A 186562-nucleotide genomic window follows, 5' to 3' on the forward strand; every position below is an offset into this window, starting at 1 on the left:
CGTGGACCACGTACGAGACGTACGCGTCGACGTCGGCGCGGATCCTGTCGCGGACCGCCGGCGGGTACACCTCGGCGCGCGCCGAGATCTCGTGCATCGCCTGGGCCTCCTGCCGCACGGTCTCCTGGGCGGCCCCCCGGGCCTCCCAGACGCCGGCGATGGCCAGACCGAGGACGATCGCGTAGATCACGCCGATCATCATCGTCATGTACTCGATGACGTCCGGGGTCTCGCTGGGGTCGTCGTCCTCGGGCAGCCGGCGGTTGTTGATGACGACGATGGTGAGCACGACGGCGCAGGCGGCGGCCATCGCGAGGGAGAGAACAAGCCATTCGGACATGGATTCCTCCGGCGGGATTCAGAGGGCAGGTGGACGGGCGGGACGGCGGGTCACTTGGACCGGGGGCGCAGGATCGCCGTCGCGAGCACGGCGGGGGCGGTGATCATCAGCGTCGCGGTGACGACGGAGGTGCCCCCCTGCTTCTTGGTGTGCGTCGCCGGGCGGTAGCTGGGCAGCGCCACGGGCGCGGGAGGCGCCGGGTGGGGCCGCACCGTGGGCGGCGGCGTCGGGGACGGGGGAGCCGGCGGAGCGGGCACGGGCTCCGGCGGCCTCGTCGTCGGAGGCGCGGGGGACGGCGGCTCCGGGCGGGGCGCGGGCCGGGTGGCCGGCGGCACGGGCCGGGGCCTGGGCGGCTTCGGCTCCGGCTTCGGCTTCGGCGGCGGCGGTGTGGGGGACGGGGACGGCGACGGGGGCCGGGGCGTCGGCGTCGGGGACGGCGTGGGCGTCGGGGTGGGTGTCGGCGTGGGCGACGGGCAGGGCGGGGGCGGCTCGGGGTCGCAGGGCTTCGGGTGGTGGTGATGGTGGTCGTGCCCCTTGCCCTTCCCCTCGCCGTGGTGGTCGTGCCCCTTGCCCTTCCCCTCGCCGTGGTGGTCGTGGCCCTTGCCCTTCCCCTCGCCGTGGTGGTCGTGGCCCTTGCCCTTCCCCTCGCCGTGGTGGTCGTGGCCCTTCCCCTGACCCTTTCCTTCGCCGTTCCCGTTCTCCTTCCCCCGGTCGTCGTCGTGGTGGCCGCCGCCGGCGACCGCCACCGCGATCAGCGAACCGTCCGAATCGGTCGAGACGTAGGCGCAGGCGTCGGCGGCGGCGGGCACCGGTGCGGCGAGCAGCCACACGAGTCCGAGGGCCGCCAGCGGCCGCGCGAGGAGTGATCCATACAGAGACACGCCGACGAGCATGATCACATCAGCGACGCGCCGGGGCGGAAACGCGTGGGATTCGCCGGATGGAGGGGATCTCCGGGGGGTCGGACTTGACGTTTCACCAGATGCGTGGGGCGGATTCGTCGTCATGTCCGGTATTGCCGGGACCGCTGATTTCCCGAAGAGTGGCCGACACGGGCCGTTCAGGCCTCCCCGGCGAGATCTGTCCGGTTGTCGCCCTGTCGGAGGGAACGGCCGGCAGGGCATCCTGCACCGGCGACAGGGCCCCGGGAACGGCAACGGCCGAGGTACGGAAGGGGCCTGGGGTTCCGGCGGACGCGAGCGGCGCCGGCCCGGGAACCGACGCACGATCATATGCACGTGAATTTGCACAGTCTGAAGGCGTGAACTCTGCGTTCCAAGAGCACGTGCCAATGGCGTGTGACCAAGAACGGACCGCGAATTTCCGTTTCCACTCGCTCTCTCGGCGGGTGATCAGTAGCCTCACCTCGAACACCGGCCGCGCACGCATGGCCGTATCCCCCATGGCGACTTGTTGGAGACATCGATGGAGCGTCCCGCCTGGGCCCCGCCCGGTATCGACATCTCGGTACCGAGTGTGTCCCGTATGTACGACTTCTATCTGGGCGGCTCGCACAATTTCGAAGTGGACCGGGAAGCGGCACGCAAGGCCCTGGAGTTCATGCCTGGTCTGCCCAAGATCATGCAGGCGAACCGCGCCTTCATGCGGCGCGCCGTCCGCCACGCCGTTGACAACGACGTCACCCAGTTCCTCGACATCGGCTCCGGCATACCCACCTTCGGCAACGTGCACGAGGTCGCCCGGGCCGCGGACCCCGCCGCCCGGGTCGTCTACGTCGACCACGACCCCGTCGCCGTGGCCCACAGCCGCGCCGTCCTGGACGGCGACGACAGCGCCGCCGTCGTCGCCGCCGACCTGCGCAAGCCGGCCGACATCCTGCACAACCCCGAGGTGACCCGACTCCTCGACCTGGACCGGCCGGTGGCCCTGCTCCTCGTCGCCGTCCTGCACTTCCTGGAGGACGAGGACCACCCCTACGAGGCCGTCGCCGAACTCGTCGACGCCCTCGCCCCCGGCAGCCTCCTCATCCTCACCCACGCCTCCTACGAGGGCGTCCCGCTGCCCGAGGAGCAGGCCGGCGGCGCCGTGGGGGTCTACCGCAGCATCCGCAACCCCCTGGTGATGCGGTCGGGCGCCGAGGTCGCCCGCTTCTTCGAGGGCACCGAACTGGTCGAGCCCGGACTCGTCCCGATGCCGCTCTGGCGCCCGGACAATCCGGCCGAGGAGGAGGATCCGTACGCCTTCTCCGGGTTCGCAGGGGTGGGGCGCAAGCCGTGAAGGTCCCGTCGCAGCCGTCCGGCACCCTCGCCGAGACCGACGGCCCGGAGGACAGACTCAGGCGGTTCGTCACCATCTGGAGCCGCGCGATCTTCCCCGTCACCGCCACCTCGCTGACCCGCGCCGAGTTCGAGGGGCACCTGCTGCCGCTGGCCCGTACCCTGTGCGACGCCCTGCATGCCCGCCCCTTCGACACGGCACCGGCCCAGCGCACCGGCGCGGCCCTCGTCGACGCCCACTGCACCGACCCGGACTCCCTCGGCCGCAGCCTCGGCGTCGTCGACTCGTACCTGGTGCTCTACTGCGGTACGGAGTCGGACCTCGCCGCCGAGGAACTGCGCGCCCGCTGCGCCCGGCTCCAGCACGCCATGGCCACCGGCTACGCGCAGGCCCTGCGCGAGCGGACCCGCGCCGAGCAGGAGGCCATCGCCCGCTCCGCGCTCGCCGCCCGCAGCGCCGCCGAGATCGCCCTGCACGCCACCGAGAGCCGCTTCCGCGCGGTCTTCGACGGGGCGGCGATCGGCATCGGCATCGCCGACCTCGACGGCAACGTCCTGGAGGTCAACGAGACCCTCACCCGCATGTTCGGCGGAATGGAGGGCCAGGTGCGCAGCCGGAAGGTCAGCGAGTGGGTGCACCCGGAGGACGGGCCCCACGTCTGGAAGCTGTACGAGGAGCTGGTCCGGGGCGAGCGCGAGCACTACCGCGTCGAGAAGCCGTACTACCGGGGCGACGGAACGGTTCTGTGGACCAACCTCACCGTCTCGCTCCTCCGGGACGCCGAAGGCCGCCCCCAGTACCAGCTGGCCCTCATGGAGGACACCACCGAACGGCGCCTGCTCCATCTGCGCCTGCGGTACGAGGCCACCCACGACGCGCTCACCGGACTCCCCAACCGGACCCTGTTCTTCGAACGCCTGGAGAAGGCGCTCGCCCCCGGCGACAACGCCCGCTTCGGCCTCTGCTACCTCGACCTCGACGGCTTCAAGGTCATCAACGACAGCCTCGGCCACTCCACCGGCGACCGGCTGCTCGTCGAGGTCGCCGACCGGCTCCAGAGCTGCGTCACCGGGGCGGGCGAGATGGTGGCCCGGCTCGGCGGCGACGAGTTCGTCGCCCTCACCACCGCCCCCGGCGGCGAGCGGGACGTCACCGAACTCGCCGACCGCATCCTCGCCGCCCTCGCCACCCCGCTGAGCATCGACGGCCGCGAACTCACCGTCCGCGGCAGCCTCGGCCTGGTCGAGGGCCCGGCGGGGGAGCGGACCCCGGCCGAGGTGCTCCGCAGCGCCGACATCACCATGTACCGGGCCAAGTCGGCGGGCGGCAACCGCTTCGAGCTCGCCGACCCGGAGGCCGACGCCCGCGCCATCACCCGGCACGGGCTCACCACCGCCCTGCCGGCCGCCCTGGAGCGCGGCGAGTTCTTCATCGAGTACCAGCCGCTCGTCCACCTCGACGACGGCAGCGTGCACGGCGCGGAGGCCCTCGTCCGCTGGTGCCACCCGCAGCACGGCGTCCTCGGCCCGGACCGCTTCATCCCGCTCGCCGAGGACACCGGCCTCATCGTCCCGCTCGGCCGCTGGGTGCTCCAGGAGGCCGTGCGCCAGGCCCGCTTCTGGCAGACCCGGCACTCCGACGGCGGCCCCCTGCGGATCAACGTCAACCTCTCCCCGACACAGCTCCACCACCCCCGCCTGGTCGCCGACACGGTCGACGTCCTGGAGCGCTCCGGCCTCGAACCGGGCGCGCTGTGCCTGGAGGTGACCGAATCGGCCCTGATAGGCGCCGACGAGGACCTCCTCAAGCCGCTGCGGCAGCTCGCCGAGATGGGCGTGGACATCGCCCTCGACGACTTCGGCACCGGCTACTCGAACCTGGCCAACCTGCGGCGGCTGCCGGTCAGCGTCCTCAAGCTCGACCGCTCCTTCACCCGGGGCATGCAGCAGCACCCCGTGGACCCGGTCGACCTCAAGATCGTCGAGGGGATCGTCTCCCTGGCCCACAGCCTCGAACTCGCCGTCACCGTCGAAGGCGTCGAAACCGCCGCCCAGGCCCGGCAGCTCCGCGACCTCGGCTGCGACACCGCCCAAGGCTGGTACTACGCCCGCCCCGGCGCCCCCGACCGCATCCACTCCCTGGTCCTGGCGGACGCGGTGTAACCCCCCCGTGTGGGACCCGCACCCGGCGGGACGGCGCCCCCTCCTGGGGCTCCGCCCCGCCCCCGTGTGGGGCCCGCACTCGCCTGGGGTTTCGCCCCGCGCCCGTGTGGGCCGCGCGCTCGGCGGGGCGGTGCCCCTTCCCACCCGCCGTGTGGGCAATCGTCCCGCTGGGGCGGGACGGGTGGGCACACGGGACGGCGCCCTCTAGCGGCGCCTCCGCGTTCCGCGCCTGAACCCGCACCCGATGCGCGGCGCACAACGTGGTGCGGGTCCGGGCTCGTAAGCCTCTGGCGCCGGTAGGGCGCGGGTCCGTTGTGCCCACCCGTTCCGCCCCAGCGGAACGATTGCCCACAACGGGGGCCGTTGAGGGTGGGCACCGCCCCAGCGGGACGATTGCCCACAACGGCGGCGCAGCCCGCACCGCCCCAGCGGAACGATTGCCCACAACGGGGCGGCGGGCGCGGCCCACAACGGGGGTGGGCGCCGCCCCGGCAGGCGCGGCCCGCAACGGGGCGGCGGGTCCTAAGCCCGTGGTGGTGTCAGGTGCGGCGCAGCAGGAGGCGTTGGAGTTCGCGGGCCGCGCGGGGCGGGGCCACGTCGCTGCGGTGGGCGAGGGCGATCGTGCGGCGGAGGCCCGGCCGGGCGAGGGCCGTCACCCGCAGGTCGCGCCCCGCACGCGCCGCGACCATCGCCGGGACGACCGCGAGCCCGAGCCCGGCGCGTACGAAGCCGAGGACCGCGTCCAGCTCTCCGCCCTCGACGGTGAAGGTGGGTTCGAAGCCCTCGGCGCGGCAGGCGGCGACGGTCAGTTCCCGCAGGTCGTAGCCGTGCCGGAACATGACGAGGGGCTGGTCGCGGAGGTCCTTGATCCGCACGGGCCGGCGCGGGGCCGGCTCCGAGGCGGCGGAGACCACGACCAGGTCCTCGTGGAGCAGCTCGACCGTGGTGAGGGCGGGGGAGGGGGAGGGGAGGGGGAGCACCACCAGCGCCAGGTCGAGCGCGCCGCGCGCCAGCTCCCGTACGAGATCGTGCGAGCCGCCCTCCTCGATGAGGAGCTCGATCCCCGGGTGCAGGTCGTGGAAGGACCGCAGCACGTCCGGGAGGAGCCCCGTGCACAGGCTCGGCGTCGCACCGAGCCGCACCCGGCCCCGCTTGAGCTGGGCCAGCTCCTGCACCTCCAGGCGGGCCGTCTCCGTGTCGGCGAGGATCCGGCGGGCGAGCGGCAGCAGGGCCTCGCCCGCGTCGGTGAGGGCGATGTTCCCCCGGGCGCGGCTGAACAGCTCCGCGCCCAGCTCCTGTTCCAGCGCCTTGATCTGTTGGGAGAGCGAGGGCTGCGAGACGTGGACGCGCTCGGCGGCCCGGGTGAAGTGCCGGGTCTCGGCCACGGCGACGAAGTAGAGGAGCTGCTGGAACTGCATGGTCCCAGCGTAGAGGACATTGATAGATAAGACCTATCGAGATCAGCCGGACCATGTCTTGGACCTCTCGGGCCCTCCGGCCCTAGCGTCGAAGGCATGGCTCTGGCACCCACGAGGGAGCGGACGGCTGCCCGCCCGCCGTCCCCCGCACCGACCCCGTCCCGTGGCTTCTGGTCGTCGACGATCGGCAAGAAGACGGTCATGGCCGTCAGCGGGCTCGTCATGCTCGGCTACCTCGTCGCCCACGTCGCGGGCAACCTCAAGGTCTTCTTCGGCCCCGAGGAGTTCAACGCCTACGGCCACTGGCTGCGCGTCATGGGCGCCCCGGTCCTGCACCACCACTGGGCCCTGTGGATCGTCCGGATCGTGCTCCTCGCCGCCGTCGTCGCCCACGCCGTCTCCGCGTACCAGCTCAGCCGGCGCGACCTGAAGGCCCGCCCCACCGCGTACGTCCACCGCCGCAGGCGCTCCTCGTACGCCACCCGCACCATGCGCTGGGGCGGGATCATCCTCGGCCTCTTCGTCGTCTGGCACCTCCTCGACCTGACCACCGGCACCGTCCACCCCGGCGGCTTCGAGGAGGGCAAGCCCTACCAGAACGTCGTCGACACCTTCTCCACCTGGTACGGGAACGTCGTCTACATCACCGCCATGCTCGCCCTCGGCCTCCACGTCCGGCACGGCTTCTGGAGCGCCGCCCAGACCCTGGGCGTCGGCAACGCCCGCCGCGAGCGCCTCCTCAAGGCCCTCGCCAACACCCTCGCGCTCGTCCTGACCGCGGGCTTCGTCTCCGTCCCCGTCGCCGTCATGACCGGAGTGGTGAGCTGACATGAGTTTCCTCGAATACGGCATCGGCGAGCCGATCGCCGACACCAAGGCCCCCGCCGGGCCCATCGCCGAGCGCTGGGACACCCGCCGCTTCCAGGCGAAGCTGGTCAATCCCGCCAACCGCCGCAAGCACCGGATCATCGTCGTCGGCACCGGCCTCGCCGGCGGCTCCGCCGGCGCCACCCTCGCCGAACAGGGCTACCACGTCGTCCAGTTCTGCTTCCAGGACTCCCCGCGCCGCGCCCACTCCATCGCCGCCCAGGGCGGCATCAACGCCGCCAAGAACTACCGCAACGACGGCGACTCCATCCACCGCCTCTTCTACGACACCGTCAAGGGCGGCGACTTCCGGGCCCGCGAGTCCAACGTCCACCGCCTGGCCCAGATCTCCGTCGAGATCATCGACCAGTGCGTCGCCCAGGGCGTCCCCTTCGCCCGCGAGTACGGCGGCCTCCTCGACACCCGGTCCTTCGGCGGCGTCCAGGTCTCCCGCACCTTCTACGCCCGCGGCCAGACCGGCCAGCAGCTCCTCCTCGGCGCCTACCAGGCGCTGTCCCGGCAGATCGCCGCCGGAAACGTCGAGATGCACGCCCGTACGGAGATGCTCGACCTGATCGTCGTCGACGGACGGGCCCGCGGCATCGTCGCCCGCGACCTGATCACGGGCGAGATCTCCACCCACTGCGCCGACGCGGTCGTCCTCGCCAGCGGCGGCTACGGAAACGTCTTCTACCTGTCGACGAACGCCATGAACTCCAACGCCACCGCCGTCTGGCGGGCCCACCGGCGCGGCGCGTACTTCGCCAACCCCTGCTTCACCCAGACCCACCCCACCTGCATCCCGCGCACCGGCGACCACCAGTCGAAGCTGACCCTGATGAGCGAGTCGCTGCGCAACGACGGCCGCATCTGGGTGCCGAAGGCGAAGGGCGACACGCGTCCGGCCGCCGACATCCCCGAGGACGAGCGCGACTACTACCTGGAGCGGATCTACCCCTCCTTCGGCAACCTCGTCCCCCGTGACATCGCCTCCCGCGCCGCGAAGAACGTCTGCGACGAGGGGCGGGGCGTCGGCCCCGGCGGCCAGGGGGTCTACCTGGACTTCGCGGACGCCATCCGGCGGATGGGCCGCAAGGCCGTCGAGGAGAGGTACGGCAACCTCTTCGACATGTACGAGCGGATCACCGCCGAGAACCCGTACGAGGTCCCCATGCGGATCTACCCCGCCGTCCACTACACGATGGGCGGCCTCTGGGTCGACTACGACCTCCAGACCACCGTCCCCGGCCTCTTCGCCATCGGCGAGGCCAACTTCTCCGACCACGGGGCCAACCGGCTCGGCGCCTCCGCCCTCATGCAGGGCCTCGCCGACGGCTACTTCGTCCTGCCGGCCACCATCAACGACTACCTGGCCCGCCATCCGCACGGCGAACCCGTCACCGACGACCACCCCGCGGTCCGCGAGGCCGTCGCCGAGACCGAGGACCGCCTGAACCTCCTCCTCTCCGTCGACGGCGACCGCACCCCCGACTCCTTCCACCGCGAACTCGGCGAACTCATGTGGGAGTACTGCGGCATGGCCCGCACCGAGGAGGGCCTGACCGAGGCCCTGCGGCGCATCCCCGAGATCCGCGAGGAGTTCTGGCGCCGCGTCAAGGTCCCCGGCACCGGAGAGGAGTTCAACCAGTCCCTGGAGAAGGCCAACCGGATCGTCGACTACCTGGAGCTCGCCGAGCTCATGTGCCTCGACGCCCTCCACCGCGCCGAGTCCTGCGGCGGCCACTTCCGCGAGGAGTCCCAGACCCGGGACGGCGAGGCCGCCCGCCGCGACGAGGAGTTCGCGTACGCGGCGGCCTGGGAGTTCACGGGCTCTGCCCCCGTCCTCCACCGGGAGGACCTCACCTTCGACCACGTCCACCCCACCCAGCGGAGCTACGCATGAGGCTGAACCTGCGCGTCTGGCGCCAGAAGAACGCCGGCACCGAGGGTGCCATGGCCACCTACGAGGTGGACGGGATCTCCCCGGACATGTCCTTCCTGGAGATGCTCGACACCCTCAACGAGGACCTCGTCCTGCGCGGCGAGGACCCCGTGGCCTTCGACCACGACTGCCGCGAGGGCATCTGCGGCGCGTGCAGCCTCGTCATCAACGGCGACGCGCACGGGCCGGAGCGCACCACGACCTGCCAGCTCCACATGCGCTCCTTCCGCGACGGCGACACCATCGACGTCGAACCCTGGCGCGCGTCCGCGTTCCCGGTGGTCAAGGACCTCGTCGTCGACCGCTCCGCCTTCGACCGGGTCATCCAGGCCGGCGGCTACATCACCGCCCCCACCGGGTCCGCCCCCGAGGCGCATGCCACCCCCGTGCCCAAGGCCGACGCGGACTCCGCCTTCGAGCACGCCGAGTGCATCGGCTGCGGCGCGTGCGTGGCGGCCTGCCCCAACGGCTCGGCGATGCTCTTCACCTCCGCCAAGGTCAACCACCTGAACGTCCTGCCCCAGGGCTCCCCGGAACGCGAGACCCGGGTCCTCGACATGGTCGCCCAGATGGACGCCGAGGGCTTCGGCGGCTGCACCCTGACGGGAGAGTGCGCGACGGCCTGCCCGAAGGGCATCCCGCTGCCGTCGATCGCGGCGATGAACAGGGAATGGCTGCGGGCGCGCCGCAAGGCCCCCCGGGGCTGACCGGATCCGGACAGTCTGGCGGCGTGGGCTCCGCCACACCGCGCGCCCCGGAACCGAAGATCATTCACGAAAAGATCACTTTCTCCGTAGGATCTTCGCTCCGGGGCGCTTCCGCCCGCCGTGACAGCAAGATCAACTCCGTTCAAAACTGTACTTATCGTGGCATCTTGGCCACTTCGCAGCCAACCGGCCGCCGGAGATTTCCGGCGCGCCGACACCCCCGGGTACTGATGAGGACTGCCGGGGGGCACCTGACCGAACCCCCCGGTCGTACTGACCATTTGGGGGTTTCATGTCCAGCATCACCCGCCGCCGGGCCCTCGGCGTCGCGGCCGGCGCGGCAGGCGCCGCCGCCGGCCTCGCCCTGGCCGGCCAGGCCGTCGCCGCGCCCCGGGCCGCCGCGACCCCGGCCGCCCCGGACTCCTTCGACGAGGTGTACCAGGGCCGCCGCATCAAGGGCGGCCCCTCGCACAGCGGCGGCCACCACGGGGGACACCACGGAGGCGGCTACTCCGTCACGATCGACGGCGAGGAACTGCACGTCATGCAGAACGCCGACGGCACCTGGATCAGCGTGATCAACCACTACGAGCCCGTCGCCACGCCCAAGGCGGTGGCCCGCGCGGCCGTCCGCGAACTCCAGGGCGCCCCGCTCGTTCCGCTCAACCTCGCCTGACCGATCCAGGAGCGCACCACCATGACCGTACGCAAGAACCAGGCCACCCTGACCGCCGACGAGAAGCGCCGCTTCGTCAACGCCCTCCTGGAGCTCAAGCGCTCCGGGCGGTACGACACCTTCGTCACCACCCACAACGCCTTCATCATGAGCGACACGGACAACGGCGACCGGGTCGGCCACCGCTCGCCCTCGTTCCTGCCCTGGCACCGCCGCTTCCTCATACAGTTCGAGGAGGCGCTGCAGTCCGTGGACCCGGCCGTCACCCTCCCGTACTGGGACTGGACGGCCGACCGCACCTCCCGCTCCTCGCTCTGGGCGCCCGACTTCCTCGGCGGCACCGGCCGGGTCCGGGACGGCCAGGTGACGGACGGCCCGTTCGCCCGCACCGGGAACCGCTGGACGATCAACGTCCGCGTCGACGGGCGCGACTACCTCCGCCGCGACCTCGGGGCCGGCGGCCGCCAGCTGCCCACCCGCGCCGAGGTGGACTCCGTGCTCGCCATGGAGACCTACGACACGGCCCCCTGGAACAGCTCCTCGGACGGCTTCCGCAACCACCTGGAGGGCTGGCGCGGGGTCAACCTCCACAACCGCGTCCACGTCTGGGTCGGCGGCCAGATGGCCACCGGGGTCTCCCCGAACGACCCCGTGTTCTGGCTGCACCACGCCTTCGTGGACAAGCTGTGGGCCGAGTGGCAGGCCCGCCACCCCCGGTCGACGTACCTGCCGGCCGCCGGCACCGCGAACGTCGTCGACCTCGGCGACACCATGCGCCCGTGGAACGACGTGACCCCGGCGGACATGCTGGACCACACCCGCCACTACACCTTCGACACGGCCGCCTGATCCCGTAGCAGGGGCTCAGCGCGGCCCGCCGGACCCCAGGGCCCGGGCCAGATACGGCGCGGTGCGGCTCTCCGCCGCCCGCGCCACCCGGTCCGGGGGACCCGCGGCGACCACGCGGCCGCCCCGGTCGCCGCCGCCGGGGCCGAGGTCGACCACCCAGTCGGCGGCGGCGACCACGTCCATGTCGTGCTCGACGACGACCACCGAGTGCCCGGCGTCCACGAGGCCGTGGAGCTGGCGCATCAGGACCTCCACGTCGGCCGGGTGCAGCCCGGTCGTCGGCTCGTCCAGGACGTAGAGGGTGTGGGCGCCGCGCGGCCGCTGGAGCTCCGAGGCGAGCTTGATGCGCTGCGCCTCCCCGCCGGAGAGCTCGGTGGCGGGCTGCCCGAGCCGCAGATAGCCGAGGCCCACGTCGAGGAGGGTGCGCAGGCTCCGGGCGGCGGCGGGGGTCCCGTCGAAGAACGCGGCGGCGGACTCGACGGTCAGGTCGAGGACCTCGGCGATGGTCAGTCCGCGCAGCCGCACCTGGAGGGTCTCCGGGTTGTAGCGGGCGCCGCGGCAGTCGGGGCAGGGCGCGTACGTACTCGGCAGGAAGAGGAGCTCCACCGAGACGAAGCCCTCGCCCTGGCAGGTCTCGCAGCGGCCGCCGGGCACGTTGAAGGAGAACCGGCCGGCCTTGTACCCGCGCGCCCTGGCCTCCTCGGTCTCCGTGAAGAGCTTGCGCACGACGTCGAACAGGCCGGTGTACGTGGCCAGGTTGGAGCGCGGGGTACGGCCGATCGGCCGCTGATCCACCGTCACCAGACGTCCCACTCCGGGGACTTCCTCGGTCAGCGCGCCGACGAGCGTGGACTTGCCGGAGCCCGAGACGCCCGTCACGGCGGTGAGGACGCCGACCGGGAAGGCCGCGTCCACCGCCCGCAGGTTGTGCCGGGTGACCGGCCCCGGCCGCAGCCAGCCCGCCGGCTCCCGCACCGCCCGCGCGGGCGCGGGCGGCCGGTCGAAGAGGAACCGCCGGGTCGCGGACGCCTCGACGCCGGCCAGCCCCTCCGGCGGGCCGCTGTGCAGCACCCGCCCGCCGTGCATGCCGGCGCGCGGGCCGACGTCCACGAGCCAGTCGGCATGCCGGACCACGTCGAGGTGGTGCTCGACGACGAAGACCGAGTTCCCGGCGGCCTTGAGCCGGTCGAGCACCACGAGCAGGGCCTCGGTGTCGGCCGGGTGCAGCCCGGCGGACGGCTCGTCGAGGACGTACACCACGCCGAAGAGACCGGAGCGCAGCTGGGTGGCGAGCCGCAGTCGCTGGAGCTCGCCGCTGGAGAGCGTCGGGGTGGCGCGGTCCAGGCTGAGGTAGCCGAGGCCGAGCTCGGTGACCGTGGCGATCCGGGCGACGAGGTCCTCGGTGAGGACGCGCGCCGTCTCCGGGGCGTCCGCCGTCGCCGCGACGGTCGACAGGAGACCGGACAGGGCCGTGAGCGGCAGCGCGGCGAGCTCGGCGACGTTCCGGCCGGCGAAGGTGACCGCGAGCGCCTCGGGCCGCAGCCGGCCGCCGCCGCAGACCGGGCAGGGCGCGCTGGTCAGGAAGCGCTCCGCCTTCGCCCGCAGGGTCGGGCTCTTCGAGTCGGAGAAGGTGCGCAGGACGTACCGGCGGGCGCTCATGTACGTTCCCTGGTACGGGCGTTGGATGCGGTCCGCCTCCCGCACCGGGTGCACGGTGACGACCGGCTGCTCGTCCGTGAAGAGGATCCACTCGCGGTCCTTCGCGGCGAGCTCCCGCCACGGCCGGTCGACGTCGTACCCCAGGGCGTCGAGCACGTCCCGCAGGTTCTTCCCCTGCCAGGCGCCCGGCCAGGCGGCGATCGCGCCCTCGCGGATCGACAGATCCGGGTCGGGCACGAGGAGTTCCTCGCTCGTGTCGTGGACCGTCCCCAGGCCGTGGCACGAAGGGCACGCGCCCGCCGCCGTGTTGGGGGAGAAGGCGTCGGAGTCGAGCCGCTCCGCGCCCTCCGGATAGTGCCCGGCCCGCGAGAAGAGCATCCGCAGGGAGTTGGAGAGGGTGGTCACCGTACCGACGGAGGAGCGGGCGTTCGGCGAGGACCTGCGCTGCTCCAGGGAGACCGCCGGCGGCAGCCCGGTGATCTCCCCGACCGCGGGCGCCCCCACCTGGTGGATGAGCCGCCGCGCGTACGGCGCCACCGACTCGAAGTAGCGGCGCTGGGCCTCGGCGTAGATCGTCCCGAAGGCCAGCGACGACTTGCCGGAGCCGGAGACCCCCGTGAAGGCGACGAGCGCGTCGCGCGGGATGTCGACGTCGACCCCGGCGAGGTTGTGCTCGCGGGCGCCTCGGACGCGGACGTACGGATCATGGGGGCTGTCATGCATGGGGCGACCTTATCGAATGGTCCGCGTTTGCCCCGATCGCTCCCCGGTCGTCACGAGGCGACCGTCACGCGGCGGGCGGCGTGAGGCCGACCGCCCGGGCGAGACGGCGGTACGAGTCGCTCAGCGCCGCCCGGTCGTACGTGCTCGTGGTGACCAGGACCTCCTGCGCCCCGGTCTCCTTCACCGCCCGCTCCAGCGCCTCGGCCACCTGCTCCTCCGTGCCGTGCAGGTGCCCGTCGAGCCCCGACTCGTAGAAGCCGCGCTGCTTCTCCGTCATCGGCAGCTCCTCGATCCGCTCGGGCGGGACGAGCGGCGGGAAGACGCCGCGCGTGCGCGAGTACGCGAGGGACCAGGCCTCCGGCATCAGCAGCCGTCGCGCCTCCGCCTCGCCGGCGGCCACCGCGACCGTCCCGGCGACGACCACGTACGGCTCGGCGGCCCACGGGGACGGACGGAAGGCCCTGCGGTACGCGTCGACGGCCGTCAGCAGCCGCTCGCGGTGGCGCAGGTCGCCCATGACGAGGGGGAGTCCGGCCGCCGCGGCGATCCCGGCACCCTCCCCGGTCGCGAGGACGAAGGGCGGCACCCGCAGCCCCTCGGCGGGCCGGGCATGCACCTGCGGGTGGGCCGACTGCCCGCCGGTGAACCAGCCGAGGAGCTCGGCGAGCTGCTCCCCGAACCGGTCGGCGTCCTCCTTGGCCCCGCCGAGGGCCCGGCGGACGCCGTCCGTGAAGCCCACCGAGCGGCCGACCCCCATGTCGATCCGGCCGGGGAAGAGGGACTCCAGCACACCGAACTGCTCGGCCACGACCAGCGGCCGGTGGTTCGGGAGCATCACCCCTCCCGTACCGACCCGGACGGTGGAGGTCGCGGCGGCGACGGCGGCCGCGAGCACCGTGGGCGCCGAACCGGCCACCCCGGGCACGCCGTGGTGCTCCGACACCCAGAAGCGGTGGTAGCCGAGGGCCTCCACCTCCCGGGCGAGGCGCACGGTGGCGCGCAGCGCCTGGGGGGCGTCCTCGCCCTCCCGGGTGCGGGAGCGGTCGAGGACGGAGAAGCGGATGCCGTCGGGGAAGGTGCTCACACAGGGTTCAACGCGCGGAGCCGGGAGGGATTCCCGGGGCGGGTCCTAGGCTGGGCGGGTGACAGCGGACAACCGGCCCCTGGCCGTCTTCGACCTCGACAACACGCTGGCCGCCACCGCGCACCGCCAGCACTTCCTGGAGCGCAGGCCCAAGGACTGGGAGGCCTTCTTCGCGGCGGCGCCCGACGATCCACCGCTGGCGGAGGGCGTCGAGCTGTGCCGCGAGGCGGCCGAGGAGTGCGAGGTGGTGTACCTCACCGGGCGGCCGGAGCGCTGCCGCCGTGCGACGGTGGAGTGGCTGGCCGGGCAGGGGCTGCCGGAGGGGCCCGTGCACATGCGCCGCAACCGCGACTTCCGGCCGGCGCGGGTGACCAAGGTGGAGATCCTGCGCCGGCTCGCCGCCGACCGCGCGGTCAGGATGCTGGTCGACGACGACCTGGCGGTGTGCGACGCGGCCGAGGCGGCGGGCTTCCACGTCGTACGGGCCCGCTGGGCGGAGCCCTCCGAGGCGCTGAGGGAGGCTCAGGAGAAGGAGGGCCGCACCTGAGGCCGGGCGGACCGGCTCAGTCCTCGCCCTCCAGCCGGAAGCCGACCTTCAGGCCGACCTGGTAGTGCTCGATCGCGCCGTCGACGAGGTGGCCGCGTACCTGCGTCACCTCGAACCAGTCCAGTCCCCGCAGGGTCTGCGAGGCGCGCTCGATGCCGTTGCGGATGGCCTGGTCGACGCCCTCCGTGGAAGTGCCGACGATCTCGGTGACGCGGTAGGTGTGATTCGACATGGGGGCCGAACTCCTCTCGGTGCGGTCCCTCCACGGTGCCCCAGGGCGCGTCGGCGCGCGACACGACGGGGGCCGGGTGACCCATGAGTAACTACCGACGGTAAGGAAGGAGGGCGTCCACCGGGGTGCGGAACGGGTTCGTCAAGGACTTGACCATCCCGTTGGTCCAGACCAGAATCCAGGCCACATACCCGCGCGAACACCCCGTTCGGTCCCCCCATGCCGGGTCAGCCCCCCATGCGCACGACCCTGTGCTGAACCGCAGAAGGTGACCCCGTGAAGAACCGCCATCTCGCCTGCCCCCTCGCCGCCGTCACCGCGCTCGCCCTCGCGGGCTGCGGACTGCTCCCGGGCGGCGACGGCGGGACGAGGACCGTGAACGTCTGGCTCATGCGGGACAGCGTCAGCGAGGACTTCCTCTCGCGCTTCACCGAGACGTACGAGAAGGAGCACAGCGGCGTCGAGCTCGAGTTCACCATCCAGGAGTGGACCGGCATCGGCAAGAAGGTCACCGAGGCGATCCAGGGCTCCGGCGGCCCCGACGTCATCGAGGTCGGCAACACCCAGGTCGCCCAGTACGCCGACACCGACAAGCTGTTCGACCTCACCCTGGAGTCGGTCCGCGACCTCGGCCGCGAGGACTGGCTGCCCGGTCTCGCCGAACCCGGCAGCATCTCCGGATCCCAGTACGGCATCCCCTGGTACGCGGCCAACCGCATCGTCATCTACAACAAGGACCTGTTCGACGCCGCCGGCATCGACAAGCCGCCGGCCACCCGCGAGCAGTGGCTCGACGACACCGAGAAGCTCGACAAGAACGGCGCCCAGGGCATCTACCTCGCCGGACAGGACTGGTACACCCTCGCCGGCTTCGTCTGGGACGAGGGCGGCGAACTCGCCGTCGACAAGGGCGGCCAGTGGACCGGCGCGCTCGACAGCCCGGCCGCCCAGCGCGGCATGGCCTTCTACAAGAAGCTCCAGGCCCTCGGCGACGGCCCGAAGAACGCCGACGAGCAGACCCCGCCGCAGGCCGACGTCTTCGCCAAGGGCGATGTCGCCCAGCTCATCGCCACGCCCAGCGCCGTCGCCGCCATCCTCAAGGCCAACCCGGACCTCAAGGACAAGCTCGGCTACTTCCCGATACCCGGCAAGAAGCCCGGCCAGCCCTGCGCCGTCTTCACCGGCGGCTCCGACCTCATCATCCCGGAGAACGCCCCCGACCGCGGCGCGGCCCTCGACGTCGTCAAGGCGCTCGCCGGCGAGAAGTGGCAGTCCGAACTCGCCCGCGCCATGGGCTACGTGCCCAACAAGAAGAGCCTCGCCTCCGTCGTCGCCGGCCAGGAGGCCACCGCCGTCATGGCGAAGGGCGCCGCGCGCGGCCGCGCCACCCCCAACTCCCCGCAGTGGGCCGACGTCGAGGCCGACAACCCCATCAAGCCGTACATGACGGCCGTCCTCCAGGGCGAGGACCCCGTCAAGGCCGCCGAGAAGGCCTCGACCGCGATCACGGAGACCCTCGCCGAATAGCATTCAGCGTTCGCACACCCGCGAGCCCCCGGACGGTCATGTCGAATCCAGCCGGCGACGGGAGAAGTAAGGAGCCGGGCCACCGCGCACGCGGCCCGGTCCCGCCCCTTCCCCTTCCGTCCGCCGGAGGAGTCCGCCATGTCCGTACCGACGCGCACGCTCGCCGTCCCCGCACCACCCCAGGCCGTCTCCGCACCGCCCCTGGCCCTCCCCGCGCAGCCCCCGGCCCCGGCCGAGCAGCCCGCTCCCCGGTACGTCGTCGGTCTCGCCCGGGACCAGGAGGACGTACGGGCCGCCCAGCGGCTGCGCCACCAGGTCTTCGCCGGCGAGATGGGCGCCCTGCTCGACGGGCCCGAACCCGGCCTGGACGGCGACGCCTTCGACGCGTACTGCGACCACCTCCTGGTACGGGAGGAGAGCACCGGCGAGGTCGTCGGCACCTACCGGATCCTGCCGCCCGAGCGGGCCGCCCTCGCCGGACGCCTCTACTCCGAGAGCGAGTTCGACCTCACCCGGCTCGCCCCCGTCCGGCACGACCTGGTGGAGGTCGGCCGCTCCTGCGTCCACCCCGCCCACCGCAACGGCGCCGTGATCGCCCTCATCTGGGCCGGACTCGCCCGCTACATGACCCGCGCCGGCCACAACTGGCTCGCCGGCTGCTGCTCGATCCCGCTCGCCGACGGCGGCACCCTCGCCGCCGCGACCTGGGACACCGTCAAGGACAAGCACCTCGCCCCCGAGGAGTACTGGGTCACCCCACACAAGCTGTGGAGCCCCGCCGGCGTCACCCGCCCCGAGGGCCGCACCGAACTCCCGCCGCTGCTCCGCGGCTACCTGCGGCTCGGCGCCTGGGTCTGCGGAGCCCCCGCGCACGACCCCGACTTCGGCACCGCCGACCTCTACGTCCTACTCTCGCTGCGCCGCACCAACCCGCGCTACCTCCACCACTTCCTCTCGCTCGTCCCCGCGTCGTGACCGGGGCCACGGCCGTCTCGCCGTGGCTCCCCACGGCACCCTGCACCCCGGGCCACTGCGCCGCCCACCCGGACACCGGCCGTGACGGACCCGCCGGACGGGCCGGTGCCGTCCGTGCCGCGGTCCGGCTGACCGCCGGGACCGGCGCGGTCCTCCTCGGCGTCCTGCTCGCCCCGGCCGCGGCGCTCCTCCCGGCGGCCGCCCGCCTCGCCCTCGTCCGGAGCTGGGTGCGGGCGGTGGTCCGCGCCTTCGGCGTGCGCGTCCGGTACGAGGGGGCGGCCGGCGCGGTCACCGGCCCGCTCCTCGTCGTCGCCAACCACGTCTCCTGGCTGGACATCCCCCTCGTCGCGGCCGTGCTGCCCGGCCGGATGGTGGCCAAGACGGAGGTCCGCCACTGGCCCGTCCTCGGCACGCTCGCCGCGCTCGGCGGCACCCTCTTCCTCGACCGCGACCGGCTCAGGGCCCTGCCCGGCGCGGTGCGGGAGATGGCCGGGGTGCTCGCCGGCGGAGGCCGGGTGGTCGTCTTCCCCGAAGGGTCGACCTGGTGCGGACGGGCCAGGGGGCGCTTCCGCCCGGCCGCGTTCCAGGCCGCCCTGGACGCCGGCTGCGCCGTGCTGCCGGTACGGATCGACTACCGGCCCGCCGACGCGGCGGCGTACGTCGGGGACGATCCGCTGGGGGCGTCGCTGTGGCGGGTCGTCACCGCGCGGGAGATTGTCGCCAATATTCGAATACTGGATCCGATACCCAGTATCCGATATCCAGACCGCCGGGCCCTGGCCTCGGCGGCTCAGCTCGCCGTGGCCAGGGACAACGCGAACCTGCCCTCACTGTCGGTCCACCAGCGGGCCAGTTCGAGGTCCGCCGCCGCCAGCTCCTCCCGTACACCCGCCTGACGGAACTTCGCCGACACCTCCGTCCGCATCTCCTCGCCCGCCGCGAACGGCACCACGAGATCCAGCTCCGGGATCTTCACGGTCAGCGCGCGGCGGGCGCGCAGCCGCATCTCGATCCACTCCCGCTCGGCGTCCCACACCGCCACGTGCTCGAAGGCGGCCGGATCGGCGTCCGCGCCCAGCTCCCGGTCGATCACGGACAGGACGTTCTTGTTGAACTCGGCCGTCACCCCGGCCGCGTCGTCATAGGCGGCCACGAGCGTGGCCTCGTCCTTCACCAGGTCCGTGCCGAGCAGCAGCGCGTCGCCCGGCGCGAGCATCGCGCGGACCGAACGCAGGAAGGTCCGCCGCTCGGCGGGGAGCAGATTGCCGATCGTGCCCCCCAGGAAGGCCACCAGACGCGGCCCCGGCGCCCCCGGCAGCGCGAGCCCCCGCGTGAAGTCGGCGACGAGCGCATGCACCCACAGGTCCGGCCGGTCCGCGAGCAGCGTCTCGGCCGCTCCGACAAGGGCGGACTCGCTCACGTCCACCGGCACGTAAGCCTCCAGCCCCGGAAGCAGCGCGTCGATCAGGAACCGCGTCTTCTCGGAGGAGCCGGAACCCAGCTCCACCAGGGTCCGGGCCCCGGTCGCGGCGGCGATCTCCGGCGCCCGCGCGACCAGGATCTCCCGCTCCGCGCGCGTGGGGTAGTACTCGGGCAGCCGGGTGATCTCCTCGAAGAGCTCGCTGCCCCGGGCGTCGTAGAACCACTTCGGCGGCAGCTCCTTGGGCAGGCGGCTCAGACCGTGGAGGACGTCGGCGCGGAGGTCGGCGCTCGCGGCGTCGGGGGCGAGGGTGCGGGTCAGCTGGAACGGGCTCACGCGGACGGCTCCTTGAGCGGGGTGAGGACGACGTCCGCGCGGTCGGCGGTGACGAGCGTGTGCTCGGGCACCTCCCGCCAGCGCGGATCGTCGTCGTACGGTTCGGAGGCCACGACCACCCGGCCGGGGCCCGAAAGACACCAGAGGCTGTTCCTCCAGGACGTCGCCGCGATCCGCTCCCCGTCGGTCAGCAGCAGGTTCAGCCGGGAACCGGGGGCCGCGGCCGCGACCTCCCGCACCGTGTCGCCGAGGGCCGTCCCCGGCGCGTCCCCGGCCCGCAGCCGGTGCAGCACCAGCGCCCAGAGCAGCGCCGAGTCGGTGCGCGCCTCCAGACGCAGCAGCTCCCCGGCCGACAGCGCCCCGGCGAGCGCCGCGAGGGAGTCCGGCCAGCCCTCGACGGCGCCGTTGTGGCTGAACAGCCAGGGCCCGGCGGCGAACGGAGCCGCCGCGGCCTCCCCGTCGGCGCCGGGGAACGTGGCCCCCCGGACCGCCCCGAGGAACGCCCCGGAGCGCACCACCCGGGCGAGGTCCGCGAAGGACAGGTCGCCCCAGATCGGGCCGGCCCGCCGGTACCTCGCGGGCACCGGATCCCCCTCGGCGTACCAGCCGACGCCGAAGCCGTCGGCGTTCACCACGCCGCTGTGCTGCGTACGGGGTTCCCAGGACTGGCGCAGCAGGGCGTGCGGCGGCCGGACGAGGAGGTCCCCCAGCGCCAAGGGGACGCCCACATAGGCGAGATGACGGCACATCAGTCGAGCTCCGCGGTCCGCGCCGTCCGGAAGCCGGAGAAGATCTGGCGCCGGACGGGGAGGTCCCAGTTGCGGAAGGTACCCCGGCAGGCGACCGGGTCCACCGCGAACGAACCGCCCCGCAGCACCTTGTACTCCGGGCCGAAGAACACCTCCGAGTACTCCTTGTACGGGAAGGGCGTGAACCCCGGATACGGCAGGAAGTCGCTCGCCGTCCACTCCCACACGTCCCCGATCAGCTGCCGTACGCCGAGGGGCGAGGCCCCCGCCGGGTAGCTGCCCGCCGGAGCGGGCCGCAGGTGCCGCTGCCCGAGGTTCGCGTGCTCCGGGCCCGGATCGGCGTCGCCCCACGGATAGCGGCGGGAGCGCCCGGACACCGGGTCGTGGCGGGCCGCCTTCTCCCACTCCGCCTCGGTCGGGAGCCGCCGCCCCGCCCAGCGGGCGTAGGCGTCCGCCTCGTACCAGCTGACGTGCAGGACCGGCTCCTCCTCCGGCACCGGCTCCGTCACCCCGAACCGGCGGCGCAGCCACTGCCCGCCGTCCCGGCGCCAGAACAGCGGGGCCCCGATGCCGTGCTCCCTGATCTGCGCCCAGCCCTCCGGCCGCCACCAGCGGCGGTCCGTGTAGCCGCCGTCGGCGATGAAGGCGAGGTAGGCGCCGTTCGTGACGGGAGTGGTGTCGATGTGGAAGGCGGGGAGGACGCGGGCGTGCGCCGGCCGCTCGTTGTCCAGGGCCCACGGCTCGTCCGAGGTCCCCATGGTGAACGGCCCCCCGGGGACGAGGACTTCGGGAGGCAGCGGACCGGACCGCAGGACCGGCGGCGGGGGAGCGGTCAGCGCGGTCGGACCCTTCCGCAGCTGATGGGTGATCAGCATCGTCTCGTCGTGCTGCTGCTCGTGCTGGGCGATCATGCCGAACGCGAAGCCCGCGTCGACCAGCGGCCGCCCCTCCAGCGGGGTGCTCTCCAGGACGTCGAGCACCCGGGTCCGTACGTCCGCGGCGTAGGCCCGCGCCTCACCGGGCGCGAGCAGCGGCAGCGACGGACGGGTCGCGCGCGGATGCTGGAAGGCGTCGTACAGCGAGTCGATCTCGGGCCGCAGCGCCTCGCGCCCCGCGACGGCCCGCCACAGCCACTGCTCCTCCTGGTTCCCGATGTGCGCCAGGTCCCAGACCAGCGGGGACATCAACGGCGAGTGCTGCGCCGTGAGTTCGCCGTCCTCCACGCAGGAGGTGAGGAGCGCGGTGCGGTCCCGCGCGGCGGTGAGGGCGTCGAGGGCCCGCCGCCGCAGCGCCTCGGGACCCGCCCCCGTCTCGGTCGCGGTCATGACGTCACCGCCTCGAAGTCGTCGGCCGGGCAGCTCCCGGGGATCACGTACCGCTCGTGGAAGGCGGCGACCGCCCGCCGCACCTCCTCGCTCGCCCCGATCCGGGGCAGCGCGTCGAGCGCGGCGGAGAACACCGCGCGGGCGGCCGCATGCAGCTCCGGATCGGCGAGACCGTCGCGCGCCGCCGCCACCCAGAGCGGATTGCACGGGGCGGGACCGGAACCGGCCTGCTCCGCGAGCGGCTTCACCGCCCGGTACACGGCCTCCGCCGCCTCCGGGTCCTCGAACACCGCCGTCGTCACCGCCACCGGCACCATCCAGCCGTCCGGGCCCGACTGCGCGTCCACCATCCGCAGCTCCAGATGACCGCGCGGCCGCACCGGCGGGAACAGCGTCGTCATGTGATACCGCAGGTCGTCGGCGTCGGCCGGGCGCGGAAGCCCCGTCCGCAGCCACTCCCGGAAGGTCAGCCCCTCCGGCACCGCCCACGGCCCCTCCTCGGCCCGTACGCACATCACCGGCGTGTCCAGGACGTGCGCCGCCCACTCCGCGCGCGGCTCCCCGTCCGGCGACGGCGCGAGCGCCCGCCGGGGGTCGAGATCCGCCCACAGGGCCTGCCGCGTCGAGCGCCAGCCGGTGCGGCGCCCGCCGTGCACCGGGGAGTTGGCGAACGCCGCCACCAGCACCGCGCCGAGCAGGTGGGCGAGCTGCCAGCGCCGGTGGTAGCCGAGCGGACCCGGCTCCTCCAGACCGGCGTCCAGGCAGATCTGCACCGAGGCCGAATCGCACATCATCGCCCGCCCGGCCGGCCCGGTCCGGCCCAGCACGGTCTCCATCGCGTCGTACCGCGGCTCGTGCAGGACCCGGTCGCGCGGCGCATGCCAGGGGTCCACCCCGTAACCGCTGAGGGTCAGGCCGAGCGGCCCGAGCGCGGCCCGCACCGCGCGCAGGTCTGCGGCGAGCGAGTCGAGGCACTCCATGAGGGAGCCGGCCGGGCGCGAGCTGAGCTCCAGCTGCCCGCCGGGTTCGAACGTGAGGGCCGACACCAGGGGCACGGCCCGTACGGTGTCGAGCGCGGCCGCGAGCCTCGGCGGCCGTACGGGAAGACGGGGGTCACGCAGCTCGTGCACGAGCCACTCCAGCTCCACCCCCACCGTGCGGGGCGGACCCGTCTTGAAACAGATACATCGCAGCAGGTCCTCCGCCTCCGCCTCGGTCAGAGGGGGGCCGCCGCGCGGTATGCCGCTGGGCGACATCCGTACACCTCCTGGTCCTCGGGTGAACCGCTGCTTCCACCTAAAGCCACCGCGAGTCGGCGTGCAAGAGCGCCCCACCCCCTGCCCATGCGCCCCCTGTGCCCCTACGTGTCCGGTTTTCCCCGCAGCCCCGCAGAACCCGTCGCCCCCCGTGGTGCCCTGCCGGCGCCCGAGGCCTACGTGCCCTGAGTGGATACGCCCTCATGGGGCCACCGTTCTGACATGCGGGTTTCGTACCCCCGTGCCAGGCTGAGGGGACACGGACCACCGTCCGACACCCGTCACGGGAGGCACGATCGTGGGCAAGAAACAGACCCGGACGAACCGGGGAGCCCGTACCGGCGGACATGAGCACCGCGCGGACGCGGTGGCGAAGGAGAAGAGCGCGCCGGCGCCGGCGAGGGAGACGTCGATGCCCCTCGTGGAGCACGCGTCGCACCGCAAGGAGCGCAAGTTCGGCCACAACTGAGGTCGAGCGGTCGCGCGAAGGGGCCCGGTGCCGAGGACGGCGCACCGGGCCCTTCGTGTGCGGTTACCGTCCGTCGCCGACCGGGATCTCCACGCTCTCCTCGGCCCGGGGGGCCGGGAGAACCGTCCCGCCCAGCTTCTCCTGCGTCGCCGGGCTCATCGTGGCGAGGAGCTGGCGGGCGAGACCGAGGCCCGTTCCGCCCATGGTGAGGGCCTTGGCGAAGACGTCGGCCATGCCGTCGGCGCCGTTGAGCAGGACCATCTGGTCGACGTTGCCGAAGGCGGAGGCGCCGGCGGAGACGATCTCGGGCCACTTCTCGGCCAGCTGCTGGGCGACCACGGCCTCCTGGTTCTCCGCGAGGGCCGCCGCCCGCGCCTTGATGGCCTCGGCCTCCGCCAGACCCTTCGCACGGGTGGCCTCGGCGACCGCGAGGCCCTTGGCGTGCTGCGCCGCCGCCTCGGCCTCACCGGTGAGCCGGGTCGCCGTGGCCTTGGCCGCGCTCGCCAGCTCCGTCTCCTTCGCCTCGGCCTCGGCGGCCGAGATCCGGGCGTCACGCTCGGCCGCGGCCAGCGTCCGGGTCTCGTACGCCATGGCGTCGGCCGGCTTGCGGACCTCCGCCTGGAGCTGCTGCTCCTTGCGGAGGCCCTCCAGCTCGGCGACCCGGGTCTCCTGGACGACGACCTCCTGGCGCGAGGCCGCGTCGGCGAGCGGGCCGGCCTGCCGGGCCCGGGCGGAAGCCTGGTCCCGCTCGGCCTGGTAGCCCGCCTGGAGGATCTCGCTGTCGCGGGTCGCCTCCGACATGCGCGCCGCGGCCTGCTGCTCGGCCTCGGTCGCCCGGCGGTTCGCCTCCGCCTGCGCGATCCGCGCGTCCCGCTGGACGGCGGCCGCGTGCGGGGCGGCCAGGTTCTTGATGTACCCGGTCGGGTCCTCGATCTCGTGGATCTGCAGCGAGTCGACGATCAGGCCGAGCTTCTCCATCTCCGTGCCACAGGCCGACCGCGCCTGCCCGGTCAGCTTCTCCCGGTCACGGATCATGTCCTCGACCGTCAACCCGCCGACGATGGCGCGGAGATGACCGGCGAAGACGATGTGCACCCGCTCGCTCATCAGCTTCTGCTGATCGAGGAAGCGGCGTGCGGCGTTGGCGATCGACACGAAGTCGTCACCGACCTTGAAGATCACCACACCGCGGACCTTCAGCGGAATGCCCTGGTGGGTGACGCACTCGACGGACAGCTGCGTCTCGTTGAGGTCCAGCGAGAGCTTCCGCACCGCCTGCACACCGGGGAGCACGAGGGTGCCGCGACCGGTGACGATGCGGAACCCCATGCCCGTGCCGAGGCCCTCCATCTTGTGGTTGGAACCGGAGATGATCAGCGCCTCGTTGGGTTCCGCGACGCGCCACATCATTTTGAACACACCGATCAGAACGACGAGCGCGCCGACGACGACGCCCGCCAGAATGCCGATGCTCATGGACAAGGTCCCCCTTCACCGGAGCCGAGCGGACCCGGTGAAGGGAGTGTGCGCCCGTGACGGGCGCGTACTCAACGGTTCGGTCAACTGTCGTACGCGGCTGTGACATAGACGGTGCGTGGAGGGAGATGTTCCATGACCATCACCACCGTTCCGACCTCGATCCGCTCCTTCGGCGAGGCGGGATGCGCGAGGAAGTGCTCGGCACCACCGCGGATCCGGACGATCACCTCGCCGACGAGACCGGGGCCGACGGTGCCGGTCACCCGGCCGAGCAGTCCCACCATCGAGCTGTCCATCGACTCGTCGTCCATGCCTGAACGGTACGTCAGATCCAGCCCTCCAGGGCGGAGATGAACCCGTCGAAGTCGTCCCGGTGGATCGTGTGCCCCGCCCCCTCCACCGTACGGAGTTCGAATCCGCGGTCGGCGAGCATCCGGGCGTGCTCCGGCCGGACCAGCACGCTCGGATCGGCGAGGGCGACGAGGGAGGGCACCACGGGCCGGGCCGGCCACAGGTCGGCGCCCACGAACGGCGTGAGGCCGTGGGCCGTCCGCTCGTCCCAGTCCCGTACCGACGCCATCTCGATGTCGACGTCCTCCTCCGGCCAGTGCGGGTTGAAGCCCCTGATCTGCTCCCGGGTCATCGACTTGCCCCGGACGAAGAGCTCGGCCCGGTAGCCGCAGGGGCCGGCCGCCAGGTGCCAGGCCGGGTCGGAGTACACCGCCCTGGCCGGCGCGAGCCGCTCCACCGCCCGCGCGAGGACGAGCCCGCCGAGCGAGTGGCCGATCGCCAGCTCCGCGCCGGCGGGGAGGGTCTCGACGAGGTCGTCGGCGTGGTCCTCCGGGCGGTACGCCTCCGGGCCCGGGGCCCGGCCGCTCGCCCCGTGCCCCCGCAGGTCCACGGCGATCACCCGGTAGCCGCGCTCCGCGAGCGCCGGTCCGACCCGGCGCCAGGTGCGGTGGTCGGCCATGATGCCGTGGACGAGCAGCGCCGTCCGGTCACCGGATCCCCAGGTGGTGGTGTGCAGTCGCATGGTGTCGCCTCTCCTGAGGTGCTTCGTGCTCGGTGCCCGGCGGGTGCCGACGCGGGTCGGGCGCGGGTCAGCGCACGCCGCGGATGGGGCGCACGGCCAGCGCGCCGAGTACCGACAGTACGGCCGCGACCAGGAAGAGCGTCGTGTATCCGCCGCTCAGCGAGACGATGAGCGAGGCCACGAAGGGGGCGACGATCTGCGGTCCGGCGTTGGCGACGTTGAGGACGCCCATGTCCCGGGCCGCGTCCTCGGCCTTGGGCAGCACCATGGTCACCAGGGCGGTGTCGACGGCCATGTAGCAGCCGAAGCCGAGGCCGTTGACGACGGAGAAGGCCAGCATCGCCGCCCAGCTGCTGGAGGCGGCCGGGATGACCAGCGCGAGGGCGGCGAGCACGGCGGAGGCGCCGACGAAGAGCTTGCGGCGGTCGAAGCGGTCCGAGAGCCAGCCGCCGAGGACGGTGGAGACCACCATGGCGACCGAGTTGACCGGCATGAGGATCGCCACGGCCTCCTCGGGGCTCAGTCCGGCGGGCAGGTCGGTGTGGTCCTTGAGGATGTACAGCTGGAATCCGGAGACCGCGAAGTAGCCGAGGATGAGCAGGGCACGGCCGATGAAGGCCCAGCGGAAGTCGTGGTTCTTCAGGGCGCTGCCGAAGGCCGCGAGCTGCTGCCCGACCGGCATCGGCGCCTTCGGGGCCATGCGCTCCTCGCGGGCGCAGGTGGTGAACAGCACGGCGGTGGCGGCGACGATCGCGCCGAAGACGAGGTAGCCGGTGCGGTAGTGCTCGGAGAAGGCCGCGCCGACGAGGGCACCGATCGTGGAGCCGACGGGCAGGCCGAGACCGACGGCGGCCGAGGCCTTGCCGCGCGAGGCCAGGGGGATCCGGTCGGGGACCACGGAGGTGATGGCCGCCTGGTAGATGTTCATGACGGCCTGTCCCAGACACCAGGCGATGGTGACGAGCAGGATCGTGTGGACGCTGCCGAGGAGCAGCATCACGGGGAGGGCGAGCAGGCCGCCGGCGAGGATCCACGGGTTGCGGCGGCCCGAGCGGTCCGAGAGGGCGCCCGCGACCGGGTTGAAGACCGTGGCGAAGATCGCGGATATGCCGGAGACGAGGCCGAAGTTCGCCACCTTGTCGGCGGGGTCGATGGCCTCGATCTGGAGCGCGAGGAGCATGCCGGGGACGCCGATGTACAGGGCGTACATCGCGGTGTTCCCGGCGAGCAGCAGGGGCAGCAGGCCGCGCGTCGGCCGGGGGGCCGCGGGGGAGCCGGTGGCGGTGGCGGGGCCGGGGGCGCCCGTGTCGGAGCCGGTTCCGGGGGAGGAAAGGGCCACTTTGCCCTCCTGGGGAGATCGCCCGATGCGGGGGCGAGAAGCGGATTGAACGGTATGGTTACACGTGTCAGTGGCACGTGTGAGCACTGTGTAGCACTCATTTCCGGCCATCCGCCAGACCCGGGGCCGGATTGTTCTGGAAAGATGCCGGATCGATGAGCCAGCCAACCGAACGGTCCCCCGAGCGCCCCTCCGGGCGCGCGGTCCCGACCAGCGCCGATGTCGCACGCCTCGCGGGCGTGTCCCGGGCCACCGTCTCGTACGTCCTGAACAACACCTCGGCCGTCCGCATCAGCGAGCCCACCCGGCAGCGGGTGCGCGAGGCCGCCGAGGAGCTGGGCTACGTGCCGCACGCCGCGGCCCGCAGCCTGCGCGCGGGCCACAGCCGCATGGTGCTGCTCCCGACCCCCCACGTCGCGGTCGGGTCGCTGTACAGCCAGTTCTTCAACGACTTCCAGTGGGCCCTGCGCCGCCTCGACTACACGGTCGTGCAGTACGGCAGCGTCGGCCTGGAGCCCGGGGAGGCCGCCCGCGCCTGGGCCGAGCTGCGGCCGGTGGCCGTGGTCTCCCTCGGCGAGGTCGAGCTCACCGGGCAGGGCGTCGAGATCCTCAAGCGGTCCGGGGCCCGGGCCGTGATCACCCTCGGCACCCGGCGCGTGGAGGGCGCCCACGCCCTCGTCATGGACCAGGGGCGGGTCGGCGAGGTGGCCACCGAGCACCTCCTGGAGACCGGACGGCGCCGGATCGGCGTCGTCGTGCCCGAGGAGCCGGGCCTCACCATGTTCTCCGGACCCCGCCTCGACGGGGCCCGCCGCGCCGCCGAGGGCACCGGCGCCACCGTCGTCCCCCTGCCGCTGCGGTACGAGGAGGAGTCGGCCGACGCGCTCGCCGCGCGGTGGCGCGAGCTGGGCCTCGACGGCGTCTTCGCGTACAACGACGAGTACGCGATGCTCCTGATGCGCTCGCTCCAGGACGCCGGGATCTCCGTGCCCGGCGAGACCGCCGTCATCGGCGCCGACGACCTGCTCCTCGGCCGGCTGCTGCGACCCCGGCTCTCCACCGTCCGCCTCGACATGGTGGGCGGCCGCGAGCTGGCGGAGCTGGTCGACCGCGCCGTACGGCAACCGGACACCGTGCCCCTCTCCCGGGACCTGCTCGACTCACGGGTCGTCCGACGGGAGTCCAGCTGAGCGGGGGCGCCGTCCGGCGGGGGCGACGGGGCACGGGTGCCGTCCGGCGGGGTCCGGTTGAGCGCGGGCGACTGGGGACGGGGCATCGTCCGGCGGCGGCCTGCTGAGCGTGGAGTGCCGTCTGGCGGGGTCCGCCGAGCGTGGGGTGTCGTCCAGCGGCGTCCGCTGAGCGCGGGGTGCCGTCTGGCGGGGTCCGGCTGTGCCGCGGAGCGCCGTCCGGCGGGAGCCCGGCGAGCGGTGGCAGCGGCCGGCCCCGGCGCCCGGCGGGAGTCCGGCCGAGGGCCGAGGCCGGGCGGACGGGGACTGCGGACGGGGACTGCGGACGGGGACTTCGGTCGAGGTCCGGGCCTGGGGGCCTCCGGCCGAGGTCCGGTGCCCGGGCGGGGCTTCGGCCGAGGTCCGGGCCCGGGCGGGCGGGGCTTCGGTCGAGCGCTTAGTTTCGGTGCATGAGCACAGTTCCGAAGCGGTTCGAGATCCTGCTGGTGCCCGAGCACGTCGAGGACCGGGGCGGCGCCTCCGTCGCGGACAGTGCCGTCCGCTCGGCCGTCGTGGAGGCCACCGGTCGGCACGGCGAGACGGGCTACCCGATCTACGAGGGGCACGGCATCCGTGCCGACATCGACCCCGAGTCGCTCACGGTCGAGGCGCTGCTCGTCGACGGCCACGAGCTCGACTACGGCCTCACGGCCCTGGCCCGCCCCGCCGTGACCCGCTGACCCCCGCGTCCCTCCCCGGTGTCCCGAAGGGGCCCGTTGACAGGGCGGGCCGTGCGGCAGAGACTCTGCGCGCCCCATCGGGCGAAGATTGTTTCACCAGGCGAACAGAGCCGTTCCGCAGGTCACGTGGGAGAGAACCGATGAGCATCCGCGACGTCTACATCGTCGACGCCGTCCGCACCCCGATCGGGAAGTTCGGGGGCGCCCTCGCCGGCGCCCGCCCCGACGACCTCGCGGCCCATGTCGTCCGCGCGCTCGTCGACCGCTCGCCCGCGCTCGACCCCGCGCGCGTGGACGACGTCTACTTCGGCGACGCCAACGGCGCGGGCGAGGACAACCGCGACGTCGCGCGCATGGCCGTCCTCCTCGCCGGACTGCCCGTCACCGTCCCCGGCGTCACCGTCAACCGCCTCTGCGGCTCCGGCCTCGAAGCCGTCGTCCAGGCGGCCCGCGCCATCGCCCTCGGCGACGCCTCCGTGGCGATCGCGGGCGGCGTCGAGTCGATGTCCCGCGCCCCCTGGGTCCTGCAGAAGCCCGAGCGGGCCTTCCCCGCCGGCCACCAGCAGCTCCACTCCACGACCCTCGGCTGGCGCATGACGAACCCGAAGATGCCCGCCGAGTGGACGGTCGCGCTCGGCGAGGGCGCCGAGCTCGTCGCCGACAAGCACGGCATCACCCGCGAGCAGCAGGACGCCTTCGCCCTCGCCAGCCACCGCAAGGCGGCCGAGGCCTGGGCGAAGGGGCTCTACGACGACGAGGTCGTCCCGTACCCCGGGGTGGAGCTCACCCGCGACGAGTGCATCCGCGACTCCACGTCCATGGAGGCCCTCGCCAAGCTGAAGCCCGCCTTCCGCGCCGAGGGCGGCACCGTCACCCCGGGCAACTCCTCGCCGCTCAACGACGGCGCCGCCGCCCTGCTCCTCGTCGACGAGGACGGACTGCGCGAGACCGGCCGCGAGCCCCTCGCCCGGATCCGCACCTCCGCGGTCACCGGGATCGAGCCGCAGCTCTTCGGCCTCGGCCCCGTCACGGCGGTCCACCGGGCCCTGGAGAAGGCCGGGCGCTCCTTCGCCGACCTGACGACCTTCGAGCTCAACGAGGCCTTCGCGGCCCAGGCGCTCGGCTGCCTCGCGGAATGGCCGGAACTGGACCCCGAGATCGTGAACCCGCGCGGCGGCGCGGTCGCGCTGGGCCACCCGCTGGGCGCGTCCGGCGCCCGGCTGGCCGGCTCGGTGGCGCACCAGCTCGCGGCGGCCGGCTCCGGCACGGGCCTCGCGGCGCTCTGCATCGGCGTCGGCCAGGGCATCGCGCTGGTCCTGGAGCGCTAGGGCCCCGGGCGCACGGAGCATGACGCGAGGGGGGTACGGGAGAGCCTCCCGTACCCCCCTCGCGGTGGGTCACTTCGCCTGCGCGGCCTCGATGGACTTGCGGACCTCGTCCATGTCCAGCTGGCGGGCCTGCCCGATGACGTCCTCCAGGGCGGCCTCCGGCAGCGCTCCGGGCTGCGCGAACACGGCCACGTTGTCGCGGACGATCATCAGGGTCGGGATCGAGCGGATCTCGAACGCGGCGGCCAGCTCCTGCTGCGCCTCGGTGTCCACCTTGGCGAAGACGAGGTCCTGGTGGCGCTCGGAGGCCGCCTCGAAGACGGGGCCGAACTGCCGGCAGGGACCGCACCAGGAAGCCCAGAAGTCGATCAGAACGAAGTCCCCTCCGCCCACGATCTCGTCGAAGTTGTCCTTGGTGAGCTCTACGGTGCTCATGCTGCCTGCCTTTCGGGTCCTGGCGTGGTCCTCACGGTCCCCTGGGGACTCGCCCGGCACAACGGCGTATCGAGCCGCGCTATTCCGCACCGCTGCCACCAGACTGGGACCCATGACACGAACGGTGGAAGACGAGCACGCCTACGACGTGGTGGTGATCGGCGCGGGCCCGGTCGGAGAGAACGTCGTCGACCGGGTGCGGGCGGGCGGCCTCACCGCGGCGATCGTGGAGAGCGAGCTGATCGGCGGCGAGTGCTCGTACTGGGCATGCATGCCCAGCAAGGCGCTGCTCCGCCCCGCGATCGCCCGCTCGGACGCGCGAAAGGTCGCGGGCCTGCGGGAATCGGTCTACGGCCCGCTGGACGCGATGGAGGTCTTCGCCCACCGGGACAAGGTCGTCGGCCACTGGAAGGACGACGGCCAGGTCGACTGGCTGGACTCGATCGGCGTACGGGCCTTCCGGGGGCACGGCCGGCTCCACGGGCCGCGCCGGGTGGAGGTCACGGGCCCCGAGGGCGAGCGGCACGTGCTCACCGCCCGGCACGCGGTCGCCGTCTGCACGGGCACCCGCGCGCTCCTCCCGGAGCTGCCGGGACTGCCCGCGGCGCATCCCTGGACCAGCCGCGAGGCGACCAGCTCCGACCGGGTCCCCGAGCGGCTCGTCGTGGTCGGCGGGGGAGTGGTGGGCGTGGAGATGGCCACCGCGTACCAGGCCCTGGGCGCGAAGGTGACCCTGCTCGTACGGGGCGGGGGACTGCTGCCGCGCATGGAGCCGTTCCTCGGCGAGCACGTGGCCGCCGCGCTCGCCTCGCGCGGCGCGGACGTCCGTACCGGCGCGGCGGTGAGCGCGGTGGTGCGCGACGGGGGAACCGGCCCGGTCACCGTGGTCCTGGAGGGCGGCGACCACGTCGAGGGCGACGAGGTGCTCTTCGCGACGGGACGCAGGCCGCGCACCGAGGACATCGGCCTGGAGACCGTCGGCCTGACGCCGGGCTCCTGGCTCGACGTCGACGACAGCCTCCGGGTCACCGGAAGCGACTGGCTCTACGCCGTCGGGGACGTCAACCACCGTGCCCTGATGACCCACCAGGGCAAGTACCAGGCGCGGATCGCGGGCGCCGCGATCGCCGCCCGCGCGCGGGGCGGTGACGCGTCCCTGGACGGCGGGCGGTGGGGCGCGCACGCGGCCACCGCCGACCACGCCGCCGTCCCGCAGGTCGTGTTCAGCGACCCCGAGGCGGCGGCCGTCGGGCTCGGTCTCGCCGAGGCGGAGCGGGCCGGGTACCGGGTCCGGGCCGTGGACCTCGACATGCGGTCCGTCGCCGGGGCCGGTCTGTACGCCCAGGGGTACCGGGGGCACGCCCGGATGGTCGTCGACCTCGACCGGGAGGTGGTCCTCGGCGCCGCCTTCGTCGGGCCCGGCATCGGGGAGCTCCTCCACTCGGCGACGGTCGCCGTCGCGGGCGAGGTGCCGATCGCCCGCCTGTGGCATGCCGTCCCCGCGTACCCGACGCTGAGCGAGGTGTGGCTGCGGCTGCTGGAGGCCTACCGGGGCTGACGACCCCTCAACTGTTGTCGGTGGTCGACGAGTACGGGGGGATCAGCGCGCGAGCCGCCGAGCGCGCGGCCTCCAGGGCGGGCCGGGGGTCCCGGCCCGGCTCCTGGCCCAGGACCACCCGGGTGCTCAACCCGTCGAGCAGGGCCAGGAGTTCGGAGGCGCGGGCGCCGGCGTCCAGCGGGGCGAAACGCCGGCGCGCCGCGCCCGCCGCGAGCAGGGACTCCAGGTCCTCCTGCCAGCCGGTGTCCAGTTCGGCCTGCGCCTCGCGGAGCGCGGCGTTGCCCGGGGTGCGGGCCCAGAGCTCGATCCACAGGGTCCAGCGCGGATCACGCGGGCCGCGCGGGAGGTAGAGCCGGAGGAAGAGGTCGAGCTTGCGCTCGGCCGTGATCCGCCGGGCGAGCAGCGCGCGCCGCTCCTCGGCGAGCGCGGCCTCGCTCCACCGGAGGGCGGCGAGCAGCAGCAGGTCCTTGCTGCCGAAGTAGTACAGGATGTGGCCGCCGCTGGTGCCGAGCCGCTCGGCCAGCGCCGACATGGTGAGGGAGGCGAGGCCGTCCTCGGCGATCGCCGTCATGGCCTCCTCCAGCATCCGTTCCTGGGTGACGTGTCCGTCCCGCCGTCGTGCCGCGCCTGCCACCGCCGCCGTCCCCGTTCCGTGTCCCCGTGCGTTCCGTCGTGTCCGGAACCGACCTTAACCGCAAGCCGCCGGGGTCTTGACGTGGCTCGAATCCATCGCACATCTTGAATGCCGTTCTAAAACTTAGAACGGCATTCAAGATCGATCCGCGACAGGAGTGCGATGTGCTCGAACACGAGACGGCGCCCGTGACCACGGCCCGCGCAGCGACCGACGAGGTCTTCCAGGTCGAGGAGCACGGGATCGACCCCATCCCCGACGCCGAGCGGCACGGCGGGGCCAAGGACGTCTTCTGGCTCTGGTTCGGCTCGAACCTCACCTTCACCTACGTCATCAACGGCGCCCTCGCCGTCGCCTTCGGGCTCTCCTTCTGGCAGGCCACCGCCGTCGTCGTGCTCGGCGGCCTCTCCTTCCTCGCCATCGGCGCGGCCGGACTCAGCGGCGTGCGCACCGGCACCGCCACCCTCGTCATCTCCCGCGCGGCCTTCGGGAAGCGCGGCAACTGGCCCGCCGGCCTGCTGAACTGGATCGTCAGCATCGGCTACACCATCGTCAACACCGTGGTGGGCACCCTCGCCCTCGAAGCCTTCTTCACCGACCTCGGCTGGCACGGCGGACACGCCGCCCGCGCCCTCGCGCTCGCCGTCACCCTCGCGCTGACCTTCGCCGTCGCCCTCTGGGGCCACGCCACCGTCCAGTTCGCCGAACGCTGGATGGCGTACGTCCTCGCCGCAGGCTTCGCCGCCCTGCTCGCCCTCGTCCTGCCCGGCGCCGACACCGCCGCCCCCGCCGCCGCGCCCGGCGCCTCCGGCTGGAGCCTCGCCTTCGTCGTCATGCTCGCGGGCCCCTTCTCGTACCTCCCCATGCCCGCCGACTACACCCGCTACCTGCCCCGCACCACCAGCCTCAAGGCGGTCACCTGGAGCGGCGCCCTCGGCGGCTTCGTCTCCTCCGTCGCCCTCGGCGTCGCCGGCGTGGCCGCCGCGACCCAGGCCGACATGACCGACGCCGTCGCGGGCACCGAGAGCCTCCTCCCCGGCTGGTTCCAGCCCCTCTTCCTCGCCCTGGTCCTCGGCGGCTCCGTCACCAACTCGATCATCACGCTCTACTCGTCGAGCCTGAACCTCCAGGTCCTCGGCATCCCCTGGAGCCGCGCCCGCGCCATCGTCATCAGCGCGGCCGTCACCGCCGCCGGCTCCCTCGGCGCCCTCTTCCTCGCCGACTTCACCACCTCCCTGCTCTCCTTCCTCTCCCTCCTGATCATCGTCTTCGCCCCCTGGGGCGGGGTCTTCCTCGCCGACATGGTGCTCCGCCGCTGCACCTACGACTCCGCCGGCCTGCACGCCGACACCGGCGGCCCCTACTGGTACCGCTCCGGCTGGCACCCGGCCGGCATGACCGCGCTCCTCGCCGGCCTCCTCTTCTCCGCGCTCACCTGCGACTCCGAGCTGTGGACCGGTCCCCTCGTCGCCCCGCTCGGCGGCGCGGACCTCACGCTCCTCGGCGCGGCCGTCTCCGCCCTGGTGTACGTGCTCCTCGCCCGCCGCACCGTCGCCCCCGTCCAGTAACCCTCTCCCCGCCACCTCCCTCGTACGACACGGAGTCCCGCCCCATGAACCGCACCGCCCCCGCCGACCTCGTCCTCACCGGGGCCCGCATCCACACCGTCGACCCGGCGCTCCCCGAGGCCCAGGCCCTCGCCGTCCGCGCCGGACGCATCGTCTGGATCGGCCCCGAGGCCGAAGCGGCCGACTGGACCGGGCCCGACACCCGGATCCTCGAAGCCGGTGGGCGGCTCGTCCTGCCCGGCTTCGTCGACGCCCACAACCACGTCCGCCTCGGCTCCGACGACGCCTGCGTCCAGCTCGCCGGAGCCCGCACCCTCGGCGCGATCCACGCACGCGTCCGCGCCTGGCACGAGGCCCACCCGGACGCCGACTGGATCGAGGCCGAGGCCTTCGACTACTCCGCGATCCCCGACGGCCGGATGCCCACCGCCGCCGACCTCGACCCGGCCACCGGGGACACCCCCGCCTTCGTCCTCAGCTACGACGTCCACACCGCCTGGCTCAACACCGCCGCCCTCCGGGCGCTCGGCGTCGACCGCGACCACACCGAGCTGCCCTTCGGGCGGGCCGTCACCGACCCCGCCACCGGCGAGCCCACCGGATTCGTCAAGGACTTCGCCGTCAAGGGACTCTCCCGCGAGGGCCACCGCGCCCTGCGCGAGCTCGGCCTCCCCTGGGCCTCGCCCGACCGGCAGTACGGGCGGCTCGCCAAGAGCCTGGACGACGCCATCGGCTACGGCATCACCACCGTCGTCGAACCGCAGAACTCCCTCGACGACCTCGCCCTCTTCGAGCGCGCCCGCCACGAGGGCCGGCTCCGCTCCCGGATCGTCGCCGCGCTCTTCCACCCGCGCGGCACCACCGAGGCCGACCTGGACGCCTTCGAGGCGGCGGCCGAGGCCCACGCCGACGACCGGCTGCGGGTCGGCCCGCTCAAGCTGTACATCGACGACGTCGTCGAACCCCGCACCGCCGCCCTCCTGGAGCCGTACGCCGGCTGCTCCCACCACCGGGGCGACACCTTCTACCCGCCCGAGGAGTTCGCCGAGCTGCTCACCCGGCTCGACGCGCGCGGCTTCCAGTGCTTCGTCCACGCCACCGGCGACCGGGGCATCCGCACCGTCCTCGACGCCGTCGAGCGGGCCCGCGCCGTCAACGGGCCGCGCGACGCCCGCCACCAGGTCGTCCACGTCGAGTGCCTCGACCCGGCCGACACCCCGCGCTTCGCCGAGCTCGGCGTCGTCGCCTGCATGCAGCCCCGGCACGCCGCCCCCGACATCGCCGGACCCGGCCAGGACTGGGCCGAGAACGTCGGCCCCGAGCGCTGGCACAAGGCCTGGCCGCTGCGCAGCCTGCATGCGGCCGGCGCGGTCCTCGCCCTCTCCAGCGACTGGAACGTCGCCGAGATGGACCCCATGGTCGGCATCCACGCCGCCGTCACCCGCCGCCCGCCCGGCGGCGGCGAGGCCTGGACGGCGGGCGAGACGATCGACGTCGCGACCGCCGTCGAGGGCTACACGATGGGCTCGGCCCACGCGAACTTCCTGGAGCACGAGCGGGGGTCCCTGACGGTCGGCAAGCTGGCCGACTTCGTCGTCCTCTCCCGCGACATCCTCCGGATCGCCCCCGAGGAGATCCCGGGCACGGTGGCGGAGACGGTCGTGGTGGGCGGCGAGGTGGTCGTGGAGCGGCGGGCCGGGGCGTAGGGCCCTCAGTGGCCCCCGGACTCCACCGCCATCCGCCGCTCGAAGCGGCGGCCCGCGTCACGCGACTCGTACACCCCGTCCCCGGTGGCGACGAGCAGCCTGCGGGCGTCCACGGCGGTGAGCGCCTGCGGGGCGCCGCCCGGCACGGCGGCGACCCGCGTCCAGGAGGTGCCTCCGTCCGCCCCCCGGAAGAGGACGCCGTCGGGGTCGATCCCGTAGAGGGCGTCGGGGGCGGCCCAGGAGACGTACGCGAGGACCCGGCCGGAGGCGGGCGCGAAGCTCCGACCGCCGTCCGTGGAGCGGACCACGCCGGTCTCGGTGGTGGCGAGGACGGTGCCGGGGGCGGTGGGGGAGACGGCGATGTCGAGGGCGCGCAGCTCGGCGCGGTCGTCCCAGGCGACGCCGTCGGAGCTGACCCGCAGCAGGCCGTTCGTGCTGTCGTAGCCGTAGACGGTGGCGTCGGAGGTGGTGTCGAGGGCGTGGAAGTCGACCTTCCCTCCGAGGGACCTCTCCCGCCAGGTGCGGCCGGAGTCCGTCGACGTGACGAGCCCGAGGTCGGCGGGCCCGTCGGCGCCGGGCGCCGGGTGCCCGCTGGCGAGGAAGTCGCCCTTCGCGGTGACGGTGAAGCCCATGAAGTCGTCGCGCCGGTCGCCGACCAGGACCGGGCGGCCTTCGGCGTCCGGGCTGTGGAGACCCTGGTGGGTGGCGACGTAGAGGGTGTCGCCGCGCAGCCCGAGGCCGTGGACGTGGCTGAGGACGGAGGCGTCGGGGGCGGAGGTGTCGGGGGCGGAGCCCCCGGAGCAGGCGCTGAGGGTCAGGGCGAGGGCGCCCACGGCGGCGGTGGCCGCGAGGCGCGGGAAGTACCGGTTCATAGTTCTTTCGCGAGGGGGTGCGGGGGGTACGTCGAGGGGGCGGCCCGCCCCGGTGGGGACGGGCCGCCGGGAGCCGGATCGGCGGGCCGGGTCAGAGCCGGTCGAGGATCTTCTTCAGCCGGGCGATCTCGGCGGACTGGGTCCGCACGACGTCGTCGGCCAGCTTCTTGGCCGTGGCGTCGCCGCCGCTCTTCTGCTCGTCCTTCGCCATGGCGACGGCGCCGTCGTGGTGGGCGATCATCAGCTCGGCGAACTTGCGGTCGAAGGCCTTGCCCTTGGCGGCGGCCAGGTCCTTCATGTCCTGGTCGGACATCATCCCGCCCATGGAGTGTCCGGCGGACTCCGGCTTGCCCCAGCCCTTCAGCCAGGCCTTCATCTTCTGGATCTCCGGGTCCTGGGCCTGCTCGATCGCGGCGACCAGCTTCTTGACCTCGGGGTCCTCGGCGCGGCCGTCGGCGAGCTTCGCCATCTCCAGGGCCTGCTGGTGGTGGGGGATCATCATCTGCGCGAACATGACGTCCGCGTCGTTGAAGGCACCGGAAGCGGAGCCGGAGCCGGAGCCGGCGCCGGTGGCGGCGGGAGCGGAGGCGGTCGCGGAGGACGAGGCGGACATGCCGCCGTGGTCCATACCGCTCATGCCGCCGTCGGTGCCGCAGGCGGTGAGGAGCAGCCCGGCTCCGGCGAGTGCGGCGGCCAGGGCGATCTTGCGGGTGGTGCGGTTCGTGAAGGCACGCATGGGGGAACCTCGTGGGTGCTGTGTGTACGTACGACGTACGGGCGGAAGGGAAGACCGGAGGGCGCGCGGGCAGCGCGAAGCGGCCCGGGGCGCGTCGGGGTCGGTCTAGATCCGCAGGACGGACAGCTGGGCGAGGTCCGGGGGACGTGGGGGAGGGGCATGCGGCCCGAGCGCGGGGGTGAGCCGCGCGAGGAGGACGGCGAGCCAGTCGGGGCGGCGTCCGAGAGCCGCCCGGAGGAGGCCGGCGAGCAGCCAGGCGCCGAGGACGGCCACGCAGAGGGTGGTCATGTCCATCCCCGACCCCGGAGCGTGCCGGGCGTCGGAGTCCCCGCCGTCGTGCGGGGCGGCGGCGCTGTGGTGGGAGACGGAGGAGGCGGTGTGCGTGTCGCCGCCGGAGCCCTCGGGGTGACCGACGGAGTGCATCAGGAACACCCCGAGCGCGAGCACGACGACGAGCAGGAGGTGCCCGATGGCACCTCCTGCTCGTCTGCCGCGTTCCGCTCGGTGTGCGCGCACGATTCAGGACCTCCGGGTCCCGACCATACCGTGCGGGGGTATCAGGCGCGCGTCAGGACAGGGTTTCGCCCGTCATGGCGGCGGCCATCCGCAGGTGCGGCGCGGCCTCGTCCGGACGGCCCTGGCGCTCCAGGGTGCGCCCGAGCATCAGCCGGGCGTAGTGCTCGACCGGGTCGCGCTCCAGGATCGCGCGCAGCTCGGTCTCGGCGCGGGAGAGCTGCGCGGAGTGGTAGTAGGCCCGGGCGAGGAGGAGCCGCTGAGCCGTCTGCTCCGGGTGCTCGGCGACGAGGCCGCTCAGGATGCGGACGGCCGTTCCGTACTCCTTGGCTTCGAAGAACAGCTGCGCCCGGTCCCACCGCTCTCCGGCCGTTCCGAACTCGTAGTACGTGTCGCTCACTTGCTCTCCCTTTCCGGAGCTCCGGATCTGTCACCCTGTGGGGTGGTCGACCAGGTCAACACCGCCGATCAGTTGAACATTCCACCATTGAGCACGTCACCAAGGATGGATGGGCCCCATGAGCAATCTCGATCGCCAGGCCGCGCTGACCGTGTGCGGCGGCCGCGGCTTCGTCGTCGCCGAACCGGTGCGGGAGCTCCTCAGCCCCCGCCGCGTCCAGCTCGGCGAGTCGACCGAGGTCCGCAGGTTGCTCCCCAACCTGGGCCGGCGCATGGTCGGGGCCTGGGCCTTCGTCGACCACTACGGCCCCGACGACATCGCCGACGAACCCGGCATGCAGGTCCCGCCGCACCCGCACATGGGACTGCAGACCGTCAGCTGGCTCCACGAGGGCGAGGTGCTGCACCGCGACTCCACCGGCAGCCTGCAGACGATCCGCCCCCGCGAACTGGGCCTCATGACCTCCGGCCGGGCGATCTCCCACTCGGAGGAGAGCCCCCGGCCGCACGCCCGCTTCCTGCACGGCGCACAGCTCTGGGTCGCCCTCCCCGACGCCCACCGGCACGTGGAACCCCACTTCCAGCACCACGCCGAACTCCCGCAGGTCACCGCCCCGGGCCTGACCGCCACCGTCATCCTCGGCACCCTCGACGGCGCCGCCTCCCCGGGCACCGCCTACACCCCGCTCGTCGGCGCCGACCTCGCCCTCACCGCCGGCACCGAGACGAACCTGCCCCTGGAGCCCGACTTCGAGTACGCGGTCCTCGCCATGTCCGGCGAGGCCCACGTCGACGGCGTCCCCGTCCTCCCCGGCTCCATGCTCTACCTCGGCTGCGGCCGCACCGAGCTCCCCCTCCGCGCCCTCTCGGACGCGGGCCTGATGCTCCTCGGCGGCGAGCCCTTCGAGGAGGAGATCGTCATGTGGTGGAACTTCGTGGGCCGCACGGACGAGGAGATCCGTACGGCCCGGGAGCAGTGGATGACGGGCGACCGCTTCGGCGAGGTCAAGGGCTACGACGGCGACCGCCTGGACGCCCCGGAGGTGCCGGCGACCCCGCTGAAGGCGCGGGGCCGGGTGCGCTGACCCGGGCTTTCCTGCTCGTGGCTGGTGTCTGGTGGAGGTTCGCTCGGCCGTGTCTCCGCGGAGAGGAGACCCCGGCTGCCGGGGAGGCAGCCGGGGCGGGACGGGGCAGGGTCAGGAGACGGTGCCGGTGACCGTGTCGCCGGACCTGGTCACGTGGTAGGTGACGGTGTCGCCGGTCCAGAAGCGGAAGGTGAGGGTCACCGGAGCGCCGTCCTTCAGCGACTTGAGGAAGTCGGCCTTGATGGTGGTGGTGTTGGCGGTGTAGCCGGGGCTGTAGTTGTCGAACGACTGGTAGGTGGTCCAGGAGGCGGGGCCGGCGGCGGTGCCGTCGGCGTAGGTGGACTGCACGTTGGCCATGAGGGCGCCGTTGAACCGGGTGGGGATGACCAGTGCGGCGGCGGTTCCGGTGGCGTCGGACATGGCGGGCTTGTCGTAGGAGCGCACGAAGAGCTTCCACGGGACGCCGTCGGAGTAGCGGACCTCAAGGGTGGCGTTGACGCCGGCGGCGCGGTCGCCGGCGAGCCGGGTGAGGGCGCCGGCGGTCAGGGTGAGCTGGTCGCCTTCGAGGGTGTAGTCCACGAAGGGGGTCAGCGGGCGGTCGCCCTGCCAGAGGCCGGCGAACCCTTGGCCGTTGCGGTTCAGGGTGATGGTCTGCGCGCTGATGGGGCCGGAGGCCGGGAGGAAGAGGTTGTCGGTGGAGGCGGTGCCCGAGCGGGTCCGCCAGGAGCTCTGGATCAGGGCCTTCATCTCGGGGACCATCCACTGCATGGTGGAGCGGTTCAGGAAGTCGTTGGCGGCGTCCCAGACGGCGGAGGTCATGCCGTTGCGCCGCGCCTCGTAGTTGACGTGTTCGAAGTACTTGAGCATCTCGCCGCGCTCGACGACGCCGGAGTAGGGCGAGGTGAGCAGGCCGTACTCGCCGAGGTAGACGGGGATGCCCTTCTCGACGAAGGTGTCGTGCACCCGGGCGAAGCCTTCGGTCAGGTCCTTCTGGCTGGTGGCGTCGTAGGTCGTCCCGTTGGCGATGTTCACGCTGAACGGGTACCAGCTGTAGTAGTGCACGGTGGCCACCAGGTTGCGGTCGCGCAGCGAGCTCATCGTGGTGGACAGGTCGTCGAGCCAGTGCTGGGCGTTGTTGGTCTCCTCCGAGGGCAGGACGAGCAGGCGGTCCTTGTTCCGGCCGCCGGAGTTGCGCACGATGCTGTGGAACGAGGTGTTGAGCTCGCGCAGGTACTGGGTTCGCTGGGCGTCGGTCGCGTCGGAGAACTGGGGCTCGTTGACGCTCTCCATGAGCAGCGTGCGGGGCTCGTCCTTGAAGGCGGTGGCGATCTGCTGCCAGGTGGCGTTGAACCGGGCCATGACGGCGTCGTGGTCGGTGGACATGTTCATGATCCACTTCCACGAGTCGTGGTGGACGTTGATCTCGACGTAGAGGCCGTCCTCCAGTGCGAGGTCGACCACCTGCTTGACCCGCTTCATCCACGCCGGGTCGATGGTGTAGGGCGCGGTGTCGGACTGGTGGGGGTACCAGGTGACGGGGATGCGGACGCTGCGGAAGCCCTGGGCGCGCAGGCCGTCGAACGTCGCCTTGGTGGTGAGCGGATTGCCCCAGGACGTCTCGTCGGGGATCGCGTCGAGGGTGTTGCCGAGGTTCCAGCTGGGCTGCATCCGGGCGACGGCGGCCATCGGGTCGTGCGGGACCCTCGCCCCGGCGGCCTCGGCAGCCGTCCGGGGCTGGTCGGCGGGTGCGGCGACGGCGGTGCCGCCGCAGAGGGCGCCGGTGGTGGCCAGGGCCACCAGGAGGCCGGCCGTCCGGTGGAGACGGCGGGCGGTCTGCTGTGCGTCGTTCACGGGTCGTCCCTTTCGGGTGAACGGGCGGAGGAACCCCTGACGGTTGGTCAGGGGAGCGGAAGGGGCTCGTAGTCGAACCGGTCGAAGTGGACGGTGCCGGCCGCGGCGTACATGCCGATGACCCGGCCGGTGAAGCCGCCGGCCACCTCGGTGGACAGGTAGCGCCCGTCGAGGGTGGCGAGCACGGTGAAGGTGCCGTCGGGCTCCTCGACGCCGAGGACGACGTCGTCGGGGCCGGTGCGCGGGCCGCGCGTCGGCCGCGGAACGACGTCGACACCGAGCACCACGGCTCCGGCGGGCACCGGACGGGAGGCGACCTCGGTGCGGATCGAGCCGATCCGGGCGAAGACCCTCACCTCGCCGTCGGTCGCCTCGATCTCGTAGTGGTGCTCCTCGTCCATGCGGACGGCGAGGCCGCCGCGGCCCCCGGCGGGATCGATCAGGGTGCGGGCCCGGCAGCCGAGGTGCTGCTGGCGCCGGCCGACGAACACCACGTCGTTCTCGTCCAGGGAGGAGCCGGCGGCGCGCAGGGTGAGCCAGCCGGACCGTTCCTTCGTGGTGCACAGCCGCTCGGGGCGCTCGCGCACCGAGATCCACCGGGGGTGGAGCTCGGCCTGGTCGAAGTCGTCCCGGACCGGTACGGCGGGAGCGGGGTACAAGGGCCAGGCGGGGGTGGGCAGTTCGGGGGTGACCCGACCGACCACGGGCCAGCCGTCCACCCACTCGACCGGGGCGAGGAAGGTCTCCCGGCCGAGCACGTACCAGGCGGGGGTGCCGCCGCGCGGCCGGACGGCGAGCAGCACCATCCACCAGGAGCCGTCGGGCGCTTGGACGAGGTCGGCGTGCCCGGTGTTCTGGATGGGGCTGTCGATGCCGCGGTGGGTCAGGACCGGGTTGGCCGGGCACGGCTCGAACGGGCCCGAGGGCGAGGTGCCGCGGGCGATGGAGACGGCGTGGCCGCGCTCCGTGCCGCCCTCGGCGATCATCAGGTACCAGTACGCGCCGATCCGGTACAGGTGCGGGGCCTCGGGGGCCGTGGCGCCGGGCGCGCCGGACCAGATCCGCCGCGCCTCGCCGAGGGTCTCGCCGGTGGCCGGGTCGATGCGTACCTGGGAGACGCCGGCGACGGTGCACCAGCAGGTGCCGTCCTCGTCCCAGGCGAGGTCCGGGTCGATGCCGTGGACGTCGGGCAGCCGGACCGGGTCGGACCAGGGGCCGGCCGGGTCGGTGGCGGTGAAGAGCATGTTGCCGCTGTCGCTGACGTTGGTGACGATCAGCCAGAAGCGGCCGTCGTGGTGGCGCAGGGTAGGGGCGTAGATCCCGCCGGAGGAGGGTTTGTCGCGCGGGAGGCGGAGCTGGCTCGGCCGGTCGAGGGCGTTGCCGATCTGGGTCCAGTTCACCAGGTCGCGGCTGTGGAAGACGGGGATGCCGGGGAAGTACTCGAAGCTGGAGCAGACGAGGTAGTAGTCGTCGCCCACGCGGCAGACGCTGGGGTCGGGGTGGAAGCCGGGGATCACCGGGTTGGGGAGGGTGCCGGTCGGCCGGGTCTGGTCTGACACGCGGAGGGTTCCTTTCACGGTGGTTCGCGTTCGGGAGGTGGTGCCCCGGACGGTCAGGTGTCCGGGGCACCACCGGCTCATGGGGTTCAGCCGATCGCGCAGGAGGCGCCGTTGAACCGGAAGGCGGACGGATCGGCGTCGCTCCTGGACCAGGTGGCCTTGAAGCCCCACTGGACGCTTCCGCCGGGTGGGACGGAGGCGTTGTAGGACACGTTTCCGGCGCTGACGCTCGGGCCGCTCTGCGACACCGAGGCGTTCCAGCTGTCGGTGATGCCGTTGTCGCCGGGGAAGTCGAAGCCGAGGGACCAGCCGTTGACCTGGCCGAGGGAGTTGTTGACGACGGTGACGGTGCCGACCATCACGCCCTGCCACTCGTTCTTGTTGTAGACGACCCGGCAGGGCGCGCCGGTCGGGTGCATCTCGACGACCGTGATGCCGTAGGCGGGCACGGTCTGGGTGGTCGGACTGCCGGACGGGGCGGTGCCGATCGAGTGGCCGTTCTTGAGGTAGGAGTGGACGGTCGGGGTGGCGGAGGACGGGGTGAACCCCGTGTAGGAGAGGTTCACCGTGGCCGCGTTGTCCGGGTCCTTGTTGATCAGCATGACGGCCACGTCACCGTTGGTGCGGCGGACGGCGTGCGCGGAGAGCAGCGGGGACGAGCCGGCGGCCTTGACCAGCGTGTCGCCGGGCGCCCCCAGCTTGCTGATCATCTGGATGCCGTAGTAGGCGGGGAAGGGCGTGTTGGCGGACGGCTCGCAGGGGGAGCCGCTGGAGAGCATGCCGCCGTCGTCGTAGTCGGTGGCGCCCTCGACGGTGGTCACCTTGGTGCAGTCGGTGCCGTTGCGCAGGTCCCACCAGTCCACGTTGAACGCGCCGTTCTCCAGCCAGGTGAGGTAGTTGTCCGGCGCGAACAGTCCGTTGGGGGAGGTGTCCAGGTAGGCCTGGGCGTTCGCCTCGGTCACCGCGATGCCGACGTCGGGGGCGCGGGACCCGGCGTACTGGTCGATCAGCGAGCGCACGGCGCCGGCGATGTTCGGGTTCTGGGCCTGCGGCTTGGTGAGCAGGTCGGCCGGGCTGGTGCTGGTGGGGTAGGCGTGCACGATGGCGAAGTCGATCTTCGAGCCGACGATCGACAGGACGGTGTGGTTCCAGTCCATGGTGTCGCCCGGGCCGACGATGCCGTCCGGCCAGTAGCCGGGGGTGGTCAGCACGGCACCGATTCTGACGCTCGGGTCGGCCGCCTTCATCGCCGAGACGTACTGGAGCACGTTGTTCGCGTAGGTCGTGGCGCTCTTGCTGCCGTGGGTGTCGTACTCCCACTTGGCGCCGTACTCGCCGTTGCCGTAGACCTCGTTGCCGATCTCCCAGTACTTGATGCCGTAGCCCTTGGTGACGTTGGCGTACCGGACCCAGGCGGCGGCCTCCTGGGGGGTGCCCGAGCCGTAGTTGGCGGTGATGATCGGCTGCGCTCCGGCGGCGCGCACGGTGCCCATGAAGGCGTCGAAGCCGGTGTTCGGAGCCACGTACGCACCGTCGTCGGCGGTGCCGGTCTGCCAGTGGTAGACGTCGGAGTGGCTGCCGCCGGGGTAGCGGACGGTGTTGATGCCGGCCGTGCCGAGCAGACCGGGGGTGGCGGGGGCGTTCATGGCGGCGTCGTAGACCGGGATGTTCACGCCGACGCCGGTGGCGGGAACGGTGGCGAGCTGCAGGGCGGCGTCGACCGACACCGACACGGTGCTCGCGGCGGCTGCGGGCGGCGCGACGGCGGCGATCGCGCCGGTGGCCGCGAGCGCCAGGGCCGCCGCGGCGGCTATGACGCGCTCATGACACGAGCGGGCTGACCGTTTCATTGCGTCCCTCCAGTGGGGTGGGGGTGCATGGTGTTCGGGTGGGGGATCGAACTCCCGCGTTCTGGACGGCAGGGGCCCGGTGCGGCTGCTCGGGTCGGGCCCGGACGCGAAGCGTGTTCCGTTCGGGGTGCGGGGTCGGCGCGGTGGGGCGCGCGCCGTCGCGGGGCGCATCGTCAACTCCCCTCGGTCGGCTCCTCGGTGAGGCGCAGCAGGACGGCGGACGGTGCCGCCGGCAGGGTCAGGGCGAGTGCGGCGGTGTCCGGGTGCCAGGCGGTGGTGGCCCGGCCGGCGGCCGGGTAGAGCACCTCGGCGCGGACGTCGGCGCCGAGCAGGTGGGGCAGGTCGAGCTCCCTGACGGCGTCCGTTCCATGACGGCGCCAGACGGTGACGTAGGTGGTGGTCGGGGTGCGCAGCGCCAGCGCGATCCACGGGTCCTCCCAGGCGGGGAGGCCCAGCGGCCAGGCCGGCAGCGCCTGGGGCAGGTCGGCGCGGATGGACTTGTACACGGCCACCGCCTCGTGGACCAGGTCACGTGCCCGCGGAGCGAGTTCGGTGAGCCGGCCGGAGAGGTGGACGCGGCCGAGGAGCGCGTTGGCCATGGTCAGGGCGACCTCGTCGGGGGAGTCCTCGGGCAGCGGGTAGGCCCACACGGCGCCCTGCTCGGGCGTGACGGCGGTGGGGGCCGCCGCCGCGATCGGTACGTAGCGCAGCAGGTCCTGCTGGTCGCTGGTGGACTGCAGCTGGACCCGGGAGAGCAGGGCGTGGTCCATGCGCATGCCGCCGGAGGCGCAGTTCTCGACCACCAGGTCCGGGTGGCGGTCCAGGATGCCGTCGAGCCAGTCGAGTTGGGCCCGGTTGTGCCCGAGCAGGCCGGCGGCCGGGGCCTCACCGGGGTGGGCGCTGGTGCCGGAACCCGGGTCGGTGTTGTGGTCGAGCTTGAGGTAGCCGACGCCCCACTCCCCGACCAGGCGGTCCACCACCCCGTCCAGGTGGGCACGGGCGGCCGGGTGGCGCAGGTCCAGGTGGTACCGGCCGCCGCCCTCCTCGACGCGGTGCCCGTCGCGGCGGAAGAAAGCCTCCTCCGGCAGGGCCGCGGCGACCGGGCCGGCCACCCCGACCGCCTCCGGCTCCAGCCACAGGCCGGGGACCATGCCGTGCGACCGGATGCGGTCCAGGACCTCGTGGATCCCGTCGGGGCCGGGGAAGCGGGAGGCGGACGGTTCCCACGCGCCGACGGTCTCCCACCAGTTCTCGTCCTCGTCGGCGTACCAGCCGGCGTCGATGACGAAGTACTCCGCACCGGCCTCGGCGGCGGCGTCGACGAGGGGCAGCAGCTTCGCGGTGGTGGGGTCGCCCATCAGGCAGTTCATGTAGTCGTTGAAGACGACCGGCAGCCGGTGGTGGTCGGTGTGCGGGCGCCGGGTGGCCCGGCGGTACGCGGTGAGGGCGGCGAAGGCGGCGTCCGGGCCGCCCTCCGCGCCGTACGCCAGGGCCACCGGCACGGTACGGAACTCGGCGCCGGGTTCCAGGGGGTGGCGCCAGCCGTGGTCGGCGCCGTCGGGACCGTACAGCGCCGCGTACGCCGTGTCGTCGCGCACCCCGCACTCCCAGCGCCAGCCCCCGCCGTTGTGCTCGATCTGCCACAGCCAGGTACGGCCGGATTCCCGGTCCGTCAGGCCGCCCATCGGCAGGTGGCCGCAGCTGGACCACACGCCCTGTCCGGCCACGACGCGGGTGCTGCGGCCGGAGGTGGTGTGGAAGCGGCCGCTCCGTTCGGGCGAGGACACGCGCAGCGGCTGGCGGTGCCATCGGCATTCGGCGAACCACTCGTTCTCCGCCCACAGCAGGTCGGCGTCGTCCAGGGCCGCCGGATCGGCCCCGGTGAGGCAGCCCGCCACGAGCGAGGCGACCGATTCCAGGTGCAGCGTCCGCGGCCCCTCGTTGCGCAGCACCACCTCGGCGCGCAGCACCGGCAGACCGTCTGGGGAGCGGTAGACCGCCTCGGCGGTCAGGCCGCTCTCCGGGTCGTGGAGTTCGACGGCGAGCACGTGCCAGTCGCCGTCCCGGGTCGCCCGGTGCGCGCGATGGCGCAGGCGTCCGCCGAGAACGGTGTTGACGAGGTGCCGGCCCGACCAGTGGCGGCCGAGGTCGGCGGTCGTCACCTCCACCAACGGCAGGGGTGCGCCGGGGCGGGGGGCGGCGCCCTTGTCGCCGGGTGCGCCGAGGCGGGTCAGGCGCGGGGCGCCGTGCTCGCCCAGGGCGATCTCCAGCTCCAGGGCGTGGTGGCCCCAGCGGATCGTCTCGTGCGGGTCGCTCATGGTGGCCTTCCTCGATGAGGCGGGAGGGGATTGTGAGCGCTCACAACGCGCGCAGGACGGCGCAGCCGCCGGCGGGCAGCCGGCTCACGGTGGCGTCCGTGAGCAGGTCGTGGGCCGGCCGGGGGAGCGGTACGGCCTCGTCGAGGTGGTTGAGGAGCACGTGCCAGCCGCGGCCGTCCGGGGCGTGCCGGGTGACGGCTTCGACGCCGGGGGGAAGGCCCGGCGGCTCCGGGGCGACACCGGCCTCCGTGAGGAGCCGGCGGACCAGGGCGGCGTAGTCGGCGTCGTCGAGGCGGGTGGAGAGGTAGAAGCCGTGGCCGGAGCCGAAGTCGTGGCGGGTGAGCGCCGGGCTTCCGGCGAGCATGCCGTGGGTGTAGGCGGCGAGCGCCTCCGCGCCCTCGGTGCGCAGGGACTCGCTCCAGGAGCCGGCCGTCGAGCCGTCGGAGAGCGTGACCCGTTCGTCCTGTCGCAGCGGGCGGTGTTCCTCGACGCGGATGCCCAGCGCCTCGCGCAGCGGGGCGGCCGGGTAGCCGCCGAGCCGGGCATGCAGGCGCTCGTCGACGATGCCGCCGAAGTGCTGGACGAGCAGGGTGCCGCCGTCGGCGACGTAGCGGCGCAGGTTCTCGGCGCCCGCGTCGGTGAGCAGGGACAGGGCCGGCGCGAGCACGACCCGGTAGCGGCTCAGGTCGTGCTCGGGGTGGGCGAAGTCGACGGTGAGTCCGGAGTCCCACAGCGCCCGGTGGGCGCGGCGCAGCGGGGCGATGTAGTCGAGCTCGGACGAGGGGAGCCCGTCGACCTGCAGGGCCCACCAGGCGTCGGAGTCGTGCAGCACGGCGACCTCGGCCCGTACGGTGGAGCCGGCGAGTTCACCGAGCCGGGCGACGGCCTCCCCGGCCGCCGTGACCTCGCGGAAGGTACGGCTGTCCGGCCCGGCGTGCGGGACCATCGCCGAGTGCCACGTCTCGGCGCCGGCCCGGGACTGGCGCCACTGGAAGAACAGCGCCCCCTCCGAGCCGCGGGCGATGTGGCCGAGCGAGTGGCGCAGGATGTCCCCCGGATCCTTGGCGAGGACGCGGCCGCCGGCGTAGACGGTGTTGGTGCCCGATTCCATCAGCAGCCAGGGGGCCCCGCCGGCGAAGGAGCGGGCCCGGTCGGCGTCGAAGGCGGCGTGGGCGGCGGCGTCGACGCCGGGTGCGCCGGGGTAGTGGTTGACCGAGACCAGGTCGACCTCGCGGCCGAACGCCCACAGGTCCACGTTCTGGTAGCCGGGCAGCATCAGGTTGGTGGTCACCGGCCGGTCGCTGTGGGCGCGGATGGCGTCGCGCTGCTCGCGGTAGGCGGCGAGGGTCTCGTCGGACCAGAAGCGGTTGTAGTCCAGGGCCTGGCCGGGGTTGCGGTGCCACTGGCTCCTGCGGGGCGGCAGGATCTGCTCCCACGCGGTGTAGCGCTGGCTCCAGAAGGCCGTCCCCCAGGCCTCGTTGAGGGCGTCCAGGGAGCCGTGGCGGGCGCGCAGCCAGACCCGGAAGGCGGCCGCGGCGTGGTCGCAGAAGCAGAGGGTGACGTACTCGTTGTGCACGTGCCACAGGGCGAGCGCCGGGTGGTCGCCGTAGCGTTCGGCGAGGGCGCCGGCGATGCGGCGGGAGGCCTGGCGGTAGGCGGGGGCGGCGAGGCAGTAGGTGTCCCGGCTGCCGTGTGTCAGGCGGGCGCCGTCGGGGCCGACCGGCAGGGCGTCCGGGTGGGCCAGGGAGAACCAGGGCGGCGGGGAGGCGGTGGGGGTGGCCAGGTCGACGGCGACGCCGGCCGCGTGCAGCCGGTCGAGGTGGGCGTCGAGCCAGTCGAAGTCGTAGCGTCCCTCCTCGGGTTCCATCAGGGCCCAGGAGAAGACGCCGACGGTGGCCAGGTTGACGCGCGCCCGGCGCATGAGTTCGTCGTCCTGCTTCCACACCTCCGCGTCCCACTGCTCGGGGTTGTAGTCCCCGCCGAAGGCGAGGCCGCCCAGGCGGTCGGTGAGCCGGCGGATGTCCATCCGGGAACCCTCTTTCCGGTCGTGGTGTCAAAGGCGGCGCGGGGCCGGTGCGGTGCTTTCGCGTACCACCAGTTCCGGTGGCATCAGGACGAGTTGGTCGTCGGGACGCTCGCCCGCGGTGGTCGCGGCGATCCTCGCCATGACCTGCTCGACGGCGACCTGTCCGAGGTCCTTCTTCGGGCCGGTCACGGAGGTGAGCCGGGGGGAGTGCTGCTCGGCCATCGCCTCCGGGCAGATGGCGATGACGGAGGCGTCCTCCGGGACGGTCCGTCCGCTGGCGCGCAGCAGACTGAGCAGCGGGCCGATCGCGGCCTCGTTCTGCACGACGAACCCGGTGGTGTCGGGCCGGTCCGCGAGGATGCGGGCCAGGGTGCCGGCCGTGCTCTCGTACGTGCCCTCGCACGGCCGGTGGAGGAAGCGCAGGTCCCGCCGCTCGGCGCGGGCGCGGAAGCCGTTCAGGGTGCGCTCGGCGTAGCCGGCGTGCCGCTGGTAGACGCCGCTGCTGTAGCCGATGAAGGCGATGTCGCGGTGGCCGAGGTCGGCCAGGTGGTCGGCGCAGAGCGCGCCCGCGGTGGCGAAGTCGTGGTCGACGCACGAGAGTCCGGTGGGGTCGCCGGGCAGGCCGATGAGCGCGGCGGGGATCTCCTGGGCGCGCAGGACCGGGACGCGGTCGTCGTCGAGCCGGACGTCCATCAGGATGACGCCGTCGGCGAGTCCGGTGGCGGCGACCCTGCGGACTCCTTCGGGTCCTTCGTCGTTGGTGAGCAGCAGGACGTCGTAGCCGTGTTCGCGGGCCGCGACGGTGACGGCGATGGCGATCTCCATCATGGTGGGCACGTGCACCTGGGGATGGAGCGGCACGACCAGGGCGATGATGTGGGAGCGCTTGCCGGCCAGGGCCCGGGCGCCCGCGTGGGGGTGGTAGCCGAGGTCCGTGATGGCCTGCTCGATGCGGATCCTGGTCTCGTGGGAGATCGGCCGCTTGCCGCTGAGGGCGTAGCTGACCGTGCTGGACGAGACACCGGCGTGCCTGGCCACATCGGCGAGTGTCACCATCGTGCTGTTTCCTTCGTGTCGGTTCCGTTGAGGGCGTGTTCCCGGTCCGGTCCCGGTCCGGTGGGGGCGCGCCGGACCGGAGCGACGGCTCAGCCCTTGATCGCTCCGGTGAGGACACCGGTACGCAGGTGCTTCTGCACGAACGGGTACACGATCACCAGTGGTACCAGGGTGAGGACCACGACCGCCATCTGCAGCGACAGCGGTGCGGTCTGGGCGTGGGTCTCCCCGAAACCCGAGTTGACCGAACCGGGCAGGCCGTTCGCCCGGTTGACGTAGGTGAGCAACACGTACTGCAGAGGCCACTTCTGACTGTCCGTCGGCATGTAGAGCATGACGTTGAAGAACGAGTTCCAGTAGCCGACGGCGTAGAACAGCGCGGTGACGGCGGTGACGGCGCGTGAGGTGGGCAGGACGACGGACCACAGGATCCGCCACTCCCCGGCGCCGTCCATCCGGGCCGCGTCGATCAGTTCGGAGGAGGTCTCCTGGTAGAAGGCGCGCAGCACCAGGATGTTGAAGACGGAGACCGCGCTCGGCAGGATCAGCGCCCACCACTGGCCGTAGCCGCCCAGTCCGGTGACCACCAGGAAGCCCGGGATCAGGCCGCCGCTGACGAACATCGTGACGATCAGCAGCATCAGGAGGAAGCGGTGCCCGAACGACCGGGGCCGGGAGAGGCCGTAGGCGCACAGGATCGAGACGACCATGGACAGTGCGGTGCCGACCAGGGTGATGCCCAGGCTCACCCCCAGCGCGGTGATGATCGTCGGGTCGCCGAGCATCTGGCGGTACGTCTCGGTGGACAGGCCGTCCGGCCAGATCACCAGGCCGCCGGCTCGGTTGATGGCTCCGGGGGTGGAGAAGCTGGTCAGTACGATGATCCAGAGCGGGACCAGGATGACGGCGAGCGTCCCGCCGAGTGTGAGGCCCTTCGCGGCCTGGCCGACCGTGGTCGGCGGCTCGTCCCAGGAGGGGCGGGCGGAGTGGGTCCGGCGTCGGGCGGCTGTCGCCGCCGTGCGGTGCTTCCCGCCCCGCGAACCGATGCTGAGTGCGTTCGTCATGTGCGATACAGCCCGTCCTCGCCGAAGGCATGCGCCAGCTTGTTGGCACCCCAGATGAGCAGCAGGGAGACCACGCTCTTGAAGAGCCCGGCCGCCGCGCCGTAGCTGTAGCCGCCGGTGGCGATGCCGTAGTAGAAGGAGAAGGTGTCCAGGACGTCCGCGGCCTCGTGGCCGACGGCGTCGCGCTGGATCAGGAACTGCTCGAAACCGACGGACAGGGCGTTGCCGAGCCGCAGGACCAGCATCAGCACGATCACCCCGCGCAGCCCCGGCAGCGTGATGTGCCACATCCGCCGGAACCGCCCCGCGCCGTCGGCGGCCGCGGCCTCGTACAGCTCGCTGTTGATCGCGCTCAGCGCCGCGAGGAAGACGATGATCCCCCAGCCCGCCTCCTTCCAGATCGCCTGGGAGGTGACAAGGAGGGCGAAGGTGTGCGGGTCGGTCATGATGTCCCAGGTGCCGATGTCGTGCCGGCGCAGGAACTGGTTGAGCACCCCGGCGCCGCCGAGCATCTGCTGGAAGATCGTGACCGCCAGCACCCACGAGAAGAAGTGCGGCAGATAGACCACGGACTGGAAGAAGTTGCGGATCCGCTCGCTGATCACCGAGTTGAGCAGCAGGGCCAGGGCGATGGGGACCGGGAAGAAGAGGATCAGCTGGACGAAGCTGAGGTAGAGCGTGTTCTGCAGCGAGGCCCAGAACGCCGGGTCGCCGAGCAGCTGCCGGAACTGGTCGAACCCGACCCATTCGCTCTGCCAGACCCCGACCAGCGGGTCGTACTCCTGGAAGGCGGTGACGATGCCGAACAGCGGTGCGTAGTTGAACACCAGGAGCAGGACGACCGCGGGAACCGTCATCAGCAGGAGGGACTTGTCGCGCCGCAGCCTGGTCCGCCGGTCGAGCCGCGCGGGGCCGGCGAGGCGCTTCCGCGCCGCGGTGCTCACTGGCCGGTGCCGTACTTGTCGAGGACGTTGTCGGTCATCCACCGCTTGAGCCGCTCGCCGGGGCCGGACCGCCAGCTGGCGATGGCGGCCTGCACCTCGGAGACCTTCTTCTTGCCGTGGTAGCAGTCCTTGATGGTGTCGTTGACGTTCTGCGCGGCAGCCGCCGAGGCGATGGCCTGCGGCATGCTGAGGTTCATGCCCCAGAAGGGCGGCTTGGTGAGGTACCCGACGTTGGCGGCCGACCAGCTCGCGTAGTCCCTGGTGACCTGCTCGCCGCCCGGGTTGCTGGTCACGGAGGGGGCGGCGGCAAGGAACTGGTAGCTCGTCACCTGGACGTCCTTCTTCCCCTCCTCCGTGAAGGTCGGCACGCCGTTCACCCGGGTGTGGTGGACGCCCTCGACGCCGAAGTTGACCATGGTGTACTCGGCCGTGCCGTAGGGCGCGGCGAGGTAGTTCGCGACGGCGAGCAGTTCCTGGATCTGCTCCGGCTTCAGACCGGCGTTGAGGTAGCTGATCATGCTGGCGGCGGCGCCCATGTAGATCACGGGCTTGCCCTTGCCGTCGGCGGTGATGGCGTTGAAGGCGCCGCGCCGGTAGTGCGGATCCGCGGCGACGCCGGACTGGTGGTCGGCCAGGTTCCAGGCGCCCAGCCCGCCGCCTCCGATGAGCGTCTTGCCGCTGTAGAAGCGGGTGGCCCCGTTGGAGACGTCGCCGGCGAGCGCGTCCGGGTGCATGGAGCCCGAGGTGGCCAGGCGGTTGTGCCAGTCGATGGCCTCCAGGAACTCCTGGGTCTCGAGCGGGTGGACCAGCTTGCCGTTGTCGATCCTCCAGTTCATGGGGACGTTCCAGGCGACCTGGAGGTAGGTCCACACGTCGTCGAAGGCCCACACGCCCCTTTTGGCGTCGGTCAGTTCCTTGCCGAGGTTCATCAGGTCGTCGGCGGACTTCACCTGGTCGGCCGTGATGCCCCGGGCTTCGAGGACGTCCCGGCGGTAGAAGGTGGCGCCGGGGATGCCGAAGCTGGTGGAGAAGCAGGGGATGCCGTAGAGCTTGTCGCCCCAGACGCCGTGCTGCCAGGCGCCGGTGGGCAGGGCGGCCAGGTTGGGGTACTTCTTGATGTTGTCGCCGGACAGGTAGGGGGTCAGGTCCGCGAGCTGGGTGCCGGCCAGCCCACCGGTGTTGAAGTTGTTGTTCATCCAGGCCGGCAGGTTGATCCAGTCCGGCAGCTTCTTGGCGGCGGTCATCGTCGGGATGATGGTGTTGTAGTTGATCCCGTCCGTCGGCTTGACGGTCAGGTCGACCCCGAGTGCCTTGTTCATCGCCTGGTAGAAGGAGTTGCCGACCGGTGGGGCCGTGCCCCACAGCGGGGTGACCGCCGTGTAGCTGCCGCCCCTGCCCGGAACGCCGGAGACGCTGGACGGCGGGGAGGCCGGGTAGGAGAGGTAGGCCGGGTCGGTCGCGGCATCGCCCGCGCCCCGCACGGGGGCTATGTCCGGCTTGACCGCGTTGGCGTTGGGCACATAGGCCGGCAGGGCGGACTTGAGGCCCTCCTTGGTGTTCGCCCCGGCCTTCTTGTCCGAGCCGCCGCCGCAGGCGGACAGCAGGGGCGCCATCGCGGCGGCTCCCGCGACCGTGGCGGCGGTGGTCAGGAAGCTTCTGCGGTTCAACCCGGATCTCATGGTGGCGTGGCCCTCTCCGTCGAAGGTTGAAGCATCGAAGCGTCGAAGCGCTTGGATGTTTCGGCGACACTAACGACGGGTTTCTAGTTGGGCAAGAGGCTGAACAAATCCAGAACCCTTTGTTTCCTGGGGAGTTGACACCTCCATCGGAGCGTGTCAGCGTCGAAACGCTTCGATCATCCGGTCGCCGAGCCGAGCCCACCCGAAGGGTGTTCCACGTGAGTTCCGTGCCCGTGCCCGTGTCCGCCGCCGGCCTGCCCGGTTTCCGCAATCCCACGCTCGCCCTGCGGGAGCGTGTCGACGATCTGCTCCGGCAGCTCACGCTCGACGAACGGCTCGCGATGCTGCACCAGTACGCGCCGGCCGTACCGCGCCTGGGCGTCGCCCCGTTCCGCACCGGCAGCGAGGGCCTGCACGGCGTCTCCTGGCTCGGGGTGGCGACGGTCTTCCCCCAGGCCGTCGGTCTCGGCGCCAGCTGGGACGAGGAGCTGGTGCGCCGGGTCGCCGAGGCGGTCTCGACCGAACTGCGCGCCTTCCACCACCACCGCCCGCCGGCCGTCGGCAGCCCCGAGCGCGGGGCCAACTCGCTGCAGGCCTGGGCCCCCGTGCTCAACCTGCTGCGCGACCCGCGCTGGGGACGCAACGAAGAGGGCTACTCCGAGGACCCGGTGCACACCGCGCGGGTCGGCGAGGCGTTCTGCAGGGGGCTCGCCGGCGACCACCCGACCTATCTGCGGTCCGCCCCGGTGCTCAAGCACTTCCTCGCCTACAACAACGAGGACGACCGCTGCGTCACCTCCTCCGGACTGCGCCCGCGCGTCCTCCAGGAGTACGACCTGGCCGCCTTCCGCCCCGTCGTCGCCTCCGGCGCCGCGACCGGCGCGATGGCCGCCTACAACCTGGTCAACGGCCGGCCCTGCCACGTCAGCCCGCTGATCGGGACCGAGCTGCGCCGCTGGGCCGAGCCGACCGGCCACGAGCTGTTCGTGGTCAGTGACGCCGAGGCCCCCTCCAACCTGGTCGACCCGGAGCACTACTTCGACGACCACGCCGAATCCCACGCGGCGGCGCTCAAGGCCGGCATCGACAGCTTCACCGACCACAACGAGGACAGCGAGACCCCGGTCGGCCGACTGCGCGAGGCGCTGGAACGCGGTCTGATCGACGAGGCCGACGTGGACCGCGCCGTCCGCCGCCAGCTGGAACTGCGCTTCCGCCTCGGCGAGTTCGACCCCGACCTCGACCCCTGGTCCGGCACCGGCCCCGAGGTGATCGACTGCCCCGAGCACCGCGCCCTGGCCCGGCACGCCGCGGTCGAGTCGACGGTCCTGCTCAAGAACGACGGCCTGCTGCCCCTCGACCCGGCCCGCACTCCGCGGATCGCCGTCATCGGCCCGCTCGCCGACACCCTCTTCGAGGACTGGTACAGCGGCACCATGCCGTACCGGGTCGGCCTGGCCACCGGCCTCGCCGCGGCCCTCGCCCCGCACGGCGGCGAGATCGTCCGGGTGGAGGGCTGCGACCGGATCGCCCTGCGCTCGCGCACCACCGGTGAACTGCTCGGCAAGACCTCCTTCGACGTGACCGACTGGGGCGGCGGCGTTTCCACGCTGCGCGCCGCCGACACCGGCCGCTACCTGACCCTCCAGGACGACGAGGGCCTGGCCGCCGACCAGGACGTCATCAAGGCCTGGTTCGTCAAGGAGACCTTCCGGTTCGAACCGGCCGGCGAGGACACCGTCCTGCTGCGCAACGTGTTCACCGGACGCTACGCCGCCGTGGATCCCACCGACGGCCGGGTGACGGTCACCGCCGAGACCCCGGACGCCGCCGAGCGCTGGCAGCGCGAGCTGCTGCGCGACGGCCGCGCCGAGGCCCGCGAAGCCGCCGCGACGGCGGACGCCGCCGTCGTCGCCCTCGGCAACCACCCGATGATCAACGGCCGCGAGACCGAGGACCGCGCCGACATCCGCCTGCCCGAGGGCCAGGAGGCACTGCTGCGCGCCGTCGCCGAAGCCCGCCCGCAGACGGCACTGGTACTGATGAGCAGCTACCCCTACGCCCTCGACTGGGCCGACGAACACCTGCCCGCCGTGGTGTGGACCTCCCACGGCGGGCAGGAGACGGGACACGCGCTGGCCGCCGTGCTGCTCGGCGGGGCCGAGCCCGCCGGCCGCCTGCCGCAGACCTGGTACCGGGGCGACGACCCGCTGCCCGCCCCGCTCGACTACGACATCATCAAGGCGGGCTGGACCTACCAGTACCACCGGACCACCCCCCTCTACGCCTTCGGGCACGGGCTGTCCTACACCGACTTCACCTACCGCGACCTGCTCCTCTCGCAGCCCTCGGTCGACCCGTACGGCGCGGTCGACGTCACGGTGACGGTGGCCAACGGCGGCCCGCGCCCCGGCACCGAGGTGGTCCAGGTCTACGTCCGCGCCCTGGACGCCCGCTACGAGGCACCCCGGCTGCGCCTCGCCGACTTCCGCAAGGTCCGACTGGAGCCTGGGGAGAACCGTGAACTGACGTTCCGGCTGCCGGCCGAACAGCTGGCCCACTGGGACGTCGCCACCGGAGCCTTCACCGTCGACCCCGGACGCTACGAGGTGATCGTCGCCCGCAGCGCCGACCACCCGGTCCTCACGGCACCCCTCACCGTGCCCGGTGCGGCCGCCGCGCCCCGCGCGGGCACCGGACGCCGGATCCGGGCCGTCGACTTCGACGACTACGAGGACGCCGCCATCGTCGACGCCACCCGCACCGACGGCGACGCGGTCACGCCCACCGACCCCGCACGGCCCGCGACGCTCCTCTTCCGCGAGGTCGACCTCTCCGGCGCCTCCGCGATCGAGGTCGAGACCGCCCGCGAGGACGTCCGCGCGGCCGGGGGCCGACTCGAAGTCCGGGCGGGCGGCCGGGTGCTGGCCGAGATCGAGGTGCCCGTGACCGGCGACCGCTACGCCTGGACGAGCACCACCGCCGAGCTCGCCGCCCCGCTCCACGGCGTGCACGACCTGAGCCTGACCCTGCACGGCGACTTCCGGCTCTCGGCCTTCCGCTTCGGCGCGACCGACTGAGGCCCTCGCCCCACAGACCGGCGGTCCGCCCGGGGTGGGAGGGCGGACCGCCGTCCCTCCCTGCCCGGTTCCGGGATCCGCCGCCCGCCGGCGAGTCCGTGCCGACCCCCGTCACCACCAGGAGGAATTCCCCATGCCACTCACAGATCCCGGTCCCGACGAACTCGTCGGCTTCCGGCCCGAGGCGCCCGTCCCGCAGGGCTTCGACGAGTTCTGGCGCCGGACCCTCGCCGAAGCCCGCTCGCACGGCGGGGCGGTCAAGGCCGAACGCGTCACCGAGCAGTACGCGCTGCGCACCGTCGAGGTCGACGACGTGGGCTTCCCCGGCTGGAACGGCGAGCCGGTGGCCGCCTGGCTGGTGCGCCCGCGTGACGTGGACGGGCCGCTGCCCGTCGTCGTCACCTACATCGGCTACAGCGGCGGCCGTGGACTGCCCACCGAGCACCTGCTCTGGTCCGCCGCCGGCTACGCCCAGCTCGTCGTCGACAGCCGGGGCCAGGGCCGGGACACCCCGGACCGGGGCGAGGGCGACGGCACCCAGTGGGTCGAAGGCTTCATGACCCGCGGCATCGACTCCCCGGAGAACCACTACTACCGGCGGCTGATCACCGACTGCGTGCGCGCCGTGGACGCCGTCGCCCAGCTGCCCGGTCTGGACGGCGACCGGATCGTGCTGGCCGGCGGCAGCCAGGGCGGCGGACTGGCCCTCGCCGTCGCCGGGCTCAGCGGGGACCGCGTGGCCGCGACGATGCCGGACGTGCCGTTCCTGTGCCACTTCAGGGAGGGCGCGCAGACCGCCCTGGAGGGGCCGTACCAGGAGATCGTCAAGTACCTGCGCTGGCACAGCCCCCACCGTGTGCGGCAGGCCTTCGACACCCTCGACCACTTCGACGGCGTGCACTTCGCCCAGCGGGCCACGGCCCCGGCGCTGTTCAGCGTCGGCCTGATGGACCCGATCTGTCCGCCCCGCACCGTCTACGCCGCCTTCAACCACTACGCGGGCGAGGACCGCACCATGACGGTGTGGCCCTTCGCCGACCACGGCGGCGGCTGCGGCGCCAACCCGCCCGTCCAGCTGGCCTGGCTGCGCGAGCGCGGGCTGGCGCCGCAGCTGTGAGCGCCGTGCCCTCCGGTGCCGGGACGCCCGTGACCTCTCCGGCCTTCCCGGAACTGCCCGCCGGCTTCCGCTTCGGCGCCGCCACCGCCGCCTACCAGATCGAGGGCGCCCACGACGAGGACGGCCGCGGCCCGTCCATCTGGGACACCTTCAGCCACACCCCGGGCCGCACCCTCGGCGGTGCCACCGGCGACACCGCCTGCGACCACTACCACCGCTACCCGGAGGACGTCGCGCTGCTGCGCGAGCTCGGCGTCGACGACTACCGCTTCTCCCTCGCCTGGTCGCGCCTGCTGCCCGAGGGCACCGGCCCGGTCAACCCGAAGGGCCTCGACTTCTACGACCGGCTGCTCGACGAACTGCTGGCCGCAGGGATCGCGCCCGCCGTCACCCTGTACCACTGGGACCTCCCGCAGGCCCTGGAGGACCGGGGCGGCTGGCGGGTGCGGCAGACCGCCGAGGCCTTCGCCGAGTACGCGGCCGTCGCCGCCGACCGCTACGGGGACAGGGTCGAGCGCTGGATCACCCTCAACGAGCCGTTCTGCACCGCCTTCGTCGGCTACGCCGAGGGCCGGCACGCGCCCGGCGCGCGGGAGGGCCGCGGGGCGCTGGCCGCCGCCCACCACCTGCTGGTCGGCCACGGCCTGGCCGTCCGGGAGCTGCGCGCCGCCGGCGCCCGCGAGGTGGGGATCACGCTCAACCTAGAGCGGCTGCATGCCGCCTCCGACCGGCCCGAGGACCTCGCCGCCCTGCGCCGGGCCGAAGTCCTGCACAACGAGGTCTGGACGGAACCGCTGTTCGCCGGAGGCTACCCCGACCACGAGGGCGAGACCTGGGCGGGCCTGGCCGACGGCCCCTGGCGCCTGCCGGGAGACCTGCGACTGATCGGCGCGCCGCTGGACTTCGTCGGCATCAACTTCTACCGGCCGCTCACCATCGAGGCCGCCCCGCACCGCGAGGACGACCCCGAACGGCGCACCGCCACGGACATCGGCGCGGCCGAGTCGAACCCGTACGGGACCCGGCTCACCACCATGGACTGGCCGGTCGTTCCGGCCGCGTTCACCGAGCTGCTCGTCGACCTGGACTCCCGCTACCCGCGGTTGCCGCCGGTCTGGATCACCGAGAACGGCTCGGCCGAGGCCGACGGCGTCACCCCCGACGGCCACGTCCACGACCCGGAGCGGACCGACTACCTGGCCGGCCACCTCGCCGCCGTCGCCGACGCCGTCGCGGCCGGGGTCGACGTGCGCGGCTACTACGTCTGGTCGCTGATGGACAACTTCGAGTGGGCCTGGGGCTACGAGCAGCGCTTCGGCCTGGTCCGCGTCGACTACGGAACCCTGACCCGAACGCCCAAGGACAGCTACCACTGGTACCGGGGCCTGATCACCGCGCACCGAGCGCGGACGGAGGAACCTGCCCGATGAAGTTCACCGACGGCTACTGGCTGATGCGCCCGGGCGTCACCGCGCGCTACGCCACCGAGGTCGCCGACGTCCGCGCCGGCGAGGACCGGATGACCCTCTACGCGCCCGTGAAGCACGTGCGCGGCCGCGGTGACACGCTCAACAGCCCCTTGCTGACCGTCGAATGCTGGTCCCCGGCCGAGGGCGTGATCGGGGTGCGCGCCACCCACCACGCCGGTGCGGTGCGGAGCGGTCCCGAGTTCGCGCTGCCCGGCGCCGAGCAGGGCCAGGGGAAGGTGAGCCGGGACGGTGACGTGGTCGAGCTGAGTGCCGGCGAACTGACCTTGCGGGTGGACACCTCCCGGCCCTGGCGGCTGGAGTTCCGCGCCGGCGACCGGGTGCTCACCTCGGTGGGGGAGCGCGGCACCGGATTCGTCACCGACGCCGGGGGCCGGCACCACATGCTCGGACAGCTCTCGCTGGGAGTCGGCGAGCTGGTCTACGGGCTGGGGGAGCGGTTCACCCCGTTCGTCCGCAACGGCCAGGTGGTGGACATCTGGCAGGCGGACGGCGGCACCAGCAGCGAGCAGGCGTACAAGAACGTCCCGTTCCACCTGACCAACCGGGGCTACGGCGTCTTCGTCAACCACCCCGGCAAGGTCAGCTACGAGATCGGCTCCGAGTCCGTCGGCCAGGTGCAGTTCAGCGTCGAGGACCAGTCGCTGGAGTACTTCGTCGTCCACGGCCCGACCCCCAAGGCGATCCTGGAGCGCTACACCGCGCTCACCGGCCGCCCCGCGCTGCCCCCGGCCTGGGCGCTGGGCCTGTGGCTGACCACCTCCTTCACCACCGAGTACGACGAGGCCACCGTCAACCGCTTCGTCGGCGGCATGGCCGAACGCGGCATCCCTCTGAGCGTCTTCCACTTCGACTGCTTCTGGATGCGCGAGTACCAGTGGAGCGACTTCCGCTGGGACCCGGACACCTTCCCCGACCCGGTCGGCATGCTGGCCCGGCTCAAGGAGCAGGGGCTGCGGATCTCCGCCTGGATCAACCCCTACATCGCGCAGAAGTCGGAGCTGTTCGCCGAGGGCATGCGCGAGGGCCACCTGGTGCGCCGCCCGGACGGCAGCGTCTGGCAGTGGGACCTGTGGCAGCCGGGCATGGCCCTGGTGGACTTCACCAGCCCCGCCGCCCGCGACTGGTACGGGGACAAGCTGCGCACCCTCCTCGACATCGGCGTGGACTGCTTCAAGACCGACTTCGGCGAGCGCATCCCGACCGACGTGGTGTGGCACGACGGCTCCGACCCGGAGCGGATGCACAACTACTACACCCAGCTGTACAACCGGACCGTGTTCGAGCTGCTCCGCGAGGAGCGCGGGGAGGGGGAGGCGCTGCTGTTCGCCCGGTCCGCCACCGCGGGCGGCCAGCAGTACCCGGTGCACTGGGGCGGCGACTGCGAGTCGCACTTCAACGCCATGGCGGAGTCGCTGCGCGGCGGGCTCTCCCTGGGCCTGTCAGGCTTCGGCTTCTGGAGCCACGACATCGGCGGCTTCGAGGGCACCCCGACCCCCGAGGTCTTCAAGCGCTGGACCCAGTTCGGCCTGCTCTCCTCGCACAGCCGGCTGCACGGCAGCAAGTCGTACCGCGTCCCGTGGGACTTCGGCGAGGAGGCCGTCGAGGTCACCCGCGAGTTCACCCTGCTCAAGCACCGCCTGGCGCCCTATCTCCAGCGGGCCGCCCAGCAGGCGCACACCACCGGCGTGCCGGTGATGCGCGCGATGGTGCTGGAGTTCCCGGACGACCCGGCCGCCGCCGCGCTCGACCGGCAGTACCTGCTCGGCGACGACCTGCTCGTCGCCCCGGTCTTCACCGAGGACGGCACGGTCGAGTACTACGTGCCCGAGGGGAGCTGGACCAACATCCTGACCGGCGACCGGGTCGACGGCCCGCGCTGGGTGCGCGAGCGGCACGGCTTCCACACCCTGCCGCTGCTCGCCCGCCCCGACTCGGTCATCCCGCTCGGGGCGGACGACCAGCGTCCGGTCTCCGCCTGGGCCGAGGGCGTCGAGCTGCGGGTCCACGCCTTCGCCGACGGCGCCGAGCGCACCGTGGTCGTCCCGCGCGGCGACGGCCCCGGCGAGAGCGCCCGCTTCCACCTGCGCCGCACCGGCGACCGCCTCCGGGTGACCACCGACAGCCCGCACCCCTGGCAGTTGCGGATCGGCGGCCCGGACGGCGTCCCGCACGTCCACCCGGCCGGTACCCACGAGGCGGACCTGCCCTTCCCGGTCTGAACCCGTACCCGCACCGACGGCGGGGTTCCACCCGGAATCCTGCCGTCGCCGTATTGCCACCCCCGCGACCGGCTGGCCATAGTGATGCCGTTGTGGCACGGGAGGCGTCTGTGCCGTCATCACGCGCGCCCTTTTCCGGCCAGAATTGTTAGCGCTAACAAAGCGTGGCAGGCCGAGTCGGGGCCGGTGGCGACGACGGAGGGAGCCGAACCGAACCGCTCACCCCGCACCCCACCCGGTGAATGGAGTACTTCATGATCAAATCGTCGATCCGCAGGGCCAGGCGCGCCCTCCTCGCGGTCGGTGCGACCGCCGCGCTCTCCGCCGGCCTGCTCACCGCAACGGCCGGGACCTCGCAGGCGGCCACCCAGGGGCCGTGCGACATCTACCTCGCCGGTGGCACGCCGTGCGTGGCGGCGCACAGCACCACCCGGGCCCTGTACGGGGCGTACAACGGCCCGCTGTACCAGGTCAGGCGCGCCTCCGACAGCGCAACCAGGGACATCGGGCCGCTGAGCGCCGGCGGATACGCCGACGCCGCCGCGCAGGACTCCTTCTGCGCCGGCACCAGCTGCGTCATCACCGTCCTCTACGACCAGTCCGGCAAGGGCAACCACCTCACCCAGGCGCCTGCCGGCGGGGCGGCCGGCGGGCCGGACAACCTCGCCAACGCCTTCGAGGCGCCGGTCACCGTCGGCGGGCACAAGGCGTACGGCGTCTACGTCGCCCCCGGGACCGGCTACCGCAACAACAACACCAACGGCATCGCCACCGGCGACCAGCCCGAGGGCATGTACGCCATCTTCGACGGCACGCACTTCAACGGCGGCTGCTGCTTCGACTACGGCAACGCCGAGACCAACAACCTGGACACCGGCAACGGCCACATGGAGGCCCTCTACTTCGGCGACAACAAGGGCTGGGGCTGGGGCAGCGGCAACGGCCCCTGGGTCATGGCCGACCTGGAGAACGGCCTGTTCTCCGGGGTCAACCGCGGGTTCAACGCCAATGACCCCAGCGTCGGCAACCGGTTCCTGACCGCCATGCTCAAGGGCGGCCCGAACCAGTGGGCCCTCCGCGGGGGCGACGCGCGGTCGGGCGGCCTGTCCACCTTCTACAGCGGCGCGCGCCCCAACGCCACCGGCTACAACCCGATGCACAAGGAGGGCGCGATCATCCTCGGCATCGGCGGCGACAACAGCAAGTGGGCCCAAGGCACCTTCTACGAAGGGGTCATGACCCAGGGCTACCCGTCGGACGCCACCGAGAACGCGGTCCAGGCCAACATCACCGCCGCCGGCTACAACAGCGGCTCGACCGGCACCGGCACGCTGACTCCCGGCTCCCGGATCTCCCTGCAGGCCACCACCGCGCCCTGCTGCACCTCGCACTACCTCCGCCACGACGACGCCGACAACAAGGTCGTCATCGCTGGCACCGGTTCCTCCAGCTCGGCCACCGACAAGGCCGACGCCACCTGGATCGTCCGCACCGGCCTGGCCGACACCTCCTGCCTCTCCTTCGAGTCCGCCAACAGTCCTGGGAAGTTCCTGCACCACTACAACTACGAGCTCTACCTGGACTTCGACAACGGCGCCGGCGCCTTCGCCCAGGACGCCACCTTCTGCCCCACCAGGGGCAACAGCGGGGTCGGCACCTCCTTCCAGTCCGTCAACTTCCCGACGAAGTACATCCGGCACTACAACTACACGGCCTACATAGCGAGCAACGGCGGCTCCAACAGCTGGGACAGCGGCACCAGTTGGGCCGCCGACACCAGCTGGCTCATCGCCCAGCCCTGGGGCTGAGCCACCGGGGCAGCACCACCGCGCACCGGCCCGCCACCGCTCCGCCGGCGGTGGCGGGCCCGGCCCGCGCGACGGAGGAGTCCGGAAACGGCAGCGGCACCACCCGACCGACCCCGAGAGCAGAGGAGCCGACCCTTGTCCTACAGCATCCGCGCGGGCGCCCTGGAACGGCACACCGCCGCAGAGATCCTCCGCATCGAGCCCTGGGGACCGGACGCCGTCCGGGTGCGGGCCTCGTCCGGGACCATCGACCCCACCGCCCCCGGCGCGCTGGGGGACCCGCGACCCGCCCCGCACGCCGAGGCGTCCGTGTCGGACGACGGCAGTGCCCGCCTGGTCAACGGCGGCATCGCCGTCGAGGCCTCGGCGGACGGCCGGCTGCGATTCCGCGACGCCGTCTCGGGCCGCGAACTCCTCGCCGAGCGCAGCCCGCACGCGCTCCACACCGGCTCCCGCGTCCACGCGGCCGGCGGCCGGACGGAGCAGTCCTTCGAGGCCTACGACGGTGAACGGCTGCACGGCCTGGGGCAGCACCTGCACGGGCGGCTGGACCAGAAGGGCTGTGTGATCGACCTCGTCCAGAGCAACACCGTGGCGGCCGTCCCCTTCCTGCACTCCTCGCGCGGCTACGGACTGCTCTGGAACAACCCCGCCACCGGCCGCGTCGAACTGGGCGCCGACACCACCCGGTGGACCGCCGACGGCGGCGGGCGCATCGACTACTGGATCACCGCGGGCGACACCCCGGCCCGGATCCTGGACTCCTACACCCGGGCCACCGGCCGCCCGCCCCTGCTGCCCGAATGGGCCTCGGGCTTCTGGCAGTCGAAGCTGCGCTACCGCACCCAGGACGAACTCCTCGCCGTGGCCCGGCAGTACAAGGAACGCGGGCTGCCGCTGTCCGTCATCGTCTGCGACTTCTTCCACTGGCGGAGGATGGGCGACTGGCGCTTCGAGGAGAGCGAATGGCCCGACCCCGCCGCCATGGTCAAGGAGCTGACGGACCTCGGCGTGAAGCTCGCCGTCTCGGTGTGGCCCACCGTCGAGCCCGGAAGCGACGCGTACGGGGAACTGCGCTCGGCCGGACACCTCGTCCGGGACGCGGACGGCGGCCTGCTCACCTTCCCGTGGCCGTCCCGGTACGCCGGGGAAGCGCTGATCCGTCCGATGGCGTACTACGACGCCACCCACCCCGGAGCGCGCGCCGCGCTGTGGCAGCGGCTGAACGACAACTACCGCTCGCTGGGCGTGGCGTGCTTCTGGCTGGACGCCTGCGAACCCGATGTGCCCCCGGGCCTCGCCGAGCGCGCCGTCTACGCGGCGGGGCCGGCCGCCGAGGCCGCGAACCTCTACCCGCTGGAGCACGCCCGCGCGGTGGCCGAGGGCCTGCGCGCGGTGGGCGAGGACCGGCCGCTGTCGCTGATCCGCTCGGCTTGGGCGGGCAGCCAACACCACGGGGCCCTGCTGTGGTCCGGCGACATCCCCACCACCTTCGACTCCCTCGGGCGCCAGATCAGGGCGGGACTGAACGTCGCGATGAGCGGCATCCCCTGGTGGAACACCGACATCGGCGGCTTCTTCGGCGGCGACCCGGACGACCCGGCGTACCGCGAACTGCTGATCCGGTGGTTCCAGTACGGCACCTTCAGCCCGGTCATGCGGCTGCACGGGGACCGCGAGCCCAACCACCCCGCCTTCGCCACGGACATGACCGGCGGGCCGAACGAGGTCTGGTCGTACGGGGAGCAGGCGTACGGCATCCTCCGCGACCACCTGCTGCTGCGCGAGCGCCTGCGCCCCTACCTGCACGGCCTGTCCGAGGACGCCCACCGCACCGGCGCCCCGCCGATGCGCCCGCTGTTCTTCGACTTCCCCGAGGACGAGCGCTCCTGGCAGGTGGACGACCAGTTCCTGCTCGGCCCCGACCTGTTGGTGGCACCCGTGTACGAGGAGGGCGCCCGGGCCCGCCGGGTGTACCTGCCGTTCGGCACCCGCTGGCTCGACCCGGCCACCGGCCGCGCACGGGAGGGCGGAACCACCCTCGACGCCGAGGCCCCGCTGGAGCGCATACCGGTCTTCGTACGGGAAGGCGCCGACGTCGCGGCCCGACTGACCCCTTCTGAGGCCTGACGAAGGAAGGAACGGCCGTACAGGCTCTCCCCCGCGGCGCGGCGCGCTGCCGTTCCCGCACCGAAGGCCTAGTCCAGTCCGCCGCGGCGGATGGTCGCGGAGTACCAGTGGGCGCTGGACTTCGGGGTGCGCTTCTGGGTGGCGTAGTCGATGTGGACGATGCCGAAGCGCTTGCTGTAGCCGTGCCCCCACTCGAAGTTGTCCATCAGCGACCACAGGTAGTAGCCCCGGACGTCCGCGCCGGCGTCGATGGCGTCGGCGACGGCTTCGAGATGGCCGCGGACGTAGGCGGTCCGCTCGGGGTCGTGGACGGTGCCGTCGGGAGAGACGGTGTCGTCGAAGGCGGCGCCGTTCTCGGTGACGAGCAGGGGCAGGCCGAACTCGTGGTGCAAGGCGGTGAGGGTGTCGGAGAGGCCGGTCGGGTCGATCGGCCAGCCCATCGCGGTCACGTTCTCGTCGGCGCGGTGGAAGGCGACGTCCTCGGCGCCCGGCCACACCGAGTGCGAGCCGGTGCCGTGCCCGTCCTCGCGCGGGAGGCGCCGGCCCCCGGCGGGGGACGAGACGACGGTCGGGGCGTAGTAGTTGAGACCGAGCAGGTCGATGGGGCGGGAGGTCTCGGCGAGGTCGCCGTCGTGGAGCAGGGCGTCCCAGTCGACCAGGTGGGCGGTGTCCTTGAGGAGGTCGTCGTCGTAGCGGCCCTTGAGCATCGGGCCGGTGAAGATCCGGTTGCCGACGGCGTCGATCCGGCGGGCCGCTTCCTGGTCCTCCGGGCGGTCGCTGCGCGGTCGCACCGCGTGCAGGTTCAGCGAGACGGAGAGCCGGGCGGAGCCGGGCAGCGCGGCACGCAGGGCGCCCACGGCGAGGCCGTGGCCGAGGTTGAGGTGGTGGGCGGCGCGCAGCGCGTCGGCGGGGTCGGTGCGACCGGGAGCGTGGGCGCCGCCGGCGTACCCCATGAAGGCGCTGCACCAGGGCTCGTTGAGGGTGATCCAGGTGGGCACGCGGTCGCCGAGGGCCTCGGCGGTCAGGGCGGCGTACTCGGCGAAGCGGTGGGCGGTGTCGCGGGCCGGCCAGCCGCCGGCGTTTTCGAGTTCCTGGGGGAGGTCCCAGTGGTAGAGGGTGGCGGCGGGGGCGATGCCGTGCTCCAGCAGTTCGTCGGTGAGGGCGCGGTAGAAGTCGAGGCCGCGGGGGGACAGGGGGCCGCGCCCGGTGGGTTGGACGCGGGGCCAGGCGATGGAGAAGCGGTAGGCGGTGAGGCCGAGGTCGGCCATGAGGCGGACGTCTTCGCGGAAGCGGTGGTAGTGGTCGACGGCGGTGTCGCCGGTGTCGCCGTTCTCGGTTCTGCCGGGCGTGTGGCTGAAGGTGTCCCAGATCGAGGCGGTGCGGCCGTCTTCGGTGGCGGCCCCTTCGATCTGGTAGGCGGCGGTGGCCGCGCCCCAGGCGAAGCCCGTCGGGAACGGGCGCCGGGCGGGGCGGTTGTCGGACGGGGCCGTGGTCATGAGGGGTGTGCTCCCGAGGAATGTGGTGGACAGGGGGCCGACCGGCCGAGGGGTGTCGGCCTGGAGCAGGTAGGGGGCGGGCGGGTTCGGCGGGATGCGGCTGGTGTCCCAGCGCTTCCTCCACCGTCAGTGCGCCTCACCCCAGTGATTCGTGAGCGGCTCGGTGCGGCGGTTGCCGGTCGGACGAGTCGATCGAAGCGCTTCGATGCCTGGCTCAACCCAGGGAAGCGGTATCAGCGCGTCAAGAGGCTTGTGCGGGAAGGGAATTGCTGGAGTTGACGCGCGAGGCTCCGCACCACGGCGGGGGACGGTGAAACCCCGAAGGTTGGCCTTCCGGCTCGACGGGACCCGGTCGGGGTGTCCATCGGGACGCTCTGACGGAGCTTGCCGCAGGTGGTGGCGCGGCGAGTTCCCGAGGTGTTCGTACGGGTCGTGGGCTGGCGTCTGGGAGTGATGACAGCGGCGGACGTACGGGCCCTCCTCGTCGTGCTGCGATGGGCGGAGGATCACTCCTGTGAGGACGACGGCTGCGCCTGGGCCTCGACCACCCACACGTGGCCCGGACGGTTGGTCAGGTCCGGGGCCGCGAGGCCGACTCGGGCGAGGTACCGGCCGGTGAGGGTGAGCGCGGTCGTACGCCGTGCCCAGGCGGGCCAGGTGTGCTCGGGGGAGGAGAGTTCGGGGCGCACCCGTAGGACGTAGCGGGTCTCGGGGTCCAGGCCCGGGAGGCGTACGGGCGCGCCGTTCTCGGCGACGGAGGTCTCCAGCTGGACGTACGCGAAGACGGCGTGGGCCCGGTCCCGCGAGACGACGCCGTGGACCCAGGCGGCCGGGTCGGGGTGGTCGGTGCGGACGACGTCGCCGCCGTGGAGCAGCGGGCGCAGCTGCTTGTAGGCGCCGACCCACGCGGTCAGCGCGGTCAGGTCGTCCCGCGACCAGTTCGAGATGTCGGATTCGATGCCGGCGTGTCCGAACAGGGCGGTGGCGCAGCGGAAGGCGAGCGTGGTGTCGCGGTGGCTGATGTGGGCGGGGGCGGAGCCGATGTGGGAGCCGATCAGCTCGTAGGGCAGGAGCAGGCCGGTCCAGCGCTGGATGGCCTGGCGTTCGATCGGGTCGATGTTGTCCGATCCCCAGATCCGGTCGGTGCGTTCGAGGATGCCGAGGTCGGCGCGGGCTCCGCCGGAGGAGCAGGACTCGATCTCAAGGCCGGGGTGGCGGCCGCGCAGTTCGTCCAGGAGCCGGTAGACGGCCGTGGTCTGCGCGTGCACGCCGGGCCGGCCGTCGTGGACGGCGTCGGCGAGGTCGCGGTTGTGGTCCCACTTGATGTAGTCGATGCCCACGTCCCCGACGAGGGTGCTGATCCGCTCCAGCAGGTAGGCGTGGGCGTCGGGGTGCGCGACGTCCAGGACGTGCTGGCCGCGCTGCTCGAACGGGAGGCGCTCGGGGTCGGCGAGGAACCAGTCGGGGTGGGCGCGGGCCAGGTCGGAGTCGGGGTTGACCATCTCGGGCTCGAACCAGAGGCCGAACTGCATGCCGAGCCCGTGGACGTGGTCGGCGAGCGGGCGGAGTCCGTCGGGCCACACCTTCTCGTCGACGTACCAGTCGCCGAGGCCGGCCCGGTCGTGGCGGCGGTGGCGGAACCAGCCGTCGTCCACGACGAACCGTTCCACGCCGGCCGCCGCCGCGGTGTTCGCGAGGGCGCGTATCCGCTCGGGGTCGTGGTCGAAGTAGACCGCCTCCCAGATGTTCATGGTGACCGGCCGGTCGGTGGTCGGGTGCTGCGGCCGGGCCCGGAGCATGTCGTGGAACCCTCGGCTGATTCCGTCCAGACCCGTGCCGGAGGTCGCGAAGTACACCCACGGGGTGCGGTAGGACTCGCCCTGCGCCAGCCGGATCTCGCCCGCGTCCAGCAGCTCGCCGCCGCCGAGGACCGTCGTCCCGTCGGCCAGCCGCTCCGCGTACTGGACGTGGTTGCCGCTCCAGGCGGGGTGCACGCCCCAGACCTCGCCGTGCCGGAAGCCGAAGCCCTCGCTGCCGGCGAGCAGCAGCCCGGCGTCGAAGCCCGTGCGGCCGCGCCGGTTCTCCCTCGACCAGACGCCCTGCCGCAGCGGGGAGCGCTGCGGGGAGCGCTCACGGGCCCAGCGGCCGGCGAAGTCCAGCAGTTCCGCGGCGTGGGCGGGCACCGGCAGCACGCAGGCCAGCACGTCCAGGGTGTACGTGTCCGTCGCCGTGTTGGTCAGGGTGTGGCGCAGCCGCACCACGCCCTGCTCCGTCATCTGCAGCTCGGTGTGCAGCGCGAGCCCCGCGCCGGGGTCCAGGGCCCGCACGTGGAGGGTGCCGCCCCGGCCGTCCTGGGCGCGTACGGCGACCGGTTCGGCGAGCTCGAAGCGCGTCGGGCGGACCTGGCCGTCGCGGTGCCCGGCGAGGGTCGGACGTCCGAACCAACCCCGGCCCCGCCCCTGGGAAGGCATCAGGCTCCCGGCCTGGTGGCGCGGGGTTCGGCCCATGGCGTCGAGTACCTGCGCGGCATCACCGGCGCGGAAGCCGGGATCGGCGCCCCAGTGCAGTACCCGGGGCATCTCGGGCCCGGTGGCGTCGAGCGCGAGGGCCGTGTCACCGGCCGACAGTACGACGAGATCCGCCTCAGTCATTTCGTCCTCGTTCAGGGGTGGTCCTGGTCCAGTGCCCGACGGGTGCCGCGCCGCGCCCTCGGTGGAAGCCTCCTCGTCCGCCCGGGGCCACGGCCGGAGCCGTCCGGCCACGGGCCTGTTCGGTTCCGTCAAGAGTTCTGTTAACGCTCACACATGAATGCCCCGGCCGAAACGGCCTGAACCGGGGCGGGCCGATGGTCCCTCCGGCGTGTCATGGCGCCGACGCGTCGACGATCCGTTCGAAGAAGAACTCGTGTTTGAGGAAGGAGACGTCGTACTCGTGACCCGGGTACGGCGGGATCAGCTGGGCGGCCTGGAACAGCCGCCAGCCGTCCCGGAGCGCGGCCACCCCCGACTCGTACGGCGGCTCGTCACTGTCGCCCGTGGTGGGCGAGGTGCGGCCGGTGCCGTCGTAGCGCGACCAGCCGACGACATGGGAGTCCAGCGAGGAGTCCGCCAGGTACAGCACGAGCACCTGCTGCCGCAGCACCGGGGCGGTGGCGTCCGCGGTGCCGGCCCGCGCGGGAAGAACCGCTTCGGTCGTCATGCCGCGGTTCCCTTCGGGCGGTTGGAGACCCTGGTCACCCAGTGGTCGAGGTCGAAGCCGTCGTCGCCGGTCAGCTCCCGCCACAGCAGGATGCGGTTGTACCGCTCCAGCCGGCCGGTCGCTCCCTCGTACCACGGGAACATCGCGTCCAGCTCCGTGGTCACCTGCGGGTCGTGGAGATCCGAGGTGTCCCACAGACGTCGCTGACGCACCCTGGGATTGAAGCGGATCTTGAACATGTAGCGGAGGGTGTCGCTGTCGTTGCGCCGGCCTCCGTGCCAGATGCCGTGGTGGAGAAACACCACGGTGCCGGCCGGGCAGACCAGCCGGTCCTGGCCGCGCAGGTTCTGGTAGCGGCCGGTGTCCGATTCGTTGGTCCGGCGCAGATGGCTGCCCGGCACGCTGAGCGTTCCGCCCATCTCCAGCGTCACGGCCTGCGGGTAGTACATCAGCTGGACGTCGAAGGCGTCCGGCCGGACGTCGATGATGGCGTCCCCGTGCAACGACTGCGCGGAGCCTCCGTGAGGTTCGCGGGTGTGCACGAAGTGGTGGTCCACCCACGGCTCCGGGCCGACCAGGCTGTACAGGGCCCCTGCCACCTGCGGCAGTTCGAGCAGCCTGCGGACGAACGAGCCCTCGGGGTAGGCCGCGGGCAACGGCGTCCCGTACGGCACCGGCGGCACGTCGTCGGCCAGCACCTTCAGGCCCTCGGCGTTCAGCTCCGCCGGGACCACGGCGTCCAGCCGCAGCGATCCGCGCGCGACGAAGCGCGCCATCTGTACTGAGCTGAGCAGTTCCTTCCTGTTCTCCATGACGGCCACGCTAGGCCTGCCCGCGGCCCCGCCGGGTGGGCCGCGTTCACCCAGTAGTGGTCGATTCTCACCATGCCGTCTCCTGGTGAACCGAGCTCCACGCCCCTGGAGCGGGCTGCGGACGCCGTGGTAGAACTCGGGGCCATGCACACGGCCCTCGCCCGTCTCGACGAGCCTCCGGAACTCGCCGCCGTCGGCATCGGCGTGCACGGGCCGGCCGGCCACGTGGACGTGTTCTCGCTGCCGGACCTGTGGCAGCTCCATCTGTACAGCTACGACGCCGACTTGACGGTAGACGGTACCGAGCACTCGATCCGCCCCGGCCGGGTCAGCCTCGTACCGCCCGGGACCGAGGTCCGCTACCGCTACCGGGGCCGCTCCGAGCACCTCTACGTCCACCTCCGCCTGGGCACCAGGGGAGCGGCCACGAGCATCCCGGTGATCCAGCCGGCCGGTCCGGAACTGGATTTCCTCACCGTGCAGCTGCGGCAGGCGTTGGCCGCCTGGCCGCACACGCCGTCACGGGCGGTCGCCGAGGTGTGGGGCGCCCTGTGGCGGGTCGCCCGGCTCACCCCGCCACGGGACCAGAGCGCGCAGGCCGTCCATCCTGCGGTGGCGGCCGCGGTGGCCCTGATCGAGGCGCGGCTGACGGGGCCCCTGGCGGTGCCGGAGATCGCGAAGACGGTCGGCGTCTCCCACAACCACCTGACCCGGCTGTTCCGGGCTGCCACGGGGGAGACGGTGGTCGGCTACATCCGGGCCCGGCGGATGGAGCGGGCTCGGCACTTCCTGCGCGCCACCACGCTCTCCATCCCCGCCGTGGCCGCCTCGGTCGGCATTCCCGATCTGCAGGCGTTCAACAAGACCTGCCGCCGTGAACTCGGCGCGTCCCCACGCGGCATCCGTGCCGCCCGTCCCGGCCCGTAGGCACCGCGCGACGGTGCCCTGGCCCGGGCGGGCATCGACGCCGGAAACGGATGCCGCGAGATGAGGAACGCGAACAGCGGCAAGCTGCTCGACTGCGGAAGGCGGTGAACGCGGACCGATCCGGTTCGCGTTCACGAGCGTGCTCCCGCGATCGGTCGGGGTGACGGAAGCGAGCGTGACGTGGGGGTGCGCCGCCTCCGTCAGGAAAGTCCTTGCAGCCATCTTGACGTGCCCAGGTGGGCGGGTATTGACTCCGCTCGCACTCAAGATCTCTTCCGCCCCCTCATGGGGGCTTGCTTCGACCCTGAATTGTTAGCGCTAACACCCCCTTGCGGAGCTGTAATCCGCCCTCGCCGACCCGGTTGACGGCAACGCCTTCGCGCGCGGCCGGCCGGGGGCGCACCCCTCCGCCGGCTTCCTCGCCGACCGGTCCCACCTCCTGGCGCGCCGTCAGGTGGCACGCGTGTCAACGGCAAGCGGACCGTGCGGCGGCTCCATCCCTATAGAGAGGACATCTCGATGCGTGGACGAAGTTCCCACCGCAGGCCTCTGTCCGTAGTGCTCACCGCCGTGGTCGCGGCCGTGGTGGCGCTGGCGTCGATGCTCGTCGCGGCCCCGGCTCAGGCGGCCACCAGCGGCGCCTTGCGCGGTGTGGGTTCCGGCCGGTGTCTCGATGTGCCGAACGCCGGCCAGAGCGACGGAACGCTCCTGCAGATCTGGGACTGCTCGGGCGGGACCAACCAGCAGTGGACGTTGACGTCCGGCAACCAGCTGACGGTGTACGGCGGCAAGTGCCTGGATGTTCCGGGCCACGCCACCACGGCCGGCACCCGGGTGGAGATCTGGACCTGTCACGGCGGGGCGAACCAGCAGTGGAGGGTGAACTCCGACGGCTCGGTCGTCGGGGTGGAGTCCGGACTGTGCCTGGACGTCAGCGGCGGCGGTACGGCCAACGGGACGGCGGTGCAGCTCTGGAACTGCAGCGGCGCCGGCAACCAGAAGTGGACCGGCCTGTCCGGGACGGGCACCACGTGCGCCCTTCCGTCGACGTACCGGTGGACCTCGACCGGTCCGCTGGCGGAGCCGGCGAACGGTTGGGCGTCGCTGAAGGACTTCACCGACGTGGTCCACAACGGCAAGCACCTGGTCTACGCGACCTACTCCGACGGGTCGTCGTGGAAGTCGATGGGATTCGCTCCCTTCGCGAACTGGTCGGACATGGCCTCGGCCCCCCAGACCGCCATGCCCTCGTCCGCGGTGGCGCCCACCCTGTTCTACTTCGCGCCCAAGAACATCTGGGTGCTGGCCTCACTGGGGTGGGGGACCGCCTGGCCCTTCACCTACCGCACGTCCAGCGACCCCACCAACCCCAACGGCTGGTCCGCGCCGCAGCCGCTGTTCACCGGCAGCCTCCCCACCGGCGGCCCGATCGACCCGACCCTGATCGCCGACGACCAGAACATGTACCTGTTCTTCGCCGGTGACAACGGCAGCGTCTACCGGGCGAGCATGCCGATCGGGAACTTCCCCGGCAGCTTCGGCTCCTCGTACACCACGGTCATGAGCGACACGGTGCAGAACCTGTTCGAGGCGCCCCAGGTCTACAAGGTCCAGGGCCAGAACCAGTACCTCATGATCGTCGAGGCCCGGGACGCGAACGAGCACCGCTACTTCCGCTCGTTCACCGCCACCGCCCTGAGCGGCTCCTGGACCCCGCAGGCCGCCACCGCGGGCAACTCCTTCGCGAGCCAGGCCAACAGCGGTGCCACCTGGACCAATGACATCAGCCACGGTGACCTGGTCCGCGACAACCCCGACCAGACCATGACCATCGACCCCTGCAACCTGCAGTTCCTCTACCAGGGCAGGTCTCCCTCCTCGGACGGCACCCCCTACCTGCAGCTGCCGTACCGGCCGGGCGTCCTCACCCTCCAGCGCTGACCCGCCCGGTCCGTCCGAGAGCCGGTACCCGACGCCTCGAAGGACCCCGGCCGTGCGGCGGCCGGGGTCCCTGCCACGCGGGCTGGTGGGGGCGGTCGCAGCCGCTCGGCGAACACTGCAACGGCGCGGTCCTCGGTCTCGGATCGTCCACGAACCCGGCCGTCCTCGGGCGCCGTACCTTCCCTGTGGGTACGGGCCGGCCCGTGCGACCGAGGCGCGGACTTTGGCCGTAGGCCTTCGCCGAGGCTAGGGTGTGCCGCCGTACTCGGCTGATCGCTCCCCTGGAGAAGGTGGGAATGGGGCTCATTGACGCAGACCACGCGGGGCTGGTCGTCGCGGCGCAGGCCGGTGACGATCGGGCGCGCGAGGAGCTGATCGCCGCGTACCTGCCGTTGGTCTACAACATCGTCGGGCGAGCGCTGAGCGGACATGCCGACGTCGACGACGTCGTCCAGGAGACCCTGCTGCGCGTGGTGCGCGACCTGCCCGCCCTGCGTGCCCCGGAGAGCTTCCGGTCCTGGCTGGTGTCGATCACGCTCCGCCAGATCAACACCCACTGGCACCGGCAGCACACCCTCGCCGACCGGACCACGGTCATCGACGAGGCACGCCGGATACCGGACGCCGGCGCCGAGCCCGTGGACGTGACGATCCTGCGGCTGCACGTGTCGGACGAGCGGCGCCGGGTCGTCGAAGCCGGCCGGTGGCTCGACCCGGACCACCGGGTGCTGCTGTCGCTGTGGTGGCAGGAGTGCGCCGGCCTGCTCAGCCGGGAGGACATGGCCGCCGCGACGGGGCTCACGGTCGCGCACGTCGGAGTGCGCCTGCAGCGCATGCGCGAGCAGCTGGAACTGTGCCGGACGATCGTCGCCGCGCTGGAGGCCGTCCCGCGCTGTCCGCAGCTGGACGGGACGGTCGCCGGCTGGAACGGTGACCATGCGTCGGTGTGGCGCAAGCGGATCGCGCGGCACACACGGGACTGCCCGGTCTGCGGGACGACGTCGGCAGAACGGGTTCCGGCCGAACTGCTGCCCCTCAGCCTCACGACGCTGGCCGTCCCGGCCGCACTGATCGCCGCGCTGACCGCCAAGGGCCTGCTGTCGGGTACGGCGGCGAGCGCCGCCGGGCTGGCCGCGGCCCCCGTCGCCGTCGGCACGGCGACGGCGACGGGGGGAGGCGGCCTGCACGGCGCTCTCATCGGCAAACTCCAGACGGTGACCGCTCATCCGCTGGTGAGCCTCGCGACCGGCGCGGTGCTCATCGCCGGGACCGCCACCTACGCGGCCTGGCCCGAACCGGCGCCTCGGGCGCCCAGCGCCACCGCCACCGCCGCTCCCACGGTCGGCGCTCCCGCGCCCCTTCCCTCGCGCACCACCGCCTCGGCCGGACCGTCGCCGGCGAGTCCCTCCCCGGTGATCCCGGCGTCGGCGAGTCCGTCCCCGGTGATCCCGCCCTCGGTGAGCCCGTCCCCGGTCGGCCCGTCCGCCGTCGCGGGCACTGTTCCGCTGGGCGCGCAGTCGCTGGAGTCCGCGGACAGTCCCGGCCTGTTCGTCACGTACGCGGGCGATTTCGCGGCGCTCGGCAGCGTCGCCGCGTCCAGCGGCGCGCAGGCGCGTCAGCGGGTCACCTTCACGGTCGTCGGGGGACTGGCCGACACGGGGTGCGTCACCTTCCGCGCCGCGGACGGCCGGTATCTTCGCCACCAGTACCTGCGGCTGCGGCTGAGCGCCGACGACGGCAGCGCACTGTTCCGTGAAGACGCCACCTTCTGCCCCCGTCCCGGGGCGGTCGCCGGGTCCGTGACCCTGCACGCGCACAACTATCCGGGAACGGTCCTCCGCCACCGCGACGGCGGCATCTGGCTCGACGGCTCCGACGGCACGCGGGCCTTCGCCGGCCAGGCTTCCTTCATCGTGCGCAGCCCCGGGGCCTGAGCACCGCTCCTCGGACCATCCCGACCGAATCGCACCGTCACAGCCGGTGCTCCTCCAGCCTGCGCCGCCCCTCTCCAGCGGGCGCGACCAGGCCACGGCGTCCGGCATAACGCTTTCTGCCTGCGAGATGCCTCACGGGGCGATCCTGCGGACGGCGCGACTTTTCTGTTACGAGACCGCGAGCCCGGAAGCCTCCACTTCAGGGGTGTCCTTCCCGCCGCCCGTCATGACGTGCCGACGCGGCAGGGTCACGACCTCCCCCACTGACGTATCCCCCTGAAGAAAGCCCCTCACATGACGCGACACACCCACGAGCCCAGGGCCAAGGGTCTGCACCGGCTCCGCCGGCGACGCCGGACATGGGCGATAGGACTGTCGGCCACGGCACTGGTGGCCGGCGGCGTCGTGACGCTCCTCCCCAGCTCCGCCGGAGCCGCGGGCCTCGGCACCCAGGCCGCCCCCTCGGGCAGGTACTTCGGTACGGCCGTGGCCGCCGGCAGGCTCGGCGACTCCGCGTACACCGCGATCGCGGACCGGGAGTTCAACATGGTCACCCCGGAGAACGAGATGAAGTGGGACGCGGTCGAACCGTCCCGCGGCAATTTCAGCTTCGGTCCCGCGGACCGGATCGTCGATCGTGCCCTGGCGCACGGCCAGCGCCTGCGCGGCCACACCACCGTCTGGCACTCGCAGCTCCCCTCCTGGGTCAAAGTCATCCGCGACGCGGGCACGCTGCGCGGCGTGATGAACCACCACATCACGACCGAGATGACCCATTTCAAGGGCAGGATCTACGCCTGGGACGTGGTCAACGAGGCGTTCGCCGACGGCGGCAGCGGCCAGCTCCGCGACTCCGTCTTCCAGCAGGTGCTGGGCAACGGCTTCATCGAGGAGGCGTTCCGCACCGCCCGCGCGGCCGACTCCTCGGCCAAGCTCTGCTACAACGACTACAACATCGAGAACTGGTCGGACGCCAAGACCCAGGGCGTCTACCGCATGGTCAAGGACTTCAAGTCCCGCGGCGTGCCCATCGACTGCGTCGGGTTCCAGAGCCACTTCGGGGCGGGCGGCCCGCCGGCGAGCTTCAGGACCACCCTGGCCGGCTTCGCCGCCCTGGGCGTCGACGTCCAGATCACCGAGCTGGACATCGCCCAGGCCTCACCCGTCCAGTACGCGAACGCGGTCGGCACCTGCCTGTCCGTGGCCCGGTGCACCGGCATCACGGTGTGGGGCGTCCGTGACAGCGACTCCTGGCGCAGCGGCGAGAGCCCGCTGCTGTTCGACAGCGGTGGCAAGCCCAAGCCCGCGTACACCGCCGTCATGAACGCCCTCCATTCCGGCTCCGGTACCACCCCGGGCAAGCCGGCCGACGGTACGGGAGAGATCAAGGGCGTCGCCTCCGGCCGCTGCGTCGGCATCCCCGACTCCGCCAACGGCACCCGGGCGCACCTGTGGGACTGCGGCGGACAGGCCGACCAGCGCTGGACCCGCACCGCCGGCAAGCAGCTGAAGGTGCACGGCGACAAGTGCCTGGACGCCAAGAACAAGGGCACCGCCAACGGCACCCCGGTGATCGTCTGGGACTGCAACGGCGGCGCCAACCAGCAGTGGAACATCAACGCCGACGGCTCGATCACCGGCGTCCAGTCCGGGCTGTGCCTCGACGCCGTCGGCGCCGCCACCGCGAACGGCACCACGCTCCAGCTGTACGCCTGCGCGTCCGTCAACAACCAGAAGTGGACCTGGACCGCCCCGTCCGGGACGGGGAGCGGCACGTGTGATCTCCCGACGACGTACAAGTGGAGCTCGACGGGTGCCCTCGCGCAGCCGTCGAACGGGTGGGCCGCGGTGAAGGACTTCACCCACGTCGTGTACGACGGCAAGCACCTCGTCTACGCGTCGAGCGCGTCGGGAACCTCGTACGGCTCGATGGCGTTCCGCCCCTTCACGAACTGGTCCGACATGGCGTCGGCCGGCCAGACGAAGATGAACCAGAACGCGGTGGCGCCCACCCTGTTCTACTTCGCACCCAAGAAGATCTGGGTCCTCGCCTACCAGTGGGGTGCCTCGCCCTTCAGCTACCGCACGTCCAGCGACCCCACCGACCCCAACGGCTGGTCCGCGCCGCAGCCGCTGTTCACCGGCAGCATCCCCCGCACCGAATCCGGCACCGGACCGATCGACCAGACCCTGATCGCCGACGAGAAGAACATGTACCTGTTCTTCGCCGGTGACAACGGCAAGATCTACCGCGCCAGCATGCCGATCGGGAACTTCCCGGGCAGCTTCGGCTCGTCGTACACGACGGTCATGAGCGACACGGAGAAGAACCTCTTCGAGGCGCCGCAGGTCTACAAGGTCAAGGACCAGAACCAGTACCTCATGATCGTCGAGGCCCGGGGCGCGACCGAGCGGCGCTACTTCCGCTCGTTCACGGCCACCAGCCTGAGCGGTGCGTGGACCCCGCAGGCCGCCACCGAGGGCAGCCCCTTCGCGGGCAAGGCCAACAGCGGCGCCACCTGGACCAACGACATCAGCCACGGTGACCTGGTCCGCACCAACCCCGACCAGACCATGACCATCGACCCCTGCAACCTGCAGTTCCTCTACCAGGGCAAGTCCCCCACCGCTGACGGACCCTACGACCGACTGCCGTACCGGCCGGGCGTCCTCACCCTGCAGCGCTGACCTGCCCGACCCACGGTCGCACAAGGAGAAACACCCCCCATGAACAACCCCACCAACACCAGGCGCCGCGGACGTCACCGCCGTCGCGGGACCGTCACCGTTCTGCTGCTCGGCGTGCCCGCCACCGTCGTGCCGTACTTCCTGTTCGTGCAGGACGACTCGCAGGCCGCGACGGTCGACGACAGCGCCTACTACAAACTGGTCTCGGTGCGCAGCGGCAAGGTGCTGGACGTCAACGCGTTCTCCACCGCCGACGGCACCCGCATCCAGCAGTGGACCGATCAGAACACGGCCAACCAGCAGTGGCGGCTGCGGTCCACCGGCGACGGCTACTACGAGCTGGTGAACCGCAACAGCGGCAAAGTGCTCGGCATAGCGGGCGGTTCGACCGCGCAGGCGGCTGCCGCCGAGCAGCAGACCGACAGCTCCTCCGCCTCCCAGGAGTGGCGGGTCGACGAGGTGAGCGGTTCCGACGCCGTCACCTTCACCTCCCGCAGGAGCGGCCAGGTCCTGGACGTCTCCGGAGGCTCCACGGCCGATGGCGCGGCCGTCATCCAGTACGGCGGCCACGGCAGCACCAACCAGCAGTGGAAGCTGGTCAGGACGGCCGAGGTCCCGGCCACCGGGACCGGACCGTACGCGTGGAAGAACGCCCAGGTGGTGGGCGGCGGTTACGTCACCGGGCTGGTGTTCAACCAGAAGGAGAAGGGCCTGCTGTACGCGCGTACCGACATGGGCGGCGCCTACCGCTGGGACACCGCGGCCGAGCAGTGGATCCCGCTGACCGACTGGCTCGGCGAGAAGGACTGGAACCTGCTGGGCATCGACGCGCTGGCCACCGACCCCGTCGACCCGAACCGCCTCTACCTCGCGACGGGCACCTACACCAACGACTGGGCCGGCAACGGCGCGATCCTGCGCTCCACCGACCGGGGCCGCACCTTCCAGCGCACCGACCTGCCGTTCAAGCTGGGCGGCAACGAGGACGGCCGCGGGGCCGGTGAGCGGCTGGTGGTCGACCCCTCGGACAACCGCACCCTGCTCCTCGGCACCCGCAAGAACGGCCTGTGGCGCAGCACGGACAGCGGTGCGACCTGGCGGCAGGTCTCCTCGTTCCCCGTCAAGGACGGGGCGAGCAGCGGTGGCGGCATCTCCTTCGTGACGTACGGCCCGGCCGGCAGCAGGACGGTCTACGTCGGCGTCGCCGACAGGTCCACCTCCCTGTACCGCTCCACCGACGGCGGCACCACCTGGCAGGCCGTCCCCGGCCAGCCCACGGGCCGGTTGCCGCAGCACGGCGTGCTCTCCGGTGACGGCTCGCTGTACCTGACGTACACCGACGTCCTCGGACCCAACGGCGTGACGGCGGGCTCGGTCTGGAAGTACGCACCGGCCGGCGGGACGTGGAAGAACGTCTCCCCGTCCCAGGGCGGCTACGGGTTCTCCGGCCTGGCCGTCGACCCGCGCCGGCCGTCCACGGTGATGGTCACCACCCTCGACCGCTGGTGGCCCGAGGACGAGATCTACCGCACCACCGACGGCGGCGCGACCTGGAAGGCACTGGCGGACAAGTCGGTGCGGAACGCCTCCGCCGCTCCCTACGTCGGCACCCACACCGGGCACTGGATGACCGCCCTGGCCATCGACCCCTTCGACTCCGGGCACGTGCTGTACGGCACCGGCAACGGCATCTGGCGCAGCAAGGACGCCAACGCCACCGACAGCGGCGGCACCAGCCACTGGGCCGCCGGGGCGCGGGGCCTGGAGGAGACCGCGCTGATGGACGCGATCGCCCCGCCCGGCGGTGCCGCTGTCGTCACCGCCATGGGAGACCAGGGCGGCTTCCGGCACGACGACCTGAACAAGGTCCCGGCCGGGCGGCTGGGCAACCCGATGCTGACCAACAGCACGGACATCGACTTCGCCCAGTCCACGCCCTCGACGATGGTCCGCGTCGGCCACGGCGGCGCGCAGGACGGCGGCTACTCCACCGACGGCGGCCTCAGCTGGAACGGCTTCAGGGCCGAGCCGGTGGCCGGTGCCCAGGACGGCCGCGTCGCGCTCGCGGCCGACGGCTCGACCATCGTCTGGACCCAGGCCGGCCAGGTCCCGTACCGGTCGACCGACAAGGGTGCGAGCTGGTCGAGGGTCGGCGGACTGGGCACCGACGCCGTCGTCGTCGCCGACCGCTCCTCGGCCAGGACGTTCTACTCGCTGTCCGGCGGCACGCTCTACGCCAGCACCGACGGCGGAGCGACCTTCGGCCCGCGCGCCGGCAACCTGCCCTCCGGCCGTCTCACCGCCGTCCCCGGCGTCGCCGGGGACCTGTGGATCGCCGGCGGCGGCCAGGGGCTGCTGCACTCCACCGACGGCGGCCGCACCTTCACCGCGCTCACCACGGTGAAGTCCGCCTCCGCCCTCGGCTTCGGCAAGGCCGCACCCGGCGCCTCCTACCAGGCCCTGTACCTGATCGGCACCGTCAAGGACGTCACCGGCGTCTTCCGCTCCACGGACAAGGGCGCCACCTGGCTCCGCGTCAACGACGACGCCCACCAGTGGGGCAGCATCGGTGGCGTCGGCGTCATCACCGGCGACCCGGACACCTACGGCCGCGTCTACATCGGCACCAACGGCCGCGGCCTCCAGTACGGCGACCCGTCCTGACCCGACTGCCGCCCTCTGGCCGGTATGCCCCATCGGCCGGAGGGCGGCCACCATGCCGCCCCTGCCGCGCCTGGCCTCAGGCGCCCGGGGCGGCTCGTGGCCGCGCCGTCAGCCCCGCCGGACCGCCCCCAACTGGACCCGGTGCAGGTCCGGGGCGGTGAAGCGCCGCGCCACCGCGCGCAGGACGCGGGCCATCGCCTGGGCCGGTGGGGTGGCGGGGCGTGCCGCGGCGCGTGCGAGGAGGATGCGGCGGGTGGGGGCCGGGACGTCGGAGGCGAACGGCAGGAGGCGTACGTCGCTGCGTCGGCTGGTGAGGGCCAGTCGGGGTGCGAGCGCGATGCCGAGACCGGCGGCGACCATGGCCTGCGCCTCCTGGTAGTCGTGCGACGAGTAGGCGATGCGCGGCTCGAATCCCGCCTGGCGGCAGCTTCGGCGCAGGACGTCGGCGACGGGATGGTTGTCGGCGCGGATGATCCACTCCTGGTCGGCGAGATCGCCGAGGCGCACGGAGGCGTGTGTGCGCAGGGCCGAGTCGGCGGGGACGACCAGCACCGTGGGGTCGTCGAGCAGGTGGGTGACGGCGAGCGCCGGATCGTCGAGGCGGTTCCACTCGTAGTCCCAGAGCAGCCCCTGCTCCACCTCCCCGGTGTGCAGCATCTCCCTGAGCTCCGCGAGGACCCCGGCGCGTACCTCGATGCGGATGCCGGCGTGGCGGCGTCGGAAACGCGTGAGCGCCAGCGGCAGCAGGGACGCGCTCGCCGTGGGGAAGGAACCGAGCCGCAGGGTGCCCTGGTCGAGGGCGGTGAAGGAGTCCAGGTCGGCCTGGGCGGCGCGGAGTTCCCGGCGGATGGCCTGGCCGCGCTCGGCCAGCGCGGCACCCGCCGGGGTGGGTCGGATACCGCGGGGCAGCCGCTCGATCAGGGGCTGCCCCGCCTCCTGCTCCAGCAGGGACATCTGCTGGGAAGCGGCGGAGGTGGTCATGCCGAGGGCTTCCGCCGCGGCAGTGAGTGAACCGCGTTCGGTGGCCTCGGTGAGCAGCAGCAGACGGCGCACGTTGAGCATGCCGTCGACTTTAGCTGAGCTAAACCCAGGTGAAGCAAACCGCGATTGTTCCGAAGTCATGGCTCTGCGAAGGTCTCCGCGACCGCCGAGCGGTTCACCGGCCCGCAATGCGCCCTCAACCGCCGCCTCGGCGCTTCTCCCTCCCCTTCGTCGATCCAGGAAGAGCCTCAGACGTGCACATTCCCGCGACCCTGGTACGTGGCGGCACAAGCAAGTGCTGGCTGTTCAACCAGGTCGAAGTCCCCGCCGACCGCGGCGACCTCGAAAGGCTGCTGGTCGCCGCGTACGGCGCCGCCGACCCCGTGGAACTGGACGGGGTCGGCGGGGCGACCCCCACCACCTCGAAAGCGGCCGTGGTCGGCGCCTCACCCCAACCCGGCGTCGACGTCGACTACCTGTTCGCCCAGGTCGGCATCGGGACGGGCTCGGTGGAGTGGACGAGCAACTGCGGCAACTGCGCCACCGGCGTCGCCCTGTACGCGGTGACCAAGGGAATGGTTCCGGTCACCGGCGACCGGACGCGCGTGGTGATGCGCAACACCAACACCGGCGCGGTCCTCGAAGGCATCGTCGACACCACCGGAGGCGTGGTCCACCACTTCGGCCGCCAGACGGTACCCGGAACCCGTGCCGGCGGGGTCGCGGTCGGCCTCGCCTTCCGCGACCCGGCCGGTGGCACGACCGGCTCGCTGCTCCCCACCGGCCGGGCCGCCCAGGACCTGCGGGTCGGCTCCGCCGAGCCGGTACGCGTGAGCATGGTGACGGCGGGAGCTCCGGTCGTCCTCGTCGACGCCGCCAGTGCCGGGCGCACCGGCGCCGAGTCACTGGAGCGGATGAGCGCGGACGTCCCCTGGCTGCGCACCGTCCGGCACACCGCCGCACCCCTGATGGGGCTGCTCCGGCCGGGCGGGGAACCGGGTGACGCGGTGCCCAAGGTGGGCCTGGTCGGCCCGCCCGTGCCGTACACCACCACCCTCGGTGAACCGATCGGTGCCGAGGACTACGACGTGTCGGTGCGCATGCTCAGCATGAACGCCCCGCACCCCGCGATCGGCCTGACCTCCGCCGTCGCCGTCGCGGCGGCCGGACTCCTCGAGGGGTCCGTGGTCTCCCGGGCCACGGGCGGCCCGGCCGGCGAGTGGTTGCGCCTCGGCACGCCCGCCGGCGTCCTCGCGGTCCGCTGCACCGACGTGAGGAACGGCCTGCCGCACCGGGTCACCGTGCAGCGCGCGGCCCGTCTGCTCGCCGACGCCCGCATCTACGTACCGGAAGCGGGCAGCCCGCGAGCCGCCTGAGCCGCGGCGAACACCACCTCGGTCGGGCCGGCTCCCCGCCGTCCGCACCGGGATACCCTCGCGCCCCCCGGGGCGCGCCACCCCGTCCCCACCGCACCAAGGACAAAGATGTCTGCTGAAGTGATCTCCATAGGCGCCCTCCTTGTGATGTTCGTGCTCGGCACCGTGCTGCCGATGAACCTGGGCATCCTCGCCTTCGTCGCCACCTTCGCCGTCGGCACCGCCTCGCTCGGGCTCACCGAGGCCGAGATCTTCGACGGGTTCCCGGCCAAGGTCTTCGTCACCATCGTCGGAGTCACCTACCTGTTCTCCGTCGCCCGCCGCAACGGCACCATCGACCGGCTCGTCGCGGCCGGGGTGAGGCTGGTACGCGGCAAGGTCCAGCTCATCCCCTGGGTGCTGTTCCTGGTGGCCGCCCTGCTGACGGCGTTCGGTACGTTCACCCCGGCCGCGGTCGCGATCCTCGCGCCGATCGGCCTGAACTTCGCCTACCGCTACAGGCTCAACCCGCTCGTCGTCGGCATGATGGTGATCAGCGGCGCGCACGCGGGCGCGTTCTCCCCGCTGGCCGTCTCCGGTGCGCTGGTCCTCGGCCTCGTCGACAAGACCGACGTGCAGGTCTCCGCCGTGGCGCTGTTCAGCGCCAGCTTCCTGGTCAACCTGGTGCTCTCGATCCTCACCTACGCCCTGTTCGCCAAGCGTCCCACCCCGCTGGTCGAGGGCGCCGCGGAGGCGGCCGCCGACGAGGACCCCGCCGTCTCCGGCAGGCCCGACTGGAGGCAGTGGCTCACCCTCGCCTCTCTGGTGGCCCTCGTCGTCGGCGCGCTCGGCTTCCACCTGGAGATCGGTTTCCTCGCGCTGGCCGCCGGCGCGCTGCTTGCCCTGGTGGACATGAAGCGGCAGGAGAAGGCCGTCGACGGCGTCAGCTGGTCCACCCTGCTCCTGGTCGCGGGCATGATGACGTACATCACGATGCTGGAGAAGGCCGGGGTCATCGAGAAGCTCTCCGAGCATGCCGCCAACCTGGGCGCCCCGCTCGTCGTCGCCCTGCTGCTGTGCTTCACCGTGGCCGTCACCTCCGCCTTCGCCTCCTCCACCGCGATCCTCACGGCGATCATCCCCATCGCCGTACCGCTGCTGCTCTCCAGCCACCTCAGCGGTGCCGGACTGATCGCCGCGCTCGCCGTCTCCACGACGATCGTCGACACCTCTCCCTTCTCGACCAACGGAGCACTCGTCCTCAGCAACGCCCGTGGGGTGGACTCCCGCCGCTTCTACCGCCAGGTCATCGGCTACACGGGCGGAATCGTCGCCCTCGGCCCCGTCGTCGCCTGGGGCGCCCTGGTCGTGCCCTGGTCATAGCGCGGGGACCGACGACGGACAGGGCGTCAAACCCGTCTCGGGGCCTCTCGGACAGCTGGAGACTCCCGCCTCGCGCCGTGCGGTGCCACGTGCCCCGCCGGTGCCGGGGCGAAGGAGCGGGCCGGGGGCGAGGTGTAGGCGCGGGCCAGGTCGATCAGGTGGGTCTTCTCGGCCGTGAGGGTGGTCGGGTGTTCCCTGCGGGGGAGGAGCAGGGGGGCCGCTTCGAGGGGAAACGATTCTGCTTCCATGGCGCAGCGCGGGACGCCCGCGAGTTTCGCCCGGCGGGCCTCCCTCATCACACAGGCCAGGACCGCCGCGTCGGCCTGGGCGGGGGTGAGGCCGTGGGGCCGGACGTGGTCGCGGGCCAGCAGCGGGAGCCCGGGGGGCACGTAGTGGTCGAGCTCCAGCATGGCGTCCCGGATCTCGATGAGCTTGCGGTAGGCGAGCAGTCCCCGCGGAATCGGCGGCAAGAGGAGTTCGAGCAGTCTCGTACGGCGTCCGGTCAGGACGACGTGGGGGACGGCGCCCACCAGCGCGTGCCAGAGGGGCCAGAGACGCCACACCGTGCGGGCGTCGGTCACCGCGCGGGCCAGCGCGGCGGCGGTCGGGACGAGGACGGCCGCCGCACGCAGCACCGCATGCAGGTTGATCAGGAGCGGGAGGTACGGCCAGACCCACTCCACGTCGAGGACGAGACGCAGCAGCCGGCCGGTCCAGAACAGCCCGGCGAACGCGGTGCCCGCGGCGAAGAGCCAGAGGGCGGTGGCCAGGAGCCGGTCGTCGGTGCGCAGGCCGTACCAGCAGCAGACGACCAGGCACACGGAGTTCGCCACCATGTGGGTCGCGATCAGCGTCAGCCAGTAGGCGAAGGACGGCGCCGGGCCCCCGGTCGCGATCACCGAGTGGGAGGGATGCGCGGGGGCCGTGAGGTCGAGGACGGCCAGGACGGCCATGACCGTGCCGGTGGCGCCGAACAGGCCGATCCGCAATCGGCGGCTCCCCACGGGGGCGAAGACGAAGCACAGGACGGCACCCGCCGAGACGACACCGGTGAGGTTCCTCGCCAGGTCGACGGCGTGGCCGGTACCGGTGAGATCCCGTGCCGTCCCGGTGACGACGGGCAGGTCGAGGACCATCGCCACGCCCGCCGTGGCCACCGCCAGCCACAGCCCGCGCTGGTCGGCGGAGCGCAGGGACGGCCTCGCGCGGAGGAGTACGGCGAGACAGATGCAGAGACAACCGGGGTACGTGAGCCACGTGCCGAACGCGGTCAGATGCGAGCTCAGCACTCGGGGTGCTCGACTCCGAGGGCCGCGCTCAGGCTGGCGAGCGGGCCCTCTGGTTCGCGGCGCGGCGGCTGGTCAGCCCCGGTGCGCAGGAGACTCGCGAGCAGTTCGGCCTCGCGCTCCTGGAGGGTGGTGTAGTTGGTCCGCCCGAAGAGGCGCCCGATCAGCCGCGGATCGAGGTCCGGCAGGACCGCGCGCAGGGCGTCGTCCTCCTCCGGCCGGCCCGCCGCCGGACGGTGGTCGAAGAGCATGTGGCCGAACTCGTGGAGCACGATGTGTTCCTGGTGGAGCGGGGAGGTGTGCTGCTCGTAGAAGATGTGGTCGTCCGCGGCCGTCGCGAGCCAGACGCCGCAGGCGCCGGCCGAAGCGGCTTCGAGCGGCAACGGGTGGAGGTACAGCGGCCGCCCCCGCTGCTCCGCGACGTGGTCGCGGAAGCTCGCGATGGAGAACGGCTTGGGGAGCCGGACCTGTTCGGCGAGCCTCCGGCAGCGCCGATGCAGGGTGAGCGATTGCAGCACCTACCGCTCCTCCGTCTCGGGTAACAGGGCGTCCTCCGTCCTCCGGCCGTCGTCTCTCCGTCTGCTCCGGCGCCCCTGCCCGTCCCCCTGGGGGTCGACCTCGGGGAGGTTCTGCACCTTCCTGGTCTCGTTCACGATGGTCAGCAGGGAGTCGAGACTCGCGGGCGAGAGCCCCGAGGCCCGCATCGCCAGGCTGCGCACCTTGGTGTCCCTCAGGGCGGTGGCGAGCGCCAGCTGGGCCTTCACCCGCTGCGACACCTCCTCGTTGAGGAAGTACTCCGGGGGCACCCCGAAGAACTGGGCGAGGACGTCGAGCTGTTCGAGGGTGATGTTGCGCTTCTTGCCCGTGGCGAGTTCCCACAGGTACGTCCCCGAGATGGAGCCGCCGGTCGCCGCGCTGATCTCCCGGGCGAGGCGGGCGTATCCGGGCCGCTGCTGTTCGTCGGGGTAGACCGCGTGGATCAGTTCGGTGAGCCGCTGGTCGAACTTCCGCAGCAGCGGCCGCACTCCGTCGTCGTACGCCGGTTCCCCAGCCATGCGAACCATCCTTCCCGAAGACCCCGCAGAGGGCTCGGACCATGTGTATCCCCGTCCGCAGGAGCGGACAAGAACGATTCAGGACACGTGCCGAGGCGGATGGAGCTGTCCACGTCAGCGGACGTGTTGACGCCTGATCATGCGCTGGCTTAGCGTCACATTTCGGCTACGGTCGCCGACGAGGCGTCGCCCATCCCTCGAAAGGATCGCGATCGCATGGTGGAGCCGCGTGACACGCAGGACCGGTGGGCGCACCGGTCGGGCGTCGACCGCCCACAGGGTGCCGCGGCCCTGCGCAGAACCGGCTTCGCGGCCGGTGCCGCCGTACCCCGTACGGCTCCGTACCCACGCGCCGTGCGCTGACCCTCCGCCGCCTTCCCGGCCCCGCTTCCCTGCTCACCCCACACCCCCACACCCCACGCCCCCCACCCCCACCCCCACCCCCACGCCCCCCACCCCTCACTCGTGATCCCCGTGCGCTCCCACGCGGTGACTCCTCTCCCCGCGCCGCTCCGTCGTGCCCGCGCAGGCGGAGCCGTACCGCCTTTCCTGTCATTGATGACGTGCGTTCCTGGAGGCATTGATGTCCATGATTTCGGATCTACGACAGGCGTCGACCTTCGACATCGACATCCACACCCTGCTGCCGGCCGACTCGCCGCGCTTCGCGCTCGACCAGGCGCACGTGCGGGCGCTCGCGGAGAGCGAGACGGAGTTCCCGCCGATCCTGGTGCACCGGGCGACCCTGCGGGTCATCGACGGCATGCACCGGGTGCGGGCCGCGAAGCTGCGCGGGATGGACACCATCGGCGCGCGCTGGTTCGAGGGCGACGAGCAGGCGGCCTTCCTGCTCGCCGTGGAGTCCAACACGCGGCACGGGCTTCCGCTCTCCAGCGACGAGCGGAAGCAGGCGGCGCTGCGGATATTACGTACCCACCCCCACTGGTCCGACCGGAGCATCGCCGAGCGGACCGGATGGAGCGCCACCGGCGTGGGCGCGCTGCGACGGGACATCGCCGACCCGGACGCGCGACCGGAGGCGCGGGTGGGGCGGGACGGCCGGGTCCGCCCGTCCACCACGGCGGAGGGCCGCCGGGTGGCGGCCGAGGTGATCCGGCGGAATCCGGCGGCCTCGCTGCGGGAGATCGCCCGGCAGGCCGGGATCTCCGTGGGCACCGCCCGCGACGTGCGCCACCGGCTGGCCGACGGGCGGCCGGCGGTTCCCGACGGCCGCCGTACCGACGCTCCCGCGGCCGGTCCCACCGCCCCCGCGCCGCCCGTACCGGACGAGGAGCGTACGGGCCGGCGGGGCGCGCCCGACCTCGCCCGCCGCATCACCCTCCTCGACGGGCTCCGCAACGACCCCTCGCTCCGGCTCAGCGAGAGCGGACGGCTCGTCCTGCAGCGCCTGCACGCGCAGCTGCGGACCACGGAGGAGTGGAAGCGCCTCGCGTCGACCATCCCCCTGCACGGCCGGAGCGCGGTGGCCGACATCCTGTCCGCCTGTGCCGACGACCTCAAGGGGACGGCCCAGGAGCTGCGGTGCGTCGAGGACTCCCTGACCGGCTAGCGCCGGCCGGACACGGTGGCCGCGCCGGCTCCGCCCGGGGCGGCGGCCGCCACCCGGTGGGCCACGGCGGTGACGACGAGCCGGCGGCCGACCCGCCACCGCCCGTGCAGGGCGTGGAGCGGTCGCCCCTCGTCGTCGTGCCCGGTGCGCAGGAGACGGGCGCGGAAGGACTGCCGGTACGGGTCGAGGACCAGCTCGGCCTCGCGGAAGTCCAGCCAGGTCCCGGTCAGCGGGAACCACGCCTTGTACACCGACTCCTTGGCGCTGAAGAACAGCCGGTCCCAGTGGAGCGCGGGCCGGGCCCGGGACAGCTCCGTCAGGTGGGCCCGCTCGGCGGGTGACGCGATCCGCCGGAGCAGGCCCGGCGGCAGCGGTGCGTGGGGTTCGGCGTCGATGCCCAGGGCGGCGACGTCGATCCTGCGGGACACGGCGGCCGCGCGGTAGCCCTCGCAGTGGGTCATCGAGCCCACCACGCCCTCCGGCCAGGTCGGGGCGCCCCGTTCCCCCGGCACCATCGGCCCGGCGGGCCGGCCGAGGGCGGTCAGGGCGAGCCGCGCGCAGTGCCGTACGGTGGCGAACTCCCGGCGCCGGCGGTCCGCCGACCGGCTCAGCACGGCCGCCTCCTCCGGGAAGATCCAGGCGTCCGGGACGTCGCCGAACTCCTCGGCGGTCAGCGCCGCTTCCGGTACGAGCCCGGTCAGGAGCGTCGGGGTCACCGCTTCGCCCCCGACGGCTCCCCGCCCACGGGCCGGGCGGGCTGGGGGCGCGGCACCGCCGCCTCCCACTCCGCGGCCAGCTCCCGCAGGTCCGCGTCGACCATCTGGCGCGGGTAGGCCCAGCGCAGCAGGGGCGCGGTCATGGCGGTGGTGACGAGGGCCATGACGACCATGAGGGAGTACAGGTCCGTGTCGAGCAGCCCCAGTTGCAGGCCGACGCCGAGGATGATGAGTTCGGTGAGACCGCGGGTGTTCATGAGGATGCCCAGCGTCGTGGCCGACCGTCCGGGCCTGCCCGTGGCCCGCGCTCCCAGGTAGGCGCCGCCGAACTTGCCGCCGACCGCCACGAGGAGGATCAGGCCGAGCTCGCCGAGCCCGTCCGTGTCCACCGTGCCCAGGTCCACCTTCAGCCCGGCGACCGTGAAGTACGCGGGCAGCAGCATCCAGGTGACCGCCTCGAACCGGTCGGCGACCGCCGCGCGCAGCCGCTCCGTGCCCTGACGCGGCACGATCGCGCCCGCGAGGAACGCGCCGAAGATGAAGTGCAGCCCGAACCACTCGCTCAGCGCGCCGGAGACGAGCAGCAGCACCGTCAGGACCCCGAGCGGCCCGGCTCCCGGCCCCCGCTCGCCCGCCCCGGGCCCGCCCGCACCCGGCACGCCGGGCTCACGGGCGGCCAGGAACCTGCCGAGGAGCGGCCGCACCACCGCGATCATGACCACGGCGTACGGCAGGACCAGGAGCACCTGCCAGGAGCTCTGGCTTCCCGTGAAGGTCAGGACGGCCGCGAGCAGCAGCCAGGCGACGACGTCCCCGGCGGCCGCGCTCGCCATCGCCAGCGCGCCGACCCGCGTGTGCTGGATGCCCCGGTCGGTGAGGATGCGGGCGAGGACCGGGAAGGCCGTGATGGACATGGCCGCGCCGAGGAACAGCACGAAGCCGAGCCGGTCGCCGACCGGATGGGCGTTCCACAGCCACACCGCCAGCACCGCGCCGAGTCCGAACGAGCAGACGATCGACCCCACGGACACCCCGACCGCCGCGCGTTTGTTCCCGCGCAGCAGCCGGTGGTCGAGTTCGAGGCCGACGAGGAACATGAACAGCGCGACGCCCAGGTTCCCGAGCGTGCCGAGCATCGGCCGGACGTCCGTGGGGAAGACCGCGTCCGAGAGCGCGCCGTGGAACAGCGTCGGACCGAGCAGGATGCCGGCGAGGATCTCGCCGAGGACGGCCGGCTGGCCGCATCGCCGTGCGAGGCGCCCGAGCACGTGCGCCAGTGCGAGGACCACCGCGAGCCCCATCATGATCATGGCTGTCTGGTGGGTCGTCATGAACACTCCTTCTCCGCGCCGGGGATGTCCAAGTCGTTAGACACGGCGTTCCGGGCGTTGCTATGTTGAGAGGTATGTCGAGTCCTGAGGCGGAAAGAAGCGAGCCACCGGTGATCCGGTGGCTGATCGCGTAACCCTCTGACGACCCTGCTTCCCCCGGCCTCTGCCGCCGAGCAGCGCGTCGCGCATTCGCCACGGATCAACCGCATCGCGGGATCACGTCCGGAGCTCTCTCCGGGACGTCTCCCACGCCACGCACGGCCTTTCGTCCATGCGTCGCGTCTCCCCTTTCTGCGATGTAGTTGGAGCTTTTTCATGCCATTCGCCATCTACGTTCTCGGGCTGGCCGTATTCGCCCAGGGAACGTCGGAATTCATGCTGTCCGGGCTCGTGGAGGACATGGCCGCCGATTTCGGCGTGTCCCTCCAGGCCGTCGGCTCGCTCACCTCGGCCTTCGCCGTCGGAATGATCATCGGCGCACCGCTGGTCGCGATGCTGAGCCTGCGCTGGCCGCGCCGCCGGGCGCTGCTCGGCTTCCTCATCACGTTCCTCCTCGCACATGTCGTCGGCGCCCTCACCAACAGCTTCGAAGTCCTCTTCGTCACGCGGGTGATCGCCGCACTCGCCAACGCGGGCTTCCTCGCCGTGGGCCTCGCCACCGCGGCGAGCATGGCCGGCCCCCAGGCCAAGGGCCGGGCGACCTCGATCCTGCTCAGCGGCGTCACCCTCGCCTGCATCGCCGGCGTCCCGCTCGGCGCCGTCCTCAGCGAGGTCTGGGGCTGGCGCTCGGCGTTCTGGGGGGTCGCGATCATCTCCGCCCCCGCGGTCGTCGCGGTGCTGTGGTCCGTGCCCGCGACGCCCGTCGACCCCGCGGCCCCCAGCGTCCGCCACGAACTGCGGGCGCTCCGCACGCCCCGGGTCGGCGTGACGCTCCTGCTCGGGGCGCTGGTCAACGGAGCGACGTTCTGCTCGTTCACGTACCTCGCGCCGGTCATCACCAACGTGACGGAGCTGAGCTCCGGTTGGGTGCCCGCCACGCTCGCGCTGTTCGGCATCGGGTCCTTCGTCGGGGTCAACGTGGGCGGCCGGCTCGCGGACACCCGTCCCGGCCAGGTCATCGCGTTCGGTGGCGCGGCCCTCCTCGCCGGCTGGCTGGTCTTCGCCCTCACGGCCGGGAACCCGGTCGTGGCGCTCGCCCTCGTCTTCGTCCAGGGCGCGCTCTCGTTCGGCGTGGGCTCCACGCTGATCGCGCAGGCCCTCTACACGGCGTCGGGCGCCCCCACGCTCGCCGGTGGATTCGCCACCGCCGCCCTGAACGTCGGCGCCGCCGCCGGGCCCGCCCTGGGCGGTCTCGCCCTGGGCGCCGAGTTCGGTTACCGCTCGCCGCTGGTGGTGAGCGCCGTGCTCGTCGCCACCGCGCTCGTCCTGGCGGGCGCGGCCCGGGCCGCCGGCATCACCGGCGCCAAGGGCGCCGCCGGTGCCGCGGAGAACACGCCCACCGAGCGCCCGGTGGAGGCCCGTTCCTGACCGTCCGTCCCGTCTCCGGTGGCCCGTCCCCTTCGCGGGGGCGGGCCACCGGCCGTCCGGGCGGAAGGCTCGGGGCACCGCTCAGAGCAGGGAGAGGAAACGGGTGACCATGTCCGCCGACTGCTCGGGGTTCAGCCGGGGATCGCAGGTGGACCGGTAGTCCGTGAACCGCGGCGGCCGGTCCAGCTCCGACACGCATTCGGTGACCGGGTCCGGGGTGAGCTCCAGGTGGAGACCCGCGGGCCACTGCCCGTGTTCCCGCAGCGTCCGCACGAAGGAGGCGGTCTCGGCGCGCATCGGCTCGATCAGCCGGGTCTTGTGACCGGCCAGCTTCAGCCCGTTGCCGTGCATGGGGTCGCAGAGCCAGACGACCGGTGCGCCGTGGCGGGCGACCGCCCGGACGACGGGCGGCAGGAGCTCGTCCACCTTCTCGGCGCCGAAGCGCACGATGAACGTCAGCCGTCCCGGTACGCCCTCCGGGTTCAGCGACCGGCTCAGGGCGACCGCGTCCTCCGGCGACACCGTCGGCCCCAGCTTGACGCCGATGGGGTTGTGCACGGCCCGGGCGAGGGCGACGTGCGCGCCGTCGTCCCGGCGGGTGCGCTCGCCGATCCAGCCGAAGTGGGCGGAACCGCTGTACGTACCGTGGGCGCCCTCGCGCACCAGCGGCCGTTCGTAGGGCAGCAGGAGCAACTCGTGGGAGGTGTAGACCCGTTCCAGGGCGGGCCGCCCCGTCCAGGAACGCCGGATCTCGTCGAGGACGATCCGCGAGCAGGTGTACGCGGTGAGGAGCCTGCGGGGCTCCGGGGTCCTGGCGGCCGGTTCGAACTCGGGCTCGTTGACGGCGTCGCCGCAGTAGCTGGGCATCTGCCGGCCCGAGCCCGACTCCTCGGTCTCGAACGGCGAGGAGCGCGGCTTCCCGTACTGGCCGGCGATCCGGCCGACGGCCACCGCGGGCAGCCCGCTGCCGGCCCGCATGATCGCGGCGAGGCCCTGGAGGTTGTCGACCTTCCGCCGGACCAGGTCGGGAACGGCCTCGTGGAAGCGTTCGGCGCAGTCGCCGCCCTGGACGAGGAGCGCCGAGCCGCGGGCGACCAGATCCATCCCGCCCATCAGGTCGACGATCTCGTCCTCGGGGGTGAGGACGGGCAGCCCGGCCAGCTCCCGCTCCACCGCGTCGACGGCCTCCGGGTCGGGCCAGTAGGGCTGTTGTGCCGCCGTCCGCCCGGCCAGGGCCGAGAGTGTCGTGGTCGCATGCATCGTGGTCTCCTCCGCCCTCGTCGGAACACCGCCGGCGGGGCTGTGGTGGGGGTCGTACGGAGTGGTCCGGACCGGCGGCGTCACCGCGGCCCCTCGGCCGTCGGGCTCTCCCGGCGCATCACCAGGTCCTCGACGCGGCACATCTCCGTGATGATCGCGTCGTAGAGGTTCACCAGGAACGTCTCTTCGAGGCCGTGGTCCGCGGCGTAACGGGCGGCCCGCTCCTTGACCAGGCTGACCCGGCCGGGCTGCATCATCGGGACGCCGTGCCGGGACTTGTACCGCGCGATCCGGACGCCGAGGTCGATGCGGCGTCGCACCGTGTCCAGGAGCGTCCCGTCGAGGGCGTCGAGCTCCGCGCGCAGCAGCCCCAGCTCGTTCTGCTCGGTCATCGGTCCTTCTCGCCTTCGTCGTCGGTGCGGTGGAGGGTGCGGAACAGCTCCTGGCAGTGGTCCTGGCCCGCCGCGAGCTCGGGGCCCATGAGCCGGCGGAGCTCCTCGAAGACGCCGTCGAGGCCCTCGGCGGGGTCGGGGCCGTCGCCGGCCAGCGAGGCGAAGGAGCGCAGGGCCTCGGCGAGCGCCCGGCGCGCGGAGGCCGCCCGCGGGTTGGACCGCTGGATGTCCCCGTACACCTCGGGGCTGCCGCCGAGCACGCGGGCGAGGAGGGCGAGCAGGACCTGATGGGGCGGTGGCGCCGTCGCCGTCAGCGTCCGGACGTCGACGCCGAGGCGGGCGAGGGCGAGCCCGAAGGAGAGGATCACGGCATGCGTCAGGGCCTGGGTGACCGCCACCGTCCGGTCGTGCTCCTCCGCCGAGAGCCGCACGGGTTTTCCGCCGCCGCTCTCGACCAGCCGCAGGAGGGCCGCGACGCCGGGGCCGTCCCTCGTGACCACGGCGGCCACGGGACGGCCGGTCATGCCGGCGGCCGGGGCGAACATCGGGTTGAGCCCAACGTGCTCGACACCGGGGGCGTGGGCCGCGAGCTCCGCGGCCATGCCCGTCCGGACGGACAGCGTGTCGGCGAGCAGCGCGCCCGGTCGCATGAGCCGGGCCACGGGCGCCACGGCCTTGAGGGCCACCTCCTCGTGGACGGCGAGCAGGACGAGGTCCGCGTCCCGGAGGGCGGCCGCGAGCTCGGGCCCCGGCGCGGTGACGTCATCCGTCAGGCAGGCGTCCCGCCGCTCCGGAGGCGGTACGAGGTCGACGACGAGCGTGCGGCTGCCCGCCTCCCGCAGCAGCCCGGCGAACATGCCGCCCACCGCTCCGCTCCCGCCGACGACGACGCTCCGGGCGAAGGCGCTCATCGGGCGCCCGCCACGGCGCTGCCGTCGAGGGCGGAGACCATGGCGCGGGCCTTCACCACGGTCTCGGTGAACTCCTCCTCCTGGTCGGAGAGGGACACGATCGCCCCGCCGACGCCGAACTCCGCCCGGCCGTCGGCCAGCACGATGGTGCGGATGACGATGCTGAGGTCGGCGGCCCCGCTCAGGGCGAACCAGCCGAGCGCGCCGGAGTAGACGCCCCGGGGGCCTTCCTCGAGACGGTCGATGATCTCCATGGTGCGCTTCTTGGGCGCACCGGTCATGGAGCCGCCGGGGAAGGCGGCGCGTACACAGGCGGCGGTGCTCGTGCCGGTCCGCAGCCGCCCCCGGATCGTCGACACCAGCTGGTGCACGGGCGCGTAGGTCTCCACCTCGAAGAGCCGGGGCACATGGACGGAGCCGATCGCGCAGACGCTGTTGAGGTCGTTGCGGACCAGGTCGACGATCATCAGGTTCTCGGCCCGGTCCTTCTCCCGGCCGGCCAGATCGGCGCGGAGCCGCTCGTCCTCCTCGGCCGTGCGGCCCCGGGGGCGGGTCCCCTTGATGGGCTTGGACTCGACGCCGCCGTCCGCGTCGATCGTGAGGAACCGCTCGGGCGAGGCACTGAGCACCGAGAGCTCGGGGAACTCGAGCAGGGCGCCGTACGGGACGGGGCTGATGGAGCGAAGCGCGGAGTAGAGCGGCAGGGCCGTCGCCTCGGTCGGCGCCGTGACCATGTTGGTCAGGCAGATCTCGTACGACTCGCCGTTGCGGATCTCCTCGAGGCACTCGTCGATGCGCTTGAGGTACGCGTCCTTGTCGTGGCGCGCCCGGGCCAGGGGGCCGAAGCCCGCCGCCGCCTCGGGGTCCCCGAAGACCATGGCGGGGGTCGGCTCCGCCGGGGCGCGGACGGCGAGACCGGTGAGGGTCTCGGCCGTCTCCCGCAGCCAGGCGCGGGCCCCGTCGTCCTGGCCGCGGCGGTCGAGGGCCAGCAGGTAGCAGCAGCCCTCCTGGTGGTCGAGGGCGATGGCGCGGTCGGCGAAGAGGAGCGCGGCGTCGGGGTGCGGGGACCGGTGCGCGGGTTCGCCGCTGGTCTCCGCCTTCAGTTCGTAGCCGAGGTAGCCGACGTAGCCGAGGTTGAACTCGAAGGGCAGCCCGGGGGCGACGGGGACCCGTCGGCGGTCGAGCTGCTCCTCCAGGTAGGTGAAGAAGGGGCGCCGCGTCCGGGTCGTGGCGCCGTCGGAGCCGCGGACGGAGACGACGCCGTCGGCGACCCGGTAGGTGAGGTACTCGGCGAGCGGGCCGCTGTCGTCGCCGAGGAAGGAGAAGCGCGAGGCGCCTTCGAGGACGGAGCTGCTGTCCAGCCAGAACGTGGCGCCCTCGCCGGACAGGCAGCCGCGGCGCACCTCCTCGGCGTCCGGCAGCACGTCGACGCGGCGCACGCGGAGTTCGTACGGGGAGTCCGCCGCGTTCCGCCGTGCCCGGTGGTGGGCGAGGGCGAGGTCGCGGAAGTTGGCCATGATCTCCCGGCCGAAGTCGCTGCCGATCGACTCCGGGTGGAACTGGACGCCCCACAGCGGCTTCTCGCGGTGCCGCAGGCCCATGACGACCCCGTCGTCGCTCCAGGCGAGGGGTTCGAGCTCGTCGGGGAGGTCGGTGGCGGCCAGGGAGTGGTAGCGCACGGCGGAGAACGGCGAGGGGAGGCCCCGGAAGACGTCCTCGCCGGTGTGCCGCACCTCGGAGACCCGGCCGTGCATGGGTTCCGGGGCGAGACCGACGGTTCCGCCGAAGAGCTGGGCGATGCCCTGGTGGCCGAGGCAGACGCCGAGGACGGGCAGACCGCTGTCGGTGATCGCCTGCCGGCTGATCCCGAAGTCCCTCTCCCGGTCCGGGCTCCCCGGGCCCGGGGACACGACGATCGCGTCGAAGTCCTCGACGGGCAGCCGCGACCAGTCGGCGTCGTTGGGCACGACGACGGGGGGCCGGCCGGTCGCCTCGCCGATGTACTGGAACAGGTTGTGGGTGAACGAGTCGTAGTTGTCGATCAGAAGCGTGCGCATGATGGGGCACCTTGTCTCGAAGGGCTCGCCCAGGGGCGCGAGCCGCGGGGGACGGGCCGGAGGGGCCGGGGCCGGGGCGGCGGTCCGCCGCCCCGGCCGCTGGCGTCGCGTCGCTCAGAGGCGCAGCGTCCGCCGGAGGTGCAGCCGTTCAGCGGTCCCGCCCTTGTCCTGGACGTGCCGCACGAGGAGGTCGCTGTCGACGATGGCGGGATGGCTCTCGTCGTAGTCGACGGCCATCACGACACCCATCCAGGGTTCGAGGCCCATCGCGTACACGTAGACCTCGTCGGGCTCCAGGGCGTCGACGATCTCCCTCGCCTGCGGGAAGTTGGAGCCGTTGAGCCGCCGGCTCTGGTCGGTCCTGCGGTCCAGCGGCTCGCCGTAGAGCGGACCGTAGATCCAGCTGGCCGCCGCGCCGATGCTCTCCATGCCGATGAAGACGGTGTCGACGGCGCCGATCACCTCGGCCACCTTGGCGTACATCGTGGGGGAGATGTTGGTGGAGTCGGCGGCGAACAGGACGGAGCGCTCCCCGAACCGGAGCAGCCAGCCGGTCTTGCTGCGGATGCGCAGATCGCCGTGTTCCCCCAGGAAGGGCAGGGCGACGACCTCGGCCGAGCCGCAGGGCAGCATCTCCAGGTCGTCGACCTCGACGACGTCGGTGAAGCCCAGCCGGCGCAGGATGCCGCCGAGTCCGGGGTCGACCAGGCTGGCGTTGGTGGACTTGGGGACCAGGACCCTGCCGACCCGGTGCCGGATCCGCAGCAGGGTCTCGAACAGCATGTGGTCCTGGTGGTTGTGGGTGATGAGCAGGTGGTCGATGCGCTCCGGCAGGTCGGCGAAGGTGAACCGGTTCTCCGCGCCCCCGGGGTAGCCGGTGTAGCTCAGCACCGGGTCCACCAGGAAGGTCGTCCCCCGGTACCGGGCGAACACGCAGGCGTGGCCGACGTATTCGAGGACGTCGTCGTCGGAGGCGGGAGCGGGGGGCGCCGGGGTGGGCTCGAAGTACGAGGCGAACCGGGCGGCCCGCTCGCCCTCCAGCCCGAACCGGGCCGCCAGGTCGTCGAGTTCGGCCCCGGTCAGGTTGCCGCGGAAGACCGTGTCGAGCAGCGGGGAGTTCAGCGGGACGTCGACCAGCAGCTGCTCCGGGCCGTACTCCAGCATCGGCGTGGTGAGGGCGAACTCGCGGGCGTCCTCCGTGACGGGGCGGAAGCGGACCTGCTGCCAGGACTCGTCGTAGTACTCGGAGGCGTACATCAGGGGTTCGACGAAGCGGTAGTCGGCCGTGCGGTTGTCCCTGCCGTAGAACACCTCCACCCGGCCGGCCAGGGCCGCCGGCAGCTCCTGGTAGACGGGATCGAGGCACTCGCCGTGGTGGCGGGGCAGGATGTCCTCCTCCAGGCGCCGGACGGCCTCGAAGAGTTCGCCGAGCCGGGCCCGCCGGGGAGCAGTCTCCCGGTACCAGGCCTCGATGGCGTCGCGGTGCTCGTGGGCGTGGATCCAGGGGCCGCCGTGCATCCGGCGCTGCCGGACGGCCGCCGCGTGGACCTGAGGGTCGTCGAGGTAGCTCTCGACGATGCGGTTGAAGCGGTTGTGGACGAAGCGGGCGAGGGTCTGCGGCGGCAGCAGGTACGACCAGCCGTACCAGCCGGCGATGACCGGCTCGACCGCGACGTCCTGGCGCAACGAGTAGCGCATGGGGGCAACGGCTCCGTTCCTGTCAGCGCGGTGACGGCGCGGGTGCGCCGTTCTGGGCCTCTGCGGTGGATCCGGTCCTGCCCGGCCCGCCGCCCGCCGGGGCGTCCGACGGGGTGCCGAGCAGACGGCCGAGGATGTCGTGGTCGACCTCGCGGTGGGCGGAGGGCCAGCCCGGTCCGCCCAGGGCCGCCTGCATGGCGGCCAGGAGCGGGGCGGGGACCTCGCCGCCGCCCCGCACCCGCTCGAACCACTCGGCGGGCTCCAGGACGTCCGCCTCGGTGAGCCCCGTGTGGCGCAGCAGCTCGTCGAGCGCGTACGTACGGTGGACCACGACCGCCGAACGGGAGCGCGCGGCCCGGGAAGCGCCGTCGGCCGTCCCCGGGCCCGCGCCCAGGTCGCCGAGGAGGGTCTCGGCCAGGGCGCCGACGTCGCAGACCGGCACGTGGCCGCTGAGCCGGGGCATCGCGCCCACCCGGCGCGCGGTCTCCAGCAGGGCGGTGAACCAGTCGTCCTCAAGGTGGTGGCGGTCCTGGGGCCGGTGTCCGTAGACCAGGCCGGGCCGGTAGTGGGCGACCTCGCAGCCCAGCACGGCGAGGGTGTCGACGTACGCCTCGCTGATGAGCTTCGACCGCGAGTACGGGTCGCCGGCGGCCGTGAGGGTCGCGGCCGACAGGGGCAGGAAGTCGGCTCCGGCCGAGGCGGCCGAGAGGAAGGCGAAGGCGCGGGCGCCCAGGGCCGCCGCCGCGCGGACGACCAGGGCCGTGTTGCGTACGCTGCCGCTCAGGTGGCTGTCGAGCGGCAGCAGGTGGTTGACCTGGTAGCCGCAGTGCACCACCGCGTCGAGGACGGGGCCGCGCCGCCGGTCGACCCATCGTTCCAGTTCCGCGTAGGAGACGGCCCGCACCCGGGCGTAGTCGGCGGCCTGCCGTCCGAACCGGGCCGCGTGGCCGGTCAGGAGTCCGTCGGGGTCGCCGGTGGTGACGACGAGGACGGGGCGGCCGGCGGAGAGCAGCCGGTCGAGGACGTGCCCTCCGATGAATCCGGACGCGCCGGTGAGGAGCACCTCGCGGTCGCCGCCCCCGGCCCCGGGCGCCGGCGAGTGCCGGGTGTCGCGGCGGAGCACCGGCAGCTCGGCGCGCAGGGCGTCGCGCTCGGTCTCCACCCGGCGCAGCAGCGTCTCGACGGCGGACTCCGCCGGGGCGACGGCCTCTCCGCGCAGGTGGCGCAGGAAGGCGGCCGGGGCGAAGTCGTAGTCCATGGCGGCGAACGCGGCCTCGACGGCCTCCTCGCCGTACGCCTCGGAGAGTTTGACCTGGATCTGGATCATGGCGAGGGAGCTGCCGCCGGCGTCGAAGATGGACGTCTCGGGGCCGATCTCCTGGCCCAGGACGGCGGTCACGACGTCGAGCACGCGCCGCAGTTCCGCCGCGTCCTCGCCGACCGTCCCGCCGTGCGGGGCGCCGGCCGGGGACGCGAGCCGCTCGCGCAGGGCGCTGCGGTCCACCTTCCCGCCGGAGGTGAGCGGAAGCGCGTCGACCAAGGCCACCCGGTCGGGCGCCTCCCAGACGGGCACCAGGTCCCTGATCCGGGCCATCAGCGACTCCTCCGTGGTGTCGCCGTCCGCGGCTGTGACCAGCAGGACCGTGGCGTCCTGGCGCAGGAGTGCCACCTCGCGCCCCAGGTGGCGGGAGAGCGTGGACCCGACGTGGGCGAGGTTCACCCGGTGGCCGAGGCGTTTGATCTGCTCGTCGATCCGTCCGAGGTAGGTGAGACCGCCGTCGTCGGAGAGGGTCACGACGTCCCCCGTGGCGTACGCCGGGGAGCCGTCGACCGTGCCGAACACCTCGTTCTCGGCCGCGCTCCCGCCTGCGTAGCCGAGTGCCACGCCGTCGCCGACGATGACGAGTTCGCCGGTGCCCGCCGTGGCGTGGTCACCGGTGTCGGGGTCGCGGACGAAGGCCCGGAACCCGTCGACGGGGGTGCCGATGCTCGGCGTGAACTCGGTCAGCTCGGCGAGGGAGAAGCAGACGGTGGCTTCGGTCGGGCCGTACGCGTTGAACACCCTGCTGTACCGGGCGGCCTTGTGGTACTCGCCCTCGCCCAGGGCCTCGCCGCAGAACTCCACCTTCCGGATGCGGCTGCGTGCCGCCTCGTCCAGCCGCGCGTAGACGGACGGCGACAGCATGGCCAGGTCGCAGCCGTGGGCGGCGAGGTGACGCGATACGGACCCCAGCCAGGACGCCTGGTCGCGCACGGGGACGACGAGGGTCGCCCCGGCGTACAGGGTCCCGAGGATCTCGCTGACGGAGGCGTCGAACGAGAGCGACGCGAAGTGCAGGACCTCGTCGTCGGGCGTGATGTCGAGCAGCCGCCGCAGGGAGCGGCACAGGTTGAGCAGACCGCCGTGCCCCACGTCGACGAGCTTGGGGTCGCCGGTCGAGCCCGAGGTGAAGATGGAGTACGCGACGCGGGAACGGGCCGGCTCCGCGGCCGTGTCGTCCGCCGGGTCCGGGTCCGTGGGCCAGCCCACGTCACCGGCGTACAGGGCGCGCAGGCCGGCCTTCTCGCCGCGCACCAGCGCCTCGCGCTCGAAGCAGACGAGGAGCGCCGCGTCCGCGACGCGCGCGAACTCCTCGAACCGGTCGGCGGGCAGGCCGGGGTTCATCGGGGTGTGCACCGCGTGGCTGCGCATCGCCGCGAGGGCCCAGACCACGGCTTCCGCCGTGTGCTCCCCGGCGACCAGGACGCGGCGGCCCGCGGGGCACTCGCGGTCGATCCGGCGGGCGAGCGCGCCGGTGACCCGGTCGAGTTCCTCGTAGGTCCAGGTCCGCCCGGCGGTCCGCAGCGCGGGCCGTCCGCGATGGCGCCGGAAGAGGTCGGTCAACAGGTCAGGGAGTTCCACCACTTGCTCCAATTCGCTGCTTGAGTCCGTCGAGGACGTCGGCCGCGGCCCCGGGGGAGAGGAATCCGCGCTTGTACTGCATCCGCAACAGCGGCGGGCCCGGCCAGGACCGGTCGGCGAGGAACTTGAGGTCCTCGAAGACGCGGGCGCTGCGCACCGGGACCCAGCGCCACCGGTCCGGCTCGGGGCGCATGAACGTGGTGTCGGAGACGACGACACGGGGCATCCGGCCGCTGGTGAACGCCCGCGCGAAGGTGTCGAGGTCGGACATCGTGAACCGGCCGAGGGACTCCTGGGCATGCCGGGTCTTCGCGAAGTGCTCGGGGGTGTACTCGGAGGGCAGCCCGGGCCGTACGACGAGCGGCTTGATCTCGACGTAGTAGCCGCCCTTCGTCGCGAACTCCCAGCGGGAGAAGGGGTACTGCAGGACCAGACCGCCGCCGAGAGCGGGGAGCAGGACGCCGGTGACGGCGCTGAGCAGTTCGTCGAAGGTGACGCCCTCGCGGAGCGGCAGCCAGTCCTCCACGGACGCGGAGATCGTCGGGATGCCCTTGCGGCCCGGTACGGGCAGCTCGCCGAGGGCGCGGGTGACCTCCGCGGGGTCGGCCGCCGGCAGGGCCGTGTACTGCTCGACGGTCCGCGCGTGGTGCCGGTAGCGGGACCCGATCCGGCCCGGCGGGGTCTCGCCGCGCAGATGGGCCCTGATCTGCCGGAGCAGGTCGACCACGTCGGCCAGGTCGACGATCAGGTGACTGAACTTGACGAAGACCAGGTACTCGCCGTCCGTGTGCCGCCAGTACGCGAGGCGCACGGCCTCGTCGATCCGCAGCGGATGGCTGTTGTGGTACGCGGTGACCAGGTCCGCCAGCTCGGCGGGGCCGCCGTCGACGGGGCCCGGCCGCGGGTCGAGGGTGACGACCACGTCCTCCTCCGCCACCTCGACCAGGTCGGCCAGGGCCCGGGTGAGGCCGAGCCGGCCGACGAACTCCCGCCACGCGCCCGGGTCCTCGATCCGGCCGGGCTCGACGGCGCCCACGAAGGCCGTGCACGGGTTGACGTCGCAGTCCATGCCGAGGTCGACGAGGAAGCTGTGGATGTCGCGCACGGCGACCGCGGCGGGGCGCAGGCCGGTGCGGCCGGCCTGCCCGGGGCTGCCGGCGGTCACCGGGTCACCGTCGTGCCCCAGCCGAACTCGACCTGGTCGAGCACGTCCATCTCCCTCAGGAGGGTGTGGACGCCCGAGTGGTCCTGCACGAGGTGGGTGCCGCCCTGGGCCTCGCGCACCTCGGCGGCGGCCTTCTCCCAGCCGGGGACGCCCTCGAACGCGACGATCGACTCCCAGGTCGTGAAGTCGGGGGCGACGAAGGCCTCCAGACCGGCCACGACCTTCTCCAGGAGGAACCGGCGCCGGTCGGCCGGGAGCGCCTCGTACACCTGCTTCATCATCTCGCCGGATATCGAGGCGTGGCAGTACTCGTCGCGGTTGTGCAGCTTCACCGTGGTGGAGTTGACGACCTGGATCCGCTGGTCGTCGGCGAGGAGGTCGAGGTAGGCGTTGATGGAGATCTCGGCGACCGTCGCGAAGCCCAGGGTGGTGAGGCTCCGCTGCCACGGTTCCTCGCAGCGGTCCAGGTGCGCCTGGTGGATCGTGGTGATGTGCGAGTCCGGCAGCACGCGGTCGGAGAATTCGCTCCGGCGCATCCGCCGGGTCACCGCGCTGCCGTTGATGTGCATGAGCGTGTGGTACTGCTCGTCCACCATGGCCTGCGCGACGGCGAGCTCCAGCTGCTGGCCGCCGAGACCGGGGTACGCGCCGCCGATGACCAGTTCGAAGGCCGGGTTGGCGATCCGCTGCTCGATCAGCACCGTGTTGCGGTTGTAGGCGACCCAGCCCCAGCTCAGCAGCCGGGAGCGGGTCTCGTCGGGGAGGCGCTCCCAGACGGGGTGGCCCCGGAAGGGGACCATGTCCTCCCGGAAGTCCGGGCGACCGGGATCGAACAGGGCGTAGACGTCCGGCTCCTCGCGCTTCACGGCGGCGCGCCGGTGCCAGTTCCCGACGAGCCGGTTGATGACCGCGTTCTCGGCGGGGTCGTCCGGGTCGAATGCCGGCAGTCCGCCGATCCGGACGTGCCCTTCGTCCTGCCCGTCGTTCCCGGACGCCTCGGATTTCTCGTCCGTGTGGTCGCGCATGGCCCACCCTTTCCTTCTCTTCCCTTTGCGGGCTCGGCCCTTCCCGGGTCCGGCGTTCTCGAAGTCTGTGGATATCGGTTGCGGCCCGCAAGGGTGTGCAGATCACCACCCCGTGCAACTGAAGCAACCGGACAGTTGAACAGGCCGGTGAGCCGCGCGTACTGAACGACCTTGCGTGGGCCGGGGGCGTATGACATAAAAATTCAGGCGTCGGCCCGGGGCACGACTCGGCCGGCGAAGCGATCTGTTCTGTCTTTCGTGCTGGACGGAGGCCTGAAGGTGATGGAGCGAATCCAGGGTGTCGTCGTGGCGGCACTCGAAGAAATCAATCTGACGCGTGAGGAGAAGATTCCGACCGACCAGGTCCTCGATCTGTGCCTCTACGGTGACTCCGGCGTGTTCGAGTCCATGTACCTGGTGGCCTTCCTCTCCCTGGTCGAGGAGAACATCGAGGACGAGTTCGGCGCCGAGGTCTCGCTCACGTCCGAGAAGGCGGTGTCCCGCCGGGTGAGTCCGTTCAGCAGCGTGCGCAGGCTGATCGGCTTCATCGAGGAAGAGCTGGAACTCGTCGGCGTGCGCGGTTAGCGCAGGTCGCCGCCCTCATGATCCTCATGATCACCGGCACCCGGACCGGCATCGGCAAGGCCCTCGCGGAGCATTTCCTGGCGGCCGGGCACGAGGTCGTCGGGTGCAGCAGAAGGCCCCCGACCATCGACCACCCGCGCTACCGGCACCACGAGGCGGATCTCACGGACCTCGGTCAGACGAAGCGCGTGTTCCGGAGCGTCCGGCAGGAGCACGGAAAGCTCGACGCCCTGGTCAACAACGCCGGCACCTCGTCGATGAACCATTTCATGACGACCCCGGACGAGGTTTCCCGGAAGATATTCGACATCAATTTCTTCGCCGTCCTCAACTGCTGCCGGGAAGCGGTCAAACTGCTGCGGAAATCCACGGAGCAGAGTCCCGCGATCCTGAACGTCTCCACGGTCGCGGTGCCCTGGGCCATCGAAGGACAGCTCGCCTATTCGGCCAGCAAGAGTGCGGTCGAACAACTCGTCCGCGTCATGAGCAAGGAGTTGTCCGCGTTCGGGATCAGAGTGAACGGAATCGGGCTTCCGCCCGTCCACACCGTACTGACGAGGACCGTTCCCCGGTCCAAGATCGACACCCTGATCGCGCGCCAGGCGATATCCCGCCAGTGCACGACATCGGACATCGTCGGCCCGGTGGAGTTCCTGATCGGCCGGCAGTCGGAGTTCATCACGGGCGAGACGCTCTTTCTAGGGGGTGTGCACTGACATGCGCGAGGAACTGCTCCGAAGGTTCGAGGACTTCGGCACCAGGACGGCGCTCTTCGACCGCGGGACCGCCGTCACCTACGCGGAGCTCCTGAAGCGGATCCGCGACACGCGGGAGAGGCTGGCGCTCCACGGGGTGAAGCCGCGGGAGACCGTGGTCGTCCACGGCGACTACTCGCTGGACTCGGTGGCGACCCTGTTCGCCCTCTTCCTCGACAGGAACGTCGTGGTGCCGGTGGTGACGCTCACCGACACCACGCTCGGCACCCTCGTCGAGCACTGCCGGCCGGGCCATCTGGTCAGGACGACCGAGGCCGGCACGGAGATCGAGGACCTCGCCGGCGCCCGTGACCGCGACGGAGGGGCCGACCCCGCCACCGCCCCGGACCCCGACGGAGCGGCCGACCCCGTCCACGGCCGGCTCGGCGACCCGGACGCGGCCGGACTCGTGCTGCTCAGCAGCGGCAGCACGGGCGCGCCGAAGGTCATCCTCCACAGCCTCGACGTCCTCGTCGGCGAGAAGCTCGAGAAGCGGCCGCGCCGCCGGGAGAACGCCCTCAACATCCTCATGGTGCTGATGTTCGACCACATCGGGGGCATCAACTCCCTGCTCAGCACCCTCCTGGTCGGGGGCACCGCGGTCCTCCCGCGCCAGCGCACCCCGGACGAGATCTGCGCGCTGATCGAACGCCATCGGATCCTCGTCCTCCCCACCAGCCCGACCTACCTCAACCTGATCATGGTCGGCGGCTACCACCGCGTCCACGACCTCAGCAGCCTGCGCCTGATCACGTACGGCACCGAGCCGATGTCCGAGGAGCTCCTCCTGCGGGTCCGCCGGACCTTCCCGGGGGTGCGGCTGCTCCAGACCTTCGGGACGAGCGAGACCGGCATCGCCACCACCACCAGCGAATCGTCGACCAGCACGTACTTCAAGATCTCCGACGCCGGTGTGGAGTACCGCATCGTCGACGGCGAACTCCAGCTCAGGAGCCGGACCCAGTTCCTCGGCTATCTGAACTACTACGACGACTCGCTGACCGAGGACCGCTGGTTCCGGACCGGCGACCTGGTCGAGGAGGCGGCCGACGGCTTCCTCCGGATCAAGGGCCGGGCCAAGGAGGTCATCAACGTCGGCGGCGAGAAACTCCTCCCGCTGGAACTCGAGTCGGTCCTCATGGGAAGTCCCCTCGTCGAGGACTGCGTCGTCTACGGCAGGCCGAACGCGATCACCGGCCAGTCCGTGTGCGTGGACATCAAGCCCACGGGCGAGCTCACCCGCGCGGCCCTCCGCAAGCACGTGACGGAGTTCCTCGCCGGCCGGGTCGAGCCGTTCAAGATCCCCTCGAAGATCAACGTGGTCGACACGATCGCGATGTCGGACCGCATGAAGAAGCTGCGGTCCCGGCCGGGCGCCGACGAGGAGTGAACGGCCTCCGCCCGCCCGTACCCCGTTCCGAGCTCTCTCCCCGCCGCACCGGCGCGGAGTCCCCTCAGTCCGTCCCCGTCCCAAGGAGTACGTGATGGCACGATCGAAGGTGGCGATCATCGGCGGAGGACCGGCCGGCAGTGTCGCGGGCCTCACTCTGCACAAGCTGGGCCACGACGTCACGATCTACGAGCGGTCCGCCTTCCCCCGGTACCGCGTCGGCGAGTCCCTGCTGCCCGGCACGATGTCGATCCTCAACCGCCTCGGTCTGCAGGAGAAGATCGACGCGCAGAACTACGTCAAGAAGCCCTCGGCGACCTTCCTCTGGGGCCAGGACCAGGCCCCGTGGACCTTCTCCTTCGCGGCCCCCAAGGTCACTCCCTGGGTCTTCGACCACGCCGTCCAGGTGAAGCGCGAGGACTTCGACAAGCTCCTCCTCGACGAGGCCCGGAGCCGCGGGATAGCCGTCCACGAGGAGACGCCCGTCACCGACGTGGACCTGTCCGACCCCGACCGCGTGGTCCTGACGGTGCGCCGGGGCGGCGAGAGCGTCACCGTCGAGAGCGACTTCGTCATCGACGCGGGCGGATCGGGCGGCCCCCTCTCCCGCAAGCTGGGCGTGCGCCAGTACGACGAGTTCTACCGGAACTTCGCGGTCTGGTCGTACTTCAAGCGGAAGGACCCCTTCGAGGGGGACCTCAAGGGCACCACGTACTCGATCACCTTCGAGGACGGCTGGGTCTGGATGATCCCCCTGAAGGACGACCTGTACAGCGTCGGTCTCGTCGTCGACCGCTCGAAGTCCGCCGAGGTGCGCGAGCAGGGCGCCGACGCCTTCTACTCGTCCACCCTCGCGAAGTGCACCAAGGCCGTGGACCTCCTCGACGGCGCCGAGCAGGTCGACGAGGTCCGGATCGTGCAGGACTGGTCCTACGACACCGAGGTGTTCTCCGCCGACCGCTTCTTCCTCTGCGGCGACGCCGCCTGCTTCACCGACCCGCTCTTCTCCCAGGGCGTGCACCTGGCCTCGCAGTCGGCGGTCTCCGCCGCCGCGGCCATCGACCGCATCACCCGGCACGGGGACGAGAAGGACGCGGTGCACGCCTGGTACAACCGCACCTACCGCGAGGCCTACGAGCAGTACCACCAGTTCCTCGCCTCCTTCTACACCTTCGCCTCCTTCACCGAGCCCGACTCCGAGTTCTGGCGGAAGCGGCGCATCACGGAGTCCGACGACGACCGGCTGACCCGGAAGAAGTGGTTCGAGAGCCTGGTGGGCAACGGCCCGGAGGACCCCTCCGGCACCGTGGCCTCCTTCCGAGACCGGGCGTCCACGATGATCTCCATCGGCCGCCACCAGCGTCCGGAACTCAGCGACGACTTCAGCGAGGCCGAGCTGAACCCGGCCCGGGTCCGCTGGATCAGCGACCTCACCAAGCGGCTGAACGGCATCACCCGCTTCCGGTGGACCGGTGGCAAGGCCGTGCTCAAGCAGCACTACCGCGTCGAGCCGGTCGGCTTCCGGCTGGAACAGCGCGAGGTCCTGGCCAACGGGGAAGGGCTCGACATGGCCCAGTACCCGATGGACGACGAGGCCCGGCAGATCTTCCAGGACCTCGCCGAGGAGGAGTTCGGCTACAAGACGCTCGTCAAGCGCCTCGGCGCGGTCGGCCGGCAGGAGCTGAGCACCCAGATCGTCGTCCGGCTGATGGAGGCGGGCCTCCTCACCGGGTACGACGCGCGGGGCGAGAAGGTCCTCGTCCAGGGCCGGCTCCACTTCGGCGGCGTCGGCGTCGAGTACGAGGTCTGACGGCCACCGCACGACCACCCGCCGGGCGGCACCGTCCCGTTCACGGGAGCGGACGGGACGGTGCCGCACCGGGCCCCGGGGGCCGGCCCCCGGGCCCCCGCACCCCCCCACATCCACCCTCGCGCCCCGAAGGAGGCGGTCCGATGCGGCACACGAGATTGCGGGACCTGGAGGTCTCCCGGATCGGCCTGGGGACCATGGGCATGTCCTTCGGCTACACGGGCTCCGGCTCGGACGACGCGGGCTCCGTCCGCGCCCTGCACCGCGCCCTCGACCTCGGCGTCACGTTCCTCGACACCGCCGAGATCTACGGGCCCTACACCAACGAGCGGCTCGTCGGCCGGGCGCTCGGCGCCCGCCGCGACCAGGTGGTGCTCGCCACGAAGTTCGGCCTCGTCTCGCACACGGGCGGCGGCCCCGGGCGGCTCGACAGCAGCCCCGCGAACGTCCGTACCGCCGTGGAGGGTTCGCTGCGGCGGCTCGGCACCGATCACATCGACCTCTGCTACCAGCACCGCGTCGATCCCGGCACCCCCATCGAGGACACCGTCGGCGCCCTCGCCGAGCTGGTCACCGAGGGCAAGATCCGCCACATCGGCCTCTCCGAGGCGGGCCCCGCCACGATCCGCCGCGCGCACGCCGTCCACCCGGTCACCGCGGTCCAGTCCGAGTACTCCCTGTGGACCCGCGACCCGGAGCAGTCCGTACTGCCGGTCCTGCGCGAACTGGGCATCGGCTTCGTCGCGTACGCGCCGCTCGGCCACGGCTTCCTCACCGGCACGGTCCGCGCGGCCGGCCGCTTCGACGCCTCCGACCTCCGGGCGGACAACCCCCGCTTCACCGCGGAGAACCTGCCCCGGAACCTGCGCATCGCCGACGGGATCCAGGCCGTCGCCGCCGAGGCGGACGCCACACCGGCGCAGGTCGCCCTCGCCTGGCTGCTCACCCGGGGGGACGACGTCGTGCCGATTCCCGGCAGCCGGCGGGCCGCCCGCGTCGAGGAGAACACGACGGCCGCCGCGGTCCGCCTGAGCGCGGAGCAGCTCGCCCGCCTCGACGCCCTGCCACCCGCCGCGGGCGAGCACCACACGGAGGAGCAGATGGCGATGATGGACCGCGTGTAGCACGGGTGCGCGGTCCGCCGGGAGCGAGCAGCCTTGGTCGCCGGGCGAGTCGCGTCTCGGACTCGGCGTCACCGAGGAACAGCGGCTGCGCTGACCTGGTCTTCCTTTCGGTCGATGGGGGAGGTGGGATCGGCGTGGGGGTGGCTCCGGTTGTCGGTGCGCGGTTGTGCGCTGTCGTGCCAACCCCTGGGCGCAGGAGGGCAACTCGGCCGGTCGGGTCGCTCGTAGCTTGAGGGAGTGCCCCGCCGCGGACGCGGTGGGGCACGCTACCGATGGCTTTGAAAGGACCCCTCATGTTCGACGTCGACAAGGTGAAGGCCGCTCCGAGCAAGGACCTGCTCACCCCCGACAACTCGGTCATGCTCTTCGTGGACCACCAGCCGCAGATGTTCTTCGGCACCGGCAGCGGCGACCGCGCCGCGATCATCAACAGCACGGTGGGTCTCGCCAAGGCGGCCCGGGCGTTCGACGTCCCGGCCGTCCTGACCACGGTCGCCGCCGAGTCCTTCTCCGGGCCGCTGCTGCCGCAGCTCGCCGAGGTGTTCCCCAAGAACGAGATCATCGACCGCACCACGATGAACGCCTGGGAGGACGAGGCGCTCGTCGCGGCGGTCAAGGCCACCGGGCGGAAGAAGATCGTCCTGGCGGGTCTGTGGACCGAGGTCTGCCTCGTGCTGCCCGCCCTCTCCGCGCTCGAGCAGGGCTACGAGGTGTACGTCGTGACCGACGCCTCCGGCGGTGTCAGCCCGGCCGCCCACGAGCACGCGCTGCAGCGGATGATCGCCGCCGGCGCCGTCCCGGTGACCTGGGTCCAGGTCCTCCTGGAGCTGCAGCGCGACTGGGCGCGCCAGGAGACGTACGGCGCGGTCATGGAGATCGTCAAGGCCCACGCGGGCGCGTACGGCCTGGGCGTCGTGTACGCGCAGTCGGTCATCGGCGCGCACGCGGCCGGCTGACCCCCGTGGACACCGGCATTCTGATCCTGCGTCTGCTGGTGGGACTGCTCGTCGCCGGCCACGGTGTGCAGAAGGTCAGCTCGCACCTGGGCGGCAAGGGACTCGAGGGCGGCACCGAGGAGTTCCGCGCCGACGGCTTCCGCGGCGGTGCCCTCACCGCCCTGGCGGCGGGCGGCGGGCAGATCGGCTCCGGCCTGCTGCTCGCCGCCGGCCTCCTGACCCCGCTCGCCGCGACCGGCGCCATCGGGGTCATGACGGTCGCCCTCACCGTGAAGTGGCGCCACGGGCTGTGGGTGCAGAACGACGGGTACGAGTACCCGCTCGTCCTCATCGGCACCGCCGCCGCCCTCGCCGCCACCGGCCCCGGCGCCTGGTCCCTCGACGCGGTCCTCGGACTCTCGCCGTACCCCTTCTGGTGGGCCGTCCCCGCGCTCGCGGCCGGTCTCGGCAGCGGACTCCTCACCCGGCTCGTCCTGCACCGGCCCCCCGCCGCCCCGGCGAACGCCGAGCGCTGAGCGCGAGCCCCATGGACCGGGTCCGGTCGCCCGTGCACCCCCGGCCGGGCGGCCGGGCCCACCCACCCACCTCTCCCCGTACAGGAGCACTCGATGGACACCCTCACCACCCCGCACGGCGGCGGCCAGCCGCTGCTGCACCAGAAGGGCGCCGAGACCCAGGCGTTCGGCACGCTCAAGCAGCTGCCGATCGGCCTCGGACACGACACCCGCATGTACGGCTGCCAGCGGCTGAACCGCGTCCTCGCCGACACGCAGATCCTCCACTCCCTCTACAAGAAGCACCACTGGCTCATGCGCGGAGCGACCTTCTACTCGCTCCACCTGATGCTGGACAAGCACGCGGAGGCCCAGCTGGCCATCGTGGACGCGCTGGCCGAGCGGGTCCAGAGCCTCGGCGGCGTCGCCGTCGGAGACCCGCGCCACGTCGCGGAGCTGACGTCGATCCCCCGGCCGCCGGACGGCGTCGAGCCCGTGCCCGTCATGCTGTCGCGGCTCCTCGACGCGCACGAGCGGATCCTGATCGACGCCCGCGACGCCGCCGCCCGGCTCTCGGGCGAGGGCGACGAGGGCAGCGCCGACCTGCTCGTCTCCGATGTCATCCGTACCGGCGAGGCGCAGGTGTGGTTCCTGGCCGAGCACCTCGTGGACACCCCTCTGGTGCACGGCTGATGGACGCGTACGACGTCGTCGTGGTCGGCGGCGGGCCGGCCGGCGAGGTCGTCGCCGACCGGCTCGTCCGGTCGGGGCTGACCGCCGTCGTCGTCGAGGCCGAGGCCGTCGGCGGCGAGTGCTCCTACCGCGCCTGCGTGCCGAGCAAGGCCCTGCTGCGTCCCGGCGCCGCCCGGGCGGAGGCCCGCTCGGTCGACGGGGCCCGGCAGGCGGTCACGGCGGCACTCGACCCGGCGCACGTCCTGGCCCGCCGCGACCGCTTCACCGGGCGCGGCGACGACACCGGTCAGGCCGACTGGCTCGACGGCGCGGGCATCCCGCTCGTACGGGGGCACGGACGGCTCGCCGGTGAGCGCCGGGTGGAGGTGACGGGGGCCGACGGCACCGTCCGCATCCTGCGGGCCCGGCGCGCGGTCGTGGTCTGCACCGGTACGGAACCCGCCCTCCCGCCGGTCGAGGGGCTCGACCGGATCGGCGTGTGGACCAACCGGCAGGCCACCACGGCCGACGCGGTGCCCGAGCGGCTCGTCGTCATCGGCGGGGGAGTGGTGGCCTGCGAGATGGCCACCGCCTGGCGCTCGCTCGGCTCCTCCGTCACCCTGCTGGTCCGCGACCAGGCCCTGCTGACCGGCTGGGAGCCCTGTGCAGGCGAAGAGGTCACCCGGGGCCTGGGCGACCTGGGCGTCACGATCCGCTTCGGGGTCTCGGCCGTCCGGGTCGCCCGTGACGGGACCACCCGTACCGTGACCGTGGAGACCGACGACGGCACCGCCCTGGTCTGCGACGAGGTCCTCGCCGCCGTGGGCCGTCGCCCGCGCACGGCCGACCTCGGCCTGGAGACCGTCGGACTGCCCGTCGGCGACTGGCTTCCGGCCGACGACACCTGCCGGGTCACCGCGGTCGGGGGCGACTGGCTCTACGCCGTCGGCGACGTCAACCACCGGGCGCCGCTGACCCACATGGCCAAATACCAGGCCCGTGCCTGCGCGGCGGCGATCGCCGAGCGGGCCGCCGGGCGCCCGGCCGTCACCGGCGGCCGGCAGCCGTGGAGCGCGGAAGCCGACCGCTTCGCCGTCCCGCAGGCCGTCTTCACCCGCCCCGAGGTCGCGAGCGTCGGTCTCACGGAACGCGCGGCACGCGAAGCGGGTCTCGCGGTACGCGCGGTGGAGTACCGCATCGACGACGTCGCCGGTGCCGCGCTCCACGCGGACGACTACCGCGGCCTCGCCAAGCTCGTCGTCGACGAGACCCGAGGAGTCGTCGTCGGCTGCACGCTCACCGGCCCGATGGCGACCGAGCTCATCCACACGGCCACCGTGGCCGTCGTGGGAGAGGTCCCCCTGGAGCGCCTGTGGCACGCCGTGCCCGCCTTCCCGACGGTGAGCGAGGTCTGGCTCCGGCTCCTGGAGGCGTACGGCCTCTGAGACGAGGCCCCGCCCGAACACCACACCTGTCCGGCCCGATCGGCGCACCTGGCTCGGCCCGACCACCGCGCCTGTTCGAACCGATCGGCGCACCTGGCTCGACCCGACCACCGCGCCTGTTCGAACCGATCGGCGCACCTGGCTCGACCCGACTGCCGCGCCCGTTCGGCCCGATCGGCGCATCTGGCTCGGCTCGACCGCCGCGCCCGATCGGCCCGCTCGTCGCATCCTCCCGCCCGGCCGGGCACCCCCGAACGTCTCACCGCCCGACAAGGAAACCCCATGCATCCCACGAGGCGCACCCTCACCCTCGGCCTCGCCCTGCCCGCGACCCTGGCCGCCCTGGTCGGCGCCGGGCCCGCGAGCCGCCCGGCCACCGCCGACACCGGCGCCGACCGGCACGACCCCAAGCCCACGATCGTCCTGGTCCACGGAGCGTTCGCGGATGCCTCCAGCTGGAGCGGCACAATCCGGCGGTTGCAGCACGCCGGCTACCCCGTCCTGGCCCCCGCCAACCCGTTGCGCGGTCTCGCCGCGGACACCGCCTACCTGCGGAGTGTGCTGGCCGCCGTCGACGGGCCCGTCGTCCTGGTCGGCCACTCCTACGGAGGCGCCGTCATCAGCGGCGCCGCCGTGGGCAACGCCCGTGTGAAGGCGCTCGTCTACATCGCCGCGTTCGCCCCGGACAAGGGCGAGAGCGCGGCCGAGCTCGCCGCGAAGTTCCCGGGCTCCACCCTCGGCGACACGGTGAACCCGCAGGCTTACCCGCTGCCCGGCGGTGGCACCGGCACCGAGCTCGTCATCGAACGGGGCAAGTTCCACGGGCAGTTCGCCGCCGACGTGCCCGCCGCCGAGGCGGCCGTCATGGCCGCGACCCAGCGCCCGGTCGCCACCACCGCGCTGGAGGAGAAGGCTGGGGAGGCGGCCTGGAGGACGATCCCGTCCTGGGCGCTGGTCGCCACCGCCGACAAGAACATCCCGGCCGCCGCCGAACGGTGGATGGCCCGGCGTGCCGGTTCGCACATCACCGAGGTGGACGCGTCCCATGCAGTGGCGGTCTCCCGTCCGGCCGTGGTCACCCACGTGATCCTCGCCGCCGTGCGGGCGACCCGCTGACGCTCCGACCCGCTCCGATCCGTACATCCTCAGAAGGAGAAACCCTCATGAAGAACCGTCCCGTCCTCGAACCCGCCGCCCAGGCCTTCGCCGACGCCACCGCCCAGCCGCCGTACCTCTACCAGATCCCCGTCGCCGAAGGCCGCAAGGCCGTGGACGACGTCCAGAACGGTGAGGGCGTCGCCCTGCCGGACGTCGACGAGGAGTGGATCACCGTCCACGGCGGCCCCACCGGCGACGTCCGCGCCCGGATCGTCCGCCCCCGCGGCGCCACCGGCCCGCTTCCCGTCGTCCTCTACATCCACGGCGCGGGCTGGGTCTTCGGCAACGCCCACACCCACGACCGGCTCGTCCGCGAACTCGCCGTCGGCACCGGGGCGGCCGTGGTCTTCCCCGAGTACGACCTGTCGCCCGAGGCCCGCTACCCCGTGGCGATCGAGCAGAACTACAGCGTCGCGCAGTGGGTCGCCCGCGAGGGACACCACAAGGACCTCGACGGCACGCGGATCGCCGTCGCGGGCGACTCGGTCGGCGGGAACATGAGCGCAGCCCTCACCCTCATGGCCAAGCAGCGCGGCGACGTGACGTTCGTCCAGCAGGTCCTCTTCTACCCGGTCACGGACGCGGGCTTCGACACCGACTCGTACCACGAGTTCGCCGAGGGCTACTTCCTGCGCCGCGACGCCATGAAGTGGTTCTGGGAGCAGTACACGACCGACGAGGCCGAGCGCGCCCAGATCACCGCCTCCCCGCTGCGCGGCTCCACCGAGCAGCTCACCGGCCTGCCGCCGGCCCTGGTCGTCACCGCCGAGGCCGACGTCCTGCGCGACGAGGGCGAGGCGTACGCGGCGAAGCTGCGGGCCGCCGGGGTGCCCGTCACCGCCCTGCGCGTCCAGGGCGTCATCCACGACTTCGTGATGCTGAACGCGCTGCGCGAGACCCGGGGCGCGGAACTCGCCATCGGCGTCGCCACCGACATCCTCCGCAAGGCCCTCGCATGACCGGGCCCTCGACCGGCATGCCCGTGGCGGGCCTCGTCCCCGCCCCGCGCCAGGAGCCTGCGCACGCCGATCTCCTCGTCCGCAACGCCAAGGTGTTCACGGGAGACCCCGGCCGCCCCGAGGCCCGCGCCGTCGCGATCCGCGACGGCCGGGTCGCCGCCCTCGGCGACGACCACGACCTCGCCCACCTCGTCGGGCCGGGGACCAGGGTGGTCGACGCGCTGGGCCGGCGGGTGATCCCCGGCCTGAACGACTCGCACCTCCACGTCATCCGGGGCGGCCTCAACTACGTCCTGGAGCTGCGCTGGGACGGCGTACGCAGCCTCCGCCAGGCCCTGGCCATGCTGCGCGAGCAGGCGGGCCGCACGCCCAAGGGGCAGTGGATCCGGGTGGTGGGCGGCTGGACCGCCGAGCAGTTCGCCGAGCGCCGGATGCCGACCGTCGCCGAGCTGAACGCCGCCGCCCCCGACACCCCGGTGTTCGTGCTGCACCTGTACCAGTCGGCCCTGATGAACCGGGCCGCGGTCAAGGCCGCCGGGTTCACCCGGGAGACCCCCGACCCCCGGGGCGGGCAGATCGTCCGGGGCCGGGACGGCGAACCCAACGGCGTCCTCCTCGCGGCGCCGAGCGCTCTCGTCCTGTACTCGACGCTGGCCAAGGCACCCGCCCTCGACGAGGCCGACAAGCGGACGTCGACGCGTCACTTCCTGCGCGAACTGAACCGCTTCGGACTGACGTCCGCCGTCGACGCCGCCGGCGGCTTCCAGAACTTCCCCGACAACTACGCCACGGTCAGCGACCTCGCCGGGTCGGGGGAGCTGTCGCTGCGGATCGCCTACCACCTCTTCCCGCAGACGGCCGGGCAGGAGCTCGCCGACCTCAAGCGCTGGACCGAGATGGTCAGGCCCGGGGACGGCGACGAGTGGCTCCGGCTGAACGGCGCGGGCGAGAACCTGACCTGGGCCGCCGCCGACTTCGAGAACTTCTCCGAGCCCCGGCCCGAGCTCGCCGCCGGATACGAGACCGAGTTCGAGCAGGCCGTACGGCTCCTGCTCGAGAACGGCTGGGGCTTCCGGCTCCACGCGACCTACGACGAGACGATCCGCCGCGACCTGGCCGTCTTCGAGAAGCTCGCCGCGGAGGGGCTCTTCCCCGGCGGCAACCGCTGGCTCTTCGACCACGCCGAGACCGTCTCGGCCGACAGCCTCGACCGGATCGCCGCGCTCGGCGGCGCCGTCTCGGTGCAGAACCGGATGTCCTTCCAGGGCGCCGCGTTCCTCGACCGCTACGGTGCCGAGGCCGCCGCCCACACCCCGCCGGTCCGGGCCATGCTCGACCGCGGCCTGACGGTCGCCGCCGGAACCGACGCCACCCGCGTCTCCTCGTACAACCCGTGGGTCGCCCTCCACTGGCTGGTCACCGGGCGCACCGTCGGCGGCACCGCGCTCTACCCGGCCGGGAACCTGCTCGACCGGGAGACCGCCCTCGGCCTCTACACCCGGGGCGGAGCGCGGCTCACCGGCGAGCAGGACGTCAAGGGAACCCTGCGGGAAGGCTCGTACGGCGACCTCGCGATCCTGTCCGACGACTACCTCACCGTGCCCGAGGACGCCATCCCCGGCATCGAGTCCGTCCTCACCGTCGTCGGCGGCCGGATCGTGTACGCGACCGCGGAGTACGAGGGTCTCGACGAGGCCGTCCCGCCGGTGAGCCCCGAGTGGAGCCCCGTGGCCCACTTCGGCGGCTACCAGAACGGTGCCCGTCAGGCCGCGCTCGTGGCCGAGGCCGCCGCCGAGTCCGAGGAGCACCGCCGGTGGCGCGTCGCGCGCGGCTCCGTCCCCGACGTACGGCCGTCGTTCGTCGACCCCTGCTTCGAGCACTGAAAGAGAGACATCCGATGAGTGACGCCCCGCCGGACGCTCCCCCGGAACGCCGTTTCGAGCCGGACCTCCGGTCGATGACACGGATCAACCTGCGCCCCATCGCCTCGCCCATGCCGCTCGGCTTCTTCACGATCGCCATCGCGTCCGTGATGACGGGCTGCCTCCAGCTCGGGATCCTCGGCGAGGAGGCCCGTACCGCCGTCGCCTTCACCGTGCTGCCGGCCTTCGTCCTCCAACTCCTGGTCAGTTTCCTGGCCTTCGGCGCCCGTGACGTGATCGCGGCGACCCTGATGGCGGTGTTCGCCGGCAGCTGGCTGCCGTACTCGCTCATCATGCTCAGCGGCGCGGCCGACGGCCTGAAGGTCCTCGGCGTCTTCAACCTGGCGCTGCTCTGCTTCGGCGCGCTGATGACCGCCGTGACCGGGCCCAAGCGGGCGCTGTGGCTCGTCCTCGCGGTCTCCCTGCCCCGCTGGGCGGCCACCGGCCTCGCGGGCGTCACCGGCGCCGAGTGGCTGACGCGCACGTCCGGCGCGCTCGGCCTGCTGGTGGCGGTCGTCGCGATGTACACGGCGTTCGCCCTGATGCTCGAGGACATGCGCAGCGAGCAGGTCCTGCCCATCGGCCGCAGCGGCCCCGCCCACCTCGCCGTCGAGGGCGACCTCGCCGTCCAGCTCCGCAACCTGGAACGCCAGGCGGGCGTGCGCCGCACCCTCTGAACCCGGCCACCGGCCCCGTCCCACCACGACCGCACAGGAGCACCCATGGAACCCCGAGTGACCGACCGGCCCGAGAAGTCCCGGTACGAGATCCTCGCCGCCGCTGACGACGACGGCGCCGCCATCGAGACCGCGGGCTTCGCCGAGTACCACCTCTCGGAGGGCGAGATCGCCTTCATCCACACCGAGATCGACCCCCGCTTCGGCGGCCGGGGCCTGGGCGGGCTGCTCGCCCGCGGTGCCCTCGACGACGCCCGGGCCCGCGGGCTGAGCGTCCTGCCGTACTGCCCCTTCATCCGGGGCTGGATCGGCAAGCACCCCGAGTACGCCGACCTGGTGCCCGAGGAGCGCCGCGCCCGCTTCGGCCTGTGAACCCCACCCCGGCACCGCCTTCCACACCCACTCTCCGAGGAGTCCCCCCATGGCCCGACACGCCCGCCCCACCGTCGTCCTGGTCCACGGCGCCTTCGCCGACGCCTCCAGCTTCGCCCGCGTCATCCCCGAGCTGACCGCAGCGGGCCTGGAGGTGATAGCCCCGGCGGTGCCCAACCGCAGCCTCGTCGACGACGCCGCGTACATCGCCTCGGTGGTCCGTGCCGTCGAAGGCCCCGTGATCCTGGTGGGGCACTCCTACGGCGGCGCCGTCATCACCCTCGCCGGTACGGAGGACAACGTCCGCGCCCTCGTGTACCTCGCGGGATACGCGCTGGAGGAGGGCGAGAGCCTGGGCGAGCTGCAGGGCCGCTTCCCCGACTCCGGTCTCGCCGACGCGCTCGTGTACACCCCGTTCCCGGTGGCCGGCTCCACCGAGACCGGCACCGACGTCTCGGTGGCGGTCGACCGGTTCCCCGACCTGTTCGCGGCGGACGTCGATCCCGACCTCGCCGCGGTGCTCGCGGTCTCCCAGCGCCCCCTGGCCGCACGGGCCTTCTCGGAGGCGGCGCCGGTCGCCGCGTGGAGGACCAAGCCCTCGTGGGGCCTGGTCGCCTCCTCCGACCGCACGATCAACCCCGACGTGGAGCGGTACGGGTACGAGCGGGCCGGCATGACCACCGTCGAGGTCGACTCCTCCCACCTGGTCATGCTCGCCCGGCCCAAGGCCGTGGTGGAGCTGGTCCTGGACGCGGCCCGGTCCACGGGGCACTGATCCCGTCGAACCGACGCCGGAACCTCGAACGATTGGTCTCTGTCATTCGAACGAGGTAGCTTTCCGAAACGTCCGCCGGTACCACGCGGCGGGCGATCGGAGGAAGCACACCCATGAGGTTCGGCGCGAGGCTCGCGCTCGCCGTCATCACCCTCGCCGTCACCGCCACCGCCTGCGGCACCCCGCGGGACGGCGGTTCGCGCTCGCGCACCGCCGCGGACTGCGCACCGTACGCCCGTTACGGCGAGCACCCCGGCACCGAGGTCACCGTCTACGCGGAGAACCGGGACCGGGAGGCCGACCTGTTCGAAGAGACCTGGGCGGACTTCGCGCACTGCACGGGAATCGACGTCCGGTACGAGGGGGACGGGGAGTTCGAGGCGCAGATCCAGGTCCGGGTCGACGGCGGGAACGCGCCCGACGTGGCGTTCTTCCCCCAGCCCGGTCTTCTGGAACGCTTCGCGCGGACGGGGAGGCTCAAGCCCGTGAGCGCCGGGGTCGCGACCCTCGCCAAGCAGGGCTGGTCGGCGGACTGGAACGGCTACGCGACCGTGGACGGCACCCTCTACGGCACGCCACTGGTCGCGAACGTGAAGTCGTTCGTCTGGTACTCCCCGAAGTTCTTCCGCGACAGGGGACTGAGCGTTCCCCGCACGTGGACCGAGCTGATGGCCCTCACGGAGAAGGTCGCGGCCTCGGGCGTCAAGCCGTGGTGCGCGGGCATCGAGTCCGCCGAGGCGACCGGCTGGCCCGTGACGGACTGGATCGAGGACGTCCTCCTCCGCCAGCAGGGCACGCGCGTCTACGACCAGTGGGTCGCCCACGAGATCCCGTTCGACGACCCGCGGGTGATCAAGGCCATGGACACCGTGGGGTCCGTCCTCAAGAACGACCGGTACGCCAACGGCGGTTTCGGTCCGGCCCGGTCGATGGCGTCGATCTCCTTCCAGGAGGCCGGCAGGCCGGTCCTCTCCGGCGACTGCGCGATGCACCGTCAGGCCTCGTTCTACGCCGACATGTGGCCGAAGGGCACCGAGATCGGACCGGACAAGGACGTCTACGCCTTCCTCCTGCCGGGAGCCGACCCGGCGAGCCGCCCCGTCCTGGGCGGCGGGGTGTTCGCCGCGGCGTTCGCCGACCGCCCCGAGGTGCGGGCGTTCCAGGAGTACCTGGCCTCCGCCGACTTCGCGAACGCGCGGATGAGGAAGGGCCCGTTCGTCTCGGCGAACAAGGGCGTGGATCCGGCGAACGCCGCGACCCCCGTCGACCGGCTCTCGATCCAGCTGCTCCAGGACCCCCGGACGCAGTTCAGGTTCGACGGCTCGGACCTGATGCCGGCGTCGGTCGGCGCGGGGACGTTCTGGAAGGGAGCCGTCGACTGGATCGGCGGCGCGAGCACCCGGCAGGTCGCCGAGTCCGTCGAACGGTCCTGGCCGAGCCGCTGATGCCGTTCGACGCCGTCGCCCAGCAGCCCAAACTGCTGTACCTGCTCCAGGGCGTCGCCGCCTTCGCGGCGGTCGTCGGCCTGATCCTGCTCGCACTGCACCGGGGACCGGTACGGAGGAGGGCCGCGGCCCTGATCCTGCTGGCCCCCGCGCTGCTGCTGCTCGCGGTCGGTCTCGTCCTGCCCGGTCTGCGCACCCTGGCGCTGTCGTTCACCGACGGCGGGGGAGACAAGTGGGTCGGCTTCGACAACTACGTGTGGATGTTCACCGACCACCAGGCCCTTGTGGCGCTGCGCAACACCCTGGCGTGGGCGGTCCTCGTGCCGCTGGCGTCGACCGCGGTCGGTCTGCTCTACGCGGCGGCCGTCGCACGCTCGCGGTTCAGAACGTTCGCGCTGTCCCTCCTCCTGACGCCGATGGCGATCTCCTTCGTCGGCGCGGGCGTCGTCTGGAAGTTCGTCTACGCCTACCGTCCCGCGGAGACCGGGCAGATCGGGCTGCTGAACCAGCTCGTCGTCGCCTTCGGCGGCGAACCGAGGCAGTGGCTCGTGGACTCTCCCTGGAACGTCCTGTTCCTCATCGTGGCGATGGTGTGGACACAGGCGGGCTTCGCGGCCGTCCTGCTGGCCGGCGCGATCAGGGCCGTACCCGGGGAGCTGACCGAGGCCGCCCGGCTCGACGGCGCGTCCCCCCGGCAGACCTTCCGGCGGATCACCCTGCCGTCGATCAGGCCCACGCTGCTCGTCGTGCTCCTCGCCCAGGCGATCGGCACCCTCAAGGCCTTCGACATCGTCAAGACCATGACCGGCGGACAGTTCGACACGGGCGTCCTCGCACACGCCCTGTACGACCAGGCCTTCCGCTACGGCGAGACGGGCCGCGGCGCGGCGCTCGCCGTGCTCCTCTTCCTCCTCGTCACCCCCTTCGTCGCCCACCAGGTCCGGGCACGGCGGAGGACCGGGTGAACGGCGTCCGGGAGCGTCTGGCCTCCCGCGCCCTCACGTCGATCGCCGTGGTGATCGCGGTCCTCTGGACGACGCCGACCCTCGGTCTCCTGCTCTCCTCGCTCCGCCCCGAGGAGGAGATCAAGACGACGGGCTGGTGGACCCTGTTCGGCATGCCGCACCTCACGCTCGACAACTACCGCGAGGTGCTGTCCGGCGGCGGGAACGGATCGGGGCGCCTCGCGGAGTACTTCGTCAACTCCGTCGTCATCACCGTTCCCTCGGTGCTGTTCCCGCTCGTCCTGGCCTTCTTCGCGGCGTACGCCCTGGCCTGGATCGACTTCCGGGGGCGCGACGCGCTCCTCGTCGGCGTCTTCGCGCTCCAGGTCGTGCCGCTCCAGATGGCGCTCGTCCCGCTCCTGAGGCTCTTCTCCCAGGGCTGGCTGTTCCTGCCCGCGTGGCACCTCACCGGCCCCGCGCGGTTCGGCCAGGTCTGGTTCGCCCACACGGCCTTCGCGCTGCCGTTCGCCGTGTTCCTCCTGCACAACTTCCTGGCCGGGCTGCCCCGGGACCTGATCGAGGCCGCCCGCGTCGACGGCGCCTCGCACGGGACGCTGCTGCTCCGGATCGTGCTGCCGCTGGCCCGCCCGGCCCTGGTGGGCTTCGCCGTCATCCAGTTCGTCTGGGTGTGGAACGACCTCCTCGTGGCCCTGACCCTGTCCGGCGGCACGGCCGAGACCGCGCCGATGACGGTCCGGCTGGCGAGCATGGCCGGGACCTACGGCAACGAGTGGCAGCGGCTCACCGCGGGAGCCTTCGTGGCGGCGCTCGTCCCGCTGCTCGTCTTCCTCTCCCTCCGGCGGCACGTCGCACGGGGACTGCTCGCCGGATCGGTCAAGGGATGAGCCCCGACCGGCCCGGGGAACACACCGTGGCGACGGCGCTCAGCAGGGCGGGGCTGCGGGGCCGCGAAGCCGAACTGGAGCGGCTGCGCGGCCTGGTCGAGGCGGTGCGCGACGGCGAGGGAGGAGCGATCGCGCTCCTCCTGGGCGAGCCCGGCATCGGGAAGACCGCGCTGCTCCAGGAGACCGCCTCGCTCGCGCGGGCCCACGGATTCCTCGTCAGCCACGGACGCGCCGAGGAACTGCACGAACTGGCGCCCCTCGCCTCACTGGCCTCGGGCCTCCTGCACGGCGACCCGCCGCTGCTGACCGCCAGGGACTTCGCGGACCTCGCCGGCCACCACGACCAGCGCATCTGGCTCGTCGAACGGCTGGCCCAGCTGATCGAGGAACGCTCGGCGGGCAGGCCCGTGCTGATCGCGGTCGACGACGTCCCCTGGGCCGACCCGCTCAGCCGGTTCGCCCTCAGCGTCCTGCCGGCACGGCTGCTCAGCTCCCCTGTCCTCTGGCTGCTCACCGGCAGGGAGGACCCGGAGCTGTACGGGCAGGGACCGCTCACGACGACCCTCCCCCTGCGGCCGCTGTCCGGGACGGCCCTGGTCGAGCTGGCGCACGACGTCCTCGGCGGGGACGTGCCGGCGCGGGTCGAGGAGCTCCTCGACGGGGCGGGCGGCAACCCCTTCCTCGCGGCCGAGATGCTCGCGGGCATCGCGGCGACGGGCGCGGACGGGCCGGAACCGCCCGAGCGGCTGGTCCTCGGCGTACGCGGTCGACTGGCCGGTCTCCGGCCGGAGACCCTGCACTTCCTGCGGATCGGCTCGGTCCTCGGCCGCGCGTTCTCGCTCGCCGACGCCGCCGCCCTGTGCGGCCGGCCCGCCTCGGGGCTCAGTGCCGAAGTGGACGAGGCGATCACCGCCGCCCTCCTCCACGACGACGGCGAACGCCTCCTGTTCCGCCACGACCTGCTCCGCCAGGCGGTGTACGCCGACCTCGCCCCCTCCGTGCGCCGGGCACTGCACCGGGAGGCCGCGAGCCGGCTCGTCGCGGCGGGCCGGAGCTCCGCCGACGCGGTCCCGCACCTGCTGAAGAGCGCCGAACCCGGCGACACGGAGGCGATCGAACTGCTCGGCACGGCCGCCGAGGACGTGATCGCCGTGATGCCCGACCTCGCCGCCGACCTGGCCGTACGGGCCCTGGAACTCGTACCGCCCCGTGCGCCCCTGGCGTACGACGTGGGGGAGCGGGCCGTCGTCGCGCTGACCCGTGCGGGCCGGTACACCCGGGCACGGGACACCGGTGACGCGCTGCTCGCCCGGCGGCCGCCCCTCGACGTCTTCGCCCGTCTGCAGTGCGTGCTCGGCGACACGCTGTGGCACCTCGACGACGTCCACGAGCTGACCCGCCGCACGACGACGGCGCTCGCGGCCGTCACCGACCCCGTGATCCGGGCCCGGCTGACCGCCCGGCAGGCCCTGGCCCGGTCCCGGGGGAGCGACCTCGGGGCCGCCCGCGAGACCGGCGAACGGGCGCTCGCCGAGGCGGAGCGGGCCGGTGACCGGGAGGCCCGCGTCCTCGCCCTGTGGGGCCTCGGCGAGATCGCGCTCAACGCGGGCGACTGCGCCGCCGCCCTCGCACACCACACGGCCCTCAGCGTGTTCGACTCGGCCTTCCTCCCGGAGGAGGCCGTCGCGCTGATCCACGGGGACGACTTCGACGCCGTACGGCGACTGCTCCGGACGGCGGGCGACGCCCCCCTGCGCCCCGCCATGCTGATCTGGGCACAGGGAACCCTGAACATGGGGCTCGGCCGGCTCGACGACGCGGACGCGGACTTCGTCACCGCCGAGCGGCTCGAAGCGGAGCTCCACGTGCCCGGCAACCTGGTCAACATCCGCGTCAACCGCGGCCTCCTCGCGATGCTGCGCGGCGACCGCGAAGCCGCGCGGGAGCACCTGGACGTCGTGCGGGCGACCGTCGCCGACCGGCCGAACACGGGCAACCACGCCGCCCACCAGTACCTCGAGGCCGTCGTCGCCGACGCCGACGGCGACCACGCGGAGGCGGCCGGACTCCTCCGGTCCGCGCAGCGGGACCACCCCTTCCTCCGGTGGCGGCTGCTGCGCCCGCACGTCGTCCAGGCCGTGCACATCGCCCTGCGCGGCGGGGACCGGAAACTGGCCGAGGACCTCGCGGCCCAGGCCGCCGCGCACGCCGCCCGCAACCCCGCCGTGCCGACCGCCCGGGGGACGGCCGCCCACGCGTCGGCCCTCGTGAACGCCGACCGCGAACTCCTGGAGCGGGCGGTGGACATCCTCCTCACCGGCCCCCGGCCGCTGGCGCTCGCCGCCGCGTCCGCCGACCTCGGGCGCGCGCTGCTGGCCTCGGGCGACGCCGCCGCGACACCCGCCCTGGCCAGGGCGCACGAGCTCTACGCCGGGGCCGGGGCCGACGCCGAGGCCGACCGGGTCCGGGCCGACCCGGAACGGGCCGCCCGCCGCCCCGGCCGGCGCACCGGACGCCTCCGGCCGCGCACCGAGCAGGGCTGGGACGCGCTCACGGCCTCGGAACGCAAGGTGGCCCGGCTGATCGCCGCGGGGCACACCAACCGGTCGGCCGCGGAGACCCTCGTCGTCTCCCCGCACACGGTCAACACCCACCTGGCGTCGATCTTCCGCAAGCTCTCGGTGCGCTCACGGGTCCACCTGGCCCGGATCGTCCTCGCGGAGGACGACGCCGGAGCGGCCGTCGACGACTGAGCGCGACCTCTGCGCCCCCGTGCAAGGTGCGGTGCGCGGGACGGCAACAGCGGGTGCGCGACCGGTCCTAGCGTGACGGGCACACCGCGCCGCTCCGACGCGCGGACCCGTCCACCCGAAACGAGGGACCCCCATGCCGTACATCACCGTGGGCCAGGAGAACACCACCCCCATCGAGCTGTACTTCGAGGACCAGGGCGCCGGGCAGCCCGTCGTCCTCATCCACGGCTTCCCGCTCGACGGCCACTCCTGGGAGCGCCAGAGCGCCGCGCTGCTCGACGCCGGCTACCGCGTGATCACGTACGACCGCCGCGGCTTCGGGCAGTCCTCGCAGCCGACCACCGGCTACGACTACGACACCTTCGCCGCCGACCTCAACACCGTGCTGGAGACCCTCGACCTGAGGGACGCCGTCCTCGTCGGCTTCTCCATGGGCACCGGCGAGGTCGCCCGCTACATCGCCACGTACGGCTCCGGCCGCGTCGCCAAGGCCGCCTTCCTGGCCTCCCTGGAGCCCTGCCTGCTCAAGAGCGACGACAACCCGGACGGCGTCGCCCCGAAGGAGTTCTTCGACGGCGTCGTCGCCGCCGTCAAGGCCGACCGGTACGCCTACTACACGGCCTTCTTCAACGACTTCTACAACCTCGACGAGAACCTCGGCACCCGCATCAGCGAGGAGGCCGTCCGCAACAGCTGGGACACCGCCGCCCGCGGCGGCTCCTTCGCCGCGTCCGCCGCGCCGGCGACCTGGTACACCGACTTCCGCGCCGACATCCCCGCCGTCGACGTGCCGGCCCTGATCCTGCACGGCACCGCCGACCGCATCCTCCCGGCCGAGGGCACCGCGCGCCCCTTCCACAAGGCGCTGCCGTCGGCCGACTACGTCGAGATCGAGGGCGCCCCGCACGGCCTGCTGTGGACCCACGCCGAGGAGGTCAACACCGCCCTCCTCGCCTTCCTGGCGAAGTGACACCGCACCGCTGACCCGCCGGGGCGGCGCCGGACCCCCGGCGTCACCCCGGCCCCCGGTTCCCCGCGCGGGAACCGGACGAGCCCAGGAGGGCAGACACCCCATGCAGTTCGGCATCTTCACCGTCGGGGACGTGACCCCCGACCCCACCACCGGCCGCACCCCGACCGAACACGAGCGCATCAAGGCGATGGTCGCGATCGCGCTCAAGGCCGAGGAGGTCGGACTCGACGTCTTCGCGACCGGCGAGCACCACAACCCGCCGTTCGTGCCGTCCTCGCCGACCACGCTGCTCGGCCACATCGCCGCCCGCACCGAGAAGCTGGTCCTGTCCACGTCCACGACGCTGATCACCACCAACGACCCGGTGAAGATCGCCGAGGACTACGCGACCCTCCAGCACCTCGCCGACGGCCGGGTCGACCTCATGCTGGGCCGCGGCAACACCGGCCCCGTCTACCCGTGGTTCGGACAGGACATCCGCCAGGGCATCAACCTCGCCAAGGAGAACTACGCGCTGCTGCGCCGGCTGTGGCGCGAGGACGTCGTGGACTGGGAGGGCACGTTCCGTACGCCGCTCCAGGCCTTCACCTCGACACCCCGGCCCCTGGACGGCGTCCCGCCCTTCGTCTGGCACGGCTCCATCAGGTCCCCCGAGATCGCGGAGCAGGCCGCCTTCTACGGCGACGGCTTCTTCCACAACAACATCTTCTGGCCGGCCGACCACACCAGGCGCATGGTGCAGCTCTACCGGCGCCGGTTCGCGCACCACGGCCACGGCAGGCCGGAGGACGCGATCGTGGGCCTGGGCGGACAGGTCTTCATGCGCAGGAACTCCCAGGACGCCGTACGGGAGTTCCGCCCGTACTTCGACAACGCGCCCGTGTACGGCCACGGCCCGTCCCTGGAGGACTTCACCGAGCAGACCCCGCTGACCGTGGGCTCCCCCCAACAGGTCATCGAACGGACCCTGACGTTCCGGGAGACCGTCGGCGACTACCAGCGCCAGCTGTTCCTCATGGACCACGCGGGCCTGCCCCTGAAGACCGTCCTCGAACAGCTCGACCTCCTCGGCGAAGAGGTCGTGCCCGTACTGCGGCGGGAATTCGCCCAGGGGCGTCCCGCCGACGTGCCGGAGGCCCCCACGCACGCGTCCCTGCGAGCCGCCCGGGAGGAGGTGTCCGCCGCGTGAAGCTGACCGTCGTCTCCGCAGGCCTCAGCACCCCCTCCTCCACCCGCCTGCTCGCGGACCGGCTGGCCGAATCGGCCGGCGGTGAACTCGCCGCCCGAGGGCACGAGCCGTCGACCGGGGTCGTGGAACTGCGCGAACTGGCCGGCGACATCGCCAACCACCTCGTGACCGGCTTTCCGCCGCCGCGCCTGTCCGCCGCGATCGACGCGGTCACGGCGGCCGACGGCCTGATCGTCGTCACCCCCGTGTTCGCGGCCTCCTACAGCGGCCTCTTCAAGTCCTTCTTCGACGTGATCGACCCGGACGCCCTCACCGGGAAGCCGGTCCTCACCGCGGCGACGGGCGGCACGGCCCGCCACTCCCTGGTCCTGGAGCACGCCGTCCGCCCGCTCTTCGCCTATCTCCGCGCCGTCGTCGTCCCGACCGCCGTGTTCGCGGCCTCCGAGGACTGGGGCTCGGCAGGAGACGCGTACACCGACGGGCTGCCCGGCCGCGTCCGCCGCGCGGGCGTCGAACTCGCCGCGCTCATGGCGGCGCGCCCGGTCGGGGAGGAGCCCGAGGACGACGTCACCGCCCTCGAACGGCAGCTGGCCGACCTGCGCTTCGACTGAGCCGGGCCGCCCCCGACGGACCGCGACGGCGGGTGGGGCCGGGGCGGTTCGCGTGGTTCATACTGTTCCGCCGTATGAGCGTGAACCGAGTGACCACAAGGACCGTGCCCGGGGCGACCGACGGCACCCGGACACCCCTCCGGGGCAGGGACGCCGAACTGGCGTTCATCGAGGAGCGGCTCGACGCGCTCGGCCGGGGCGAGGGCGGGATCGTCCGCGTCGAGGGCCCCGCCGGAATCGGCAGGTCCAGGATCCTCGCCGAGGCCGCGGCGGCCGCGAGACGGCGCGGCATCCGGGTCTTCGAGGGGGCGGCGGACCCAGGCGAACCGTTCGTACCGCTCGGGCCGCTCCTGGAGGGCGTGCTCTCCGGCGACGAACCCCTGTCGTCCGGCCAGCGCCTCCGGGACCTCGCCACGACACCCGGCCAGCGGTTCTGGCTGCTCCAGGAGCTGGGGGACCGCCTGCGGGAGGCGGCCCGGCACGCACCCCTGCTCGTCGTCCTCGACGACCTCCAGTGGTGCGACGACCTGACCCTCCTCACCTTCCACACCCTCGCGGCGGGACTCTCGTCGCACCCGATCCTGTGGCTGGTCGCCGTGCGCGGCGGCAGCGTGCCGTCGGGAGTGCGCACCACCCTGGACCGGATCCGCCAGGCGGGCGCCCGCGAGCTGGTCATGGAACCCCTGGAGGACCGCGCGGTCGCCCAAATCGCCGAGGACGTCCTCGGCGCCGCTCCCGATCCGGACGTCCTGCGCCTGGCCCGCCGCGCCGAGGGGGTGCCCCAGCTGCTGATCGAGCTGCTCGGACCGCTGCGCGAGGGGGCGGTGACGATCGGGAACGGCATGGCCACGCTGCCGGCCGGACCTCCCGCCCCACGACAGCTCCCCTCCGTCGCGCGCCGCGTCGACCAGCTGTCCGGCGAAGCGCGGGAGCTGGTGCGGACGGTGGCCGCCGTGGGCGGCACGATCACCTTCCTGCTCCTCGCCGAACTGCTCGGCAGGCCACCGGCGGAGCTCATCACCGCCGTACGGGAATCCCTCGACGCCGACCTGCTCGCCGAGACCGGCGACCTCCTCGCCTTCCGCCACGACCTGATCCGCGAGGCGGTGGAAGCCGGCCTCCCCCTGCCCCTGCGGCAGACCCTGCGCCGACAGGCCGCCGGGCTGCCACCGGAGACCCCCGCCGACGCCGCGGAGGCCGACCGACTGCGCACCGAAGCGGCGGAACTCGCCCCCACCGCACCCGGAGCCGCCGCGGAGCGCAGCCTCAAGGCCCTGGAGCTCGTCGGCGCGACCGCCCCGGAGCGGCCGGCGATCATCGCCGAGACGATCCCGCTGCTCTGGCAGACGGGCCGGGCCGCCGAGGCACGCGAGCTGGGCGCCGCCGCCCTGGCGGTCGGTGGTCTCGAACCCGAGGGCGAGGCGCTCCTACGCCTCGCCCTGGCACGCCTCGCCGTACCCTTCGACTTCTCCGAGGCGGTCACCCAGGCCCGCTCCGGCGCCGCACTGCCCGGGATCTCCGCGACCGTGCGCGGGCGACTGCTCGCCATGCTCGCCGTCGGCCTGTCGATGTCGGGTGAGCACGCGGTGGCCGAACGGGTCGCCGAGCAGGCGTGGGAGACCGCCGCGGCCACGGGGGACCGCAGCGCCGAAGCCACCCTGACGACCGTCCGCTCGGCCGTGAGCTTCCACCGCATGGCCCTGACCGAGGCGTTCCGGCAGGCCGAACGGTCTGCCGCGCTCGCCGACGCCCTGGGCGTCAGCACCTCGCTGTGGGTCCCGGAGGCCCTGTGGCACGCCCTGCTCTCGAACACCACCGGACGCACCGCCGAGGCGCTCGCCGTCGCGGAGGAGGGCATCCGGGTCACCGGGGAGCAGGGCCGGACGGCCGCCACCCGCATGTGGCGCATGACCCGCTCCCGCATCCTGCTGGAAGCCGGACGGCTGGCGGACGCCCGTGCCGACTGCGAAGCCGCGACCGCGCCCGACGATCCCCGGCCGGGCAACCTCGCCGACGTCACGATCCGGTACGTGGCGCTGCGCGTCGCCCTCCACACCGGCGACCGGCCGACCGTGCGGACGTACGCGGCGGAGGCGAGGCGCATGCGGAACGACGAGGCGCCCGTCGTCCGGCACTTCGGCTCGTGGATGCTGGCGCTGACGGCCGACTTCGAAGGCCGTCCCGACCGCGCCATGGCCGAACTCGACGAGGTGATGACGTCGCCCGCCGAGGCCAGGCCCGCGTACGCCGGCCTGGTCGACCCCGCCGACGCCCCGGTGCTCGTCCGCCTGGCGCTGCGGGCGGGTGCGCTCGACCGGGCCGCGCAGGCGGTCGCCCAGGCCGAGCGGCGCGCCGAGCTCAATCCCGACCTCACGTTCCTCGCCGCCACCGCCGCGCACGCCCGCGGCCTCCTCGACAACGACCTCGCCTCCCTCGTACGCGCCGTACGGCTCTACGAGGACTGCCCCCGGGTGCTGGCCCGGGCGTCGGCGCTGGAGGACGCCGGACGCAAACGGGCGGCCACCCGGAGGTCCGAAGCGGTGCCGTACTTCGAGACGGCCCTCGCCCTCTACGAGCGCGCGGGAGCCGGACGGGACGTCGCCCGGGTGCGCCGTCGCCTGCGGGCCGCCGGGGTCCGCAAGCGGCCCTCGCCGACCGGGGCCGACCACGCGTGGCCCGAGCTGACGGCCGCGGAGACCCGTGTCGTACGGCTCGTGGCCCAGGGGCTGACGAACCGACAGGCGGCCGAACGGCTCTCCCTCTCACCGCACACGGTGGGTTCGCACCTGCGCCGGGCCTTCACCAAGGTGAACGTCACCTCGCGCACGGAGCTGGCCCGGCTGGTCGGACAGCGCGACAGCGGAGAGTAGTCGCTTCGTATCCCCCGGGGACGTCAGGGCAATGGACGATTCGTGCGATGTGCCGACGTCGTCGTTTCCTCAGACTGGTCGAGAACCGCGGAAGGGAGAAGTCCGCGGGGACGACCGATCGAGAGGAACCACGCATGACCGTAAGGCTCCAGCGAGCCCGCCCCGGCAGCCCCGAGCTCCAGGCACTCGTCGACGAGCTCGCGGAACGGCTCGGCCGGTCCGTCGCCGTCGACGACCCGCTGGTCCGCATGGTCTGTACGAGCCGCCACTTCGGCGACGAGGATCCGGTGCGCATCGGCACCCTGCTGCAGGGCCGCGCCGACAACGCGGCCATCCGCTACGTCCTCGACCAGGGCGTGACCCGGTGGTCGAGGCCCGGCTTCATCGACGGCCGTGACGACCTCGGACTGCTGCCCCGCTACGTCGTGCCGCTGCGCGAGCGCGGGCATCTCCTCGGGCTGCTCGTGGTGGTCGTCCCCCAGAAGACGCTGGGGGAGGAGGAGGTCGCCGCCATCGCCCGGGCAGCGGAGGCCATGTCGGCCCAGATGTACGGAGAGCAGATCGCCGCCGACACCCGGAAGACCGACGAGCGGGACCTGGCCCTCGCGCTCGTCGGCGCCGACGTCGCCGCACGCACCACCGCGCACCGGCGCGCCAAGGAGACGGGGCTGCTGGGCGCGGCGGAGCACGTCCTGGTCACCGTCGTCCAGCTGACCTGCGGGACGGAGCCCGTGCGCCAGTCCGAGGCCGCGCTGTGGGCCGCGCTCGAGGGATACCGGCAGACGCGCTCCGCCCAGGGACTCATCGCGATCGGCAAGGAGCGGGCGCTCCTGCTCCAGCTCCGCGACCGGCCCCCGCACCAGGACGAGGTCGCCGACCAGTCCGCGCGCATCCTCGACGAACTCCGCACCTTCCTGGACCCGTCGGCGGACCCGGTGATCGGCGTCGGCGGCCGGCACTCGGGTCTGGACGGCGCGTGGACGTCGTACGAGCAGGCGCTCGTCGCGGCCCGTGCGGCCCGCCGACTGCCCTCCCTGAACGGCATCGGCGACTGGGAACTCCTCGGCGAGCTCGCCGTGCTGCTCCAGCTCCCCGAGCACGCCCTGAACGCGTCACTGGTCCCGAAGCCGCTCCGCACGCTGGCCGAGGCCCACGGCGGCGACCGCCTGCGGGACACCCTGCGCTGCTTCCTCGAACACGCGGGTTCGATCCCCAGGACCGCGGAGACGCTGGGCATCCACCGCACCTCGCTGTACTACCGCCTGCGCCAGATCCAGGAGATCACCGGACTCGACCTCGACGACGGCGCCCACCGGCTCACCCTGCACCTCGGACTCAGGATCGGGGAGCTCCTCGCTCCGGGCGCCGACGGGGCCCCGTGACCCCGGATCCGCTTCGACAGAGCGAGGAGGATCCACGGCCCGATTCCTACAGCTCGCGGTGGTGCGGGCGACGGGCCCCATTCGATGATGTTCGGGAGGGGCGGGGACGACGTACCGCCTCTGACCAGGGGAGAGTCATGAAGGAACTGATCACGACGGACGGCGTGCGGCTCGCGTACCAGGACACCGGCGGCGACGGCGTCCCGCTGGTGATGCTGCACGGCTGGGGGCAGACGCAGGCGATGTTCCGGCACCAGACCGAGGGGCTCGCACCCGTCCGTCGGATCGTCACCGTCGACCTGCGCGGCCACGGGCGGTCGGACAAGCCGCACCACGGCTACCGCATCGCGCGTCTCTCCCGCGACGTGCTCGAACTCGTCGACCACCTCGGTCTGGAACGGTTCGACGCACTGGGCTGGTCCATGGGCGTCTCGGTGTGGTGGAGCTTCGTCGACCAGTACGGGACCGGCCGGATCCGGCGGTTCGTCGCCGTCGACCAGCCGGCGGCGGTCGCCGCCGTGCCCTGGATGACCGAGCGGGAGCAGCGGGAGTCCGGCGCCATCTTCGACGTGTCGGGGCTGCTCTACCTGGGCGCGTCCCTCGCGGGTCCGGAGGGCGACACGATCCGCGCCGACTTCGTGCGCGGCATGTTCTCCGGCGAACCCGACCCCGAGGTGCTGGCCTTCGTCGCCGAGGAGATCCGGTCGACGCCCGCCCATGCGGGCGTGCCGCTGCTGTTCGACCACTGTGCGCAGGACTGGCGGGACGTGCTGCCCCGGATCGACGTGCCGACCCTGGTGATCGGCTGCGAGGGAAGCCATGTGCACCCCGATTCCCAGCGCTTCGTCGCCGAGCGGATTCCCGGCGCCCGCCTGCACGTCTTCGCCCCGGACGTGGCGAGCTCGCACTTCCCCTTCCTGGAGAACCCGCCGGCCTTCAACGCCGTGGTGGAGAAGTTCCTGGCCGAGGAGCCGGCGAACGGGGCCTGAGCCCGCCCTCCGCCCGCACGAACCTACGGCTAGGAACCAGCATGTCCCTCACACTGATGTCCCGCGCGCCCGAACGGGTGCCCCGGCAGGCGCCCGCTCCGACCGCGTCCTCCTCCCGCTCGGGGTGGCTGGTCCGGATGCTCTCCGAGCTGCCGGACACGGACGACAGCAACCACGTCTACCTCGGCGTCCATGTCCGCGGGGCCGTCACCGTCGGCCGTGAGCGTGCCAGGACCCTGCTGGAGCCGAACGACCTGGTCTTCTGCGACCCGGCCCGACGCCACCTGCTGCGGTTCGGCGAGGACTGCCAGATGATCTTCTTCCGGGTGCCCCGGTGCTACCTGGGCGTCTCGGAGTCGGAACTGGACCGGGTGCTCGGCGTCCCCGTACGCGGCGGAGAGGGGATCGGGGCGCTGGCGTCCGACTTCCTGACCGCGCTGGCCGCCAAGGCGGAATTCCGCCGGTCCACGATCGGGGACCGGCGTGCCCGGACGGCCGTCCACCTCCTCTCCGTCCTGGTCGTGGAGCTCCTCGAAGCGGACACCACGGACGCGGCCGACGACCCCTCCGGGGCCGGCAACGAGATGCTGTCCCGCATCCACGCCCACATCGAGGAACACCTGATGGACCCGGACCTCTCACCGGAGTCGATCGCCCGCGCCCACCACATCTCCGTCCGGTACCTGCAGAAGCTGTTCCAGAACGACGGCAGCACGGTGAGCCAGTGGGTGCGGCAGCGCAGGCTCGAAGCCTGCCGGTTCGAGCTGGGCCGCTCCACCCGGAGGATCACGATGGCCGCGATGGCACACCGCTGGGGCTTCAGCAGCCCCTCGCACTTCAGCCGCACGTTCCGCGGCGCCTACGGCATGACCCCCAGCGAATGGCAGGCCCTGGCGACCTCGGCCTTCGCGCCGGTGACCGCCGACGCCCCGGACGAGCGACGGCCGTGAGACGCGCGCGCTCCGCCACGTCCGACACCGAGAAGAGAGCTCGCATGCCCCACCCCACCGTCGTCCTCGTGCACGGCGCCTTCTCCGACGCGACCGGCTGGATAGGCGTCATCGCGGAACTGCGGAGCAGCGGCATCCCGGTGATCGCTCCCCCGAACCCGCTCCGGGGCCTGGCGTCGGACGCCGCCTACCTCGCCTCCGTCCTGACGCGGGTCGAGGGTCCTGCCGTACTCGTCGGCCACGCGTACGGCGGTGCGCTGATCACCGTGGCCGGCACCGCGGAGAACGTCGTGGGGCTCGTCTACGTGGCCGCCTACGTGCCCCAGGAGGGCGAGAGCCTCCGCCGGCTCCAGGAACGCTGCCCCGGACCTCCGCTGACGGACCACCTGAAGGAGTGGACCTATCCGCTCCACGACGGCGCCCCCGCGGTCGAGGTCACCATCGAGGAGACGGCATTTCCCTCCGTCTTCGCGGCGGACGTGTCCGAGGAAGTCTCCGGCGCCCTGGCGGTGGCCCAACGCCCGCTCGCCGCGGCCGCGTGCACCGAGGCCGCCGCCGTGGCGGCATGGCGGACGAAACCGTCCTGGGCCCTGGTGGCCGGAGCCGACCGCACGATCGGCCCCGACGTCCAGCGCTTCGGCGCCGCACGGGCCGGCGCCGTCGTCGTCGAGCTCCCGGACGCCTCCCACGCCGTCGCCCTGTCCGAACCCACCAGAGTCGCCGACCTGATCAGAACGGCGATACGAGCGACCGGCTGACCGACCGAGCCGGAAAGGGAAGTCGTGTACGGGAAGAAGTCCTTCGGGACCGTTCTGCGCGGCCTGCGGCAGCGGGACCGTCTGACGATGGAGGAGCTGGCCGAGGCGTCGGGCGTGAGCGTCCGGGCCATCGGCGACATGGAGCGGGGGCGCAGTCTGGTTCCGCAGCGGCGCACGGTGGTTGCCCTGGCGGAGGGGCTCGGGCTCACGGACGACGAGCGGGAGGCGCTGCTGACCACGGCGCGGGCGGCGCGTCCGACGCGTACGGTCGCGGCGGCGGGAACGGTCGTGCCGCCTCGCTCGGTGGGGGACTTCACGGGGCGCGAACCGGAGCTGGCGCTCCTGCGGGAAGCCGCGGAACGGACCCCGGACGGCAAGGAGGCGTCGGTATGGGTCGTCTCGGGTCCTCCGGGGTGCGGGAAGACGACGCTGGCGCTGAAGGCGGCGGCGGATCTGGCGGAGAAGTTCCCCGACGGCTGTTTCGTGGTGGACCTGCACGGGGTGGACGGCCCCGTGGAAACGGGCGAGGCGCTGCTGAAGCTGCTGAAGGCCCTCGGCGTGTCGGACCGCCGGCTGGCGAAGGAGGACCACCAGGGCCGCGCGGGGCTGCTGCGGGCGCTGCTGGGCGACCGCCGGTGCCTGGTGGTGCTGGACAACGCCCGCGACGAGGGGCAGGTGCGCGAGCTGCTGCCGGCGGGCGGCTGGAGCCTGGTCCTCGTCACCAGTCGGCGGCCCCTGACCGGCCTTGAGGCCGTCGACCGCCTCCCCCTTGCGGAGATGGGGCAGGACGAGGCGGTCGACCTGCTGCGCCGGATCCTGGGCGAGGAGCGCGCGGACGCGGAAGCCGGGGCCGTGGCACGGGTGGCGGAGCTGTGCGGGCGGCTGCCGCTGGCCCTGCGGGTGGCGGGGAACTGGCTGACGGTCCGTTCCGGATGGACCGTCGACCACCTGGTCCGGCGGCTGGCCGACGAGGAACGCCGCCTGGGCGCGCTCGCCGCCGGCGACGTACGGGTGGAGGCGGCCTTCGAACTGTCCTACCGTCAGCTGACCGGCGAGGCCGCGCGGATGCTGCGGCTGCTCAGCCTGGTGCCGGGCCCGGACATGACCGCCGCCTACGGCGCCGCGCTGACCGCCACCGACGTCTTCGAGGCCGAGGACGTGATGGAGGAGCTGGTCGAGGCCGGGCTGCTCCAGGCCGCCTTCACCGGCCGCTACCAACTGCACGACCTGCTCCGGCTTTTCGCCCGCGCCCGGCTCTCCCGCGAGGAGGAACCCGCCGAGCGGGAAGCGGCCGACGACCGGCTGCGCGCCTGGCTCCTGGAGACGGCCGTGGTCGCCGGCCGCTGGTACAAGCCCAAGTACGGGGCCCCGCCGCCCTCCTGGCGAGGCCTTGTCCCGCTGGAGAGCGCCGAGGAAGCCCGCGCCTGGCTCCAGAACGAAGCCCCCTCCTGGCTGGCCGCGCTGCGCGGCGCCGCCCGGCGGGGCGAGCACACCCGGGTCGTGGAGACCGCGTACGCCATGGAGTGGTTCTGCGACCTGTGGGTCCACTGGGGACACTGGCCCGAGGTCTTCCGCCTGGCCGCCGGGGCCGCCGCCGCACTCGACGACCCGTACCAGCGGGCCTTCCACCTCAACTGCCACTCCTGGGCCCTGAACAGCTGCGAGCAACGCTACCGGGAAGCCGTCGAACAGGCCGACGAGGCACTGGAACACGCCCGCCGCGCCCAGGACGTCCACCAGCAGGTCTCGGCCCTGGTGCACGCGGCGAGCGGGTACCAGCTGCTCGGCGACGCCCACATGGTCGCGGACAGAACCCTCGCCGCCGTCGAGCTGTCGGAAAAGGCCGGACACTACGAGGTCTGGCCCCAGGCGGTGCGCCTCTACGGAAGCGCCCTCCGCCTGCTCGGCCGTGCCGAGGAGGCCCTGACCCAGCACCAGCGCGTCATGGCCTTCCTCGACGCGCCCGACTGCCCGGTGAGCGGGCACGTCGCCGACATCTTCCGAGCCCACACGACGCAGGCGCTCGGCGCCGACTGCGTCTCGCTGGGACGGTGGCGGGAGGCCGCCGCCCACCTCCGCAGCGCCCAGGCCCAGTCGAGCCGCATCGGCGTCTCCCACCGGGAGGCCGAACAGCTGCTGCTCCTGGGAGAGGCCCTGATCGAACTGGGGGAGACCGGGGAGGCCCGCCACGCCCTCCGCCAGGTCCTCGCCCTTGGGGACGCGGCCGACGACAAGGAGCTGAAGGCCGCGCGCAAGCTCCTGGACACGCTCCCCGCGGAATGACCGCGCCGGGCTCAGCCCCGGTGCCGGTGCAGGGCGACGTGCACGGTGTCGAGAGCCTGGACGAGGGCGGCGCGGGCGGCGTCCGTGTCGCGGAGCGGATCCAGCACCACGAAGCCGTGGACCGTCCCGTGGTAGCGCACGGACACCACCGGCACGCCGGCCGCCCGCAGCTTCGCCGCGTACGCCTCGCCCTCGTCGCGCACCACGTCGGCCTCACTGGTGACCACCAGCGCCGGCGGCAGACCGGCGAGCTGTTCCAGGGACGCCCGCAGCGGCGACGCGGTCACCTCGTTCCGCTGCCGTACGTCGGGCAGGTACTGGTCCCAGAACCAGCGCATGGTCGCACCGTCGAGGAAGTAGCCGGTGGCGAACTCCCGGTACGAGGAGGTCTCGAAGCCGGCGTCGGTGACCGGGCAGAGCAGCACCTGCTGCAGCAGCCGCACACCTCCGCGCTCCTTGGCGAGCAGGGTCAGCGCCGCCACCAGGTTGCCGCCCGCGGAGTCGCCCACCGCGGCCATCCGGCTGCCGTCCAGACCGATCTCGCCGCCCCGCTCGCAGATCCACCTCGCGACCGCGTAGCACTGCTCGACGGCGACCGGATACCGCGCCTCGGGGGCGCGCTCGTAGTCGACGAAGACCACGGCCGCGTCCGTGCCGAGGGCGAAGGCGCGCACCAGGCGTTCATGGGTTCCGGCGTCGCCCAGGACCCAGCCGAGACCGTGCAGGAACAGCACGACGGGGGTCCCCTCGGCGCTGTCGGCCGGCCTGACCACCTGCACCCGCACGTGGCCGGTCGGCCCGCCCGGCAGGGCGAACCATTCCGTGGAGACGGCCCCCTCGTCGCGGGGGTCGGGGCCGTCCGCGCCCTGGAGACGCGCGAGGTCCAGACGGGCCCGCTCCACGTCCTGGTCGCGCGCCGACGGCGGGCAGGCGTGCCGGGACACGAACGCCAGCGTGGGGCGGTCCAGGACTGGTCGAGGGGACGGGGGGACGAAGTCGGTCACACACGGTCTCCTGCCGGGAGGGGCTGAAGCGAAGGGGCGATGCGGCGCGCAGGTCCCGGCCCGGGCGGCGGAACGCCGTGCGGTGACCGCCGGTGCCGGGCGCCGCCGCACGGGGCGGCCGGAGCGGGACCTCACCCGCTGGACGGCGCGATGTCCAGGGGGGCGCTCCCGGACGCCGAAGCGACCGCCGGGGCTCCCCCGGGGCCCTCCCGGGCGGTGCGCAGGTTGCGCCATTCACGGGGGGAGACGCCGTAGGCGGCGCGGAAGGAGCGGCTGAAGTGGGCGGGGCTGACGAAGCCCCACCTCTGGGCCACGGCGGACACGGTGGGGGCGGTCCCGCCGCGGCGGCCCAGCTCGCGGCCGCACTCCTCCAGGCGCCGCTGCCGGATGAGCTGGCCGACCGTGGTCCCCTCGCCCTCGAACAGCCGGTGCAGGTACCGGACGGAGATCCGCTGCGCCCGGGCGATCCGCTCCGGTGACAGGTCCGGGTCGCCCAGGTTCCGGTTGATGTGGTCGCGGACGCGCAGCACCAGATGGCTCGGCGCGTCGGTGTCCGTGCCGCCCGGGTGGGCCCGCTCGGCGATCAGGGTGGCGAACAGCTCGACGACGTTGCCGGCCAGCCGGTCCGCCACGGCCGGCGGGTAGCCGTCGGCGGGGGAGGAGGCCAGGGTGGCCAGGAACGGGCGCAGCATCGCGCCGAAGCCGTCCCCGGTGCCGATGGCGTTGCCCGTCACCTGCCGGAGGTCGCCGTCCGACACGCCCAGCGTGCGGCGCGGAAGCTGGAAGACGTGCGTGGTGAACCGCTGCGGATAGTCGAAGGAGTACGGCCGGGTCGTGTCGTACACCACCAGGTCGCCCTCACCCACCTCGGCCCGCCTGCCGTCCTGGACGAAGGTGGCCGTGCCCGACATCTGGACACCGACCGCCACCAGCGCCTCGGACGACCCGGCGATGAGCGCCGGCGTGCGGCTGACCCGCTTCGCGTCGGCCTCCACGGTGGAGACCTGCAGATATCCGAGGCGGTCGGTGGCGATCCGGCCGTCGAACGGCCCGTCGCCGCGAGGGGCGACCTCCATCGGCACCAGCGTCCTGCTCACCGCGTCGTTCCAGTACGCGACCTTGTCCCGGTCCGGCACGGAGGCGGTCGTCAACACCACGCTCAATTTCTCTCCGCTCAGGGGAAGTGACTCCGGGGCTGCCACGGGTGGGAACAGGGCGCCACGCCCGCCCGGAGGAGGCGGCCGGGTTCCCGCCCGCACCGACAGCCAATCAGCGGGCCGTCCCCGTCTCCAGGCAGAACCACAGGCAGGAATCGGCGGAACGCGCCGCCGGCCGCGCGCCCGGGACCAGCAGGCGGTCCACGGGCGGATCGGGAGACTCTGGTGGGATGGGCGCGCTCCCACGTACGGTGTGGTCGATCACCCCACCTAGCGAAGGCGGCCCCGCATGGCCCTTTTCGACCTCCCCCTCGACGAACTCCGCGGGTATCACAGCGAATCGGTCGCTCCCGAGGACTTCGACGCCTTCTGGGCCGAGACGCTCCAGGAGGCACGCGGGTTCGACCTGGACGCCCGCTTCGAGCAGGTCGACGCGGGACTGGCGACGGTCCGGGTGTACGACGTGACGTTCGCCGGTTTCGGCGGTCACCCGGTGAAGGGCTGGCTGCGGCTGCCGGCCGAGGCCGAGGAACCGGTGCCGCTGGTCGTGGAGTTCATGGGTTACGGCGGCGGGCGCGGTCTTCCCCACGAGGACCTGCTGTGGGCGTCCAGCGGCCGGGCGCACTTCGTGATGGACACCCGGGGGCAGGGCAGCGTCTGGGGCGGCGGTGGCGGCACCGCCGACCCGGCGGGCAGCGCTCCGGCGTACCCCGGCTTCATGACCCGGGGCATCGACGCCCCGGAGAACTACTACTACCGGCGCGTGTTCACCGATGCCGTACGCGCGGTGGAGGCGGCCCGCTCGCACCCGCTGACGGACGCCTCGCGGACCGTGGCGCTCGGCGGGAGCCAGGGCGGCGGCATCACCATCGCCGTGGGCGGTCTGGTGCCGGACCTGGTCGCGGTGGCGCCGGACGTGCCGTTCCTGTGCGACTTCCCCCGCGCCACGACGCTGACGGACCGGCACCCGTACCGCGAGGTCGGCCTCTACCTCAGGACGCACCGCGGCCGCACCGAGGACGCCCTGCGCACGCTGTCGTACTTCGACGGCGTCCACTTCGCCGCCCGCGGTCGAGCGCCCGCGCTGTTCTCGGCGGCGCTGGAGGACCAGACCTGCCCGCCGTCGACCGTCTTCGCCGCGTTCAACGCCTGGGGCGGCTCCGACAAGGCCATCGAGGTCTACGACTTCAACGACCACGAGGGCGGCGGCCCGTACCACGAGGCGGCCAAGCTGCGCTGGTTGCGGTCGTACGCCTGACGCTTCGGGCGCGCTATGTGAACAGGCGGCGATCGACCGCCGGTCGACGCTGCTGTGGTGGCGCATCGTCCATGCCCGGAAGGGACGTTCCCGTGCGGCGGGATTGATCATAAGTGTTAACGCTCACAAATTCTGGGCGTCGAGGCTCCGTGCCACGTCGCCGTGTCGGGCCTGTGGGCGGTGGGTCTCTCGGGTTCGGGCCCAGGTCGCAGGGGGGTCCGGAGAGTTGGGCCCCCTCGGTCGCCGTGTGCTCCTCCGGGCCTCGGGGATCTCTCCGCACCCCGTCGCGGACCCGCTCCTGTGCATCAAGAACGGGTAACGACCGTACGAGCCCTTGAGTAACCACTCTGTTAACGCTAACAATGTGTCGCGTTCGCCAGCTCACCGACCGCCGGGGCCGACGCTTCGTCCTGCCTCGCCCGGCTCGACCACCCCTGCGCAGCCACCCTGCACGGTGCCCATCGCCTTCAGGGCCCCGCCTGGTACGACGCACGTCCCGAGAGGAACCACGACATGGCCCACAGAGCCCTCCGCGTCATCGCCGCCGCCGCCCTGGCCGGCAGCATGCTGACCGCCTGCACCACCGAGCCCGCGGCCACCGGCAGCCCCGGCAAGGGCTCCTCCGACGGCAAGCTGGTCATCGGGTTCGCTCAGGTGGGAGCCGAGAGCGGGTGGCGCACCGCCAACACCAAGTCCATCCGCGAGGCGGCCGAGAAGGCCGGCATCGAGCTGAAGTTCTCCGACGCGCAGCAGAAGCAGGAGAACCAGATCAAGGCGATCCGCACCTTCATCCAGCAGAAGGTGGACGTCATCGCCTTCTCCCCGGTGGTGGAGTCCGGGTGGGACACCGTCCTGAAGGAGGCCAAGAACGCGGGCATCCCCGTGATCCTCACCGACCGCGCCATCGACTCGCAGGACACCTCCCTCTACCGGACCTTCCTCGGCTCCGACTTCGTCAAGGAGGGGCAGGAGGCCGGCAAGTGGCTCGTGAAGGAGTACGCGGGAACCTCCGACACGGTCAACGTCGTCGAGCTCCAGGGCACCACCGGCTCCGCCCCCGCCAACGACCGCAAGGCGGGCTTCGCCGAGGCCATCAAGGGCGAGTCCAAGTTCAAGATCGTCGCCTCCCAGACGGGCGACTTCACCCGAGCCAAGGGCAAGGAGGTCATGCAGGCCTTCCTCAAGTCCCACGAGGACATCGACGTCCTGTACGCCCACAACGACGACATGGCCCTGGGCGCCATCCAGGCCATCGAGGAAGCGGGCAAGAAGCCGGGAACCGACATCAAGGTGATCTCCGTCGACGGCATCAAGGACGCCTTCGTCGCCATGAAGGACAAGAAGATCAACGTGGTGGTCGAGTGCAACCCGCTCCTCGGCGACCAGCTGATGGACCTCGCCAAGAAGGTCGCGGCCGGCAAGGACGTCCCGCGCCGCGTCGAGACCAAGGAAGGCGTCTTCACGCAGGACCAGGCCGAGGCCGCCCTGCCCGGCCGCCAGTACTGACCCCTCGCCCGCACGCACCGGGGGCGGCCCTCGCGCCGCCCCCGGACCCTCAGGAGAGGAGGGCGGATGGCAGCCCCACCCACCCCCCGCACACCCACCCCCGGCGCACCGGCCACCACCGGCCGGCCCGTCCTGGAAGCCCGTGACATCCGCAAGGCCTTCCCCGGCGTCCTCGCCCTCGACGGCGTGGCCCTGCGCCTCTTCCCCGGCGAGGTCCACGCGCTGATGGGCGAGAACGGCGCCGGCAAGTCCACCCTCATCAAGGTGCTCACCGGGGTCCACCCGCCCGACGCCGGAACCGTCACCGTCGACGGGGAACAGCGGCGGTTCGCCGAACCCCTCGAAGCCCAGCACGCCGGGATCAGCACGGTCTACCAGGAGGTGAACCTGTGCCCCAACCTCTCCGTCGCCGAGAACATCCTCATCGGCCGTGAACCCCGGCGCCTGGGACTCGTCCACTGGTCGGCCCTCCACGCGCGCGCGGAGCGGCTCATCACCGAGCTCGAACTCGACCTCGACGTCCGCGCGCCGCTGAGCGCGCACTCGATCGCCGTGCAGCAGCTCGTCGCGATCGTGCGCGCCGTGGACGTCCAGGCGAAGGTGCTCGTCCTCGACGAGCCCACCTCCAGCCTCGACCGCGACGAGGTCGCCCAACTGTTCGCCCTGGTGCGCCGGTTGCGGGACCGGGGCGTCGCCATCCTCTTCGTCACCCACTTCCTCGACCAGGTCTTCGACCTGTGCGACCGGGTCACCGTCCTGCGCAACGGCCGCCTCGAAGGCGAGTACCGGATCGACGAGCTGACCCCCGTCACCCTCGTCCACCGCATGGTCGGCGGCGAACTCCGCACCCTGGACGAGCTCGCCGAGACCTCCCAGACCGGCACCGCCACCACCGGCGACCGGACGGACGTCCCCTTCCTGAGCGCCGCCGGACTCGGCAGGGCCGGGTCCATCCAGCCGTACGACCTCGACATCCACCGCGGCGAGGTCATCGGCCTCGCCGGACTCCTCGGCTCGGGACGCACGGAGGTGGCCCGGCTCCTCTTCGGCGCCGACCACGCCGACGAGGGCGAGCTGCGGATCCACGGCGAACCCACCGCGCTGCGCTCCCCGCGCACCGCCATCGCCCACAAGATCGCCTTCTGTTCGGAGAACCGCAAGGCCGAGGGCCTCATCGGCGAACTCACCGTCCGCGAGAACATCGTCCTCGCCCTCCAGGCCGCGCGCGGCTGGACCAAGCCCCTCTCCCGCGCCCGGCAGGACGAGATCGCCGCCCGGTGGATCGAGGTCCTCGACATCCGCCCGGCCGCCCCCGAGGCCCAGGTCCGCAACCTCAGCGGCGGCAACCAGCAGAAGGTGCTCCTCGCCCGGTGGCTGCTCACCGATCCCGAGCTGCTCATCCTGGACGAACCCACCCGGGGCATCGACATCGGCGCGAAGACGGAGATCCAGCGCCTGGTGAGCCGCCTCGCCGCGGAGGGCACGGCGGTCCTCTACATCTCCGCCGAGCTGGAGGAAGTCCTGCGGCTGAGCCACCGGGTCGGCGTCCTGCGCGACCACCACCTCGTCGCCACCCTCCCCAACGACACCACCCTGACGCCCGACCGCATCCTGGGCACCATCGCCACCGGAGCCACCTCATGACCCCACCTGACGACACCGGCGCCGGTACGCGCCCGGCCCGGGCGCCCGGCACCCGGCGGCTCACCGGACACCCCCTGTTCTGGCCCGCCGCCGTCCTCGCCGCCCTGCTGCTCGGAAACGTCGCGCTCACCCACGACTTCCTCGCCGTCCGCGTCCAGAACGGCCACCTGTACGGCAGCCTCGTCGACATCCTCCAGTTCGGCGCCCCGCTGATCCTCGTCTCACTCGGCATGACGCTGGTCATCGCGACCCGGGGCATCGACCTCTCGGTCGGCTCGACGGTCGCCATCGCCGGAGCCCTCGCATGCGAGCACATCGCCTCGGCGGCCGATCCCGGCAGCCTCTCCACCGTGTTCACCGCGATCGTGATCGCGCTCGGCGTCGCCGCCGCGATCGGCCTGCTCAACGGCTTCCTCGTCGCCCGGCTCGGCGTCCAGCCCATCGTCGCCACGCTGGTCCTCATGGTCGCCGGGCGCGGCGTGGCCCAGCTCATCACCGACGGCCAGATCATCAGCGTGTCCAGCCCCGCCTACAAGATGATCGGCGGCGGCTACTGGCTCACCCTCCCCTTCGCCGTCCTGCTCGCCGCCGCGCTCGTCGCCGTGACCTCCCTCGTCACCCGGCGCACCGCGCTCGGCATGCTCATCGAGTCGGTGGGCGGCAACCCGGTGGCCAGCCGTCTCGTCGGCATCCGGGCGTCCGGACTCCTCGTCACCGTGTACGTCGTCAGCGCCCTGTGCGCCGCGGTGGCCGGCCTGATGATCAGCTCCAACGTGTCCAGCGCCGACGGCAACAACGCGGGCCTCTGGATCGAACTCGACGCGATCCTCGCCGTCGTCGTCGGCGGCACCGCCCTCACCGGCGGCCGCTTCTCCCTCGGCGGCACGGTCCTGGGCGCCCTCGTCATCCAGACCCTCTCGACCACGATCTACACCCTCGGCGTACCGCCGGAGACCACCCTCGTGTTCAAGGCCCTGGTGGTCATCGTCGTCTGTCTCGTCCAGTCGCCCGCGTTCCGCGCGCGGCTCTCCCGCAAGCGCGGCAGGCGCGGACCGGTCGCACCGGTGCCGGCCCCCGCCGCCGACGTGACGGCCCGCCGGCAGGAGGTCCACCCGTGAGCACCACCCTCAGCTCCCTCACCAAGCCGCTCCAGCGGTTCTCGGTACGCCATGCCACCCGCCTCCCGCTCATCGTGACGGCCACCCTGCTCGTCGCGATGTTCTCGGTCGGCTCCCTGAACTACGAAGGCTTCTTCTCCGCGCAGGTCCTGCTCAACGTCCTCATCGACAACGGCTTCCTGCTCGTCGTCGCCATCGGCATGACCTTCGTCATCCTCACCGGCGGGATCGACCTGTCCGTCGGCTCCATGGTGGCCCTGTCCACCATGCTGACGGCCTGGCTCGTCCAGGAGAACGGCCTGCCGCTCGCCCTCGCGGTGCCCGTGGTCCTGCTCGTGGGCGCCGGCGGCGGCGCCCTCATGGGCTGGGTCATCCACGCCTTCGAGATCCAACCGTTCATCGTCACCCTCGCGGGCATGTTCCTCGCCCGCGGCCTCTGCTACATGATCAGCACCGAGTCCATCTCCATCACGGACCCGACGACCACGCGGATCGCGCAGACACGGGTGCTCCTGCCCGGTGGCCTGTTCGTCTCGCCCGCCGTGGTCATCGCCCTGGTGGTCCTGGCCGTCGCCTTCGTCGTCCTCCACCACACCCGCTTCGGCCGCACCGTCTACGCGCTGGGCGGCAACGAGTCCTCGACCCGCCTCATGGGCCTGCCCGTGGGACGCACCAAGATCGCGGTCTACGCCGTGAGCGGCCTGTGCTCCGCCCTCGGCGGCCTGCTGCTGACCTTCTACATGCTGTCCGGCTACGCCCTGCACGCCGTCGGCATGGAGCTCGACGCCATCGCGGCCGCCGTCATCGGGGGGACGCTGCTCACCGGAGGCTCCGGCTTCGTCCTGGGAACCGCGCTGGGCGTCATGGTCCTCGGTCTGATCCAGACCATCATCAGCTTCCAGGGCACGCTCAGCTCATGGTGGACGCGCATCGTCATCGGCGGCCTGCTGTTCGTCTTCATCCTCCTCCAACGGCTCTTCGGCGGCTCCCGTCCGGCGCGCTAGGCCTCCCGGGCGGGCCCGGTCCCGAGCGGACCGCCCACCACCGGCCACCGACCACCACGATCACGGCCGGGAGAGCGGGGCCCTCGACCTCCTTTCCCGGCCGTTCCGCACTCCGGACAAGGAACTTCCATGACCCCGCCCTCCCTTCCGCCCTTCACCGGTGGTCCACCGGTCTGCCACGCCGACACGGATGCCGGGCAACGATGGACCTTCGGCTTTCCCGGCGGACTGACGGCAGAGGTGCACACCCGCGGCGCCCGCCTCCACGGACTGTGGGTGCCGGACCGGCACGGCATTCCGGCCGACGTCGTCCTCGCTCCCCGCGACCCGGCCCGGACGGCTGCCGCCCGGTACTTCGGAGCCACCGTCGGCCGCTACGCCAACCGCATCGCACGGGGCCGGTTCTCCCTGGACGGGAAGACGTACCAGCTGTCCGCTCAGGAGAACGGGCACTGCCTGCACGGCGGAGCCGACGGCTTCGACAACCGGCTCTGGGAAGCCGAGAGCGTGCACACCCCGGAGTGGACCGGTGTGCTCCTGCACCTCCGCAGCCCCGACGGAGACCAGGGATTCCCGGGGAACCTGGACGTCACCGTCAGCTGTCTCATCGGCCGCGACAGCGCACTCTCCTTCTCCTACGCGGCGGTCACCGACGCGGCCACCCTGGTCAACCTGACCAACCACGCCTACTTCAACCTCGAAGGCGAGGGCGCCGGCGACGTCCTCGACCATCGACTGGCCGTCCACGCCGACCACTACACACCGGTCGACGAGGAGCTCATCCCCTGCGGGGACCACCGCCCCGTCACCGGCACCGCGTTCGACCTCCGCCGGCCGCTCAGGATCGCCGAGGCCCAGGCCCGGCCCGGGGCGGGCGGCGGGTACGACCACAACTTCGTACTGAGCCCGCACGGCGACGACGACGCGCTCCGCCCGGCCGCCGTCCTCCACGCACCGTCCACGGGCCGCCGCATGGAGGTGCTGACCACGGAGCCCGGGCTCCAGGTCTACACCGCGGGGCAGTTCGACGGAACGGTCCTGGGCAAGAGCGGCACCCCCTACCGGGCGGGCGCCGGCATCGCGCTGGAGACCCAGCACTTCCCCGACTCCCCGAACCGCCCCGGTGACCCGTCCGCGGTGCTGCGCCCCGGCGAGGAGTACCGGTCGAGGACGGTCCTGCGGTTCGGTACGCGCGACTGACGCCGCTCCGGACACGGCCGGGTGGCCAGGGCTTCGGCGTTCCGGCCGAGGAAGGGTTGTTAGCGCTCACAAGGGCGTGATACGAGAGGCGCTAAGGTTTTTCCCACATCGACACACAGCCGTAAGCAGGGAGAAGGGAGGCGAACGTGGCGCATCCCGCAGGAGACGTCCGCCCGCCGACGATGGCCGATGTCGCGCGAGAGGCGGGGGTCTCCCACCAGACCGTCTCCCGGGTGCTGAGCGGTCATCCCAACGTGCGCGCGGCCACCCGCGAGCAGGTCACCCTGGCCATCGAGCGGTTGGGCTACCGCCCCAACTCCGCCGCACGCGCCCTGGTGACGCGCCGTACGAGGACGCTGGGCGTCATCGCCGTCAACACCGCCCTGTACGGGCCCGCCAGCACCCTGACCGGCCTGGAGGAGGCGGCCAGGGAGGAGGGCTACCTCGTCTCGACCGTCAGCCTGCGCAGCGGAGAGGGGCAGGGGCTCAAGGACGCCATCGACCACCTCGCCTCCTGGGGCGTGGAGGGCGTCATCGCCATCACCCCGCAACGCTCGCACGTCCACGCGCTCGCCGAGCTGGACGCGCCCTTCCCCGTGGTCACCGTGGAGGGCGGCCATCAGCTCGACCTGCCCGGTGTCTCCCTCGACCAGGAGCTCGGCGCCCGCATGGTCACGGAGCACCTGCTCGCCGCCGGACACAGCACCGTCTGGCACGTGGCGGGTCCCGACGACTGGCTGGAGAGCGAGGCCCGCGCCGCGGGGTGGCGCGCCGTCCTGGAGGAGAGCGGCATCCGACCCCCGCGCGTACTGACGGGGGACTGGAGCCCGCTGTCCGGGTACCGGGCGGGACAGGAACTCGCGGGACTCGCCCTGGCCCGCCGCGGGACGACACCGGTCACGGCCGTCTTCGTCGCCAACGACCAGATGGCGCTCGGCGTCCTGCGGGCGCTGCGCGAGGGCGGGATCCGCACGCCCGGTCAGGTGGCCGTCGCCGGTTTCGACGACATCCCGGAGGCCGAGTACTTCCCTCCGCCGCTGACGACGGTCCGCCAGGACTTCGCCGCCATCGGGCGCCGGAGCATCGGGCTCCTGGTGGACCACATCGAGGGTCGCGCCCGGAAGCCCGAGCACCTCCTGGTGGAACCGCAGCTCATCATGCGCGCGAGCACGCGCCCTCCGCACGAGGCCTGACGAGGCGGGCGGCTCCCGCCGCCGCCTCCCGGCCGCCGGCGGCCGGCTTCCCGTCCGCGGTCCGGCGGCGGGCGCGTCCCGGTTCTCGCGCGAGCGCCCGCCGACCGTCACCCCGCCGACCGTCACCCCCACCGGCCGCTCCGCCCTCCCCGCCGGCCGCCCCGCGTCCTGTCGGGTCGGTCGCGGTGCGGGGGCCACCTCCGGCATGGGCGTGAGCGCTCACTCCCCGGGCTTCCATTTCCTGCCGATGTTCGACAGAACTGCGCCCAGCTCTTGTCCAACACAATTGTGAGCGTTAACAATCAGAGTGTTTCCCCTGACCCCGCTCCTGGACGAGAGAGATCGCATCGTGACCACACACGCCCCTTCCGACCTCGCGGCCCGTCACCATCCCGAGGCCTGCACCATCGGAGTGGACTTCGGCACCCTCTCCGGGCGTGCCGTCGTGGTCAGGGTCCGGGACGGCGCCGAACTCGGTTCGGCGGTCCACGAGTACCGCCACGCCGTCATCGAGGACCGTCTCCCCTCCACCGGAGCCCCCCTGCCCCCCGACTGGGCCCTGCAGCACCCCGAGGACTGGCGCGACGTCCTGCGCACCGCCGTTCCGGCGGCGCTCGCCGATGCCGGGGTCGACCCCGCCCGCGTCATCGGCCTCGCCACCGACTTCACCGCCTGCACGGTCCTGCCGACGACACCGGACGGCACCCCGCTCGCCCTCACGCCCGAGTGGGCCGACCGCAGGCACGCCTGGCCCAAACTGTGGAAGCACCACGCGGCCCAGGAGCAGGCCGACCGCATCAACGCCCTCGCCCACGCCCGCGGCGAGAAGTGGATCGCACGGTACGGCGGCAAGATCTCCGCCGAGTGGCAGTACGCGAAGGCCCTGCAGGTCCTGGAGGAGGACCCGGCCGTCTACGCCGCGACCGCGCGCTGGATCGAGGCCGCCGACTGGATCGTCTGGCAGCTGACCGGCACCGAGTCCCGCAACACCTGCACCGCCGGTTACAAGGGCATTCACCAGGACGGCGCCTACCCCTCGCCCGGCTTCCTGGCAGGGCTCCACCCGGACTTCGCCGACTTCCCGGCCACGCGCCTGGAACACCCGCTCTCCCCCCTGGGCTCCCGGGCCGGCGGACTGAGTTCCCCGGCCGCGCACTGGACCGGCCTCCCCGAGGGCATCGCCGTCGCCGTCGGCAACGTCGACGCCCATGTGGCCGCACCGGCGGCGGGCGCCGTCGAGAACGGCCGGATGCTCGCCATCATGGGCACCTCCACCTGCCACGTCCTCAACGGCGCCACCCTCGCCGAGGTCCCCGGCATCTGCGGGGTCGTCGACGGCGGCATCGTCGAGGGCGCCTACGGCTACGAGGCCGGCCAGAGTGCCGTCGGCGACATCTTCGCCTGGTGGCTCCGGCAGGGCGTACCGGACCACTACCGCGCAGAGGCGCAGGCCTCGGGCGAGGACCTCCACCAGCTCCTGACCCGCAAGGCCGCCGACCAGCCGGTCGGCGCGCACGGGCTGGTCGCCCTGGACTGGATGAACGGCAACCGTTCCCCCCTGGTCGACCACCACCTCTCCGGAGTCATCGCCGGCCTCACCCTCGACACCCGACCCGAGGACGTCTACCGGGCCCTGCTCGAATCCACCGCCTACGGCACCCGGCTGATCGTCGAGGCCTTCGAGGACGGCGGGATCCCCGTCGAGGAGTTCATCGTCACCGGAGGACTGAGGAAGAACGCCCTGCTCATGCAGATCTACGCCGACGTGCTCCGCCGTCCCGTCTCCGTCGGCACCTCCGAGCAGGGGCCGGCGCTCGGCTCGGCCATCCACGCCGCCGTCGCCGCGGGCGCCTACCCCGACGTCCGCTCCGCCGCCTCCGCCATGGGCGGCGTCCGGCGCCACGCCTACCTGCCCGACCCCGCGCGGGCGGACGCCTACGACGCGCTGTTCGACGAGTACCGCGCCCTGTACGAGCACTTCGGCACCGGCGCGGACCTCCTCCTGCACCGTCTGCGGCGGATCCGCAACGCCGCGCGGGCCGCCACCACCGACTGACCGGACCGCCTCCCCGCCCCCGCGGCCTCTCCTGCGGCCCGACCTCTCCGCCCCCGTACCTCCGAGGAGCACAACCGACATGACGCTCGCCAAGACCGACCGTGAGATCTGGTTCCTGACAGGCAGTCAGGCACTCTACGGCGACGACACCCTGGCCCAGGTCGCCGACCAGTCCCGCGCCATCTGCGCCACCCTCGCCGACCAGCCCCAGATGACCGTGCGCCTGGTGTGGAAGCCGGTCCTCACCGACGCGGCCGCCATCCGCGCGATCTGCCTGGAGGCCAACGCCGACGACCGCTGCATCGGCCTGATCGCCTGGATGCACACCTTCTCCCCGGCCAAGATGTGGATCGCCGGCCTCGACGCCCTGAGCAAGCCACTGCTGCACCTGCACACCCAGGCCAACCGCCAACTGCCCTGGTCCACGATCGACATGGACTTCATGAACCTGAACCAGGCCGCCCACGGCGACCGCGAGTTCGGCTTCGTCCAGACCCGCCTCGGCGTCCCGCGCAAGACCGTGGCCGGCCACGTCTCCACCCCCGAAGTCGTCGACCGCATCGCCGGATGGGCCCGCGCCGCCGTCGGCCGGTCCGAACTCACCACCCTCAGGCTCGCCCGGTTCGGCGACAACATGCGCGACGTCGCCGTCACCGAAGGCGACAAGGTCGAGGCACAGCTGCGGTTCGGGGTCTCGGTCAACACGTACGGCGTCAACGACCTCGTCGCCACGGTCGACGCCGCCGACGAGGACACCGTCACCGCCCTCGTCAAGGAGTACCAGGACCTCTACGCCCTCGCCCCCGAGCTGCGGCCCGGCGGTGAGCGCCACGAATCCCTGCGCTACGCCGCCCGCATCGAAGCCGGCCTGCGCACCTTCCTGACCGAAGGCGGGTTCCGCGCCTTCACCACCAACTTCGAGGACCTCGGCGGCCTGCGCCAGCTGCCCGGGCTCGCCGTGCAGCGTCTGATGGCGGACGGCTACGGCTTCGGCGGCGAAGGAGACTGGAAGACCTCCACCCTGCTGCGCACACTGAAGGCGATGGCCCACGGCCTGCCCGGCGGCACCTCCTTCATGGAGGACTACACCTACGACCTCACGCCCGGCCGGGAACTCATCCTCGGCGCCCACATGCTCGAGGTCTGCCCCTCGCTCACGACGGCGACGCCCGCCTGCGAGATCCACCCGCTCGGCATCGGCGGACGCGAGGACCCGGTCCGCCTCGTCTTCGACGCGGACCCCGGCCCGGCCGTCGTCGTCGGTCTCGCCGACATGGGCGACCGGTTCCGCCTCGTCGCCAACCACATCGACGTCGTCACCCCGCCCGAGCCGCTGCCCAAGCTCCCCGTCGCACGCGCCGTCTGGCGTCCACGCCCCGACCTGCGTACCTCCACCGAGGCCTGGCTGACGGCCGGAGCGCCGCACCACACCGTCCTGACCACCGCCCTCGGCGGGGAGGAGCTCGAAGACCTCGCCGAGATGCTGCGGACCGAACTCGCCGTCATCGACGAGGACACCACCGTCCGGCGCTTCACGCGCGAGCTGCGCTGGAACCAGGCCTACCACCGCCTGGCCCAGAGCCTGTGAGCACCCCCGCCGCCCCCGCCTCCACCCCCACCAGGACGGAGTCCTCCGTGAGCACGACCGTTTCCAAGGAGTTGCGCCGAGAGGTACTGGAGGCCAACCTCCGCATCCCCCGGGCCGGCCTCGCCACCCTCACCTGGGGCAACGTGAGCGGTGTGGACCGAGAAGCCGGCGTCTTCGTCATCAAGCCCTCGGGCGTGGCCTACGACGTACTGGGCGAGGAGGACCTGGTCGTCGTCTCCCTGTCCGACGGCAGCGTCGTGGAAGGTCACCTGCGGCCGTCCACCGACACGGAGACGCACCGGAGCCTCTACCTGGCCTTCCCCTCCATCGGAGGCGTGACCCACACGCACTCCGCCCACGCCGTCGCCTTCGCCCAGGCCCGGCGTCCGATACCGGTGCTCGGCACGACCCACGCGGACACCTTCAACGGTCCCGTCCCCGTCACCGACGCCCTCACCCCCGAGCAGTGCGCCACGGACTACGAGTACAACACCGGCCAGGTCATCGTGGACCTGCTGGGCCGCGACGACACCCGGGCCAGGGAAGTTCCCGGCGCCCTGGTCGCCCACCACGGCCCCTTCACCTGGGGCGCCGACGCCACCGCGTCCCTGGAGCACGCCATCATCTGCGAGGCGGTGGCCGAGATGGCCCTCCACACCATCGCCCTGGGCACGGTCGAACCCCCGCAGCACGTCCTGGACCGCCATTTCACGCGCAAGCACGGTCCCGACGCCTACTACGGCAACCCGGCCTCCGCCTGACAGCGCCGAGGGGAGCCAGGATTCCTCCTGGCTCCCCTCTTTGGTGCGGCTCGACTCAGCGGTCAGGCGCGGGTCCAGCGCTGGTTGGTGCCGTTCCAGCACGTGTACAGCTGGATCAGCGTGCCGTTGGCGGTGCCGTTGGCGGCCGCGTCGAGGCAGAGGCCGGACTGGACGCCGACGATGGTTCCGTCGGAGTTCAGACGCCACTTCTGGTTGTCGCCGCCCCAGCAGCTGTAGATCTGCACCTTCGAGCCGTTGGCGGTGCCGGCGGCGTCGAGGCACTTGTCGCCGTAGACCCTGAGTTCACCGGCGGAGGTCAGCGTCCACTGCTGGTTGGTGCGGTCGTTGCAGTCCCACAGCTGGACCTGGGTGCCGTCGGTGGTGGACGCGTTCGGGACGTCCACACAGCGGCCCGAGGCGACGCCCTTGATCGGCCCGGTGCCGGGGGAGGGGTTCGGAGTGGGCGTCGTGGAGCCGCCGTTGAGGGCGCCCAGGACGGAGGTGTAGGCGGGCTTCTTGCTGCCGTCGCCGTTGAACAGCAGCGGTGTGTCCCCGGCTCGCCAGGAGTCGGTGTCGCGCACGCCCCAGACGGTGACGCCGAGGCAGCGCGGGACGGCCAGGCAGTCGTTGGTCACGTTGGCGTAGGTCGTGGCCGAGGCGCCCTGGATGTCGAGTTCGGTGACGGCCACGTCGACGCCGAGGGCGGCGAAACTCTGCAGGGTGGTGCGGAAGTTGCTGTTGTACGGGCTGTCGTTGTTGAAGTGCGACTGGAAGCCGACGCAGTCGATCGGCACGCCGCGCTGCTTGAAGTCCTTGACCATGGAGTACACGGCCTGGGTCTTGGCCCAGGTCCAGTTCTCGATGTTGTAGTCGTTGTAGCAGAGCTTGGCGGAGGGGTCGGCGGCGCGCGCGGTGCGGAAGGCGACCTCGATCCAGTCGTTGCCGGTGCGCTGCAGGTTGGAGTCGCGCCGGGCTCCCGAGGTGCCGTCGGCGAAGGCCTCGTTCACGACGTCCCACTGGGCGAGCTTGCCCTTGTAGTGGGCCATCACGCCGTTGATGTGGCCGATCATCGCCTGGCGCAGCGTGCTGCCGCTGAGGCTCTGCATCCAGCCGGGCTGCTGGGAGTGCCAGGCCAGGGTGTGGCCGCGCACCTGCTTGCCGTTCTGCACGGCCCAGTTGTAGACGCGGTCACCGGCGGTGAAGTTGAACTGCCCCTGCTGGGGCTCGGTGGCGTCGGGCTTCATCTCGTTCTCGGGCGTCACCGAGTTGAACTCGCGGGCCGCGATCGACGTGTACGCCGAGTCGCCCAGCCGGCCCGAGGCGATGGCGGTGCCGAAGTAGCGGCCGCTCTGCGCCGCCGCGCTGCCGAGCGTGCTCTCGGCGGCCTGAGAGGCCGGCGCCGCCAGCAGGGTGGCGGACCCGAGGGCGCCCGCGAGGAGCGCCGCGATCAGGCCGCCTCTTTTCCGGCGGACTGCGGGCGGGGCAATGGCGTGAGAACGCATGGAAGGACCTCCGGCAAGGGAAATCGTGGGTGGGGGGAGAGCACGCGGCGGAAGGAATCCGCGGCGGTAATGTCCGCGTCCAGGGAATGGGGCTGCGGAAAGTATCGGTGATGCCTCTGGAATCAGTCTGGAAATACGGCATGAGCCTGTCAATGGTTTCGAAGATGTTTCGGAAACATCGGCTGTCGGTCAGGGCCGTCACGGCCTTTCGCTGAAACCAAGGAAAAGCGGTCCCTGTCGAAAACGTTTCGACAGGGACCGCTTCTCTGCGAGCGAGTCCTCGGTCAGTTCGGATAAGTGATGTCGAACCACCGGAAATGGGCCTGGTTCGAGGAAGGGCGGCCGTTGGAGGTGGCGTAGAGGCCGAGCTGGACGCTGGTGAACAGCGGGGTGAGGAAGGTGGCTTCGACGGTGGCCAGGTCCTGCCAGGCGCCGTCGGGCGCGGCGTAGGCGAAGGTGTGCCCGAAGCCGCGGATGCGGATCCCCAGGCGGACGGGGCCCGGCGGGACGGCGGCGCGGGCCAGGACATCGGCCCCGCGACGGAGGCTGAGCCCTTCCGCGGTGCGGAGGAGTACGAGATGGGTGTCGTCGTCGATGACGACGGCGAGACCCGCCTGTTCTTCCGGTGCGGCGGGGAGGAAGCGCAGTTCGGTGGAGACGTCGCAGTCGGGCTGTTCCTGGGGGCGGACCAGGAGGGACGGGGTGGTGCGTTCGCCGAGGCGTTCGGGGCGGAGCCGGAGGCGGAGCCCGTCGCCGGTGGTCCAGAACGGCGCGCGCGGGGTGCGCAGGGTGCTCCAGTCGGCGGAGAGGGTGGCGAAGTCGTCGTGGAGGGGGCGGGAGAGACCGGCGTGGGCGACGGGGGAGAAGACCGGCAGGTCGTCGTGCCAGGTGACCCGGCTGAGGAAGGTCTCACGGCCCAGGGCGGAACCCGGCCGGACGCCCAGGAGGACGGCCCGCCAGTCCCCGTACGGCGTCTGCACGAGGTCGGCGTGTCCGGTGCAGGTGACCGGGCCCTTCGGGGCGGGAGGCAGTGCCGGGTTGCCGGGGACGCCCCCGTAGGGGCCGGTCACGCGGTCGGCACGGGCGGCCACCACGCTGTGGTCCTCGGCGGTGCCGCCCTCGGCGGTGAGCAGGAGATAGCTGCCGTCGACCCTGTAGAGATGCGGAGCTTCCGACCATCGGGCGCCCGGCCGGCTTCCTGACCACAGGACGTACTCGGGTCCCGTGAGCCGTCGCTCCCGGGGAAGGTATTCGCGCATCCAGATCTCGGTGTGGCCGGCGGCCTCGTCCACCACGCGGGAGGCGGTGAACCAGGCCCGGTCGTCGTCGAAGAACAGCGACGGGTCGAAGCCCTCGCCCTCCAGCCAGTGCGGTTCCGACCACGGTCCCGCCGGGTCGGTCGCCGTGACGACGAAATGACCGGGGCCGTCCATCAGCGTGCACACGAGATGGAAGACCCCGTCGTGGTGCCGGATCGTCGGTGCGAACAGGCCCCGGGAAGGCTCGCAGCCGTCGAGGTCGAGCTGGGACGGCCGGTCGAGCGCGGAGCCGAGGCGCCGCCAGTTCACGAGATCGCGGCTGTGGAACACCGGAAGGCCCGGGAACCATTCGAAGCTGGACGTCACCAGGTAGTAGTCCGCCCCCACCCGGCAGACGGACGGGTCGGGCCGGAACCCGGGGAGCACGGGATCACCGAACGGCATGCTCATGAGATCACCGGGACGATCTCGACCGGCACGGACAGGACGCGGTCGGCCGCCGGGTGGCGTACGGGGCCGTGCAGGGTGAAGGAGCCCCGGAGCGGAAGGTCGCCGCTGGACCGTCCGACGGCCACGCCGATCTCCCCGGGTTCCACTCTTCTGCGCAGGTCGAGTCCGGTGAAGGAGGTCCGGTCGGCATGGACGGAGAAGGTGACCCGGGCGGCCGCGCCCGGCTGCAGCTCGACCCTGCCGAATCCGGCGAGCCACTTCTCCGGCCGGACGACGGACGCCTCGGGGTCCGAGAGGTACAGCTGGACCACCTCGGTCCCGGCCACCTCTCCGACGTTGCGTACGGTGACCGAGACGGAGACGGCTCCGTCCGTCGCGGCGACGGGATCCACCGAGAGCTCCGAGTAGGCGAAGCTGGTCCAGCTCAACCCGTGTCCGAAGGGGAACAGCGGAGTCGGGTCCACCGAGCTCCAGTCGGTGCGCCCGCCGAGCCTGGAGCGCAGGTACGTGCCGGGCTGGCCGCCGACCTGGCGGGGGATGGAGACGGGCAGCCGTCCGGACGGTTCCGCGACCCCGCTGATGATCCGGGCCAGCGCCGTCCCGCCCTCCTCGCCCGGGAAGAAGGCCTGGACGACGGCCGCCGCGCGCCCGGCCACCGAGCCGAGCGCGTAGGGCCGTCCGGAGACCAGGACCAGGACGGTCGGCACTCCGGAGTCCAGAACGGCGGAGGCGAGTGCGACCTGGTCGCCGGGCAGGTCGAGGGTCCCGGCGTCGCAGCCCTCGCCCGAGGTGCCCCGGCCGAACATGCCGGCCCGGTCGCCGAGCACCAGCACGTTCACCTCCGGGTCCTCCTCGGTGACCGTGAACCCGGCGGCGGCGAGCGCCTCGCCGAGCGTCGGGACCTCCACCCCGGGATCGCCGGGCAGTGCGACGTGGTTCGGGAAGGAGTAGCAGCCGAGGAAGGCAAGCGGATCGTCCGCGTACGGCCCGGTGACCGCGACCCGGCACGGCCGCAGCGGCAGGATGCCGTCGTTGGCGAGCAGCACCGTGGACCGTTCGGCCAGGATCCTGGCCAGCGCCCGGTTCTCCGGCGGGTCGAGGTCGATCGGCTCGGGTTTGACGGGTTCCCAGTCGGGGTCGAGCAGGCCGAGCTCGGCCTTCTGCAGCAGGACGCGCTCCGCGGCCCGGTCGACGAGGGCCTCGGACAGGTCTCCCGACCGTACGAGCGCGGTCAGCGGCTCGCCGTAACAGCGGGCCGTGGGCAGTTCGACGTCGATTCCGGCGGTCAGCGCCAGCGCGCCGGCCGCGCCCCGCGATCCGGCGACGCCGTGCCGGGACTCCAGGAAGGAGACCGAGTAGTAGTCGGCGACGACGGTGCCGTCGAAGCCGAGCTCGTCCCTGAGGAGTCCGGTGAAGAGCCGCTCGTCGGCGGCGACGGGGACGCCGTCCACATCGGTGTAACCGTTCATCACCGACCGGGCGCCGCCCTCGCGCAGCGCCCGGACGAAGGGCTCGACCAGCACGTCGGCGAACTCGCGCGGCCCCACGGCGGCCGGGGCCATGTTCCGGCCGCCGCGCGAGGACGAGTACCCGGCGAAGTGCTTGAGCGTCGCCACGACGCCCGCGCCTTCCAGACCCTGGACGTACGCGGTGCCGATCGCGCCGACGAGGTACGGGTCCTCGCCCACGCACTCCTCGGTACGGCCCCACCGGTAGTCGCGGACCACGTCGAGCACCGGAGCGAGCCCCTGGTGGACGCCGGCCCGTCGCATCCCGTCGCCGATGGCGGCGGCCATCCGCCGCACGAGGCCGGGGTCGAAGGACGCGCCCCAGGCGAGCGGCCCGGGGAAGACCGTGGCCCCGAGCGTCATGAACCCGGTCAGGCACTCCTCGTGAGCGAGGGCCGGAATGCCGAACCGGCCGGCCTCCGTCACCCGCGTCTGGAGCGCGGCGAGCCGCTCCATGCCGGTCTCCGCGGCGATCGGCGCCGTCCCGTACACCCGGGTGAGCTGGCCGAGGCCCTGCCCGATGATGTCGTCGAGTCCGGGCGCCGGTTCGCCGGAATCGTCCTCCATCGGCGCCACCGGCGCTCCGGGATCGGACGGCAGGGCCCAGAAGCCGGCGAGTTGACCCGCCTTCTCCTCCAGCGTCATCCGACTCAGCAGATCGGCGACTCGGACGGCAGCGGGCAGGAGGGGGTCACGCCAGGGCTCGGTCACGGGGGTACTCCTGAGAACGGGGTGGGGCGGTGGAGACGCGGACCTTGAGTTCGGTCGAGAGCTCCATCCGCGGGCTGACGAGGGGCTGGCCGTCCAGAAGCTGGAACAGCGTGCGGGCGGCGACCCGGCCCATCTCCTCCAGCGGCTGGCGCACCGTCGTCAGCGGCGGTGACAGCCAGTCGCACATCGGCAGGTCGTCGAAGCCGACCACGCTGAGGTCCCGAGGGATGCTCAGGCCGGCCTGCCGGGCGGCTTCGTAGACGCCCATCGCCTGCTGGTCGCTGCCGGCGAAGACGGCCGTCGGCGGGTCGGGGAGGGCGAGCAGTTCCTGGGCGCACCGGAACCCGCCCTCGTGCTGGAAGTCGCCGAACCGGATCAGGTCGCGGTCGACCTCGATCCCGGCCCGCTCCAGGGCGGCCCGGTACCCGTCGATGCGGGCCTGGCTGCAGAGCATCTCCCTGCGTCCGCCGATCGTGGCGATCCGGCGGTGCCCCAGTTCCAGCAGGTGCTCGGTGGCGGCGAGGCCGCCGGCCCAGTTGGTCGCTCCGACGCTCGGCACGCCGTTGCCCGGCAGGTCGATCGGGTCGATGACGACCAGCGCCACCCCGGCCCGTTCGACCTGGGCGCGCTGGGCGTGGGTGACCGACTCGGTGACGAGGATGACGCCGTCGCTGTGGTGCAGGACCGGCAGCGCGGTCCAACTGGACGGTGTGGCCTCGCCCGGCGGGACGAGCGACACGACGGTGCCGACGCTCCGCTGGGCGCACTCGGCCTCGACGCCGCGCAGGATCTCCACCGCCCACGCGCTGTCCAGCCCGCCGATGATCAGGTCGACCAGGCCCGATCTGCGGGCTCTGCCCTGCCGACCGGGCGGGAGGTAGTGGTGGGCCTGCAGCAGGCCCTCGATCCGTTCGCGTGTCGAGGGTGCGACGTCGGAGCGGCCGTTGATCACTTTGGACACGGTGGCCTGGGAGACCCCTGCCTCCGCGGCGATGACGGCCAGGGTCGGGCGCTGCTCGCTCAACTTCTCTCCTCTGCGCGGACGCCTTCAGCCCGGCGATAGGTATCGCAAACTTTCGATGAGTTTCCGGACGGTCGGAGCAGCTGTCAACCCTGCGAACAGCCGCTGTCCGTAGGCGAGTCAGATAAATTGACGCGAGGTCTTGACCGGGGAGCCGTGCGTTCCTAGTTTGTGGCAGCGCAGAATTTCGAGAGTATTTCGAAAAGTTTTCGGGCGCGAAACCGGCATTTCCCACCCCGGAGGTCCCATGGCCAGCACTCTCCCGAGCCGACGAAGCTTCCTGGCGCTCGCGGGCATGACCACCCTGTCCGCCGCGCTCACCACGGCCTGCGGGTCCGGCGGGTCGGGCGGCAACCTGTCGGCCGACGGCAAGGTGACGTTCGAGTGGTGGAACATCGCCACCACGGAGCCGGGGAAGTCCCTCTTCCCGGAGATCTCCACGGCGTACACGAAGGCCCACCCGAAGGTCGCGATCAACACGACCTCGCTGGAGAACGAGGCGTTCAAGTCCAAGCTGACCGCCACCACGTCCTCGGGCAAGCTCCCCGACGTCTACCAGACCTGGGGCGGCGGCGTGCTCCAGCAGCAGGTCGACGCGGGTCTCGTCGAGGACATCACCGACCTCCTCGACTGGTCGGACAAGCTCACGCCGGTCTCGCTCCAGGCCTACCGGATCGGCGGCCGGACCTACGGAGTCCCGTACGACATCGGCATGGTCGGCTTCTGGTACAACAAGAAGCTCTTCGCCAAGGCGGGGATCACCGCTCCGCCCGCCACCTGGGCCGAGTTCCTCGACGCCGTCAGGAAGCTCAAGACCGCGGGCGTCACCCCGATCGCGCTCGCGGGCAAGGAGAAGTGGCCCGGCCACTACTACTGGGCCTACCTGGCGATGCGCGTCGCCGGCCTCCCCGCCCTCCAGAAGGCCGCGACCACCAAGGACTTCTCCGACCCCGGCTTCGTCAAGGCGGGCGCCCACCTCAAGGAGCTCGTCGACCTCCAGCCGTTCCAGCCGGGCTTCCTCGGCGCCGGCTACGCCACCCCGGGCGGCCAGGCCGCGACCATGGGCAACGGCAAGGCGGCCATGGAGCTGATGGGGCAGTGGGGACCGTCGGTGCAGAAGGACGCGGGCGCCGACCTCGGAGCGGACCTGGGCTTCTTCCCCTTCCCGACCGTCGACGGCGGCGCGGGGCAGGCGACCGAGGTGTTCGGCGGCGGCGGCGGCTTCGCGCTGCGGAAGGGCGCCCCGAAGGAGGCGCTGGACTTCCTGAGGTTCTTCGTCCTCGACAACGAGTCCAAGCTCCTCGCCTCCAACGGCTACCTGCCCGTCGTCAAGGGCGCGGAGAGCCGGCTCACCGACGCCAACAAGAAGGTGGTGGCCGAGGCCCTGGTCAAGGCGACGGGCTTCCAGCTCTTCCTCGACCAGGCCTACCCGCCGGCGGTCGGCCAGGAGGTCAACGACAGCGTCGCCGACCTCATAGCGGGCAAGAAGACGCCCGAGCAGGTCACGGCCGCGATCACCGAGGCCGCGAAGAGTGCCTAGCTCCGTGTCCACCCTGACCGGGGAACGGACGGAGGTGTCCGTGCCGACACCACCGCCGGTCAAGGCTCCCTCAGGCGACCGTGGTTGGGCGGCCTGGGCCTCGGTCGCCTGGTTCCTCGTCCCCGCCCTGGTCCTCTTCCTCGTCTTCGTCCTCGCCCCGATCGTCGTCGCCGTCTGGACCGGGTTCTTCAAGTGGGGCGGCATCGGCCCCATGGACGACTTCGTCGGCCTCGGGAACTACACCAAGCTCTTCGACGACCAGGTCTTCCTCGGCGACCTCGGGCGCGGGCTCTACCTGATCGTCCTGTCGATCACGGTGCAGCTGCCGTTCGCCCTCCTCACCGCGGTCCTGCTCAACCAGAAGCTCCGCGGCCGGGCCGTCTACCGGATGCTGTTCTTCGCCCCGTACATCCTGTCCGAGGTCGTCACGGCGGTCCTCTTTACGATGATCTTCCTGCCCGGCGCGGGCATGGCGGACCACCTCGCGGGCCTGTTCGGTCTCGAGGGCCTCCAGGGCAAGTGGCTCGCCGATCCCTCGACGGTCATGCCGACCCTGTTCATCGTCATGATCTGGAAGTACTTCGGCTTCCACATGATGCTGTTCCTCGCCGGGCTGCAGGGCATCCCGTCCGAGATCCTCGAAGCCGCCTCCATCGACGGCGCCGGCGCCTGGCAGCGCTTCCGTCACATCACGCTGCCGCTGCTCGGACCGACGATCCGGATCAGCGTCTTCCTGTCGATCATCGGATCCATCCAGCTCTTCGACCTCGTCTGGGTCATGACCGCCGGCGGGCCCAACCACTCCTCCGAGACGATGGCGATCGCGATGTTCCAGTTCGGGTTCAAGCGGTACCAGGTCGGCTACGCCAGCGCGATCAGCGTGGTGCTGTTCATGATCAGCCTCGTCTTCTCCCTCTTCTACCAGCGGTACGTGCTCCGCCGTGACCTGAGCGGCGCCGTCACCTCGGGAGGTGGCCGATGAACGGCCGCAGGACGGTACGCGGCCTCTCGCTGCACGCCGTGGTCTGGCTGATCGCCGCCTTCGTCGCCGTACCGCTGCTCTACGCGGTCGTCTCCGGATTCAAGAGCACCGCGGAACTGACGAACAATCCGTTCGGACTTCCGGAGCACTGGAGGATCGGCAACTACACCGGAATTCTCGGCGACGGAATGTTCTGGCGGCAGATCGCCAACAGCGCGGGCATCGCGATCGGCACGACGGTCTGCACCGTGGTGGCCTCCGCGATGGCGGCTTTCGTTCTCGCGCGCTATGCCTTCCGGGGGAGGGAGTTGTTCTATACGCTCTTCACCATCGGGCTGATGTTCCCGTTCGCGGTGGCCGTCCTGCCGCTCTTCCTCATGCTGCGAACCTTCGGTCTGCTCGACAATCCGCTCGGGGTGATCCTCCCGCAGGCGGCTTTCGGGCTCCCCATGACGATCGTGATCCTGCGCGGTTTCTTCCGGACCATCCCGGCGGAGATCGAGGAGGCCGCCACCATGGACGGCTGCGGCAAGTTCCGTTTCTTCTGGCAGATCCTGCTGCCGATGGCGCGCCCCGCGCTCGGCACGGTCTCCGTGCTCGCGGTCGTCGCCAGCTGGAACAACTTCTTCCTGCCGCTCCTGGTGTTCAGCGACCCGAAGTGGCAGACCATCCCGGTCGGTGTCCAGCAGTTCCAGGGCCAGTACTCGACCGACTTCGCGCTCGTCCTCGCGTACATCGTGCTCGCGATGGTCCCGGCCCTCGCCTTCTACGCCGTCGCGGAGCGCCAGCTGATCGGCGGCCTCACCGCCGGCGCGACCAAGGGCTGATCCGTACCGCTCGCCCTCCCTTACCGAGGAGACTCCGTGAAACGCCTGACAGCATTGACCACCGGCATATTGTTAGCGCTAACAACGCAGGTGGCCGCCGCCGACCCGGAGACCGTGGATTCCGCCACGGCCTCCGTCCGCCCCGCCATCGACTTCCGGGCCGCACTCCAGCCCATCGACGGGTTCGGCTTCTCCATGGCCTTCCAGCGCGCCGATCTGCTCCACGGCGCGCGCGGCCTCAGCCCCGAGAAGCGGCGCGAGGTCCTCGACCTGCTGCTCAGCAAGGAGAAGGGCGCGGGCCTCTCGATCCTGCGCCTCGGCATCGGGTCGTCCACCGACCGGGTCTACGACCACATGCCGACGATCCTGCCCGCCGACCCCGGCGGGCCGGACGCCGCGCCGGAGTACGTCTGGGACGGCTGGGACGGCGGTCAGGTCTGGCTCGCCAAGGAGGCCAAGGCGTACGGCGTCAAGAGGTTCTACGCCGACGCCTGGAGCGCGCCGGCCTTCATGAAGACCAACGGCGACGAGAACAACGGCGGCGAGCTGCTGCCCGCCTGGCGCCGGGCCTACGCCGACTACCTCGTCCAGTACGCCAAGTTCTACGAGCGGGAGGGCATCGACATCACCGACCTCGGGTTCACCAACGAGCCCGACTGGACGGCGACCTACGCCTCGATGCGCTTCACGCCCCAGCAGGCCGTCGACTTCCTCAAGGTGCTCGGACCGACCGTCCGCGCCTCGGGACTGAAGACCGGCATCGTCTGCTGCGACGCCGCCGGCTGGGACCGCCAGGTCGCCTTCACCGAGGCCATCGAGGCGGACCCGGAGGCCGACAGGGCCGTACGGACCGTCACCGGCCACCGCTACAGCGGTCCCACCACCGTCCCGCAGCCCACTGACAAGCACGTGTGGATGTCCGAGTGGTCGCCGGACGGCTCCACCTGGAACGAGCACTGGGACGACGGCACCGGCTACGACGGCCTCGCCGTCGCCGCCGACATCCAGAACACGCTGACCGTCGGCAACGCCAACGCCTACGTCTACTGGACCGGCGCGTCCCTCGGCGCGACCCGGGGGCTCATCCAGCTCGCCAACCCCGGTGACGACTACCGGGTGTCCAAGCGGTACTGGGCGCTGGCCGCCTTCAGCCGCTTCATCCGCCCCGGCGCCGTCCGCGTGCCGGTCACCGACGCCGACCCCGCCCTGCGCGTCACGGCCTTCCGCAACACCGACGGCAGCCGCGTCATCGAGATCCTCAACACCGCGACCAGCGAGAAGTCCGCCGAGTTCGCCCTCCGCGGCGGACACGACCGGCACCCCGAGGCCTACGTGACCGACGAGACCCGCTCGATCACCCCGGCCGCCGTCGCCACCACGCACGGCACCACCCTCACGGCGAAGCTCGCCCCGCGCGCGCTCACCACGATCGTTCTCGACTGACCCGCCCACCACCGAGGAGCCGCACATGTCCGTGTCCCGCCATCTGGTCGCCCTCGGCGCGGCCGTCTGCCTCGCCGCCGGCCTCGCCGCCACCCCCGCCACCGCCGAGCCCCGCCCCAGCACGCTCGCCGACCTGGCCAAGAAGCACCACAAGTACTTCGGCTCCGCCACCGACAACCCCGAGTTCACCGACGCCGCCTACCTGAAGCTCCTCGGCAGCGAGTTCGGACAGACCACCCCCGGCAACGCCATGAAGTGGGAGACCACGGAACCCCGGCGCGGCGTCTTCGACTTCACCGCCGCCGAAAAGGTCATGGCCTTCGCCAAGGACCACCACCAGAAGGTCCGCGGCCACACCCTCGTCTGGCACAACCAGCTCCCCGCCTGGCTCACCGCCCGCAGCTGGACCGCCGACGAACTGCGCGCCGTCCTCAAGAACCACATCCAGACGGAGGTCCGGCACTTCAAGGGCCGGGTGATCCACTGGGACGTCGTCAACGAGGCCTTCAACGAGGACGGCACCTACCGCGAGTCGCTCTTCTACAAGACGCTCGGCCCCGGCTACATCGCCGACGCCCTCCGCTGGGCCCACGAGATCGACCCGCACGCCAAGCTCTACCTCAACGACTACAACGTCGACGGCATCAACGCCAAGAGCGACGCCTACTACAAGCTCATCAAGCAGCTGAAGGCCGACGGCGTCCCGATCGAGGGCTTCGGCCTCCAGGGCCACCTGGCGCTCCAGTACGGCTTCCCCGCCGGCGTCAAGGAGAACATCCAGCGCTTCGCCGACCTCGGCGTCGACGTCGCCGTCACCGAGCTCGACATCCGGATGCAGCTCCCGGCGACCCCCGAGAAGCTCGCCACCCAGGCCGACTGGTACGCCGACTACGTCAAGGCCTGCCTGGACGTCGAGCGGTGCGTCGGCGTCACCATCTGGGACTACACGGACAAGTACTCGTGGATCCCGGGGGTCTTCCCCGAGGAGGGCGCCGCGCTGCCCTACGACGAGAACCTCCGGCCCAAGCCCGCCTACCACGCCATCAGGAAGGTGCTGGGCGGATGATCAGGACGGCGATCGTCGGGACGGGCGGGATCGCGGGCATCTGCCACGTCCCCGCCCTCCGGGCCCAGGCGCACCGGGCCGAGATCGTGGCCGCCGTCGACGTGGACGCCGAGCGCGCCGAGGCCTTCGCGGCCGAGCACGACATCCCCGCCGTGTACACGGACCTGCGTACGATGCTCGACGAGCAGCGCCCGGACGTCGTGCACCTGTGCACGCCGCCGTTCCTGCACGCCGAACAGGCCGTGGACTGCCTGAACGCGGGGGCGTGGGTCTGGTGCGAGAAGCCGGTGGCGCTGTCCCTGGCCGAACTCGACCGGATCCGTGCCGCCGAGAGCGAGACCGCCGCGGCGGGCGCGGTGTTCCAGCACCGGTACGGCTCCGGCGCCCGGTACCTGGGCGAGATGATCGCCGCCGGGACCCTGGGCCGCCCGCTGGTCGCGCAGTGCGTCACGACCTGGTACCGCGACGACGCCTACTACGACGTGCCGTGGCGCGGCACCTGGCAGAGCGAGGGCGGCGGCCCGACGCTCGGCCACGGCATCCACCAGATGGACCTGCTGCTCGCGGTGCTCGGCCCCTGGGCCGAGGTCCGCGCGATGGCCGGCCGCCTCGAACGGGACGTCCAGACCGAGGACGTGTCCACGGCCCTGGTCCGCTTCGAGAACGGTGCCGTCGCCACCGTCGTCAACAGCGTCCTCTCCCCGCGCGAGGAGAGCTACCTCCGCTTCGACCTCACCGGCGCCACGGTCGAACTGCGCCACCTGTACGGCTACTCCAACGCGGACTGGACGTTCACCGGCAGGACGCCCGCCACAAAGTGGGAACCGCCGGAGGACCTGCCCAGCTCGCACACCGCGCAGCTCGCGGAGTTCCTCGACGGGTACGAGGCCGGGACCCGCCCCGACCTCGGCCGGCCCACCATGGAGCTCGTCACCGCCCTGTACAAGGCCGCGATCACCGGGCGGCCGGTCGTGCGCGGCGAGATCGACGCGAGCGACCCGTTCTACGGCGCGCTCCACGGAGGACGCCCGGAGGTGTTCCGATGACGCTCGAACTCCTGCGGGACGAGGACGCGTTGACCGTACGGGCCCGGGGCACCGAGCTCTTCCGGTACGTGCACCGCCCGGCCATGGACCCCTTCGAGGCGCCGAAGCCCTACCTGCATCCGGTGCGCACGCTCGCCGGCCGGGTCGTCACCGGCTACCGGCCGCACGACCACCGCTGGCACAAGGGCGTCCAGTTCACCGCCTCCTGGCTGTCGGGCGAGAACTTCTGGGGCGGCGGCACGTACCTGCGCGGCCAGGGCTACGTCGACCTGCCGAACCTCGGCACCATGCGCAGCCTCACCGTGTCCGCCGAGACGGACCACGACCGGGCCGTCGTCACCGAGGACCTCGCCTGGCACACCATGGCGGGGGAGCGGTGGATCGACGAACGCCGCACACTGACCGCGCGCGACGTCGAGGCCGACTCCTGGACGCTGGAGGTCACCACCGCGCTCACCAACGTCCACGACACCGAGCTCGTGTTCGGCAGCCCCGGCACCCAGGGACGGGAACTCGCCGGATACTCCGGCCTGTTCTGGCGCGGCCCGCGGGAGTTCACCGGCGGAGACGTGATCGGCCCCGGCATGGGCGAACCGGGCGACTGGCTGGCCTTCGTCGGCGCGCACGACGAGGTCGACCACTCCTCCACCCTGCTCTTCCTGGACGACCCGGACCACCCCTGCCAGTGGTTCGTCCGCAGCGAGCCCATCCCCGCCGTCAACCCGTCCCTGGCGTTCGACAAGGAGGTGCCGCTCGCCCCCGGCGACACGCTGGCGCGCCGCTACCGGATCGTCGTGGCCGACGGCGCGTGGGACCTCGCGCGCCTCACCCGGTACGTCGAGGAGCACCCGTGGTGACACCGCTCCCCGGCGGTGTCGGACTCTCCGACCTGACCGTGTACGAGTGGGAGGCCGCCGACGGACTGTGCGGCGGCACCCCCCACATGCACCTCGTCTGCTCGGAGGCGTACGTCGTCATCGGCGGTGAGGGCGGCGTCCAGACCCTCACCACCACCGGGTTCGCCGACACGCCGCTGCGGACCGGCGACGTCGTCCGGTTCACCCCCGGAACGATCCACCGCCTCGTCAACGGCGGCGGTCTGCGGCTCGTCGTCCTCATGCAGAACAGCGGCCTCCCCGAGGCCGGCGACGCCGTGTTCACCTTCCCCGCGCCCGTCCTGGCCGATCCCGAGGCCTACCGGGCGGCGGCGACGCTGACCGGCGACCTCGCCCGGGCGGCGCTCCGCCGCCGCGACCTGGCGCTCGAAGGGTTCCGGACCCTGCGTGACGAAGGGGGGCTGCGGGAGTTCCACGCCGCGGCCCACCGCCTGAAGCGCGACCTCCTGGACGCGTGGGAGGTCCGCTGGCGCGGCGGCGCCCTGGCGGCGGCCGAGGAGACCGGCCGTCAGCTGGAGCGCCTGAAGGCCGGAGACCTCGCGCATCTCGACGAGGGCGCGGTGGAGCGGCTGAACCGCCCGGAGGTCCCGCTCTTCGGGATGTGCGGCCTCCTCCACCCGTACGCCCTCCCCGCCCACCCCCGTCCCCACCCGCACCCCCCGAAGGAGAATCTCCGATGAGATTTCGCCACCCCCCGCTGGTCCTGGGTCTCGTCCTGGCGGTCCTGTCGTCCCTGCTGCTCGGCGCCTCGCTCCTCACCGCCCCGCCGGCCGCCGCGGCCACCGTCGACACCACCGCCTGGTACGTCCTCGTCAACCGCAACAGCGGCAAGGCCCTGGACGTCTACAACCTGTCGACCAGCGACGGCGCCCGCATCACCCAGTGGGCCAGGAACGACCAGAACCAGCAGCAGTGGCAGTTCGTCTCCAACGGCGACGGCTACTACCGCGTGAAGTCGCGCCTCTCCGGCAAGGTCCTGGACGTCCAGAACGGCTCCACCGCCAACGGTGCCGCGATCACCCAGTGGACCGACGTGAACGGCACCAACCAGCAGTGGCGCCTCGCGGACAGCGCCGACGGGTACGTGCGCCTCGTCGCCCGCCACAGCGGCAAGGCCCTCGAAGTCCAGGGCGCCTCCACCGCCGACGGCGCGAACATCGTCCAGTACGACGACTGGGGCGGCGCCAACCAGCAGTGGCAGTTCGTCAAGGTCGCCGGCGGCGGCACCCCCGGCACCTGTGCCCTCCCCTCCACGTACCGCTGGTCGTCGACGGGCCCCCTGGCGCAGCCCAAGGCCGGATGGGCCTCGCTCAAGGACTTCACCGTCGCCCCGTACAACGGCAGGAACCTCGTCTACGCGACCACGTACGGCGCCGCGGGTTCGGGTCAGGGCTGGGGCTCGATGAACTTCTCCCCCTTCACCAACTGGTCGGACATGGCCACCACCGCCCAGAACGGCATGACGAACTCCGCCGTCGCGCCCACGCTCTTCTACTTCGCGCCGAAGAACATCTGGGTGCTCGCCTACCAGTGGGGCAGGTCCGCCTTCTCCTACCGGACGTCGACCGACCCCAGCAACCCCAACGGATGGTCGGCGGAGCAGGAGCTCTTCTCCGGAACCATCGCCGGCTCGGGAACGGGCCCCATCGACCAGACGCTCATCGGCGACGGGACGAACATGTACCTGTTCTTCGCCGGTGACAACGGCAAGATCTACCGCGCCAGCATGCCGATCGGGAACTTCCCGGGCAGCTTCGGCTCGTCGTACACGACGGTCATGAGCGACACGGAGAAGAACCTCTTCGAGGCGCCGCAGGTCTACAAGGTCAAGGACCAGAACCAGTACCTCATGATCGTCGAGGCCCGGGGCGCGACCGAGCAGCGCTACTTCCGCTCGTTCACGGCCACCAGCCTGAACGGCACCTGGACGCCGCAGGCCGCCACCGAGGGCAGCCCCTTCGCGGGCAAGGCCAACAGCGGCGCCACCTGGACCAACGACATCAGCCACGGCGAGCTGGTCCGCGCCACCGCCGACCAGACGTTCACGATCGACCCCTGCAACCTGCAGTTCCTCTACCAGGGCCGCGACCCGAGCGTCGGCGGCGACTACGGCCTCTGGCCCTACCGCCCGGGTCTGCTGACGCTGCAGCGCTGACGACGCGGCACCGTTCCGGCTCCGACGGGGAGCCGACGTGGAGGGCTCGGCGGACCGCCGAGCCCTCTCCGCTGCGTCCGGACGTGTCGTCGCCAGGCCGATGCGCGCGAGGCGTCATCTATGCTTCTGAGCGGCCACGAGGCGATGGCTTGTTCTTCCGGGAGGCCCCGTACAGCGGCCCGCGTCGGGGCCGGGCCCGGGCGGGGGATCATGTGACACCGATCATGACGGTCCCGGGGAATCGAGTGACCGCCGCAACACGCCGGGTGGTAAAGGTGGCCCGGCTCTCGCCGCGAACACAAGTCCCAGGGAGAAGTGAGGTATGTCAGTGATCTGCGTCGGAGGCATGATCGGGATCGGCAAGACGAGCGTCGCCGAGCTGCTCGCGAAGGAGCTGGGCAGCGACGTCTTCTACGAGAGCGTGGACGACAACCCGATCCTGCCGCTCTTCTACACGGCGAGCCCCGAGGAGATACAGGCGAAGCGCTACCCCTTCCTGCTCCAGCTCTACTTCCTGCAGACGCGGTTCGCCTCGATCAAGGAGGCGTACAGGCAGGGCGACAACGTCCTCGACCGCTCCATCTACGAGGACTGGTACTTCGCCAAGGTCAATCACGACCTGGGCCGCATCAGCTCCCTGGAGATGCAGGTGTACGAGGGGCTGCTGGAGGAGATGATGCGCGAGATCGACGGCCTCCCGTACCGCAAGGCGCCCGACCTCATGGTCTACCTCAAGGCGGACTTCGGGACGGTGCTGCACCGCATCGGCCTGCGGGGGCGCGATTTCGAGCAGGACGAGGCCCTCGTGGAGTACTACCGCACGCTGTGGTCCGGCTACGACGACTGGGTCCACAAGCACTACTCGGCCAGCGAGGTCCTCGTCATCGACATGAACCGCACGGACGTCGTGAACAACCCCGACGACGCGGCCCGCGTGGTACAGGAGGTCAGGGACGCCCTCGTCGCCGCCAGGCAGCGCGCCTGAAGCCGTCGCCGAGGAAGGTCCCCGGGGCGCGGCGCACCACGGCGGATGTTGCGTACACCTCACCCGTGGACGCTGTTCAAGGAGAGTCGGAGGCGGCCAAGCTGAGCGGCGCGCTCCGGTGCTCGGTGGGCGCACTTCTGATCAAGTCGAGAACACCCCGTTGACGGCCAGAGCAGCGAACGGAGAACACTCGTGATTGTCGGAGTCCTCAAGGAAGCGCGGGCGGGTGAACACCGCGTCTCGGCCACACCGGCCACCGTCGAACAGATCCGCAAACTGGGGTACGGGGTGGTCGTCGACTCCGGCGCGGGTGTCGCGGCGGGCTTCACCGACAGCGCCTACGAGGCCGCCGGCGCGACCGTCGGAGACGCGGCGGCCGCGGACGTGGTCCTCGGGGTCAACGCCCCGAGCCCCGCTCAGCTGGACGGGGTACGGCCGGAGGCGACGGTGATCGCGCTGTTCGCGCCGGCGTTCGACCCCGCGATGGTCGAGGAGCTGGGCCGCCGGCCGTTCACGGCGCTGTCGATGGACGCCGTGCCGCGCATCAGCCGGGCGCAGTCGATGGACGTGCTGTCGTCGATGGCGAACATCGCCGGCTACCGGGCCGTGGTCGAGGCGGCGCACACGTTCGGGCGGTTCTTCACCGGCCAGGTGACCGCGGCGGGCAAGGTGGCGCCGGCGAAGGTGCTGGTCGCGGGCGCCGGTGTCGCGGGTCTGGCCGCGATCGGCGCGGCGGGCTCGCTCGGCGCGATCGTACGGGCGACCGACCCGCGGCCCGAGGTGGCCGACCAGGTCCGGTCGCTGGGCGGCGAGTACCTGTCGATCGAGTCCCCCGAGGTGGAGGTCTCCAGGACGGGCTACGCCAAGGAGATGGGGGACGACTACAAGGCGCGCGAGGCCGAGCTGTACGCCGCGCAGTGTCGTGAGGTCGACATCGTGATCACCACCGCGCTGATCCCCGGGCGCCCCGCGCCGACGCTGATCACCGCGGAGATGGTGGCGGGCATGAAGCCGGGCTCGGTGATCGTCGACATGGCGGCCGCCAACGGCGGCAACGTCGAAGGCACCATGAAGGGCGAGAAGACCGTCACGGAGAACGGCGTGACGATCATCGGCTACACCGATCTGGCGGGCCGGCTGCCGGCGCAGGCCTCGCAGCTGTACGGCACGAACCTGGTGAACCTGCTGAAGCTGATGACGCCGGAGAAGGACGGGCGTCTGGTCCTGGACTGGGACGACCCGGTGCAGCGCTCGATCACGGTCGTACGGGCGGGCGAGTCGGCGTGGCCGCCTCCGCCGGTGGAGGTCTCGGCGGCCCCGACGCCCGCGGCCGAGGCGGCCGAGACGAAGCCGTCGCCGGTGAAGGAGCCGATGACGGCGAGGCGGAGGTTCGGCGGTGTGGCCGTCGCCGCGCTGGCGCTGTTCCTCGCCGCCGGGTTCGCTCCGGCGGCGCTGCTGCCCCACGTGACGGTCTTCGTGCTCGCGATCGTGATCGGCTACTACGTGATCGGCCATGTGCACCACGCCCTGCACACGCCGCTGATGTCGGTGACCAACGCCATCTCCGGGATCATCGTCGTCGGTGCCCTCCTGCAGATCGGGCACGCGAGCACGGCGGTCACGGTGCTGTCGTCCGTGGCGATCCTCCTGGCCAGTATCAACGTCTTCGGCGGCTTCGCGGTGACGCGTCGCATGCTCGCCATGTTCAACCGGAGCTGACATGTCTGCGACCATCGCCGCACAGGCGGCCTACCTCGTCGCCGCGCTGCTGTTCATCCTCGCGCTGGCAGGACTCTCCAAGCACGAGTCGGCACGGCTCGGCAACGCCTTCGGCATGCTCGGCATGGCCGTCGCCCTCGTCGCGACGATCGTGCTCGCGGTCGACGGCGACATCAGCACCGCCGGCCTCGGCCTGACGGCCGTCGCCATGCTGATCGGCGCCCTGATCGGACTGCAGCGGGCCCGGGGCGTCGAGATGACCGGCATGCCCGAACTGATCGCACTGCTGCACTCCTTCGTCGGCCTCGCCGCCGTACTGGTCAGCTGGAACGGCTTCCTGAACGTCGAGCACGAGCCCGACGGCCACGAGGCCCGGGCCCTGGACGCGCTCGGCACCCTGGGCATCCACCACGCCGAGGTGTTCATCGGCCTGTTCATCGGCGCGGTGACCTTCACCGGCTCCGTCGTCGCCTACCTGAAGCTCTCGGCGAAGATCAGCTCCAAGCCGCTGACGCTGCCGGGCAAGAACGCGCTGAACCTGGGCTCGCTGGCCCTGTTCGTCGCCCTGACCGTGTGGTTCGTGACCACTCCGGAGCTGTGGCTCCTGATCGCCGTGACGGTCCTGGCGCTGGCCCTGGGCTGGCACCTGGTGGCCTCGATCGGCGGCGGTGACATGCCGGTCGTCGTCTCGATGCTCAACAGCTACTCCGGCTGGGCCGCCGCGGCCTCCGGCTTCCTCCTCGGCAACGACCTGCTGATCGTCACCGGCGCGCTGGTCGGCTCCTCCGGTGCCTACCTGTCGTACATCATGTGCAAGGCGATGAACCGCTCGTTCCTCTCCGTGATCGCCGGCGGCTTCGGCATCGAGGCGCCCTCCGGCTCGGACGTCGACTACGGCGAGCACCAGGAGATCACCGCCCAGGCGGCCGCCGAACTCCTCACCGCCGCCCGCTCCGTGGTCATCACACCCGGCTACGGCATGGCCGTCGCCCAGGCGCAGTACCCGGTCGCCGAGCTCACCTCCAAACTGCGCGCGAAGGGCGTCGACGTGCGCTTCGGCATCCACCCGGTCGCCGGCCGCCTGCCCGGCCACATGAACGTCCTCCTGGCCGAGGCCAAGGTGCCGTACGACATCGTCCTCGAAATGGACGAGATCAACGACGACTTCGCCGACACCGACGTCGTCCTCGTCATCGGCGCCAACGACACGGTCAACCCGGCGGGCGCCGAGGACCCCTCCAGCCCGCTCGCCGGAATGCCGGTCCTCACGGTCTGGGAGGCGAACAAGGTCATCGTCTTCAAGCGTTCGATGGCCTCCGGCTACGCGGGCGTGCAGAACCCGCTGTTCTTCCGTGAGAACACCGCGATGCTCTTCGGCGACGCGAAGGCCCGGGTCGAGGACATCGTCGGCGCGCTCTGACCGGCCCTGCCCGTGCTCGTCGCCGCGACCGTCACCCGGCGCATGCGTAGGTGAAGGCGGCCGAGGCTTCGAGCGGGGTCGTGTCCGGGCGCAGGACCTGGAGGCGGGCGGTGCCGTGGAACCGGCCCGGACCGCGGACGGTCCAGCGAAGGCGCAGGGCCACCTCGTGCTCGCCGCGGCGGGCCGTACGGGTCAGCACCCCGGACCGCTGACCGTCGCTGCGCAGCCAGCGGTACGTGAACGGGCCGGCGCGGCCGTCCGTGGTCACCACACCGGTCACCTCGGCGGTCCCGCCGCACGCCAACTGCTGCGGCGGGGCCGTGACCCGGACCGCCGTCACCGCCGGGCCCGCCGTCGGACGCAGCAGCAGCCACAGCACGACCGCCACCGCCGCCAGCGCGGCGGTGGCGCCGAGCAGACCGGCCCGGCGCCGCCGTCGGCGGCGCACGGGGGCGGTCGCGGGAGCCGGGGCGGCCCACAGGGCGCGCAGCGCCTCCTCCTCGGAGGGCGGGACGCCGGGGCCGAAACGCAGCACGATCTCGTCCTCGTCCTCACCGGGTGTGGGCGTGAGCGGCGTGGCGGGTTCGCTCCGGTGGCGCTTGCCGAGGACGGTGCGCTGTTCGTCGGGAGCGACGGGGGCGGGGGAGTCCGCCGCGGTGACCGCCGCCGGTTCCGTCGTCCTGGGGGGAGCCGGCTCCGTCAGTTCCGTCAGGGCGGCGGCCGCCGCCGCCCGCAGGGCCGTCCTGCGCAGGAAGTCCCGGGGCAGCGTCGCGCGCGCCGAGGTGAGCGTCGTACGGGCGGCCGCGAGGCCGTCGGACCCGGCCGTGTCGGAGCAGCGGGCGAACAGGTCGGCCGCCGGTGTGCCGGGCGCCGCCCAGGTCGCGCCGAGGGTACGGGCGAGCGCCGCCCACGCCGCGATGTCGGCCTCCTGGAGGGAGGCCGTGGAGGCGTCGGCCCCGCCCAGCGCGGTGGCCAGCGACGCCTCGGCGAGCAGCGCGGTGCCGTCCGGGGCGAGCACCACCTGGCCGGGGGTGAGCGATCCATGGGCGAGGCCGGCCGCGTGGAGGGCGAGCAGCGTCTGCGCGGTCTCGTTGAGCACGCTCGCCGCGCTGCCCTCGTCGAGCCCGGGCGCGCCCGTGGCCAGCAGGTCGGAGACGGTACGGGCCGGGGGGCGCGCGACGATCAGCCATACGTCCCCCGCCTCCCGCAGCAGGTCGACCGTGGCCGGTACGCCCGGAAGCCGCAGCTTCGCCACCGCGCGCACCGCGGCCGTGAGCCGCTCCCGCGCACCGCTCGGCGCGAGCAGGGCGCGGTGGATCCGCAGGGCGCCGAGGGGCGGTTCCGCCGAGTCGGCGGGCCCCAGGGCGTACCAGGTGCCGAACCGGCCGTCCCGCGACCAGTCCGACAGCGCGCGCCCGGCGACCGAGGCGGGTGCCGGGGTCGTCGGCGGCGTCGGCGGTGTGCTCATCGTGCCTCGTTCTCCTGGGTGGTGGTTCAGCACGGCGGGGCGTCGGCGGAGGCCGTCCGCGTTCCGCCCGGGGACTGCGGGCTGCTGCTGACGGCGATGTTCCAGGTGCCCCGGCACGGGTGGTTCGCGAAGTCGCCCTGGAAGGTCAGGGAGTACCGCGTGTCGCCCGACAGCCGGCGGGACTGCGAACCGTAGGACTCGGCGGGCGTGTCGGCGTAGAAGTCCGCGGTGAGCGTCAGCGGACCGGTGCCGGTGGTGTCGACGGTCACGTCGGCGATCAGCGTGCTGCCCGCCCCGCGGCGCAGGGAGCCGATGACGATCGTGATCGTGCCCGGCGTCGGGGCCTCCGGGGCCGTGGTGGTCGGATCCGGGGTGATGGGCGTCGGAGCGGTCGGCGTCGGGGTCGGGGCGGGCGTCGTGGGGTCCGGTCCGGGCGTGTCCGTGGTCGGTGCCGTCGTCGTGTCGCCCGGTGTCGGTTCGGCGGAGGGGCTGCCGGACGGCGACCCGCTCGGCGTCGGAGAGGCCGAGGGCGGGAGGGACGAGGAGGACGGGGCCGGGACACCGGATGCCGGAGTCCGCGACGGCACGGAGACGGCCGAGGTCGTCGTCGTGTCGTCGGCCGTTCCGGCGTTCGCCACCGCCACCGCACCGGCCGCGACCACGGCCAGCACGGCGGCCCCGATCAGCGTCTTTCCGAGGACGCCCTTCAGGCGGCCCAGGACCGTCAGCGCCGGCGTCGCCTCGTACACCGCCGTCGTCGTGGCGAACGGGAACAGCAGGGCGAGCAGGGCGGCGAGCCGTCCGAGCCCGCGGCGCCCGCGCTCCTCCCAGTCCGCGCCGTAGCCGGCCGTGGCGGCGCGTTCGAGTCCGGCGAGGAAGGCGTCGATGCCGGGCCGGTCCGCCGGGTCCTTCGCCAGGCCCGCGCGGACCAGGTCGCGCACCGGCTCGGGCACGTCGGCCACCTCGACCGGCGCCCGCAGGTGCTGGAGCCGCAGGGCGATCAGGTCGTCGGCGACGAACGGCTGCCGGCCGGTGAGGCACTCGTGGAACACGGCCGTCGCCGCGTACACGTCGCCCGCCGGGCTCGCCGGCTCGCCGTCCCACTGCTCGGGCGCCATGTACGCGGGAGTGCCCGCGGCCTCCGCCTCGCGGCCCGCGCGCACGGCGATGCCGAAGTCGGCCAGCGCGCTCGAACCGTCGGCGCGCACCAGGACGTTCTCCGGCTTGTAGTCGCGGTGCACCACCCCGGCCGCATGGGCCGCGCCGAGCCCGAGCAGCGAGCCCTTGAGCAGCACGAGCGCCGCCTCCGGACCCGTGGCCCCGTGCTCACGCAGCAGCTCGCGCAGGGTGACCCCGTCGACCGCCTCCATGACGATCGCCGCGCCCCGCCGGGCCTCCACGTACTCGTACAGCCGCACCACGCACGGGTGCCGCAGCTCGCCGAGCAGCCGCGCCTCGGCACGGAACCGGGCCAGGAACTCCCGGTCGCCGTGCAGCCGTTCGCTCAGGTACTTGACGGCCACGGGCACCCCCGTCGCCTCGTGGCGCGCCAGGACGACCCGCCCGCCCGCGCCCCGGCCGAGCGTCCGCACGGCCTCGTACCCGGGAACCGCCCAACCGCCCTCCTTCACCCGGGCGTTGGACGACCCTTCCTTCTGTACGTCGCTCATGCCGTCCCCTCCACGGCCGTGCCGACCACGGCCGTCCCGCCCGCCGCCGCGCGACGCCGCTTCACCACGCGCGCCAGCCACCGCATCGGCGCCGCCCACACCGGGAACGCCACCAGGGCCACGACCACCGCCACGATCACCGTGTCCCACGGCGCGGGCACCCGACCGTCCAGCCACTCCCCGAGCCGGGACCGCCAGGCCAGCAGGGCCAGGACCAGGAAGCCGTACGTCCCCACGACCACGGCCAGGCCGTACGCGGCCATGCCCGCCTGCCGCGGCCCCGGCCGGCGGCCCGCCCGCAGGTCCCGCCACAGCCCCTTGCGGAAGTACGCGCTCGCCTCCTCGCGCAGCCGCGGCACGCGCAGCGCGTCGGTGAGCGCCTGGTAACCGTCGAGCGGCATCAGCGGGTTGAAGTTGTACAGGGTGTTCAGATACAGCCCGAAGGCCAGGTGGAACAGCACGGCCGAGACCGGCCCCACCGGCAGGAAGGCCGCGCCCACGGCGCACCAGCCCGCCAGGGCGGCCGTCGACACCGGCCCGGACAGCGCCACCACGACCCGCGACCAGCGGGTGCCGAACCACATGTCGCTCGTGTCCACGAACGCGAACGGCATCCCCATCATCAGCATGAAGCCGCCCCGCCGGACCCTCCGGCCGTACGACTTCACCGCCAGGGCGTGCGCCAGTTCGTGCACCACGAGCGCCGAGACGTAACCGGTGGCCAGCGCGACCGGCCCCCAGACACCGGACCCGCCGAAGTCGAGGAGGTGCTGCCGCCCCTGAGCCACCGCGAAGAACACCACCAGACCGCCGAGCAGCGACAGCCAGACGAGCGCCACTCCGGTACGGGTGAAGAACCGCCAGCCGCCGCCCGCGTACAGCCGGGACACGAGCCCGTCGAGGCCCGGCACGGACACCTCCAGCTTCAGCAGCGCCCGGTACACGGCCCGCCACACCCGGCGCGGCCCTGACACCGCCTTCTCCTCCCGCCGCCCCGGCAGACCGCGCAGGAGCCCGGCGCCCTCGAACGCCGCCAGCGCGGCCTCGATCCGCGGCAGCGCCAGTTCGCCGAAGCGGTCCGCGTACGCGAAGAGCAGGTCCCGCACGGTGACGTCGCCGTCGAGGGCGTTCCACAGGAACGCCTCGCGCTCGTCGAGCCGGAGGTACCTGCCGGTCCGCGTGTTGCTCAGCACCCAGTACGGCTCCGCGCGGCCGCTCGTGGGCACCTGCTTGAGCGCCCACCCGCCGCGGCGGCGCGGCCGCGCGGTGAGCGGACCGTGCGCCTCCGGCGCCTCCGGCTCGGGTACGGCCCCGGCCGGCAGCCCGGTGAGCTGGGTGCCGGCCATGACGGTACGGGAGCCGATCCGCGCGTCCCTCGGCTGCTCGAACACCAACCGCACGTCGCCGACGGACAGTTCGGCACCGTCGTCCAGGCGCGCCGAACCGCCGTGCAGGGTCGCCCCGGCGACGGCCGTGCCGTTGAACGAGTCCAGGTCCTCGACCCGGAACCCCGACGCGTCCCGTACGACGCGGGCATGACGGCGCGACACGCTGCCGTCCGCCAGGACGACGTCGTTCTCCGCTCCCCGGCCCAGCGTCGTGACCTCGCCGGTCAGCGGGACGAGGAGATCGGGGTCGTCGAGGCCGCGCAGCCGGGGCGCGGCGAACGACGCCGGTGCCGCGCCGCGGCGCAGGGTGCCGCAGCGCAGGCAGTACGGGAAGTCGCGCCGCACGTGCACGCGACAGGCATGACAGAGCATGGTCGTGGGCCCGGCGCCTCAGGAACCGGCGCCGAAGGAACCGCCGGACAGGCCACCGAGCGCGTCGTGACCCGGCCCGGCGGTGTGCAGGTGGCTGTCGCCGAGCCGGTCGAGCCCGGGACGGACCAGCCCGCCGCGGGCGCCGTCGGAATCGGGACCGGGCGTCTCGTCGCGCCCACCGCCGCCGCTGGGCCGACGGCCGTTCTCGCTGCTGCCGCCGTCTCCTTCTCCGTCACCGTCGCCTCCGCCGGTGCCGCCGGAGCCGGGTCGACGGCCGTTCTCGCTGCTGCTGCCTTCGCCGCCCCCGCCTCCTTCGCCGCCGCCGTCGCCTCCGCCGGTGCCGCCGGAGCCGGGCCGGCGACCGTTCTCGCTGCTGCTGCCCTCTCCGCCGCCACCACCGCCTTCGCCCCCGCCGCCGTCGCCTCCGCCAGTGCCGCCACCACCGCCTTCGCCCCCGCCGCCGTCGCCTCCGCCAGTGCCGCCACCACCGGGCCGGCGGCCGTTCTCGCTGCTGCTGCCGTCCCCGCCGCCACCGCCACCGTCGCCGCCGCCGCCTTCGCCTCCGCCGGAGCCGCCACCGGGTCGACGACCGTTCTCGCTGCTGCCGCCGTCGCCCCCGCCTCCTTCGCCGCCGCCGTCGCCTCCGCCGGTGCCGCCGGAGCCGGGTCGACGGCCGTTCTCGCTGCTGCTGCCGTCCCCGCCGCCGGAGTCGCCTCCACCGCCTTCGCCGCCCCCGGAGCCGCCGTCGTCGCCGTCCGCGTAGACGCCACCGTGCCCGAAGCTCTCGGGACCGCCCCCGTGGCCTCCGAACTCTCCTCCGAACCCGCTGCCGTGGCCGCCTTCGAACCCGCTGCCGAACCCGTCGCCAAGCCCACCGCCGTGGCCGCCCTCGAACCCGTCTCCGGCGCCACTGCCGAAGCCGTCTCCGGCGCCACTGCCGAAGCCGTCTCCGGCGCCACCGCCGAAGCCGTCGCCGAAGCCGTCGCCGAACCCGCCCCCGAACTCGCCGCCGAAGCCGCCGTCGTGGCCGCCGAGTCCGGCCTCGCCGAAGCCCGTATCGCCGTCACCGAAAGAGCCGAAGTCCCCGAAGCCTCCGGTGTCCCCGAGGCTCCCGGTGTCCCCGAAGCCCTCGGCGTCCCCGAGGCCGCCGAAGTCACCGAAGTCGCCGAGGAGGGAGCCGTCGTCGCCGACGGGCGTGTCGGTGAGGGCGCCGCCGATCAGGCCGGCCGGGTCGGACGCCGTCCCGTCGAGCTGGGCGGCCAGGTCATGGGAGTGGCCCAGGGCCTCCGCCGGGTCCTGGGGGGCGGCGTCGACGGGCACGTCGTGGGCGGCCAGGGCGTGGGCCGCGTTGCCGAAGAAGAGCGACGACTTGGACAGCCGGGCGTCGAGGGTGGCCGGCCCCTCGGCCGTACCGGACTCCACGCGGAGCCGGCGCAACTCGTTGACCTGCTCGGGAGTCAGACCGAGTCCGCGCGCCACCTCGTCGGGGTCGCCGTCGAGGTGCTCCGCGAACGCGGGATCGACCGCCAGACGGGTCATGGCATCGCGAAAGGCGTCGTTGTCGGTCATGGCCTCACGTCCTCCGTCGGTACGCGTGCGCGCACGGTGCTCCCGGCGGGAAGTGGAGGGTCCCCCTGGTCGGCGGCATGGATGCCTTTCCGGCCATCCCAACCGATGCCTACATGGAACCTTATAGAGGCTTTCGACCGCCTGGTGCAAGGGGCCAGGAAGGGACGAAACCGCCTTTCGGGGGCCGTCCCGGCAAACAGGTTTCAGCCAGTCTTCGTTCTCCGCACCGTGTACTGCGATCGGAGCGGTGGCCTCCGGCGCGGGGGCGGAGACCGGCGCCCCGGCGGAGCCTCGGATACGGAGCCGATCCGGCGGGGAAATGTGATCGACTGAACCGGCACGTCACCATGTCGGCGAACGAGGCGTCACGTCTCGTTCCTCAGGACGGGAACGTCATGAAGGTTCTGCTCACAGGCGCCACCGGCTACATAGGCTCCGCCGTCTCCGAACACCTCGCCGCCGCCGGGCACCAGGTCGTCGGAGTCACCCGAGGTGCGGCGTCGCACCCGGCCTGGCACGCCCGGCTGGTCGGCGACACCGCCGAACCGGCCTCGCTGGCCGGTCTGGTGACCCCCGACATCGAGGCGGTGATCCACCTGGCCCCGCCGAGCGGCGACGCCGACACCGACCTCGCCGCCGTCGACGCGCTCGCCACCCCGCTGCGCGGCACCGGCCGCCCCTTCGTCTACACCAGCGGCGTCTGGGTCCTCGGCGCCACCGGCGAGGCCCAGGAGGTCGCCGAGGAGGTGCCGACCGACCCGATCGGCATCGTCGGCTACCGTCCGCGGATCGAGCAGCGGGTGCTTGCGGAGGTCGCCGAGGACGTGCGCGCGGTCGTCGTCCGGCCCGGCATCGTGTACGGCAGGGGTGGCGGCATCCCCGCCATCCTCGTCGACCGGGCCCGCAGCCAGGGGGTGCCCGAGTACTTCGGCGAGGAGGGCGTCCGCTGGCCGACCGTCCACGTGGACGACCTGGCCGAGCTGTTCGTGGCCGCCGTCGAGCGGGCCGGGGCCGGCACGGTCTGGCACGGCGTCGGAGAGTCGGCCACCCCGGTCCGGGACCTGGCCCGCGCCGCGGGCCGCGCCGCCGGAGTGCTCGCCGCCCCGCGCGTGCTGTCGGTGGAGAAGGCCGCCGAGGACTTCGGCCCGCTCTTCGCGGACGCGCTCGCCCTCGACCAGAGCGTCAGCGGCGCCGCCGCCCGCACCGCCCTCGGCTGGCAGCCGTCCGGGCCGGGCCCGGTGGCCGAGCTGGTCTCGGGCTCGTACCGGCCGGTCGAGGTGTTCGGTGCCCCCGAAGGCCCGGAGACCGACGCCGAGGTGGCCGCGATCCACCGCCTGGTCGCCGAGGTCGAGCACGCCCAGCAGAACGAGCTGGTCGACCGGTTCCTGAGCGTCTTCCGCCGGGAGGACCCGGTGTGGACCACCGGCCACGGCAAGCGGCTGTCGGGCTTCGAGGAGATCGAGGCCTTCACCCGGAAGGTGCTGCCCGGCGCGATGGCCGAGTCCACCGCCGTCTACGACGTCGAGCGCGTGCTGTTCCTGCGCCCCGACGTCGCCGCGGTGAACGTCCGCCAGCAGCCGGTCGCCCACGACGGCACCCGGATCCCCGACCAGCCCGAGGGCCGCCCCTTCTACGTCCTGGTCAAGGAGGACGGCGCCTGGCGCGTCGGCGCCGCCCAGAACACCGTCGCGGTCGGCTGACGCCCCGCACGGCCGGACGCGGCTCGCGTCGCGTCCGGCCGGATGACCGAGACGGTATACCGGCGTGGTGAGGTTATAGCAGGGTTCTTCGCCGTTCGAGGGGCAGTGGTTTCTCATTCTGTATACCAATGTCTACGATGACGGCCTCGCCATGAGTCCTCAGGAGGCCGTATGCGCACCCGTTGGCGTGCCCGCCACGTACTCGCCCACCAGGACGGCGGTCACGTACTGCTGCGGGACGGCGAGGTGGTGTGGGAGGACGACGTCATCGTGTACGTCGGCCCGCGCTACGAGGGTCCGGTCGACGAGGAGCGCGACCTCGGACGGTCGCTCGTCATGCCGGGGCTGATCGACCTCGACGCGCTCACCGACATCGACCACCTCGTGCTCGACTCGTGGTCCGACCCCGAGCGCGGCCACGGGCTCCAGTGGTCCCTGGACTACTTCACCCACCGCCGCCGCGACGTGTTCACCCCCGAGGAGCGGCACACGGTCCGCGAGTACGCCCTCGTGCAGCTCGCCCTGCACGGCATCACCACCTACATGCCGATCGCCTCGGAAGTGCACAGCGCGTGGGCCGAGCCGTACGACGAGCTGGTGGCGATGGCCGAGACCTCGCGCCGGCTCGGGCTGCGGGGCTACCTCGGTCCGGCCTACCGCTCCGGCGTCAACGTGGCGCTGCCCGACGGCAGTCGGGACGTGGCGTTCGACGAGAAGCTGGGGCGGGCCGGGCTGCGGGACGCCGTCCGGTTCCTCGACCACCTCGACGAGCTCGCCGATCCGCTGCTGACCGGCGTGCTGCTGCCCTGCCGCATCGAGACCCTCACCGAGGAACTGCTGCGCGAGACCGCGGCCACGGCCCGCCGGCGCGACGTCCTCGTGCGGCTGCACGCGCTCCAGAGCACCCTGGAACGGGACCTGGTCCAGGACCTGCACGGCATGACCCCCCTCGAACTGATGGAAAGCACCGGCCTGCTGGGCACCCGACTGCTCGTGCCGCACACCGTGCTGGTGGACCGGCACCCCGACGTGCACGGCGAGGACCGGGGCGATCTGGCCACGCTGGCCCGCGCCGGCGTGTCCGTGGTGCACTGCCCGCAGACCTCCCTGCGGTACGGGGACGTGCTGCACTCCTTCGGCGCCTACCGGCGGGCCGGCGTCAACCTCTGCCTCGGCACCGACTCCTTCCCGCCCGACCTGATCCGCGGCATGGACCTCGGCGTCCACCTCGCGAAGGCCGTCGACGGCAGGATGGACGCGGCACCCGTCGAGCGGTACGTCGAGGCCGCCACGCTCGGCGGAGCCCGCGCCCTGGGCCGCGGCGACCTGGGCAGGCTCCAGGCCGGCGCCCAGGCGGACCTGGTCGCCTTCGGTCTCGGCGACATCCGCGACGGCGTGCAGGACGACCCCGTCCGCACCTTCCTGCTCAGCGGCACCGCGCGGCAGGCCACGGACTCCGTCGTCGCCGGCCGCCCCGTCCTCGTCGACCGCGGCATCCCCGGGGTCGATCTCACCGCCCTCCAGGAGCGGGCGCAGGGCCTGTTCGAGAAGATGCGGGCGGCGTACGGCGAACGCGACATCCTCCGCCGGGACGCCGATGAGCTGTTCCCGCCGGCCTTCCCGCCCTTCCGGGACGGCGCCCGACCGGACGGGGTGCTCCCGCCCGCCGAGTGACACGGGCCGAACCGCCGCCCTCCGGGGGCCTTTTCGCCGTGCTGATCGACGAATCCTGCCGTAGGTCTTCCAGAACAATGCGACATGTGAAATTTTACACGTCACGTGTCAGACGCCCGTGCTTCCCAGCATGTGGCCCCAACGGCCCCGGAGGCCCCCACAGATGCTTCCCTTCCGGATACCGAAGACCCACGCGCGAAGACTCCCCGCGCTCGGTGCGGCGGTCTTCCTCACGCTCGGCCTGTTCGCGCCGCAGAGCCAGGCCGCCACCGTCGGCGCCACGGCCCCGGGCGGCGCGAACAAGGCGGGGACCACGGCCTCGTCGCGGTCGATCCCGGTCCCCAGGTCGCCCCATGCGATCAGCAAGAACCCCCGCTTCCGCCTCTCCTCGCAGGACGCCGCCGAGGAGTCCGCCCCGCGGTCCGCGCCCGCCGCCAAGGCGGGCAAGCAGGCGTCGGCCATCGCCGCCGACGCCTGCGGCGACCTCTCCGGCGTCATCAACGCCACCGGCACCGCGCTCGTCAACGAGCTCAAGGCGCTCCCCCAGATCACCTGTACCTACCCGCTGTTCAACCTCACCGGGGAGAACGCGCGGAAGGCCTTCCGCGAAGCCCAGATGGTGACCGTCGCCAACGCGCTGCGCGACAACTCCGCCTCGTACGCGGGCGACAACGGCGCCTCCACCGGGCAGCTGGTGATGTTCCTGCGCGCCGGGTACTACGTGCAGGACAACAACGCGGACGTCGTCGGCGCCTACGGTCCGGCGCTGGAAGGCGCGGCGCGCGGCGCCCTCGACGCCTTCTTCGCCAACCCGCGCAGCAAGGACGTCACCGACGCCAACGGCGAGATCCTCAACGAGGTCGTCACGCTGATCGACAGCACCCACGAGGCGGGCCGGTACGCCGGTGTCGTGAAGTGGATGCTCGGCGGCTACACCGGCACGTGGCCCGGTCAGATGAACCTCGCCATGCAGCACGTCGAGTGGGTCGTCGAGAACGGCTTCAAGGCCAAGAACGACGCCCGCGGCTGGCGGGCCGCCCTCAAGGCCGACCCCGCGATCCTCGACACCTGGGCCGGCTTCATCACGCGCAACGGCGCGGAGCTCAACCGCCTGGACGTCGTCAGCAACGTCGGCCGCTACCTCGGCTACGCCCTCGACGTCCCCGAGCTCAAGGACAAGGTCCGCCCGCTCCTGAAGGACCTGATCAACCGGTACCCGAACGTCGGCCCCACCGCGCCGCTCACCATGAACCTGGGCTGGTACACGCGCCAGTACGACAGGGGCAACTGCGCGGCCTACGCCATCTGCGACCTGGGCCAGCGCGTGCTCCCCCTCGTCCTGCCGACCCAGTACACCTGCAACGCCGGCCTGAAGATCCGCGCCCAGGACATGTCCCCGGACCAGCTGGCGAGCACCTGCACCAGCCTGGTCGGCGAGGACGCCTACTTCCACCGGATCATCGGCGACCAGGGCGCGATCCCCGGTGACGTGAACACCAACCTGGAGGTCGTCGCCTTCGACGACTACACCCAGTACGCGCTGTACGCCTGGGCCATCTACGACATCGACGTCGACAACGGCGGCATGTACGAGGAGGGCAACCCGGCGCTCCCCGGCAACCAGGCCCGCTTCATCGCCCACGAGGCCAGCTGGCTGCGCCCCGCCTTCCAGATCTGGAACCTCAACCACGAGTACACCCACTACCTCGACGGCCGCTTCAACATGTACGGCGACTTCGAGGCGGGCATGACCACGCCGACCATCTGGTGGGTCGAGGGCATCGCCGAGAACATCTCGTACGGCTACCGGAACGAGCGCAACGCCAACGCGATCGCCGAGGCCGCCAAGAACACGTACAAGCTCAGCGAGCTCTTCGACACCGTCTACGGCCAGGACGCGGACCCCGACGTCAACTCCAACCGCGTCTACCGCTGGGGCTGGCTCGCCGTCCGCTACATGCTGCAGAAGCACCCCGCGGACGTCCAGACCGTGCTCGGCAAGTACCGCACCGGCGACTGGGCCGGGGCCCGCACCGTCCTGAAGCAGACCATCGGCACCCGCTACGACGCGGACTTCGCGACCTGGCTGTCGACGGACTGCGCCACCAAGGACTGCGGAACGCTGCCGGACGCCTCGACGGCCGCTCCCGTCCCGCTGTGCACCGGCAGCGACCCCCGCCAGTTCGACCAGAACTGCCGCCGGGACAACCTCGCCGCCACCACCGGCAACTACAGCTACCACTTCGTGTACCTGCCGGCCGGCGTCAAGCAGCTGACGATCACCAGCAGCGGCGGCACCGGCAACGCCGACCTGTACTACGGCGGCGGCAGCTGGGCCACCACCAGCGCCTACCAGGCGAAGTCCACCAACGCCGGTAACGGTGAGACCCTGACGATCGACAACCCGCCTTCCGGCTGGGTCTACTTCAGCCTCGCCGCCGCACAGAGCTTCAGCGGCGTGACCCTCTCCACGCAGTCCAAGTAAAACGGTTCGCCGGGGCCCCGCGGGGCCCCGGCGAACGTGTTCCCCGGCATCTGCTACTTGGGGTCGCGGTTGAAGACGGACTTGGACCAGAAGTAGCCGAGGAGGGTCAGGGCCAGGCTCCAGGCGAGGGTGAGCCAGCCGTTGGGGCCGATCTCGGTGCCCAGGAGGAGGCCGCGGAGGGTTTCGATGGCGGGGGTGAAGGGCTGGTACTGGGCGATGGGCTGGAACCAGCCGGGCATCTGGTCGACGGGGACGAAGGCGCTGGAGATCAGCGGGAGGAAGATCAGGGGCATGGCGTTGTTGCTGGCGGCCTCGGCGTTCGGGCTGACCAGGCCCATGCCGACGGCGATCCAGGTCAGGGCGGTGGCGAACAGGATGAGCAGGCCGAGGGCGGCCAGCCATTCGATCCAGGTGGCGTCGGTGGAGCGGAAGCCGATCGCGAGGCCGACCGCGCCGACCAGCAGGACGCTGGCGACGGACTGGATGACGCTGCCGATGACGTGGCCGGTGATGA

The 186562-nt window shown here is 72.5% G+C and carries 145 protein-coding genes (1 of these 145 cut by a window edge); 87 read left to right on the forward strand and 58 right to left on the reverse strand.

Translation table 11 applies throughout. From position 1 onward, the window contains the following. Together ACH4TP_RS13490 and ACH4TP_RS13495 are read right to left on the reverse strand one after the other, a co-directional pair. Positions 1 to 340, reverse strand: the 5' end (the start) of a protein-coding gene (locus tag ACH4TP_RS13490) for a hypothetical protein (RefSeq protein WP_389225208.1). It extends 425 nt beyond the left edge of the window; only the first 340 of its 765 coding nucleotides appear in the window; the start codon lies at positions 338 to 340; its stop codon lies off the left edge, out of view. Positions 341 to 390: 50 nt separating this feature from the next. Beyond that, entirely contained in the window at positions 391 to 1221 is an 831-nt protein-coding gene (locus ACH4TP_RS13495; protein WP_398437663.1) for a hypothetical protein, read from the reverse strand. 544 nt (positions 1222 to 1765) lie between these two features. Between ACH4TP_RS13495 and ACH4TP_RS13500 the strand changes: the two genes are divergently transcribed. After that, positions 1766 to 2578 carry an SAM-dependent methyltransferase gene (locus ACH4TP_RS13500; protein WP_398189929.1) on the forward strand — a complete coding sequence of 271 codons (813 nt, stop codon included), beginning with the start codon at positions 1766 to 1768 and terminating at the stop codon, positions 2576 to 2578. Then, the gene (locus ACH4TP_RS13505; RefSeq protein WP_389225202.1) at positions 2575 to 4740 is read left to right on the forward strand and encodes a putative bifunctional diguanylate cyclase/phosphodiesterase; all 2166 of its coding nucleotides are present in this window, start codon (positions 2575 to 2577) and stop codon (positions 4738 to 4740) included. The genes ACH4TP_RS13500 and ACH4TP_RS13505 overlap by 4 nt, the downstream gene beginning before the upstream one ends. A 539-nt stretch (positions 4741 to 5279) precedes the next feature. On the opposite strand, the gene ACH4TP_RS13510 is transcribed toward ACH4TP_RS13505, so the two are convergent. Then, on the reverse strand, positions 5280 to 6158 hold the full coding sequence (locus tag ACH4TP_RS13510; RefSeq protein ID WP_398189932.1) for a LysR family transcriptional regulator: 879 nt from the start codon (positions 6156 to 6158) through the stop codon (positions 5280 to 5282). Between the two features lie 96 nt (positions 6159 to 6254). On the opposite strand from ACH4TP_RS13510, the gene ACH4TP_RS13515 reads away from it, so the two are divergent. From ACH4TP_RS13515 to ACH4TP_RS13535, 5 genes are all read left to right on the forward strand, one after another. Further along, positions 6255 to 6986, forward strand: a complete 732-nt coding sequence (locus ACH4TP_RS13515) for a succinate dehydrogenase (protein ID WP_398437666.1) — start codon at positions 6255 to 6257, stop codon at positions 6984 to 6986. Between the two features lies 1 nt (position 6987). After that, positions 6988 to 8928 (forward strand): fumarate reductase/succinate dehydrogenase flavoprotein subunit, encoded by a 1941-nt coding sequence (locus tag ACH4TP_RS13520; RefSeq protein ID WP_398437668.1) that lies wholly within the window; start codon positions 6988 to 6990, stop codon positions 8926 to 8928. Further along, on the forward strand, positions 8925 to 9674 hold the full coding sequence (locus ACH4TP_RS13525) for a succinate dehydrogenase/fumarate reductase iron-sulfur subunit (protein WP_389225194.1): 750 nt from the start codon (positions 8925 to 8927) through the stop codon (positions 9672 to 9674). Before ACH4TP_RS13520 ends, ACH4TP_RS13525 begins: the two co-directional genes overlap by 4 nt. Positions 9675 to 9966: 292 nt before the next feature. After that, positions 9967 to 10350, forward strand: coding sequence for a tyrosinase cofactor (locus ACH4TP_RS13530; protein WP_389225192.1), 384 nt, complete (start codon positions 9967 to 9969; stop codon positions 10348 to 10350). A gap of 21 nt (positions 10351 to 10371) precedes the next feature. Beyond that, on the forward strand, positions 10372 to 11199 hold the full coding sequence (locus tag ACH4TP_RS13535; protein WP_389225190.1) for a tyrosinase family protein: 828 nt from the start codon (positions 10372 to 10374) through the stop codon (positions 11197 to 11199). A 15-nt stretch (positions 11200 to 11214) separates the two neighbouring features. Here ACH4TP_RS13535 and ACH4TP_RS13540 read toward each other — a convergent pair whose 3' ends face one another. Then, the gene (locus tag ACH4TP_RS13540; RefSeq protein ID WP_398437670.1) at positions 11215 to 13581 is read right to left on the reverse strand and encodes an ATP-binding cassette domain-containing protein; all 2367 of its coding nucleotides are present in this window, start codon (positions 13579 to 13581) and stop codon (positions 11215 to 11217) included. 64 nt (positions 13582 to 13645) lie between these two features. Further along, positions 13646 to 14665, reverse strand: coding sequence for an MsnO8 family LLM class oxidoreductase (locus tag ACH4TP_RS13545; protein WP_398189949.1), 1020 nt, complete (start codon positions 14663 to 14665; stop codon positions 13646 to 13648). A 58-nt stretch (positions 14666 to 14723) separates the two neighbouring features. Here ACH4TP_RS13545 and ACH4TP_RS13550 point away from each other — a divergent pair, with 58 nt between their 5' ends. Then, on the forward strand, positions 14724 to 15212 hold the full coding sequence (locus tag ACH4TP_RS13550; RefSeq protein WP_398189951.1) for an HAD family acid phosphatase: 489 nt from the start codon (positions 14724 to 14726) through the stop codon (positions 15210 to 15212). A gap of 16 nt (positions 15213 to 15228) precedes the next feature. Here the strand turns inward: ACH4TP_RS13550 and ACH4TP_RS13555 are convergent, their stop codons facing one another. Continuing rightward, positions 15229 to 15444, reverse strand: a complete 216-nt coding sequence (locus ACH4TP_RS13555; protein WP_389225181.1) for a dodecin — start codon at positions 15442 to 15444, stop codon at positions 15229 to 15231. A 276-nt stretch (positions 15445 to 15720) separates the two neighbouring features. Between ACH4TP_RS13555 and ACH4TP_RS13560 the strand changes: the two genes are divergently transcribed. From ACH4TP_RS13560 to ACH4TP_RS13570, 3 genes are all read left to right on the forward strand, one after another. Beyond that, positions 15721 to 16971, forward strand: coding sequence for an extracellular solute-binding protein (locus ACH4TP_RS13560; RefSeq protein WP_389225180.1), 1251 nt, complete (start codon positions 15721 to 15723; stop codon positions 16969 to 16971). A 138-nt stretch (positions 16972 to 17109) separates the two neighbouring features. After that, positions 17110 to 17946, forward strand: coding sequence for a GNAT family N-acetyltransferase (locus tag ACH4TP_RS13565; RefSeq protein ID WP_389225178.1), 837 nt, complete (start codon positions 17110 to 17112; stop codon positions 17944 to 17946). Further along, complete coding sequence (locus tag ACH4TP_RS13570) at positions 17943 to 18842, forward strand: lysophospholipid acyltransferase family protein (protein WP_398437673.1); 900 nt, start codon at positions 17943 to 17945, stop codon at positions 18840 to 18842. The genes ACH4TP_RS13565 and ACH4TP_RS13570 overlap by 4 nt, the downstream gene beginning before the upstream one ends. On the opposite strand, the gene egtD is transcribed toward ACH4TP_RS13570, so the two are convergent. The 4 genes from egtD to egtA are packed head-to-tail and all read right to left on the reverse strand — an operon-like array spanning position 18737 to position 23032. Continuing rightward, positions 18737 to 19702, reverse strand: a complete 966-nt coding sequence (egtD, locus tag ACH4TP_RS13575) for an L-histidine N(alpha)-methyltransferase (protein ID WP_398437675.1) — start codon at positions 19700 to 19702, stop codon at positions 18737 to 18739. The two genes, ACH4TP_RS13570 and egtD, sit on opposite strands and share 106 nt — an antisense overlap. Beyond that, on the reverse strand, positions 19699 to 20451 hold the full coding sequence (egtC, locus tag ACH4TP_RS13580; protein WP_398189961.1) for an ergothioneine biosynthesis protein EgtC: 753 nt from the start codon (positions 20449 to 20451) through the stop codon (positions 19699 to 19701). Before egtC ends, egtD begins: the two co-directional genes overlap by 4 nt. Further along, the gene (egtB, locus tag ACH4TP_RS13585) at positions 20451 to 21776 is read right to left on the reverse strand and encodes an ergothioneine biosynthesis protein EgtB (RefSeq protein WP_398437677.1); all 1326 of its coding nucleotides are present in this window, start codon (positions 21774 to 21776) and stop codon (positions 20451 to 20453) included. Before egtB ends, egtC begins: the two co-directional genes overlap by 1 nt. After that, positions 21773 to 23032 (reverse strand): ergothioneine biosynthesis glutamate--cysteine ligase EgtA, encoded by a 1260-nt coding sequence (egtA, locus tag ACH4TP_RS13590; RefSeq protein WP_398437678.1) that lies wholly within the window; start codon positions 23030 to 23032, stop codon positions 21773 to 21775. Before egtA ends, egtB begins: the two co-directional genes overlap by 4 nt. Positions 23033 to 23330: 298 nt before the next feature. On the opposite strand from egtA, the gene ACH4TP_RS13595 reads away from it, so the two are divergent. After that, a complete protein-coding gene (locus tag ACH4TP_RS13595; protein WP_398189967.1) occupies positions 23331 to 23501 on the forward strand; it encodes a hypothetical protein in 171 nt (56 codons plus the stop codon). A 63-nt stretch (positions 23502 to 23564) separates the two neighbouring features. Here the strand turns inward: ACH4TP_RS13595 and ACH4TP_RS13600 are convergent, their stop codons facing one another. The 4 genes from ACH4TP_RS13600 to ACH4TP_RS13615 all read right to left on the reverse strand — a co-directional run bounded on the left by ACH4TP_RS13600 (position 23565) and on the right by ACH4TP_RS13615 (position 27352). Continuing rightward, positions 23565 to 24977: an SPFH domain-containing protein gene (locus ACH4TP_RS13600; protein ID WP_398189969.1), complete on the reverse strand. Its 1413-nt coding sequence runs from the start codon at positions 24975 to 24977 to the stop codon at positions 23565 to 23567. 83 nt (positions 24978 to 25060) lie between these two features. Continuing rightward, the gene (locus tag ACH4TP_RS13605; protein WP_388846922.1) at positions 25061 to 25291 is read right to left on the reverse strand and encodes a hypothetical protein; all 231 of its coding nucleotides are present in this window, start codon (positions 25289 to 25291) and stop codon (positions 25061 to 25063) included. A gap of 14 nt (positions 25292 to 25305) precedes the next feature. Then, on the reverse strand, positions 25306 to 26013 hold the full coding sequence (locus tag ACH4TP_RS13610; protein ID WP_389225158.1) for an alpha/beta fold hydrolase: 708 nt from the start codon (positions 26011 to 26013) through the stop codon (positions 25306 to 25308). 67 nt (positions 26014 to 26080) lie between these two features. Then, positions 26081 to 27352: an MFS transporter gene (locus ACH4TP_RS13615; RefSeq protein WP_398189972.1), complete on the reverse strand. Its 1272-nt coding sequence runs from the start codon at positions 27350 to 27352 to the stop codon at positions 26081 to 26083. A gap of 155 nt (positions 27353 to 27507) precedes the next feature. Here ACH4TP_RS13615 and ACH4TP_RS13620 point away from each other — a divergent pair, with 155 nt between their 5' ends. The 3 genes from ACH4TP_RS13620 (at position 27508) to ACH4TP_RS13630 (ending at position 30586) form a co-directional block, all read left to right on the forward strand. Continuing rightward, a complete protein-coding gene (locus tag ACH4TP_RS13620; protein WP_389225154.1) occupies positions 27508 to 28542 on the forward strand; it encodes a LacI family DNA-binding transcriptional regulator in 1035 nt (344 codons plus the stop codon). 446 nt (positions 28543 to 28988) lie between these two features. Next, entirely contained in the window at positions 28989 to 29258 is a 270-nt protein-coding gene (locus ACH4TP_RS13625) for a hypothetical protein (RefSeq protein WP_389225152.1), read from the forward strand. Between the two features lie 140 nt (positions 29259 to 29398). Further along, positions 29399 to 30586: a thiolase family protein gene (locus ACH4TP_RS13630; protein WP_398437681.1), complete on the forward strand. Its 1188-nt coding sequence runs from the start codon at positions 29399 to 29401 to the stop codon at positions 30584 to 30586. Between the two features lie 69 nt (positions 30587 to 30655). Here ACH4TP_RS13630 and trxA read toward each other — a convergent pair whose 3' ends face one another. Next, positions 30656 to 31021 carry a thioredoxin gene (gene trxA, locus ACH4TP_RS13635; protein ID WP_389225148.1) on the reverse strand — a complete coding sequence of 122 codons (366 nt, stop codon included), beginning with the start codon at positions 31019 to 31021 and terminating at the stop codon, positions 30656 to 30658. A gap of 112 nt (positions 31022 to 31133) precedes the next feature. Between trxA and ACH4TP_RS13640 the strand changes: the two genes are divergently transcribed. Further along, on the forward strand, positions 31134 to 32579 hold the full coding sequence (locus ACH4TP_RS13640) for a dihydrolipoyl dehydrogenase family protein (RefSeq protein WP_398189977.1): 1446 nt from the start codon (positions 31134 to 31136) through the stop codon (positions 32577 to 32579). 7 nt (positions 32580 to 32586) lie between these two features. Here the strand turns inward: ACH4TP_RS13640 and ACH4TP_RS13645 are convergent, their stop codons facing one another. Then, positions 32587 to 33213, reverse strand: a complete 627-nt coding sequence (locus ACH4TP_RS13645; protein ID WP_398437684.1) for a TetR/AcrR family transcriptional regulator — start codon at positions 33211 to 33213, stop codon at positions 32587 to 32589. Positions 33214 to 33377: 164 nt separating this feature from the next. Between ACH4TP_RS13645 and ACH4TP_RS13650 the strand changes: the two genes are divergently transcribed. After that, the gene (locus ACH4TP_RS13650) at positions 33378 to 34781 is read left to right on the forward strand and encodes a purine-cytosine permease family protein (protein WP_398437685.1); all 1404 of its coding nucleotides are present in this window, start codon (positions 33378 to 33380) and stop codon (positions 34779 to 34781) included. 44 nt (positions 34782 to 34825) lie between these two features. Then, the gene (locus ACH4TP_RS13655; RefSeq protein WP_389225140.1) at positions 34826 to 36487 is read left to right on the forward strand and encodes an amidohydrolase; all 1662 of its coding nucleotides are present in this window, start codon (positions 34826 to 34828) and stop codon (positions 36485 to 36487) included. 5 nt (positions 36488 to 36492) lie between these two features. On the opposite strand, the gene ACH4TP_RS13660 is transcribed toward ACH4TP_RS13655, so the two are convergent. The 4 genes from ACH4TP_RS13660 to ACH4TP_RS13675 form a co-directional block, all read right to left on the reverse strand. After that, complete coding sequence (locus ACH4TP_RS13660; RefSeq protein ID WP_398437687.1) at positions 36493 to 37359, reverse strand: F510_1955 family glycosylhydrolase; 867 nt, start codon at positions 37357 to 37359, stop codon at positions 36493 to 36495. 91 nt (positions 37360 to 37450) lie between these two features. Next, positions 37451 to 38095: a DUF305 domain-containing protein gene (locus ACH4TP_RS13665; protein ID WP_398437689.1), complete on the reverse strand. Its 645-nt coding sequence runs from the start codon at positions 38093 to 38095 to the stop codon at positions 37451 to 37453. A gap of 105 nt (positions 38096 to 38200) precedes the next feature. Continuing rightward, positions 38201 to 38611 (reverse strand): DUF6153 family protein, encoded by a 411-nt coding sequence (locus ACH4TP_RS13670; protein ID WP_398189993.1) that lies wholly within the window; start codon positions 38609 to 38611, stop codon positions 38201 to 38203. A 52-nt stretch (positions 38612 to 38663) separates the two neighbouring features. Next, positions 38664 to 39008, reverse strand: a complete 345-nt coding sequence (locus tag ACH4TP_RS13675) for a tetratricopeptide repeat protein (protein ID WP_389225132.1) — start codon at positions 39006 to 39008, stop codon at positions 38664 to 38666. Between the two features lie 118 nt (positions 39009 to 39126). Here ACH4TP_RS13675 and ACH4TP_RS13680 point away from each other — a divergent pair, with 118 nt between their 5' ends. Next, positions 39127 to 40092, forward strand: a complete 966-nt coding sequence (locus ACH4TP_RS13680; protein WP_398437692.1) for a pirin family protein — start codon at positions 39127 to 39129, stop codon at positions 40090 to 40092. A 111-nt stretch (positions 40093 to 40203) separates the two neighbouring features. On the opposite strand, the gene ACH4TP_RS13685 is transcribed toward ACH4TP_RS13680, so the two are convergent. The 9 genes from ACH4TP_RS13685 to ACH4TP_RS13725 all read right to left on the reverse strand — a co-directional run bounded on the left by ACH4TP_RS13685 (position 40204) and on the right by ACH4TP_RS13725 (position 54427). Further along, positions 40204 to 41943 carry a cellulase family glycosylhydrolase gene (locus tag ACH4TP_RS13685; RefSeq protein ID WP_398437694.1) on the reverse strand — a complete coding sequence of 580 codons (1740 nt, stop codon included), beginning with the start codon at positions 41941 to 41943 and terminating at the stop codon, positions 40204 to 40206. 47 nt (positions 41944 to 41990) lie between these two features. After that, entirely contained in the window at positions 41991 to 43502 is a 1512-nt protein-coding gene (locus ACH4TP_RS13690; RefSeq protein WP_398437695.1) for a glycoside hydrolase family 43 protein, read from the reverse strand. 86 nt (positions 43503 to 43588) lie between these two features. After that, on the reverse strand, positions 43589 to 45352 hold the full coding sequence (locus ACH4TP_RS13695) for a cellulose binding domain-containing protein (RefSeq protein ID WP_398437697.1): 1764 nt from the start codon (positions 45350 to 45352) through the stop codon (positions 43589 to 43591). A gap of 173 nt (positions 45353 to 45525) precedes the next feature. Then, positions 45526 to 47670: a glycoside hydrolase family 36 protein gene (locus ACH4TP_RS13700; RefSeq protein ID WP_398437699.1), complete on the reverse strand. Its 2145-nt coding sequence runs from the start codon at positions 47668 to 47670 to the stop codon at positions 45526 to 45528. 40 nt (positions 47671 to 47710) lie between these two features. Further along, positions 47711 to 49696 carry a beta-galactosidase gene (locus tag ACH4TP_RS13705; protein ID WP_398437701.1) on the reverse strand — a complete coding sequence of 662 codons (1986 nt, stop codon included), beginning with the start codon at positions 49694 to 49696 and terminating at the stop codon, positions 47711 to 47713. Positions 49697 to 49723: 27 nt separating this feature from the next. Continuing rightward, positions 49724 to 50752, reverse strand: coding sequence for a LacI family DNA-binding transcriptional regulator (locus ACH4TP_RS13710; protein ID WP_389225106.1), 1029 nt, complete (start codon positions 50750 to 50752; stop codon positions 49724 to 49726). Positions 50753 to 50841: 89 nt separating this feature from the next. Continuing rightward, entirely contained in the window at positions 50842 to 51816 is a 975-nt protein-coding gene (locus ACH4TP_RS13715) for a carbohydrate ABC transporter permease (RefSeq protein ID WP_389225104.1), read from the reverse strand. After that, positions 51813 to 52760 carry an ABC transporter permease gene (locus ACH4TP_RS13720; RefSeq protein WP_398190019.1) on the reverse strand — a complete coding sequence of 316 codons (948 nt, stop codon included), beginning with the start codon at positions 52758 to 52760 and terminating at the stop codon, positions 51813 to 51815. The genes ACH4TP_RS13715 and ACH4TP_RS13720 overlap by 4 nt, the downstream gene beginning before the upstream one ends. Beyond that, entirely contained in the window at positions 52757 to 54427 is a 1671-nt protein-coding gene (locus ACH4TP_RS13725) for an ABC transporter substrate-binding protein (RefSeq protein ID WP_398190021.1), read from the reverse strand. The genes ACH4TP_RS13720 and ACH4TP_RS13725 overlap by 4 nt, the downstream gene beginning before the upstream one ends. 230 nt (positions 54428 to 54657) lie before the next feature. On the opposite strand from ACH4TP_RS13725, the gene ACH4TP_RS13730 reads away from it, so the two are divergent. From ACH4TP_RS13730 to ACH4TP_RS13755, 6 genes are all read left to right on the forward strand, one after another. After that, entirely contained in the window at positions 54658 to 57519 is a 2862-nt protein-coding gene (locus tag ACH4TP_RS13730; protein WP_398437705.1) for a glycoside hydrolase family 3 C-terminal domain-containing protein, read from the forward strand. A 133-nt stretch (positions 57520 to 57652) separates the two neighbouring features. Next, positions 57653 to 58636 (forward strand): acetylxylan esterase, encoded by a 984-nt coding sequence (locus ACH4TP_RS13735; RefSeq protein WP_398437707.1) that lies wholly within the window; start codon positions 57653 to 57655, stop codon positions 58634 to 58636. A 29-nt stretch (positions 58637 to 58665) separates the two neighbouring features. After that, positions 58666 to 60066, forward strand: coding sequence for a GH1 family beta-glucosidase (locus tag ACH4TP_RS13740; RefSeq protein WP_398437708.1), 1401 nt, complete (start codon positions 58666 to 58668; stop codon positions 60064 to 60066). Further along, on the forward strand, positions 60063 to 62345 hold the full coding sequence (yicI, locus tag ACH4TP_RS13745) for an alpha-xylosidase (protein WP_398190033.1): 2283 nt from the start codon (positions 60063 to 60065) through the stop codon (positions 62343 to 62345). Before ACH4TP_RS13740 ends, yicI begins: the two co-directional genes overlap by 4 nt. A gap of 254 nt (positions 62346 to 62599) precedes the next feature. Beyond that, complete coding sequence (locus ACH4TP_RS13750) at positions 62600 to 64153, forward strand: alpha-L-arabinofuranosidase B (protein ID WP_398437710.1); 1554 nt, start codon at positions 62600 to 62602, stop codon at positions 64151 to 64153. Positions 64154 to 64288: 135 nt separating this feature from the next. Beyond that, positions 64289 to 66283, forward strand: coding sequence for a TIM-barrel domain-containing protein (locus ACH4TP_RS13755; protein WP_398437712.1), 1995 nt, complete (start codon positions 64289 to 64291; stop codon positions 66281 to 66283). A gap of 68 nt (positions 66284 to 66351) precedes the next feature. Here ACH4TP_RS13755 and ACH4TP_RS13760 read toward each other — a convergent pair whose 3' ends face one another. From ACH4TP_RS13760 to ACH4TP_RS13775, 4 genes are all read right to left on the reverse strand, one after another. After that, complete coding sequence (locus ACH4TP_RS13760; protein WP_398437714.1) at positions 66352 to 67779, reverse strand: GH1 family beta-glucosidase; 1428 nt, start codon at positions 67777 to 67779, stop codon at positions 66352 to 66354. Between the two features lie 506 nt (positions 67780 to 68285). Continuing rightward, positions 68286 to 70430, reverse strand: a complete 2145-nt coding sequence (locus ACH4TP_RS13765) for an alpha-galactosidase (protein WP_398437717.1) — start codon at positions 70428 to 70430, stop codon at positions 68286 to 68288. Positions 70431 to 70641: 211 nt separating this feature from the next. Beyond that, positions 70642 to 70977, reverse strand: a complete 336-nt coding sequence (locus tag ACH4TP_RS13770; RefSeq protein ID WP_398190044.1) for a hypothetical protein — start codon at positions 70975 to 70977, stop codon at positions 70642 to 70644. Then, the gene (locus ACH4TP_RS13775) at positions 70974 to 71789 is read right to left on the reverse strand and encodes a phytanoyl-CoA dioxygenase family protein (protein WP_398437718.1); all 816 of its coding nucleotides are present in this window, start codon (positions 71787 to 71789) and stop codon (positions 70974 to 70976) included. Before ACH4TP_RS13775 ends, ACH4TP_RS13770 begins: the two co-directional genes overlap by 4 nt. A gap of 144 nt (positions 71790 to 71933) precedes the next feature. Between ACH4TP_RS13775 and ACH4TP_RS13780 the strand changes: the two genes are divergently transcribed. From ACH4TP_RS13780 to ACH4TP_RS13800, 5 genes are all read left to right on the forward strand, one after another. After that, positions 71934 to 72716 (forward strand): helix-turn-helix transcriptional regulator, encoded by a 783-nt coding sequence (locus ACH4TP_RS13780; RefSeq protein ID WP_398190049.1) that lies wholly within the window; start codon positions 71934 to 71936, stop codon positions 72714 to 72716. Between the two features lie 519 nt (positions 72717 to 73235). Then, positions 73236 to 74657 carry a non-reducing end alpha-L-arabinofuranosidase family hydrolase gene (locus tag ACH4TP_RS13785; protein ID WP_398437720.1) on the forward strand — a complete coding sequence of 474 codons (1422 nt, stop codon included), beginning with the start codon at positions 73236 to 73238 and terminating at the stop codon, positions 74655 to 74657. A gap of 296 nt (positions 74658 to 74953) precedes the next feature. Continuing rightward, on the forward strand, positions 74954 to 76591 hold the full coding sequence (locus tag ACH4TP_RS13790; protein WP_398437722.1) for a sigma-70 family RNA polymerase sigma factor: 1638 nt from the start codon (positions 74954 to 74956) through the stop codon (positions 76589 to 76591). 294 nt (positions 76592 to 76885) lie between these two features. Further along, positions 76886 to 79279: a non-reducing end alpha-L-arabinofuranosidase family hydrolase gene (locus ACH4TP_RS13795; protein ID WP_398437724.1), complete on the forward strand. Its 2394-nt coding sequence runs from the start codon at positions 76886 to 76888 to the stop codon at positions 79277 to 79279. Between the two features lie 39 nt (positions 79280 to 79318). Beyond that, the gene (locus ACH4TP_RS13800) at positions 79319 to 81943 is read left to right on the forward strand and encodes an RICIN domain-containing protein (RefSeq protein ID WP_398437727.1); all 2625 of its coding nucleotides are present in this window, start codon (positions 79319 to 79321) and stop codon (positions 81941 to 81943) included. A 108-nt stretch (positions 81944 to 82051) separates the two neighbouring features. On the opposite strand, the gene ACH4TP_RS13805 is transcribed toward ACH4TP_RS13800, so the two are convergent. Further along, a complete protein-coding gene (locus ACH4TP_RS13805) occupies positions 82052 to 83005 on the reverse strand; it encodes a LysR family transcriptional regulator (RefSeq protein WP_398437729.1) in 954 nt (317 codons plus the stop codon). 173 nt (positions 83006 to 83178) lie between these two features. Between ACH4TP_RS13805 and ACH4TP_RS13810 the strand changes: the two genes are divergently transcribed. After that, on the forward strand, positions 83179 to 84300 hold the full coding sequence (locus tag ACH4TP_RS13810) for a PrpF domain-containing protein (protein ID WP_398437731.1): 1122 nt from the start codon (positions 83179 to 83181) through the stop codon (positions 84298 to 84300). A 108-nt stretch (positions 84301 to 84408) separates the two neighbouring features. Next, positions 84409 to 85662, forward strand: coding sequence for an SLC13 family permease (locus ACH4TP_RS13815; protein ID WP_398437733.1), 1254 nt, complete (start codon positions 84409 to 84411; stop codon positions 85660 to 85662). 26 nt (positions 85663 to 85688) lie between these two features. On the opposite strand, the gene ACH4TP_RS13820 is transcribed toward ACH4TP_RS13815, so the two are convergent. Genes ACH4TP_RS13820 through ACH4TP_RS13830 form a run of 3 tightly spaced genes read right to left on the reverse strand, consistent with a single transcriptional unit; the run spans position 85689 to position 88003 of the window. After that, positions 85689 to 86951, reverse strand: coding sequence for an MAB_1171c family putative transporter (locus ACH4TP_RS13820; RefSeq protein ID WP_398437735.1), 1263 nt, complete (start codon positions 86949 to 86951; stop codon positions 85689 to 85691). Then, complete coding sequence (locus tag ACH4TP_RS13825; RefSeq protein WP_389225064.1) at positions 86945 to 87466, reverse strand: hypothetical protein; 522 nt, start codon at positions 87464 to 87466, stop codon at positions 86945 to 86947. Before ACH4TP_RS13825 ends, ACH4TP_RS13820 begins: the two co-directional genes overlap by 7 nt. Beyond that, the gene (locus ACH4TP_RS13830; RefSeq protein WP_389225062.1) at positions 87467 to 88003 is read right to left on the reverse strand and encodes a hypothetical protein; all 537 of its coding nucleotides are present in this window, start codon (positions 88001 to 88003) and stop codon (positions 87467 to 87469) included. Positions 88004 to 88586: 583 nt separating this feature from the next. On the opposite strand from ACH4TP_RS13830, the gene ACH4TP_RS13835 reads away from it, so the two are divergent. Next, entirely contained in the window at positions 88587 to 89573 is a 987-nt protein-coding gene (locus tag ACH4TP_RS13835) for a ParB N-terminal domain-containing protein (RefSeq protein ID WP_398190079.1), read from the forward strand. On the opposite strand, the gene ACH4TP_RS13840 is transcribed toward ACH4TP_RS13835, so the two are convergent. Together ACH4TP_RS13840 and ACH4TP_RS13845 are read right to left on the reverse strand one after the other, a co-directional pair. After that, on the reverse strand, positions 89570 to 90289 hold the full coding sequence (locus tag ACH4TP_RS13840; RefSeq protein ID WP_398437737.1) for a 4'-phosphopantetheinyl transferase: 720 nt from the start codon (positions 90287 to 90289) through the stop codon (positions 89570 to 89572). The genes ACH4TP_RS13835 and ACH4TP_RS13840 overlap by 4 nt on opposite strands. Further along, positions 90286 to 91620 (reverse strand): cation:proton antiporter, encoded by a 1335-nt coding sequence (locus ACH4TP_RS13845; RefSeq protein WP_389225056.1) that lies wholly within the window; start codon positions 91618 to 91620, stop codon positions 90286 to 90288. The genes ACH4TP_RS13840 and ACH4TP_RS13845 overlap by 4 nt, the downstream gene beginning before the upstream one ends. 315 nt (positions 91621 to 91935) lie before the next feature. Here ACH4TP_RS13845 and ACH4TP_RS13850 point away from each other — a divergent pair, with 315 nt between their 5' ends. Further along, complete coding sequence (locus ACH4TP_RS13850) at positions 91936 to 93147, forward strand: Cmx/CmrA family chloramphenicol efflux MFS transporter (RefSeq protein WP_398437739.1); 1212 nt, start codon at positions 91936 to 91938, stop codon at positions 93145 to 93147. An 81-nt stretch (positions 93148 to 93228) separates the two neighbouring features. On the opposite strand, the gene ACH4TP_RS13855 is transcribed toward ACH4TP_RS13850, so the two are convergent. From ACH4TP_RS13855 to ACH4TP_RS13890, 8 genes are all read right to left on the reverse strand, one after another. After that, positions 93229 to 94407: a 3-deoxy-7-phosphoheptulonate synthase gene (locus tag ACH4TP_RS13855; RefSeq protein ID WP_389225052.1), complete on the reverse strand. Its 1179-nt coding sequence runs from the start codon at positions 94405 to 94407 to the stop codon at positions 93229 to 93231. An 80-nt stretch (positions 94408 to 94487) separates the two neighbouring features. After that, positions 94488 to 94799, reverse strand: coding sequence for a 4-amino-4-deoxychorismate mutase CmlD (gene cmlD / locus ACH4TP_RS13860; protein WP_398190092.1), 312 nt, complete (start codon positions 94797 to 94799; stop codon positions 94488 to 94490). Continuing rightward, entirely contained in the window at positions 94796 to 95710 is a 915-nt protein-coding gene (gene cmlC / locus ACH4TP_RS13865) for a 4-amino-4-deoxyprephenate dehydrogenase CmlC (RefSeq protein WP_398437740.1), read from the reverse strand. The genes cmlD and cmlC overlap by 4 nt, the downstream gene beginning before the upstream one ends. After that, entirely contained in the window at positions 95707 to 97767 is a 2061-nt protein-coding gene (gene pabB / locus ACH4TP_RS13870) for an aminodeoxychorismate synthase component I (RefSeq protein WP_398190098.1), read from the reverse strand. Before pabB ends, cmlC begins: the two co-directional genes overlap by 4 nt. A 114-nt stretch (positions 97768 to 97881) precedes the next feature. Then, positions 97882 to 99465 (reverse strand): MBL fold metallo-hydrolase, encoded by a 1584-nt coding sequence (locus ACH4TP_RS13875; RefSeq protein ID WP_398437742.1) that lies wholly within the window; start codon positions 99463 to 99465, stop codon positions 97882 to 97884. A 22-nt stretch (positions 99466 to 99487) separates the two neighbouring features. Then, positions 99488 to 102367 (reverse strand): AMP-binding protein, encoded by a 2880-nt coding sequence (locus ACH4TP_RS13880; protein ID WP_398437744.1) that lies wholly within the window; start codon positions 102365 to 102367, stop codon positions 99488 to 99490. Further along, a complete protein-coding gene (locus tag ACH4TP_RS13885; protein ID WP_389225040.1) occupies positions 102354 to 103532 on the reverse strand; it encodes a hypothetical protein in 1179 nt (392 codons plus the stop codon). Before ACH4TP_RS13885 ends, ACH4TP_RS13880 begins: the two co-directional genes overlap by 14 nt. Beyond that, positions 103529 to 104557, reverse strand: coding sequence for a diiron oxygenase (locus ACH4TP_RS13890; RefSeq protein ID WP_398437746.1), 1029 nt, complete (start codon positions 104555 to 104557; stop codon positions 103529 to 103531). Before ACH4TP_RS13890 ends, ACH4TP_RS13885 begins: the two co-directional genes overlap by 4 nt. A 282-nt stretch (positions 104558 to 104839) precedes the next feature. Here ACH4TP_RS13890 and ACH4TP_RS13895 point away from each other — a divergent pair, with 282 nt between their 5' ends. The 28 genes from ACH4TP_RS13895 (at position 104840) to ACH4TP_RS14030 (ending at position 137703) form a co-directional block, all read left to right on the forward strand. Further along, on the forward strand, positions 104840 to 105142 hold the full coding sequence (locus ACH4TP_RS13895) for a hypothetical protein (protein WP_389225036.1): 303 nt from the start codon (positions 104840 to 104842) through the stop codon (positions 105140 to 105142). A 17-nt stretch (positions 105143 to 105159) separates the two neighbouring features. Beyond that, complete coding sequence (locus tag ACH4TP_RS13900; protein WP_389225034.1) at positions 105160 to 105858, forward strand: SDR family NAD(P)-dependent oxidoreductase; 699 nt, start codon at positions 105160 to 105162, stop codon at positions 105856 to 105858. Position 105859: 1 nt separating this feature from the next. Continuing rightward, complete coding sequence (locus ACH4TP_RS13905) at positions 105860 to 107287, forward strand: fatty acid--CoA ligase family protein (protein WP_398437748.1); 1428 nt, start codon at positions 105860 to 105862, stop codon at positions 107285 to 107287. 94 nt (positions 107288 to 107381) lie between these two features. Then, positions 107382 to 109097 carry a chloramphenicol-biosynthetic FADH2-dependent halogenase CmlS gene (gene cmlS, locus ACH4TP_RS13910; RefSeq protein WP_398190108.1) on the forward strand — a complete coding sequence of 572 codons (1716 nt, stop codon included), beginning with the start codon at positions 107382 to 107384 and terminating at the stop codon, positions 109095 to 109097. A 143-nt stretch (positions 109098 to 109240) separates the two neighbouring features. After that, positions 109241 to 110221 carry an aldo/keto reductase gene (locus ACH4TP_RS13915; protein ID WP_398437750.1) on the forward strand — a complete coding sequence of 327 codons (981 nt, stop codon included), beginning with the start codon at positions 109241 to 109243 and terminating at the stop codon, positions 110219 to 110221. 293 nt (positions 110222 to 110514) lie between these two features. Then, positions 110515 to 111177 carry a hydrolase gene (locus tag ACH4TP_RS13920; RefSeq protein WP_389225026.1) on the forward strand — a complete coding sequence of 221 codons (663 nt, stop codon included), beginning with the start codon at positions 110515 to 110517 and terminating at the stop codon, positions 111175 to 111177. Positions 111178 to 111182: 5 nt separating this feature from the next. Beyond that, a complete protein-coding gene (locus tag ACH4TP_RS13925; protein ID WP_389225024.1) occupies positions 111183 to 111692 on the forward strand; it encodes a DoxX family membrane protein in 510 nt (169 codons plus the stop codon). A gap of 93 nt (positions 111693 to 111785) precedes the next feature. Beyond that, entirely contained in the window at positions 111786 to 112364 is a 579-nt protein-coding gene (locus ACH4TP_RS13930; protein ID WP_389225022.1) for a Dps family protein, read from the forward strand. Beyond that, a complete protein-coding gene (locus ACH4TP_RS13935; RefSeq protein ID WP_389225020.1) occupies positions 112364 to 113788 on the forward strand; it encodes a dihydrolipoyl dehydrogenase family protein in 1425 nt (474 codons plus the stop codon). The genes ACH4TP_RS13930 and ACH4TP_RS13935 overlap by 1 nt, the downstream gene beginning before the upstream one ends. 282 nt (positions 113789 to 114070) lie before the next feature. Further along, positions 114071 to 114904: an alpha/beta fold hydrolase gene (locus tag ACH4TP_RS13940; RefSeq protein ID WP_389225018.1), complete on the forward strand. Its 834-nt coding sequence runs from the start codon at positions 114071 to 114073 to the stop codon at positions 114902 to 114904. 47 nt (positions 114905 to 114951) lie between these two features. Then, a complete protein-coding gene (locus ACH4TP_RS13945; RefSeq protein WP_398437753.1) occupies positions 114952 to 115905 on the forward strand; it encodes an alpha/beta hydrolase in 954 nt (317 codons plus the stop codon). Continuing rightward, complete coding sequence (locus tag ACH4TP_RS13950) at positions 115902 to 117788, forward strand: amidohydrolase (RefSeq protein WP_398437755.1); 1887 nt, start codon at positions 115902 to 115904, stop codon at positions 117786 to 117788. The genes ACH4TP_RS13945 and ACH4TP_RS13950 overlap by 4 nt, the downstream gene beginning before the upstream one ends. Positions 117789 to 117802: 14 nt before the next feature. Beyond that, complete coding sequence (locus tag ACH4TP_RS13955) at positions 117803 to 118504, forward strand: GPR1/FUN34/YaaH family transporter (protein ID WP_389225012.1); 702 nt, start codon at positions 117803 to 117805, stop codon at positions 118502 to 118504. A 45-nt stretch (positions 118505 to 118549) separates the two neighbouring features. Beyond that, positions 118550 to 118876, forward strand: coding sequence for a GNAT family N-acetyltransferase (locus ACH4TP_RS13960; RefSeq protein WP_398437757.1), 327 nt, complete (start codon positions 118550 to 118552; stop codon positions 118874 to 118876). 49 nt (positions 118877 to 118925) lie between these two features. Continuing rightward, entirely contained in the window at positions 118926 to 119651 is a 726-nt protein-coding gene (locus tag ACH4TP_RS13965; protein WP_398437759.1) for an alpha/beta fold hydrolase, read from the forward strand. A 113-nt stretch (positions 119652 to 119764) separates the two neighbouring features. Continuing rightward, the gene (locus ACH4TP_RS13970) at positions 119765 to 121096 is read left to right on the forward strand and encodes an ABC transporter substrate-binding protein (RefSeq protein ID WP_398437760.1); all 1332 of its coding nucleotides are present in this window, start codon (positions 119765 to 119767) and stop codon (positions 121094 to 121096) included. After that, positions 121096 to 122061 carry a carbohydrate ABC transporter permease gene (locus tag ACH4TP_RS13975; protein ID WP_389225004.1) on the forward strand — a complete coding sequence of 322 codons (966 nt, stop codon included), beginning with the start codon at positions 121096 to 121098 and terminating at the stop codon, positions 122059 to 122061. Before ACH4TP_RS13970 ends, ACH4TP_RS13975 begins: the two co-directional genes overlap by 1 nt. Next, positions 122058 to 122945 (forward strand): carbohydrate ABC transporter permease, encoded by an 888-nt coding sequence (locus ACH4TP_RS13980; protein ID WP_398437762.1) that lies wholly within the window; start codon positions 122058 to 122060, stop codon positions 122943 to 122945. Before ACH4TP_RS13975 ends, ACH4TP_RS13980 begins: the two co-directional genes overlap by 4 nt. Beyond that, positions 122942 to 125698, forward strand: a complete 2757-nt coding sequence (locus ACH4TP_RS13985) for an ATP-binding protein (RefSeq protein ID WP_398437764.1) — start codon at positions 122942 to 122944, stop codon at positions 125696 to 125698. Before ACH4TP_RS13980 ends, ACH4TP_RS13985 begins: the two co-directional genes overlap by 4 nt. A 133-nt stretch (positions 125699 to 125831) precedes the next feature. Beyond that, complete coding sequence (locus tag ACH4TP_RS13990) at positions 125832 to 126668, forward strand: alpha/beta fold hydrolase (protein WP_389224998.1); 837 nt, start codon at positions 125832 to 125834, stop codon at positions 126666 to 126668. Positions 126669 to 126771: 103 nt separating this feature from the next. Continuing rightward, complete coding sequence (locus ACH4TP_RS13995; RefSeq protein ID WP_398437766.1) at positions 126772 to 127860, forward strand: LLM class flavin-dependent oxidoreductase; 1089 nt, start codon at positions 126772 to 126774, stop codon at positions 127858 to 127860. Beyond that, positions 127857 to 128471, forward strand: a complete 615-nt coding sequence (locus tag ACH4TP_RS14000; protein WP_398437768.1) for an FMN reductase — start codon at positions 127857 to 127859, stop codon at positions 128469 to 128471. The genes ACH4TP_RS13995 and ACH4TP_RS14000 overlap by 4 nt, the downstream gene beginning before the upstream one ends. 74 nt (positions 128472 to 128545) lie before the next feature. Then, on the forward strand, positions 128546 to 131341 hold the full coding sequence (locus tag ACH4TP_RS14005) for an ATP-binding protein (protein ID WP_398437769.1): 2796 nt from the start codon (positions 128546 to 128548) through the stop codon (positions 131339 to 131341). 134 nt (positions 131342 to 131475) lie between these two features. Further along, on the forward strand, positions 131476 to 132723 hold the full coding sequence (locus tag ACH4TP_RS14010; RefSeq protein WP_398437770.1) for a PucR family transcriptional regulator: 1248 nt from the start codon (positions 131476 to 131478) through the stop codon (positions 132721 to 132723). Between the two features lie 137 nt (positions 132724 to 132860). Then, positions 132861 to 133712 (forward strand): alpha/beta fold hydrolase, encoded by an 852-nt coding sequence (locus tag ACH4TP_RS14015; RefSeq protein WP_398190146.1) that lies wholly within the window; start codon positions 132861 to 132863, stop codon positions 133710 to 133712. Positions 133713 to 133753: 41 nt separating this feature from the next. Beyond that, positions 133754 to 134662 carry a helix-turn-helix domain-containing protein gene (locus tag ACH4TP_RS14020; RefSeq protein ID WP_398190149.1) on the forward strand — a complete coding sequence of 303 codons (909 nt, stop codon included), beginning with the start codon at positions 133754 to 133756 and terminating at the stop codon, positions 134660 to 134662. A gap of 44 nt (positions 134663 to 134706) precedes the next feature. After that, positions 134707 to 135420, forward strand: coding sequence for an alpha/beta fold hydrolase (locus ACH4TP_RS14025; RefSeq protein WP_398437772.1), 714 nt, complete (start codon positions 134707 to 134709; stop codon positions 135418 to 135420). A gap of 24 nt (positions 135421 to 135444) precedes the next feature. Then, a complete protein-coding gene (locus ACH4TP_RS14030) occupies positions 135445 to 137703 on the forward strand; it encodes a helix-turn-helix domain-containing protein (RefSeq protein WP_398437774.1) in 2259 nt (752 codons plus the stop codon). Positions 137704 to 137714: 11 nt separating this feature from the next. Here ACH4TP_RS14030 and ACH4TP_RS14035 read toward each other — a convergent pair whose 3' ends face one another. Both ACH4TP_RS14035 and ACH4TP_RS14040 read right to left on the reverse strand, forming a co-directional pair. Beyond that, positions 137715 to 138707, reverse strand: a complete 993-nt coding sequence (locus tag ACH4TP_RS14035) for an alpha/beta hydrolase (protein ID WP_398437775.1) — start codon at positions 138705 to 138707, stop codon at positions 137715 to 137717. Between the two features lie 131 nt (positions 138708 to 138838). Further along, on the reverse strand, positions 138839 to 139870 hold the full coding sequence (locus ACH4TP_RS14040; RefSeq protein ID WP_398190160.1) for a helix-turn-helix domain-containing protein: 1032 nt from the start codon (positions 139868 to 139870) through the stop codon (positions 138839 to 138841). A 283-nt stretch (positions 139871 to 140153) separates the two neighbouring features. Here ACH4TP_RS14040 and ACH4TP_RS14045 point away from each other — a divergent pair, with 283 nt between their 5' ends. The 10 genes from ACH4TP_RS14045 to araD all read left to right on the forward strand — a co-directional run bounded on the left by ACH4TP_RS14045 (position 140154) and on the right by araD (position 153192). Continuing rightward, positions 140154 to 141122, forward strand: a complete 969-nt coding sequence (locus ACH4TP_RS14045; protein WP_398190163.1) for an acetylxylan esterase — start codon at positions 140154 to 140156, stop codon at positions 141120 to 141122. A gap of 513 nt (positions 141123 to 141635) precedes the next feature. Then, a complete protein-coding gene (locus ACH4TP_RS14050; RefSeq protein ID WP_389224975.1) occupies positions 141636 to 142628 on the forward strand; it encodes an ABC transporter substrate-binding protein in 993 nt (330 codons plus the stop codon). Positions 142629 to 142694: 66 nt separating this feature from the next. Next, a complete protein-coding gene (locus ACH4TP_RS14055) occupies positions 142695 to 144272 on the forward strand; it encodes a sugar ABC transporter ATP-binding protein (RefSeq protein ID WP_398437778.1) in 1578 nt (525 codons plus the stop codon). Continuing rightward, positions 144269 to 145390 carry an ABC transporter permease gene (locus ACH4TP_RS14060; protein ID WP_389224971.1) on the forward strand — a complete coding sequence of 374 codons (1122 nt, stop codon included), beginning with the start codon at positions 144269 to 144271 and terminating at the stop codon, positions 145388 to 145390. Before ACH4TP_RS14055 ends, ACH4TP_RS14060 begins: the two co-directional genes overlap by 4 nt. Then, on the forward strand, positions 145387 to 146394 hold the full coding sequence (gene yjfF, locus ACH4TP_RS14065) for a galactofuranose ABC transporter, permease protein YjfF (protein WP_389224969.1): 1008 nt from the start codon (positions 145387 to 145389) through the stop codon (positions 146392 to 146394). Before ACH4TP_RS14060 ends, yjfF begins: the two co-directional genes overlap by 4 nt. Before the next feature lie 129 nt (positions 146395 to 146523). Continuing rightward, a complete protein-coding gene (locus ACH4TP_RS14070; protein ID WP_398437780.1) occupies positions 146524 to 147594 on the forward strand; it encodes an aldose epimerase family protein in 1071 nt (356 codons plus the stop codon). Between the two features lie 182 nt (positions 147595 to 147776). Next, positions 147777 to 148787: a LacI family DNA-binding transcriptional regulator gene (locus ACH4TP_RS14075; RefSeq protein ID WP_389225502.1), complete on the forward strand. Its 1011-nt coding sequence runs from the start codon at positions 147777 to 147779 to the stop codon at positions 148785 to 148787. A gap of 349 nt (positions 148788 to 149136) precedes the next feature. Further along, positions 149137 to 150843, forward strand: coding sequence for a ribulokinase (gene araB, locus ACH4TP_RS14080; RefSeq protein ID WP_398437782.1), 1707 nt, complete (start codon positions 149137 to 149139; stop codon positions 150841 to 150843). A 79-nt stretch (positions 150844 to 150922) separates the two neighbouring features. Next, positions 150923 to 152431 (forward strand): L-arabinose isomerase, encoded by a 1509-nt coding sequence (araA, locus tag ACH4TP_RS14085; RefSeq protein WP_398437784.1) that lies wholly within the window; start codon positions 150923 to 150925, stop codon positions 152429 to 152431. 47 nt (positions 152432 to 152478) lie between these two features. Continuing rightward, complete coding sequence (gene araD / locus ACH4TP_RS14090) at positions 152479 to 153192, forward strand: L-ribulose-5-phosphate 4-epimerase AraD (RefSeq protein WP_398190182.1); 714 nt, start codon at positions 152479 to 152481, stop codon at positions 153190 to 153192. Between the two features lie 62 nt (positions 153193 to 153254). Here the strand turns inward: araD and ACH4TP_RS14095 are convergent, their stop codons facing one another. The 4 genes from ACH4TP_RS14095 to ACH4TP_RS14110 form a co-directional block, all read right to left on the reverse strand. Next, entirely contained in the window at positions 153255 to 154694 is a 1440-nt protein-coding gene (locus ACH4TP_RS14095) for an endo-1,4-beta-xylanase (RefSeq protein ID WP_398437786.1), read from the reverse strand. Positions 154695 to 154978: 284 nt separating this feature from the next. Next, a complete protein-coding gene (locus ACH4TP_RS14100; protein ID WP_398437788.1) occupies positions 154979 to 156403 on the reverse strand; it encodes a family 43 glycosylhydrolase in 1425 nt (474 codons plus the stop codon). Next, complete coding sequence (locus ACH4TP_RS14105; RefSeq protein WP_398190190.1) at positions 156400 to 158622, reverse strand: glycoside hydrolase family 3 N-terminal domain-containing protein; 2223 nt, start codon at positions 158620 to 158622, stop codon at positions 156400 to 156402. Before ACH4TP_RS14105 ends, ACH4TP_RS14100 begins: the two co-directional genes overlap by 4 nt. After that, positions 158603 to 159646, reverse strand: a complete 1044-nt coding sequence (locus ACH4TP_RS14110; protein WP_389224953.1) for a LacI family DNA-binding transcriptional regulator — start codon at positions 159644 to 159646, stop codon at positions 158603 to 158605. Before ACH4TP_RS14110 ends, ACH4TP_RS14105 begins: the two co-directional genes overlap by 20 nt. A 244-nt stretch (positions 159647 to 159890) precedes the next feature. Here ACH4TP_RS14110 and ACH4TP_RS14115 point away from each other — a divergent pair, with 244 nt between their 5' ends. The 12 genes from ACH4TP_RS14115 to pntB all read left to right on the forward strand — a co-directional run bounded on the left by ACH4TP_RS14115 (position 159891) and on the right by pntB (position 173722). After that, the gene (locus tag ACH4TP_RS14115) at positions 159891 to 161183 is read left to right on the forward strand and encodes an extracellular solute-binding protein (RefSeq protein ID WP_398437791.1); all 1293 of its coding nucleotides are present in this window, start codon (positions 159891 to 159893) and stop codon (positions 161181 to 161183) included. Continuing rightward, positions 161176 to 162165 (forward strand): carbohydrate ABC transporter permease, encoded by a 990-nt coding sequence (locus ACH4TP_RS14120; protein WP_398437793.1) that lies wholly within the window; start codon positions 161176 to 161178, stop codon positions 162163 to 162165. Before ACH4TP_RS14115 ends, ACH4TP_RS14120 begins: the two co-directional genes overlap by 8 nt. Continuing rightward, a complete protein-coding gene (locus ACH4TP_RS14125; protein WP_389224947.1) occupies positions 162162 to 162992 on the forward strand; it encodes a carbohydrate ABC transporter permease in 831 nt (276 codons plus the stop codon). The genes ACH4TP_RS14120 and ACH4TP_RS14125 overlap by 4 nt, the downstream gene beginning before the upstream one ends. Before the next feature lie 90 nt (positions 162993 to 163082). Continuing rightward, complete coding sequence (locus tag ACH4TP_RS14130) at positions 163083 to 164435, forward strand: glycoside hydrolase (RefSeq protein ID WP_398437795.1); 1353 nt, start codon at positions 163083 to 163085, stop codon at positions 164433 to 164435. Between the two features lie 25 nt (positions 164436 to 164460). Then, on the forward strand, positions 164461 to 165501 hold the full coding sequence (locus tag ACH4TP_RS14135) for an endo-1,4-beta-xylanase (protein ID WP_398437796.1): 1041 nt from the start codon (positions 164461 to 164463) through the stop codon (positions 165499 to 165501). Next, entirely contained in the window at positions 165498 to 166547 is a 1050-nt protein-coding gene (locus tag ACH4TP_RS14140) for a Gfo/Idh/MocA family protein (RefSeq protein WP_398190205.1), read from the forward strand. The genes ACH4TP_RS14135 and ACH4TP_RS14140 overlap by 4 nt, the downstream gene beginning before the upstream one ends. Beyond that, positions 166544 to 167404: a PmoA family protein gene (locus ACH4TP_RS14145; protein WP_398437798.1), complete on the forward strand. Its 861-nt coding sequence runs from the start codon at positions 166544 to 166546 to the stop codon at positions 167402 to 167404. The genes ACH4TP_RS14140 and ACH4TP_RS14145 overlap by 4 nt, the downstream gene beginning before the upstream one ends. Further along, positions 167401 to 168123 carry a cupin domain-containing protein gene (locus ACH4TP_RS14150; RefSeq protein WP_398437855.1) on the forward strand — a complete coding sequence of 241 codons (723 nt, stop codon included), beginning with the start codon at positions 167401 to 167403 and terminating at the stop codon, positions 168121 to 168123. Before ACH4TP_RS14145 ends, ACH4TP_RS14150 begins: the two co-directional genes overlap by 4 nt. Then, positions 168120 to 169598, forward strand: coding sequence for a non-reducing end alpha-L-arabinofuranosidase family hydrolase (locus tag ACH4TP_RS14155; RefSeq protein WP_398437800.1), 1479 nt, complete (start codon positions 168120 to 168122; stop codon positions 169596 to 169598). Before ACH4TP_RS14150 ends, ACH4TP_RS14155 begins: the two co-directional genes overlap by 4 nt. A 322-nt stretch (positions 169599 to 169920) precedes the next feature. Then, entirely contained in the window at positions 169921 to 170583 is a 663-nt protein-coding gene (locus tag ACH4TP_RS14160) for a deoxynucleoside kinase (RefSeq protein WP_398437801.1), read from the forward strand. A gap of 192 nt (positions 170584 to 170775) precedes the next feature. Further along, entirely contained in the window at positions 170776 to 172302 is a 1527-nt protein-coding gene (locus tag ACH4TP_RS14165; RefSeq protein ID WP_398437802.1) for a Re/Si-specific NAD(P)(+) transhydrogenase subunit alpha, read from the forward strand. Position 172303: 1 nt separating this feature from the next. Further along, entirely contained in the window at positions 172304 to 173722 is a 1419-nt protein-coding gene (gene pntB, locus ACH4TP_RS14170) for a Re/Si-specific NAD(P)(+) transhydrogenase subunit beta (RefSeq protein WP_398437804.1), read from the forward strand. Between the two features lie 31 nt (positions 173723 to 173753). Here the strand turns inward: pntB and ACH4TP_RS14175 are convergent, their stop codons facing one another. From ACH4TP_RS14175 to ACH4TP_RS14190, 4 genes are read right to left on the reverse strand one after another with little or no spacing between them, the layout of a single operon-like run. Beyond that, positions 173754 to 175190, reverse strand: coding sequence for a hypothetical protein (locus ACH4TP_RS14175; protein WP_398437805.1), 1437 nt, complete (start codon positions 175188 to 175190; stop codon positions 173754 to 173756). Positions 175191 to 175216: 26 nt separating this feature from the next. Next, positions 175217 to 176860, reverse strand: coding sequence for a serine/threonine-protein kinase (locus tag ACH4TP_RS14180; RefSeq protein WP_398437807.1), 1644 nt, complete (start codon positions 176858 to 176860; stop codon positions 175217 to 175219). Continuing rightward, entirely contained in the window at positions 176857 to 178599 is a 1743-nt protein-coding gene (locus ACH4TP_RS14185) for an FHA domain-containing protein (RefSeq protein WP_398437809.1), read from the reverse strand. The genes ACH4TP_RS14180 and ACH4TP_RS14185 overlap by 4 nt, the downstream gene beginning before the upstream one ends. A gap of 39 nt (positions 178600 to 178638) precedes the next feature. Further along, positions 178639 to 180189 (reverse strand): hypothetical protein, encoded by a 1551-nt coding sequence (locus tag ACH4TP_RS14190; RefSeq protein WP_398437811.1) that lies wholly within the window; start codon positions 180187 to 180189, stop codon positions 178639 to 178641. A 395-nt stretch (positions 180190 to 180584) separates the two neighbouring features. On the opposite strand from ACH4TP_RS14190, the gene ACH4TP_RS14195 reads away from it, so the two are divergent. The 3 genes from ACH4TP_RS14195 to ACH4TP_RS14205 all read left to right on the forward strand — a co-directional run bounded on the left by ACH4TP_RS14195 (position 180585) and on the right by ACH4TP_RS14205 (position 186048). Then, positions 180585 to 181889 carry an SgcJ/EcaC family oxidoreductase gene (locus tag ACH4TP_RS14195; RefSeq protein ID WP_398437813.1) on the forward strand — a complete coding sequence of 435 codons (1305 nt, stop codon included), beginning with the start codon at positions 180585 to 180587 and terminating at the stop codon, positions 181887 to 181889. A gap of 171 nt (positions 181890 to 182060) precedes the next feature. Continuing rightward, positions 182061 to 183563: a chlorohydrolase family protein gene (locus tag ACH4TP_RS14200; RefSeq protein ID WP_398437814.1), complete on the forward strand. Its 1503-nt coding sequence runs from the start codon at positions 182061 to 182063 to the stop codon at positions 183561 to 183563. 163 nt (positions 183564 to 183726) lie between these two features. Further along, positions 183727 to 186048 carry a collagenase gene (locus tag ACH4TP_RS14205; RefSeq protein WP_398437816.1) on the forward strand — a complete coding sequence of 774 codons (2322 nt, stop codon included), beginning with the start codon at positions 183727 to 183729 and terminating at the stop codon, positions 186046 to 186048. A 53-nt stretch (positions 186049 to 186101) separates the two neighbouring features. Here the strand turns inward: ACH4TP_RS14205 and ACH4TP_RS14210 are convergent. Further along, positions 186102 to 186562, reverse strand: a 461-nt coding sequence (locus tag ACH4TP_RS14210; protein ID WP_398437817.1) for an ABC transporter permease, incomplete at its 5' end; no start/stop codon positions are given.

The organism is Streptomyces sp. NPDC021012, from assembly GCF_044333355.1.
In the GTDB taxonomy this organism is placed as follows: Bacteria; Actinomycetota; Actinomycetes; order Streptomycetales; family Streptomycetaceae; genus Streptomyces.

Bases quoted from the DNA above. Each gene is read 5' to 3' on its own strand.
- ACH4TP_RS13500 (WP_398189929.1), top strand. From the start codon at position 1,766: ATGGAGCGTCCCGCCTGGGCCCCGCCCGGTATCGACATCTCGGTACCG.
- ACH4TP_RS13510 (WP_398189932.1), bottom strand. From the start codon at position 6,158: ATGCAGTTCCAGCAGCTCCTCTACTTCGTCGCCGTGGCCGAGACCCGG.
- ACH4TP_RS13515 (WP_398437666.1), top strand. From the start codon at position 6,255: ATGGCTCTGGCACCCACGAGGGAGCGGACGGCTGCCCGCCCGCCGTCC.
- ACH4TP_RS13520 (WP_398437668.1), top strand. From the start codon at position 6,988: ATGAGTTTCCTCGAATACGGCATCGGCGAGCCGATCGCCGACACCAAG.
- ACH4TP_RS13525 (WP_389225194.1), top strand. From the start codon at position 8,925: ATGAGGCTGAACCTGCGCGTCTGGCGCCAGAAGAACGCCGGCACCGAG.
- ACH4TP_RS13530 (WP_389225192.1), top strand. From the start codon at position 9,967: ATGTCCAGCATCACCCGCCGCCGGGCCCTCGGCGTCGCGGCCGGCGCG.
- ACH4TP_RS13535 (WP_389225190.1), top strand. From the start codon at position 10,372: ATGACCGTACGCAAGAACCAGGCCACCCTGACCGCCGACGAGAAGCGC.
- ACH4TP_RS13540 (WP_398437670.1), bottom strand. From the start codon at position 13,581: ATGCATGACAGCCCCCATGATCCGTACGTCCGCGTCCGAGGCGCCCGC.
- ACH4TP_RS13555 (WP_389225181.1), bottom strand. From the start codon at position 15,444: ATGTCGAATCACACCTACCGCGTCACCGAGATCGTCGGCACTTCCACG.
- ACH4TP_RS13565 (WP_389225178.1), top strand. From the start codon at position 17,110: ATGTCCGTACCGACGCGCACGCTCGCCGTCCCCGCACCACCCCAGGCC.
- egtC (WP_398189961.1), bottom strand. From the start codon at position 20,451: ATGTGCCGTCATCTCGCCTATGTGGGCGTCCCCTTGGCGCTGGGGGAC.
- egtB (WP_398437677.1), bottom strand. From the start codon at position 21,776: ATGACCGCGACCGAGACGGGGGCGGGTCCCGAGGCGCTGCGGCGGCGG.
- egtA (WP_398437678.1), bottom strand. From the start codon at position 23,032: ATGTCGCCCAGCGGCATACCGCGCGGCGGCCCCCCTCTGACCGAGGCG.
- ACH4TP_RS13600 (WP_398189969.1), bottom strand. From the start codon at position 24,977: ATGAGCATCGGCATTCTGGCGGGCGTCGTCGTCGGCGCGCTCGTCGTT.
- ACH4TP_RS13605 (WP_388846922.1), bottom strand. From the start codon at position 25,291: ATGGACGACGAGTCGATGGACAGCTCGATGGTGGGACTGCTCGGCCGG.
- ACH4TP_RS13610 (WP_389225158.1), bottom strand. From the start codon at position 26,013: ATGCGACTGCACACCACCACCTGGGGATCCGGTGACCGGACGGCGCTG.
- ACH4TP_RS13620 (WP_389225154.1), top strand. From the start codon at position 27,508: ATGAGCCAGCCAACCGAACGGTCCCCCGAGCGCCCCTCCGGGCGCGCG.
- ACH4TP_RS13625 (WP_389225152.1), top strand. From the start codon at position 28,989: ATGAGCACAGTTCCGAAGCGGTTCGAGATCCTGCTGGTGCCCGAGCAC.
- ACH4TP_RS13630 (WP_398437681.1), top strand. From the start codon at position 29,399: ATGAGCATCCGCGACGTCTACATCGTCGACGCCGTCCGCACCCCGATC.
- trxA (WP_389225148.1), bottom strand. From the start codon at position 31,021: ATGAGCACCGTAGAGCTCACCAAGGACAACTTCGACGAGATCGTGGGC.
- ACH4TP_RS13640 (WP_398189977.1), top strand. From the start codon at position 31,134: ATGACACGAACGGTGGAAGACGAGCACGCCTACGACGTGGTGGTGATC.
- ACH4TP_RS13655 (WP_389225140.1), top strand. From the start codon at position 34,826: ATGAACCGCACCGCCCCCGCCGACCTCGTCCTCACCGGGGCCCGCATC.
- ACH4TP_RS13660 (WP_398437687.1), bottom strand. From the start codon at position 37,359: ATGAACCGGTACTTCCCGCGCCTCGCGGCCACCGCCGCCGTGGGCGCC.
- ACH4TP_RS13665 (WP_398437689.1), bottom strand. From the start codon at position 38,095: ATGCGTGCCTTCACGAACCGCACCACCCGCAAGATCGCCCTGGCCGCC.
- ACH4TP_RS13680 (WP_398437692.1), top strand. From the start codon at position 39,127: ATGAGCAATCTCGATCGCCAGGCCGCGCTGACCGTGTGCGGCGGCCGC.
- ACH4TP_RS13695 (WP_398437697.1), bottom strand. From the start codon at position 45,352: ATGAAACGGTCAGCCCGCTCGTGTCATGAGCGCGTCATAGCCGCCGCG.
- ACH4TP_RS13700 (WP_398437699.1), bottom strand. From the start codon at position 47,670: ATGAGCGACCCGCACGAGACGATCCGCTGGGGCCACCACGCCCTGGAG.
- ACH4TP_RS13705 (WP_398437701.1), bottom strand. From the start codon at position 49,696: ATGGACATCCGCCGGCTCACCGACCGCCTGGGCGGCCTCGCCTTCGGC.
- ACH4TP_RS13710 (WP_389225106.1), bottom strand. From the start codon at position 50,752: ATGGTGACACTCGCCGATGTGGCCAGGCACGCCGGTGTCTCGTCCAGC.
- ACH4TP_RS13715 (WP_389225104.1), bottom strand. From the start codon at position 51,816: ATGACGAACGCACTCAGCATCGGTTCGCGGGGCGGGAAGCACCGCACG.
- ACH4TP_RS13735 (WP_398437707.1), top strand. From the start codon at position 57,653: ATGCCACTCACAGATCCCGGTCCCGACGAACTCGTCGGCTTCCGGCCC.
- yicI (WP_398190033.1), top strand. From the start codon at position 60,063: ATGAAGTTCACCGACGGCTACTGGCTGATGCGCCCGGGCGTCACCGCG.
- ACH4TP_RS13750 (WP_398437710.1), top strand. From the start codon at position 62,600: ATGATCAAATCGTCGATCCGCAGGGCCAGGCGCGCCCTCCTCGCGGTC.
- ACH4TP_RS13760 (WP_398437714.1), bottom strand. From the start codon at position 67,779: ATGACCACGGCCCCGTCCGACAACCGCCCCGCCCGGCGCCCGTTCCCG.
- ACH4TP_RS13765 (WP_398437717.1), bottom strand. From the start codon at position 70,430: ATGACTGAGGCGGATCTCGTCGTACTGTCGGCCGGTGACACGGCCCTC.
- ACH4TP_RS13770 (WP_398190044.1), bottom strand. From the start codon at position 70,977: ATGACGACCGAAGCGGTTCTTCCCGCGCGGGCCGGCACCGCGGACGCC.
- ACH4TP_RS13775 (WP_398437718.1), bottom strand. From the start codon at position 71,789: ATGGAGAACAGGAAGGAACTGCTCAGCTCAGTACAGATGGCGCGCTTC.
- ACH4TP_RS13780 (WP_398190049.1), top strand. From the start codon at position 71,934: ATGCACACGGCCCTCGCCCGTCTCGACGAGCCTCCGGAACTCGCCGCC.
- ACH4TP_RS13785 (WP_398437720.1), top strand. From the start codon at position 73,236: ATGCGTGGACGAAGTTCCCACCGCAGGCCTCTGTCCGTAGTGCTCACC.
- ACH4TP_RS13790 (WP_398437722.1), top strand. From the start codon at position 74,954: ATGGGGCTCATTGACGCAGACCACGCGGGGCTGGTCGTCGCGGCGCAG.
- ACH4TP_RS13795 (WP_398437724.1), top strand. From the start codon at position 76,886: ATGACGCGACACACCCACGAGCCCAGGGCCAAGGGTCTGCACCGGCTC.
- ACH4TP_RS13800 (WP_398437727.1), top strand. From the start codon at position 79,319: ATGAACAACCCCACCAACACCAGGCGCCGCGGACGTCACCGCCGTCGC.
- ACH4TP_RS13805 (WP_398437729.1), bottom strand. From the start codon at position 83,005: ATGCTCAACGTGCGCCGTCTGCTGCTGCTCACCGAGGCCACCGAACGC.
- ACH4TP_RS13815 (WP_398437733.1), top strand. From the start codon at position 84,409: ATGTCTGCTGAAGTGATCTCCATAGGCGCCCTCCTTGTGATGTTCGTG.
- ACH4TP_RS13830 (WP_389225062.1), bottom strand. From the start codon at position 88,003: ATGGCTGGGGAACCGGCGTACGACGACGGAGTGCGGCCGCTGCTGCGG.
- ACH4TP_RS13835 (WP_398190079.1), top strand. From the start codon at position 88,587: ATGTCCATGATTTCGGATCTACGACAGGCGTCGACCTTCGACATCGAC.
- ACH4TP_RS13845 (WP_389225056.1), bottom strand. From the start codon at position 91,620: ATGACGACCCACCAGACAGCCATGATCATGATGGGGCTCGCGGTGGTC.
- ACH4TP_RS13850 (WP_398437739.1), top strand. From the start codon at position 91,936: ATGCCATTCGCCATCTACGTTCTCGGGCTGGCCGTATTCGCCCAGGGA.
- ACH4TP_RS13855 (WP_389225052.1), bottom strand. From the start codon at position 94,407: ATGCATGCGACCACGACACTCTCGGCCCTGGCCGGGCGGACGGCGGCA.
- cmlD (WP_398190092.1), bottom strand. From the start codon at position 94,799: ATGACCGAGCAGAACGAGCTGGGGCTGCTGCGCGCGGAGCTCGACGCC.
- cmlC (WP_398437740.1), bottom strand. From the start codon at position 95,710: ATGAGCGCCTTCGCCCGGAGCGTCGTCGTCGGCGGGAGCGGAGCGGTG.
- pabB (WP_398190098.1), bottom strand. From the start codon at position 97,767: ATGCGCACGCTTCTGATCGACAACTACGACTCGTTCACCCACAACCTG.
- ACH4TP_RS13875 (WP_398437742.1), bottom strand. From the start codon at position 99,465: ATGCGCTACTCGTTGCGCCAGGACGTCGCGGTCGAGCCGGTCATCGCC.
- ACH4TP_RS13890 (WP_398437746.1), bottom strand. From the start codon at position 104,557: ATGCGCGACCACACGGACGAGAAATCCGAGGCGTCCGGGAACGACGGG.
- ACH4TP_RS13895 (WP_389225036.1), top strand. From the start codon at position 104,840: ATGGAGCGAATCCAGGGTGTCGTCGTGGCGGCACTCGAAGAAATCAAT.
- ACH4TP_RS13900 (WP_389225034.1), top strand. From the start codon at position 105,160: ATGATCCTCATGATCACCGGCACCCGGACCGGCATCGGCAAGGCCCTC.
- ACH4TP_RS13905 (WP_398437748.1), top strand. From the start codon at position 105,860: ATGCGCGAGGAACTGCTCCGAAGGTTCGAGGACTTCGGCACCAGGACG.
- cmlS (WP_398190108.1), top strand. From the start codon at position 107,382: ATGGCACGATCGAAGGTGGCGATCATCGGCGGAGGACCGGCCGGCAGT.
- ACH4TP_RS13915 (WP_398437750.1), top strand. From the start codon at position 109,241: ATGCGGCACACGAGATTGCGGGACCTGGAGGTCTCCCGGATCGGCCTG.
- ACH4TP_RS13920 (WP_389225026.1), top strand. From the start codon at position 110,515: ATGTTCGACGTCGACAAGGTGAAGGCCGCTCCGAGCAAGGACCTGCTC.
- ACH4TP_RS13930 (WP_389225022.1), top strand. From the start codon at position 111,786: ATGGACACCCTCACCACCCCGCACGGCGGCGGCCAGCCGCTGCTGCAC.
- ACH4TP_RS13935 (WP_389225020.1), top strand. From the start codon at position 112,364: ATGGACGCGTACGACGTCGTCGTGGTCGGCGGCGGGCCGGCCGGCGAG.
- ACH4TP_RS13940 (WP_389225018.1), top strand. From the start codon at position 114,071: ATGCATCCCACGAGGCGCACCCTCACCCTCGGCCTCGCCCTGCCCGCG.
- ACH4TP_RS13945 (WP_398437753.1), top strand. From the start codon at position 114,952: ATGAAGAACCGTCCCGTCCTCGAACCCGCCGCCCAGGCCTTCGCCGAC.
- ACH4TP_RS13950 (WP_398437755.1), top strand. From the start codon at position 115,902: ATGACCGGGCCCTCGACCGGCATGCCCGTGGCGGGCCTCGTCCCCGCC.
- ACH4TP_RS13955 (WP_389225012.1), top strand. From the start codon at position 117,803: ATGAGTGACGCCCCGCCGGACGCTCCCCCGGAACGCCGTTTCGAGCCG.
- ACH4TP_RS13960 (WP_398437757.1), top strand. From the start codon at position 118,550: ATGGAACCCCGAGTGACCGACCGGCCCGAGAAGTCCCGGTACGAGATC.
- ACH4TP_RS13965 (WP_398437759.1), top strand. From the start codon at position 118,926: ATGGCCCGACACGCCCGCCCCACCGTCGTCCTGGTCCACGGCGCCTTC.
- ACH4TP_RS13970 (WP_398437760.1), top strand. From the start codon at position 119,765: ATGAGGTTCGGCGCGAGGCTCGCGCTCGCCGTCATCACCCTCGCCGTC.
- ACH4TP_RS13975 (WP_389225004.1), top strand. From the start codon at position 121,096: ATGCCGTTCGACGCCGTCGCCCAGCAGCCCAAACTGCTGTACCTGCTC.
- ACH4TP_RS13985 (WP_398437764.1), top strand. From the start codon at position 122,942: ATGAGCCCCGACCGGCCCGGGGAACACACCGTGGCGACGGCGCTCAGC.
- ACH4TP_RS13990 (WP_389224998.1), top strand. From the start codon at position 125,832: ATGCCGTACATCACCGTGGGCCAGGAGAACACCACCCCCATCGAGCTG.
- ACH4TP_RS13995 (WP_398437766.1), top strand. From the start codon at position 126,772: ATGCAGTTCGGCATCTTCACCGTCGGGGACGTGACCCCCGACCCCACC.
- ACH4TP_RS14005 (WP_398437769.1), top strand. From the start codon at position 128,546: ATGAGCGTGAACCGAGTGACCACAAGGACCGTGCCCGGGGCGACCGAC.
- ACH4TP_RS14010 (WP_398437770.1), top strand. From the start codon at position 131,476: ATGACCGTAAGGCTCCAGCGAGCCCGCCCCGGCAGCCCCGAGCTCCAG.
- ACH4TP_RS14015 (WP_398190146.1), top strand. From the start codon at position 132,861: ATGAAGGAACTGATCACGACGGACGGCGTGCGGCTCGCGTACCAGGAC.
- ACH4TP_RS14020 (WP_398190149.1), top strand. From the start codon at position 133,754: ATGTCCCTCACACTGATGTCCCGCGCGCCCGAACGGGTGCCCCGGCAG.
- ACH4TP_RS14025 (WP_398437772.1), top strand. From the start codon at position 134,707: ATGCCCCACCCCACCGTCGTCCTCGTGCACGGCGCCTTCTCCGACGCG.
- ACH4TP_RS14045 (WP_398190163.1), top strand. From the start codon at position 140,154: ATGGCCCTTTTCGACCTCCCCCTCGACGAACTCCGCGGGTATCACAGC.
- ACH4TP_RS14050 (WP_389224975.1), top strand. From the start codon at position 141,636: ATGGCCCACAGAGCCCTCCGCGTCATCGCCGCCGCCGCCCTGGCCGGC.
- ACH4TP_RS14055 (WP_398437778.1), top strand. From the start codon at position 142,695: ATGGCAGCCCCACCCACCCCCCGCACACCCACCCCCGGCGCACCGGCC.
- ACH4TP_RS14060 (WP_389224971.1), top strand. From the start codon at position 144,269: ATGACCCCACCTGACGACACCGGCGCCGGTACGCGCCCGGCCCGGGCG.
- ACH4TP_RS14070 (WP_398437780.1), top strand. From the start codon at position 146,524: ATGACCCCGCCCTCCCTTCCGCCCTTCACCGGTGGTCCACCGGTCTGC.
- ACH4TP_RS14075 (WP_389225502.1), top strand. From the start codon at position 147,777: ATGGCCGATGTCGCGCGAGAGGCGGGGGTCTCCCACCAGACCGTCTCC.
- araA (WP_398437784.1), top strand. From the start codon at position 150,923: ATGACGCTCGCCAAGACCGACCGTGAGATCTGGTTCCTGACAGGCAGT.
- ACH4TP_RS14095 (WP_398437786.1), bottom strand. From the start codon at position 154,694: ATGCGTTCTCACGCCATTGCCCCGCCCGCAGTCCGCCGGAAAAGAGGC.
- ACH4TP_RS14100 (WP_398437788.1), bottom strand. From the start codon at position 156,403: ATGAGCATGCCGTTCGGTGATCCCGTGCTCCCCGGGTTCCGGCCCGAC.
- ACH4TP_RS14115 (WP_398437791.1), top strand. From the start codon at position 159,891: ATGGCCAGCACTCTCCCGAGCCGACGAAGCTTCCTGGCGCTCGCGGGC.
- ACH4TP_RS14125 (WP_389224947.1), top strand. From the start codon at position 162,162: ATGAACGGCCGCAGGACGGTACGCGGCCTCTCGCTGCACGCCGTGGTC.
- ACH4TP_RS14135 (WP_398437796.1), top strand. From the start codon at position 164,461: ATGTCCGTGTCCCGCCATCTGGTCGCCCTCGGCGCGGCCGTCTGCCTC.
- ACH4TP_RS14140 (WP_398190205.1), top strand. From the start codon at position 165,498: ATGATCAGGACGGCGATCGTCGGGACGGGCGGGATCGCGGGCATCTGC.
- ACH4TP_RS14145 (WP_398437798.1), top strand. From the start codon at position 166,544: ATGACGCTCGAACTCCTGCGGGACGAGGACGCGTTGACCGTACGGGCC.
- ACH4TP_RS14155 (WP_398437800.1), top strand. From the start codon at position 168,120: ATGAGATTTCGCCACCCCCCGCTGGTCCTGGGTCTCGTCCTGGCGGTC.
- ACH4TP_RS14160 (WP_398437801.1), top strand. From the start codon at position 169,921: ATGTCAGTGATCTGCGTCGGAGGCATGATCGGGATCGGCAAGACGAGC.
- pntB (WP_398437804.1), top strand. From the start codon at position 172,304: ATGTCTGCGACCATCGCCGCACAGGCGGCCTACCTCGTCGCCGCGCTG.
- ACH4TP_RS14175 (WP_398437805.1), bottom strand. From the start codon at position 175,190: ATGAGCACACCGCCGACGCCGCCGACGACCCCGGCACCCGCCTCGGTC.
- ACH4TP_RS14180 (WP_398437807.1), bottom strand. From the start codon at position 176,860: ATGAGCGACGTACAGAAGGAAGGGTCGTCCAACGCCCGGGTGAAGGAG.
- ACH4TP_RS14190 (WP_398437811.1), bottom strand. From the start codon at position 180,189: ATGACCGACAACGACGCCTTTCGCGATGCCATGACCCGTCTGGCGGTC.
- ACH4TP_RS14195 (WP_398437813.1), top strand. From the start codon at position 180,585: ATGAAGGTTCTGCTCACAGGCGCCACCGGCTACATAGGCTCCGCCGTC.
- ACH4TP_RS14200 (WP_398437814.1), top strand. From the start codon at position 182,061: ATGCGCACCCGTTGGCGTGCCCGCCACGTACTCGCCCACCAGGACGGC.
- ACH4TP_RS14205 (WP_398437816.1), top strand. From the start codon at position 183,727: ATGCTTCCCTTCCGGATACCGAAGACCCACGCGCGAAGACTCCCCGCG.